Genomic DNA, 230,686 nt, shown 5'->3' on the forward strand with positions numbered 1-230,686 from the left:
GCAAACCCCTGCTGGCTGACCGGTATCATCGCCGTATCCGTTTCCAGCGTCAGGCCGGTCATCTGCACGCTGTCGAACAGCTCGCTGTTGGTGTACGTCTGGCCCAGTTCAAGCTGGCTTTTCAGCGCTTTGATATCGCGCTGCAGGGTGGTGGCGATGGCTTCCCAGCCCGAAGAGTCACTCCAGGTACTGTTGTTGCGCAGCCGCCACGCGCCCAGATTAAGACCCGACGTCAGGCCAAGCCAGGTTGATGAGGTTTGACCCGTGCTGTAGTGCTGCTGAGAACCGCTGAGCTGATAGCTTGTCCAGGCCGCCGGAGCACCGTCATCCCAGAATTTCGGGTTAATGGCGCCCGCAGCCGCGCGGTTGCGGTAGGCCTGGGGAATGACCAGCGTCAGGGTCTGGTTATCCTGATTGTAATCGTAGCGAGCATGTTCGATAAAATGGGAGATATCCCGAATGCAGGCCGCATCGTCCATATCTTTGAGATCCGGCACCGCGTCGACGTTCACGCCAAATTCACGCAGATCCGCTTTGGTCAGCTCCGGCAGAAGCTGCTGCTTATCGTCAGAAAGCACATAGGTGACCTCGCGTTTATCCACGACGTCCCGATCCCACATGATGGTGGTCAGATAGCGCCCTGCCAGCAAGCCGTTATCATTAATGAAGTTTTTGAGCGTAGCGGTATTTTCCAGCGGCGTATCCAGCTCAAGGATCCGCAGGTTGAATTCGTCATCAGCCCACGCAGGTGGGATCGCGACGAACAGTGCGAGCACGATCCCGGACCATACCTGTTTTTGGCGAGAGGGAGAGGACATAGCATTCCAACACGATCCCGTTAAAGGGCCTGCTTGCGCTGAGGGGTTTGCGCCCCAAAATCATTGATTGCCGTCCAGGTCACCGCACCCGTCGCCCCTTTTGGCAACGCAAAATGCTGCTCGCTAAACGGTGCAACCATCATCGAAATAGCCCCCGGCGTGGTTTCGGTCTCTTTCACCGGTACGCTTTTCCCGCCCACGGCCAGCTCGCCAAAGGAGACGTAAAACGGCGTGGGGTTGTTGGCAATAAGCGTGTCGCCCTGACGACGGAACGTGATTTTTTCATCCGCCACCAGCGCATCGGCCTCTTTTAACTGAGACGGGCGCCAGAAAAGCTTCAGCCGCGTTTTCATCGCGAACTGCAGGGTATTTTTCTCTTTCAGCTCAGGCGACAGCGCGGAGACCGATTTCACATTCGCCAGGAACAGCGATTCACGGTCTGATGGCAGGCTTTTTTTATCGCCAGTAAAAATAACGTGTAAAAGGGTTTGACGATTTTCCTGCAGCTTATAAACAGGAGGGGTAATCACGAAGGGCGCTTTTGCATTATTGACATAGCTGACCCAGCTTTGTACCAGATAACGCGTATGGGGATCTTTATTTTTAAGGGCTATTTGTACTTCAGCTTTATTTGATGGATAAATAATACGCGTACCACCCAGAACCACGCTGGCCTGCGCTGACAGACAAGAAATAATTAAACAACCACATAACAATTTAAATAAAGTCTTCATACAACGTTCCAAAAGGCAGCCATAAAGGCTGCCAGTAATGACTTAGCGATAGACAACCTCGAAAGTTGCCGAAGAAGAATAGCGGCCTGCGGTGGGTGCAGTATCACCAATCTGAATCACCTTCGCGATATAGCTAAAGACCGACGCAGTTGCCCCCGTCGCATCGTTAGCCACATCCGTTCCCGTCGAAGGCAGGGAGCCATCAAATACCACATCGTCTTTCGTGCCGTTTTCATTGCTGACGATGATGCCAACGTTGGTGGCATTACCGGCGCCGCTGAGGTCGTTTTTCAGACGTTTATGGGCGGCATCCGTTGTCGTTCCGCTGAATTTGAGGTTGAGTTTGGCAACCAGCGGGTCACATTTTTTCACTTCAATATTAAACGTTTTGCTGGTGCCCACTGCGCCATCAGCGCCGAAGTCCGACGCATAGGTATCGGGGAACGTGACGGTTGACGAGGTCGTACCGGAGCCATCAACATTAATTTCACAGGTGTCGGCCACCACTTTCCCGGCAAAGTTCACCGTGCCAGAATCGTTTCCGGCAAATGCTGGCAGAGACAGCGCTGCCATTATGCTTGCAGCCAAAAATGAAGAAAGAACATACTTACTCATAATCATATCCTTATATATATCGATGCAGTCATCCATTCCCGCCCCAATACTGTGCGTCAGAATGTTATTTAAGCGCTCATATCACTCATACAGGGGTAATTAACCCAGCCATGTTTCAGGAAAGCCTGTGATTCCTTGAGGCGATTAAATCAGATCATTCTTACCAGTGTCCAGATAGCCTAAAAACCTCCTGCACATAATGGCGCACAAGACTATGTTTTAAATAAAAAATAATGAGTCTTAGGAATTCTTAATTTTGAATTAACTTTTTTTAAAGGATTGCGGACTGTAAACAATAAAAAAGGCCGCTTTAAAATAAAGCGGCCTTTTATTCAGGGAATTAATTAATTCCCGCCAAACATGTCCTTAATCCAGCCGGCTACGCCATCGCTGTCTTTCTTCTCATTCTGCTGCTGCGGCTGTTGTTGCTGCGGCTGCTGAGGCTGAGAAGATTGATCGAACGGGTTGCCCGTTGGCTGTTCAGGCTGGCTCTGCTGGCAGAGGGAGTCCGGGTTGGTGGTCCAGACCGGCAGGGTACGCATCCCACCGCCGCAAACAAAGTTACCGGAACCGTCCACGCCCATATCGACGATATCTTCCGGCGCAACCAGGTTCAGCGGCACCGGAGACTGATTCGCCAGATAGCGCTGGTAAATCGACATCGCCCCGCTTGCACCGTACAGCTTGGTTGGCTGGTTGTTATCACGGCCTACCCAGGTGATCACCACTTCACGGCCATCAATACCGGCAAACCAGGTATCGACGTTGTTGTTGGTGGTCCCGGTTTTACCCGCCAGATGCAGACCCGGATATTTCGCCCCCAGCTGACGGCCCGTACCGCGCTGCACAACCTGCTGCATGGTCCACAGCGTCATATAGGCCGCCTGCGCAGGCACCGCACGTTCTGCCTGTGGGAAGCTCTGATACAGCACGGAGCCATCCTCGGCAATCACCGAGCGCAGGGCCGAAAGCGGCGCACGGTTACCGCCGCTGGCAATGGTCTGGAACGCCTGTGCCACTTCGATCGGCGTCAGGTTAAGTGCCCCCAGAATCATCGCCGGAACCGGATGCAGCTGATCTTTCGACACGCCCAGTTTCTGCCAGGTGTCGACAATCGCAGGCAGGCCCAGCGCCATACCGAGGTTAACCGTTGGGACGTTCATGGAACGGGTCAACGCATCCACCAGCATAACCTGGCCGCTGAACTGTTTATCATCGTTCTGCGGGGACCAGACCTGACCGTTAGGCTGACGCAGTGAGATTGGCGCATCGGCAATCCAGGTGTTCAGACGATACAGATTCGGCTGACTCAGGGCGGTGAGATAGGTCGCCGGTTTTGCCAGAGAACCAATCGAACGACGCGCCTGCATGGCACGGTTATAGCCCGCATACTGCGGCTCGGCACCGCCCACCATCGCGCGTACTTCGCCGGTGTTACGGTCAACCACCACCATGGCGGTTTCCAGATCGCTCAGCTTGCGCTGTTTCTTCAGTGCCGGAATACCTTCCACCGCGGCTTTTTCTGCTGCATCCTGGGCCACGGAGTCAAAGGTGGTGAAGATCTTCACGCCGGAGAGATCTTTGACCTTATCACCGAGCTTGCTTTGCAGCTCCTGACGCACCATTTGCATAAACGCAGGCTGAGGAGAGATCACCCCACCGCGCGGCTGCACGCCAAGCGGACGCGCGCTCAGCATGTCGTACAGCTCCTGATCGATCACCTGCTGTTGTTGCAGCAGACGCAGGACCAGGTTACGACGCTCCAGCGCCAGTTTCGGGTTACGCCACGGGTTGTAGATGGACGCCCCTTTCACCATGCCCACCAGCAATGCCTGCTGGTCCAGGCTCAGCTCTTCCACCGGGCGGCCAAAGTAGTACAGGCTTGCCAGCGGGAAGCCGCGGATTTCGTTATCGCCGCTCTGACCGAGGTAAACCTCGTTCATGTACAGCTCAAGAATACGATCCTTGCTGTAACGCGCATCCATCAGCACGGCCATGTACGCTTCGTTGGCTTTACGCCAGTAAGAGCGTTCGCTGGAGAGGAACAGGTTCTTCACCAGCTGCTGAGTCAGCGTACTCGCCCCCTGCACGGTACGACCCGCGGTCAGGTTCGCCAGTACCGCACGGCCGATAGAGTAAAGACTGATGCCGTCGTGCTCGTAGAAGTGACGGTCCTCGGTTGCCAGCAGCGTATCCACCAGCAGATCCGGGAAGCCGTTACGCGCTACAAACAGGCGCTGCTCGCCGTTTGCCGACGAGAGCATGGTGATCAGACGCGGATCGAGACGGAAGAAACCGAACTGACGGTTGTTATCCATGTTCTCGATGGTATCCAGACGATCGCCGTCAAAGGTCAGACGCGCGCGCACCTGCCCCTCTTTGCTGTCCGGGAAGTCGAACGGACGGCGGATCATCTCAATGCTTTTCGCCTGAACGGTAAATTCGCCAGGGCGCGTCATCTTCGACACCTGACGATACTGGGTCGCTTCCAGCAGTTTCACCATCTCGTTCTTACTGATGGACATATCTGGCTCAAGGTTCACCATACGGCCATACACTGCCGCAGGTAACTGCCAGACTTTACCGTCGATACGGCTGCGGATCTTCTGATCCAGATAAACGCCGTAAATCGCCATCAGCACAACAAAAACAATGAACAGCTTCAGCAGCAGCCAGAACCAGCCGCGTTTGCCCCGAGGCTTGCGCCCTTTGCCTTTTCCTTTACGCGGCATCGGTTCTTCATCCTCATAATCGTCTTCATAGTCATCGTCATAGTCCTCATCTCTGAGGCGACGACGGCTTACCTTTTCTTTCGCCGGACGCGTGGGTTTTCCCTTACGTCCTATTGGCTCGCGGTCATTCCCCGCCATGCTTTTTCTCCGCAACGTTCAGGCGCAAAGGCCCGATTCTCATTTCTTCCACTGACCTGTGAAAGAAGAAATCTCTCAAAATTAGTTTTCTCCCTCTCCCCGTGGGAGAGGGCCGGGGTGAGGGCATCAGGCCGCACAATCCAGCCCGCACAATCCAGGCCGCACTCCCCTCTTCCCCTGATTCACGAATACTTCTTCGTCCGCCGTGTCGGCGCCGTGTTCGCCGGATCGTCCGGCCAGACGTGTTTGGGATAGCGCCCTTTCATCTCTTTCTGCACGTCCCGGTAACTTCCCGCCCAGAACGCGCCCAGATCGCGGGTGATCTGCAGCGGACGCTGCGCAGGCGACAGCAGCTCAAGCACCAACGGCACACGCCCTTCTGCGATAGACGGTGTGGTGGCTTCACCAAACATCTCCTGCATCCGTACCGCCAGCGCCGGAGGATTATCCTCATGATAACGAATGGCAATCCGGCTCCCGGTGGGCACAGTGTAATGCCCAGGCAGCTCACTATCCAGACGTTGACGTAATGACCAGTCCAGTAAATTCTGTAACGCGGTCTTAACATCAAGCGCCTTGAGCGCACGCAAGGAGTGTACGCCGCTCATTTGCGGCAGTAGCCAGTGCTCAAGCGTAGCCAGCAGCGTCTCATCATCCACCGCTGGCCAGCCGTGTTCCGGCAGCCACTTCGCGGCGCAGTGCAGGCGTATACGATACTGTTCAGCTTCCGGCGTCCAGTTCAGTACGCTCAGCCCTTTTTCCCGGATGCCGTTCAGCATCGCCTGGTGTAACTCTTCTTCTGACGGCTTCGCCAGCGGTTTCGTCCCGAGCGTCAGTTTGCCAATCTGACTGCGGCGAAACGCCTTTAGCGTGCCCTGAGTCTCATCCCATTCCACGATATCGGACTGCTGCAGCAGCTGCGGACAAGCGCGGGTCAGGGCATCAATGTCTACGGCAAACGCCTGTAAAATACGTGCGTCAGGAGAGTGGCTCCCCTGAAGCAAAAGCGGGGCAATCAGCCATTCGTGACGCGTTAACGCATCATCGCTGTCCAGCATCGCCCCCATGCCGTTTGCCAGCTGATAGCGCCCGTCCAGCCCGCGGCGGCGGGCAATTCTGTCCGGGAAGGCCTCTGACAGCAGGGAGGCAATTTTATCGCTGTCAGGTGAACCGCCCCGGCTATTCAGGCGTTTGGCCAGCTGCTGCGCCCGCTGCTGCCAGTTCCCCTGATTACGCGAAAATGCCTGTCCCAGATCGCTACTGCCACCGCGCGGCGGCTCCTCAAGGATAGCCGCCAGCCTGGCCGCCGTGGCAATTTCATCGTTCCCCTGCGCGGCCACCAGCATAGCAGCCAGACGCGGATCGTTACCCAGCGCCGCCATTTTCTGCCCGCGCGCCGTCAGACGCTCGCCTTCCAGCGCGCCAAGCTGAGTCAGCAGGCTGCGCGCCGCCGTGAGGTTAACCGCTGGCGGAGGGTTGAGCCATGTGAGCTGGGCAGGGTCAGGACAGCCCCATTGCAGGAGATCCATCACCAGGCCAGACAAATCACCTTGTAAAATTTCTGGCGTGCTTTGCTGTGCGGCACGCTCAGCTTGCTCCGCGCTGGTCAAATGCAGACAAATGCCCGGCGCAAGACGCCCGGCACGGCCCGCACGCTGGATCATCGACGCCTGGCTGATGCGCTGCGTGAGCAGCTTAGTCAGCCCGGTGCGCGGGTCAAAACTGGCCACCCTCTCCTGGGCGCTATCCACCACCAGGCGAATGCCTTCGATGGTCAAACTGGTTTCCGCGATATTGGTCGCCAGCACCACTTTGCGCTGCCCCGCCGGGGCGGGAAGGATCGCTTTACGCTGATCGGCCAGCGACAGCGCGCCATAGAGCGGACACAGAATAATGTCGCTACTCACCCGTGATGCCAGTTGCTCCTGTACGCGCTGGATTTCTCCCACACCGGGTAAAAATAGCAGCAACGACCCCGGCTCCTGACGAAGCAGTTCAGCCGTGGCGACAGCCACCGCTTCCTCAAAACGCTGATGGGCAGGTAGCGGCTGATAGCGCCGCTCCACCGGGAATGCACGACCTTCGGAGGCAATCACTGGGGCATCAGGCAGCGTCTGCTGCAGCCGCGCGTTATCCAGCGTCGCCGACATAATGAGCAGCCGGAGGTCGTCGCGCAGCCCCTGCTGGACGTCCAGCAACAGCGCCAGGGCCAGATCCGCCTGCAGGCTGCGTTCGTGGAATTCATCCAGGATCACCAGCCCCACGCCGGTCAGTTCCGGATCGTTTTGCAGCATGCGGGTGAGAATGCCCTCGGTAACCACTTCAAGGCGCGTGGACGGGCCAACGCAGGTTTCGGCACGCATCCGATAACCTACCGTTTCGCCCGGTTTTTCGTTCAGCAGTTCCGCCAGTCGCTGCGCCACATTGCGTGCGGCGAGCCTGCGCGGCTCCAGCAGGATGATTTTTCCGGCAATCTTCACTTCTTTGAGGATCTGTAGCGGCAGCCAGGTGGATTTGCCCGCCCCCGTAGGCGCGTTAAGCAAAACCTGCGGGGCGTGGTGTAAGGCGGCAAGAAGCTCGGGAAGGACGACGGCGACCGGCAATGAGGACACTAACAGCTCCAGAGGGTTAACATTAGTCGGCGTACATTGTAGCATCGGCGCATATCATTACCGAGTCCCCCGTATGTCTGAGTCAAAACGACTGTTTTTTGCCATTGAGCTGCCCGCCCCTGTTCAGCGGCAAATCGTACGCTGGCGCGCTGAACATTTTCAACCGGAAGCAGGTCGGCCCGTTGCGGCCGCGAACCTGCATCTGACGCTGGCATTCCTGGGCGACGTAAGTGCCGGGAAACAGCGGGCGTTAGCCGCCATGGCCGGGCGGATTTCTCAGCCGCCGTTTACGCTGCACCTCGACGATGCAGGACAATGGCTACGTTCGCGCGTGGTCTGGCTGGGCACGCGCCAGCCACCGCGCGGATTATTGCAGCTGGCAAATATGCTGCGCGCGCAGGCGGCACGCAGCGGCTGTTATCAGAGCCCGCAGCCATTTCATCCGCATATCACGCTGCTGCGCGATGCCGGTCAGGCCGTTGCCCTCCCGGCCCCGGGTTTTCACTGGGCTTTCCCGGTCAATGCATTCGCGCTTTATGAATCTGTCTTTGCTCAAGGACGCACACGCTATACGCCGCTACAGCGCTGGACGCTGGGCGACACGATGAAGGAATCCTGATGAAGTTTAGCCCTGCACTCCAGCCCGCCACGCTGATCCAACGCTACAAACGCTTCCTCGCCGACGTGGTGACACCTGAGGGGAAAACGCTCACTCTGCACTGCCCCAACACCGGAGCCATGACCGGTTGCGCCACGCCGGGTGACACGGTCTGGTATTCCACTTCAGAAAATACTAAACGCAAATATCCCCATACCTGGGAAATAACTGAGACACAAAGTGGGGCATTTATTTGCGTTAATACCCTGCGCGCCAATCAGCTGGTTAAGGAAGCGCTGACCCATGGCACTATTCCCGAACTGGTGGGTTATGGTACGCATAAAAGTGAAGTGAAATATGGCGATGAAAGCAGCAGAATTGACTTCATGTTACAGGCGGAAGACAGGCCGGAGTGCTATATTGAAGTAAAATCAGTGACGTTAGCGGAACAGGAAAATGGCTACTTCCCGGATGCGATTACGCTACGTGGACAGAAGCACCTGCGGGAGCTAATGAGTGTTGCGGCGGCGGGCAAACGCGCCGTACTGCTGTTTGCGGTACTGCATTCAGCCATTGAACGGTTCTCCCCTGCCCGCCATATTGACCCTAAATACGCGCAATTGTTGAATGAGGCACAAAAGCAGGGGGTAGAGGTTTTCGCTTATAAGGCGGAACTTTCTGCCGATAATATGACTCTGAGATCCTCTCTTCCCATTGTCTTATAAGGGATTAGACGATTGATGATTATGTGTTCTGGCCGCGTGCGCAAATACGCTTTTCCTCACAGGCTTGTCAAGTGTTACGTTTAGATAATTGCCATACGGAAAAGCATCTGCTATTTATAGCGACCTGATTTTTCCCCCAACACGGGGATCGATAGTGCGTGTTAAGGAGAAGCAACATGCAAGAAGGGCAAAACCGTAAAACATCGTCCCTGAGTATTCTCGCCATCGCTGGGGTGGAGCCGTATCAAGAGAAACCGGGCGAAGAGTATATGAACGAAGCCCAGCTGTCGCACTTCAAGCGTATTCTTGAAGCATGGCGTAATCAACTCAGGGATGAAGTCGATCGCACCGTTACGCATATGCAGGATGAAGCTGCAAACTTCCCGGATCCGGTAGACCGTGCCGCTCAGGAAGAAGAGTTCAGCCTCGAACTGCGTAACCGTGACCGCGAACGCAAACTGATCAAAAAGATCGAGAAAACGCTGAAAAAAGTCGAAGACGAAGATTTTGGCTACTGCGAATCGTGCGGTGTTGAAATCGGTATTCGTCGCCTGGAAGCGCGTCCAACCGCCGATCTGTGCATCGACTGTAAAACGCTGGCCGAAATCCGCGAAAAACAGATGGCCGGTTAATACCAGCGCTGTTTACCCACTCCAAAGGCGGGAGTCTCTCCCGCCTTGTTAACGTTGATATGTCTGAATCACACTATATCGGGCGCTTCGCGCCATCTCCCTCCGGTGAATTACACTTCGGCTCATTAATTGCCGCGCTCGGCAGCTACCTGCAGGCTCGCGCCAGCCAGGGCAAATGGCTCGTCCGCATAGAAGATATTGACCCGCCGCGTGAAGTTCCCGGTGCTGCAGAGACCATACTGCGTCAGCTGGAACATTACGGCCTGCACTGGGACGGCGAGGTTCTCTGGCAATCAAAACGCCACGAGGCGTATCGGGAGCGTCTGGCCTGGCTCGCTGAGCAAGGGCTTTCCTACAACTGCACCTGCACCCGCGCGCGTATCCAGAGCGTTGGCGGCGTCTATGACGGGCACTGCCGTACGCTCAATCATCCCCCGGAGAACGCCGCCGTGCGCCTGCTGCAACGTGCGCCCGTCACCCGTTTCCACGATCTGCTCTCCGGAGAGATCCGTGCCGATGAACGTCTGGCGCGCGAAGATTTTATTATTCACCGTCGTGATGGTCTGTTTGCTTATAACCTGGCCGTGGTCGTCGACGACCATTTCCAGGGCGTCACGGAAATTGTGCGTGGGGCAGACCTGGTCGAACCTACCGTGCGGCAAATATCGCTGTATCAGCAGTTTGGCTGGACGGTACCGGGTTATCTTCATCTGCCGCTGGCGGTCAATGCGCAGGGCATTAAACTGTCCAAGCAAAACCACGCCCCAGCCCTGCCAGACGGCGATCCGCGTCCTGTTTTGATCGACGCGCTGCGATTTCTCAACCAAAATGTAACCCACGAATGGCAGGATCTGCGTATTGACGAACTGCTGAAAATGGCCATCGCGCAATGGACGCTCACGGCGGTGCCAAAAATCCAGCATTCTCAAATGCGTTGCGCTGAGCTATGATTAGCCGCTTTTTTCATAACAAAACACACTACGAGGTGTACCATTTTTACCCGAGTCGCTAATTTTTGCCGTAAAGTGCTAAGCCGCGAAGAGAGCATGGCGAACGATGCTATTGCACAGCCACACATGTCGGTTATTCCGCGTGAGCAGCACACTATTTCCCGCAAAGATATCAGTGAAAATGCCCTCAAGGTGCTCTATCGTCTGAATAAAGCGGGCTACGAGGCCTATCTCGTTGGCGGTGGGGTGCGTGATTTACTGCTGGGCAAAAAACCAAAAGATTTCGACGTGACGACCAGCGCCACGCCTGAGCAGGTGCGCAAATTATTCCGTAACTGTCGTCTTGTTGGCCGCCGTTTCCGTCTTGCTCACGTCATGTTTGGGCCAGAAATTATCGAAGTGGCGACCTTCCGCGGCCACCACGAAGCGGGCGCATCCGATCGCACGACCTCCCAGCGCGGCCAGAACGGTATGTTGCTGCGTGACAATATTTTCGGTTCTATCGAAGAAGATGCCCAGCGCCGCGACTTCACCATCAACAGCCTCTATTACAGCGTGGCGGATTTCACCGTGCGTGATTACGTGGGCGGTATGCAGGACCTGAAAGAGGGCCTGATCCGCCTGATCGGCACGCCAGAAACGCGTTATCGCGAAGATCCTGTGCGTATGCTGCGTGCCGTGCGTTTCGCTGCCAAGCTCAACATGCGCATCAGCCCGGAGACGGCAGAGCCGATCCCGCGTCTGGCGACGCTGATCAACGACGTGCCGCCAGCCCGCCTGTTTGAAGAAGCGCTGAAGCTATTGCAGGCCGGCTACGGGTTTGAAACCTACAAGCTGCTGCGCGAATACAACCTGTTCCAGCCGCTGTTCCCGACCATTACGCGCTACTTCACCGAAAACGGTGACAGCCCGATGGAGCGCATGATTGCGCAGGTGCTGAAAAATACCGACACCCGCATCCAGAATGACATGCGCGTGAACCCGGCATTCCTGTTTGCGGCGATGTTCTGGTATCCCCTGCTGGAAACCGCGCAAAGAATTACTCAGGAGAGCGGCCTGGCCTATTACGATGCCTTCGCGCTGGCCGCAAACGACGTGCTGGACGAAGGGTGCCGTACGCTGGCGATCCCGAAACGTATTACCACGCTGGTGCGCGACATCTGGCAGCTTCAGCTGCGCATGTCCCGTCGCCAGGGCAAACGCGCCTGGAAACTGATGGAACATCCAAAGTTCCGCGCCGCGTTCGATCTGCTGTCCCTGCGTGCGGAAATTGAACGCAATCAGGAGCTGCAGCGTCTGGCGCAGTGGTGGGCTGAATTCCAGGTTTCCGCTCCGCCGGAACAGAAGGATATGCTGACCGGGCTGGATGAAGAGCCCGCACCGCGTCGCCGTCATCGTCGTCCGCGCAAACGTGCGCCGCGTCGTGAAGGTTCAGCATGACACTCGCCTGTATCGCCATCGGCAGTAACTTAGCCTCTCCGCTGGAGCAGGTTAACGCTGCCGTAAAGGCGCTGGGCGAGATTCCGCAAAGCCGGATCGTCGCCGTCTCGTCGTTTTATCGTACCCCGCCGCTCGGCCCACAGGATCAGCCTGATTACCTGAACGCTGCCGTGGTGCTGGAAACAGCCCTTGATGCAGAAGCGCTGCTGGATAACACCCAGCGCATTGAGCTCCAGCAGGGCCGCGTGCGCAAAGCCGAACGCTGGGGACCGCGCACCCTCGATCTCGACATCATGCTGTTTGGCGATGAGGTGATTCATACCGATCGCCTCACCGTACCGCATTATGATATGAAAAATCGCGGATTTATGCTCTGGCCGCTCTTTGAAGTCGCCCCCGATATCACCTTCCCGGACGGTACCTCGTTAAAGACCGTTCTGGACAACCTGAACGCGGAAAAACCCGCTCGCTGGTAAACCTCTCCCCCACCGGTTGGCCGCTAAATAATTGTGGTTAATCGGTTGCCTAAAATCATTGTTCCCCGGAATGTTACTGTTAGAATGCGCAAAGATTCGCTTTGGGCTATCAGGAAACAGTATGAAACCAACCACCATCTCCTTACTGCAGAAATGCAAACAGGAAAAAAAACGCTTCGCCACCATCACCGCGTATGACTACAGCTTCGCCAAACTGTTTGCCGAAGAGGGTATCAACGTCATGCTGGTCGGAGATTCGTTAGGGATGACGGTACAAGGACATGATTCCACCCTGCCGGTCACGGTTGAGGATATTGCTTACCATACCCGCGCCGTGCGCCGCGGTGCGCCAGCCTGCCTCCTGCTTTCCGATCTGCCGTTTATGGCCTATGCCACACCGGGGCAGGCATTCGAAAACGCGGCGGCGGTCATGCGTGCCGGGGCCAATATGGTCAAAATTGAAGGCGGAGCCTGGCTGGTGGATACGGTGAAGATGCTCACCGAACGCGCCGTGCCGGTGTGCGGCCATCTGGGCCTGACGCCACAGTCCGTCAACATCTTTGGCGGCTACAAGGTGCAGGGCCGTGGCGATGCGGCACAGACGCTGTTTGATGATGCCCTGGCGCTGGAAGCTGCAGGCGCGCAATTGCTGGTGCTGGAGTGCGTGCCTGTTGAACTGGCGAAACGTATCACTGAAGCGCTGTCGATTCCGGTGATTGGTATTGGTGCTGGCAACGTGACCGACGGGCAAATTTTAGTGATGCACGACGCCTTTGGTATTACCGGCGGGCATATCCCGAAATTTGCGAAAAATTTCCTTACCGAAGCGGGCGACATGCGCGCCGCGGTCAGGCAGTATATTGCCGACGTTGAATCCGGTGTTTACCCGGGTGAAGAACACAGTTTCCATTAAGGAGTCTCGTTGTGCTAATCATTGAAACCCTGCCGCTGCTTCGCCAGCACATCCGTCGCGCGCGTCAGGAAGATAAACGTATCGCACTGGTCCCGACCATGGGCAACCTGCATGACGGCCATATGAAGCTTGTCGACGAAGCAAGAGCCCGTGCAGATATCGTGGTGGTCAGTATCTTCGTAAACCCCATGCAGTTTGACCGCGCAGACGACCTGGCGCGCTACCCGCGAACCCTGCAGGAAGACTGCGAGAAGCTCAAAAAGCGTCAGGCGGACATTGTTTTCGCGCCGTCTCCGGCAGACGTTTATCCTCAGGGAACCGGCGAAGCAACCTACGTGGACGTTCCGGGAATTTCGACCATGCTGGAAGGCGCCAGCCGTCCGGGCCATTTCCGCGGCGTCTCCACCATCGTCAGTAAATTGTTTAACCTGGTGCAGCCGGATATCGCCTGCTTCGGCGAGAAAGATTTCCAGCAGCTGGCGCTGATCCGCAAAATGGTGGCGGACATGGGATATGATATTGAGATTGTGGGCGTGCCGATCGTGCGCGCTAAAGACGGGCTGGCGCTCAGCTCCCGCAATGGCTATTTGACCGCCGAGCAGCGTAAAATCGCCCCCGCGTTAAGCAAGGTCATGAACAGCATGGCAGAACAGCTTCTGGCGAAAGCATTAACCGCAGAAGAGATTATTGCTCTTGCGGAACAGGCGCTGAACGACAAAGGTCTCCGGGCTGACGATGTACAAATCCGCGATGCTGATACGCTGCTCGAACTTGCAGAGACAAGCAAACGTGCGGTAATTCTGGTGGCGGCATGGCTTGGCCAGGCTCGCCTGATTGACAACAAAGTGGTTGAGCTGGCGTAGTTTTTCTACCCGGAAGATGAAAGGTAAACGTAATGATTCGCAAAATGCTGCAAGGTAAGCTTCACCGTGTGAAAGTGACTCAGGCAGACCTGCACTATGAAGGCTCCTGCGCCATTGACCAGGATTTCCTCGACGCGGCGGGTATTCTTGAGAACGAAGCGATCGATATCTGGAACGTCAATAACGGCAAACGCTTCTCTACCTATGCAATTGCCGCCGAACGCGGGTCCAAAATCATCTCCGTCAACGGCGCGGCAGCACACTGCGCAGAGGTGGGCGATATCGTGATCATCGCCAGCTTCGTGATGATGTCTGACGAAGAAGCGCGTCGCTGGCAGCCCAAAGTGGCCTATTTTGAAGGCGATAACGAAATGAAGCGCACGGCAAAAGCTATTCCTGTTCAGGTCGCCTGATTTCTTTTCCCTGGACTCATTTTTATCCCATTCACTATCAAAATGAGTCCAGTCTTTTTTGTGCAAGCCACGATCAATTATAGCGCATTTAATAGGATTTAAATAAATAACCAAAGAAATCTCAGAGAATTATATTATATAATTCTCAAATCATAACTCCCACCCATTAAGAAAAACTTAAACCAACCTGCAGTTTTAATCACCCCCGTTGACTAGTCTTATCCCAAATAAATCTCTAGAATCCGCCACGAAATAACATTTCAGATTTTAAATCAATAGCTCCAAAAAAAATTATTGATTTAAATGTTTTAACTTCAAAATATGGATATTGGTATGTCTTTTAAAAAAGTTAGCATGGGTATGGCAATTGCACTGGCTCTGAGCGCAGGTTCCGCAGTTGCAGCTGTTCCAGGTGACACAGGTACGATTACTTTCCACGGCATGGTGTCTAACACCACTTGTAAAGTTTCCCTGGATCAGAAAATTGACCAGAGTGGTAACGATTTCGATGTCACCCTGGACACCGTATCTGTTGCTGATTTTGGCACCTCTGCACTGGGTACTACCAGCACCCTGGGCCAGAAAAAATTCAACCTGGCGCTGACCGGTTGTGATACTGCTACCGTGGCTAAAGCATCTGCACAGTTCAACTCCTGGGCGGGTTCTACTTCCACCGAAGGCGGCCTGCTGGTTCCACCAGCAAACGCTCAGGGTTCTGCGAAGAACGTTAACCTCGTACTGAGCAACGATGGCAACACCAAAACCGATCTGGTGAAAATCGACCAGACTAACAACACTCAGCAGGCCACTGTTGATACAAGCGGCGCGGCTAAGCTGTACTACAAAGTAGCTTATACCCAGGGCCAGGGTTGGGATCAAACCACTAACCCAGTATCCGCCGGTACCGTGCAGGCACAAGTTGCCTTCACCATGAACTACGAATAATCCTCTTTGTTTTGCAGGTTTTAAATAATCCCCCGCTTCTGGGGGATTATTCTTATCATTCCAACAGGAAGTGGAAAAATTATGTTTAACGCATCCGTAATTAAAGGATTAAAGACCGCGCTGTTTACTGCTGTTTTATTTTCAGCATCACACGCCAGTGCCGATATTGTTATTTCCGGCACCCGCATTGTTTACCCTGAGTCATCAAAAGACGTCATCGTTAACCTGGATAACCGTGGTGCAAAACCTCTGCTGGTTCAGTCCTGGCTGGACGACGGTCGCGACGAAAAAAGCCCCGAAGAACTTAAGCTCCCGTTCGTGATCACCCCGCCAGTTTCACGTATCGACCCTAAGCAAGGTCAGTCTCTGCGTATTACCTACATGGGTCAGTCGCTGCCAAAAGACCGCGAATCGTTGTTCTGGTTTAACGTATTAGAAATTCCGCCAAAACCTAAAAATGCCAACGCCGAAAATACAAACCAGCTTCAGCTGGCGTTCCGCACCCGCATTAAATTCTTTTTCCGTCCAGACGGACTGAAAGGCTCAGCGCTGGAAGCCGCCGACCATGTCACCTGGACCATGAAGAAAGACGGCAACGGCGTCAGCCTCGTCGCCCATAACGAGTCCCCGTACAACGTAGCGATTTCAATGGTCAAACTTAAGTCGGGCCAAAAGACCTATGAGGTAGCCCACCAGTCTGTTCTGCCTTTCAGCGAGAAAGCTATGCTGGTCAAAGGATTAACCACCACCACAACCGGCAAAGTGGCATACGAAACAATTAACGATAACGGTGGGGTCGACAACCACGAAACCACGTTGAAGTAATTTGCCACCCGACAACATAACAATAGATAGCATGAGCTCTGCGGATATGTTTATCCGCACTGATAAATGGATGTGCCATGGTGTTCCGACGTTCTCTTTTATGCCTTGCGATCGGCACGGCATTCCCCTTACATGTTTGTGCAGACAGTCACGCAGCTAATGACACCGCGCAGGAAAACGAAGATGCGGTCGAATTTAACGAACAGTTTCTTCTCTCAAGAAGCACAAATATTGACGTAAGCCGCTTTGCGCATGGTAACCCGGTGGCGCCGGGTACGTACCGTACCAGGGTCAATTTAAACGGCACGTTAAAATCGACGGTTGACATTATCTTTAAAGATAACGGGACGCCGCGCGCGACACCCTGTATTACGAGGCTTTTGCTCTCGCAGTCCGGTGTGGATACCCGCGCACTCGGAGACGAGCTGGACGACGACGACAACGAGACCTGCATCGATGTAAAAAAATTCTATCCTGAAGCGTCGGTCAACTACGACAGTGCTAAGCAGGTGTTGAACCTCAACTTCCCGCAAATTTACGTGGTTAAGCGCCCGTTAGGCTATGTCGACCCGTCCCTTTGGGATAACGGCATTCCGGCGGCACTTCTGTCTTACGATCTCAACGGCTGGCACAGCGAAAACAGCGGTTCAACCTCTGAAAGCGCCTATGCGGGCCTGCGCTATGGTCTCAACATGGGACCATGGCGCCTGCGATCGCGCGGCAGTCTGAACTGGGATAAAGACAACGGCACGCACTACAGCAGCCAGGATATTTATCTTCAGCGTGACATCACCTCTCTTGACGCGCAATGGGTACTCGGTGACTCCTTTACCAACGGAGAAGCCTTCGACTCCTTGAGCCTGCGCGGAACACGTCTGTATAGCGACGAACGTATGCTGCCAAACGGTTCGACGGGGTATGCACCGGTGATTCGCGGTGTGGCAAACAGCAATGCCAAGGTCAGCGTCACGCAGAGCGGCAATAAAATTTATGAGACCTCAGTGCCGCCGGGCGCGTTTGAGATCAACGATTTGAGCACCACGGGCTACGGTAACGATCTGCTGGTCACCATTGAAGAGGCGGACGGCAGCAAGCGCACGTTCACGGTGCCGTTCTCGTCCGTGACCCAGATGCTACGCCCTGGATCCTCACGCTGGGACGTTGGCATGGGTGAACTGAACGACGACTCGCTGATCGACAAGCCCCAGGTAGGCTACGGTACGCTCTACTACGGCCTCAACAATACCTTCACGGGCTATGCTGGCGCCCAGTACACCGACATGGACTTCTATGCAGGCATCCTCGGCCTGGCCATGAACACCCCCATCGGTGCTTTCGCGCTGGACATCACCCAGTCGCACGCGGATATCGAAGACCTGGGCACGCGCAGTGGGCAGAGTTATCGTCTGACATACAGTAAGCGCATTGAAGCCACGAACACCTCGTTCAACGTGGCGGCCTATCGCTTCTCTACCGAAGACTATCTGAGCCTGAACGATGCCGCGCAACTGCGTAATAGCATCAAACAGCAGAACTATGCCAACCGTAGCTATGAGTCAAATACGGCTCTTTACGATGACTACCAGCGTACTAAAAACCAGATCCAAATCAGCCTCAACCAGCCTCTGAGGGCGGCTGAAAAGGATTACGGTTCGCTGTACGTCAGCGGAACCTGGCAAGACTACTGGAACGGGGAAGGCTCTAACTCTAACTACAACGTGGGCTACAACAACAGCTTCGCCTACGGTAGCTATAGCCTGTCGTTACAGCGGACTTACGACCAGCGCGGTCAACAGGATGACAGCGTTTACCTCAGCCTGAGCGTGCCGCTGAGCGTCTTCTCGCAGGACAACTCGCGTTTAGCTGGGTTCTCGAACGTCAACATGGGCCTGCGTTCCGATCTTAAAGGCGGTACTAACTTCAACAGCTCCGCGAGTGGCAACACTCAGGATAACAAGGTCAGCTACTCCGTCAGTACGTCGTCCAGCAGCGGTAACTACGGCAACCTGAACCAAATCAGTGGTTATAGCTCGCTAAATAGCAGCTATGGTCCGCTCGGCGTTTCCGCCTCGTTTGGTGACGACAATAGCAAGCAGTTATCCGCCTCTTACAGCGGCGGGATGGTCGCACACGCGGGCGGTATCGCCTTCGCACCGGGCAGCATTGGCGATAACGATGCCATCGCGGTAGTCAAGGCCAGCGGTGCGAAGGGCGCGGGTGTGGGCTACGGCGCAGGCACGATTAACGACTCCGGCTACGGCATTCTGCCGTATATGTCCGCGTATCGGGAAAACCGGGTTTCGCTGGATATCAGGACCCTCGAAAACGACGTTGAAGTGAAAAATACCACCACCACCACCGTACCGCGCAGCGGTTCTGTCGTGCTGGTGAATTTTGAAACCGACGAAGGACGTTCGGTCGTTCTTGAGCTTAAGCGTAACGATAACGGCTTTATTCCACTGGGCGCTGACGTGCTGAATGAAAAAAATGAATCGGTGGGTTCCGTGGGCCAGGCCGGTCAGGCCTATGTTCGCGGCATCGAGAACAGCGGCGTGCTCCGCGTGGTCTGGAGCGGTGACAAGGACGGCTCCTGCACAGTGCGCTATCAGCTGAAACCCGATTTAGAGAAAGCCGGGCTCATTACCCTCCTCAATAACCAAACATGTGAAATGTAATCCGGGAAATTAAGAGAAATCATATGAAAAAGATGCTTCTCAGCCTGTCTGTCATTGTCATGACAGCGCTGACGCTTTCAGGGACGGCACACAGTACCGATCTTACGGTTAACTTTACCGCCAACCTTCGTGAAACGACCTGTGATATGAAGCTGGTTGGCGGCTCAGGTTCCAATACCGAGCAGACGCTTAAAATCGGAGACTCGCAAGGCAAAATCCGTCTCGACCAGGTGCAGGCCGGTACAGCGACAGCTGAATTCAAGCTGGCCATCGTTGAATGTCCGTCCTCGCTGAGCGACCTGAAAACCACGGTGAAGGGTACGCAGAACACCGATCTGTTAACGGGCGTAAGTAACTCGAAAACGACCGCCAGCGGCGGTGCAGATTATGCAGCCGTCACCATTGCCCGTGCATCCGCCCCGGACGCACCGTTCACCATTAACTCAACCAACGATGCTCAGCGTCTGGTCTGGTCCGCGGCGGAAATCACCAGCAAGGAAATCCCCCTGGTGGCGACCCTGAAAGAAACCCAAACCGGCAAAATGACCACAGGCGATTTCGAAGCCATAGTGACGTTTGAATTCAGCTACGAATGATTTGTGCAGATAACGGAGCACTCAAATGAAATTTAACTCAACTTTACTCGCCCTGTCCGTTGCTGCCCTTTTCGCTACCGGCACGGCAAATGCAGCGATTACAGGCACCCCCAGCGCCAAGCTAACCGTCCAGTCAACCATCACCGCTGGCACCTGTACGGCGAAAGTGACCAACAGCGCGGGCGCGGATGCCACTGAGGTGAACTTTGGTGATGTGTATAAAGCTGATCTGGAAAACAAAAGTCGCGTAGAACCGCTGAAAATCTCATTTACTGGCTGTGCAGGCGTGAAAAAAGCCATGGTGTCTGCGGCGTCCGGTACAGGCGGCTCATGCTCGGGTAATAACCTGGACGGGGACGCTTATGCCGCGGGCCAGAACACCGCCTTTGAGCTCTGGTCTGGCGCGGTGGATTCCGGCCTTCAACTGAACTGTAAGACGCCCCCCGCAGCGCAGGCGGTTACCATCACCAGCGGCGTGGGTGAGTACCCGATGAACTCCCGTATCGTGATCGCGAAGGATAAGACCATCGCTGATGTGGGTACAGGCTCGGTAACTGCGCCTGTGACCTTCACCGTAACCTATCAGTAATACAGGAATTGTCATGCAACAATTACCGATTCTCTTTCGCCAGCCCGGTCTTGTGTTGCTTGTCGGCCTGGCTGGTGGGCTTTTACCTGACGTAGGCCGGGCAAATTCAGGCCTGGATACGAACATTACCGCCAACATTGTTAATAGCAGTTGTAAGGTAACCGTTGATAATGGAGGAGAAATCTATCTCCCCACGGTTATACGTAGTTGGTTTTATAACGCTGATGGTAGCGATCGCTATGTTCCTGGCGATGATGCAGGCGGCACACCTTTTAAGATTCATGTCGATGACTGCTATGGTGAAAGCGGCAACCCTGCAAAGCTGAATTTCAGCTTCTCTCCTCAATCAGGATTCTGGCCGGGACAAAACCAGGTATTTAAAAGCGATGATACTGCTGCAGGAACGGCGAGAAACGTCGGCGTGGTGATTTTTTCCGGAAAAAATAAAGCCAACGTATTAAATAACGACGGAACGTCAAAAGTCGTTTACGACGTGAGTGGTGAGGGTTCTGCATATATAACGGATTATGAATTCTACGTCAGATATCAAAACACAGGCGTTGTTACTGGCGGGACGGTGACCAGCAAAATACGCGTTGACGTTACTTATGAATAATAACCAGAACAGGAAATGGATGAGAATGTTCAAAGAATTCACACACAGCCCCCTTATTAACGGTGCTGCGAAGGTTGCCTTAACCGGCCTGCTTTTCTCTTTTTGCCAGTCAGGTTGGGCAGCAGAATGTCGAATGGATGATGGCGATGGCGGTACAACAAAACTGGTCAACTCTGAATACTCGGGGGCAACAATTCGCTTACCCGATCAGGGGGCGTATATCAATGAAATCTTTACCGTTAACATCACGCCGGGCATCCAGATACATTGTGGCCCCGGGAATGACGGTTACAATCTGATGGCGCAAACCAGCCCTGAACTACTGGCAGGCAGCAAGTACAACGAGGGCATGTTTGCGACCAATATCCCCGGCATCTATTACAGCGTGAAGGTAAAAACCTCCGACACTGGAATCGGCGGCCTATTTGGAACGAATACTTCCGGCTGGTATACCACTGCAGCATGGGGGCAAAATACCCCTATACAGGACCGATGGATTAACACTTTCGTATACCTCTACGTCGGTTATGACTACCAGGGTAACCCGAACAGGGAAACCGTCATAAAACCGAAACCGGGTACTCTGGGGAAAATGTCGATAGGCGATCCCGCGGACAGCAATAACAAGCCCTGGACGTTCACAGTGGACGAGAACTCATTCCAGGTACCTATCGTATTGCCTACCTGTGATATCGTCATGCTGGGTAACGGCACGCACACGGTGGATCTGGGAGATTATTTTGTTTCCGACATCAGATACAAGCGCGTCAAGGACGTGCCTTTTAGCATAAATTTCAACGACTGCACCAGCGTGGCGCAATATACCACTAAGCTCACGACAACCAAACTGACGGGTATAGACCATGACCTTCTCGGCAATACGCTTTCAACAGAGGCGCAAGGTGCGGGCGTGAAGATCTTGTATAACAACGGAAACTCGCAGCTTATTCCCAATGATGCGAACTCGTCATATGTTATGACGGAAACAGGCGTCCCCACGTCGACGCAGATAAACTTCGTGGCCCAACTGATCGCAGATGGCAGCATGATCACCCCCGGCGCGTTTAGCGCCTCCGGCGTGTTCACCATCTCCTACAATTAATCCTACCCCTGCGGCTGATTGCTGATCAGCCGCGACATCGTCTCCAGCGAATCCGTTCTTAAGATATAGAGGCGTTTCAGTAGGAACGGATTATCCCCCGGCTTGACCTTCCCTTTCACCGTCGTTACCGCCAGATGAAAACCGGCGTCGTTCGCTGCCTTGATCGCTTTATTGTCATAGCCGCCAAACGGGTAAGAAAGGTACAGCACGCGCGGGTTGAACTGCGACAGCGCACGGCGGGAACGTTCAAAATCGAACAGGATCACGTGATAGCTGCGGCTCAATAAAATCGGGTGTTTATACCCATCCACGCGATGCAGAAAGTGAGTGTGAGACTGAATGTCGAACACGTCCTGTATGCCCTTAATTTCCTGAACGCTCATAAACTGCAGCGATTTTGGGTCCCACTTCTGCGGATGACCTTTGATGCGTGACGAAATGATAAACGCGGTCGCGTTGAAGCCATATTCTTTCAAAACCGGGTAAGCGTAACGGCTCACCGACTTCAGCCCATCGTCAAACGTAATCACCACCGCCTTCGCGGGCAGGTTCATCTTGTTACGCACGTAGCCTTCCAGCTGGTACATCGTCAGCGTCGCGTATCCCTGATCGCGAAGCCAGGTCATCTGGTTGCTGAACGCACGTACGCTGGTGGTCGTGGAGGTATGGCGAAAACGGGTGTTTTCTTCGTCGCGCAGAATATGGTGGTAGGTGAGAACCGGGATGCCGTTATCTTCCTGCGCATCCAGGCTGCTGATCCACGCCAGGCGATTGCCAATGCGGATTTGATACCACGTCTGATTCAGACGGTCTTTGAGCTTATTCAGAATGGGGTAACGCAGGTTGGCGCTAAGGGTGCCAAAGGGCGCACTTCCGCTACTGGGCGCGTTATAGACGGGCGTATCTTTCCATGTGATGAGGTTTTGGTTACTGAGCGGCTTATTCAGATCGCCCAGACTGTCCTCTACACGCTGCTTGCCCTGCACGTTTTCAAGGTGCGCTTTATCAATAAACCCCGTGCCGAACCCGAAGCGAAATTCATAATAATCCGCCGCGGCGGGAAAGACCGCGAGGATCTGCCCGGCGCGCACATTGCCCACGTTAACCACGTCGTTACCCACCTGGGCCCAGATGGCTGCATCCTCAGTGGTTTGCATATAGTGAGCAGGGAGACCTTGCTGACTCACCAGGCTGGCAGACGCCCCACCGGACACCAGCAGCAAAAGGATAAAGATAACGCGCATGAACATAGGATATAAATCGACACGGAAAATCAGTCGCTATTGTAGCAAAAGCGACATCAATACCAATGTTTAATGTTTATACAGATCGTGAAGCAGAACGAAAGGCGGGTTCTTCTGCTGCTGGTGCCACAAGCTGCTCACCCCAGGCATGCCCTCCCCCACAATGGCGTGACGAAACTCCGCGCTGCTTAATGAGGCGCGAAGGGGATACATGGCTTCGAGTAAAGGCAGACTGATACCGGAGATCACTTCACAATTATCGTGCTTGTGGCTCAGCAACGCGGCGGCACGATAAGGTGCAGCGCCTGATTTATCCGTCAGAAAAATTACCCCGTCACCGGTGTCTGTTTCATGCAGCGCATCGCACATCATCCGGCTGAGCATGTTGGTGCTTAACCCACGCCAGTAGTTAACCGCCCGGCATTGCACCAGCGGACCCAATCTGGCCTCAAGCTTGTCCAGCATTTCCTGCGCCTGTTCATCGTGGCAGGTGATAACCCATCCCAGCATTACTCTCTCCTTAGCAGGCAAGTAGTTTAGCGGAGTGAAGGTTAGCTTACGGTGATAACTGTCAAAGAAAGCGCCCGGCAAACAGAGCGTCGCCGGGCAAAAGGTTAGCTGCGAAGACCGCGACCGCGCTGAATCAGATACCAGCACAGCAGGTAGAACGCGACAATGAATACCCCCAGCACCGCCACCGTCGTAAACAGCGGTACATCGGTAATACCGAGGAAGCCAAAGCGGAAGCCGCTGATCATGTAGACGATCGGGTTCAGGTGCGACAGCGCCTGCCAGAAGGGCGGCAGCAGCGTCAGGGAGTAGAAGACCCCGCCGAGGTAGGTGAGCGGCGTCAGCACGAAGGTCGGGATTAGGCTGATGTCGTCAAACGTTTTGGCAAATACCGCGTTCAGCAGACCGGCCAGCGAGAACAGGATTGCCGTCAGAAGCAGCGTCAGCGCGACAAATAGCCAGGAGTGGACCTGGAACGGGACGAAGAACAGCGAAATCGCCGTCACCAGGATCCCCACGCACAGACCGCGCGCCACGCCGCCGCCCACGTACCCGGCGATAATCACATGCGTCGGCACGGGTGCCACCAGCAGCTCTTCAATATTGCGCTGGAATTTGGCGCTAAAGAACGACGACGCCACGTTCGCGTAGGCGTTGGTGATCACCGCCATCATGATCAGACCCGGCACGATAAATTGCATATAGGTAAAACCGTGCATCTCACCAATCCGGGAACCAATCAGATTACCGAAGATGATGAAATAGAGCGTCATGGTGATCACCGGTGGCACCAGGGTTTGCACCCAGATACGCATAAAGCGGTTAATCTCTTTCGCCCAGATGCTTTTCAGCGCGACCCAATAAAGATGCGTCATGCCTTGTCTCCTTGTTTATCCTGCACCAGAGAGACAAACAGCTCTTCCAGTCGGTTCGCTTTGTTACGCATACTTAAAACCTGAATCCCCTGCGCGCTCAGCTGAGAGAACACGCTGTTGATCCCCTGCTCGCGCAGCACTTCCACTTCCAGCGTCGAGGTATCCACCAGACGATACTGGTACCCTTCCAGCTTCGGCAGCGGGCTTTTTGCCGCCAGGTCGAGGATAAAGGTTTCTGATTTCAGCTTGGAAAGCAGGTTTTTCATCGAAGTGTTTTCCACCAGCTCGCCGTGCTGAATGATGCCGATGTTGCGGCACAGCATTTCAGCCTCTTCCAGATAGTGGGTAGTCAGAATAATGGTGGTGCCTTTATCGTTCAGATCCTTCAGGAAGCCCCACATCGAGCGGCGCAGTTCGATATCCACACCCGCGGTCGGTTCATCGAGGATCAGCAGTTTTGGCTCATGCATCAGCGCACGGGCAATCATCAGGCGGCGTTTCATCCCGCCGGACAACATCCGCGCACGTTCGTTACGTTTTTCCCACAGGTCGAGCTGCTTCAGGTACTTTTCGCTGCGCTCCAGCGCCTCTTTGCGCTCAACGCCGTAATAACCCGCCTGGTTAACGACGATCTGCTGCACCGTCTCGAACGGATTGAAGTTGAACTCCTGCGGTACCAGCCCCAGCTGGCGTTTGGCGTTAACCACATCTTTTTGCAGATCGTATCCGAACACGCTAACGCGGCCGGAGGTTTTGTTCACCAGCGAGCTGATGATCCCGATGGTGGTAGATTTCCCTGCCCCATTCGGCCCCAGAAGCGCGTAAAAATCCCCGGCCTCTACTTTAAGATCTATCCCGCGTAGCGCCTGAACGCCACCCGAATAGGTTTTTTTAAGCTGCTCAAGCTCCAGTGCAATTGCCATGAATTTAACTTACCTTCAGTTCTTACACACGTTGTGTGGTTTCATTAAAAGTCGGGTTACCCTATAGTAGCGCAACGCAATTACTTGGTTACAGGTCGCTAACCTCCATGAACGACATAGATACACTCATTAGCAACAATGCACTATGGTCAAAAATGCTGGTGGAGGAAGACCCCGGATTTTTTGGAAAACTCGCACAAGCCCAGAACCCGCGCTTTCTCTGGATTGGCTGTTCCGACAGCCGCGTGCCGGCGGAACGTCTGACTGGCCTTGAGCCAGGAGAACTGTTTGTTCACCGTAATGTCGCCAACCTGGTGATTCACACCGATCTCAACTGCCTGTCTGTGGTTCAGTATGCCGTTGACGTTCTGGAAGTCGAGCACATCATTATTTGTGGCCACTACGGCTGCGGCGGCGTGCAGGCGGCGGTTGAAAACCCGGAACTGGGATTGATTGATAACTGGCTGCTGCACATCCGCGATATCTGGTTCAAACATAGCTCACTGCTGGGCGAAATGCCGCAGGAGCGTCGCATGGACACCCTGTGCGAACTCAACGTGATGGAGCAGGTGTATAACCTTGGGCATTCGACCATCATGCAGTCAGCGTGGAAACGCGGGCAGAAGGTCTCTATCCACGGCTGGGCGTACGGTATTCACGATGGTCTGCTGCGCAATCTGGAGGTCACCGCCACCAACCGCGAAACGCTGGAACAGCGTTACCGCTCAGGGATTGCCATCCTCAAGCTTAAGCATGTGAACCATAAATAAGTGCGCGTTAAAAAGCCGGGTGGCGCCGAGGTAAAAGCAAAACGGCAACCAGGTTGCCGTTTTTTGGGTTTGCTCCCTCTCCCTGTGGGAGAGGGCCGGGGTGAGGGCATCAGGCCGCACCCAACTTGTTTACTCGTCCAGTAATACCACTTTTCCCACATACGGCAGATGACGATAACGCTGTGCGTAGTCGATGCCGTAACCCACCACGAATTCATCCGGAATGGAGAAACCGACAAACTCTACCGGGACCTGCACTTCGCGACGGTCAGGTTTATCCAGCAGCGTACAAATTGCCAGTGATTTCGGCTCGCGCAGGCTCAGGATCTCGCGCACTTTAGAGAGCGTGTTACCGGAGTCGATAATATCCTCCACGATCAACACGTCTTTGCCACGAATATCTTCATCCAGATCTTTCAGGATTTTCACATCACGGGTTGTGGACATGCCGCTGCCGTAGCTGGAGGCGGTCATAAAATCGACCTCGTGAGGCACCTGCACTTCACGGCACAGGTCCGCCATGAACATGAAAGAGCCACGCAACAGACCAACCAGCACCATTTCGCTGCCGCTGTCCTTGTAATGTTCGGTGATTTGACGACCCAGTTCGGCGATACGCGCTTTGATCTCGGCTTCCGGGATCATCACTTCAACAGTATGTTTCATATTACTAACCATATGATTTTAATGAAAATCTCTCAATGCAGATGAACTCACTTCAGGCATTGATACGCAAGCCAGCCATTATATCAGCAAATGGATAAGCCTGGCGTATGAGTTATAAAAAGCAAATATTGTGATTCCGATCACACTTGTTAATACCTATAATTAGTTGCTAGCAAATTATTAACAAAAACTGACGAGTACACTTTCTATGGCTGAAACACACTCTAAACAGCCGCGTCTACTGGTGACACTAACAGCGTTATTCGCCGCCTTCTGCGGCCTGTACCTGTTAATCGGTGGCGTCTGGCTGGTCGCGATCGGCGGCTCCTGGTACTACCCAATCGCGGGCCTGGTTATGCTTGGCGTAACCGTCCTGCTCTGGCGTAGAAAACAATCTGCACTGTGGCTGTATGCAGTTTTACTCCTCGCAACCATGATCTGGGGCGTCTGGGAAGTCGGCTTCGACTTCTGGGCACTGACGCCGCGCAGCGACATCCTGGTCTTCTTCGGTATCTGGCTGATCCTGCCGTTCGTCTGGCGTCGCCTGATTGTGCCTTCCCGCGGTGCCGTGGCGGCACTGCTGGTGGCGTTGCTCATCAGCGGCGGTATGCTCACCTGGGCCGGTTTTAACGATCCACAGGAGATCAACGGGACGCTGAATGCGGAGTCTACCCCTGCAGCGGCTATCTCGCAGGTTGCTGACGGTGACTGGCCGGCCTATGGCCGTAACCAGGAAGGTCAGCGTTACTCCCCGCTTAAGCAGATCAACGCGGACAACGTTAAAAACCTGAAAGAAGCCTGGGTATTCCGTACCGGCGACCTGAAGATGCCGAACGATCCGGGCGAACTGACCAACGAAGTGACGCCAATTAAAGTCGGCAACATGCTTTATCTGTGTACGGCGCACCAGCGTCTGTTTGCGCTCGACGCGGCCACAGGTAAAGAGAAATGGCACTTCGATCCACAGCTGAATTCTAACCCGTCATTCCAGCACGTGACCTGCCGTGGCGTCTCTTACCACGAAGCGCGTGCGGATAATGCGAGCCCGGAAGTGGTTGCCGACTGTCCTCGCCGCATTATGCTGCCTGTGAACGATGGCCGTCTGTTTGCCATCAACGCAGAAACCGGCAAGCTGTGCGAAACCTTCGCCAACAAAGGTATCCTGAATCTGCAGACCAACATGCCGGACACCACGCCGGGTCTGTATGAACCGACTTCTCCGCCAATCATCACCGATAAAACCATCGTGATTGCCGGTTCGGTGACGGATAACTTCTCCACGCGTGAAACCTCGGGCGTGATTCGCGGCTTCGACGTGAATACCGGTAAACTGCTGTGGGCCTTCGACCCGGGCGCGAAAGATCCTAACGCGATCCCGTCAGACGAACACACGTTTACCTTCAACTCGCCAAACTCCTGGGCGCCTGCCGCGTATGACGCGAAGCTGGACCTGGTGTACCTGCCGATGGGGGTGACCACGCCAGATATCTGGGGCGGTAACCGTACGCCGGAGCAGGAGCGCTATGCGAGCGCCATCGTGGCGCTGAACGCGACCACCGGTAAGCTGGCATGGAGCTACCAGACCGTTCACCACGATCTGTGGGATATGGATATGCCGTCCCAGCCGACGCTGGCCGACATTACCGTTAACGGCAAAACCGTGCCGGTGATTTACGCCCCGGCGAAAACCGGCAACATCTTCGTGCTGGATCGCAGCAACGGCAAGCTGGTTGTGCCTGCGCCGGAAAAACCGGTTCCGCAGGGCGCGGCGAAAGGCGACTACGTCTCTAAAACGCAGCCGTTCTCTGACCTGAGCTTCCGTCCGAAGAAAGACCTGAGCGGGGCAGACATGTGGGGTGCCACCATGTTTGACCAGCTGGTATGCCGCGTGATGTTCCATCAGCTGCGCTATGAAGGCATCTTCACACCACCTTCTGAGCAGGGCACGCTGGTCTTCCCGGGTAACCTGGGGATGTTCGAATGGGGCGGTATTTCCGTCGACCCGAACCGTCAGGTTGCTATCGCCAACCCAATGGCGCTGCCGTTCGTTTCCCGCCTGATCCCACGCGGTCCGGGCAACCCAATGGAGCAGCCGAAAGATGCGAAAGGCAGCGGTACCGAAGCCGGTATCCAGCCGCAGTACGGCGTACCGTATGGCGTGACCCTGAACCCGTTCCTGTCACCGTTTGGTCTGCCGTGTAAACAGCCTGCCTGGGGTTACATCTCCGGTCTGGATCTGAAAACCAACCAGATTGTGTGGAAAAAACGTATTGGTACGCCACAGGACAGCATGCCGTTCCCAATGCCGGTTCCGGTGCCGTTCAATATGGGTATGCCAATGCTGGGTGGCCCAATCTCTACCGCCGGTAACGTACTGTTCATCGCGGCAACCGCAGATAACTACCTGCGCGCGTACAACATGACCAACGGTGAGAAACTGTGGCAAGGCCGTCTGCCTGCGGGTGGACAGGCAACGCCGATGACCTATGAAGTGAATGGCAAGCAGTACGTTGTCATCTCTGCGGGTGGTCACGGTTCGTTTGGCACGAAGATGGGCGACTATATCGTCGCGTATGCGCTGCCTGACGACGCAAGGTAAAAGCAAAACGGCAACGAAAGTTTCCGTTTTTAGTGTCTGTTCCCTCTCCCCGTGGGAGAGGGTCAGGGTGAGGGCATCAGGCCGCACCAGCGAAAAGTAGGCCGGGTAAGGCGAAGCCGCCACCCGGCTTTTTTTATACGGTAAAACCGAGCATCATCCCCGTATCTTCATGCTCCAGCAGATGGCAATGCGCCATGTAGGCAAACTCCTTCGGCGCGTCGTGGTCAAACTTCACCAGCACCTCGCTCACGCCGCCCTCCACTCTCACGGTGTCCTTCCAGCCTGCGCGATGCGCATCCGGCGCGTTGCCGTTCTCAGAAAGAATGCGGAACTGCGTGCCGTGGATGTGGAACGGGTGCAGCATCATGTCGCCTTCGCCTGAAATCACCCAGCGCTCAAACTGCCCTTTTGTAGCGGCAAACATCGGCGTGTTCATATCAAACGATTTACCGTTGATCTTATTGGCGTTGTGGAAATCAAAGCCATGGCCGCCATGATCCATGCCGCCCATTTTGCCGTGGTCCCTATTCATATGGCCCATCATCTGACCGTGATGCATTCCCGCCATTGCCTGATTGCCATACTTCTTCATCAGCGCCTGCATGCCCATCATGTCGAGCATCGGGTCCATGGAGAGCTGAAGCTTGCGTTGCGTGAGCCCGTCAAGCGACGGGAGTGCAGGCAGCGTGGTTAACGTATCCGGCAGCGTGCCCGACGCGGTAACCAGTAACGGCTGAATGCGTAACACTGGATGCGGCTTATCAAATGGCGCAACCGCCATCCCCATCTGGCTGACCGGGAGGGTCACCAGGTCAAACGCCTTGCCGTCGCTGATATCCACCAGCACCTCAAAGCGCTCCCCCATGAGCATCGGCAGCGCATCCACTTTAACTGGCTCGGGCAGAAGCCCCCCGTCGCTGGCGACCACGTACAAAGGGCGTTTATCACTGGTCGCAAAATTAAGGGAACGCGCATTACAGCCGTTAAGCAGACGTAAACGCAGCCAGCCTTTTGGCGCAGCGTGCTGAGGGTAAATCGCACCGTTGGTCAGCAGCGTATCCCCGAACCAGCCGACCGCCGCGCTCATGACGTCCAGCTGGTAGTCAATCTGCCCGTCTGCGGTGAATTTTTTGTCCTGCACAATCACCGGCACATCATCGATGCCCCACTGTTTCGGCAGACGCAGCAGGCGGCTTTCATCGTCTTCAATCAGCACCAGCCCGGCCAGCCCCATCGCCACCTGATGGCCGGTTTTGCCATGCTGATGCGGATGGAACCAGCAGGTCGCCGCACGCTGCTCGGGCGTAAAAGTCACGCTACGTTTACCACCGGCCTTGATAATGCCCTGTGGTCCACCGTCGACTTCACCCGGCACTTCCAGCCCGTGCCAGTGGAGCGTCGTCTCTTCTGCGAGCGTGTTGTGGATATCCACCGTCACCGCTTTCCCTTTACGTAGCTGAAGCGCCGGACCGAGCAAATTGCCGTTATAGCCCCACGTCGTGGCGTTGTGCCCGCCAAAGGATGTTTGACCGGACTGAACAACGAGCTGGATACGGCTACGGGCGTCAGCGGTCAGTAAATCAGGGATGGGTAAGGCAGGTCTTTCAGCCGCGAAAACGGCGCGGCTCCAGAGTGGTAGTGCGCTGGCAGCCCCCAGCGCAACGGAATATTTTAAAAAATCACGACGTTGCATGTTCATTTCCTTATTTCCAGCAGGCGATCTTTTGAGCATAAACCCTCCCCTTACCGGAAGGTCAAGTCGGGCGGCAATAATAAAGATCGTCGCACTGGCATCAAGTATGCTAACGTTAATTTTCCGTGAAGAAGTGGTAGAAGCAATGAAGACGTTTTTCAGGACAATTTTGTTCGGTAGCCTGATGGCAATGTGTGCGAACAGCTATGCGCTCAGTGAAAATGAAGCGGAAGATATGGCCGACCTGACGGCGGTTTTTGTATTCCTGAAAAATGATTGTGGCTACCAGAATTTACCCAACGGGCAAATTCGCCGTGCGCTGGTCTTTTTCGCCCAGCAGAACCAATGGGATCTCAGCAACTACGACAGCTTTGACATGAAGGCGCTCGGTGAAGACAGTTACCGTGACTTGAGCGGTATTGGCATTCCCACGGCTAAAAAATGCAAAGCGCTGGCTCGCGATTCACTCAGCCTGCTCGCCTACGTGAAATAATCTTCCCGACGCCCCCTGTTCACCCTATAACCGTGCAACCATGGTTATAGTTAGCTATCATGTTTCGCTCATTTTTTATGAGTGTTACGGATGTTAACAAAGGAGGAGTCCGCGTATGGCCGACCACACGTTGTGGCATGAAACACTGCATGACCAGTTTGGTCAGTATTTTGCCGTTGATAACGTGCTCTATCATGAGAAAACCGATCACCAGGATCTCATCATCTTTGAGAATGCCGCTTTTGGCCGCGTCATGGCACTGGATGGCGTAGTACAAACGACCGAGCGTGACGAGTTTATCTATCACGAGATGATGACCCACGTTCCGCTGCTGGCGCACGGGCACGCGAAACACGTTCTGATTATCGGCGGTGGAGACGGCGCAATGCTGCGTGAAGTGTCCCGTCATCAATCGATTGAAACCATTACGATGGTCGAGATCGACGCGGGTGTGGTCTCTTTCTGCCGTCAGTACCTGCCCAACCACAATGCCGGTAGCTATGACGATCCGCGGTTTAACCTGGTGATTGACGACGGCGTTAACTTCGTTAACCAGACCTCGCAGACCTTTGACGTCATTATCTCCGACTGCACCGACCCTATCGGCCCGGGTGCATCGCTGTTTACCTCCTCGTTCTACGAAGGCTGTAAGCGCTGCCTGAACCCTGGCGGGATCTTTGTCGCACAAAACGGCGTCTGCTTCCTGCAGCAGGAAGAAGCGCTCGACAGCCATCGCAAGCTCAGCACCTATTTTTCTGACGTCAGCTTCTATCAGGCGGCCATTCCTACCTATTACGGCGGGATCATGACCTTTGCCTGGGCGACGGATAACGACGTGCTGCGCCACCTCTCGACTGAAATTATTCAGGCCCGCTTCCATCAGGCTGGGCTCACATGCCGCTACTACAACCCGGCAATTCATACCGCCGCGTTTGCGCTGCCGCAGTACCTGCAAGACGCATTATCCACTAAGGGGGTGAGCTAATTGAAAAAGCTTAAACTGCATGGCTTTAACAACCTGACCAAAAGCCTGAGTTTTTGTATTTACGATATCTGCTATGCCAAAACAGCGGAAGAACGCGATGGTTACATCGCCTATATCGACGAACTCTACAACGCCAACCGTCTGACCGAGATCCTGACAGAAACCTGTTCAATCATTGGCGCCAACATCCTGAACATTGCGCGTCAGGATTACGAACCCCAGGGTGCCAGCGTGACCATTCTGGTCAGCGAAGAGCCGGTCGACCCGAAGCTTATCGACAAAACGGAGCATCCGGGCCCGCTGCCGGAAGTGGTCGTCGCGCACCTCGATAAAAGCCATATCTGCGTGCACACCTATCCGGAGAGCCACCCGGAAGGTGGGCTGTGTACTTTCCGGGCTGACATAGAAGTGTCGACCTGTGGCGTGATTTCCCCGCTGAACGCGCTGAACTATTTAATCCACCAGCTGGAATCGGACATCGTGACCATTGATTATCGCGTGCGCGGCTTTACCCGCGATATCAACGGGATGAAGCACTTCATCGACCATGAGATCAACTCCATCCAGAACTTTATGTCTGACGACATGAAGTCGCTGTATGACATGATGGATGTGAACGTGTATCAGGAAAACATCTTCCATACCAAGATGTTACTTAAGGAGTTTGACCTTAAGCACTACATGTTCCACACCCGACCAGAAGATTTGAGCGAAGACGAGCGCAAGGCCATTACCGACCTGCTCTGGAAAGAGATGCGCGAAATCTACTACGGCCGCAATATTCCTGCCGTGTAACACGCATGCAAACGGATAAAGAAGGAAAAGCGATGATTTTTCCTTCTTTATTATTTTGTTTGTTTCTTAAACCGGCGTTTGTGCCAGTATCATCGCCGCTTCCGTACGATTTCTGACACCCAGTTGACGAAACAAGGCATGGAGATGATTCTTAACCGTTCCTTCCGCAATCCCCAGCACACGACAAATTTGTTTATTACTGTGTCCCTGGACAACAAGATGCAGGATCTCGCGCTGCCGGGGTGAGAGTGTGCGCAAAGGGGGCGGGGAATTATGCATTCGTATTAATTTATGCTCACGCAGGCAACTATCCGGTAAATATATTCTCCCTTGCCGCACCCATTCGATCGCCTGCAATAACTCTTCCGACTCCATTTTCTTTGTCAAAATCCCGGCAGCGCCATTCTCCAAAAAATAAATCGGGTTTACATTATCCAGCCGTGAAAAGTTCATCAACACGAAAACATGATCCGCCTGTGATGTTAACTGCGTTAATAATGCTATTTTTTTCTCAATCTCGTAATCAGCATCCAGAATAATAATATCAGCCCGGTTTTTTATTAAACCTTTCCAGACCTCATCTTCGCTATGTGCTGCTGTGATATGTAGTGCGGGCGCAAGTTCAGCCCAACGGCATCGGATGCCATGAACGAACAGCGGCAATTCATCATAAATAAGTATATTCATTGTCGTCCCACTTAAATAATCGTTATCTTGTTAGCGGCACTTAAAAACCTCATACAGACCTCAACGCGAGAGCTGCTGTGCGATGAAAAGCAATAACACCAGATGAAATTTTCAATTGCAGGAGTAATGCCGGTTTAATTTATTAAGCACAGCCCGTCACATTTCGCCATGTAACTTTCGATACAGGCCATTCCATACAGACGGAATGATTTCTGAAAACATAACTTTACGCTCATAGATGCTTTATTCATCGATATCCATGATTAAGGGGCAGACATATTCTGCAACCACCAAAATATCGAGGAATGAATTATGCCAGATGCAAATGTTGATGCCGGATTTATAGGTTCAGTTATTAGTTCATTGCCGCTAGACAGTATGATTTCTGCGCCACTACAGGCAATGATTAAAGCCCAAACCCAGGCAGCAAAAAGTTATACCGATTTCTTATTAAGTGTCTGTATTAAGGACGGCAAGGCCGTTTCGGTACAGTTTGATTATGAGGAAACGCTCGTCGATGAGAAAGGCGTGACGACCGGTACGCAGACCAAAGTCATGCGTATTCCTCTGCTCGCGGCAGTCGTGCATCCCATCATCTGTATCGAAGAAGGGACTATCGACTTCGAGCTTGAGATCCATCAGAGCGCAGCCAGCAACGAAAGCAGCAGCCAGGAAGGCTCCCTGGAGGGCAAAATCGGCTGGGGTCCATTCTCCGTCAGCGTGAAGGGGAGTGTTAGCCATAAGTCAGAACAGACCCGCTCGACCGATACCCGAGCCAAATACTCCATCCACACCTCTGTAAAACGTCAGCCGATGCCGGAGGCGCTCAGCCGCGTGGTCGATTATCTGACAAATGCTGCCACCAAACCGGCACAACGCGCAGAAGATCAGCCTGCCACACTGCCTGCCACCAACAGTTCAGGTCTGATTACCCCAGCACCGGCCCCTGCCCCGGTCGCGCCGCCTCAAGGGGGTAACGGTTAACCCACACCACACATTCAAACGCATTTAATACCCCTGGCAGGTGCCCGGCTAACGGACACCTGCCTGAAGGAGAAAAAGCATGCCTGATTCACGTCGATTCTGGTTCAGCCGTAAATCGCCCGACGCTGTAACGCCTGAAACCAGTCCCGAAACCCCGGCGGATAAACCGACAACGCTGTCATCAGAAGATCCACCGGACATAACGCCGTCCCATGCTCCCACAGGGGAAAGTGGCAACACCGGAGGCAATGACGGGGGAAATAACGGCGGTGCCGGTGGAGGCGATAACGGTACGCCGCCGCCTCCTGCCGGCAACAAGGGCAACCACGCTATGGGCTTAGATACCCTGGTACAAGGGCTCCAGCACGCGGCTTTCAGTGCCAACCAGTATATGACCCATCAGTACATCGCCGTGCTCTCCCAGTTGTTTGAGCAGGCTCCGGACGGTAGCTACAAACCCGACTACGCCGAGCTTCAGCTGGATGATGAGCATCGTTTGAACGTGCCGCTGGTAACGCTTGCACCACCGCGCAATCTCTCGATGGAGAGAATGAAGATGCGCCTGACCGTTCGCGGTGATGCAACCGAATCCATAAGCACGCTAACGGGACAGGGAGAGCGTGGCCACTTCCTCGTCACCATGGCGCCCCAGCCCCATGAAGGTAAAACGGACACCCAAAACATTGATATTGAAATTGATTTTGTCGCTCAGGAGCCGCCAGAAGCGGTGCTGCGCCTGCTTGATGAATTCATCCACCGTATGACTCCCGTCCCCGTAAAGGAGAAAAACCATGAGTGATGCTTTGAAAACAACGGGCAATGGCGGCATTGCCCTTATCAAACAGTATGAAGGCCTGCGTTTAACCACCTACAAAGATGCCGTCGGCATTCCAACCATCGGTTATGGCCATGTCGAAAACCCGATCCCACCAGGCGGCACGCGAACCATCACCGCTGAAGACGCGGAGCAGATCCTACGTGAGGACTTGCAGCGTTTTGAGCATGACGTCAACAACATGCTGACGGTGGAAGTCACCCAGAACCAGTTCGATGCCCTGGTGAGCTTCGCCTTTAATCTGGGGCCAGCCAATCTGAAGAGTTCAACCCTGTTACGCAAAGTGAACAGCGGAGACTTCAACGGCGCAGCTGAAGAATTTCCGAAATGGAACCATGCCGGTGGCCAGGTTCTGGCGGGCCTGACTGCACGTCGGAACGCTGAAAAAAACCTGTTTTTATCCTGATCAATCACGAGGTGTAACATGACAATTCGAATTCTTTCCTGGTGTGCTGACTCCTTTACGCATGAGGCAGACGACCTGCGAGGGGCGGATGAAGATCTGCTGGCACACGCCAAAGAGCGGATGGAATTCCGCCTGAGTCAGGTCAGTGCTCAGCTCAAAACGGTACTGGAAACCGACTCCGGTAGCTGGGACCATACCTTTGTCACGCTTCCAGAATTCTTCTGGAATACACGCTGGAGTAATGTGCACAGTGAAGATGACATCATGAAGCTCGGTGATTTCTACATGAGCAATGTCAGCGACTACGTTAACAGACTGATTGATGCCTTCCCTGCCCGTTCCGGGGATCCCTCCTCTGCCATCACCTTTCTGGCGGGAACCTGTGCCATCCTGTATCGAGACGATGACGAGAGTGAGAATACGCCCTGCCACGACGCCGTTTTTCACGCCGTGAACTGGCTGCTGTGCGGGCAAAATACCCGTAGCGATAAATCCCTGACGATGTGGCCGAAACGCTACGTTTCCACGATCGATTTCTTTCCTCAGACGGACGGCCACGCGATCCCGGGGCATATTTCTGCCCAATTGCCGGATGGTCAGATCATTCATATCGGAGACAGCAGCGAAGTGTCGGCAGAATCATTGCATGGGATCGTTGTCACCGATTACTTCACCAATACTTATGCGGGCGATAAGCCGTTCAGCATTGATATCTGTCTGGATTACTTCACGCAGGGGAATGTTCGCCCGGCGGGCTGGGAGCAACGGATAGCGGAGCTGCAGAGCAAAAACAGCGACATTGATTTTCTGATCGCCTGCGGAATGCCGGTCAGCGATCCGCCGCAAAACCCGGGTGGGGTGAAATTCCTTGTACGTAACGACGGTATGCCAGTCGCGTCTCAATGCCAGGCGTGGTCGTTCAGCGCCGGGAGGGCAACGCCCGTTGCAGCGACCAACCCTACCGCTAATTTTGTGAGATTTTTACTGTAGCGTAAAACCCGCAGATTCCCTCCGGTACTCTCCGGAGGGAATTTCCGTTACTTCTGTTTCATAAACGCCCGGTACGCAGCTACCACCTGCAAAAAGTCCTCGACGCCGCACAGCGACAGGCTCTCTTCATCGTAGTAGCTCATCCCCTCTTCCATCTCATCACCCGAAAACTCCAGCTGGTTGGCGCGCACCATCACCTCTTCGCCATCCATCCACAGCGTGTATTCATGTCCGGCACGTTGCCAGGAGCGTTCACTGCCTTTTACCGTCTTCGCCGCCTGTTCAACTTCATCCAGCAGCGCGAGATCCTCTTTCACCTCTTCGTTAAACCAGTGGCCAACGGCTTCGTGCCCCATCGACATACGCACTTTCACCACTCCGGTGATGTCGCGCAGAAATTCGTAATCCATAGTATTTTCCTCTGCAAAGCCATTAGGGTAATTATCGCAGCAGAGAGGAAGAAAAAAAGCGGGAGAGGCGGGAGGAATGAAAATAAAAAGTGAGAGCAAGACCCTGCGGCCTGATGCCCTCACCCTGCCCCTCTCCCACGGGAGAGGGTGCAAACACTAAAAACCGTCTCAACAGAGACGGTTTTGCCGTTTATACCGCGGTCTGGAAGATAACCCCGTCAGCCTTCTCGGTGTACTGAGAGAGCTGGTCGAAGTTCAGATAGCGATAGGTGTCCACCGCCGTCTTATCTACCTGAGCCACAAAGGTCTGGTACTCTTCCGGCGTTGGCAGCTTGCCAATCAGCGCCGCAACCGCAGCCAGTTCCGCAGAAGCCAGGTAAACGTTCGCACCGGTACCTAAACGGTTCGGGAAGTTACGGGTAGAGGTGGAGACCACCGTCGCACCGTCCGCCACGCGCGCCTGGTTACCCATACACAGGGAACAACCTGGGATTTCGATACGCGCACCACTCTTACCAAACACGCTGTAGTAACCTTCTTCCGTCAGCTGTGCGGCATCCATACGGGTTGGCGGTGCCACCCATAGGCGGGTCGGCAGCTGGCCTTTATGGGTATCCAGCAGCTTACCGGCAGCACGGAAGTGACCGATGTTGGTCATGCAGGAGCCGATGAACACTTCGTCGATCTTATCGCCCTGTACATCAGAGAGCAGACGCGCATCGTCAGGATCGTTCGGCGCACACAGGATTGGCTCTTTGATATCCGCCAGATCGATGTCGATCACTGCCGCATACTCTGCGTCAGCGTCCGCTTCCAGCAGCTGCGGATCAGCCAGCCATTTCTCCATGCCCTGGATACGACGCTCCAGCGTACGACGGTCGCCGTAGCCTTCTGCAATCATCCACTTCAGCAGCACGATGTTGGAGGTCAGGTACTCAATAATCGGCTCTTTGTTCAGCTTGATGGTACAGCCCGCCGCAGAACGCTCAGCGGAGGCATCGGTCAGCTCGAACGCCTGCTCCACTTTCAGATCCGGCAGACCTTCGATTTCCAGAATGCGGCCAGAGAAGATGTTTTTCTTCCCTTTCTTCTCAACGGTCAGCAGGCCCTGTTTAATCGCATACAGCGGGATCGCGTGAACCAGGTCGCGCAGGGTGATACCCGGCTGCATTTTACCTTTGAAGCGCACCAGCACTGATTCCGGCATATCCAGCGGCATCACGCCGGTCGCAGCCGCAAATGCCACCAGACCGGAGCCCGCCGGGAAGGAGATACCGATAGGGAAACGGGTGTGGGAGTCACCACCGGTACCCACGGTATCCGGCAGCAGCATGCGGTTCAGCCAGGAGTGGATAACACCGTCACCTGGACGCAGGGAGACACCGCCACGGTTCATGATGAAGTCTGGCAGCGTGTGGTGCGTGGTCACGTCAACCGGCTTCGGATACGCCGCTGTGTGACAGAAGGACTGCATCACCAGATCAGAAGAGAAGCCCAGGCACGCCAGGTCTTTCAGTTCGTCACGGGTCATTGGGCCGGTGGTGTCCTGAGACCCCACGGAAGTCATCTTCGGCTCGCAGTATGCGCCAGGGCGAATACCCGCAACGCCGCATGCGCGACCCACCATTTTCTGCGCCAGCGAATAACCACGGTTGCTTTCCGCAACATCTTTCGCGTGACGGAACACGTCTGAGTGCGGCAGGCCCAGCGCTTCACGCGCTTTGGTGGTCAGGCCACGACCGATGATCAGCGGGATACGGCCACCGGCACGCACTTCGTCGATCAGCACGTCGGTTTTTAGCTCGAAGCTTGCCAGCAGTTCGTTAGTGTCGTGGTTACGCACTTCGCCTTTATACGGATAGACGTCAATCACGTCGCCCATGTTCAGGTTACTGACATCCACTTCAATTGGCAGCGCACCTGCATCTTCCATGGTGTTAAAGAAGATAGGGGCAATTTTGCCGCCGAGGCACAGGCCGCCGCCGCGCTTGTTAGGCACGTGCGGAATGTCGTCACCCATGAACCACAGCACGGAGTTGGTCGCGGACTTACGGGAAGAACCGGTACCCACAACATCACCCACATAGGCCAGCGGGAAACCTTTCTCCTGAAGCGCTTCGATCTGTTTGATCGGGCCGACGCTACCCGGCTGATCCGGCTCAATGCCTTCACGGGCGTTCTTCAGCATCGCCAGGGCGTGCAGAGGGATATCAGGACGAGACCACGCATCCGGCGCCGGAGAGAGGTCATCGGTGTTGGTTTCACCGGTCACTTTGAAGACAGTCACGGTAATTTTTTCAGCCAGGGCCGGACGGTTGAGGAACCATTCGGCGTCCGCCCAGGACTGCATCACCTGCTTCGCATAGACATTGCCCGCTTTGGCTTTTTCTTCGACATCGTAGAAGTTATCGAACATCAGCAGCGTTGAAGAGAGCGCTTTCGCGGCAATCGGTGCCAGCGTGTCGTTATCCAGCGCGTCAATCAGCGGATGAATGTTGTAACCACCCTGCATAGTGCCGAGCAGTTCAATGGCTTTTTCAGGAGTAACCAGTGGGGAGGTGGCTTCGCCTTTGGCGATAGCAGCAAGGAATCCGGCTTTTACGTAGGCAGCTTCATCTACGCCAGGCGGTACGCGGTTGATCAGCAGATCTAACAGGAATTCTTCTTCGCCCTTAGGCGGGTTCTTCAGCAGCTCGACGAGCGCGGCCATTTGGGTTGCATCTAACGGTTTGGGTACAATTCCCTCGGCGGCACGTTCTGCTACGTGCTTACGGTATTCTTCTAGCACGACGGTTCTCCTCGCTCTCATTGTCATATGCGGCGGGCGTTCTCTTCACGCTCCTGTGAGACAGCAGTTTGTAGGGTAAATGCCCGATACCGCGTCGGGCAGCATAGCAGGATTTCTGCACAGTGTTAATCTGTTTACAAAAAAGCAACATTAAAATATTTGCTGAATCGTTAAGCATGGTGTAGCGGGGAAACGAGACGAATTCGGGGTACAAAAAAACCGCCTCACAGCGGTTAATTTGTTGCCTTGCGGTGGTAGCACACCGGGTTGGCAGATTTGCGGCAATCCCAACGCGATGAATTTTGCATCACGCCACGCTGGCTTGCAAGCCATTATGTCGATTTTGCGTAGCGCCTTCCTGCTTCGAATAAAAATCCGTTCAACTTCATTTTTCGTCTTCTGAAAGACCGCTGAGTCGATTACTCTTCTCCCCGGCCTGCTTCGCTGGCGTAGCAACCAGTCACCGGGCCCGGGAGCAGTTCCGTAACCTACGCGGCAATCCCAACTTGCCTGGTTCTGCCTTTCCCGGTGAAGAATGAACCCGCGTAGCCTGTACAGGAACGCATGCAATGGAGATGCGAATCACTGCGCTGATCGTTGCGATCGGTTTACTGCTTACCGCACTACACGGTGGCTGGAACATATCCGACATCACGGTGCTGTTCGTCGTCAACCTCGGCAACTAGCTGCTGGCCGCTCGCAAGAGCGGCCTTCTGAAACCCCGGCGGTTTTTCAACCATCCGATATAATTGTGTAATAAATATTCACACTCTTTGTCCGGACAAAATCGACGCTTCCCAAGAAAAGTCAAAACCGTAAAAGACGGGTGAATAATACTCACGCCAACCGTAACGCCTCACGGCACAGCGCTTGTCTCGTTGGAGTCACTATATGAAGTTGCCCTTTAAGCCACATCTGCTCGTCCTTCTGTGCAGTACCGGGCTGTTTGCCGCCTCTGGCGTGATGTTTGTCAAAAGCCGTGCATCAGAGCCTGTCGCTCCCGCGCCTGTCGCCCAACAACAGGTGGCAACACCTGCGGCCCAACCCGCCCCCGTTGTCGCACCAGCTTACACGGCCGCGCAAATCGATCAGTGGGTCGCCCCGATTGCGCTCTACCCGGACGCGCTGCTGTCTCAAATTTTAATGGCATCGACCTATCCGGCCAACGTTATCCAGGCCGCGCAGTGGTCAAAAGATAACCCCAACATGCAGGGCGATGTCGCGATTCAGGCGGTGGCGAGCCAGCCGTGGGATCCCAGCGTGAAATCGCTGGTGGCATTTCCTCAGTTAATGTCGCTGATGGGCGGAAATCCGCCGTGGGTACAAAACCTCGGCGATGCGTTTCTCGCGCAGCCGAAGGACGTGATGGATTCCGTTCAGCGCCTGCGCGCGCTGGCGCAGAAGACCGGCGCTTTACAATCCACGCCTCAGCAGACGGTCACCACCGTGACAAAACCGGCGGCAGCGAAAACCAGCACCACTGAGACAACGACAGCCACGACTTCCGCGCCCGCCCCAACGGTAATCAAAATTGAATCTGCCGATCCGCAGGTTGTTTATGTCCCTACCTATAACCCCAATACGGTTTACGGTACCTGGCCAAACACCGCGTATCCGCCAACCTATCTCCCGCCCTCGCCTGGCGAGCAATTTACCGACAGCCTGGTGAAAGGCTTAGGCTTTAGCCTGGGCGTGGCGACAACCTACGCCATTTTCAGCAATATCGACTGGGATGACGATGATGACTGGGATCATCACCATCATGACGATGACTGGGATCACGGCGGCTATAATCGCAACGGTGATAACAACATCAATATTAACGTTCAGAACTTTAATAAAATCAGTGGTCAGCGTCTGACGGACGCCAGCCGCACCTGGCAGCACAACCCGGCCTATCGGGAAGGTGTGCCCTACCCGACAAACCAGCTCAACACGCGCTTCCACTCCACCAACACGGCTACGGGGCTCAGCGCAACACAGCAAAAACCGGTTAGCCGCGATAGCCAGCGTCAGGCCGCCCTCAGCCAGATGGAGAAATCGACAGGCAAAACCTTCCCACAGACAGCGCACCCGGGGATTAAAGATGCACAGCGGCAGGCCTCAAGTGAACAGCTGAAGCAGATTTCTCAGCGCAGTAACTACCGTGGCTATGACACCAAACCTCAGACGGCGAAGCGGACAACCACACAGCAGCGCGAAAACCGCCAGACCGCAACGCAGCGACAGGAGAAACGAATCTCACAACCTGCGCAGCAACACGCGCTACAGCAGCGAACCAGTCAGCCCCGGGCGAATGCGCTGAGCGGTAACGACAGTCGCTCCGCCAACTGGCAAGCCCAGCAGCAGCGTGGTTCGCAAAGCAGACAACTGGCTGCCCGTCATCAGCCGCCGCGTCAGGCATCCGCCGGACGTGTTGAACACCGTGAATTCCGTCATCGTTAAGGGAGCAAACATGAAAAATAAACTTCTCTGTGGAATGGTGGTGTTCATGATGTCGGCGTCCGCGATGGCGCAGCAATCTTTCAGCACGCCAGAACAGGCAACAGATGCGCTGGCCAGCGCCATCAGCGAGCAAAACGAAAGTGCGATGAGCAATCTGCTCGGTGAAAACTGGCGCGACTTTCTGCCGCCTGAAGGGGTAGATCCTGATGCCGTTGCCCACTTCCTGCGCGACTGGAAAGTCCGGCACAACACGGTTGTCGAGGGTAACACAGCACATCTTGCTGTCGGAGACAGCGGCTGGCAGCTTCCCATCCCGGTGGTTAAAACCGCTTCCGGCTGGCAATTTGACATGAAAGAAGGGGCCGAGGAGATCCTGACCCGCGAGATTGGGCGTAACGAGCTTGCCGCCATTGAAGCCTTACATGCCTATGTGGATGCCCAGCAGAACTATTTTGCGCTGAACCAGAAATACGCGCAGAAAATTGTCAGCGCGGACGGGAAAAAGGATGGTTTGTACTGGCCCGTCTCGCCAGGCGAAACGCCAAGCCCACTTGGTCCGGCGTTCAGTCCGAAAGAGCCTGGGGCGGGATACCACGGCTATCGCTTCCGCATCCTGCCGGATAATAACGGTTTCGCGATGGTGGCCTGGCCGGTCAGCTATGGTCAAACCGGCGTGATGAGCTTCGTGATAAACCAGAGCGACAAGGTTTACCAGTCCGATCTCGGCCGCGATTCTGAGCAGAAAGTCCGGCCGATGACCGCGTATAGCCCGGATAAAACCTGGCAGCCAGTGGCTCCCTGAACGCAGCGCATAAAAAAAGCGGCCTGAGGCCGCTTTTTTCATCTGAAGAAACTTATTTCTTCTTCGCTTTCGCGTTTGGCAGGTCGGTGATGCTACCTTCAAACACTTCTGCCGCCAGGCCCACGGACTCGTGCAGAGTCGGGTGAGCGTGGATGGTCAGCGCGATGTCTTCCGCGTCGCAACCCATTTCGATCGCCAGACCGATTTCACCCAGCAGCTCGCCGCCGTTGGTCCCGACAATCGCACCACCGATCACGCGGTGAGTCTCTTTGTCGAAGATCAGTTTGGTCATACCGTCTGCGCAGTCGGAAGCGATAGCACGGCCAGAAGCAGCCCACGGGAAGGTGGCGGTTTCGTAGCTGATGCCTTTCTCTTTCGCTTCTTTCTCAGTCAGACCCACCCATGCCACTTCTGGCTCGGTGTACGCGATAGATGGGATCACTTTCGGATCGAAGTAGTGTTTCATGCCGGCGATAACTTCAGCGGCAACGTGACCTTCGTGAACACCTTTGTGCGCCAGCATTGGCTGACCGACGATATCGCCGATAGCAAAGATGTGCGGCACGTTAGTGCGCAGCTGTTTGTCAACGCGGATAAAGCCACGGTCGTCCACTTCCACGCCAGCTTTGCCCGCGTCGAGGTTTTTACCGTTCGGCACACGGCCGATAGCCACCAGCACGGCGTCGTAACGCTGTGGTTCGGATGGGGCTTTTTTGCCTTCCATGGAAACGTAAATACCGTCTTCTTTGGCTTCAACGGCAGTTACTTTGGTTTCCAGCATCAGGTTGAATTTCTTGCTGATACGTTTGGTGAAGACTTTAACGATGTCTTTGTCTGCAGCCGGGATAACCTGGTCGAACATTTCAACCACGTCAATGTCTGAACCCAGCGCATGGTACACGGTACCCATTTCCAGACCGATGATACCGCCACCCATAACCAGCAGGCGCTTAGGAACAGTTTTCAGCTCCAGTGCATCGGTGGAATCCCACACGCGCGGATCTTCATGTGGAATGAATGGCAGTTCGATTGGGCGAGAACCTGCCGCGATGATCGCGTTGTCGAAGTTGATCACGGTTTTGCCGTTTTCGCCTTCCACTTCCAGGGTGTTCGCACCGGTGAATTTACCCAGACCGTTTACCACTTTCACTTTACGGCCTTTGGCCATACCCGCCAGACCGCCGGTCAGCTGAGTGATAACTTTCTCTTTCCAGGTACGAATTTTGTCGATATCGGTTTTCGGCTCGCCGAAGACGATACCGTGTTCAGCCAGCGCTTTGGCTTCTTCGATCACTTTCGCGACGTGCAGCAGCGCTTTAGAAGGGATACAGCCGACGTTCAGACAAACACCACCGAGGGTGCTGTAACGTTCTACGATGACGGTTTCCAGACCTAAATCCGCGGCGCGGAATGCTGCGGAATAACCTGCCGGGCCTGCCCCAAGTACTACGACCTGAGTTTTGATTTCTGTGCTCATCATGACCTCTTAATTTATACCCGTCGTCCACCGGGTCGTTCTATCCGCCCGCATTTTACAAAATTGTTAACAATTTTGAAACAACAAACGGCTCATGAATTTTTGCTTACGCCAGTAACCTCAAAAACAGCATGAGATTACCAGAAAAAAGCCGGCCGACTGGCCGGCTTTTCGATTACATCACCAGGCGGCGAATGTCGCTCAGCATGTTGTTGATGATGGTGATGAAACGCGCACCATCAGCACCGTCGATCACGCGGTGGTCGAAGGACAGAGAGATTGGCATCATAAGACGCGGCACAAACTCTTTACCATTCCACACCGGCTCCATCGCGGACTTGGACACACCGAGGATAGCCACTTCCGGCGCGTTCACAATCGGCGCGAAGTGGGTAGTGCCCAGGCCGCCGATGCTGGAGATAGTGAAGCAGCCGCCCTGCATTTCGCCGGCAGTCAGCTTACCATCACGCGCTTTTTTGGAGATGGTGGTCAGTTCACGGGACAGCTCAGTGATGCTCTTCTTGTTCACGTCCTTGAAGACCGGAACAACCAGACCATTTGGCGTATCAACCGCAACACCGATGTTGATGTATTTCTTCAGCGTCAGCTTCTGGCCGTCTTCAGACAGGGAGCTGTTGAAGCGTGGCATCTGCTCAAGTGCAGCGGCAACGGCTTTCATGATGAAGACCACTGGGGTGAATTTCACGTCCAGTTTACGCTTCTCAGCTTCGGCGTTCTGCTGTTTACGGAACGCTTCCAGATCGGTGATATCGGTTTTGTCGAAGTGCGTAACGTGCGGGATCATCACCCAGTTACGGCTCAGGTTAGCACCAGAGATTTTCTGGATACGGCCCAGTTCCACTTCTTCGATTTCGCCGAACTTGCTGAAGTCCACTTTCGGCCATGGCAGCATGCCCGGGATACCGCCGCCAGCGGCTGCAGCAGGTGCAGCTTCGGCACGTTTCACCGCGTCTTTCACGTAGGTCTGAACGTCTTCGCGCAGGATACGACCCTTACGGCCAGTCCCTTTCACTTTCGCCAGGTTCACACCGAACTCGCGCGCCAGGCGACGAATCAGCGGGGTGGCGTGGACATACGCGTCGTTTTCAGCGAATTCAGATTTTTCAGCTTTCGCAGCAGGGGCAGCAGCAGGTTTAGCAGCCTGAGCCGGTGCAGCAGCCGGTGCTGGAGCAGCAGCGGCAGCCGGAGCGGCGGCAGGCGCAGCGCCTTCCACTTCGAAGACCATGATCAGAGAGCCGGTAGACACTTTGTCGCCAGTGCTGATTTTGATCTCTTTAACGGTACCCGCGAACGGCGCAGGAACTTCCATGGAAGCTTTATCGCCTTCAACGGTGATCAGTGACTGTTCAGCGGCAACTTTGTCGCCCACTTTCACCATCACTTCCGTCACTTCAACTTCGTCACCGCCGATGTCCGGTACGTTAACGTCTTTTGCGCCGCCAGCAGCAGCCGGTGCAGCGGCCGGAGCCGGAGCAGCAGCCTGAGCAGGCGCGGAAGCAGGTGCAGCACCCGCCACTTCGAAGACCATGATCAGAGAGCCGGTAGACACTTTGTCACCGGTGTTGATCTTGATCTCTTTAACGGTACCCGCGAACGGCGCAGGGACTTCCATAGAGGCTTTGTCACCTTCTACGGTGATCAGTGATTGCTCAGCCGCAACGGTGTCGCCCACTTTCACCAGGATTTCGGTGACTTCAACTTCGTCACCGCCGATGTCAGGCACGTTCACTTCTTTTGCTGCGGCGGCAGCTGCTGGAGCAGCAGCCGGAGCGGCTTCTTTCTTCTCTTCCTGCGCAGGTGCAGCAGCTGCTGCACCGTCGGCGGAATCGAAAATCATGATCAGTTTGCCGGTCTCGGTTTTATCGCCAACAGAGACTTTAATCTCTTTAACGATGCCAGCCTGAGGAGACGGGACTTCCATAGAGGCTTTGTCGCCTTCTACGGTGATCAGCGACTGTTCAGCTTCAACTTTGTCGCCCACTTTGACCAGGATCTCGGTGATTTCAACTTCATCAGCCCCGATGTCCGGTACATTGATTTCGATAGCCATTATTCTTTTACCTCTTACGCCAGACGCGGGTTAACTTTATCTGCATCGATGTTGAATTTGGTAATTGCTTCCGCAACCACTTTCTTATCGATTTCGCCACGTTTAGCCAGTTCGCCCAGTGCTGCTACAACCACGTAAGAAGCATCAACTTCGAAGTGGTGACGCAGGTTTTCGCGGCTGTCTGAACGACCGAAGCCGTCAGTACCCAGTACGCGATAATCATCAGCTGGAACGTAAGTACGAACCTGCTCAGCGAACAGTTTCATATAGTCAGTAGACGCCACCGCTGGCGCGTCGTTCATCACCTGAGCGATGTACGGAACGCGTGGAGTTTCCATTGGGTGCAGCATGTTCCAGCGCTCACAATCCTGGCCATCACGAGCCAGTTCAGTGAAGGAGGTCACGCTGTACACGTCGGAACCGACACCGTAGTCCTTCGCCAGGATCTGTGCGGCTTCACGCACGTGACGCAGGATAGAGCCGGAGCCCAGCAGCTGAACTTTACCTTTGCTACCTTCAACAGTTTCGAGTTTGTAGATACCTTTACGGATACCTTCCTCGGCACCTGCTGGCATTGCCGGCATGTGGTAGTTTTCGTTCAGGGTGGTGATGTAGTAGTAAATGTTCTCTTGCGCTTCACCGTACATGCGCTGCAGACCGTCATGCATGATGACTGCCACTTCGTACGCGTAAGACGGGTCGTAAGAGATACAGTTAGGGATAGTCAGAGACTGAATGTGGCTGTGACCATCTTCGTGCTGCAGACCTTCACCGTTCAGGGTCGTACGACCAGAAGTACCACCGATCAGGAAGCCGCGAGCCTGCTGGTCGCCTGCCTGCCAGCACAGGTCACCGATACGCTGGAACCCGAACATGGAGTAGTAAATGTAGAACGGGATCATCGGCAGGTTGTTGGTGCTGTAAGATGTCGCAGCAGCCAGCCAGGATGCGCCTGCACCCAGCTCGTTGATACCTTCCTGCAGGATCTGACCTTTCTCGTCTTCTTTATAGTAAGCAACCTGCTCACGGTCCTGCGGGGTGTACTGCTGGCCGTTCGGGCTGTAGATACCGATCTGACGGAACAGACCTTCCATACCGAAAGTACGCGCTTCGTCGGCGATGATTGGCACCAGACGATCTTTGATCGACTTGTTCTTCAGCATCACGTTCAGGGCACGAACGAAAGCGATAGTGGTAGAGATCTCTTTGTTCTGCTCTTCGAGCAGCTGTGAGAAGTCTTCCAGCGCTGGCAGTTCCAGCTTCTCGGTGAAGTTAGGCTGACGAGCTGGCAGGTAGCCTTTCAGCGCCTGACGACGTTCGTGCAGGTACTTGTGCTCTTCAGAACCTTCCGGGAAGGTGATGTAAGACAGGTTTTCTACCTGCTCATCGGTCACTGGAACGTTGAAACGGTCGCGGATATAACGCACGCCGTCCATGTTCATTTTCTTAACCTGGTGAGCGATGTTTTTACCTTCTGCGGTATCACCCATGCCGTAACCTTTGATGGTATGGGCCAGGATAACAGTCGCTTTACCTTTGGTCTCACGCGCTTTTTTCAGTGCCGCGTAGATTTTCTTCGGATCGTGACCACCACGGTTCAGCGCCCAGATCTGCTCATCAGTCCAGTCTGCAACCAGTGCGGCGGTTTCAGGATATTTACCGAAGAAGTGCTCACGCACGTAGGCACCGTCTTTGGATTTGAAGGTCTGGTAGTCACCGTCAACGGTTTCGTTCATCAGCTGGATCAGTTTACCGCTGGTGTCTTTACGCAGCAGTTCGTCCCAACGGGAACCCCACATGACTTTGATTACGTTCCAGCCAGCACCCGCGAAGATGCCTTCCAGTTCGTTGATGATCTTGCCGTTACCGGTTACCGGACCATCCAGACGCTGCAGGTTACAGTTGATGATGAAGCACAGGTTGTCCAGCTTCTCACGGGTTGCGATGGTGATCGCACCTTTAGATTCTGGTTCATCCATTTCGCCGTCGCCCAGGAAGGCGTAAACGGTCTGCTCAGAGGTGTCTTTCAGACCACGGTGTTCCAGATATTTCAGGAATTTAGCCTGATAGATCGCACCGATTGGACCCAGACCCATGGATACGGTCGGGAACTGCCAGAATTCAGGCATCAGTTTAGGGTGCGGGTAAGAAGACAGGCCTTTACCGTGAACTTCCTGACGGAAGTTGTTCATCTGCTCTTCAGTCAGACGACCTTCCAGGAATGCACGTGCATAGATGCCCGGAGAGATGTGGCCCTGGAAGTAAACCAGATCGCCGCCGTCTTTCTCGTTCGCTGCACGGAAGAAGTGGTTAAAGCACACTTCGTAAACGGTCGCAGAAGACTGGAAGGACGCCATGTGGCCACCCAGCTCCAGATCTTTCTTGGACGCGCGCAGAACAGTCATGATGGCGTTCCAGCGGATAGCTGAACGGATACGACGTTCCAGATCCAGATTGCCCGGGTATTCCGGTTCGTCTTCAACGGCAATCGTGTTTACGTAGTTGCTAGCCCCTGCACCTGAAGCAACCTTCACGCCGCCTTTGCGGGCTTCAGAAAGCAGCTGATCAATCAGATACTGAGCGCGCTCAACACCTTCTTCACGGATGACCGATTCGATCGCCTGTAGCCAGTCGCGAGTTTCGATCGGATCCACGTCATTTTGGAGACGTTCTGACATGGGGGTATTCCTTATCTATCTAATACGTTGATTTGTCTGGAACCTGTCCCATTGTGCTCTTCGGCAAGAACACAATAAGACAGGTTCTGCGTTTAGTTGCCGCGCTCTAAAAGTACCTGGCGCTTAATCCTTTCGTTGCTGTATGCGGCGTAATGAACGTTCGCGACGCGATTGTTCACGGCTGCGGTCCAGCAAGATTTCCTCAATGAAAGCCAGGTGACGGTGCGACGCTTCGCGCGCCTGCTCCGGTTCCCCGGCCATTATCGCCTCGAATATTCGGGTGCGATGGTTGCTTACCAGTGGGAGCATCTCCCGACGGGCATACAACAATTCAAAATTCTGACGAACGTTCTGGGCCAGCATCGGCTCCATGCAGCGTAGCAGATGGAGGAGCACCACATTGTGTGCCGCTTCGGTGACGGCGATTTGATACTGGACGACGGCGCTGGACTCGGCGTCTAAATCGCCGGACTGCTGTGCCCGTTCAATGGCCTGATGCAGCTCGCGGATACGCACGCGATCTTCATCAGTGCTGCGAAGGGCGGCGTAATAGGCCGCAATACCTTCCAGCGCGTGACGGGTCTCAAGCAGGTCAAACTGGGATTCTGGGTGGTCAGAGAGAAGTTCTACCAGCGGATCGCTGAAGCTCTGCCACAGGCTGTTTTGCACAAAGGTTCCGCCGCCCTGGCGACGAAGCAGCAAGCCCTTTGCTTCGAGGCGTTGAATCGCCTCACGCAGAGAGGGACGTGAAACGTCGAACTGTTTTGCCAGTTCGCGTTCTGGCGGAAGTTTCTCACCCGGGCGCAGAGTCCCTTCGAGGATTAAAAACTCCAGCTGCTGCTCAATCACATCAGATAGTTTTGGTTGGCGAATTTTGCTGTAGGCCATATTCCCTGTCTTACGCCTTTTTGCCCGGAGTCAATTGGTCTTACCAATTTATATTTCGTATCGCTAAAGTAACAAAGTATTCACCTTCTGTCCATATTGGTTTTGATTGAAATCAGTAAACCCTGCACATTTTAACAACCTTACAGAAATAACGTTTCAGAAATGTAACTTTGCACAAATGAGTTGATTACTCCCAAAGTGGGAGTTTTAACCATAATGAAACGAGGGTTTTTGCAATCTGAAGCGATTCAACAAGGCAAATTATGAAAATTCGCCCACTTAAGGCGCATTTCTATTCTATAGGTTGGGGTAAGAAGCGAGAGCGGAGTGATTTACAAATGCTTTCTTTTTATTCAACTCGTCATCAGCCCTTCATAAAGCAGGTGCATTCACAGGCACTTACCACTATTCTGGCGCTTACGGAAGTCATCTCCGCTTTTTTCGGTTCGTTTAACCGTAAAGAAATAAATACAGAATATGGATTTTCATAATTACACACGCACAGCGTGACATAACAACCACACACGAGGTTTCAAATGGAAGCTCAACAGCACGGCGATCAGCTAAAGCGCGGGCTAAAAAACCGCCATATTCAGCTCATCGCACTGGGCGGTGCTATTGGTACCGGCCTGTTTCTGGGCAGCGCATCCGTAATCCAGTCTGCCGGTCCGGGCATTATTTTGGGTTACGCGATTGCGGGTTTCATTGCTTTTCTGATCATGCGCCAGTTAGGTGAAATGGTTGTCGAGGAGCCGGTCGCTGGCTCCTTTAGCCACTTTGCCTATAAGTACTGGGGCAGCTTTGCCGGTTTCGCCTCCGGCTGGAACTACTGGGTACTGTACGTTCTGGTTGCCATGGCCGAGCTGACTGCCGTCGGGAAGTATATTCAGTTCTGGTATCCTGACATCCCAACCTGGGCTTCCGCTGCAGCCTTCTTCGTCATTATCAACGCCATTAACCTTACCAACGTAAAAGTGTTCGGCGAGATGGAGTTCTGGTTTGCCATCATCAAAGTGATCGCCGTCGTGGCGATGATTATCTTTGGCGGCTGGCTGCTGTTCAGCGGCAACGGTGGCCCACAGGCAACCGTGCGTAACCTCTGGGAACAGGGCGGCTTCCTGCCTCACGGCATGACTGGTCTGGTGATGATGATGGCCATCATTATGTTCTCTTTCGGCGGTCTGGAACTGGTGGGTATCACCGCCGCAGAAGCCGACAACCCTGAACAGAGCATCCCGAAAGCGACGAATCAGGTTATCTACCGAATTCTGATCTTCTATGTGGGCTCGCTGGCGGTCCTGCTCTCCCTGCTGCCGTGGACGCGCGTCACTGCCGACACCAGTCCGTTTGTGCTGATTTTCCACGAACTGGGTGATACCGTCGTGGCGAACGCGCTCAATGTCGTGGTGCTGACCGCGGCGCTTTCCGTGTACAACAGCTGCGTATACTGCAACAGCCGTATGCTGTTCGGCCTGGCCCAGCAGGGCAATGCGCCGAAGATGCTGCTCAACGTTGATAAACGCGGCGTGCCGGTCAACACCATCATTGTTTCAGCCATTGTGACGGCGCTGTGCGTGCTGATTAACTACATGGCGCCGGAATCCGCATTTGGCCTGCTAATGGCGCTGGTGGTCTCTGCACTGGTCATCAACTGGGCGATGATCAGCCTGGCGCACATCAAGTTCCGCCGCGCGAAACAGCAGCAGGGCGTGACGACGCGCTTCCCTGCCCTGCTCTATCCGCTGGGTAACTGGATCTGCCTGCTGTTTATGGCGGCCGTGCTGGTGATCATGCTGATCACGCCGGGTATGGCAATCTCCGTCTACCTGATCCCGGTCTGGATTGCCGTGCTGGGCGTTGGCTATCTCTTCAGCCAGAAAAGCCGCAAGGCCATGAAGGCCCACTAAGTCTCCTCCGCGGTACCTGCTTTTGCGGGTACCGCGCGTTGTTACCTCCCTCACACTTTCATCCCTACAGCGTTTTTATCCATATCACCGCCCTGATACTGCAACGCATATATTCGTTTGCCAGCAAATAATTCTCTCCATACCGAAACCCGGAGAGCAGTCTATGGATAACGCTAAACTGTCAGTAAAAGAAAAGATCGGCTATGGGATGGGCGATGCAGGTTGCAACATCATCTTTGGCGCCATCATGCTGTTTGTTAACTATTTTTATACCGACATATTTGGCCTCGCGCCTGCGCTGGTGGGGGTCTTACTGCTGTCGGTCCGTGTGATTGACGCCGTCACCGACCCTATCATGGGGGCAATTGCCGACCGCACCCGCAGTAAATATGGCCGTTTTCGTCCATGGCTGCTGTGGATTGCCTTCCCCTACGCGCTGTTCAGTATTCTGATGTTCACCACACCGGAGTGGAGCTATAACAGCAAAGTTATCTATGCGTTTGTCACCTACTTCCTGCTCTCATTAACCTATACGGCCATCAACATCCCTTACTGTTCGTTAGGAGGGGTGATCACCAACGATCCGAAAGAGCGTGTGGCCTGCCAGTCCTACCGCTTCGTGCTGGTCGGCATCGCCACGTTGCTGCTGTCATTGACGCTGCTGCCGATGGCCGACTGGTTTGGCGGGGATAACAAAGCCAAAGGCTACCAGATGGCAATGACCGTACTGGCGCTGATTGGCACCTGCATGTTCCTGTTCTGCTTCGCCACCGTGCGCGAGCGCGTGCGCCCGGCGGTGCAGACCCACGACGAGCTGAAAAACGACCTGAAAGACGTGTGGAAAAACGACCAGTGGGTGCGAATTTTGCTCCTGACCCTGTGCAACGTCTGCCCGGGCTTTATCCGCATGGCGGCCACCATGTATTACGTCACCTGGGTGATGGGCCAGAGCACCCACTTCGCCACCGTGTTTATCAGCCTGGGGGTTATCGGCATGATGCTTGGCAGCGTGCTGGCAAAAGTGCTGACCGACCGCTGGTGTAAACTGAAGGTCTTCTTCTGGACCAATATCGTGCTGGCGATATTTTCCTGCGCCTTCTATTTCTTCGACCCGAAAGCCACCGTCACCATCGTGGTGCTCTTCGTTCTGCTGAACATCCTGCACCAGATCCCGTCTCCGCTGCACTGGTCGCTGATGGCTGACGTGGATGACTACGGCGAGTGGAAAACCGGGAAACGCATCACCGGGATCAGCTTCTCCGGCAACATTTTCTTCCTGAAACTGGGTCTGGCGATTGCCGGGGCAATGGTCGGTTTTCTGCTCTCCTGGTACGGTTACGACGCAGGCGCAAAAGCGCAAAGCGCGGAGGCCATTAACGGTATCGTACTGCTGTTTACCGTTATTCCTGGCGTTGGATACTTAATTACCGCGGGCGTTGTACGCCTGCTGAAAGTGGACCGCGAAACCATGAAGATGATCCAGTCCGATCTGGAAAAGCGCCGCGCCAACTACCGCGAGCTGAACGCTTATCAGGAACTCAAAGCCGCAGAGACAAAATAAGGAAAGTTGCATGCAAACCTGGCCAAACCCGTTTATTGAACAACGCGCCGACCCGTACATTTTACATCATGAGGTGGAATACTATTTTATTGCCTCCGTGCCGGAGTACGACAGGCTGGCTATCCGCCGTGCTGACTCGCTGGAGGGCTTGCGCAGCGCCGAAGAGGTGGTGGTCTGGCGCAAACCCGACACCGGTCCAATGAGCCAGTTGATTTGGGCCCCAGAACTGCATCACATCGACGGGAAGTGGTACATCTATTTTGCCGCGACGCATACCCAGGCGCTTGATAGCCTCGGCATGTTCCAGCACCGAATGTTTGCGCTGGAGTGTACCGACAGCGATCCGCTCGCCGGTACGTGGGTCGAGAAGGGGCAAATAAAAACGCCATTCGACACTTTCGCCCTCGATGCCACCACCTTTGTCCATCAGGGGAAACGCTGGTATCTGTGGGCGCAAAAAGCGCCGGATATCGCCGGAAACTCCAACCTTTATCTGTGTGAAATGGAAAATCCGTGGACGCTGAAAGGCGAGCCGGTGATGCTCAGTAAACCTGAATATGACTGGGAATGCCGCGGATTTCTGGTTAATGAAGGTCCGGCGGTGCTGGTTCACGGCGACAAGCTGTTTATCAGCTACTCCGCTAGCGCCACCGATGAGAACTACTGCATGGGGTTATTGTGGATAGACCTGAATGCCGATCCGCAACAGCCGGCGAACTGGCACAAATCTGCGCGTCCGGTGTTCGTTACCAGCTACGAGAATCGTCAGTACGGCCCGGGTCACAACAGCTTTACGCAAACGCCGGAAGGGGAAGATGTGCTGGTGTATCACGCGCGGAATTACACCGAAATTGAGGGCGACCCGCTGTACGATCCGAATCGCCATACCCGACTGAAGCGTGTTCGTTGGGACGAAAGCGGGATGCCTGATTTCGGCATCCCGCCTGCGGATACGCTATAGCGTTTGCGGCACGCTGGCCTACACCAGCGTGCCGTAAATGGTCAGCAGCGCCACAACCACCACCACCACAAACGACGTTTTCTTTGCCATTGAAACCGCCGCTTTTGGCGTTTCAATCTTGTCGGTATGCGGCTCTCGCGCCAGGGAAAACTGCGCCAGACGGGTTAACACCTGATACTGCGAGGTGTGCCGGTCGCCCAGAGACGCAAACCACGCTGGCAATGCTTTTTCACCGTGGCCAATGAGCGCGTACACCACACCCACCAGACGCACCGGCAGCCAGTCGAGCACATGCAGGATGGCATCAATGCCGGAGAGCAAACGTTCATGCGGTGTCAGATAACGGGCAAGCCAGGTCTGCCAGGCACGCAGGAACGCGTACCCCATCAGCAAGACGGGTCCCACCGGGCCGCCCACCACAAACCAGAACAGCGGCGCGAGGTAGTAACGGAAGTTAATCCACAGCAGCGCATTTTGCAGCTCGCGCAGGAACTCGCGCTCGTCGCAATCCGGCGGCACGCCGTGGATCATCGTCAGTTCGCTCGCCATGGCACCGCGCGCGTGGGCATCATCGCGGGAGGCCGCTTTAAGATAAGCGTGGTAGTGCAAACGCACCTTGCCCGCACCAATGCACAGCACGCCAAGCAGGATCCACACCACCAGCAGCGGCACATTGAAAAAGAGTCCGTACAGCGCGCGCAGCAGCAGGAAGGTAATCACCATCACACCCGCCATCATCAGCAGCGTGCGCAGCATGGAAAAGTGCCTGATGCGGCGGAATAACACCTCCAGCCGGTGATCCAGATGCCAGTGCTCACCGAGCTTGAACAGACGTTCAGCGATGATAACCAGCAGCATGGTAAACAACGTCATGGTATCTCCTTATTCTGACGACGCGGTGAGCATGGCGCGAAAGCGGGGCCAGTCAAATGCCGGGCCAGGATCGGTTTTTCTCGCCGGAGCGATATCACTGTGTCCGGTAATGTTGTCGGCGATTGCCGGGTAGAGTCCGATAAGCGTACGGGTCACAGCCGCTAACTGTTGATACTGTGAGTCGGTGTAGGGCGTAGTATCCGTGCCTTCCAGCTCGATCCCAATGGAGAAATCGTTGCACCGTTCGCGCCCGTGATACATCGACACCCCGGCATGCCAGGCGCGCTTATCAAAAGGAACATACTGAACCACCTCACCATCACGACGAATCAGACAGTGAGCCGACACGCGCAAATGCGCAATCTCAGCGAAGAAAGGATGGGCATTGGGATCTATCGTTCCCGTGAATAACGCATTGATCCACGGGCCGCCAAATTCACCCGGCGGGAGACTAATATTATGAACCACCAGCAGTGTGGGCTTTTCATCCTCCGGGCGGCAATCGTGGTGCGGCGAGGGTACACGCCGCGCATCCACCAGCCATCCGTTTTCTAACAACATGCTGGAACTCCTTCTGTATGGTGCAATGACTCGGTTCAGAGTAGCATGTTTCAATATTATGATTCGTTACCAATTTGGAGTTTTATCATGCCGCCTCGCCGCTACAACCCCGACCACCGACGTGAAGCACTTCTGGAACGTATTAATATGGATATTCCGGCAAGCGTTGCCCATGCGTTAAAAGAAGACCTTGGGGGTGACGTGAATGCCGATAAAGACATTACCGCACAATTATTGCCAAAAGAGACACGTTCCCACGCGGTCATTATTACCCGTGAAGAGGGCGTTTTTTGCGGCAAGCGTTGGGTTGAAGAGGTATTTACTCAACTGGCGGGCGATGATGTGCAGGTGACCTGGCACGTTGAAGATGGTGATGCGATTACAGCCAATCAGCCGCTGTTCGAGCTGGACGGTCCCTCGCGCGTCTTGCTGACCGGCGAACGCACCGCGCTCAATTTTGTACAAACGCTCTCTGGCGTCGCCAGCGAAGTGCGTCGCTATGTTGACCTCCTGGCCGGCACCCACACTCAGCTGCTGGATACCCGCAAAACGCTGCCAGGCCTGCGCACTGCGCTGAAGTACGCGGTGCTCTGTGGGGGCGGCGCCAACCATCGACTGGGCTTATCCGATGCCTTCCTGATCAAAGAGAACCACATTATTGCGTCGGGTTCCGTGCGCCAGGCCGTTGAGAAAGCCTTCTGGCTGCACCCGGACGTCCCTGTTGAAGTGGAAGTCGAAAGCCTGGAAGAGCTGGAGCAGGCCGTTAAGGCCGGAGCCGATATCATCATGCTCGACAATTTCGAAACTGAGCAGATGCGCGAGGCGGTAAAACTGACTAACGGCCGCGCCCAGCTTGAAGTTTCCGGGAACGTCACGTTCGACACGATCCGTGAATTCGCCGAAACCGGTGTGGACTACATCTCCGTCGGCGCGCTGACCAAACACGTTCGCGCCCTTGACCTCTCCATGCGCTTCAAATAACACGCTTCCCCTCTCCGCCCGGAGAGGGGAATTTCAGTCTTGCTCGCAAATCCGTTGTTCTTCCCTGCAACACTGCATGAATTCTCTGAAGCCCCTTTCCCGTTCCCTTTTTTGCCCCTCGTTTCTCTCCTTTCGCGCTGCCAGAGTAGCGCCACTTTGCATAAGGAGCAGATATGGACAGACAACAAGGATTCACACTCATTGAGCTGATGGTGGTCATTGGCATTATTGCGATTCTGAGCGCCATCGGCGTTCCCGCCTATCAGAACTACCTGCGTAAAGCCGCCCTCACCGATATGCTGCAAACCTTCATTCCCTATCGCACTGCCATTGAGCTTTGCGCGCTCGATCACGGTGGTGTGGAGAGCTGTGACGCAGGCAGTAACGGCATCCCTTCCCCGACGACGACGCGTTACGTCTCAGCAATGAACGTGGCAAAAGGGATCGTGACCTTGACGGGTCAGGAGAGTCTCAACGGACTGACGGTGACCATGACGCCACAGTGGAATAACGGCAACGGTATGACAGGCTGGACGCGTGACTGCAACATCAGTGCTGACAGCGAGCTTAAGCAGGCCTGTGAAGACGTCTTCCGCTTCGACAATAACTGAGGGGCGGACAATGAACACCGATCAACTCGTGGCACTTTGCCTTCGCCATCATGCTCTGCTGCTCACCAGCGACAGTGACATGGTCAGCATCGCCGTCGTGGGAAGCCCCGCACCTGAACTTATGGAAGCCCTTCGCTTCGCAACGCAGAAACGGATTGATATCGAGTGCTGGAGCGCTGAACGCATGGAAAAGCATCGGCAGTTAAGCGCGCAATCGCATCTGCCTAACGTTTCGCAGGCACATTCCGCGGTGGATATCCTCAACCACACGCTGCAACAGGCGATAAACCAGCGCGCCTCCGACATCCATATTGAACCGATGGAGCACGCATGCCAGATTCGCTTACGTATCGATGGCGTACTTTGCCCGCAACCTCCGCTTTCCGCCGCGCTGGCAACGATGCTCAGCGCCCGGTTAAAAGTGCTGGGTAATCTGGATATTGCTGAACGCCGCTTACCGCAGGATGGTCAGTTTACCATTGAGCTGACAAACGAGCCGGTCTCGTTTCGTATCGCCACGCTTCCCTGCAACGGCGGTGAGAAAATTGTGCTGCGCCTGCTGCATCAGGTTCAGCAGGCTCTTGAACCGAAAGCACTCGGCATGAGCGCTGAGCAACTGGCCTGTTTTACTGCGTCACTGCACCAGCCTCAGGGGCTGATTCTGGTTACCGGCCCCACAGGCAGCGGCAAAACCGTCACCCTCTATAGCGCGTTACAGGCGCTTAACACCCCTGACGTCAACATCTGCAGCGTAGAGGATCCCATTGAAATCCCGCTTGCGGGATTGAATCAGACGCAGATTAACCCGCGAGCGGGCCTGACATTTCAGAGCGTGCTAAGGGCGCTGCTGCGTCAGGATCCGGATATCATTATGGTCGGCGAAATTCGTGATGGCGAAACGGCAGAGATCGCTATTAATGCCGCGCAGACCGGGCACCTGGTATTGTCGACGCTGCATACCAACTCGACAACGGAAACCCTGATTCGCCTGGAGCAGATGGGCGTCGCGCGCTGGATGATCTCTTCCGCACTCTCTATGGTGATTGCCCAACGGCTGGTTCGGCGTCTTTGTCCACATTGCCGACAGCAAAACGGGGAGCATTCAGGCTTACCCCGCCCGGTTTGGCCGCGACCACTTCCCCGCTGGCAACCCACAGGCTGCGATCGTTGCTACCACGGTTTTTACGGCCGGGTGGCGATTTTTGAAGTACTGGCAATCGACAACCCTCTGCGCCAGGCAATTGCCAGCGGGGCAGGCACCGAGGTGATAGAAGCCAGTGCCCGGCAGGCAGGGTTAATCTCGCTGTTTGAACACGGCTGTATGGCCATTGAGCAAGGGCTAACCACGCTCGAAGAGTTATTGCGTGTTTTGGGGATGCCCGATGGCCACTAATCACCTCTGGCGCTGGCGAGCCCTCTCCACAGAAGGAGAACCCCGAAGCGGGACACTCTGGGCCACAGACCGCAACGCGGCCTTCACCAGGCTAATGCGGAACGACCTGCATCCTCTGGCCCTCTCCCGATGCCCTCAGAGACACCGCTGGCGCCCTCATCACTGCTATGAGATATTTCGCCAGCTCGCCACGCTGCTGCAGGCCGGACTCACGCTTGCGCATAGCCTGCAAATGCTGGCAGACCAGCATCCATCAGAACCGTGGCGGGCACTGCTGCAAAGCGTTGCCGATGAACTCAGTGAAGGGTGCCCTTTTTCTGAGGCGCTCAGGCGGTGGCCCGCGGTCTTTACCCCATTGCATATCTCAATGGTAAAAACGGGTGAGCTGACAGGGAAGCTGGAAGAGTGCTGTCGCCAGCTCGCCCGGCAACAAAAAGCGCAGCAGCAGCTCGGTCAGAAAGTGAAAAAAGCGCTGCGCTACCCGGCGATCATCATGACGCTGGCGGTACTCGTCGTACTCGCCATGGTCACCCTGGTGTTGCCCGAGTTCGCCGCAATCTACAAAACGTTTAACACTCCCCTTCCGGCGCTGACGCGGATGGTGATGGGTATATCCGCTTTTATGCAGTCCTACGCTCTCGCACTGTTCGCGGTGCTGCTTGTTCCGTTATCCGCAGCCTGGACTCTGCGTCACACGCCTCGCTGGCAACGATTTCTTCTGCATCTACCTGTAATGGGGGCGCTGGCGAAAGGGCAAAAGCTGGGGCAGATCTTCACCGTGCTGTCGCTCACGCAGCAGGCAGGCATTGCCTTTTTACAGGGGCTTGAGAGCGCAGAAGAGACCGTCGAAAGCCGCTACTGGCAAGGGATCCTTCGCAGAATACGCGAAGATATTGAAAAAGGGCTTCCCGTCTGGTCATCCTTTCAGAAAGCGGCAATGTTTACCCCGCTCTGTATTCAGCTTTTACGAACGGGCGAAATGTCAGGTTCACTGGACATCATGCTGGCAAACCTTGCTCGTCATCATACGGAGCAAACTTTTCAGTTGGCCGACAATCTGGCAGCACTCCTGGAGCCGTTACTACTGGTTGTCACGGGGATCATCATCGGCACGCTAGTGGTGGCAATGTATTTGCCCATTTTCCATTTGGGGGATGCGATGAGCGCGGGATAGCCAATAGTGCTGGCGCACGGACATGCGCCAGCGAAAGCCATTACAGGCTATTGAAAACGCGGTTTTCCTGCTCCTGAACGCGAATAAACGTCGTACGTTTCGTCAGCTCTTTCAGACGGGAGGCACCCACGTAGGTACAGGCTGAGCGCAGGCCGCCCAGGATGTCGCGCGCGGTGTTTTCAACCGGGCCACGCAGAGGCAGCTTCACGGTTTTGCCTTCTGCCGCACGGTATTTTGCCACACCACCAACGTGACGGGTCATTGCAGACTCAGAGCTCATACCGTAGAACAGCATGAATTTCTCACCGTTTTCTTCCACCACGGTGCCGCCGCTCTCTTCATGACCGGCCAACATACCGCCGAGCATCACGAAGTCTGCGCCGCCGCCAAACGCCTTCGCCACATCGCCCGGCATGGTGCAACCGCCGTCACTGATGATCTGGCCGCCCAGGCCATGCGCCGCATCGGCACATTCGATAACGGCGGACAGCTGCGGATACCCAACGCCGGTTTTGACGCGCGTGGTGCATACGGAGCCCGGGCCAATGCCCACTTTCACGATGTCGGCACCGGAGAGGATCAGCTCCTCACACATTTCACCGGTCACCACGTTGCCCGCGATGATGGTTTTCGTTGGCCAGGCCTCACGCGCCTTGCTGACGAACTGCACGAAATGCTCGGAGTAACCGTTCGCCACATCAATACACACAAAATTGAGCGCCGGGTTCGCATTCAGGATCTGTTTGGTCTTCTCGAAATCGGCATCAGAGGTGCCGGTGGAGACCATCACATGCTTCACCACATCCGCAGAGGCGGATGCAACAAACGCATTCCACTCTTCCGGGCTGTAGTGTTTGTGCACTGCGGTGAGAATATCGAACTGCGCCAGGGCGGTTGCCATCCCGAAGGTGCCCACCGTATCCATATTGGCGGCGATAATCGGCACGCCAGACCAGGTCTGACCGGAATGTTTAAAGGTGAATTGACGTTCGAGTTCAACGTCTGAGCGACTTTTCAGTGTAGAGCGTTTAGGGCGGATAAGAACGTCTTTGAAACCTAACTTCAGATCTTCTTCGATACGCATGTGCGGATTCCTGGGGTTAGAGGCAAATATGTTAAAAGCACAACTCCAGTGACGCTATCATACGCACTAATACCTGCTCCGCAAGACTGCGAAATTCTCTTTTTTTACGCTACAATCCTATAAATTTACCTGGTAAAAAGCCGGTAAACAGGGCTAAACAGTGGCTGACGCACGTTTGAAATTTAACCAACTGATTTTAATAATGAATAATTCCCAGGATTTGATTTAATGGGGTATATCGTCGCATTAACCGGCGGCATCGGTAGTGGCAAAAGTACCGTTGCGGACGCATTTTCTCGTCTGGGTATCATGATTATTGATGCCGATATCATTGCCCGTCAGGTGGTAGAGCCCAATACACCCGCGCTAAAAGCCATCGAAAACCATTTTGGTCCGGCAATTATCAATGCAGATGGCACGCTAAATCGCCGCAAGCTACGCGAATGCATATTTTCCGATTCTGCGGAAAAACTCTGGCTTAATGCCCTGCTCCACCCCATTATCCACCAGGAAACTCAGCGTCAAATTGCCGCAGCCCGCTCGCCGTATGTTCTGTGGGTGGTTCCGCTGCTGGTAGAGAATCAGCTGCACAATAAAGCCGATCGGGTGCTGGTCATTGATGTCTCGCCTGAAACGCAAATCCAGCGCACCGTGACGCGCGATCGTGTCTCGCGCGAACAGGCTGAACAAATTCTTGCCGCTCAGGCCACGCGCGCTCAGCGCCTTGCCGTTGCGGATGATGTTATTGATAATAACGGCGCACCAGATGCCATTGCATCGGATGTTGCCCGCCTGCATGCGCAGTATTTGACGTTCGCCGCGCAGGCCGTTGCACAGGAAAAACCATAATGTCGACCCACATCCTTTTTGAGCATCCGCTCAACGAAAAAATGCGTACCTGGCTGCGTATCGAATTTCTGATTCAACAACTTTCACAACATTTGCCCGTCAGCGATCATGCCACTGCGTTGCACTTCTTCCGCAACGTGGGGGATCTGCTGGATGTCATTGAGCGGGGCGACGTCCGCACAGAGCTTCTGAAAGAACTGGAGCGCCAGCAGCGTAAATTACAGGCCTGGGCCGAAGTGCCGGGCGTGGATCAGAGCCGCATTGATTCACTTCGTCAGCAGCTTAAAAACAGCAGCAGTACGCTGATGGCCGCACCTCGTGTCGGGCAATTTTTGCGAGAAGATCGCCTGATCGGCCTGGTGCGCCAGCGCCTGAGTATTCCTGGTGGCTGCTGTAGTTTCGACCTGCCAACGCTGCATATGTGGCTGCATATGCCGCAAGCACAGCGTGATGCGCAGGTGAACAGCTGGCTGGAAAGTCTCGCCCCCATGCACCAGACGCTGTCGCTAATTCTCGACCTCATCCGTAACTCAGCGCCGTTCCGCAAGCAAACCAGCCTGAACGGTTTCTATCAGGATAACGGCGATGATGCCGATCTTCTGCGTCTGAATTTATCGCTCGGCGAGCAGCTTTACCCACAGATTTCCGGGCATAAGAGTCGTTTTGCGATCCGCTTTATGCCTCTGGACAGCGAGAATGGCACCGTGCCGGAACGCCTCGATTTTGAACTGGCCTGTTGTTAAGGAGTGCCGATGTCTGAAGTGACCACCGTAAACTGCCCCACCTGCGGTAAAACCGTTGTATGGGGCGAAATGAGTCCGTTCCGTCCATTCTGCTGCAAGCGCTGTCAGTTAATTGACCTTGGAGAATGGGCGGCGGAAGAGAAACGCATTCCGAGCAAAGGCGATCTCTCGGACAGCGATGACTGGAGTGAAGAGCAGCAATAGCTTTATAGTCTGCTGGCGCTTCGCTTAGCAGGCCTACAGGTCGTCCGTCAGTCGGGATATGACGGGCGCATTTGCCGGTGGGAATTTATCGGCATCACTGGCCTGAAGCTCCACCCAGTTACCGGGTTGCCCCTCTTTTCCCCAGGGATCGCCTTCCCAGTTTTCGACCAGCCAGAACCAAAGCGTGATGTGCCTGTCCGGAAACTGGTATTCGAGCTTATCGAACAGCGTTGCGCCAACTGGCGTAATCCCTACTTCTTCCTGAAGCTCACGCACCAGCGCCTCTTCCGGCGTCTCCCCTGATTCGATTTTTCCACCGGGAAACTCCCATTTGTTCGCCATATGGGCATCGGCAGCGCGCTGGGTAATGAAGATCTGGTTTTGCGGGTTGCGAATAATCCCGACGGCAATTTGCAGTATTTTCATATTGTCACTTCCATAAAAAAGGCGCAGATATCTGCGCCTTTTCATTGTCTTATGAACTTAGCTCAGACGGCCGTGGCAGGCCTTATATTTTTTACCGGAACCACACGGGCACGGATCGTTACGACCCACTTTACGATCGCCAGTCTGCGCGGCGATCGCCGCTGCAGCTTCGCTCTCGTCAGTCTGGTGGCTCAGCTGTTGCATCTGCGCCAGACGCTCAGCTTCTTCACGACGCTGTTGTTCCATCGCTTCCACTTCTTCCGGCATACGTACCTGAACTTTGCTCAGGGTGCTGATCACTTCATACTTCAGCGACTCCAGCATAGACGCAAACATGGAGAAGGATTCACGCTTGTACTCCTGCTTCGGATCTTTCTGCGCATAGCCACGCAGGTGAATACCCTGACGCAGGTAGTCCATTGCCGCCAGGTGCTCTTTCCACAGGGAGTCCAGCGTCTGCAGCATCACACCTTTTTCGAAGTGACGCATCATCTCAGCGCCAACCACTTCTTCCTTACGCTTATAAACGTCCAGCGCGGTTTCAAAGATACGTTCGCGCAGCGTCTCTTCGTGCAGCTCAGGCTCTTTGTCCAGCCACTCTTTGATAGGCAGATCGAGGTCAAAGTCGTTCTTCAGACGTTCCTGCAGGCCTTCGATATCCCACATCTCTTCCAGAGACTGCGGCGGAATATGCCCGTCAATGGTCGCTTTGAACACATCTTCGCGAATGCTGTTGATGGTTTCGCTCACGTCGGACACGTCCAGCAGTTCGTTACGCTGGGTGTAGATCGCACGACGCTGATCGTTCGCAACGTCATCATACTCCAGCAGCTGCTTACGAATATCAAAGTTGCGGCTTTCCACTTTACGCTGCGCGTTGGCAATCGCTTTAGTGACCCACGGGTGCTCGATGGCTTCGCCTGGTTTCATGCCCAGTTTACGCATCATGCCGGACACGCGGTCGGAGGCGAAAATACGCATCAGCGCATCTTCCATAGACAGGTAGAAGCGAGAAGAACCGGCATCCCCTTGACGGCCCGCACGGCCACGCAGCTGGTTGTCGATACGACGAGATTCGTGACGCTCGGTACCAATAATGTGCAAACCACCGGAAGCCAGAACCGCGTCGTGACGTACCTGCCAGTCGGCTTTGATTTGTGCAATCTGTTCTGGCGTTGGGTTTTCCAGCTCAGCAACCTCAGCCTGCCAGCTACCGCCCAGCATAATATCGGTACCACGACCCGCCATGTTGGTAGCGATGGTCACGGCAGCCGGATAACCCGCCTGAGCAACGATATCCGCTTCTTTAGCATGGAACTTGGCGTTCAGAACGTTGTGTTTAATGCCTGCTTTCGTCAGCTCATTGGAAACCACTTCGGATTTCTCGATGGAGATGGTCCCCACCAGAACCGGCTGCCCATTGGCAGTACGGTCGCGAATATCTTCGATGATTGCCTGAATTTTTTCCGCTTCGGTCATGTACACCAGGTCCGGCATATCCTTACGGATCATTGGACGGTTGGTTGGAACGACAACGGTATCCAGCTTGTAGATGGAGCTGAATTCAAACGCTTCGGTATCAGCAGTACCGGTCATGCCCGCCAGCTTCTCGTACAGACGGAAGTAGTTCTGGAAGGTGATGGACGCCAGGGTCTGGTTTTCATTCTGAATATCCACACCTTCTTTGGCTTCCACAGCCTGGTGCAGACCGTCAGACCAGCGACGTCCCTGCATGGTACGGCCGGTGTGTTCATCGACGATGATGACTTCGCCGTCTTTCACAATGTAGTCGACGTCACGGGTGAACAGCGCGTGGGCGCGCAGTGCAGCCGTTACGTGGTGCATCAGCATGATGTTGCTCGGAGAGTACAGGGACTCCCCCTCTTCCATAATGCCTTCAGCGACCAGCAGCTCTTCAATTTTCACCAGACCGCGCTCGGTCAGGTTCACCTGGCGCGCTTTTTCATCAACGGAGAAGTGACCTTCACCCTGGAAGGTGTCGGAGTCTTCTTTCTCCTGACGCAGCAGGTGCGGAATGATTTTGTCGACTTTGCGGTACATCTCAGAGCTGTCTTCGGCAGGGCCGGAGATGATCAGCGGGGTACGCGCTTCATCGATCAGGATGGAGTCCACCTCATCCACCAGCGCGTAGTGCAGTTTACGCTGGACGCGCTCTTCAGGGCTGAAGGCCATGTTGTCACGCAGGTAGTCGAAGCCGTATTCGTTGTTGGTGCCGTAGGTGATGTCCGCGTTATACGCTTCACGCTTGGCTGGCGCAGGCAGGCCGGACATGTTGATGCCGACCGTCATGCCGAGGAATTCGAACAGTGGACGGTTGTTTTCGGCGTCACGCTGGGCCAGATAGTCGTTGACGGTAACCACGTGAACGCCTTTACCGGTCAGCGCGTTCAGGTAAGCCGGCAGCGTTGCGGTCAGGGTTTTACCTTCACCAGTACGCATTTCCGCGATGCAGCGCTCGTTAAGCACCATACCACCCAGCAGCTGAACGTCGAAGTGACGCATGCCAAACACACGTTTACTCGCTTCACGCACTACGGCGAAGGCTTCCGGGATCAGGCTTTCTAAGGTTTCCCCTTTTTCCAGACGCGCGCGGAATTCCACGGTTTTTGCTTTCAGCTCGTCATCGGAGAGCTTCTCCATCGCCGGTTCCATACCGTTGATGACAGCGACAGCTTTGCGCATACGGCGCAGTGTACGATCGTTACGACTACCAAAAACTTTAGTTAATAATTTGATTAGCATAATAAATTCTCAAACGCCCCATCGTGGGCAGATAAATTAAGGTATTGAAAAAGTTAATTTAGCTGAGGCGTTGCGGCCCGGCGCGGATGCCGTGGGCCTGGCTAATCCAGGTTGATACAGAGAATGAGACTGACGGAGTGAGCACAGTTTGCGCCGTCTGGCGAACCATAACCGGCGGCTGGCCGTCCTGCGTGAGCAACGCGTTGAGCGTATCCAGCAGGGCAAGGTGCTGTGCCTGTACCGGCAACGTCTCTTCGGCAACAGGCATTGTCTGCGGCGCCATCGCAAATGACAGATGACGAATGACCGTGCGGATAGCGTGCTGGTGCCAGTAATCAACGGAGAAATTCGGGCGACGACTGGCTTCAAGCCACGCGAGGTTAGTAAAGTTAACCCGCGTGTTGAGATCGTGTTTGGTTGTGGAGGTTTTCGCTGGCGTCGCCGCTTCGGCACTGTTGCTGAGCGCAGGCAAGCCGAGACTCGCCGCGACCATCCCCAATAAGAGATGCGGCCAGAAGTATCGTCTGCCAAATTGTCGCCAGCGCGTCAGTATTCCGCTCACTTGCTCCACCACATAAGCCCGCCAGTTACAGGCTAAATTCAGTTATTTTTTTTAAGCGCCCAGATATTACCACTAATGCCGCTACACAACAGCAGGAATGAGGCATCGTTGCAGGGAAAAACGGTCAAGAATGCAGCTAACGCACACATTTTCTGCGCAAGACAAACAAGAGAGAATGCTGAGGCAAACGAAGACGGGTAAAAATAAAAACGACTGGTCTTCCTGGTCGGAGAGAGTACCAGGTTAACCAGTCGATTTTTTACGAAACGGTGTGAACCGTTAAGCCAGAACCGTGCTTGGTGCTTTGAAGGCCAGCGGCAGTTCCGCTTCGTCTTCAAAGGTCACATATTCCCAGGCTTCCTGTTTTGCCAGGACTGCCTGCAACAGTTTGTTGTTCAGTGCATGACCGGATTTAAACGCGGTGAATGCACCAATGATGTTATGACCACACATAAACAGGTCGCCGATCGCATCCAGCATTTTGTGACGCACGAATTCGTCTTCAAAACGCAGGCCGTCTTCGTTCAGTACGCGATAATCGTCAACAACGATGGCACAATCGAAGCTGCCGCCCAGGCATAAGCCGCGGGACTGCAGATATTCGATATCACGCATGAAGCCAAACGTACGTGCGCGGCTAATCTGGCGCATAAACGCATCAGCAGAGAAGTTCATCGCATAGCGTTGGGTGCTGGCATCAATCGCCGGATGGTTAAAGTCGATGGTAAAGTCCAACGAGAAACCATTGTACGGTTTGAATTCAGCCCACTTGTCGCCATCTTCGACACGAACGGTCTCTTTGATGCGAACAAATTTCTTCGCGCAGTTCAGTTCTTCGATGCCGGCATCCAGCAACAGATAAACGAACGGAGCAGCACTGCCATCCATAATCGGGATTTCTGGCGCATCGACTTCAACCAGAATGTTGTCGATACCCAGACCCGCCAGGGCGGCGTTCAAGTGCTCTACGGTAGAAATCCGCACGTCATGCTCGTTCACCAGACAAGTACAGAGCATAGTATCACGCACAGATTTGGCATCGGCCGGAAAATCTACCGGTGGATTCAAGTCGGTGCGACGATAGATGACCCCGGTATTGGCCGGCGCAGGGCGTAACGTCAGTGTGACTTTCTTGCCGGTATGTAAACCGACACCCGTCGCCTGAACGATACGTTTAAGTGTCCTTTGTTTGATCATCGTATAATCTCGCCAAATTAACTATCCAACCGAAAGTGTATATCACTAACGGTGGGCCAGTTTAGCACAAAGAGCGCAAATCCCCAAATTCCAGCCAATTCTTAGTCAGCTTGCTTACGCAGGAACGCCGGGATATCCAGATAATCTGGCTCTTTCGCCGTTTGCGGCGTTGGGTCGTTCACCACTTTCGCGGCCGGTTTCTGCTCTTGAGTCAGAGGAGACATACCGTGCTGCTGGTAACGATCCATTACCGGTTGCTGAGTCTGTTTGTTGGTCACCAGGGTGATCTCAGGACGCTTGTCCATACCGATACCGGTGGCAACAACAGTTACACGCAGCTCGTCGTTCATTTCCGGGTCGAGAGACGTACCAATTACCACGGTGGCATTGTCAGAGGCGAACGCACGGATAGTGTTACCCACGGTTTCGAACTCATCCAGACGCAGGTCAAAGCCAGCGGTAATGTTGACCAGCACGCCGCGCGCACCAGACAGGTCGATATCTTCCAGCAGTGGAGAAGAGATAGCCATTTCAGCCGCTTCTTCTGCACGGTCTTCACCGCTTGCCACGCCAGAGCCCATCATCGCGTAGCCCATTTCGGACATCACGGTACGAACGTCTGCAAAGTCAACGTTCATCAGGCCAGGACGGGTAATCAGTTCGGCGATACCCTGAACCGCGCCTTTCAGCACGTCGTTTGCCGCGCCAAAAGCGTCCAGCAGGGAGATACCGCGACCCAGAACTTTCAACAGTTTGTCGTTCGGGATGGTGATCAGTGAGTCCACATGCTTGGACAGTTCGGTGATACCCTGCTCCGCGAAAGCCATACGCTTCTTGCCTTCAAAGTTGAAAGGCTTGGTCACGACAGCAACGGTCAGGATACCTAAATCTTTAGCGACTTCTGCGACAACAGGTGCTGCACCGGTACCCGTACCGCCGCCCATACCTGCTGCGATGAAGACCATGTCCGCACCTTCCAGTGCAGCACGCAGGGCTTCACGATCTTCTTCAGCCGCGTTGCGACCGACTTCCGGGTTTGCCCCAGCGCCCAGCCCTTTGGTGATGCCACCGCCGATCTGGATAGTCTGGCCAACTGCTGTTTTACGCAGTGCCTGCGCATCGGTGTTAACTGCAAAGAATTCAACACCTTCAATGCGTTCACGCACCATATGCTCTACGGCGTTACCGCCGCCGCCACCGACGCCGATGACTTTAATCACCGCGTCGTTGGTCAGTTCCATAGGTTCAAACATAATTTCTCTCTCCGTTGTGCCTGTCGCCCGAGACCGCTAATTCTCTCCGGTCTCTTAAAAAAATTAAAACTCTTTTCGCAGCCAGTTGTTCAGTCGTTTGACCCACGACCCCACTGAAACGCGTTTTTCCACTTCTGCTTCACCACTGAGATGAGATTCCTTCCCGTAGTGGAGCAGGCCCACAGCCGTCGAATAGTACGGCTCCTGAGCATAATCCGTTAAACCGGTAATATTCAGCGGCGCACCAATACGCACCTGCGTATGGAACACGCGCTGAGCGCAGGCCGCAAGACCTTCAATTTGCGCTGCCCCGCCGGTTAATACAATCCCCGCCGCGAGATGATGTTTCACACCTTGCTGACGAAGCTGTTCCTGTAACTGTAAAATCTCTTCGTTGACCAGGTTGAGCAGCTCGGTATAACGCGGCTCAATCACCTCTGCCAGCGTCTGACGTTGCAGGCTGCGCGGCGGACGACCGCCCACGCTCGGCACTTCAACGCTCTCATCTTTGCCAACAATTGAACCCAGCGCACAGCCGTGGCGCACTTTAATCGCTTCTGCATCGCTCGGTGGCGTACCAAAAGCGTATGCGATATCGCTGGTCACAACGTTCCCGGCATAAGGGATCACTTTGGTGTGGCGCAGCGCACCGCCTGTATAGACAGCCATGTCCATTGTACCACCACCAATATCGACCACACAGACACCGAGTTCACGTTCGTCTTCGGTCAACACGGAATAACTTGCCGCCAGACCGGCGAAAATAAGTTGGTCAACTTTCAGGCCACAACGTTCAACGGCTTTTACAATGTTCTTCGCCATATCGTTGTGACATGTGATCAGGTGCACTTTTGCCTGCATACGCACGCCAGACAGACCGACCGGGTTTTTGATCCCTTCCTGATAGTCGATCGCATATTCCTGCGGGATCACGTGCAGTACACGATGTTCATCGCGCACGCGCACGGACTTCGCCGTATGCACCACGTTTTCAACGTCTTCCTGCGTCACTTCTTCTTCGGAAATCGGCACCATACCGATTTCGTTCTGGCAGCTGATGTGCTTGCCAGAAAGGGCCAGATAGACAGAAGAAATCTGGCAATCCGCCATTAATTCAGCCTGATCGATGGCGCGCTGCACGCATTTCACCACCGACTCAAGGTCATTTACCCCACCTTTATCCATACCACGGGACGGGCAACTGCCCACGCCAATGATATTGACCATACCGTCGGGCAGAACTTCCCCTACTAAAGCGGCAACCTTAGCGGTGCCAATCTCCAGTCCAACTACCAGTTTTCTGTCCGTCGCCTTGATCATTGTTGTTCTGCCTGTACCTGTGCCTGATTCTGTTGCTGATTAGGTTCCTCGACCGGAGCCGGCTCCCAACCGACTGCTGCGCCTGAGTCATAGCGCAAATCAACGTAGCTTATCCGTTTGCCGTCCGTCTGCGCCTGCTGCTGTAAAACCGGGTAAAGTTCTACAAAACGCGCCAGACGTTTCATTGTGTCGCCGCGCCCCAGGTTGAGCTTAATGCCGTTCGTCAACGTCAGCTGCCAGGAGCGGCGCGCCGTCATTGCAGCATCTTTTAACGTAAACCTGTCCTTCGCCAGCACCTGACCCATTTCACGAAAACCCTGCAAGACTTCGTTTTCGCTACCTTCGGGGCCATACAACATCGGTAAATTTTGCTTGTTGACACGATCGGATGGGACGCTGAAGGAATTTCCGTCTACGTCAACCATGTGCTGATCATTCCAACGCGCAATGGGCACATATTCAACCAGATGAATCTTCAATTCATCAGGCCATTGCTTTCTGACACTCGCCTGTTTTATCCAGGGCAGACGTTCAATCTGACTCTGAATAATATTGACGTCCTGAGTCATAAAGGTGCCGGGCGATCCCAGCGCCAGAATTGACTGGCGAATATCATCGTTACGCGTGTAGTGACGCTCGCCGGTCACCACCAGCTTTGACAGAGGCAACCGCTGCGCATCTTCCATCCAGCCCAGCACCATCCAGCCGCTGATAAACACGGTGCACAGCACCCCGAGCAGGAAAATAATCCCTGCAAGACGCGTTCCATTACTCCGGCGTGAAGAAGCATATTCTTCTTCGTCATCGCGGTTGCGCGTGTTCAATGCAGCCTGAGACATATCAGCCCGCCTGGTCCAGAATACGTACGACTAACTGAGAGAAGCTCATTCCTGCCTGACGCGCAGCCATCGGCACAAGGCTATGGCTGGTCATTCCCGGAGAGGTATTGGCTTCCAGCAGGTAAAATTGCCCGTCACGGTCCTGCATCACATCAATGCGTCCCCAGCCGCGACACCCGAGAATATTCCAGGCTTTAAGCACCAGGGACTGTAAATCCGCTTCACGCTCAGCTTCCAGACCACAAGGGCAGAAATATTGCGTCTCATCAGAGAGATACTTCGCCTCATAATCATAGAAGACTCCGGCGGGTTGGATGCGAATTGACGGTAAAATTTCTTCGCCAAGCATCGCGACGGTAAATTCCGGCCCGCTGAGCCATTTTTCAATCAGAACTTCTTCATCGTGTTGAAATGCCAATGCTAAAGCCGACGCTAAATCTTCAGCTTTATCGACTTTTGACATTCCTACGCTCGACCCTTCCCGGCTCGGCTTTACAATAACCGGTAAGCCCAGTGCCGCAATGCGTGTATTAACGCTGTCAGACAGGCCCAATTCAAATTCGCGACGCGTCAGCGCCACCCACGGTGCAACCGGTAGCCCCGCGCCCTGCCACAGTAACTTACTGCGCAGTTTATCCATAGAGATGGCAGACGCCATCACGCCGCTGCCGGTGTACGGCATGCCGATCAACTCCAGAAGCCCCTGCAGGGTTCCGTCTTCTCCGCCACGGCCATGTAATGCGATAAAGACTTTATCGAAGCCCATTGCTTTTAACTGCGTGACGTCGACCTCTTTTGGATCGACCAGGTGCGCATTGACGCCCCCTTCACGCAGACCCGCCAGTACGGCAGCGCCGGAATTCAGAGAAACCTCGCGCTCGGCGGACGTGCCGCCAGACAGGACAGCAATCTTATCAGCCATGATGCTCATCCTCCTGAGTTTGCGGCTTCAGTTTGATTTCAGCTAAGGTACGGGCGATTTTGCCGATATTTCCCGCACCCTGGATCAGAATCAGATCGTTACCGGTCAGCACCGGTGCCAGAATTTCCGCCACCTGTACCGGGTCAGAAACCAAAATAGGGTCAACTTTACCGCGTCCGCGAATCGTGCGACACAAAGAACGACTGTCAGCCCCCGGAATCGGAGTTTCGCCCGCTGCATAAACATCCAGCATCAGCAGCGTATCCACCTGCGACAGTACGCTGGCGAAATCGTCATACAGATCGCGGGTGCGCGTATAGCGGTGCGGCTGGAAGATCATGACCAGATTTTTTTCAGGCCAGCCAGCGCGTGCAGCTTTGATGGTCGCGTCCACTTCGGTTGGATGGTGGCCGTAGTCATCCACCAGCATAGCGGTGCCGGCTTTACCGTTTACTGCCTCCAGCGGGAATTCACCGAGGAAATCGAAACGACGTCCAGTGCCCTGGAAGCTTTCCAGGGCGCGCAGGATCGCTTCATCATCGATGCCTTCTTCTGTCGCCACCGCCACCGCCGCTGCGGCGTTGAGGGCGTTATGACGCCCTGGCGCATTCAGCGTAACGTGCAGCAGCTCTTTGTCCTGACGCGCCAGCGTGAAATGCCCCTGCGCACCAACCTGTTTGTACTCTTCCACGCGAACGTCAGCATCCTCACTGAAGCCATAAGTGGTGATTTGACGCCCCACACGCGGCAGCAGTTCGCGGATGACCGGGTCATCCACACACATCACCGCGCGGCCATAAAACGGCAGGTTGTGCAGGAAGTTGATAAAGGTCTGCTTTAAATTCTCAAAGTCGCCCTGGTAGGTATCCATATGGTCGGCTTCGATATTGGTGACAATCGCCACCATCGGCTGCAGATGCAGGAACGACGCATCGCTCTCATCTGCTTCCGCAATCAGGTAACGGCTGTGACCCAGACGCGCGTGCACGCCTGCGGCTTTGACCAGACCGCCATTGACGAACGTCGGGTCGAGACCCGCTTCGGCATAAATACTGGAAACCATCGCAGTCGTCGTGGTTTTACCGTGGGTCCCGGCAATCGCGATGCCGTGACGAAAACGCATCAGTTCCGCCAACATTTCAGCACGGCGGATCACCGGAATGCGCGCTTCATGCGCGGCAACGATTTCCGGGTTGTCAGAGGAGATAGCGCTCGATACCACCACCACGCTTGCATCGCGCACGTTTTCAGGGCGATGGTTGAAATAGATAGTCGCCCCAAGCGACGCCAGTTGCTGCGTAACAGGGTTTGGCGCCAGGTCAGACCCGCTGATCTGATAACCTTCGTTAGCTAACACTTCGGCAATACCGCCCATGCCAGCACCACCGATGCCAACAAAGTGAATGTGCCGGACGCGACGCATCTCGGGCACGATTGAACGCAGTTTTGCCAGTTGTTGTGTATTCATTCTCTAAACGCCATCGACTACTTAAAATTCGTGCAGCGCAACACGCGCTGCGAGGGTTAAGCCTGGGCTGCCAGGCTCACTTCTTTTGCCACCCGTTCAGTCGCATCCGGGATTGCCACCGCGCGCGCGCGTTGTGCCATCTCCAGCAATGCATCTCTGTTCCAGCCCGCCAGGGTAGTGGCGACCGCGTCGGCGGTAAATTGTGGCTGTTCAAATATCTTCGCCGCACCGGCTTTCTCAAGCGGCAGCGCGTTCCAGTACTGCTGTCGGTCTTTGTGCTGGAACGGGACAAACACCGCGGGCAAACCGGCGGCAGCGATTTCGCTTACCGTCAGTGCGCCAGAGCGGCAAACCACGACATCGGCCCAGGCATAGGCTGCAGCCATATCGTCAATAAATTCGGTCACTTTGTGCTGCGGCTGGCCTTCAGCGGCGTAAGCCTGCTCAACGGTCTGTTGCGCGCCTTTCCCGCTTTGATGCCAGATGGTCACGGCATCACCCAGCTTTGCAGCCACCTGCGGCATCGTCTGGTTTAAAATGCGTGCCCCTTGAGAGCCGCCCACAACCAGAACGCGTACCGGTCCTTCACGCCCCGTCAGGCGGGTGTCCGGCAGCGGCAGCGCCAGCACATCCACACGCACCGGGTTACCCACCACGTCCGCTTTCGGGAACGCACCGGGAAACGCCTGCATAACTTTGGTGGCGATTTTCGCCAGCCACTTGTTGGTCAGACCGGCAATACCGTTCTGCTCATGCAGTACGACGGGAATACCTAGTGACCACGCAGCCAACCCGCCTGGGCCAGAGACGTAGCCACCCATGCCCAGTACCACATCAGGCTTAAAACGCTTCATGATGGTGCGTGCCTGACGCCAGGCGTTAAAAATACGCACCGGAGACAGCAGCAGCGCCTTAAGACCTTTGCCACGAAGGCCGGAAATACGAATAAAGTCGATCTCAATACCGTGCTTCGGTACCAGGTCGGCTTCCATGCGGTCTGCGGTTCCCAGCCAGCGTACCTGCCAGCCCTGCTCCATTAAATGGTGCGCAACCGCCAGCCCCGGGAACACATGTCCGCCGGTACCGCCTGCCATCACCATTAACCGCTTCGGTTGATTCATCGTGAACCTCGTGTAAACGCCTGGGCTTTCTCCAGACGCGTCTCATAATCTATGCGTAACAAAAACATAATGGCCGTCGACATGATCAACAGGCTCGAACCACCATAACTGATCAACGGCAACGTCAGACCTTTGGTCGGCAGCATACCCGCTGCGGCGCCGACGTTAACCAGTGCCTGGAAGCTAAACCAGATCCCAATTGAACAGGCTAAGAAACCTGAGAAGCGGTGATCGATCTCCAGCGCTTTTCGGCCAATCGACATGGCGCGGAAAGCGACGAAGAATACCATTAATAGCGCCAATACCACACCGATATAACCCAGTTCTTCCCCAATAATGGAGAAGATGAAGTCAGTGTGCGCTTCCGGTAAATACTCCAGTTTCTGGACCGAGTTACCCAGCCCTTGCCCCCAAACCTCACCGCGACCAAACGCCATCAGCGACTGCGTCAGCTGATAACCACTGCCGAACGGATCTTCCCATGGGTTCCAGAACGAGGTCACACGGCGGATACGGTAAGGCTCGGCGAGGATCAGCAGCACTACCGCTGAAATCCCCATTCCGATGATGGCGATGAACTGCCACAGCTTGGCCCCTGCCAGGAACAGCATCGCCAGCGTCGTGACAAACAGCACCACCACGGTACCGAGGTCAGGCTGCGCCAGCAGCAGGATCGCGAGCACCAGAATCACGCCCATCGGTTTTAAGAAGCCGCGAAGGTTATTACGCACTTCGTCGACCTTACGCACCAGGTAGTTCGCCAGGTAGCAAAACAGCGAAAGCTTGGTGAATTCCGCCGGCTGAATACGCAGCGGGCCAAACGCAATCCAGCGCGATGCCCCGTTAACGGAGCTCCCGACAACCAGTACGATCAGCAGCATGATAATTGACGCAATCAGCATCGCCGTACTGTGCCGCTGCCAGAACGCCATCGGCAGACGAAGCGTCACCAGCGCCAGACAGAACGCCAGAATGATGTACAGCCCGTCACGCTTGGCGAACAGGAAAGGATCGTTAGCCAGACGCTGTCCGACGGGCATCGAGGCCGAGGTCACCATGATAAAGCCGATCGCCGCCAGCCCCAGCGTAAGCCAGAACAGGGTGCGGTCGTACATAATCAGGCTATCGGAGTCTTTTTCCCGCGAAGCCATCACCCAGCCTTTCAGTGCCGCAAACAGCCACACCAGAATTCCAAATCCTGGCAGGCGCGGCATTTTCAGGCGAGGGAGAGATAAACGCATCAGCCTAACTCCTTCGCCAGGCGAGTAAAGATATCGCCACGCTGTTCGAAATTCTTAAACTGATCGAGGCTCGCGCACGCTGGAGAGAGCAGCACCATATCTCCCGGCTTCACGCGCGGGGCGATCAGCCGCATCGCCTGTTCCATCGTTTCAGTTTGCTCGGCAATCTCCGGGCGTAATTCAGCCAGCTCGCTGCCGTCACGACCGAAACAGTACAGGCGGATGTTATCGCCTGAAAGGTACGGCTTCAGGGAGGAGAAATCAGCGGATTTGCCGTCACCGCCCAACAGCAGATGCAGTGTACCGTCAACATGCAGACCGTTCAGCGCGGCCTCCGTACTTCCCACGTTGGTGGCTTTGGAGTCGTTAATCCAGCGCACGCCGTTGTGCTCCAGCGCCAGCTGGAAACGGTGCGCCAGACCGGAAAACGTGGTTAACGCTTTCAGGCTGGAAGAGCGCGGCAGGCCAACAGCATCCGCCAGCGCCAGTGCTGCCAGAGCATTTGTGTAGTTATGCTGGCCGGAGAGCTTCATCTCTTTCACGTTCAGCACTTTCTCACCTTTCACGCGCAGCCAGGTTTCACCCAACTGACGGTTCAGATGATAATCCCCCATGGTGATACCGAAGCTAATGCAGCGATCGTCCGCGCCGCGCACCGGCATGGTCAGCGCATCATCGGCGTTAACCACGCAGACTTTGGCATTTTCATACACGCGCAGCTTGGCGGCGCGGTACTGCTGAAGACCAAATGGATACCTGTCCATATGATCTTCGGTCACGTTAAGGATCGTCGCGGCAGCTGCGCGCAGGCTGGAGGTGGTTTCCAGCTGGAAGCTGGAAAGCTCAAGGACATACAGCTCGCAGCCTTTGTCCAGCAGCATCAGTGCGGGCAGACCGATATTACCGCCCACGCCGACGTTCATGCCTGCGGCTTTCGCCATTTCGCCCACCAGAGTGGTGACGGTGCTTTTACCATTAGAACCGGTAATCGCAATAACGGGCGCCTGCACTTCACGGCAGAACAGCTCGATATCACCGACAATCTCCACCCCCGCATCAGCCGCAGCGCTGAGTGAAGGGTGCGCCAGCGCCATCCCCGGGCTGGCGACAATCAGATCGGCGGCCAGCAGCCAGTCATCATTCAGACCACCAAGGTGGCGTTCAACCTGTTCCGGCAGCTTGTCCAGACCCGGCGGAGAGACACGCGTATCCATCACGCGCGGCGTCACGCCACGCGCAAGGAAAAAGTCCACGCAGGAAAGGCCGGTAAGGCCCAACCCGATGATAACGACTTTTTTACCCTGGTAATCTGCCATGATTAACGTACCTTCAGCGTTGCCAGGCCAATCAGCACCAGCATCAGCGAAATAATCCAGAAGCGCACAATCACGCGCGGCTCCGGCCAGCCTTTCAGTTCATAGTGGTGGTGAATTGGCGCCATACGGAAGATGCGCTGACCGCGCAGCTTGAAGGAGCCGACCTGCAAAATCACCGACAGGGTCTCGACCACAAACACACCGCCCATGATCACCAGCAGGAACTCCTGACGCAGCAGCACGGCGATGATGCCCAGCGCGCCGCCCAGCGCCAGAGAACCGACGTCGCCCATAAAGACCTGCGCCGGATAGGTGTTGAACCACAGGAAGCCCAGCCCCGCGCCGACAATCGCCGTACAGACGATCACCAGCTCACCCGCGTGTCGCAGATAAGGGATGTGCAGGTAGTTAGCAAAGTTCATGTTACCGGTCGCCCACGCCACCAGTGCAAAACCGGCCGCCACAAAGACGGTTGGCATAATGGCCAGACCATCCAGGCCATCGGTCAGGTTGACGGCGTTGCCGGTGCCGACAATCACAAAGTAGGCCAGCAGGATATAGAACAGCCCCAGCTGCGGCATGACGTCTTTAAAGAACGGCACCACCAGCTCGGTCGCGGGCGTGTCTTTTCCTGCCAGGTAGAGCGCGAAGGCCACACCAAGCGCGATCACCGACATCCAGAAGTACTTCCAGCGGGCAATCAGGCCTTTAGTATCTTTGCGAACGACTTTGCGGTAATCATCCACAAAACCAATGATCCCATAGCCCACCAGCACGGTAAGCACGCACCAGACGTATGGGTTAGACGGATACGCCCACAGCAGTACGGAGACAACGATTGCAGTCAGGATCATAATCCCGCCCATGGTCGGCGTACCGCGTTTACTGAAGTGCGACTCAGGACCGTCGTTACGCACCACCTGGCCGAAAGAGAGTTTTTGCAGACGGGCAATCATGCGCGGGCCCATCCACAATGAGATGAACAGCGCAGTCAGCAGGCTGACGATGGCACGAAACGTCAGATAGGAAAAGACGTTAAAGCCTGAATAATATTTGACCAAATGTTCGGCCAGCCAAACTAGCATGTCCCGTTCTCCTGTAATGCGTGCACAACCTCTTCCATGGCGGCACTACGTGAACCTTTCACTAACACAGTCACAATTTGTTTTTCTGTAATCAACGCCTTCAGGCGCTCAATCAACGCAGCTTTATCGGCAAAATGTTCGCCAACGCCGCTGGCACGGCTAATCGCCTCGCTCAGTTTTCCTGCGCTCAGCACACAGTCCAGCCCTGACGCTTTCGCCGCTTCCCCGACCTGGATATGACAGGCTTCGCTTTCGTCGCCCAGCTCGGCCATATCGCCGACCACCATGACGCGGTAGCCTGGCATTTCAGATAACACCTGCACCGCCGCCGTCATTGAGCCAACGTTCGCGTTATAAGAGTCATCCAGCAGCAGCTTGTTTTCCGTAAGCGGGATCGGGAACAGGCGTCCCGGCACGGCTTTTAACGTTGCCAGCCCGGTTTTAATCGCCTCATGCGACGCGCCCACGGCCGTCGACAACGCCGCAGCCGCAAGCGCATTGGCGATGTTATGGCGACCCGGCAGCGGTAACAGCACGTCTACGTCACCCGTTGGGGTCGTGAGCGTGAACTCTGTACCGTGCGACGTCACATGAATATTGGTCGCGGTAAAATCACTGTTGGCCGCATTCGGCGAGAAGCGCCAGGTTTTACGCGAACCGATGATGTTCTGCCAGTTCAGCCAGTCGTTGTTGTCGGCATTGAGAATGGCAATACCGTCAGCGGGCAGACCGGTGTAGATCTCGCCTTTCGCTTTCGCCACGCCTTCCAGCGAGCCAAAGCCTTCCAGATGTGCCGCCGCCAGGTTATTCACCAGCGCCGCTTCCGGGCGCGTCAGGCTCACGGTCCAGGCGATTTCCCCCTGGTGGTTTGCCCCTAACTCGATCACCGCAAATTCGTGCTCGTTGGTCAGGCGAAGTAATGTCATCGGCACGCCGATGTCATTATTGAGGTTGCCCGCGGTATAAAGTGTATTGCCGCACTGGCTGAGGATCGCCGCCGTCATCTCTTTCACTGACGTTTTGCCTGATGATCCGGTTAGCGCGACAACGCGAGCTGGCACCTGCTGACGAACCCAGGCGGCCAGTTCACCGAAGGCGAGACGCGTATCTTTCACTACAATTTGCGGCAGTTCGATATCGAGTTTACGGCTGACCAGCAGCGCGCCAGCGCCGTTTTCTTTAGCCTGCCCGGCAAAATCATGCGCGTCAAAACGCTCGCCTTTCAGCGCCACAAACAGACAACCCGCGGTCACTTTGCGGGTGTCGGTGGTTACCGCGTCAATGGTCAGATCTGGACCCAACAGTTCGCCGTGCAGTACCGCAGCGGCCCGGCTTAAGGTGATGCTAATCATGCGACGACTCCCAGCAGACGCGCTGCCGTTACGCGGTCGGAGTAGTCCAGACGACGATTGCCAACAATCTGATAATCTTCGTGGCCTTTACCTGCCAGCAGAACCACATCATTTTCTTTGGCCTGCATGATGGTGTTGGTCACGGCTTCCGCACGGCCCTCCACCACGCGGGCGCGACCGGCGTCCAGCATGCCCGCCAGAATGTCGTTGATGATGGCGCGCGGCTCTTCCGTACGCGGGTTGTCATCGGTCACTACCGGAATATCCGCGAACTGTTCCGCAATGGCGCCCATCAGTGGACGTTTGCCTTTATCGCGATCGCCGCCGCAGCCAAAGACGCACCACAGTTTACCGGTACAGTGCAGGCGGGCCGCTTCCAGCGCTTTTTCCAGCGCATCCGGCGTGTGGGCATAATCGACAACCACGGTCGGTTTGCCCGGCGCGCTAAACACTTCCATACGACCGCAAACAGGCTGCAGACGTGCCGAGGTCTTCAGCAGTTCAGCCATTGGGTAGCCCAGCGCCAGCAGCGTCGCCAGCGCCAGCAGCAGATTGCTGACGTTAAATGCGCCCATCAGGCGACTTTCAATTTCACCTTCGCCCCATGAAGAGGCAAAGCGGATCGTCGCCCCGCTGTCGTGATAGTTAACGTCAACGGCCTTCAGCCAGCGGCCGTGGCAGTTGGGATTGATATGGTCTTCCATCGACACCGCAACCGCGTCTGGCAGCTTCGCAAGCCAGCGGCGACCGACTTCATCATCGGCGTTGATGATGGCTTGTCCGTAATGGTGAGTCGAGAACAGCAGCCATTTCGCGGCTTCGTAATGCTCCATATCACCATGATAATCAAGATGATCGCGACTCAGGTTGGTAAACACAGAGGCGGCAAACTTCAGCGCCGCAACACGATGCTGTACCAGACCGTGCGAAGAAACTTCCATCGCAGCAAAGGTTGCCCCCTGCCCTGCCAGACCGGCAAGAACATGCTGTACGTCAACTGCCGAGCCGGTGGTGTTTTCCGTTGGGCTAACTTTGCCCAGCAGGCCGTTACCCACGGTGCCCATTACCGCGCCGGTTTCACCCAGCAACTGGGCCCATTGCGCCATCAGCTGCGTGGTGGTGGTTTTTCCGTTCGTGCCCGTCACGCCAACCAGACGCAGCTGGTCGGAAGGTTCGTGATAAAAACGTCCTGCCAGAGCAGAGAGACGTTCATTCAACTGGCTGAGATAGATAACCGGCACACCGTGCATTTCACGGATCTCACCGTCGGTTGCCTCATCTTTGGCCTCAGCAATAATGGCAGCAACACCTTGCGCAATCGCCTGCGGGATATAACGACGCCCGTCCGCCTGATGACCGACCACCGCCACAAAAAGATCGCCAGAAGCCGCAACGCGGCTGTCCAGTACCATCTCTCGCAGTGCTCGCTCCGGTGCATTTGGCACCCACGGAGCGAGAAGGTCGCGCAAATTACGATCTGCCACCTGTACCCTCGCCTTGATTAATTACAAATTCACTTTTTTCGCCCGTCGCCAGCGCATCCGGTTCAATATTCATGGTACGTAACACGCCGCCCATGATAGCTCCGAACACAGGCGCGGAGACGGCGCCGCCGTAGTATTTACCCGCCTGTGGATCGTTTATGACGACCACCAGCGCAAAACGCGGATTGCTTGCAGGCGCTACGCCTGCGGTATAGGCAATGTATTTGTTGATGTAGCGGCCGTCTGGCCCCACCTTTTTCGCTGTACCGGTTTTAATGGCAATGCGATAGCCTTTGATCGCCGCCTTCACGCCGCCGCCGCCGGGCAGCGCCACGCTTTCCATCATGTGCACAACGGTACGAACGATGGATTCCGGGAAGATACGCTCGCCCGGAACCGGTGGATCAACTTTGGTAATCGACAGCGGGCGATAGACGCCATAGCTGCCAATCGTTGCGTAGACTCGCGCTAACTGTAACGGAGTTACCATTAGCCCATAGCCGAAAGAGAAGGTGGCCCTCTCTATGTCAGACCACCGTTGTTTTTGAGGATATAAGCCACTGCGTTCTCCGACCAACCCCAAATTGGTCGCCTTTCCCAGTCCAAAACGTGAGTAAGTCTCTACTAACGCTGAGGACGGCATCGCTAACGCCAGCTTTGAAACACCGACGTTACTCGACTTCTGTAACACCCCGGTCAGGGTCAATTCGCTGTAGCGCGCCACGTCTTTAATCTCGTGGCCGTTGATACGGTAAGGGATCGTGTTCAGAACCGTGTTTTCATTGACGATGCCGCGCTGAAGCGCCGTCATCACCACCATCGGTTTCACCGTGGAGCCAGGTTCGAACACGTCGGTAATTGCCCGGTTACGCATCGCATCTTTTGCGGTACCGGTAAAGTTATTCGGGTTGTAGGACGGACTGTTAGCCATCGCCAGCACTTCGCCGGTGCTGACATCAACCAGCACGGCACTGCCAGACTCCGCTTTGTTGAACGCTACGGCGTTGTTCAGCTCGCGATAAACCAGCGCCTGCAAGCGCTCGTCGATACTCAGTGCCAGGTTGTGTGCCGCCTGGCTGTCCGTAGAGGAAATATCTTCGATGACGCGCCCATAGCGGTCTTTACGCACAATGCGCTCGCCCGGCTGGCCGGTGAGCCACTTATCGAAGCTTTTTTCAACGCCCTCAATCCCCTGGCTATCGACGTTAGTGAAGCCGATGAGGTGAGCGGTTACTTCGCCGGACGGATAATAACGACGGGATTCCTCACGCAGATGAATGCCCGGCAGCTTCAGTTTACGAATGTAGTCCGCCATGTCAGGGTTAACCTGACGCGCCAGATAGATAAAACGCCCTTTCGGGTTGGCGTTAACGCGGGAAGCCAGCTGATCCAGCGGCATTTTCAGGGCATCTGACAGCGCTTTCCAGCGGTTGTCCAGCGTAATGCCACCGGCGTCGTGCAGCTCTTTCGGGTCGGCCCAAATCGCTTTTACCGGCACACTCACGGCCAGCGGGCGACCAGAACGGTCAGTGATCATCCCACGTGATGTCGACACTTCCTGCACACGTAGAGAGCGCATATCACCCTGACGTACCAGCATGTCAGGGGCGATGATTTGCAACCACGCCACACGTCCCAGCAGGAAACCCAGCGCCAGTAAAATGCAGCCGCAAAGCAACGCAAAACGCCAACTGACAAAGTTGGCCTGTTCTTCCTGACGTTTTGGTTTTAGCGTTTTTGCCGCTGCTTTCATGCGTCGCGTTTTCCCTTATTTTTGTACTACGATATTTTCCTGGGAAGGATCAACATGCTGCAGTTGCAGCTTTTCCGTTGCGATCCGTTCAACCCGGCTGTGATCGCCGAGCGCGTTTTCTTCAAGGATCAGATTTCGCCATTCAATATCCAGCGCATCGCGTTCCAGTACCATCTGCTCGCGTTGCGCAGTCAATAAACGTGTATGGTGGGCTGTGGTGACCACCGTGACTGCCGTAACAATGATGCAAATGAACAGGCAGAGTGGCAGTTTCCCGAACCGCAAAAGATCGTCGCCGATCACGCCAGGCAAGGCATGGCGCTCGTTGCTTCCTAACGATCCCTTAACTTTGCTTAGGGTTTCTGTCACTCTGCTGATCATGCGTTCGTCCTCTCTGCAACTCGCAGCACTGAACTACGGGCGCGTGGATTCTCTGCCACCTCTTCTTCGCCCGGCATCAACTTGCCTAATGCTCGCAACTGACGACCACCCAGCTTCCTGAGTTGTTCTTCCGTCATCGGCAACCCCGCAGGAACCTGAGGACCGCGGCTTTGCTCACGCATAAAGCGCTTCACAATGCGGTCTTCCAGCGAATGGAAGCTGATGATGGATAACCGCCCACCCGGGGCCAGTACGTCGAGCGAGCTTTTTAGCGCCAGCTCTATTTCCTCCAGTTCACTGTTTACCCAGATGCGCACCGCCTGGAAGGTACGGGTCGCGGGATGTTTGTGCTTATCCTTCACCGGCGTCGCCGCCGCGATCACTTCGGCCAGCTCTTTGGTACGGGTCATGGGCTCAACGCGGTTGCGCTCAACGATGGCGCGCGCAATGCGCTTGCCAAAACGTTCTTCGCCAAAGGTTTTGATCACCCATGCAATATCCGCTTCGTCAGCGGTCTGCAGCCATTCGGCAGCAGACTGGCCGCGCGTCGGGTCCATACGCATATCCAGCGGACCATCACGCATAAAGGAGAAACCGCGTTCAGCATCATCAAGCTGTGGTGAAGAGACGCCAAGATCGAGAAGAATCCCGTCGATCTTGCCCGTCAGGCCGCGCTCGGCAACGTAATCGGCGAGCGCAGAGAAAGGTCCATGCACGATGGAAAAGCGAGGGTCATTGATGGTCTGTGCAACGGCAATCGCCTGCGGATCGCGATCAATTGCCAGCAGACGTCCTTCCTCTCCAAGCTGGGAGAGAATCAAACGCGAGTGACCACCGCGACCAAACGTACCATCAATGTAGATGCCATCCGGACGAATATTCAGGCCGTTCACGGCCTCATCCAGTAACACCGTTTTGTGTTTATAATTTTCCATCATATTTATAGAGACAAGTCCTGCAGCCGTTCCGATAAAGTTGCGGAATCGGACTGCTCAGCGTCGATATCTTCCTTGACCTGTTGATACCAGGTCGTTTCATCCCACAGTTCAAACTTGTTGAACTGCCCGACCAGCATCACTTCTTTAGTCAGACCGGCATGTTGCCGCAGCACAGGCGCAATCAGTAATCGCCCGGCGCTATCCATCTGACACTCACTGGCATGTCCCAATAACAGCCGCTGTACGCGGCGCTCTTGCGGGTTCATGCTCGACAGTCGCGACAGCTTTTGCTCAATAATTTCCCATTCGGGTAAGGGGTAAAGCAGCAGGCAGGGGGAGTTGATGTCAATGGTGCAAACCATTTGACCCGAAGCGTTCTCAATCAGCTGGTCGCGGTATCGGGTTGGCACCGATAAACGCCCTTTGCTGTCGAGATTGACTAACGTAGCTCCACGGAACATGCCAGTCTCACCCCTCCTCACCACTTTAACCCACAAATTCCCACCTAAAGGAGTTTACGGAGCGAGGGAAAAGCTTGTCAAGCCAGGACTCTCCCTATAAGGACCCGAAAGCCCTCTATTTACAGAGATAAACAGACCTGACTAATAACTGAACAACTGGCGAGGCAAAATTAACGTTATGAATATTTGTAAGAAAAAAACCGAATATGCACACTAGCGTTAAAGCTCACTCAATATCATCGCAGATAAATATAAAGTGTCAGTTTGCGACGCGGGCAGCATTTTATGACAGATTCTCAGGGGATAACAGCGCCAGATTCATTCAGACGCGTGGTTAAGGCGGCCGTTGCCACGCTGGCTGGTCAGGGTCCAGGAAAAACGTCTGAATATTCATCGACCGAAGCCGGTTTGTAACAAAATAATACAAAGATAGCGGTTTAAAATCGCTTTCAGGCTCCTTAAAGGGCAGTTTAAAAGCCAAAATGAATTAAGAAAATGAGGAGATTATGATCCTGCAGGAATTATCCTAATTTCATTGCGGGAATTAACTCAGCGAATTATTCCCGCAATAAGGGGCCGTTTTCACCGCCCCGTCATTTCATTTATGGCGGCTAAGAATTCCGCGATGATAGAGATTACGTTTGATACGTGTCAGACCCGGCTTCGGTTTTCTCGGCTCATCCAGGCTCGCCAGAACAATCTCCAGTACGCGTTCAGCCACATCACGGTGACGCTGTGCCACGGCCAGCACCGGACACTGCAGGAAGTCGAGCAGCTCGTTATCCCCGAAAGTGGCAATAGCCAGGTCGGAGGGAAGCTTACCTTCACGGCGCAGGGTCACATCCATCACCCCCTGCAAGAGTGCAAAGGATGTCGTGAACAGCGCCTGGGGCATCGGGTGCGTTTCCAGCCATTTCTCAAAGAGCTGCGCAGCGGCTTCACGTTCATAGCTATTGGCGTAGAGATAGTGAACTTCACGCGGATCGTCTTTCCAGGCGGTTCGGAACCCCTGTTCACGCAGGAAGCTCACTGAAAGTTCAGGCAATGCGCCAAGATAGAGTACCGTTTCAGCAGGGAAGGTTCTCAGCTCCGCGGCAAGCATTTCCGCATCATCCTGGTCGGCACCCACTACGCTGGTGAAATGCTCGCGATCGAGCGCACGATCCAGCGCAACGATAGGGAAAGGATCGTTCGCCCAGCGCTGGTAGAATGGATGCTCTGGCGGTAAGGAGGTCGATACAATGATGGCATCCACCTGGCGCTGGAGCAGATGTTCAATGCAGCGCATCTCGTTGTCCGGCTGATCTTCAGAACAGGCAATCAGCAACTGGTAGCCGCGCTGGCGAGCCTGACGCTCAAGATAGTTGGCGATACGGGTATAGCTGGTATTTTCCAGATCGGGGATCACCAGACCAATCGATCGGGTGCGCCCGGCGCGCAGGCCGGCAGCGACAGCATTCGGATGGTAGTTATGCTCACGAACCACCGCCATAACTTTTTCAACGGTTTTATCGCTGACACGGTACTGCTTTGCTTTACCGTTAATCACATAGCTGGCCGTTGTTCGTGACACGCCGGCTAGCCGGGCGATTTCATCCAGTTTCACAATTGCCCCTTAAAAAAAGTAAAGAGTCCATGGCCCTGTCAAGGTTATGGTTAAATCTTTTAACATCTAAACGCAGAAAAGCCTTCGCGGCAACCGCTTTTATCTGCGTTATTGGCTGATTACGCAAAAAAAAAGCCCGGCTTTGGTGACCGGGCAGAAAGAGGCGAACCTTTTTGACAACTAACGCATGATTTTCTCGCCGCGTGACAGACCCACAACGCCCGATCTGGCCACTTCAACAATTTTTGCTACATCCCGCACGGACGCCAGAAAAGCGTCCAGCTTGTCACTGGTCCCGACCAGTTGAACCGTATAAAGAGAAGGCGTGACGTCAATGATCTGCCCGCGGAAAATATCCGCATTGCGTTTGACCTCTTCTCGCCCGTAGCCGCTGGCCTGAATTTTTACCAGCATCACCTCACGCTCAACGTAAGCCCCCTGCCCCAGCTCGCTCACGCGCAGGACATCAACCAGTTTATGCAGCTGTTTCTCAATCTGCTCAAGCACTTTGGCATCACCAACGGTCTGAATCGTCATACGCGACAGCGTCGGGTCGTCCGTGGGGGCAACGGTCAGGCTTTCTATGTTATAGCCGCGCTGCGCGAAAAGCCCAATGACGCGCGACAGTGCGCCAGACTCGTTTTCCAGCAATACAGATAATATCCGGCGCATATCAGGTTCTCTCCGTTTTGCTTAACCACATTTCATCCATACCACCGCCGCGAATATGCATCGGATAAACGTGCTCGGTCCCATCAACGATGACATCCATAAAGACGAGGCGGTTGTTTTTAACCTGCTCAAGCGCTTGTGCGAGCGACGATTCCAGCAAAGCGGGATCGGTCACCCGCATCCCCACGTGGCCATAAGCTTCAGCAAGACGAACAAAATCCGGCAGCGACTGCATGTATGACTGAGAGTGACGGCCAGAGTAGATCATATCCTGCCACTGCTTCACCATACCGAGATAGCCGTTGTTGAGGTTAAGCACCAGTACCGGCAACTCATATTGCAGCGCGGTAGAAAGTTCCTGAATGTTCATCTGGATACTGCCGTCCCCGGTCACGCAGACGACGGTTTCATTTGGCAGTGCCAGCTTCACGCCCAGCGCGGCAGGCAAACCAAAGCCCATCGTTCCTAAACCCCCTGAATTGATCCAGTGACGCGGTTTATCAAAGGGATAATAGAGGGCGGCGAACATTTGATGCTGACCCACGTCTGAAGTGACATAAGCGTCGCCTTTCGTCAGTCGCCAGACCGCTTCAATCACGGCCTGAGGCTTAATATGCTCACTTTGAGTGTCATATTTCAGACACTGGCGCGCGCGCCACTGCTCAATTTGCAGCCACCAGTCGCGGATCTCATCCAGCGGTTGAGTCGTGCTCTCCTGGGTCAGCAGATCCAGCATTTGCTCCAGTACCTGCCGGGCATCGCCGACGATAGGCACATCAGCCGACACCGTTTTTGAAATCGACGTGGGGTCGATATCAATGTGCAGCACCGTGGCATTCGGGCAATACTTCGCCAGATTGTTGGTCGTACGATCGTCAAAGCGCACGCCGACGGCAAAGATCACATCGGAATGATGCATCGTCATGTTGGCTTCATAGGTACCGTGCATACCCAGCATGCCCAGCGCCTGACGGTGGGTGGCGGGAAACGCCCCGAGTCCCATCAGCGACGACGCAACAGGAAGATTGAGCTTTTCGATCAGTTCACGAAGCTGTGGCTCACACGCAGAATTAATTGCCCCACCGCCGACATAGACCACCGGTTTTTTAGCGGCCAGCAGCGTCTGCAGTGCACGTTTGATCTGGCCTTTGTGGCCCTGCGTGGTGGGGTTGTAAGAACGCATGCTTACCGATTCCGGCCAGACATAAGGCAGCTTGTTTGCCGGATTCAGGATATCTTTAGGCAGATCGACCACCACCGGTCCCGGACGTCCGCTTGCCGCCAGCCAGAATGCTTTTTTCAGCACGCCAGGAATGTCTTCGGTTTGCTTAACCAGGAAGCTGTGCTTCACAACGGGACGCGATATCCCGACCATGTCGCACTCCTGAAATGCGTCGTAGCCAATCAGTGAGGTTGCCACCTGCCCGGAGAGGATCACCAGCGGAATAGAGTCCATGTACGCGGTCGCAATGCCGGTAATAGCGTTTGTCGCACCGGGTCCCGACGTGACTAACACCACGCCCACTTCCCCCGTCGCACGCGCCAGGCCATCAGCCATATGCACCGCCGCCTGTTCATGACGTACAAGGATATGGTCAATGCCGCCTACCGTATGCAGTGCATCATAAATATCAAGGACCGCGCCGCCAGGATAGCCGAACACTTGTTTCACGCCCTGATCGATAAGCGATCGGACGACCATTTCCGCGCCAGACAACATCTCCATGCTTTGCCTCCAGGCATTTTGTTATAGACGGACCGCCGAATTCATTTCTGCACCGTCTTGCGATCGGGATGAACCCGTCTTCTATTAGCTGAGTGATACTTACCTTAACCGCTCGTTATGAGGCAGGCAATTAGCAAACCCGGAGAGCGAAGTGGCGGTTAAAGCAGAAAAAACAGACATTGCCAGAGGATATGGTTAATTCATCTGTAATTAGAGGAGGAGATGATAAATCATCGCTGAAAAGCGCGATGATTCAGGAAATCATCTATTTTTACAGGTCTGGCAACCGTCAGAAAAGATCCAGAACAGAATAAAATAGTAGTTAACAAAACAAAACCAGGATAAACCACATGCAAAGATGCAATTTACCCTGACCTGATTAACGGCGGCAGATGCTGATAAGTAATTCTTCCATCCACTGATGCCCTTTGTCCCGCCCTGCAGCTTCATGCCAGGAGAGATAACAGGTACGGCTATTAAGCTTAAGCGGCAGAGGCAAAATTTGCAGATTTAACGCGTCAGAGAACTCTTCCGCCAGCCAGCGCGGGGCAATAGCCACCAGCTGCGTCTGGGAAACGACGTTTAATACGCTGACCATTGCCATTCCTTGATATGCCACGCTCGCCTGTTTATCTGCTGTGTCGTACCACGGCAGACTAAATGAGGCATATCTGTCGAGCGCAACCACGGCATGTTGTTCGCTATAAACATCACTTTCACGTAGCGGAGCATTCAGTCGTGGATGTTTTTTACTGGCAACCAATACCATTTCATCTTTAAACAACGGCACGCACGAAAATTCAGGGCGACGGAACTCTTCGTATCCCAGGACAAATTCGGTTTCCTGGTAACGTAACTGGTGTTCTGTGTTTTGATTTAAGGATGATTTGAACACCAGATTAATATTTGGCGCAATCTCTTCAACCTTATTATAAATAATAGATGTCAGATAATTATCTAACGGACTGCAGACGCAGAGATGGAATACGCGTTCACTGCTTAGCGGTTCAAAACCCGAGCCCGGCAGCTCATTTTGCACCAGTTGCAGAGCCTGGCGAATAGAGCCGAAGAGCTGGAATGCCCGCGCAGTAGGCTGAATCCCTCGTCCGTAGCGAACGAATAATTCGTCGTTGAACATCACCTTAAGCCTGGCAACGGCATTACTCACGGCAGGTTGTGACATCCCCAACGCTTGCGCCGCCCGGGTGATATTCTGCTCCTGCATGACAGCATCAAACACCGTCAGTAGATTAAGATCCACCGTGCGTAGCTGGGGTTTAATCCCATCTGTAACTTGAGGTTGTTTAATATTATTTTCTGACACTTCTGACTCCACTGTCACGCTACACACCACGTCCTTCGCCGACGCATTGTAATAATCCCGAAAAATATGATTTACCATGCCAATACGTCCAACAAAAGAGAATTGTTTAAAAATCGGAATATATAAAGATCACGCGATAACACACAAATAAAAACCGGCATAACAGATATATTTGACTTTATAGTTAGAATGAAACCATAAACCAAGTCAATACACAATGGTCATCTGGTTAAGGATGACTTAAGTATAATTAAACTGTTATCGACTTTGCGTATACTTACGTTAATAATCTGTTATTCCCATTCATTCACGGCCAGAGAGAAAGAATGCCTATGTGAATGGTAAATCAATGATATTAAATACTTTAAAAAGAAAACATCCACGACGAAAAATACATATTTCAAAATACCTGCTAAATGTACTTATTTCTGCAAATGTTTTTTGAGTCCAATTTTAGACAATTCATATAGCCCGAAAAGCAAAATCCAGCACAATAAGCTAAAGCCTATAACCTGTCTGTTCAGTCTGTCGGAACCGTTTTTACCGTCAGGGGTTGACATGAACAGCCGTATCCAGTACCACTAAAAGTATATTGAATTTAACGGAGCACGATTCATGACACGCACCCATCGTTTCACCGGTCTACTACTACTAAACGCATCTTCTGTGCGCGGTAGACTGGCGGGCGAAATTCAGCGTTGAATCGTCACCAGTAAGACTAAAAACCCGCGCCACTGCGCGGGTTTTTTTATGCTCGTAGCAAGGCGCCCTAAGACTGACAAGGACCTAACCCATGAGCCAGCAAGTCATTATTTTCGATACTACTTTACGTGACGGTGAACAGGCATTACAGGCAAGCCTGAGTGTAAAAGAGAAGCTGCAGATTGCGCTGGCTCTCGAGCGAATGGGCGTCGACGTCATGGAGGTGGGGTTCCCGGTCTCTTCTCCGGGTGATTTCGAATCTGTACAGACCATTGCGCGCACCATTAAAAATAGCCGCGTCTGTGGCCTGGCACGCTGTGTAGAGAAAGACATCGACGTTGCGGCCGAGTCGCTGAAAGTGGCCGAAGCCTTCCGTATTCACACCTTCATTGCTACCTCGCCAATGCATATCGCAACCAAATTGCGCAGCACGCTGGATGAGGTGATTGAACGCGCGGTGTATATGGTTAAGCGCGCACGTAACTATACCGATGACGTTGAATTCTCTTGCGAAGACGCGGGCCGTACGCCAATCGAAGACCTGGCGCGCGTTGTGGAAGCCGCCATCAACGCGGGCGCGAAAACCATCAACATCCCGGACACCGTCGGCTACACCATGCCGTTTGAGTTCTCTAACATCATCACCGGCCTGTATGACCGCGTACCGAATATTGATAAAGCAATTATCTCCGTCCACACCCACGATGATTTGGGGCTGGCGGTGGGCAATGCCATCGCCGCCGTCCACGCCGGAGCGCGTCAGGTAGAAGGCGCGATGAACGGTATCGGTGAACGCGCGGGCAACTGTTCGCTGGAAGAAGTGATCATGGCGATCAAAGTGCGCAAAGACATCATGAACGTGCACACCCGCATCAATCACAACGAAATTTGGCGCACCAGCCAGACCGTCAGCCAGATTTGCAACATGCCGATCCCGGCCAACAAAGCGATTGTCGGCACGGGCGCGTTCGCGCATTCCTCTGGTATCCACCAGGACGGCGTACTGAAAAACCGCGAAAACTACGAAATCATGACCCCAGAATCTATCGGTCTGAACCAGGTGCAGTTGAACCTGACCTCCCGTTCCGGCCGCGCCGCGGTGAAACACCGTATGGAAGAGATGGGTTATCAGGACAGCGATTACAACATGGATCAGCTGTACGACGCATTCCTGAAGCTGGCCGACAAAAAAGGTCAGGTGTTCGACTATGACCTGGAAGCGCTGGCTTTTATTAACAAACAGCAGGAAGAGCCAGAGCACTTCCGTCTGGATTACTTCAACGTGCAGTCCGGCTCCAGCGACATCGCCACCGCCTCGGTCAAACTGGCCTGTGGTGACGAGATTAAAGCCGAAGCGGCAAACGGTAACGGCCCTGTCGACGCCATCTATCAGGCAATCAACCGCGTCACCGAATACGACGTTGAGCTGGTGAAATATGACCTGACGGCGAAAGGGCATGGTAAAGACGCTTTAGGCCAGGTGGATATCGTCGTCAATTACAACGGTCGCCGTTTCCACGGAGTGGGTCTGGCGACGGATATTGTCGAATCCTCCGCGAAAGCAATGGTGCATGTCCTGAACAACATCTGGCGCGCCGCTGAAGTCGAAAAAGAGTTGCAACGCAAAGCTCAGAATAAAGAGAACAACAAGGAAACCGTGTAATGTCGAAGAATTACCATATTGCTGTGTTGCCGGGTGACGGTATTGGCCCGGAAGTGATGGCACAGGCGCTGAAAGTACTGGAAGCCGTTCGCTCGCGTTTTGCGATGAAAATCACCACCAGCCATTACGACGTGGGCGGTATTGCCATTGATAACCACGGTACACCGCTGCCAAAAGCCACCGTCGAAGGCTGCGAAAATGCCGACGCCGTGCTGTTTGGCTCCGTCGGTGGCCCAAAATGGGAACACCTGCCGCCGGCTGAGCAGCCAGAGCGCGGCGCGCTGCTGCCGCTGCGTAAACACTTTAAGTTGTTCAGCAATCTGCGTCCGGCGAAGCTCTACCAGGGGCTGGAAGAATTCTGCCCGCTGCGCGCGGATATCGCGGCCAACGGTTTCGACATTCTCTGCGTGCGCGAACTGACCGGCGGAATTTACTTCGGTCAGCCAAAGGGCCGCGAAGGCAGCGGCCAGCATGAAAAAGCATTCGATACCGAGGTATATCACCGTTTCGAAATTGAACGTATCGCCCATATCGCCTTTGAGTCGGCGCGTAAACGCCGTCATAAAGTGACCTCCATTGATAAAGCAAACGTGCTGCAGTCGTCCATTTTGTGGCGTGAGATCGTCAGCGAAGTCGCGAAGCAATATCCGGACATTGAGCTGTCGCATATGTACATTGATAACGCGACCATGCAGCTGATTAAGGATCCCTCCCAGTTTGACGTGCTGCTCTGCTCTAACCTGTTCGGCGATATCCTGTCTGACGAGTGCGCGATGATCACCGGCTCCATGGGGATGTTGCCATCCGCCAGCCTGAATGAAGAAGGCTTCGGGCTGTACGAACCTGCCGGGGGCTCCGCACCGGATATCGCAGGCAAAAACATCGCCAACCCGATTGCACAGATCCTCTCCCTGGCTCTGCTGCTGCGCTACAGCCTTGATGCAGGTGATGCAGCAACCGCAATTGAAAACGCCATTAACCGGGCGTTAGAAGAAGGCGTCCGTACCGGTGATTTAGCACGCGGCACGGCAGCAGTCAGTACTGATGAAATGGGCGACATCATTGCCCGCTATGTCGCTGAAGGGGTGTAATCATGGCCAAAACCTTATATGAAAAGTTGTTTGATGCACACGTTGTCTACGAAGCACCAAACGAAACCCCACTGCTGTATATCGACCGTCATCTGGTACACGAAGTGACCTCCCCGCAGGCATTTGACGGCCTGCGTGCGCACAAGCGTCCCGTGCGTCAGCCGGGAAAAACCTTCGCGACGATGGATCATAACGTTTCCACTCAGACCAAAAACATCAATGCGTCGGGTGAGATGGCACGTATCCAGATGCAGGAACTGATCAAGAACTGCAACGAATTTGGCGTGGAGTTATACGATCTGAACCACCCTTATCAGGGCATCGTCCACGTGATGGGGCCGGAGCAAGGGATTACCCTGCCGGGCATGACCATCGTATGCGGTGACTCTCATACCGCAACGCACGGCGCGTTTGGCGCGCTGGCGTTTGGTATCGGTACGTCTGAAGTGGAACATGTTCTGGCGACGCAGACCCTGAAACAGCGCCGCGCCAAAACCATGAAGATTGAAGTGAAAGGTAAAGCCGCACCGGGGATCACGGCGAAAGACATCGTGCTGGCTATCATCGGCAAAACCGGCAGCGCAGGCGGTACCGGTCACGTAGTGGAATTTTGCGGCGACGCTATTCAGGCGCTGAGCATGGAAGGTCGTATGACCCTGTGCAACATGGCCATTGAGATGGGCGCCAAAGCAGGCCTGGTGGCACCAGACGAAACGACCTTCAACTATGTGAAAGGTCGTCTGCACGCGCCAAAAGGCCAGGATTTTGACGATGCGGTCGCGTACTGGAAAACCCTGAAAACCGACGACGGGGCAACCTTTGACACCGTTGTCACGCTGCAGGCAGAAGAGATTGCGCCTCAGGTGACCTGGGGCACCAACCCGGGTCAGGTGATTTCCGTTAACGACAGCATTCCTGACCCGGCCTCCTTTGCCGATCCGGTCGAGCGTGCCAGTGCGGAGAAAGCGCTGGCCTATATGGGACTGAAGCCCGGTGTGCCGTTGACCGACGTGACCATTGATAAAGTCTTCATTGGATCCTGTACCAACTCCCGTATCGAAGATTTACGTGCTGCTGCAGAGATTGCTAAAGGCCGCAAAGTTGCGCCGGGCGTGCAGGCGCTGGTGGTTCCCGGTTCCGGTCCGGTGAAGGCTCAGGCAGAAGCGGAAGGGCTGGATAAGATCTTTATCGAAGCAGGTTTTGAGTGGCGTTTGCCGGGATGCTCCATGTGTCTGGCCATGAACAACGACCGTCTGAATCCAGGCGAACGTTGTGCTTCCACCAGCAACCGTAACTTTGAAGGCCGTCAGGGCCGCGGTGGGCGTACCCATCTGGTCAGCCCGGCAATGGCCGCCGCTGCAGCCGTTACCGGCCATTTCGCCGACATTCGCAGCCTGAAATAAGGAGACAATCATGGCAGAGAAATTTACCCAACACACAGGCCGGGTTGTCCCCCTGGATGCCGCTAACGTCGATACTGACGCCATCATTCCTAAGCAGTTTTTGCAGAAAGTGACCCGCACCGGTTTTGGTGCACACCTGTTCAACGACTGGCGTTTCCTGGATGACAAAGGCGAAGTGCCTAATCCAGAATTCGTTCTGAACTTCCCGGAATACACAGGCGCGTCCATTCTGCTGGCGCGGGAAAACTTTGGCTGCGGTTCTTCGCGTGAACATGCTCCCTGGGCGCTCACCGATTACGGCTTTAAGGTGGTTATCGCCCCGAGCTTCGCGGATATCTTCTACGGTAACAGCTTCAACAACCAGCTGCTGCCCGTGACGCTGAGTGACGAACAGGTTGATGAGCTGTTTGCGCTGGTTAAGGCGAATCCGGGCATGGCGTTTGAAGTGGATCTGGAAGCGGAAGTGGTTAAAGCGGGTGAGAAGACCTACAGCTTCAGCATTGATGCATTCCGCCGTCACTGCATGCTGAACGGTCTGGACAGCATTGGTCTGACGCTCCAGCATGAAGACGCCATCTCAGCGTACGAGAAAAAACAGCCTGCGTTTATGGGCTAAAGGCAATGGCCCGCGAAAAGCGGGCCATTGATAAGGGTGCGTTGAGGCTCAACCACTCTGGAGAGGCGGGGAAACCTTCCCCGCCAATACCGCTAACGTTTTGCTTCGTAAGCCAACACTGCTGCCAGCTCTGTTTTCTCCTGTCTGAAATGCAATTCACATAGCGAATCACGCACCATCCAGGTGAAGATCAATAGCGTCGTACAGATCAGAAACAAACCTAACAACAGAGTACGTTTTGGCATTCCAGCCTCCTTATTGCTTTTCGGCAATGAAGAGACTAACCTCGCAATGTGTGTTGTGAAGTTGGTCTCCCCATCAGTTTTATTGATGTGGGACTCTCCACTGTTTGCCTCTTGCGAAAGCCTGAGGCAAACAGCCTCAAGCACCCGCCACGCACTCTATGCGCCTTCCCTTCATCTGTCAGAAAGTCGTTTCATTTCGTGAAGCCGCCTTCCAGAATCAAACATCCTTAACCCGGCATGTCAGCCCAAGCGTGATGACCGAAATCGCGGCAATCATCCAGTAAACCGAGGCATGTCCGTAGCTCTGCGCCAGCGCTCCCTGAATCACCCCCGCCAGAATGACGCCTGTCGAAATGCTGTTGGTGAAAAGCGTGGTCGCCGAGCCAGCGCGTCCCGGCATTAAGTCCTGGAACCAGAGCATGCCGATCCCGGCCACGATCCCGATGAATATGGCATTGAACAGCTGCAGCGCCAGCAGTGCTTCGCGCGAATGGAAGAAGATCAGCCCAAGATAGAACAACACCCCGGCGGCAACCGCAACCACCATCATTTTGCGTTTACCGAAGCGCTTTACGTAATACCCTGCAAGAATCATCGCCGGAATCTCCAGCCCGGCAGCCGTTCCCATTAAGATCCCGGCGAGCTTGTCCGGCAGACCGAGATCGCTGCTGATCCACAGTGGCATATCAATGATGTACATGGTATTGCAGGTCCACATCAGCGTGGAGGCGATAAACAACATACGGACGTTTTTGTCCTGCCAGCCGCTCACTTGCGTAATCGGCTTATCCGTCGTCTGTTCGACGCGCGCCACAGACGGCAGCACGAAGGCAATCAGCGCCAGGCTGATGGCAAAAATGGCCGCGGCGATGGAGAACATGGCGGTAAAACCGTAGTTCAACGCCAGCATGAAGGCCAGCGGCGGGCCGATGACCCATGCCAGTGAAAGCTGAGCACGCATCACCGAGCTGAACATCACCACTTCCCGCGCGGAGTTATCCGCGTATTCTCGGGCCAGGGCGAAAAGCTGCGGCATGGCGGTATTCGCCAGCGATGCCAGCAGGACACCGCAGGTAATGAGCGTCAGGTAATGGCGATTGAACGCAAAGAGTAGCGCGTTGCCCACGGCCATAGCGCAGCAAAAGAGGATCAGCTTGCGGCGATCGCCCTGGCTGTCCGATCGTTTCGCCAGCGCGAGGCTGACCAGGATCCCGGCAATGGCGTTAACGGTGTAAAACAGGCCGACCCAAAACGGCTGCGCCCCCACCTCGCGGCTGAGGAACAGGCTCAACGTTGGCGCCTGCAACGCCCCCGCCACGCCCATCATAAAGGCTACCAGCATAAAAGCGGCATATACGCCATTCAGGCGGCGCCCCATCGTCATCAACCACAGCATACGCAAGTCCTTGTGAAAGCGAATCGAAATTGGGTGAAAGAATAAACGAAAAAAGCCAGCAAAAACATTTTGCTGGCGGGTGATAAACACCAATACTCAGTCACACATGATCGAGGCGAGTTAGCGGGAAGAGGTCGGTTTCGTAACATCCCACTGCATCAGTTCTTCTAACATTTTCAGCCGCTGCTCTGCACACCGGCGGGCCAGCCAGGACGCTCCTTTTGTCGCTGAAAAGTACTGCTGATAAAACTGACGTGCGGTAGACCTCTTCATAATTTACCTCCTCACTTCATCGGGGAGAATTATTGGCCTAATATAGGGATAAATAAATTGCTGGTTTTTTGTCAGGAGTTCCCCTTTTATGCCTTCTGGTCGTCTGCAACAACAATTTATCCGCCTCTGGCAGTGCTGCGAGGGGCAGTCGCAGGAGACCACGCTCAACGAGCTGGCTGACCTGCTCAACTGTTCGCGCCGTCATATGCGCACGCTGCTTAACACCATGCAGCAGCAGGGCTGGTTAAGCTGGGAAGCGGAGGCAGGACGCGGGAAGCGCTCACGTTTGACCTTTCTCTATACCGGTCTGGCGTTGCAGCAGCAGCGCGCGGAGGATCTGCTGGAGCAGGATCGCATCGACCAGCTGGTGCAGCTGGTGGGCGACAAAGCCGCCGTGCGCCAGATGCTGGTCTCACATCTTGGACGTAGCTTTCGTCAGGGCCGCCACATTCTGCGGGTGCTCTACTACCGTCCGATGAAAAATCTGTTACCCGGCACGGCGTTACGGCGTTCTGAAACCCACATGGCCCGGCAGATTTTCAGCGGCCTGACGCGGATAAATGAGGAAAATGGGGAACTGGAAGCGGATATCGCGCATCACTGGCAGCAACTTTCCCCGTGCCACTGGCGCTTCTTCTTACGCCCCGGCATCCACTTTCACCACGGTCGCGAGCTGGACATGCGCGACGTCATCGCCTCTCTGGAACGTGCCCGCAAGCTACCGCTTTATTCACACATTTCCCGCGTTCATTCCCCGACGGCATGGACGCTGGATATTGAGCTGTCGCAGCAGGACAAATGGCTTCCCTGGCTGCTGGGCTATGTGCCGTCGATGATTTTGCCTGCCGAGTGGGAGTCGCTGAACAATTTCGCCAGCCTGCCGATTGGCACCGGCCCCTACTCCGTGTCCCGCAATAACAACAACCAGCTGAAAATTCGCGCGTTTGATGACTACTTTGGCTATCGGGCACTGATCGACGAAGTGAACGTCTGGGTATTACCGGATCTCAATGAAGATCTCAGCTGCGGGCTGACGCTGGAAGGCCCCACCACGGGAGAAAAAGCGGTGGAGAGTCGTCTGGAGGAGGGATGCTACTACCTGCTGTTTGATAGCCGCACCCACCGCGGGGCAAACCAGGCCGTTCGTCAGTGGGTCAGCCACGTGCTGTCCCCCTCCAATCTGATCTACCATGCGGAAGAGCAGTACCAGACATACTGGTTCCCGGCGTACGGCCTGCTTCCGCGCTGGCACCACGCCCGCCCGGCGCACTGCGACAAACCTGCCGGGCTGGAGTCCATCACCCTGACCTACTACCGCGAGCACGTGGAGCATCGTTTTATCGCCGGGATCATGGCCAGGCTGCTGGCAGCCGAAGGCGTGACGCTGGAGATCAGAGAAGTGGACTATGACGAATGGCACCGGGGGGAGATCGTCAGTGATATCTGGCTAAACAGCGCCAACTTCACCCTGCCGCTCGATTTCTCGCTCTTTTCTCATCTGTATGAGATCCCGCTGATCCAGCACTGTATCAACCGTGACTGGCAGCAGGACGCTGCCCAGTGGCGCGCTGGCGACATGAATCTTGCCGTTTGGTGTCAGCAATTGCTGGCTGAACAGGCGATTGTACCTCTGATACACCACTGGCTGATGATCCAGGGTCAACGCAGTATGCGCGGTCTGCGGATGAACACCCTGGGCTGGTTTGATTTCAAATCAGCCTGGTTTGCGCCGCCGGAGCCATAACGCTTTCGTAATATTCACCAAATCATTACAATAGCGCCGTTCTCAACGGGGTGCTGCATCACAGATGTGCGCTGAGATAATACCCGTCGAACCTGATCCGGATAACGCCGGCGAAGGGATTTGAGGCTGTCTCTCAAAATCCTTTGCCACTCAACCCTGAGGTGCAAAGTGTTAAAAAAAGTTCTTCCTCTGCTGGCGCTGTTTGCGCTGCCTGCGTTCGCGAAGCCCGTCCTGACGGTCTATACCTACGACTCGTTCTCTGCCGACTGGGGCCCTGGCCCGTTAGTCAAAAAAGCCTTCGAAGCTGACTGTAATTGCGAGCTGAAATTCGTGGCGCTGGAAGATGGCGTGTCGCTGCTTAACCGTCTGCGTATGGAAGGGAAAAACAGCAAAGTCGACGTGGTGCTCGGGCTGGATAACAACCTGCTGGAAGCCGCCACGCAAACCAAACTGTTTGCCAAAAGCGGCGTAGCGGCAGAGGCCGTCAACGTGCCGGGCGGCTGGAACAACGACACCTTTGTGCCGTTCGACTACGGCTACTTTGCTTTCGTCTATGACAAAAACAAGCTGAAAAATCCGCCGAAGAGCCTGAAGGAGCTGGTGGAGAGCGACCAGAAATGGCGCGTGATTTATGAAGATCCGCGTACCAGCACGCCAGGCCTGGGACTGCTGCTTTGGATGCAGAAGGTCTACGGGGATAACGCGCCGCAAGCGTGGCAGAAGCTGGCCGCCAAAACCGTCACTGTGACCAAAGGCTGGAGTGAAGCGTATGGTCTGTTCCTGAAAGGCGAAAGCGATCTGGTGCTCAGCTACACCACCTCGCCGGCTTACCACATTATCGCCGAGAAGAAAGACAACTACGCCGCCGCGAATTTTGCCGAAGGGCATTATCTGCAGGTGGAGGTTGCCGCGCGTACCGCTGCCAGCAAACAGCCGGAACTCGCCGAGAAGTTCCTGAAATTTATGGTTTCTCCGGCGTTTCAGAATGCCATTCCTGCGGGCAACTGGATGTATCCCGTCACCCACGTTGCACTGCCGGCCGGTTTCGAACAGTTAACCAAACCACAAACGTCGCTGGAGTTTACGCCGCAGCAGGTGGCCGCGCAGCGAGCAGCATGGGTAAGTGAATGGCAACGCGCCGTCAGCCGTTAATTCCTGGCTGGTTACTTCCCGGACTGCTCGCCGCCATGCTGATGGTGGTAGTCAGTCTGGGAGCATTCCTTGCGTTGTGGTTTAACGCGCCGGAGAGCGATCTGCTCGCGCTCTGGCGCGATAGCTATCTCTGGCACGTCATTCGTTTCTCCTTCTGGCAGGCGTTTCTTTCTGCCCTGCTGTCAGCGATCCCGGCTATTTTTCTTGCGCGGGCTCTGTATCGTCGGCATTTCCCCGGAAGAGTAGTCCTGCTGCGCCTGTGCGCCATGACGCTGATCCTGCCCGTGCTGGTCGCGGTATTTGGTATCCTGAGTGTTTACGGTCGACAGGGCTGGCTGGCGTTGCTGTTTGCCCGGCTTGGTCTGGAATGGACCTTCTCGCCATACGGCCTGCAGGGCATTCTGCTGGCGCACGTGTTTTTCAATATGCCGATGGCAACGCGCCTCTTTTTGCAGGCACTGGAGAATATTCCCGGCGAACAACGCCAGATTGCCGCTCAGCTTGGCATGCGTGGATGGTCGTTTTTCCGCTTTGTCGAATGGCCTTGGTTAAGACGTCAGATTGCCCCGGTTGCCGCGCTGATCTTTATGCTCTGCTTCGCCAGCTTCGCCACCGTGCTTTCTCTCGGCGGCGGGCCACAGGCGACCACCATTGAGCTGGCGATTTATCAGGCCTTAAGTTACGACTACGATCCGGGCCGCGCCGCGCTTCTGGCGATCGTGCAGATGGCGTGCTGTCTGGTGCTGGTGCTGCTGAGCCAGCGCCTGAGCAAAGCGATTCCCCCGGGCAGCAATAGCCTCTCGGGCTGGCGCGATCCGCAGGATAGCCTGCACAGCCGCGTCTCCGATTTTATCCTGATCGTGCTGGCACTCCTGCTTCTGTTGCCACCGCTGCTGGCCGTTATCGTTGATGGCCTGAACAGGAATGTGGTGTCAGTACTGCAACAGCCCGTGCTGTGGCAAGCGACGTGGACCTCGGTACGCATTGCGCTGGCAGCCGGAGCGCTATGCGTGATCCTGACCATGATGTTGCTCTGGAGCAGCCGTGAGCTCTACGCGCGTCATGCCCGTAATGCCGGACAAGCGCTGGAGCTAACGGGCATGCTGATCCTGGCGATGCCGGGCATTGTGCTGGCGACCGGTTTCTTTCTGCTGTTCAACACCACCGTCGGCCTGCCGGAAAGCGCCGACGGCATCGTCATTTTTACCAATGCCTTAATGGCCATCCCCTACGCGCTGAAAGTACTGGAAAATCCTATGCGGGATGTCAACAGCCGCTACAGCGTCCTGTGTCAGTCCCTTGGGATAACCGGCTGGCGGCGGTTAAAGGTGGTGGAACTTCGCGCCCTGAAACGACCGCTCGCTCAGGCGCTGGCCTTCGCCTGCGTACTCTCCATCGGGGATTTTGGCGTGGTAGCCCTTTTCGGCAATGACGATTTCCGCACGCTGCCGTTCTGGCTTTATCAGCAGATTGGCTCCTACCGCAGCCAGGACGGGGCCGTCACGGCGCTGCTGCTGCTTCTGCTGTGCTTTGGACTCTTTACCGTTATCGAAAAACTTCCGGGGCGTGATGTTAAAACTGACTGATGTAACCTGGCTTTACCAGCATCTGCCGATGCGCTTCACGCTCTCCGTGCGTCAGGGAGAGATTATTGCGGTGCTTGGCCCAAGCGGTGCGGGAAAAAGCACGCTGCTCAATTTGGTTGCGGGGTTTCTGCAGCCGGCAAGCGGATCGATAATCATTGAAAATCGGGACCATACCCATACGCCGCCTGCAAAACGTCCTGTCTCCATGCTGTTTCAGGAAAACAACCTGTTTACCCACCTGACGGTGCGGCAAAACATCGCGCTGGGGATGCATCCGGGACTCAAGCTGAACGCCCCCCAGCGCCAGAAGCTAGAGGTCATTGCCGCCCAGATGGGGATCGCGGAATTTCTCGACAGGCTGCCCGGCGAGCTTTCCGGCGGCCAGCGTCAGCGCGTGGCGCTTGCCCGTTGTCTGGTCCGCGAACAGCCGATACTGCTGCTGGATGAACCGTTCTCTGCGCTCGACCCGGCGCTGCGCCAGGAGATGCTGACGCTTGTGCAGGACGTCTGTCAGCGCCAGCAGCTGACGATGCTGATGGTTTCGCACAGCATCGAAGATGCCGCACGGATTGCCCCCAGATCGGTGGTCATTGCCGAAGGACGAATTGTGTGGGATGGGATGACAGAAGAACTTCTGAAGGGTAACGCTACCGCGTCGTCGCTGCTGGGCATCAGCGCAGTCTGATGCCATCACTCTGGCCCTCTCCCACAGGGAGAGGGAAACCCATTAACGGCTCACCACCTTCAACAGGATTTCACCGTACACCGGCATCAGAGGATGGCGAATCAGTGCGACCAGCGCCACCACCGCAACGCCCAGCATCAGGGGGGCCAGCCACAAAAGACGAGTGCGCGGAAGATAGCGTGTCAGGCGATCGACACTGGCTTTCGCACTGCGCCATAACCGCCAGCACAGCCACGCAGCCAGCCACAGCAGCACCGCCGTTGCCAGCAACAGCCACTTAAACTCACCGCTTTGCATGCCGTCAGGAATATCGATGGCCGCACCGGCCAGGATCCCCGGCAGGAAGTAGAACGGCGGCCAGAAGACGCAGCCGATGATGTTCGGCACCACAAACTTTGCAACGGGCAGATCCAGCATTCCGGCAACCATCGGCACCAGAGGACGCGTGGGTCCCACAAAGCGGCCGACGAGAATAGTAAACATGCTGTGCTGATGCAGCGCATGCTCGGTTTTATCCAGCAGCGCTTTGTTCTTTTTCATGAACGACCAGCGGTGCAGCGGCTTCTTAAAGCGCCAGCCCAGCCAGAAGGAGATCCAGTCGCCCAGCAGGCAGCCGATTATCCCGGCCAGCCACGCCTGCCAGAAATTGACCTCGCCGCTGCCAATCAGCGCGCCAAGACCCGCCATCATCACGGTGCCGGGCAGGATTAACCCCACGAGCGCCAGCGACTCCAGAAAGGCCACCAGCGCCACGGCGATGAGCGAATACATAACGGACTGGGTAATAAAGTGTTCCAGCAATGCCTGCATAACTATTCCGGTCAGAAAACGAATCAGCGATTCTGCTTAGCGCCCCGCACTGCGTCAAGGCAACAATTGTCTGAATAGTTTACAGGTAGCTTTCTGCGTTCACCTGTTTGTTTATCTTTTTTTACCGTTTATTCACATCCCGCGCGGAATTCACTCGGGCTGGCACCGGTGCATTTTTTAAAGACGCGAGAAAAATAGAGCTGATCTTCAAAGCCAACGTTACGCCCCACGGTGGCAATCGGCATCCGGGTGGTGCTGAGCAACAGTTTCGCCTGGCTGATACGCTGATCCTCACGCCAGCTCAGGACGCTGACGCCAAGCTGCTGGCGAAACAGATGTGACAGCCGTGACGGCGACAGACACACATGCTGGGCGACGCTGGCAATATCGAACTGACTGTCGGCGAGATGGTCGCTGATGTACTGGCAGGCGTCGCGCACGCGGTTATCCAGCGGAGGATTAAGCGACTCGTTAATGGCCTCCATCCGTCGCAGCAGCAGTTGTTCAAGCAGGTTTATCGCCAGCAGTTCAGCGTAGCGACCACCAGCCTGCCCCGCGTCAATAATCTGCGCGAACAGCTCACGGAACTGCGCCAGATGCACTTCATCCGGGCGATAAAAACCGGTGTGCGCAAAAATAGCAGGCCAGGTAAGCCACTCCTGCCAGTAGGCGCGCGGACGGAAATAGACCCACTGGTGATACCACTCTTTGGCATCCGGATGACGGCCATAGTGGTGGATCTCCCCCGGCGGGAACAGCAGGATATCGCCGGGGCGGCAGACGAACTGCTGGTCGCCATTCTTGATGATCCCCTCTCCGCGCACGGTCAGGTTGAGGATATACCCTTTCATCCCGAGCGGTCGATCGACGTAAAAATCGAGATATCCCTCAGCCTCGATAGGGGTCAGCCCTGCCACAAGGTGCGCGTTAAACGAGTATCCCGGCAACAAGGGATCGTTTTGCGTTTCGGCCATAGATTCAGTTCTCCCAACGGTCCTGAAGGAAACCAATTGTCCATATCACTAAAAGCAGGTCAAAAATGGTCTGCGAAAAGATCCAGAAAGCATCACGCCTCTTTTACGTCCGCCATGTTTCAGCCTTTCCCCCTGATTTCTCCGCCAGAGGAGGCAGATAAGCAGTAACAAAAGTGTCTATAAGTGCGGCAGAAATGTCCACATTGAATATTTGCACGGCGTCACACTTTCCGCTGTAACAGCAATTTAATCCATAAGATTAGCGGATCCTGCCTGACGATTTTTGTCCCCAGTCTCTAATGTTCTTCCATACCTGTTTTTCGGATGGAGCAACACCATGGCAATTGCAATTGGCCTCGATTTTGGCAGCGACTCGGTTCGCGCGCTGGCAGTGGACTGTACGACTGGCCAGGAGATAGCAACCAGCGTTGAGTGGTACCCGCGCTGGCAAGAGGGGCGCTACTGTGATGCGCCAAATAACCAGTTCCGTCACCACCCGCGTGACTATATCGAGTCGATGGAAGCGGCAGTCAAAACCGTTCTGGCGGAACTGACGGATGCCCAGCGGGCCGATGTCGTTGGGATTGGCGTCGACAGCACCGGCTCAACGCCTGCCCCGGTGGATGCCGAAGGCCGCGTACTGGCGCTGCGCCCGGAATTCGCCGACAACCCGAACGCCATGTTCGTGCTGTGGAAAGACCATACCGCCGTGGAAGAGGCCGAAGCCATCACCCGTCTTTGCCATCAGCCGGGCAAAACAGACTACTCACGCTATATCGGCGGAATTTACTCCAGCGAATGGTTCTGGGCCAAAATCCTGCATGTCACCCGTGCCGATGCGACCGTTGCGCAGGCTGCGGCATCGTGGATTGAGCTGTGTGACTGGGTTCCCGCCCTGCTCTCCGGCACCACCCGTCCGCAGGATATTCGCCGCGGACGCTGCAGCGCCGGGCATAAATCCCTGTGGCATGAAAGCTGGGGCGGTCTGCCTCCGGCAGCCTTCTTCGATGAACTCGATCCAATTATCAATAAAAACCTGACCTACCCGCTGTTTACCGACACCTTCACCGCCGATATTCCGGTGGGCACGCTCTGCGAAGAGTGGGCAAAACGCCTCGGCCTGCCGCAGAACGTGGCGATTTCCGGGGGCGCGTTTGACTGCCATATGGGTGCCGTGGGGGCGGGCGCACAACCTAACACGCTGGTGAAAGTTATCGGCACCTCCACCTGTGACATTCTGACGGCGGATAAAGCCACCGTTGGCGATCGCGCGGTAAAAGGCATTTGCGGCCAGGTTGACGGCAGCGTGGTGCCGGACTTCATCGGTCTCGAAGCGGGTCAATCCGCCTTCGGCGATATCTACGCCTGGTTTGGCCGCGTGCTGGGCTGGCCGCTGGATCAGCTCGCGGCTGCGCATCCTGAACTGAAAAGCCAGATCGCCGACAGTAAAAAACAGCTTCTGCCACAGCTCACGGAAGCCTGGGCGAAAAATCCGTCTCTCGATCACCTGCCGGTGGTGCTGGACTGGTTTAACGGCCGCCGCACGCCGTTTGCCAACCAGCGACTGAAAGGGGTGATTACCGATCTCAACCTGGCGACCGACGCCCCTGCGCTGTTCGGTGGCCTGATTGCCGCCACTGCCTTCGGCGCGCGCGCCATTATGGAGTGCTTCACCGAACAGGGTATCGACGTGAATAACGTGATGGCACTGGGCGGCATCGCCCGTAAAAATCCGGTCATTATGCAGGCCTGCTGCGACGTGCTGAACCGTCCGCTGCAGATTGTCGCGTCCGATCAATGCTGCGCGCTGGGCGCGGCGATTTTCGCCGCCGTGGCAGCCGGTGTCCACGCGGATATCCCCACCGCGCAGCAGCATATGGCCAGCGCCGTCGAAAACACACTCGAGCCGCGTGTCCAGCAGGCACAACGCTTTGAACAGCTTTATCAGCGCTACCAGCAATGGGCAAAAAGCGCCGAACTTCACTATCTCCCTGTCGCCGCCCCGTCAAAACACACCGCGGACACGACGGCAACCCTGACCCATTAAGGACACGATGATGACCATTTTTAATAATTATGAAGTGTGGTTTGTAATTGGCAGCCAGCACCTGTACGGGCCGGAAGCGCTGCAGCAGGTGACGAAACATGCGGAGCACGTCGTTAATGCCCTCAACGCGGAAGCCAAACTGCCATGCAAACTGGTGCTGAAACCCCTGGGTACAACGCCGGATGAGATCACCCATATCTGTCGCGACGCGAACTACGACGACAAGTGCGCCGGTCTGGTCGTGTGGCTGCACACCTTCTCACCGGCCAAAATGTGGATCAACGGCCTGTCTATCCTCAACAAACCGCTGCTGCAGTTCCATACCCAGTTCAACGCCTCCCTGCCGTGGGACAGCATCGATATGGACTTCATGAACCTGAACCAGACCGCGCACGGCGGCCGCGAGTTCGGCTTCATCGGCGCGCGTATGCGTCAGCAGCATGCCGTCGTGACTGGTCACTGGCAGGACAGCCAGGCGCAAAACCGTATCGGCTCGTGGATGCGTCAGGCGGTATCGAAACAAGATACCCGCCATCTGAAAGTGGTGCGTTTCGGTGACAACATGCGTGAAGTGGCGGTCACCGATGGCGATAAAGTCGCAGCACAAATCAAGTTCGGTTTCTCCGTCAATACATGGGCGGTGGGCGACCTGGTGCAGGTAGTGAATGAAATCAGCGATGGCGACGTGAGCGCGCTGGTAGACGAGTACGAAAGCCGTTACCGCCTGACGCCTGCGGCACAAATCAACGGCGACAAGCGCCAGAACGTGCTGGATGCCGCGCGCATTGAGCTTGGCATGAAGCGCTTCCTGGAACAGGGCGGCTTCCACGCCTTTACGACAACGTTTGAAGACCTCCACGGCCTGAAACAGCTCCCGGGTCTGGCAGTACAACGTCTGATGCAGCAGGGCTACGGCTTTGCAGGCGAAGGCGACTGGAAAACTGCCGCTCTGCTTCGCATCATGAAGGTGATGTCAACCGGTCTGCAGGGCGGCACCTCCTTTATGGAGGATTACACCTACCACTTCGAAAACGGCAATGACCTGGTACTCGGCTCGCACATGCTGGAAGTGTGCCCGTCTATTGCGGTGGAAGAGAAACCGATTCTTGACGTGCAGTACCTCGGCATTGGCGGTAAAGCCGATCCGGCTCGTCTGATCTTCAACACCCGCACGGGCCCGGCCATCAACGCCAGTCTGATCGACCTGGGCGATCGTTTCCGCCTGCTGGTGAACTGCGTCGATGCAGTTGAAACGCCGCATTCACTGCCAAAACTGCCGGTCGCCAACGCCCTGTGGAAAGCACAGCCAGACCTGCCAACCGCGTCAGAAGCCTGGATCCTGGCCGGTGGCGCGCACCACACGGTGTTCAGCCACGCGCTGGATCTGAATGACATGCGTCAGTTCGCCGAGCTGCACGATATCGAACTGACCGTGATTGATAACGACACCCGCCTGCCTGCGTTCAAAGATGCGCTGCGCTGGAACGAAGTCTATTACGGTTCGAAACGCTAAGTACGAAATGCCCGGTGGCACCGTGTTCACCGGGCAGGGAGACAACAATGTTAGACGATCTCAAACGACAGGTGCTCGAAGCCAACCTGGCGCTGCCGAAACATAACCTGGTGACCCTGACCTGGGGCAATGTCAGTGCCGTTGACCGCGAAAAAGGTGTGTTCGTGATCAAGCCTTCTGGCGTGGATTACACGGTGATGACGGCAGACGATATGGTGGTGGTCAGCATCGAAACGGGTGAAGTGGTGGAAGGCAACAAAAGACCCTCCTCCGATACGCCTACCCACCGTCTGCTGTATCAGTCATTCCCGACCATCGGCGGCATCGTGCATACCCATTCGCGTCACGCCACCATATGGGCGCAGGCGGGCCAGTCCATTCCCGCCACGGGTACCACCCACGCGGATTACTTTTACGGCACCATTCCCTGCACGCGCTTAATGACCGAGGCGGAAATCAACGGTGAGTACGAGTGGGAAACCGGCAACGTGATTGTCGAAACCTTCGAAAAACAGGGTATCGACGCGGCGCAGATGCCTGGCGTGCTGGTGCACTCCCATGGTCCCTTCGCCTGGGGTAAAAACGCGGAAGACGCGGTACATAACGCCATCGTGCTGGAAGAGGTCGCCTATATGGGGATCTTCTGTCGCCAGCTCGCGCCACAGCTACCGGATATGCAGCAAACCCTGCTGGATAAGCATTACCTGCGCAAGCACGGCGCGAAAGCGTATTACGGGCAGTAGCTTGTAGGCCGGATAAGCGCAGCGCCATCCGGCAAAAAAGACACTGTATAAAACCCCAGCAAACACCCCTTAACCAGGCTATAATCAAGCCTGGTTTTGTTTATGGGATAACGGTGTGACGCAGGCGCAAGAAGGCTTTTTACTGACCCGGCACTGGCGGGATACGCCTCAGGGCACTGAGGTTGAATTCTGGCTGGCGACGGACAGCGGCCCGTTGCACGTAACGCTGCCGCCGCAGGAGTCCGTGGCGTTTATTCCTGAATCGCACGTCGAAAAAGTCAAACAACTGCTGCGCGGCGAAAACGGCTGGCGCATCACCCCTCTTGAGCTGAAAGATTTCCACCGTCAGCCGGTATACGGCCTTTACTGTCGCGCCCATCGTCAACTGATGCGCTATGAAAAGCTGCTGCGCGAGGCGGGCGTAACGCTCTACGAAGCGGATATCCGCCCCCCCGAGCGTTTCCTGATGGAACGGTTTATTACCGCGCCCGTCTGGGTGGATGGCACAGCGCAAAACGGTCGCCTCGTTAACGCTCGTCTGAAGCCTAACCCGGGCTATCGCCCGCCGCTAAAATGGGTCTCCCTGGACATTGAAACCACCCGCCACGGCGAGCTGTACTGCATTGGTCTGGAAGGCTGCGGCGATCGGGTTGTGTACATGCTTGGGCCGCCAAATGGCGATGCGTCCACGCTGGATTTCCGGCTTGAATATGTCAATAGCCGACCCCAGCTGCTGGAGAAGCTTAACCAGTGGTTTGCCGACTACGATCCCGATGTCCTGATCGGCTGGAACGTGGTGCAGTTCGACCTGCGCGTGCTGCAAAAACATGCCGAGCGGTATCGCATTCCGCTGATACTCGGACGCGGCAACAGCGAGCTGGAGTGGCGCGAGCACGGCTTTAAGAATGGCGTCTTCTTCGCCCAGGCCAATGGCCGCCTGATTATCGACGGCATCGAGGCACTGAAATCCGCCTTCTGGAACTTCTCGTCATTCTCTCTTGAAGCCGTAGCGCAGGCGCTGCTTGGCGAGGGCAAATCCATTGACAATCCCTGGGACAGAATGGATGAGATTGACCGACGCTTTAACGAAGATAAACCGGCGCTCGCCACCTATAACCTGAAAGATTGCGAGCTGGTTACGCAGATTTTCCACAAAACCGAGATCATGCCATTCCTGCTGGAGCGCGCGACGGTAAACGGCCTCGCGGCCGACAGGCACGGCGGCTCGGTAGCGGCCTTTAGCCACCTCTATTTCCCCCGCATGCACCGGGCAGGGTACGTTGCCCCCAACCTCGGGGACGTACCGCCACAGGCCAGCCCCGGCGGGTATGTGATGGACTCCCGGCCAGGGCTTTACGATTCGGTGCTGGTTCTGGATTATAAAAGCCTGTATCCGTCGATTATCCGCACGTACCTGATTGACCCGGTGGGGCTGGTGGAAGGGATGGCGCAGCCGGACGACGCGCACAGCACTGAAGGCTTTCTCGGCGCCCGTTTCTCGCGTGAAAAACACTGCCTGCCTGAAATTGTGGGAAACATCTGGCACGGGCGCGACGAGGCGAAGCGTCACGGCAATAAGCCCCTCTCGCAGGCGCTGAAAATCATTATGAATGCCTTTTACGGCGTGCTGGGCACCAGCGCCTGCCGCTTTTTCGACCCCAGACTGGCGTCATCCATCACCATGCGCGGGCATGAAATCATGCGTCAAACCAAAGCGCTGATTGAATCCCGGGGCTATGACGTCATTTATGGCGATACCGACTCCACCTTTGTCTGGCTGAAAGCCGCCCATTCTGAAGAGGACGCCGCGCGAATCGGCAAAGAACTAGTCGCCTTCGTGAACGCCTGGTGGCGCGAAAGTTTGCAAAAAGAGCGGTTAACCAGCACGTTAGAACTGGAATTTGAAACCCATTTCGCCCGCTTTTTAATGCCCACCATTCGCGGTACCGACCAGGGCAGCAAGAAGCGCTACGCCGGGCTGATTCAGGAAGGTGACACGCAGCGGATGGTGTTCAAAGGGCTGGAGACGGTTCGCACCGACTGGACCCCGCTGGCGCAGCAGTTCCAGCAAACGCTTTACCTGCGGGTATTCCGCAACGAGCCCTATCAGGATTACGTGCGCGAAACCATCGCCAGCCTGATGGCGGGTGAGCTGGATAACCAACTGGTTTACCGCAAACGCCTGCGCCGCCCGCTGGCAGAGTATCAACGTAATGTGCCTCCCCACGTACGCGCCGCGCGCCTGGCGGATGAAGAGAACGTGAAGCGCGGCCGCGCCCCGCAGTATCAGAACCGGGGGACGATCAAATACGTCTGGACAATTAACGGTCCGGAACCGGTGGATTATCAATACTCACCGCTCGATTACGATCACTACCTGACGCGTCAGCTTCAGCCGGTCGCCGACGGAATTTTGCCCTTCATCGACGACGATTTTGCTACACTAGTGACAGGGCAACTTGGCCTATTTTGACACGTGACGAAATGGCTGCCATCCAGTACCATAGCGCCCTTTCCATTCCCGGACCCATTTTTCGATGACCGTCTTTTTTTGACGGGGGTCGAACTATTGCCTGCAATTAAAGATTAGAGCCGAACAACTATGCCTTTTACACTTGGTCAACGCTGGATCAGCGATACAGAAAGCGAACTTGGATTAGGAACCGTCGTTGCCGTCGATGCGCGTATGGTTACCCTCCTCTTCCCTGCCACCGGTGAAAACCGCCTGTACGCTCGCAATGACTCCCCTGTAACCCGCGTGATGTTCAATCCGGGTGACACCGTGACCAGCCATGACGGCTGGCAGCTCAAGATTGAAGACGTAAAAGAAGAGAATGGACTGCTCGCTTACATTGGTACGCGTCTTGATACAGACGAAGCCAATGTCATCCTGCGTGAAGTGCTGCTCGACAGCAAACTGGTTTTCAGTAAGCCGCAGGACCGCCTGTTTGCCGGGCAAATTGACCGTATGGATCGCTTCTCGCTGCGCTATCGCGCGCGCAAGTTCCAGAGTGAACAGTACCGTATGCCGTGGAGCGGCCTGCGCGGTCAGCGCACCAGCCTGATCCCCCACCAGCTGAATATCGCCCATGACGTGGGCCGTCGCCATGCCCCTCGCGTACTGCTGGCCGATGAAGTGGGCCTGGGTAAAACCATTGAAGCGGGTATGATCCTGCATCAACAGCTGCTTTCCGGTGCCGCCGAGCGCGTGCTGATCGTGGTGCCTGAAACCCTGCAGCACCAGTGGCTGGTCGAGATGCTTCGCCGCTTTAACCTGCGCTTCTCCCTGTTTGACGACGAACGCTATGCCGAAGCGCAGCACGACGCCGACAACCCGTTTGAAACCGAACAGCTGGTCATTTGCTCCCTGGACTTCGTGCGCCGCAGCAAGCAGCGTCTTGAGCACCTGTGCGATGCCGAGTGGGACATTATGGTCGTTGACGAAGCGCACCATTTAGTCTGGAGCGAAGACGCGCCAAGCCGCGAGTATATGGCTATCGAACAGCTTGCGGAGCGCGTCCCTGGCGTCCTGCTGCTGACCGCAACGCCGGAACAGCTGGGTCTGGAAAGCCACTTCGCACGTCTGCGCCTGCTCGACCCAAACCGTTTCCACGATTTCGGGCAGTTCGTGGAAGAACAGAATAACTACCGTCCGGTCGCGGATGCCGTGGCCATGCTGCTGGCAGGCAATCGTCTTTCTAATGAGGAACTCAACACCCTGAGCGAGCTGATTGGCGAGCAGGATATTGAACCGCTGCTGCAGGCCGCGAATAGCGATAGCGATAACGCGGAGCCTGCGCGTAAAGAGCTCATCGACATGCTAATGGACCGCCACGGCACCAGCCGCGTGCTGTTCCGCAACACCCGTAACGGCGTGAAAGGGTTCCCGAAACGCGAGCTGCATACCATCAAGCTGCCGCTGCCCACCCAGTATCAGACGGCGATCAAAGTCTCTGGCATTATGGGCGCGCGCAAAACCCAGGAAGAGCGCGCCCGCGACATGCTCTACCCGGAACAAATCTACCAGGAATTTGAAGGCGATACTGGCACCTGGTGGAACTTCGACCCGCGCGTGGAGTGGCTGATGGGCTACCTGACCGCCCACCGCTCCCAGAAGGTGCTGGTGATCTGCGCCAAAGCGGCTACCGCGCTGCAGCTGGAGCAGGTGCTGCGCGAGCGTGAAGGTATTCGCGCCGCCGTGTTCCACGAAGGGATGTCCATCGTTGAACGTGACCGCGCCGCGGCGTGGTTCGGTGAAGAGGACAGTGGCGCACAGGTTCTGCTGTGCTCGGAAATCGGTTCTGAAGGCCGTAACTTCCAGTTTGCCAGTAATCTGGTGATGTTCGATCTGCCGTTCAACCCGGATCTGCTGGAACAGCGTATCGGTCGTCTGGATCGTATCGGCCAGGCGCATGATATTCAGATCCACGTGCCGTATCTGGAAAAAACTGCCCAGTCCGTGCTGGTGCGCTGGTTCCACGAAGGTCTGGATGCGTTTGAGCATACCTGCCCGACGGGCCGCACCATTTACGATCAGGTGCATAGCGATCTGATCGGCTACCTGGCCGCACCGGAAAACAGTGACGGGTTTGACGATCTGATCAAATCCTGCCGCGAGAAGCATGAAGCGCTGAAAGCGCAGCTTGAGCAGGGTCGCGACCGCCTGCTGGAAATTCACTCCAACGGCGGAGAGAAAGCGCAGGCGCTGGCTGAAAGCATTGAAGAACAAGATGATGACACCAGTCTGATCAGCTTCTCCATGAACCTGTTCGACATCGTCGGAATTAACCAGGACGATCGCGGCGAGAACCTGATTGTCCTGACCCCGTCCGATCACATGCTGGTGCCGGATTTCCCGGGCCTGCCGGAAGATGGTTGTACTATCACCTTCGAGCGTGATGTGGCGCTGTCCCGCGAAGATGCTCAGTTCATCACCTGGGAACACCCGCTGATCCGTAACGGACTGGATCTGATCCTTTCCGGCGATACCGGTAGCAGCACGATTTCACTCCTCAAGAACAAGGCACTGCCGGTGGGTACGCTGCTGGTAGAACTGATCTACGTTGTGGAAGCCCAGGCACCGAAACAGCTCCAGCTGACCCGCTTCCTGCCGCCAACGCCTGTGCGTCTGCTGCTGGATAAAAACGGTACCAACCTGGCAGGGCAAGTTGAATTCGAGAGTTTCAACCGTCAGCTGAGCGCGGTGAATCGCCATACGGGCAGCAAGCTGGTGAATGCGGTACAGCAGGACGTGCATGCCATTCTGCAACTGGGCGAAAGCCAGATCGAGAAAGCGGCCCGTGCGCTGATCGATGCTGCACGCACCGAGGCCGATGAGAAACTCTCAGCAGAGCTGTCCCGTCTGGAAGCGCTGAAGGCGGTGAACCCGAACATCCGTGACGATGAACTGGCTGCCATTGAAAGCAACCGTCAGCAAATTATGGAAAGCCTGAATCAGGCGGGCTGGCGACTGGACGCATTGCGTCTGATTGTTGTCACGCATCAGTAAGAAGAGCAAAAAAATGGTAATGGAGCCCTACAATCCGCCGATGGATCCCTGGCTGGTCATCCTGTATCAGGATGAACACATTATGGTAGTTAACAAGCCGAGCGGCCTGTTGTCCGTACCGGGGCGTCTGGATGAGCACAAAGACAGCGTGATGACGCGCATTCAGCGCGATCATCCACAGGCGGAATCTGTGCATCGTCTGGATATGGCAACCAGCGGCGTGATTGTGGTGGCGCTCAATAAATCGGCGGAGCGCGAGCTGAAGCGCCAGTTCCGCGAGCGCGAGCCGAAAAAGCAGTACGTGGCGCGCGTCTGGGGACATCCTGCACAGGCAGAAGGGTTGGTCGATCTGCCGCTGATCTGCGACTGGCCGAACCGGCCTAAGCAGAAGGTCTGCTATGAAACCGGCAAGGCCGCGCAGACCGAGTATGAAGTGCTGGAGTACGCACCGGATAACACCGCGCGCGTACTCCTTAAGCCGATTACCGGACGTTCACACCAGCTGCGCGTGCATATGCTTGCGCTGGGTCATCCGATTTTAGGCGACCGGTTTTACGCGCCGCCGGAAGCGCTGGCGTTAGCACCGCGTCTTCAGCTTCACGCCCAGACGCTGACCATTACCCATCCGGCCTTCGGTAACACGATGACGTTTAACGCCCCGGTGGACTTCTGAAAAAAGGGCCCGACACTGTCGGGCCCTTTTTTATTTGAAACCTTTCTTCTCTTTAATCAGCTCGTAAGCCTTCTGAATTTCCTGCGCTTTCTGCTTCGCCATCTCCATCATTTCCGGCGGTAAGCCTTTCGCGACCAGTTTGTCAGGGTGATGCTCGCTCATCAGCTTGCGATAGGCGCGTTTGATGGTGGTCTGATCATCAGTGGGTTTCACGCCAAGTACGTTGCAGGCATCGTCCAGCGTCGGTCCACGCTGCGCCTGCTGCCATGCACCGCCGGACGACTGCTGGTGATACCCCCCGCCAAACTGCGCGCCGCCCTGCATCATGCGTAAGAACTGGTCGAACTGCATTCGGGAGATGCCCAACTCTTCTGCAATGACGTACAGAACATCACGTTCATTAGGGTGCAGTGAACCGTCAGCAAACGCCGCCTGGATTTGAATTTCCAGAAACATCCTAATTAAATCAAAACGTCCGAAGCAGATGCTGCGGAACTGACGCATTTTTTCACGCAGCGGATAGTTATCTGATTTCCCAATGCGAAACGCATTCTGCGCGGCCACACGGGATTCACCATGCAAATTCATGCGGTCCATAAAGATGCTGGCGATTTGAATATCGGCTTCGGTCACGCGGCCTTTGGATTTGGTTAAATGCCCCATGACTTCAAAGGTGGTGGAGAAAAAGAGTGACTGGCGCTCGCGCTGATTCGCAAACCAGGCCATTTTGCGGCTGCGCGCCTTATCAAACATATGACCGATAATGAGCCCAAGCACGATTCCCCAGAACCCGGCACCCATGATGATGGCGAACGCAACGCCGATTATTTTACCCCAATACTGCATATACTCCCCGGATAGTCATATTCCTGGCCGACGCAACGTCATCATCACAGTGTTCAAGCCACGGTCAATTGAAGGACATCGCCTATAATTTGCTTTATCATACTCGTCATTCGATAGCGAGCCTAACACTCTGGCACGCAAACGGGCAGGATTAACGCTGGTACTGCGCTGATGAGTAAGATAGTCTCTGAGCGTTTGTAAGCCGTAGCCACTGATGACGGAACAATAAAATACAACGTATGAAAAAACGTATCCCCACCCTTCTGGCCACAATGATTGGCACCGCCCTGTACAGTCAACAGGGGCTGGCGGCCGATCTCGCCTCGCAGTGTATGCTTGGCGTTCCAAGTTATAATCGCCCACTGGTGCAGGGTGATACAAATAGCTTGCCGGTAACCATTACTGCAGACAGTTCTAAGGGTACTTATCCTGACAACGCCACGTTTACGGGCAATGTGGATATTAACCAGGGCAATAGCCGCCTGCAGGCAGATGAAGTGCAGTTGCACCAGAAGCAGCCGGAAGGCGCGGCCGAGCCGGTACGAACGGTGGATGCGCTGGGTAATGTGCACTATGACGACAATCAGGTCATCCTGAAAGGTCCGAAAGCCTGGTCAAACCTGAATACGAAAGATACTAACGTCTGGGAAGGTGATTACCAGATGGTGGGTCGCCAGGGACGCGGTAAAGCGGACCTGATGAAACAGCGCGGTGAAAACCGCTATACGATCCTGGAAAATGGCTCCTTTACCTCCTGTCTGCCAGGGTCAAACACCTGGAGCGTGGTCGGGAGCGAAGTGATCCACGACCGTGAAGAGCAGGTCGCGGAGATCTGGAACGCCCGCTTTAAGCTGGGTCCGGTACCGGTATTCTACAGCCCTTATCTTCAGCTTCCCGTGGGTGACAAGCGTCGCTCGGGCTTCCTGATCCCCAATGCCAAATACAGCACCTCGAACTACTTTGAGTTCTACCTGCCGTATTACTGGAACATCGCGCCCAACATGGACGCCACGATCACCCCGCACTATATCCATAAGCGCGGCAACGTCATGTGGGAGAACGAATTCCGCTACCTGACTCAGGCCGGTGCGGGTCTGATGGAGCTGGATTATCTGCCGTCAGATAAAGTCTTCCAGGATGAGCACCCGACCGAAGGCGACAAGCACCGCTGGATGTATTTCTGGCAGCATGCCGGGGTACTGGATCAGGTCTGGCGTTTTAACGTCGACTATACCAAGGTCAGCGATCCTTACTACTTTAATGACTTTGACTCCAAGTACGGTTCAAGTACCGATGGTTATGCCACGCAGAAATTCAGCGTTGGCTATGCCATTCAAAACTTTAACGCCACGGTGTCAACCAAGCAGTTCCAGGTCTTTAATACCCAAACAGCAAGTACCTACGGTGCTGAACCGCAACTGGACGTGAACTGGTACCAAAACGATGTCGGTCCTTTCGACACCCACGTCTACGCTCAGGCGGTGCATTTCGTTAATACCAACTCGGATATGCCAGAATCCACACGCGTTCATATTGAGCCGACGGTCAACCTGCCCTGGTCAAATGACTGGGCAAGTCTGAATACCGAAGCCAAGCTCATGGCGACGCACTATCAGCAGAAAAATCTGGACTGGTACAACAATCGCTATGGTACCGATCTTGAAGAATCAGTAAACCGTACGCTTCCCCAGTTTAAGATGGACGGTAAACTGATTTTCGAACGTGATATGGCACTCCTGGCGGATGGCTATACTCAGACGCTTGAGCCACGCATGCAGTATCTTTACGTGCCTTATCGCGATCAGAGCAAGATTCAGAACTACGACTCCTCTTTCCTGCAATCGGACTATAGCGGCCTGTTCCGCGACCGTACCTACGGTGGTCTCGACCGAATTGCTTCCGCTAACCAGTTAACGACCGGTGTCACAACGCGCGTTTATGATGAATCTGCCGTTGAACGTTTTAACGTTTCTGTTGGTCAAATTTACTATTTCACCGAGTCTCGTACGGGTGATGACGACATTAACTGGGAGAAAGACAACAAAACGGGTTCACTGGTGTGGGCGGGTGATACCTACTGGCGCATGACCGATCGCTGGGGTCTGCGCGGTGGGTTGCAGTACGATACGCGACTGGACAATATCGCGACGAGCAGTGCAGCTATTGAATACCGTCGTGATGAAGACCGTATGATGCAGTTGACGTACCGCTATGCCAGTCCGGAATATATTCAGGCGACATTGCCGAACTACGCCAATGCTGACCAATACAAAGATGGGATTTCGCAGGTGGGTGGCGCAGCAAGCTGGCCTATCGCCGATCGCTGGTCAATCGTAGGCGCTTACTACTTTGACACTAACGCCAATAAACCTGCTGACCAGATGGTGGGTCTGCAATATAACTCCTGTTGTTATGCGCTGCGTGTCGGCTACGAACGTAAGCTTAACGGCTGGGATACTCAAAACAATCAGAGCAAATACGATAACGTGATTGGCTTTAATGTCGAACTGCGCGGCCTGAGTTCCAACTACGGCCTGGGCACCCAGCAGATGCTGCGTTCGAACATCCTGCCATACCGTAGTTCCTTGTAATGTATTTGATTTACAACGTAATCCGCTTTGCGGTTAATTGAAATGGAAAAAGTATGAAGAACTGGAAAACGCTGCTGCTCGGTGTCGCTATGGTTGCGAATACCAGCTTCGCGGCCCCCCAGGTTGTTGATAAGGTCGCCGCTGTTGTTAACAACGGCGTCGTGCTCGAAAGTGACGTTGACGGTCTGATGAAATCTGTGAAGCTCAATTCGGGCGAAGCAGGTCAGCAACTTCCGGATGACGCCACGCTGCGCCATCAGATCCTGGAACGACTGATCATGGATCAGATCGTTCTGCAGATGGGTCAGAAAATGGGCGTGAAGGTGACTGACGAGCAACTCGATCAGGCCATCGCTAACATCGCAAAGCAAAACAACATGTCTCTGGATCAGATGCGCAGTCGTCTGGCCTATGACGGCATCAGCTACGCCACCTACCGCAACCAGATCCGTAAAGAGATGCTGATTTCGGAAGTGCGTAACAATGAAGTCCGTCGTCGCGTCACGATCCTGCCGCAGGAAGTGGACGCGCTGGCAAAACAGGTGGGTAACCAGAACGATGCGAGCACAGAGCTGAACCTGAGCCACATTCTGATCCCACTGCCAGAGAACCCAACCTCCGATCAGGCTGCGGAAGCAGAAAGTCAGGCACGTTCTATTGTCGAACAGGCGCGTAACGGCGGCGACTTTGGCAAGCTGGCTATCACCTACTCCGCTGACCAACAGGCGCTGAAAGGCGGCCAGATGGGCTGGGGACGTATTCAGGAGCTGCCATCCATCTTTGCCCAGGCGCTGAGTACGGCGAAGAAAGGCGATATCGTGGGTCCAATCCGTTCCGGTGTGGGCTTCCACATTCTGAAAGTGAACGATCTGCGTGGTCAGAGCCAGAACATTTCCGTGACTGAAGTTCACGCTCGCCATATTCTGCTCAAACCGTCACCGATCATGACTGACGATCAGGCACGTGCGAAGCTGGAGCAGATTGCGGCAGACATTAAGAGCGGTAAAACCTCGTTTGCCAATGCCGCGAAGGAGTTCTCTCAGGATCCAGGCTCTGCTAATCAGGGCGGCGATCTGGGCTGGGCTGCAGCAGATATTTACGATCCTGCCTTCCGCGATGCGCTGATGAAGCTGAACAAAGGCCAGATCAGTGCTCCGGTACACTCTTCATTTGGCTGGCATCTGATCGAGCTGATGGACACCCGTAACGTGGATAAAACGGATGCGGCGCAGAAAGACCGCGCTTACCGTATGCTGTTTAACCGTAAGTTCTCTGAAGAAGCGGCAACCTGGATGCAGGAACAACGCGCCAGTGCTTACGTGAAAGTTCTGAGTAACTAATGAAACCGCATCGTGTTGTGATCACCCCCGGCGAACCCGCCGGGATTGGGCCAGACCTCGTTGTCCAGCTCGCCCAGCGAAGCTGGCCGGTGGAACTGGTTGTCTGCGCAGATGCAACACTGTTACAAGACCGGGCGAAGCTGCTCGGTCTGCCTTTAACGCTTATTCCTTACGTTGAAGGCCAACAGCCAGCACCACAGCAAGCCGGTACGCTCACGGTTCTTTCTGTCCCTCTTCGTACACCGGTCATTCCAGGCCAGCTCAGCACGGAAAACGGCCACTACGTCGTGGAAACCCTCGCGCGCGCCTGCGACGGTTGCCTGAAGGGTGAATTTGCTGCCCTGATCACCGGCCCCGTGCACAAGGGCGTCATCAACGAAGCGGGTATCCCCTTTACCGGGCACACGGAATTCTTTGAAGAGCGCTCGCACAGCCCGAAAGTAGTGATGATGCTGGCGACGGAGGCAATGCGCGTTGCGCTCGTGACCACCCATCTGCCTGTTAAGGCCATTCCTGATGCCATCACCCCGGCACTGCTGCGGGAGATCATCGGGATCCTGCATCATGACCTGCAAACCAAATTCGGCATCAAACAGCCACACGTTCTGGTTTGCGGCCTGAATCCGCATGCGGGAGAAGGTGGACACATGGGCACCGAAGAGATCGACACCATTATTCCGGTGCTTGAAGAAATGCGCGCTAAAGGGATGAATCTTAGCGGGCCGCTCCCTGCGGACACGCTTTTTCAGCCGAAATACCTGGATAATGCCGACGCCGTCCTCGCGATGTACCACGATCAGGGCCTGCCCGTGCTAAAATACCAGGGCTTTGGCCGCGGGGTGAATATCACCCTCGGTTTACCCTTTATTCGAACGTCCGTTGACCACGGTACTGCGCTGGATCTGGCAGGACAGGGGAAAGCGGATGTCGGCAGTTTTATTACGGCGCTTAATCTCGCCATCAAAATGATTGTTAATACTCAATGACTAATCGAGTCCATCAGGGCCACTTAGCCCGAAAACGCTTCGGGCAAAACTTCCTCAACGATCAGTTCGTGATCGAAAGCATTGTTTCGGCTATTAATCCGCAAAAAGGTCAGGCTATGGTCGAAATCGGTCCGGGCCTTGCTGCACTGACCGAGCCGGTAGGCGAACGCCTCGACGAGCTGACCGTCATCGAACTGGACCGCGATCTTGCCGCACGCCTGCAAACGCACCCGTTCCTCGGACCGAAGCTGACCATCTACCAGCAGGACGCCATGACCATGAACTTTGGCGAACTGTCGGAGAAAATGGGTCAGCCGCTGCGCGTCTTCGGCAACCTGCCGTACAACATCTCCACGCCGCTCATGTTCCACCTGTTTAGCTATACTGATGCCATTGCCGATATGCACTTCATGTTGCAAAAAGAGGTGGTTAACCGTCTGGTTGCAGGGCCGAACAGTAAAGCGTATGGTCGTTTAAGCGTGATGGCACAATATTACTGTAACGTGATCCCGGTACTCGAAGTGCCGCCGTCAGCGTTCACACCACCACCGAAAGTGGATTCAGCGGTTGTGCGCCTTGTGCCACATAAAACGAAACCCTATCCGGTTAAAGATCTGCGTGTCCTCAGCCGCATTACCACAGAAGCCTTTAACCAGCGCCGTAAAACGATCCGTAACAGCCTGAGCAATTCATTTACCGTTGAGGTGTTAGCCGAGCTGGGGATCGACCCGGCAATGCGTGCGGAGAACATTTCCGTAGAGCAGTACTGCAAGCTGGCTAATTACATCAGCGAAAATGCGCCGCCGAAGGAGAGTTAAGCCATGATTGATTCGCCCCGCGTATGTGTCCATGTACAAAGCGTCTATGTTGAATCGCAATCCTCACCCGATGAAGAGCGTTTTGTCTTTGCTTACACCGTGACCATTCGCAATCTGGGGCGGATGCCCGTGCAGCTGCGCGGGCGCTACTGGCTTATCACCAACGGCAATGGCCGCGAAATTGAAGTTCAGGGTGAAGGTGTCGTGGGCGAACAGCCCCACATCGCCCCTGGCGAAGAGTACCAGTACACCAGCGGTGCGGTGATTGAAACGCCGCTGGGTACCATGCAAGGCCATTACGAAATGGTCGACGTCGATGGCAATGTGTTCCGTGTTGCTATTCCTGTGTTCCGTCTCGCCGTAACCACACTCATTCATTAATCTAATGTCTACATATCTGATTGGCGACGTTCACGGTTGCTACGATGAACTGATCGCATTGTTAAAACAGGTCGACTTTACGCCAGGACAGGACACCCTCTGGCTGACGGGCGATTTAGTCGCGCGCGGCCCGGGCTCGCTTGAGGTTTTACGTTTCGTCAAATCGCTGGGCGATAGCGTGCGCATGGTGCTGGGCAATCACGATCTCCATCTGCTGGCCGTGTTTGCCGGGATCAGCCGCAACAAGCCTAAAGATCGCCTCACTCCGCTGCTGGAAGCGCCAGACGCGGACGATCTGATTAACTGGCTGCGCCGTCAGCCCTTGTTACAGGTCGACGAGGATAAAAAACTGGTCATGGCCCATGCCGGGATCACCCCGCAATGGGATCTTGAGACGGCAAAGACCTGTGCGCGTGACGTAGAAGCGGTACTGGCGAGCGACTCGTATCCCTTCTTCCTGGATGCCATGTACGGCGATATGCCGAACCACTGGAGCGAAGAGCTCAGCGGTCTGGCCCGCCTGCGCTTTATCACCAATGCGTTCACCCGCATGCGATTCTGCTTCCCGAACGGGCAGCTGGACATGTATTCCAAGGAAACGCCGGAAAGCGCGCCTGCCCCCCTCAAACCGTGGTTTGCCATTCCGGGGCCGGTAACAACCGAATACAGCATAGCGTTTGGTCACTGGGCGGCACTGGAGGGCAAAGGCATGCCAGAGGGTATCTACGGTCTGGATACCGGCTGCTGCTGGGGAGGCGAGTTAACCTGCTTACGCTGGGAAGATAAAGCTTACTTCGTGCAGCCATCCAACCGACAGCAGGACTCAGGGGAGAGTGAGGCCGTCGCCTCCTGATGAATCCCCCTCACCCAGGGTGAGGGGGAAAAACTTAACGACGTTCCAGAATCTCGAAGCAGTAGCTGTGGGAGTTCTGCGCATCGGCGTCGTGGAATTCACTGAATACGGATTCCCACTCGTCCGGATCGTAATCCGGGAAATGGGTATCCCCTTCCACTTCCGCATCAATGTGGGTCAGATACAGCTTCTGCGCTTTAGGCAGGAACTGCTCATACACACGACCACCGCCGATCACCATGATCTCTTCGGCATCACCGCAGGCAGCAATCGCTTCATCTACGGACTTAACCCATTCGACGCGATCGTCAGTACCCGGCTGGCTACTGATAACGATATTCTTACGGCCCGGCAATGGACGACCAATCGACTCCCAGGTCAGGCGGCCCATCACTACCGGCTTGTTTAACGTCGTACGTTTAAACCATGCGAGATCGGCAGGCAGGTTCCACGGCATGGCATTTTCCATACCGATAACGCGGTCTACCGCCAGCGCTGCAATCAGACTGATCATTGAAAATTTCCCGGATGCAAAAAATTGCCGCCACTATACGGAAAGCTTAATCTTTCGTCGACTGGCGGCAGAGTAAAGATACAGAAATTTTTTAATATTGCTGGCAACGCCACTTCACACTGAAGGTTTACTCTCGGGCTCGTCAGCCGGATCGCCGGTATGCTTGCCCTCTTCCGTCCCCTGCCAGCCATGACGCTGGATCAGCGACAGATGATTACGGTCCTCATTGATGATTTCCGTCAGCATCGCACTGGTGCGTTTAAACACCGCCGCCCGCTCCGTGGCCGTGCTGCCTGCCATCGCCGCCATCTCTTCCACCATCCCGGTGTTAAAGCGGCGGAACAGATCCGCACGTTCGCGCGCTTCATACGCCCCGAGCCCCAGATTCTCGAGCGCCATACGCCCGGATTTCAGCGCACCTTCGAATGTTTCACGCTCGGGTGCCTCAACGCCTGCCTGACGTAGCCGGATGTAATGATCCACATCGCGCGCGCGGGAAATGATCGTCAGCGCCGGGAAATGTTCTTTTACCAGCTCCACCATCTGTATGCTGGTCTCCGGATCGTCAATGGCGTTAATCAACACCTCCGCTTTTGCGGCCCCCGCAGATTCCAGCAGATCGACACGGGTGGCATCACCGTAAAACACTTTCATATCAAATTTACGCAGCGTATCGACATGGTCGGGATCGTGGTCGAGGATGACCATTTTCACCCCACTCGACAGCAGCAAACGCCCTACGATCTGTCCGTAGCGACCAAAACCAGCGATGATCACGCGTGGCTGCTCCTCGTCGATTTCATCGGCTTCGCGCTCCTGATCGCTACCCGATTTTTCGAGGCGAGTCAGCACCACCAGCAGAACAGGCGTTGCCGCCATCGAGAGTGCGACCGCCAGCGTCAGCGCTTTTGCCCACTCAGGATCCAGCACGTTTGCCATCTGCGCGGCGCCAAAGACCACGAACGCAAATTCACTCCCCTGCCCCAGCAGTACGGCAAACCAGCTGCGCTGTTTACCCGGCACATTTAATGGCCGCGCAATCAGCCACAGCATTGCCATTTTAATGACCAGGAAACCGACCAGCAGGATGATAATCCGCAGCGGGTGTGTGACCAGCGTGCCGAAGTCGACGGACATCCCCACGCCGATGAAAAACAGTCCCAGCAGCAACCCTTTGAACGGCTCAATATCGCTTTCCAGCGCGTGCCGGTATTCAGAGCTTGCCAGCAGAACGCCCGCAAGGAATGCCCCCATCGCCATCGACAGCCCGGCTTCTTCCAGCAGTAAACCAAAACCAAAGACCAGGAACAGTGCCACGGCGCTGAACACTTCGCGCAGACCCGAGCGGGCGACGAAACGCAGCAGCGGACGGGTCACGTAGCGGCCCAGCAGGACCACCAGTGCCAGCGCCCCTACAACCTTCAGTGCCGACAGCGCGAACGCGCCCAGCGTGGTGGAGGAGCCGCTTGCCGCCAGCAACGGGATCATCGCCACCAGCGGAATCGCCGCTATATCCTGGAACAGCAGCACCGAGAATGCACTGCGCCCCATCTGGGAGACCGTCAGGTTTCGCTCGTTCATCGCCTGCATGGCAATGGCCGTCGAGGAGAGCGCCAGCGTCATGCCGATGAGCTCAGCCACTTTCCAGTCCATTCCCAGCAGGATGCAGAACCCGCCCAGCAGTAAGCCGCAGGCCACCATCTGCAATGCCCCGCCGCCAAATACCGAGGCGCGAAGTTTCCACAGGCGCTGCGGATCGAGCTCCAGACCAATCACAAACAGCATCAGCACAACACCGATTTCAGCGAAATGGAGAATCGCCTCTGCATCCGTAACCAGACGAAAACCCCACGGCCCAATGACGCAGCCCGCAATCAGGTAGCCGAGAACCGAGCCCAGCCCCAGGCGTACCGCCACGGGCACAATCAGCGCCGCCGCGCCGAGATAAATCAGCGCCTGTATCAGCGTATGGCTATCCATGGTGCGTCTCCTGCCACTCAAGTAAGCGTTGTTTGTAATGGCGAGCCTGCGCCTGCAGCGTTTCATCGTCGCAGACAAACGTGCAGTGCATCGCAAAAGGAGGGATCCAGTTCAAACCACAATAAAGTGCAGTAGCCTGTAGCGGCTGGGCCAGCACGTCAAACCCCGGGAAAGAACCAATATCAAAGTGGCTTTCTCCTCCGCCAGTGGTCACCGCCCACATCAGGCTTTTCCCTTTTAGCGCATTGCCATTGTGGCCATACGCCCAACCGTGGGAGAAGACTTTATCAATCCACAGTTTCAGGAGCGGAGGCGTGCTGTACCACTGCATTGGATGCTGCCAGATAATCAGATCGGCACGGGAGAGCGCGTCCTGTTCAGCAGCAATATCGATATTAAAATCGGGATAAAGTTGATAGAGGGAACGTATCTCTACGTTATCAAGCGTCCTTACCTGCTCAAGCATCCGCTTATTCGCATGCGAGTGCTGCGGATAAGGGTGCGCGTAAATTATGAGTATCATCAAATGACCTGTCTTCTTCTCTTCTTGTAGCAGTGAGTGTAGACAGTTAACCCGCCCGGTGAAAGGGTCAACAGGCCGCGTAAAGGTAAAACGCAACTATTGGCAACCCTCCTTCCTGGCGGGTATAGCAGACCTCAAACCAACAAAAATAACTGTTATCAGATGATATTTGAAATGAATAATTAAGCGCTAAAGCATATTAGCAAGTGATCAATTAAGAAAATATAAAATTATTCTTTAGCAAAATGATCTATACATAACACATTGAAAAATTAATAATTTTACGCTTTTTATCGTTGAATCATTCTTTTAAGTAGCCCAGAAGCGCTATTTTAAGTCATTAATTAGCGCCACTTCTTTTCAAATGGACGTGTAAATGCGCAACAAAATATTCAAATTAAACAAGACCACAAAAACTCTGGGAAATATATTTCCTGCTTTACTTATATTCACACCGGTAGTGGCCTTCGCTGGAACTATTAGCCAGTCAACCTCAGTACCCCAGGATTTTTCCGCTGATGCAGAATACGTGATAAATAAAGATGTCACCATTTCCTCCGCAGGAAGCGAGAGTGCCGTATCGGTCACAGGCATCAATGTCACATCCACGACCAACAAAGGTAATATTTCCGGAAAAGGGAATGGATTAGATATTAATACCGGGGCTCAGCGAGTCATTATTCATAATGAAAGCGGTGCAACCATTTCCTCTACAACAGCCAATGCCGTAAATGTTCAGTCAATGCTTGGCGATCTAAACAATGATGGAAACATCACAGGCACAGAGAATGGCGTGTTCGTCAGTGAAAGCTCTTCAGCCGTCAATATCGCTAACACTGACACAGGCATAATCAGAGGAAACACAGGCCTGAGTTCTCAGATTGGTGTGGGAATAAATAATAGCGGAAAAATAACGGGTACAAACGGCGATGGTATCAGCCTGAGCGATGGTAATACCAAAATTATTAATACCGGCACCTTAGAGGGAACGCAGTACGGTATCAACGTCACGGACACGTCGAAAGCGGACATCACAAACAGTGGCGCGATTAGTGGCGATACGACAGCTATTATGTTTGCCAGCACGAAAAATAATACGCTGGTACTGAACACAGGATCGTCACTCAAAGGAGATGTCATCTCCACCGCGTCAAAAGGCAACACGCTTTCACTGGTTGGTACGGGCACAGAAGACAGCAATTTCATCGGACTGAAGGAAGGGGATGGCTTTGCGTCAGTAAAAATGGATGGTGAAAAGTGGACGCTGTCAGGCAATATAGACATTATCGGCGCAGATGACTCTTTACAGGTCAACAGCGGTGATTTAGTCCTGTCAGGTGCCGTCGCGAATGCCGGTAATACCCTCGTTGCAAAAGATGCCTCTCTCCAGCTTGGTGATGGCAAGAACACCGCCACGCTGAGCGGTGGCCTGACCAACAACGGCACCGTTATTTTTAATCAGGGCAGTTCCTCCACATTCACCACCGGCATTACCGGCAGCGGTAATGTCGAAAAAGCAGATTCAAACACCCTGACGCTCTCCGGCAATAATAGCTACACGGGAAATACCGTTCTGCATAACGGTACGACGCTGATCGCCAGTGGTGCAACGCTCGGCGTGAAAGGCAGTAACGCCACCGTCACCGTTGAAAATGGTGCGACGTTTGCTACGGCAGGTGAAGTGAATAACAACATTGATATCCTGACCGGCGGTACGCTGGCGGCATGGAATGCGATTCAGGGTAACACGACCCTGAGCGTTTCAGGTATCGATACGGTCAACGGCAACGTTACCAACGGTGGCACGCTGCTACTCGGCGCGGCCAATAACAGTGTTGGCAACAATTTCATAATAAACGGCGACTACACGGGTTCTTCTGGTAGCCAGATCGTAATGAACAGCAGCCTCGGCGAAGATAACGCACCAACCGACCACCTCACCATTACGGGCAGCAGCTTCGGTCAGTCTGATGTCAGCGTTAAGAATATAGGCGGTCTGGGCGCTCAAACGGTAAATGGTATGGAAGTTGTGAGCGTCGGTGGCAGTTCTGAAGCCCAACTGACGCTGGCAGCACCGGTTGTTGCCGGGGCGTATGAATACAATCTGTATCAGCACGGCGACGGCAACTGGTATCTGGAATCGAAGGCGACGCCATCAGATGAGCCGGCAGACGATAATGATGACGGCGGAAACACCGACGGTGACAATACCGATAACGGTGGTAATACCGATAACGGCGACAATACCGACAACGGTGGCAATACCGACAACGGTGGCAATACCGATACCGATGGCAACACGGATAACGGCGGTAATAGCGATAACGGTGGCAACACGGATAACGGCGGTAATAGCGATAACGGTGGCAACTCAGCCCCTGAAGTTATGGCCCCTGAAGTTGGCGCTTACTTAGGCAACTACCTTGCTGCCCAAGGTATGTTCCTGCACAAGCGTGACGATCGCGATCAAATCACCTTCCGCAATGAAGACGATCTGAACACCTGGATGTACGTTAAGGGGCGTTATCACGAGAACGACGCGGGCGGCGATAAAGTCAGCTACGACACCACCACGACCGTTCTGCAAGTCGGCAGCGATTTCATGAGCAAGCCAATGGACAATGGGATCCTGCGTGCCGGTGGCATGTTCGGTGCTGGCCAGGCGAAGACGCATTCGGATGCGAAGCACAACGTGCGTGATGCTCAAGGCAAGGTGGATGGTTTCAATGTTGGGGTGTATGCCACCTGGCAGGAAGATCAGACATTACGTCTGGGCAGCTACATTGATACCTGGGCCGCTTATAGCTGGTACAACAATAAAGTGACCAGCAACCGCAATGATGAAGACTACGACAGCGAAGGCTTCGCTGCGTCTGTCGAAGTCGGCCACGCGTGGGTTATCCCGTCAGAAAACGCGCGTACCTGGAAGATCGAGCCGCAGGCGCAGGTGATCTACAGCTATCTCGATCAGGAAAATCATACCGATCGCGACGGCGTACGCGTAACGACCCTGGACAACGACAGCATCTTTGGTCGTCTGGGCGTTAAGTCCAGCTACTTCGAGCAGAAGGACGTGAAAGCCTGGCAACCGTACGTTGCGGTGAACTGGCTGAAAGGGGCGGGCCAAAACGATCTGGCGTTTAATGATGAAACCGTGAGCAACGATACGCCGGAAGATCGTGGTCAGTTAGAACTGGGCGTCACCGGCAACCTGAACGAAACCACGACGCTTTCGCTGCGCGCCAGCGGCGAATGGGGTGAGAACAGCTATGCTGCCTATGGCGGCCATATCCTGCTGAACCACCGCTGGTAATCGTCCAGCAAAAGCGAAAAGCCGTGGCATTTGCCACGGCTTTTTTTTTAGTTATCCAGCTCGCCCATGGATTTCACCTGGTCACGGTTAATCTGCTCTGTTTGACCGGTTTCGGCGTTCTTGTACGACACCAGTCCGGTGTCATCATCTACCTGCGGTTTCCCGTCAGTCACGATGGTTTTGCCATCGGTGGTTTTGACTGCCTGGTTAGACGAACAGCCTGCTACGGTAAACAGTGCAGTGGCAGCCAGAACGGAAGCGATCAGTAATTTATTTTGCATGGTGTTTTCCCCTGCTCTCAGATGAATTTCGTTATCGACCTAACCATTTTAGGCTAACTGACTGAAAGCGGATGGAAAACCAGAAGGTTCTGAAGAGGGGAAGAATGCCCGGCAACCGAATGGCACCGGGCATTTTGTCTTACTTGTTAATCTGCGCGTGCATTTCCTGCACTGAAATCACCTTCTCGGTGGCATCCGCGTTCAGCGCCATAGCCGTTGCGAAACCGCCGTTCAGGGTAGTGTCGTAGTGAACTTTGTACTGCAGCGCGCTGCGGCGAATCAGCTTGGAGTCTTCAATCGCCTGACGGCCTGCGGTGGTGTTGATGATGTAGGTGTATTCGCCATTCTTGATACGGTCCTGAATGTGCGGACGACCTTCATGCACCTTGTTCACCAGGCGCGGGTTGATACCGGCTTCACCCAGCACAATCGCCGTACCGTGAGTTGCATCCAGCTCGAAGCCCTGTTTCAGCAGCTTGGCCGCCAGGTCAACCACACGCTCTTTATCGCCTTCGCGAACGGAGAGCAGCGCACGGCCTGATTTTCTCATGGTGGAGCTACTGCCGAGCTGCGCTTTCGCGAACGCTTCAGCGAAGGTGCGGCCCACGCCCATCACTTCCCCGGTAGAGCGCATTTCTGGCCCTAATAGCGGGTCAACGCCCGGGAATTTGTTGAACGGCAGCACCACTTCTTTCACCGAGTAGTACGGCGGAATGATCTCTTTGGTCACGCCCTGCTGTGCCAGCGTCTGGCCTGCCATCACGCGCGCCGCCACTTTCGCCAGCGGAATACCGGTGGCTTTGGAGACGAACGGGACGGTACGTGCCGCACGCGGGTTCACTTCAATCAGGTAGACTTCGTTGTCTTTCACCGCGAACTGGACGTTCATCAGACCGCGAACCTGCAGTTCAAAGGCCAGCTTCTGCACCTGCTGACGCATCACATCCTGAATTTCCTGGCTCAGGGTGTAGGCTGGCAGAGAACAGGCTGAGTCACCGGAGTGCACGCCCGCCTGCTCGATATGCTCCATGATGCCGCCAATCAGCACCATTTCGCCGTCGCAGATGGCGTCAACGTCCACCTCTACCGCGTCGTCGAGGAAGCGGTCGAGCAGCACTGGCGCATCGTTAGAAACGCTCACCGCCGTCTGGAAGTAGCGACGCAGGTCAGCTTCGTCATACACGATTTCCATCGCGCGGCCGCCCAGGACGTAAGAAGGACGCACCACCAGCGGATAGCCAATCTCTTTCGCCTTCTCAACGGCCATCTCAATGGCGGTGACGGTGGCGTTGGCTGGCTGTTTCAGCTTCAGACGGTCAACCGCCTGCTGGAAACGCTCGCGGTCTTCCGCACGGTCAATGGCATCCGGGCTGGTACCGATAACCGGTACGCCTGCGGCTTCCAGCGCACGTGCCAGCTTCAGCGGAGTCTGGCCACCGTACTGCACGATAACGCCTTTTGGCTTCTCAATGCGCACGATTTCCAGCACGTCTTCCAGAGTAACCGGCTCGAAGTAGAGGCGGTCGGAGGTGTCGTAGTCGGTTGAGACCGTTTCCGGGTTACAGTTGACCATGATGGTCTCGTAACCGTCTTCGCGCAGCGCCAGCGAGGCGTGTACGCAGCAGTAGTCAAACTCAATGCCCTGGCCGATACGGTTTGGACCGCCGCCCAGCACCATAATCTTGTCGCGGTCGACGGACGGGTTCGCTTCACACTCGTCTTCATAGGTGGAGTACATGTACGCGGTATCGGTGGAGAACTCCGCCGCACAGGTATCCACGCGCTTGTAAACCGGGTGCAGGTCATACTGGTCACGCAGCTTGCGAATTTCCGCTTCACGTACGCCCGCCAGTTTAGCCAGACGCGCATCGGCGAAACCTTTACGCTTCAGCATACGCAGGAAGTCTGCGTCCAGGCCATTGATGCCCAGCTCTGCCACTTTCTCTTCCAGACGCACCAGCTCTTCAATCTGCACCAGGAACCAGCGGTCAATGTTGGTCAGGTTGAATACGCCGTCGACGGAGAGGCCAGCACGGAAGGCATCGGCGATGTACCAGATACGCTCTGCACCCGCATCTTTCAGTTCGCGGCGAATTTTGGTCAGTGCTTCCGGGTCGTCCAGGCTGACTTTAGGGTCAAAGCCGGTTGCACCCACTTCCAGACCGCGCAACGCTTTCTGCAGGGATTCCTGCTGCGTGCGGCCAATCGCCATCACTTCACCGACAGATTTCATCTGGGTGGTCAGGCGGTCGTTCGCACCGGCAAATTTCTCGAAGTTGAAGCGTGGAATTTTGGTCACAACGTAGTCGATGGACGGTTCGAAGGAGGCTGGCGTGCGGCCACCGGTGATATCGTTCATCAGCTCATCGAGGGTGTAACCCACCGCCAGTTTCGCCGCCACTTTTGCAATCGGGAAGCCGGTCGCTTTGGAGGCCAGCGCGGAGGAACGGGACACGCGCGGGTTCATTTCGATAACAATAAGACGCCCCGTTTTCGGGTTCACCGAGAACTGCACGTTTGAGCCGCCGGTTTCCACGCCGATTTCACGCAGCACCGCCATCGAGGCGTTACGCATGATTTGGTACTCTTTGTCGGTCAGCGTCTGGGCTGGCGCAACAGTGATGGAGTCGCCGGTGTGGATACCCATCGCATCGAAGTTTTCGATGGAGCAGACGATGATGCAGTTGTCGTTTTTATCACGCACCACTTCCATCTCGTACTCTTTCCAGCCAATCAGCGATTCATCAATCAGCAGCTCTTTGGTTGGCGAGAGATCCAGACCGCGTTCGCAAATCTCTTCGAACTCTTCGCGGTTGTAGGCGATACCGCCGCCGGTCCCCCCCATGGTGAAGGATGGACGGATGATGCACGGATAGCCCACTTCAGCCGCAACGGCCAGCGCCTCTTCCATATTGTGCGCGATACCGGAACGCGCGGTGTCGAGGCCGATTTTCTTCATCGCCACGTCGAAGCGACGACGGTCTTCTGCTTTATCAATCGCATCGGCGGTCGCGCCAATCATGGTCACGCCGAACTCGGCCAGCACGCCCTGACGCTCCAGCTCGAGCGCACAGTTTAGCGCCGTCTGGCCACCCATGGTTGGCAGCACAGCATCCGGACGCTCTTTCTCAATGATTTTGCGTACCACTTCCCAGTGAATCGGCTCGATGTAGGTTGCATCCGCCATTTCCGGGTCGGTCATGATGGTCGCCGGGTTGGAGTTGACCAGGATAACGCGGTAACCCTCTTCACGCAGGGCTTTACATGCCTGCGCACCGGAGTAGTCAAATTCACAGGCCTGGCCGATAACAATCGGGCCAGCGCCAAGGATCAGGATGCTTTTTATGTCTGTACGTTTTGGCATGGTCTTCTCGGCTCCTGATTATTTAGCGGTCTTACGGTATTGCTCGATAAGTTCGATGAAGTGATCGAACAGCGGCGCGGCGTCGTGCGGGCCCGGGCTGGCTTCCGGGTGGCCCTGGAAGCTGAACGCTGGCTTATCGGTACGATGAATCCCTTGCAGGGTGCCATCGAACAGTGATTTATGCGTCACGCGCAGGTTAGCCGGCATTGACGCTTCATCGACGGCAAAACCGTGGTTCTGCGCGGTGATCATCACCGTGTTGTTATCAATATCTTTCACCGGGTGGTTACCACCGTGGTGGCCGAACTTCATCTTGATGGTGTTCGCACCGCTCGCCAGCGCCAGTAGCTGATGGCCGAGGCAGATGCCGAATACCGGGATGTCGGTTTCCAGGAAGGACTTGATGGCGTCGATAGCGTAGTCGCACGGTGCCGGGTCGCCAGGACCGTTAGAAAGGAAGATGCCATCCGGGTTCATCTTCAGTACGTCTTCGGCAGAGGTTTTCGCCGGAACCACCGTCAGACGGCAGCCGCGGTCAACCAGCATGCGAAGGATGTTGCGCTTGGCGCCGAAATCATAGGCCACCACGTGGAACGGCATCTCGCTCTCTTTTTTCGCTTCCGGCAGGTCGCCTTCCAGCGTCCAGCTACCCTGCGTCCAGCTATAGGCTTCAGCGGTAGTCACTTCTTTCGCCAGGTCCATGCCGTTCAGACCCGGGAAGGCTTTCGCTTTTTCCAGCGCCAGCGTGGCATCGAGGTTATCACCCGCGATGATGCAGCCGTTCTGTGCACCCTTCTCGCGCAGCAGACGCGTTAACTTACGGGTATCGATATCAGCAATCGCCACGATGTTATGGCGCTTCAGGTAAGACGAGAGATCTTCAGTGCTGCGGAAGTTGCTGGCAATCAGCGGCAGGTCGCGGATGACCAGGCCTTGCGCATGTACCTGAGAAGATTCTTCGTCAGCCGCATTGGTGCCGACATTGCCGATATGAGGATAAGTAAGAGTAACGATTTGGCGAGAATAGGAAGGATCAGTGAGGATTTCTTGATAACCGGTCATTGAAGTATTGAAAACGACTTCCCCAACCGCCGAACCCGTTGCCCCTATGGCCCGACCGATAAACTGGGTTCCGTCTTCCAGAACCAATAGCGCTGACTTAATCAAAACACCCTCCAGAGAATATTCACTCACTTTATTTGCATATTAATTCATAACCATGTCATGAATCAATGCAAATGTGTTGCCAGCGGATTTTTGGCAAACGGCGGCATTCTGGAGATTGGGAGGCTAAAAGTCAACTTAAAACGGATATTTTGTTTATCCTTTTGCAAGCCTGGCGAGAGTAAAGCCACTTAAGCGACAAAAAGATCAGGTAAATCACTGTAGAAAACGCTTGCGTGCAAGGTTTAATGAAAAATTATTCGGCGAGGCAGTAAAAAGTGGACCAAATGGTCAAAATTTACATTTCAGTAACGAAAACAAGAGATAAAAACGCTTGTTTTTAAGCTTTAGAGCAAAAATTAAAGAAAATGAGGCAAAATAAAAGGGCAATAAAATATTGCCCTATGCAATCAATATATTACGACTGCAATAACCACATCACGATGGGTAATAATGCTTACAGATTGTTGAGATCAAGCACATCTCGCATATCAAAAAGGCCGCTCTTCTTGCCTTTCAGCCACAAAGCGGAACGCACTGCACCATTGGCAAACGTCATTCGGCTGGAAGCTTTATGCGTAATTTCGACGCGTTCGCCAATATCGGCGAACATCGCCGTATGTTCGCCGACTATGTCACCCGCACGGACGGTAGCAAAACCAATCGTGCCCGGTACGCGTTCGCCGGTATGACCTTCGCGGGTATAGACCGCGCAGTCTTTTAAATCTTTATCAAGTGCATGAGCAATCGCTTCGCCCATCGCCAGCGCCGTGCCTGACGGCGCATCAACTTTGTAGCGGTGGTGCGCTTCAACAATCTCAATGTCGGTGTAGTTGCCCATCACCTTCGCCGCCTTCTCCAGTAGCTTCAGCATGACGTTAACGCCCACGCTAAAGTTTGCCGCGAAGACAATCGCAATTTCTTTCGATGCATCCTGGATGGCCTGCTTACCTGCGTCGTCAAAACCGGTGGTGCCGATCACCATCCCCTTACCGTGCTGACGGCAAAACGCCAGATGCGTCAGCGTCCCTTCCGGGCGGGTAAAATCGATAAATACATCGAAGTCATCCTTAACCGCCTCCAGGCTGCTTTGTACGGTGACGCCGGTCTTTCCTGCGCCCGCCAGTTCACCTGCATCGGCTCCCAACAGTGATGACCCTTCACGCTCCAGCGCCGCGCCCAGTGCCACGCCATCCATCTGAAGTGCCGCCTGAATCAGCTGACGGCCCATACGTCCACCCGCGCCCGCAATGGCGACACGGATCTGTGCATCATGCATAGTTATTCTCTTACGTTAAAATGATGTAAATCGTTTTCAGATTAACCAGCCTTCGCAAAGGCTGCCAACTGAAAACACCGATAATTAGAATTTAACGTGAAACAGACTTAAATATCAGTAAAAGACATGATTTTGTCGTCACGATAAAGTACGGGGCAAAAAAAAGGCCAGCACATGAGATGCTGGCCTTTCATCAGATAAGGGGTTATTCCACTTCGCGAGCATCGATACGCAGTTCTTTCGGGACCTCGAAAACAATGTTCTCTTCGCGTCCTTCCAGAGGAACCGCTTCACCGCCGCCGAGTTCCTGCAGGCGGACAATGACGTTCTGCACCAGAATATCCGGCGCGGAAGCCCCGGCCGTTACACCGACGCAGGCCGCATTTTTCACCCACGCTTCCTGAATATCCGTCGCGTCGTCGATCAGAAATGCCGCTTTACCCATACGCTGTGCCAGTTCGGCCAGACGGTTAGAGTTAGAGGAGTTTTTCGAGCCGACCACCAGCACCACATCCGCCTGTTCAGCCAGCGCGCGCACCGCTTCCTGACGGTTGGTGGTGGCGTAGCAGATATCGTCTTTACGCGGCCCGACGATCTTCGGGAAGCGCTGGCGCAGTGCGTCAATCACGTCAGAGGTATCGTCGACGGAGAGCGTCGTCTGGGTCATAAACGACAGACGGGCTTCGTTTTTGACGTTCAGCGTCAGGACATCTTCAGGCGACTCCACCAGGTACATGCCCCCTTCCGGGTTACTGTACTGGCCCATCGTGCCTTCGACTTCCGGGTGACCCGCGTGGCCAATCAGAATCGACTCTTCACCACGACGGCTGGCGCGCGCCACTTCCATATGCACTTTCGTCACCAGCGGACAGGTGGCATCAAAGACCGTCAGATCGCGGCTTTTCGCTTCGTTACGGACGGCCTGAGAGACGCCGTGCGCGGAGAAGATCAGGATCGCGCCGTCCGGCACTTCGCTAATCTGCTCGATGAAAATGGCACCACGCTCGCGCAGGCTGTCGACCACGTAGCGGTTGTGCACCACTTCGTGACGCACATAAATCGGCGCGCCGTAAATTTCCAGCGCGTTTTCAACAATGCTGATAGCGCGGTCTACACCGGCGCAGAAGCCGCGCGGGTTAGCCAACAGGATCTGCATTTCAGGCCTCCAGTGCTGGGTCAATCTCCAGCACTTCAACATCAAAATGAACGGTACGCCCGGCAAGCGGATGGTTGAAATCAACGGTAATGGAGTCACCGTTGATTTCGCGGATCACGCCAGGCATTTCGCTGCCGTCCATAGCGGTAAAGAGCATAATCGCCCCAATTTCCGGCTCACCCGCGTCCATAAATTCGCGACGCGAGAAGTACTGGATCAGATCCGGGCTTGGCACACCAAACGCAGCATCTGGCTCCAGCGAAAAGGCTTTTTTCTCGCCCTCTTTCAGGCCAAGAAGCTGCTGCTCAAGACCTTCAGACAGGGAGGTATCGCCAAGACGGAACAGGGCCGGTTTGCCGTTATTGCGGGTGGATTCAGCCGTGGAGCCATCATCCAGCTTCAGCGTGAAGTGGACGAGAACCGCGCTGTTGCTCTGTACGGATTTAGACATGCAAATTGCTCGCTTGTTTTGGGTCACCTGTTGCCCGGTGGCGCTACGCTTACCGGGCCTACGGGAGGCCACAAATTCTGTAGGCCGGGTAAGCGTAGCGCCACCCGGCATTGATGCTTACGCCTGCTCTTTCGCGGCCGGTTTCGGCAAGAAACCTTCCAGCACGATTAACGCCGCACCGATGCAAATTGCGCTATCGGCGAGGTTAAAGGTTGCGAAGTGCCAGTCGCCGACGTAGAAGTCGATCATATCGACCACAAAGCCGTGCCACAGGCGATCGAACAGATTACCCAGCGCGCCGCCAATGATCAGCGCGTAGGCGATGTTATTCAGCTTTTGCGTTGCCTTCGAACGGTACATCAGCACTGCCAGTATGACGCAAATACCTAAAGCGATACCCGCGAAGAACCAGCGCTGCCAGCCACCGCTGTCAGCAAGGAAGCTAAACGCCGCACCGTAGTTACGTGCGTAGTGCAGGTTAAGCGACGGGAACAGCGGGACCGTCTCCCCCAGAGCAAAGTTCTGGAGGATCATGAACTTGCTGCCCAGATCGATAATCAGCACTACCACAACCAGCCACAGCCAGCGCAATCCTGTTGAACAGAGAGTTTTACTCATCAGGCAAACTTACGTTTTTCGCCGTCACCGGCGACATTGCTTACACAGCGTCCGCAGATGTCTGCGTGTTCCGCCACCTGGCCGACATCCGTGGTGTAATGCCAGCAACGCGGGCATTTCTCACCGTCGGCTTTGCTCAGCGCGACTTTCAGTCCTTTGAGCAGCTCGCTCTGCTGAGCATCAGCAGAGGCCTCGGCATAATCCGCAACTTTCGCACCGGAGGTCAACAGGACAAATCGTAATTCATCACCCAGCGCGGTCAGTTTTGCCGCCAGCTCAGGTTCGGCGTACAGGGTGACTGCCGCTTCCAGAGAGCCGCCGACTTTCTTGTCCGCACGCGCCTGTTCGATAACCTTGTTCACTTCGCCACGCACTTTCAGCAGCTCGTCCCAGAAGGCATCGTTCATCGCTTCGGTGCTGGAGAGATCGAACAGACCTTCGTACCACTCGCCCGTGAAGACATATTTCTCACGGTCGCCTGGCAGGTAGCCCCAGATTTCATCTGCGGTGAAGGACATGATCGGCGCCATCCAGCGAACCAGCGCTTCAGCGATGTGGAACAGGGCGGTCTGGCAGCTACGACGCGCCACGCTGTCCGCTTTCGCGGTGTACTGGCGGTCTTTGATGATGTCGAGATAGAACGAGCCCATTTCGATGGAGCAGAAGCGCATCAGGCGCTGCACCACTTCGTGGAAATCATAAGACTCATAGGCTTTCAGGATATCGTCCTGCGCCGCTTTCGCACAGCCTACCGCCCAGCGGTCCAGCACGACCATCTCTTCCGGTTTCACCATGTCCTTCACTGGATCAAAACCGTTCAGGTTCGCCAGCAGGAAGCGCGCGGTGTTACGGATACGACGATAGCTGTCGGCAGCACGCTTCAGGATCTCGTCAGACACCGCCATTTCGCCGGTGTAGTCGGTAGAAGCCACCCAGAGACGCAGGATGTCTGCGCCCAGCTTGTTCATCACATCCTGCGGAGAAACGGTGTTCCCGATGGATTTAGACATCTTACGACCCTGACCATCCACGGTGAAGCCGTGAGTCAGTACCTGGCGATAAGGTGCTTTACCTTTCATGGCGGTGGAGATCATCAGGGATGACATGAACCAGCCGCGGTGTTGGTCAGACCCTTCCAGATACATGTCGGCAGCGTGACCGGCAAACTCTGGACGCACGTCAACCACCGAGGCGTGGGTCGAACCAGAGTCGAACCACACGTCCAGGGTATCTGGCACTTTCTCGTAGTTGTCCGCGTCCGCGCCCAGGATGTCGCGGGCATCGAGATCCCACCACGCCTGAATGCCGTCAACTTCGACGCGCTTCGCCACTTCTTCCATCAGTTCCAGGGTATTCGGGTGCAGTTCCTGCGTCTCTTTATGTACGAACAGAGACATCGGCACGCCCCAGGTACGCTGACGAGAGATACACCAGTCAGGACGGTTAGCGACCATGGATTCGATACGCGCCTGGCCCCAGTCCGGGATCCACTGCACGCCTTTGATCTCTTTCAGAGACTGCTCACGCAGGCCTTTCTGATCCATGCTGACGAACCACTGCGGGGTTGCACGGAAGATGATCGGCGTCTTGTGACGCCAGCAGCATGGATAGCTGTGCTGCATTTTCTCAACGTGCAGCAGCGCGCCGCTGGTGCGCAGCATATCCACGATGATGTCGTTGGCTTTAAAGACGTTGATACCGTCCAGAGCCGGATAAGTACCAGGCAGGTACGAGCCGTCCGGCCCCACCGGGTTAGCGATTTCCAGACCGTACTTCAGGCTGATGTTGTAGTCGTCAGGACCGTGACCACCGGCGGTGTGTACCGCACCGGTACCGGCTTCCAGCGTAACGTGGTCGCCCAGGATGGCTGGAACGTCGAAGCCCAGGAACGGGTGTTTGAAGCGCATCAGTTCCAGCGCGTCGCCTTTCACGGTACCCAGCACGGTGTAGTCGGTGATGTTCGCGCGTTTCAGCACGCTCTCCACCAGATCTTTCGCCAGGATAACCGCGCGACCCTCAATTTGCACCAGCGCGTAGTCAAACTCACCGGACAGGGAGATTGCACGGTTGGCTGGCAGCGTCCACGGCGTGGTGGTCCAGATCACCAGCGAGACCGGGCCGTTAACGGAGGAGACGCCAAATTTGGCTTTCACCGCATCCTGATCGACAGCGTCGAACGCCACGTCGATAGAAGGCGAGGTTTTGTCGTAATACTCTACTTCGGCTTCTGCCAGCGCAGAACGGCAGTCCACGCACCAGTGCACCGGCTTCGCGCCTTTGTGCAGGTGGCCGTTACCGATGATTTTGCCCAGCGCACGGATGATGTTGGCTTCAGTTTTGAAGTCCATAGTCAGGTACGGGTGCGACCAGTCGCCCAATACGCCCAGACGGATAAAGTCCGCACGCTGGCCGTCAACCTGCGTGGCAGCATATTCGCGGCATTTTGCGCGGAACTCAGCGGCGGTGAACTTCTCACCTGGCTTGCCAAACTCTTGCTCCACTTTCAGCTCGATTGGCAGACCGTGGCAGTCCCAGCCCGGAACGTAAGGCGAGTCATATCCCGTGAGGCCTTTGGACTTCACGATAATGTCTTTCAGAATCTTGTTTACAGAGTGACCAATATGAATGCTGCCATTCGCATAGGGAGGGCCATCATGCAGAATGAAGGTTTTTTTGCCTTTTTTGGCTGCACGAATGATGCCGTACAGGTCATCATCGGTCCAACGCGCCAGCATTCCCGGTTCGCGCTTGGCGAGATCGCCGCGCATCGGGAACCCTGTTTCCGGCAAATTCAGGGTTGATTTATAGTCACTCATCAGATTCTCGGTTCCGTATTTATCACGTAGGCATTTAAGCCGGGTTCATAGCCCAAAAAACTCGCGGGCCGTCAATTCATCACGCGCAATCTGCGCTTTTAGTTCATCCAGTGAAGCAAATCGCTGCTCATTGCGTATTTTTTTACGCAGTATTACATCTATATGGCGACCATAAAGGTCCATTACAACGTCCAGCAGGTGCACTTCTAACTGTTGACGTACACCGGCGACAGTGGGACGCGTGCCAATGTTGGCAACGCCGTAAAACGGCTTATCGCCCAGTCCTGCCACTTCCACCGCATAGACCCCTTTAACCGGGGAAACCTGACGACGCAGCGGGATATTCGCCGTCGGGAAACCTATCGTGCGCCCCAGGGCGTCGCCATGCACGACGCGGCCTGAGATGGTAAACGGATGCCCCAGCAGCGTTTCTGCCGTATCCAGTTCATCATTCGCCAGCGCCTGACGCACCGCCGTGCTGCTGACGCGCACGCCGCCTTCACAGAAGGTCATCGCGCTGGTCACGTCAAAACCGTACTCCAGGCCCGCCTTCTGTAATAGCAAGAAATCGCCCTGCCGACCAGCGCCAAAGCGGAAATCATCCCCCACGGCGAGAAACTGTACGCCAAGACGCTTAACCAGCAGGTCGCTGACGAAATTTTGTGCTGTCAGTGCGGCAAAGCGACGATCGAAACGCACGCACAGCACGTAGTCCACGCCGGACTCTGCCAGGTAGCGCAGCTTCTCACGCAGGCGAGTGAGACGGGCGGGCGATTTATCCCCCGCAAACAGCTCCAGCGGTTGCGGTTCAAAAATCATCACCACCACGGGCAGGCCACGGGCCTCCCCCTCTTTACGCAATCCCTGCAACAGCGCCTGATGACCACGATGCACGCCGTCGAAATTACCAATAGTCAGCACGCACCCGTGTGGTGCGCTGCTGAGATTATGTATGCCGCGTATCAGCTTCATGTCTGGCTCAAAACAGTGAAAATCGCCAAAGTATACCTTGTACCGCGGTTAAGGTTAACCGGCGATTGTTCGCGCAAAACAGAAAGCCGTAATGATTTCATCAGGCTGACCTTTCACAGCGAAAAAATCTGCTCGTGAACTGCGATTTTTATGCCGAAAGGCTGTATTCACGCAAGACAAGCTGGTAGAATCCTGCGCCATCACTACGTAACGTAGCGTCGCTTTTTAACGGCGCTTATTTGCACAAATCCATTGACAAAAGAAGGCAAAGAGGGCATATTCCTCGGCCTTTGAATTGTCCACATAGATCATATTTGGGAGTTGGACTTGGCTAATATCAAATCAGCTAAGAAACGTGCCGTTCAGTCTGAAAAGGCTCGTAAGCACAACGCAAGCCGTCGCTCTATGATGCGTACTTTCATCAAGAAAGTATACGCAGCAATCGAAGCTGGCGACAAAGCTGCAGCGCAGAACGCATTTAACGAAATGCAACCAATCGTGGATCGTCAGGCTGCTAAAGGTCTGATCCACAAAAACAAAGCAGCGCGTCATAAAGCAAACCTGACCGCGCAGATCAACAAACTGGCTTAATCGCTACTTGTTGTTGCTTGTTTAAAGAACCCGCTTAACGCGGGTTTTTTTATGTCTTCAGATTGCCGGTGGCGTAAACAGCGCCGAGTAGTCACGGTTGCAGATTCGCTGCACCGCCGGGTGCTGAATCATTCTTTCGGCAAATATGGCGTGATACTCCTCCATCACGTTATCCACTCTGCCAATCTCCGTAATCTTGTTGTCTGAATAGAGATCGAGCACGTACAGCGTTGGCGCAACGAAGATGGCATTGTGCGCTTCGCCAAAGGCTTTCATCAGTGCCGCATCGTCGAATTCACCGAGGATCTCCACCTTCAGCCCCTGCGAGTTAAACCAGTTCAACAGCTTACGCCCGAGCATTGACCGCCTTCCCGGCACCAATAAGCGACGCTCTTCCAGACAGGCCGGGAAGGGTTTTTCCGGCGGTGGATTAATGCACCAGAAGCTGACACCGCATTCGCCAATCTTCACTGAGAACAGCCCTTCCTGCTGCGTGGAGTCGATGGGGCAGTCCGAGATAATCATATCCAGCTTATGCTGGCTCAGCTGTTCCAGCAGCATCTCGTGGGTGGATTCAAAGCAGCGCAGATGGATTTGTTCATCTTCCACCACCGCGGCATCCAGCACGCCGCTCACCAGCCGTTTGGACAGCGCATCCGCCACGCCGACGTCAAAGAGCAGGTTAGACTCTTTGCGATAGTTGACGATATCCAGCATCTCCTGGCTCAGGGTGAACATCTTGTCCGCATAGCGAAAGACCAGTTCCCCAAGTTCGCTTGGCTCAATCCCGCGGCCTTTACGCTTGAACAGCTTGCCCTGCAGGCGCTCTTCCAGCGCCTTGATTTGGCCGGTAATGGTCTGCGGCGTGAGATAGAGCGCCTCAGCCGCCCCCACCACCGAGCCCTGCTTGTAGACGTGCCAGAAGTAGTAAAGATGGTTGTAATTCAAATGAGACATAGCGTCTTCACTCCCTGAGTATGTAACGGGAGAAGGCTCATCTTCTCCCGGTTTCCGTTATGCCTGGACAGCCTGTCCGGGCAATTTCACCTTCAACAAGGTATAACCGATTACCGCGGCCAGTAATGACCCGATAAGAATGCCGAGCTTCGCCCAGACGATGAGTTCAGGGGCATTTGCGCCAAACGCCAGCGTCGAGATAAAGATCGACATGGTAAATCCAATACCACACAGCACGCCGACAGCCATAATCTGACCAAAGGTGGTGCCGTTCGGCAGCGATGCCAGCTTCATCTTCAGCGCCAGCCAGCAGAACAGGCTGATCCCCAGCGGTTTACCAATAAACAGCCCGGCAATAATGCCCAGCGGAAGGACAGACGTCAGCCCATCCAGCGTCACGCCCTGCAGGGAAACACCGGCGTTAGCAAAGGCAAACAGTGGCAGGATCATAAAGGCGACCCACGGGTGCAGGACGTGCTCAAGCTGTTTAGCAGGGGATTTACCCTCCTGCGGTTTTAGCGGCACAAAGAAACCAACAATCACCCCGGCCAGCGTGGCATGCACGCCGGATTTCAATACCGCTGTCCAGAGTACCATCCCCACGAGGATGTAAATGCCGATGCGGCGGACATTGAAAATGTTCAGCAGCGCCAGGACCGCAATTGCGCCTGCCGCCACGCTCAGCGACAGAATCGACAGATCGCTGGTATAAAACAGCGCGATAATCACGATCGCGCCCAGATCATCAATGATCGCCAGCGCCATCAGGAAGATTTTCAACGCCATCGGCACGCGGCTGCCGAGCAAGGCTAAGACACCGAGCGCAAACGCGATATCCGTTGCCGCCGGGATAGCCCACCCGTCACGCGCAACAGGATCCTGCCAGGTAAACGCAAGGAACAGCAGTGCCGGAACGACCATCCCGCCGATAGCGGCGATCACCGGAAAGGCGGCGCGCTGACGGCTGGCGAGGGAGCCCAACACCAGCTCCCGTTTGACCTCAAGTCCCACCAGCAGGAAGAACACCGCCATTAGCGCATCGTTGATCCACAGCAGCATGTTCTTGTTAATTTCCAGCGCCCCGACCTTCAGCTCAACGGGTGTTTCCAAAAATGCGTGATAGAGATCGCGCGTCATGCCCAGGTTCGCCAGCACCATTGCGGCTGCCGCGGCAATAATCAGGATCACACCACCGGACGCCTCACTGCTAAAGAAACGGTGTAGTAATTTCATTTAAGTTCTCTCTTTTACAAAAGATACCTCGATAAAACCATAATACCAAGCCAAATAGCTCGGCAAAAACAGATTAATATTGAGTGTAGACTCAGTTTTACCGATCTATCCCCCAAAATAAAAAAGCCCGGAATCGCTTCCGGGCTTTATATCGTGGAAAACCGGCTAACAGATTAGCGGGTCAAATCGTCGAAGAATTTTTTGACGCCATCAAAGAAGCTTTTGGAGCGCGGGCTGTTTTTCTCGCCCGTTGGGCCGCCAAAGCTCTCCTGCAGCTCTTTCAGTAGCTGTTTCTGCTTGTCGTTCAGCCCCACTGGGGTTTCTACAACCACACGGCACAGCAGGTCGCCCTGAGCACCGCCGCGAACGGACTTCACGCCTTTACCACGCATGCGGAACAGCTTACCGGTCTGGGTTTCGCCCGGGATCTTCAGATTGACGCGACCATCCAGGGTAGGCACTTCAATTTCACCACCGAGCGCCGCCATGGCGAAGTTGATCGGCACTTCACAGTACAGGTTGTTACCTTCACGCTCGAAGATGGCATGCTGCTTCACCTGGACCTGAACGTACAGATCGCCTGCCGGTGCGCCGTGCTCACCGGCTTCACCTTCACCTGCCAGACGGATGCGGTCGCCCGTATCCACGCCTGCCGGGATTTTGACGGACAGGGTCTTGGTTTTCTCAACGCGACCATGACCGTGGCATTTAGTGCACGGATCTTTAATCAGCGTACCGCGGCCATGACAGTGAGGACAGGCCTGCTGTACTGCGAAGAAGCCCTGACGCATCTGCACCTGGCCGGAACCGTGACAGGTTGGACAGGTCTGCGGCTGGGTACCCGCTTTCGCGCCGCTGCCGTGGCACACGTCACACTCTTCAAGCGTCGGGATACGGATCTCTTTGGTGACACCGCGAACGGCCTCTTCCAGCGTCAGCTCCATGTTGTAGCGCAGGTCTGCGCCGCGCGCTGCGCGCTGACGACCACGACCGCCGCCAAAGATATCGCCGAACACGTCGCCGAAGATGTCGCTGAAATCAGCACCGCCGCCAAAGCCGCCGCCACCGAATCCGCCGCCGCCCATGCCGCCCTGTTCAAAGGCTGCGTGGCCGTACTGGTCATAGGCCGCACGTTTTTGTGCATCGGTCAGGACTTCGTAGGCTTCTTTGATCTCTTTAAATTTTGCTTCAGCCTCTTTATCCCCCTGGTTGCGGTCCGGGTGGAATTTCATGGCCAGGCGCTTATACGCCTTTTTGATTTCACGCTCTTCCGCAGTTTTCGGAACGCCTAAAATCTCGTAATAGTCTTGCTTTGCCATTGGTTTTTTTAAGCCCCTTAACATGCGAGCACGGGCGTGGAGAGTTCTCCTACGCCCGTGCCGATTAATTACCCTGCATCAGGGCGATTATTTTTTGTCTTTAACTTCTTCGAACTCAGCGTCGACAACGTCGTCGTCTTTCGCGTTGTTCGCGGAAGCGTCAGCGCCCGCTTGCTGCTGCGCGTGCTGCTGCTGAGCAATTTCCATCAGCTTCTGGGAAGCCTGTGCCAGCTCCTGCATCTTCGCTTCGATATCCGCTTTGTCTTCGCCTTTCAGAGACGTTTCCAACGCGGTCAGTGCAGCTTCGATAGCCGTTTTATCTTCCGCTGGCAGTTTGTCGCCCGCTTCTTCAACCTGCTTACGGGTGCTGTGCAGCAGATGGTCACCCTGGTTACGGGTCTGAACCAGCTCTTCGAACTTACGGTCAGATTCCGCGTTCGCTTCTGCTTCACGAACCATTTTCTGGATCTCTTCTTCGTTCAGACCGGAAGAAGCCTTAATGGTGATCTTCTGCTCTTTACCGCTGTTTTTGTCTTTCGCGGAAACGTGCAGGATACCGTCAGCATCGATATCGAAGGTCACTTCGATCTGCGGCATGCCGCGTGGTGCCGGGTTGATACCATCCAGGTTGAACTGACCCAGAGATTTGTTATCAGACGCACGTTTACGCTCACCCTGCAGCACATGGATGGTTACCGCAGACTGGTTGTCTTCAGCGGTAGAGAACACCTGGCTGTGCTTGGTCGGGATAGTGGTGTTTTTAGTGATCAGCGCAGTCATCACGCCGCCCATGGTTTCGATACCCAGAGACAGCGGGGTAACGTCCAGCAGCAGAACGTCTTTTACTTCACCGGTCAATACACCACCCTGAACGGCAGCACCGATAGCAACGGCTTCGTCCGGGTTAACATCTTTACGTGGCTCTTTACCGAAGAACTCAGCCACTTTCTTCTGGACCATTGGCATACGGGTCTGACCACCAACGAGGATAACGTCATTGATATCAGACACGGACAGGCCAGCATCCTGCAGAGCAACTTTCAGTGGCTCGATAGAACGGTTCACCAGGTCTTCGACCAGGCTTTCCAGTTTTGCACGGGTCACTTTGATGTTCATGTGTTTAGGACCGGTCGCATCTGCAGTAATGTACGGCAGGTTAACGTCGGTCTGCTGAGCGGAAGACAGTTCGATCTTCGCTTTCTCAGCGGCTTCTTTCAGGCGCTGCATGGCCAGCGGGTCGTTACGCAGGTCGATGCCCTGATCTTTCTTGAACTCGTCTACGAGGTAGTTGATCAGACGGGTATCGAAGTCTTCACCACCCAGGTGGGTATCACCGTTGGTTGCCAGAACTTCGAAGGTTTTTTCGCCGTCAACTTCGTCGATTTCGATAATAGAGATATCGAAGGTACCACCACCCAGGTCGTAAACCGCGATAGTGCGGTTGCCCACTTCTTTATCCAGACCGTAAGCCAGAGCCGCTGCGGTAGGTTCGTTGATGATACGTTTTACTTCCAGACCTGCGATACGGCCAGCATCTTTGGTAGCCTGACGCTGAGCATCGTTAAAGTAGGCAGGTACGGTGATAACGGCTTCAGTTACTGGCTCACCCAGGTAATCTTCAGCAGTCTTCTTCATTTTTTTCAGCACTTCAGCAGAGATCTGCGGTGGTGCAGTTTTGGTGCCTTTCACATCAAGCCATGCATCGCCGTTATCTGCTGCGATGATTTTGTAAGGCATGATAGAAACGTCACGCTGAACTTCTTCGTCCTGGAAGCGGCGGCCGATCAGGCGTTTAATCGCAAACAGGGTATTTTGCGGGTTTGTCACTGCCTGACGTTTAGCCGGCTGACCAACCAGAGTTTCACCATCCTGGGTATAAGCAATGATAGAAGGCGTGGTGCGATCGCCCTCGGCGTTCTCCAGCACGCGTGCAGTAGTGCCGTCCATAATCGCTACACAAGAGTTGGTCGTACCCAGGTCGATACCAATAATTTTACCCATCTAAACGTCTCCACTAAAAATTCAGTCAACATGTGGTTGTGTACCTGTAATAAGGGCAGAACGTGCTTTTTCAACTGCCCAGATTTGATTTTTTTCAGGTCCACACACTGCGGTTGACTACAAGATGGGGTCGCTACGGCATCCATCAAGGGGCAAGCGTAAAAAAATTTTTAATTTCACCCTGATGAGATCATAGACGGCATCGATTGCGCCCATTATGATGCCGCGCCCCGTCAGGGAGTAATGACGCGGGTTTAACCATTTCACCATATTAATGATGATTTTTTTGAGGACTTATGGGCAACACTAAGTTGGCTAATCCGGCTCCGCTGGGCCTGATGGGTTTTGGCATGACCACTATCCTGCTGAACCTGCACAACATCGGGATGTTCCCGATGGATGGCATTATCCTGGCGATGGGCATTTTTTACGGCGGCATCGCACAAATCTTCGCGGGTCTGCTGGAATATAAGAAAGGCAACACCTTCGGCTTAACCGCCTTCACCTCTTACGGCTCGTTCTGGCTGACGCTGGTCGCTATCCTGCTGATGCCTAAAATGGGTCTGGCAGACGCAGCGAATGCCCACTTCCTGGGCGTGTATCTGGGTCTGTGGGGCGTCTTCACCCTGTTCATGTTCTTCGGCACGCTGAAAGGGAACCGCGCGCTGCAGTTCGTCTTCCTGAGCCTGACCGTACTGTTCGCCCTGCTGTCCATCGGCCACCTGGTGGATAACGAAGGCATCGTACACGTTGCAGGCTGGATTGGCCTGGTATGCGGCGCAAGCGCTATCTACCTGGCCATGGGTGAAGTGCTGAACGAGCAGTTCGGCCGCACTATTCTACCGATTGGTGAAAAACACTGATTCGTCTGTCGTGCCCGCCTCGCGGGCACGATTTTCCCCTGACTGCCGAAGCCAAATCCCCAATACCAGCCCCATTAACGATAACGCCAGCACGTACCAGGCCGGCGCCAGGGGAGACACGCCCATTAATACCGTCACCGCAATCGGCGTCAGTCCGCCAAAGATGGCATACGAGACGTTGTAAGAAAATGAGATGCCGGTGAAGCGCACCTCAGGCGGGAACGCACGTACCATCACATACGGTACCGCCCCGACAACGCCTACGCACAGGCCTACCACACCGTACAGCAGGAACAGCTGTTCAGGGTGGCTGCCTGCCAAATGGTAAAACGCCCAGCTTGATGCGGCCAGTAACAGGCTGCCGACGATAAAGGTCACGCTGGCACCGAAGCGATCGGCAGCCAGCCCGGCGGCCAGACAGCCAAAGCAAAGCATAATGGTCGCGATACTGTTCGCCTGTAACGTTACTGCCGGGGCAAACCCGTACTGCTTTTGCAGCCAGACCGGCGACATCAAAATCACCACTACGATGCCCGCCGAGAGAAGCCAGGTGAGCAGCATCGACACCACGACCGCTTTTTTATGGCGCACCACCACGGCCTTGACCGGCAACTCCTGAGCCAGCGCTTTGCGCTGCTGCATCTCAAGGAAAATCGGCGTCTCCTGCAACCAGCGACGCAGGTACATCGCCACCAGGCCAAACGCTCCGCCCAGCAGGAACGGTAAGCGCCAGCCCCAGTCGTGCACAGCCTGCTGCGTCATGCTGGTGTTTACAATGGTCGCAACGACGGAACCAAGCAAAATCCCCACCGTTAACCCCGCGGTTAAGGTGCCGCAGGCGATACCAATGCGGCGCGCCGGAACATGTTCCGCAACAAACACCCACGCCCCCGGTACCTCACCACCGATCGCCGCCCCCTGAAGAATACGCATCAGTAGCAGCAATAACGGGGCAACAATACCCATTGAGGCATAGGTTGGCAGCAGGCCAATCGCCAGCGTCGGCACGGCCATCAGCAGGATACTCAGGGTAAACATTTTCTTGCGCCCGACCAGATCGCCAAAGTGCGCCATCACAATGCCGCCCAGCGGACGTGCCAGATATCCGGCAGCAAAAATGCCGAAGGTTTGCACCTGTCGCAGCCATTCCGGGATATCCGCCGGGAAGAACAACTCCCCTACCACAGCGGCGAAGAAAACAAAGATGATGAAGTCGTAAAACTCCAGCGCGCCGCCCAGAGCGGCGAGCGTGAGGGTTTTGTAATCCTGTCGATTCAGAGGTCGGGTGTTATGTGACATAGCGAACCATTGTGCATGTATTGTGGATTATTTTTTACAGCAATCGTAAAGAAAAAATTACTATATCGTAAATCCATTTACACGCCACTGCGGCTGACGCTAATGTCACATTTTAATTAATTTCAGGAGATTGTCTCGCGGCGGGCGCTTTTAGGACGAAATGCTGCTACCACTTTTTCGTCCGTCTCGACGTACGGCCCGTCCAGCAGCTGTATACAATACGGTACACTTGCAAAGATGCCGTGGACGATGACGCTGCCATCCTCCGCTTTCAGTCCTTCCAGCGTCTCTTTGATGGACTTCGGCTGGCCCGGCAGGTTCAGAATCAGCGCCTGTTTGCGGATCACCCCCACCTGGCGAGACAAAATGGCCGTCGGGACAAAGTGTAGACTGATCTGACGCATCTGTTCACCGAAGCCTGGCATTTCACGATCCGCAATCGCCAGCGTCGCGTCCGGGGTAACATCGCGGCGCGCAGGGCCGGTTCCGCCCGTCGTCAGCACAAGGTGACAGCTCATTTCATCCACCAGCTCACACAGGGTCTGCTCGATGATTGGCTGTTCGTCCGGGATCAGGCGGGTCTGGATCTCAAACGGGGTGGTCAACGCGCTTGCCAGCCACTCTTCCAGAGCAGGGATGCCTTTATCCTGGTAAACGCCGCTGGAGGCGCGGTCGGAAATCGACACTAAGCCGATGCGTAAGGTATTCATATCCATTCCATTCAAAAAGTACTGATTAAAGGGAATGATACACGCAGAGGGGAAATTCAGACAGAGTACGAAAGAAGTAGCGTGACCGGGGACCCGGTCACGCAGAATGATTACAGCAGGTCGCCGATCATTTTTTCCAGTTTTTCCTGGTCAATAGCAAACTTACGGATACCGTCCGCCAGTTTGTCTACCGCCATTGGATCCTGGTTGTGCTGCCAAAGGAACTCGGATTCAGTGATGCGCTCTGGGCGTGCTTTCACTTCACCGGTGTAGGACAGTTTACGCTCGATGGTACCTTCGCTTTCTGCCAGCTCTTTCAGCAGCGCAGGGGCGATGGTCAGGCGGTCACAGCCAGCCAGTTCGATGATTTCACCGACGTTACGGAAGCTTGCGCCCATCACCACGGTCTCATAACCATGCTGTTTGTAGTATTCGTAGATTTCAGTCACGGAAACCACGCCTGGATCTTCAGACGCCGCGTACTCTTTCTTGTCGGTGTTGGCTTTGTACCAGTCCAGAATACGGCCTACGAACGGAGAAATCAGGTATACGCCAGCTTCAGCACAAGCACGCGCCTGCGCGAAGGAGAACAGCAGGGTCAGGTTACAGTTGATGCCTTCTTTTTCCAGCTGCTCCGCCGCGCGGATGCCCTGCCAGGTAGACGCCAGTTTGATCAGGATACGGTCGTTGCTGATGCCCGCATCGTTGTACAGTTTGATCAGACGTTTTGCTTTAGCAATTGACGCTTCGGTGTCGTAAGACAGACGTGCATCCACTTCGGTGGAGATACGGCCCGGGACCAGTTTCAGAATTTCCAGACCGATGTTCACGGCCAGTTTATCAGTGGCATCCACAACCTGCTGCGCGCGGTCATTGCTCTGTGCTTTCGCCCAGGTCACGGCCTCGTCAATCAGTTTGCGATACTCAGGGATCTGTGCGGCGTTAAGGATCAGAGAAGGGTTAGTTGTGGCATCCTGCGGCTGGTACAGCTTCATTGCCGCGATATCTCCGGTGTCAGCTACGACAGTGGTGAACTGACGAAGGGAGGTCAATTTATCCGTCATGATAGTGTTTCTCTTTTAACGTGCCCTGGATAATTCACGCTACCGACAGCATGCCTGCAGCGGAAAAATGACAGGTTTACTTGTTAGGGGGATGTAACCGGTCTGCCCTGATGATAACACGACGGAGGGGTAGCGCAACCGCAGACAGTGCGCTTAGGCAGAGTATGATAAACTGAGAATATTAACAGGCTGCTAAGCAACAGCATGCCCAATCAGTGGTAGCGCTTACATATTCACATTGGCATCAACAAGAGGGACGTTAATGCCTGATTTCTTTTTCTTTATTAACGAAGTCCTCTGGGGTTCGATAATGATTTACCTGCTCCTGGGAGCAGGTATCTGGTTTACGCTACGCAGTGGGTTTATCCAGTTTCGCTATATTCGCAAGTTTGGCAGAAGTCTGAAAAACAGCGTCACGCCCCATCCGGGCGGACTCACCTCGTTTCAGGCGCTGTGTACTAGCCTTGCGGCACGCCTTGGCAGCGGCAATCTGGCAGGCGTTGCGCTGGCCATCAGCGCAGGAGGGCCTGGCGCAGTGTTCTGGATGTGGGTCACGGCACTTCTGGGAATGGCCACCTCTTTCGCCGAAAGTTCGCTGGCGCAACTCTACAAAGAGAAGGATAAAAGCGGACAGTTTCGTGGCGGCCCGTCATGGTATATGGCGCGTGGCTTAGGGATGCGCTGGATGGGCGTGCTGTTCTCGCTTTTTTTACTGTTCGCATACGGCCTCATTTTTAATACCGTCCAGTCAAACTCGGTTGCCCATGCTCTGCGCTATACCTTCTCCTGTCCGGAGTGGCTCACGGGCAGCGTGTTAGCCCTCTTTGTTTTGCTCGCCATTTCTGCCGGCCTTAGGGGCGTCGCCCGCCTGATGCAGTGGCTGGTGCCCATTATGGCCCTGCTCTGGGTTACCGCGAGTCTGGTCGTTGCAGCACTGCATTTCGAACAGGTTCCGGGGGTCATTGCGTCCATCTTTAAAAGCGCTTTTGGCTGGCGGGAAGTCGCATCAGGCGCGCTGGGCTATACCCTGAGCCAGGCATTGATGGCGGGTTTTCAACGGGGCATGTTCTCCAATGAAGCCGGAATGGGTTCCACGCCCAACGTCGCAGCGGCCGCCTCTTCATGGCCGCCACACCCGGCTGCGCAGGGTATTGTGCAGATGATCGGCGTCTTTATGGATACGGTGATCATCTGTTCCGCCAGTGCAATGATCCTCCTGCTGGCCGGCCCGGTACCCCATACCTCGGATGCCGTCGGGATACAATATCTCCAGCAGGCGCTGGTGAACCTGACCGGCGGCTGGGGGGCTGGCTTTGTCTCGCTCATACTGATGTTGTTCTCCTTCAGCTCAATTGTGGTCAACTATCTGTACGCTGAAAACAACCTCATTTTCCTGAGATTCAACGCTCGCCCTGCTATCCTCCTGCTTCGCCTGGGGGTGATACTGATGGTGTTCGCGGGCGCCCTTCTGACGATGCCTATGATCTGGCAGCTGGCGGATGTCATTATGGCGCTAATGGCAATCACTAACCTGACGGCGATCCTGCTGCTCTCCCCCGTTGTGACGCTTATTGCCAAAGATTATCTTCGCCAGCGCAAGCTGGGGGTTGCCCCGGTATTTGATGCGTCACGTTACCCCGAAATTGCGTCACAACTTGCCCCTGGCACCTGGGATGATTTGCCCCGGCGATAACAGCTATCGATCAATTCAGGGCGATTTTTTGTTAAAGTCGCTCTAAATTTCCTGCAAGGACTGGATATGCTGATTCTGATTTCACCTGCAAAAACGCTCGACTACCAGAGCCCGCTCGCCACTGAGCGCTATACCCAGCCAGAACTGCTGGATTATTCACAGCAGCTGATCCGTGAAGCGCGCAAGCTCTCTGCGCCGCAAATCGCCTCGCTGATGGGCATCAGCGACAAGCTGGCAGACCTGAACGCGACGCGATTCCATGAATGGCATCCGGATTTCACCCCTGCTAACGCGCGTCAGGCGATTCTGGCATTTAAAGGTGATGTCTATACCGGTCTGCAGGCGGAAGACTTCAGTGAAGCCGACTTCGATTTTGCCCAGCAGCATCTGCGTATGCTGTCGGGTCTGTATGGCGTACTGCGTCCGCTGGATCTGATGCAGCCGTACCGTCTGGAGATGGGCATTCGTCTGGAAAACGCCAAAGGCAAAGACTTGTACCATTTCTGGGGCGAAATCATCACCGATAAGCTGAACGCGGCGCTACGCGCTCAGGGCGATAACGTGGTGATTAACCTGGCATCCGATGAATACTACAAGTCGGTGAAACCGAAAAAGCTGGATGCGGAGATCATCAAGCCGGTCTTCCTGGATGAGAAAAACGGCAAGTTCAAGGTCATCAGCTTCTATGCCAAAAAGGCGCGGGGCCTCATGAGCCGCTATATCATTCAGAACCGCCTGACCAAGCCGGAGCAGCTGACCGGTTTTAACAGCGAAGGCTATTTCTTTGACGAAGACGCGTCGGGGAAAGGCGAACTGGTCTTTAAACGCCACGAACAATAAAACAACACCCCGCCTGCTGGCGGGGTGTTGCATTAATGGTGCTTCCAGTCCGGCCCTGGATGGCGATCGTCATGATGATGGTCGTGTCGATCGTCACGATCGCGATGTTCGTCATGCGGGCGCCAGTGGTTATCACGCCAGTCATAATGCGCCTTCCACCAGTCGTGGTCGCGCCAGCGGCCGCCGTCCCAGTAATGCCCGCTGTTGTCCCGGTCGCCAATCTGCAGTTTAACCGCCGGTACGAGGGTGATTTCGGATGCCTGTGCCGCCATGGGAGCGACCAGCACCAGTGAAAGCGCGATGAGTGCAGGTTTCAGTGTAGACATCTGTGACTCCTTATTCTTCTTGCCCAACGTGGGCCGATGTAAGGAGAGTACGCGAGGGGAACGGGGGATGTTATTCTCTGCAATCCTAAACGCTAAGTGACCGCATTTATTGGGAATTTCTGCTTTTTTCCTGCTTTATTCCTCCTTATTTTCTTCACAAAAAAGCCGGGTGGCGGCTTCGCCTTTCCCGGCCTAAAGATCGGTGCTGCTTTTGCCGGGTGGCGCTGCGCTTACCCGGCCTACAAACCCCGTAGGTCCGGTAAGGCGTAGCCGCCACCGGGCAACACAATTACGCGCGAGTCATCATCAGCTTACGCAGCGCGGCAAAATCCGCAGGCAGCTCGTGTGACAGCAGCGGCAGGTCGGCACGCTCGGCCAGCTCTTTTGGCAGCGGCAGCGTTTCGCCCAGGATCGCTTCCACGCTCTCTTTGAACTTGGCGGGATGGGCGGTACCGAGGAACAGACCATATTCCCCCGGGTTGAGCTGGTCGCGCAGTGCGCGATACGCAATTGCCGCGTGCGGCTCAGAGGTATATCCCACCGCTTTCAGCTCGCGCATGGTCGCTTTAGTGGTCTCATCCGTCACCGCCGCGTAGCCCAGGTCCACCAGACGCCATACCTTGCGGCGGAACAGCTCCTCCACGCGCGGCCAGTTGTTTGGCTGTGACACATCCATGGCATTGGAGAGCGTCGCCTGCGTCGCGTTCGGTGCCCATTTCCCGTCTTTCAGGAAGCGCGGCACGGTGTCGTTGGCGTTGGTAGCGGCGATAAAGCGCTTCACCGGCAGACCGAGCGATTTCGCCAGCAATCCCGCCGTCAGGTCACCGAAGTTACCGCTTGGTACGGACACCACCAGCTGATTGCGCGCTTCCTGCGGCAGCTGCGCTACCGCTTCGAAGTAGTAGCAAATCTGCGCCAGCAGACGGCTGATGTTGATGGAGTTGGCGGAATTCAGCCCCAGCGCGGCCTTCAGCTCTTCATCATCGAACGCCTGCTTGACCAGCGCCTGACAGGCATCAAAGTCACCGTCGATCGCCACGGTCTCAATGTTGCCGCCGAGCGTACAGAACAGTTTTTCCTGCAGCGGGCTGATTTTGCCTTTTGGATAGAGGATCACCACGCGGACGTTTTTCAGGCCGTAGAACGCATGCGCGACCGCGGCACCGGTATCGCCGGAGGTGGCTGTCAGAATGGTCACCGGCTTGTCGCCGCTGATGTGGGTCAGCATCTGCGCCATAAAGCGGCCGCCGAAGTCTTTAAACGCCAGTGTCGGGCCGTGGAACAGCTCCAGACAACCGACGTCAGGCTCCACCTGCTGCACCGGAGCCGGGAAGGCAAACGCCGCACGCACGCGCTCTTCCAGCAGCTCCTGAGGGATTTCGTCGCCGATAAACGCAGACAGAATTTTGGTGCTGCGGGTGACAAAGTCCTGCTTCAGCAGTTCATCAATCTCGGTCAGCTGAAATTCCGGCAGGTCATGCGGGAAGAACAGCCCCTGATTTTTGCCCAGCCCCTGAGTCACTGCCTGCGCGAAGCTGACCTGCTCGTTATGATCTTTAAGGTTATAGAGTTTCATTCGTTATCCCAGTACTCGTGCGCCAGCCGTGTCCAGACGGCAAATATGAACAAAGCCTTCCTGATTTTGCAGGTAGTGTTTAGAGAGCCAGTCCGCCACGCGCTGCGCGGTGTCTGGCTTATCGCACAGGGCGAACAGCGTCGGGCCGGAGCCGGAGATGCCGCACGCCTGCGCGCCGATATCCATGGCGGCCTGTCGCGCCTCGTTAAAGCCAGGCAGCAGCTTCGTGCGGTACGGCTCGGCAATGACATCTTTCATCAGCTTCGCCGCCAGCTGCGGCTGACGGGTATAGCAGGCGTGGATAAAGCCCGCCAGATGACGTCCGTGAGCAATACAGTCCTGACGACGATATTGCGCAGGCAGGATCGCACGCGCTTCCGCGGTAGAGACCTTAATCCCCGGATACGCCAGCACCCACAGCCACTCATCAAACCCTGGCACCTGCTGGCTGATGATGCCATTTTCTTCGATCATCAGTTGCATACCGCCAAGGAAGCACGGTGCCACATTGTCATAGTGGATACTGCCGGAGATACGCCCTTCCAGCTCGCCCATTAACCCCAGCAGGCGGCTGTTATTCAAAGGCTTGCCGCAGTGCTCGTTCATCGCCACCAGCGCGGCAACCACGGAACAGGCGCTGGAGCCCAGCCCCGAACCAATCGGCATACTTTTTTCCAGCGTCATGGCGACCGGCACGTTTTTGCCGATCTCCTGACAGAAGCGTTCCCAGCACTGATAGACGATATTCTCGCGCGGGTCGGACGGCAGTTTGCTGGCGAATCGGCCCACGTTATTGAGGCTGAAACTCGCCGCCGCCTCAACCGTAACCGTATCGCCCAACAGCGAACCGTCCACCGGCGTGACCGCCGCACCCAGCACATCGAATCCGACGCTCATATTGGCGCTGGAAGCCGGGGCATAAACTTTGACCATGTTAAACTCCTAACTTCCATGACAGGGTACGCAACAGATCGGCAAACACACCCGCCGCTGTAACATCGTTCCCTGCGCCATAGCCGCGAAGCACCAGCGGCAATGGCTGATAATAGTGGCTGTAAAACGCGAGGGCGTTTTCGCCGTTTTTGACTTTGTACAGCGGGTCGTTGCCATCCACTTCGGCAATCTTCACCCGGCACACGCCATCTTCTTCAATGTTGCCAACATAGCGCAATACCTTACCTTCATCACGGGCTTTCGCCACGCGCGCGGCAAAAGCATCGTCAAGCTGGGGTAAATTCGCCATAAAGGTGCTGACATCACCGCTGCTGTCAAACTCGGCTGGCAACACGGGTTCAATCACAATGTCCGAAAGCTCCAGCTCGCGACCGGTTTCGCGCACGAGGATCAGCAGCTTACGCGCCACGTCCATGCCGGAGAGATCGTCACGTGGATCCGGCTCGGTATAGCCCAGCTCGCGCGCGGCGCGGGTGGCTTCCGAGAGGCTCATGCCCTCGTCCAGCTTGCCAAAGATAAACGACAGGGAGCCGGAGAGAATGCCGGAGAAGCGCTGCAGTTCGTCGCCCGCATTCAGCAGATTTTGCAGATTTTCGATAACCGGCAGGCCGGCGCCCACGTTGGTGTCGTACAGGAACTTACGGCGCGACTTGCTCGCCGCCAGACGCAGCTGGTGATAGTAATCCATCGACGAGGTGTTGGCCTTTTTGTTCGGCGTCACCACGTGGAAGCCTTCGCGCAGGAAATCCGCATACTGGTCGGCAACGGCCTGGTTTGACGTACAGTCGACAATCACCGGGTTAAGCAGATGGTACTCTTTTACCAGACGGATAAGGCGACCCAGATTAAACGGCTCTTTCGCCTCTTCCAGCCCGGCCTGCCAGTTTTCAAGATTCAGACCATGCACATTGGTCAGTAGCGCTCTGGAATTGGCAATACCGCAGACGCGCAGATCGATATGTTTCTTCTTGAGCCACGCCTGCTGACGCTTCACCTGCTCGAGCAGCGCGCCGCCGACACCGCCCACGCCAATCAGGAACAGCTCAATGACCTGATCGGTATTGAACAGCATCTGATGCACCACGCGCACGCCGGTGGTGGCATCGTCGTTATCCACCACGACGGAGATAGAACGCTCAGACGAGCCCTGGGCAATCGCCACGATATTGATGTTGGCGCGGGCCAGCGCGGCAAAGAACTTAGCGGAGATACCGCGCAGGGTGCGCATCCCGTCGCCCACGACGGAGATGACGGCCAGACGCTCCTGAATGGAGAGCGGCTCCAGCAACTCCTCTTTCAGCTCCAGATAGAACTCTTCTTCCAGCGCACGGCGCGCGCGCAGGCAGTCGGCCTGCGGCACGCAGAAGCTGATGCTGTACTCGGAAGAGGACTGCGTGATCAGCACCACCGAGATACCGTTGCGTGACATTGCGGCAAAGACGCGCGCCGCCATGCCGACCATGCCCTTCATCCCCGGACCGGAGACGCTGAACATCGCCATGTTATTCAGGTTGGAGATGCCTTTCACCGGCAGGCCATCTTCATCGGAGCTGGCGCCAATCAGCGTGCCTGGCGCTTGCGGGTTACCGGTATTTTTAATCAAGCAAGGGATCTGGAACTGGGCAATCGGGGAGATGGTACGTGGGTGAAGCACTTTGGCGCCGAAGTAGGAAAGCTCCATCGCTTCCTGGTAAGACATCGACTTCAGCAACCTGGCGTCCGGTACCTGGCGCGGGTCGCAGGTATACACGCCGTCGACGTCAGTCCAGATCTCACAACAGTCTGCGCGTAAACAGGCAGCCAGCACGGCGGCAGAGTAGTCGGAGCCGTTACGGCCCAGCACCACCAGCTCACCCTTCTCATTTCCGGCGGTAAAGCCCGCCATCAGGATCATGTGGTCAGACGGGATTTTGCTCGCGGCGATACGGCGGGTTGATTCGGCAATATCAACGGTAGATTCGAGGTAGTGGCCCACCGCAAGTAGTTTTTCAACCGGATTGATGACGGTCACGCCGTGGCCACGCGCTTCCAGCAGGCCAGCCATGATGGCGATTGACAGTTTCTCACCGCGGCAGATCAGCGCCGCGTTGATGCTGTCCGGACACTGGCCCAGCAGGCTGATACCGTGCAGCACATGTTTGATCTGAGCAAACTCCTGCTCAACGAAAGACTTCAGCTGTGCGAGCGGGAAGCCGGGCTGTGCCTCCGCCAGCCCCTGCAGCAGCTCAGCGAAGATACGCTCGGCGTCGCTGATGTTCGGAAGTGCATCCTGACCACCGATGGTTTTTTCAATCATCGCCACCAGATGGTTCGTGATTTTTGCCGGGGCAGAGAGCACGGTCGCAACCTGCCCCTGCCTGGCGTTGCTCTCCAGGATATCGGCAACACGCAGAAAACGTTCTGCATTTGCCACTGATGTACCGCCGAACTTCAACACTCGCATGGTTCTACCTCGTTTCCTTTAGCCGAAAAAAAAGCCCGCACTGTTCAGGTGCGGGCTTTTTTTTGTTTTTCCTGTACGCGTCAGCCCGCATCGTTACCTGTGGTAATGATGATGGTTGTAGTAATGGTGGTGATGCTGATGCGTTTCATGGATGTTGTGTACTCTGTCATTATTATCTGTCTGTGCTGTATTCTTTTAGGGTTAAAGGATCGGGCACCTTAAGTCAATGAATTTTTAATTTGATCACAATTCCGCAGAGACTCACGCCCCGCTGTTTGCCGATTTATTTTCATCCGATTCCCCCAAATGCAACCCTCCATGACAGACAATTTCGCCATAGTAAAAACTTATGACAGCATTTTACTCGGCTAATTTTTTTTCAATATCGTGCAGCAAACGGTGCAACATTGCCGTGTCCCGCTGCTCAAGTCGTCCGAGACGCTGGTGTAGCCAGTCAGCCATTTTTTGATCGTCCGCCACATCCAGCCGCAAGAGCAAGTTCTCCACGCGAGCGCGAAGTGCAGCCAGCTGGTTTTCATCGGTTCCTGTATCGGGCGGCTGGGGGATTTGTATTAAGGATGCTAATTGATAGCAATAGACCATGACCGCCTGGCCTAAATTCAGAGACGGATAATCCGCGACCATCGGCGCGCCAGTCAGAACGTCCGCCAGTGCCAGCTCTTCGTTAGTGAGTCCGGAATCTTCGCGGCCAAACACCAGCGCCGCTTTCTCAAGCCACTGGCTTTTCTCTTCCAGCATGGGCACCAGCTCAGCAGGCGTGGCGTAGTAATGGAACTTCGCGCGGCTGCGGGCGGTGGTCGCAACGGTAAACGAAATGTCATGCAGTGCGTCGGCAAGCGTAGCGTAAGTCGTTATATTATCGAGAATATCTCCCGAACCATGCGCCACCCAGCGGGCAGCAGGCTCCAGGTGCGCAGTGCTGTCCACAATACGTAAATCGGTAAAACCCATGGTCTTCATGGCACGCGCCGCAGCGCCTATATTTTCTGCTCTGGCTGGGGCGACCAGTACAATCGACAGATGCATTTATGCTCTCTTTTTAATCAGTTAGCGGGTAAAAATGTGATGCACTTCAACATATTACGCAGCGCAAATTTACAAATTTGCAACACAAATCACCGAAATAGCGTTTCATAACAAATTAAAAACGCTAAACTATTTTGTGTCTGAACAATCAGTTAGAATGTTAACAGAAGACCATTATCCTTATGTTTTATAATGATAATGGCATCATGAATACCCTATTCTGATTGGATTCGCTTCGTTTATATATCAATGTCCGCAACTAGTTGGTTTATTGAAAAATTGTGACAAAGGCTAGCATTCGGCTACGATGATTTCATCAAACTGTTAACGTGCTACAATTGAACTTGATATATGTCAACGAAGCGTAGTTTTATTGGGTGTCTGGTGTCACTTAGCCTGTTATGTTGCTGTTAAAATGGTTAGGATGACAGCCGTTTTTGACACTGTCGGGTCCAAAGGGAAAGTACCCAAGACCAAGCTAATGATGTTGTTGACGTTGATGGAAAGTGCATCAAGAACGCAATTACGTACTTTAGTCACGTTAAGCCGATCATGTTAATTTGCGACATGCATCAGGCAGGTCAGGGACTTTTGTACTTCCTGTTTCGATTTAGTTGGCAATTTAGGTAGCAAACATGCAGACCCCGCACATTCTTATCGTTGAAGACGAGTTGGTAACACGCAACACGTTAAAGAGCATTTTCGAAGCAGAAGGCTACGATGTCTTTGAAGCGACCGATGGCGCAGAGATGCATCAGATCCTTTCTGAAAATGATATCAACCTGGTAATCATGGATATCAACCTGCCGGGCAAAAACGGGCTTCTTCTGGCGCGCGAACTGCGTGAGCAGGCGAACGTCGCGTTAATGTTCCTGACGGGCCGTGACAACGAAGTTGATAAAATTCTTGGCCTGGAAATCGGTGCGGATGACTACATCACCAAGCCGTTCAACCCACGCGAGTTAACCATTCGTGCACGCAACCTGCTGTCCCGCACCATGAACCTGGGCACGGTCAGTGAAGAGCGTCGTAGCGTCGATAGCTACAAATTCAACGGCTGGGAACTTGATATCAATAGCCGTTCGCTGATTAGCCCGAACGGTGAGCAGTATAAACTGCCGCGCAGCGAATTCCGCGCGATGCTGCACTTCTGCGAAAACCCGGGCAAAATTCAGTCCCGTGCAGAACTGCTGAAGAAAATGACCGGCCGTGAGCTGAAGCCACACGACCGTACCGTAGACGTGACCATCCGTCGTATTCGTAAACATTTCGAATCTACGCCTGATACGCCGGAAATCATCGCCACAATCCACGGCGAAGGGTACCGTTTCTGCGGAGACCTGCAGGAGTAATCCCGCAGTCAATGCAATAAAGAAAAACGGCGCATTCGCGCCGTTTTTTTTATTTCCAGATCCGCATCGTGTCGTTATCGGGCTCTGCGGGTGGCTCAGGGCGCTTCGGCTGTGAAAGCGAATACCAGTCGAAATGCCGGGTCAGGTACATCACGGCGAACAGTGCCAGTGCGAGCACCGCTGACCCCAACAACAGCGCACTATCCTCCGAGCGCAGCAGGAACCACATCACCACGTCCAGCCCCAGCAAGGCCAGCACAAACAACCCGCTGCGCTTCCAGCTTGTTAGCACCGCCTGCAGGTACATCCCGTTCATCGCAGCACCCACCAGGCTTGCAACAACCCAGGCAGGCGTAAAGCCGACGTGTTCTGACAGCGCCAGCAGCACCAGATAGAACAGCACCAGCGACAGCCCCACCAGCAGATACTGCATTGGGTGCAGGCGCAGCCCGGTTAAGGTTTCGAAGACAAAGAAGGCCATAAACGTCAGCGCAATCAGCAAAATAGCATACTTGATTGCCCGGTCAGTCAGCTGATACTGATCGGCAGGTGTGGCTACCGTGACGCTAAAAGCCGGGATCGACTCCCACGCAGGAGATTCACTCCCGTTGAACCAGCTCTCAAGGTTGTTCGCAAACCAGCTGCTCTGCCACTTCGCCTGAAAACCTGAATCACCGATTTTGTGTTTCACCGGCAGATAGTTGCCCATGAAGCCCGGATGCGGCCAGTTGCTGTTCAGCGCCATTTCGCTGTTACGTCCCACGGGCACCACGGCAAAACTCCCCGTCCCCGCCAAATTCAGCGACATCTCCATGGCAAACGTTTTTGACTCCAGCGCTTTATCCGTCAGCGGGATATGAACACCGGAAAGCGCGCCAGATACGCCCGAACCCGGCTCTACGCTCAGCGTCTCGCCATTGATACTGGAGACTTTCACCGTGCCAATACCGCGTGCATCGCCCACTCCAACAACGATAAACGGCTGCCCAAGGGTCATCGTCTCCCCTTTAAGCTGCGTCATTTTTTCGGTGCTGAACTGCGCTTTTATTTTGAGATCGGTGTTCCAGATCTGTCCGTCATAGATGCCGATATTTCGGGACTCAACGCGCTGGTTACCCTCAACAAGCAGCGACTCCGGCAGGATAAAATGCAGATAGCTTTTCTTGTACTCGACCTTCTTCTCATCCTCTAGCTTGTAAAAGATCTCTGTCACCGGAATCGCAATCAGCGGGCCGATCAGTTTTTGCGGTCCGCTGGTGCTCTGGCGAAGCGTATTTTCGACATCATTACGGTAGCTTTCACGCTCTGCAATGAGGTTACTTACCATAAACAGCGGGACTAACAGCAGCAGAATGCACCCCAGCAGGGTGCTTATTTTCCAGAACAGGGGGGATTTCATCATTACGTCTCCTTTGTGATGAAGAGAGCGTAACCAGGCTGTGTGGGGGCAGTTTGAAGTTATGTGAAGGGACGGTGAAGTGTCAGCGTGGCCATCACGCCGCCCTCATCACGATTGCGCAATGTAATCTCTCCCTGATGCAGACGCGCCACCTCCTGCACAAAGGCCAGCCCGAGCCCACTGCTCTTAAGCCCGTTCTCGCGCGGAAGGGAATAGAAGCGTTCAAAAATACGATCCAGCGCGTAATCCGGGATCCCGCTTCCGCTGTCGATGATGACAAGCTGCATCTGCCCCTGCTCTTCCCGGGCCGCCAGTTCAATGGTTCCGCCCTGAGGCGTAAAATCGATGGCGTTATCCAGCAAATTGCCGAGCGCCTGTTCGAGGAGATCGGGATCGCCTTCAACATTAAACGGAACAGGCTGGATAGTCAGCACAATCGCTTTTGCCGATAGCAGGGCCGAGCGCGCGTCAGCAAGCCGCGTAAACAATGAATTGACCCGGATGACCTCCGGCGTAATCTCGACCCGATTTTCAAGCCGCGCCTGCGCGAGCAGTTTTTCAACCAGCGACTGCATGCGTGCGTTTTGTACCAGAATGTTATCAATAAAGCGTGCTGCCACCTGCGGCGGCGGCTGCTCGGCAAGGATTTCCGCCGCGCCGCGTATGGCCGCCATCGGGCTTTTCAGCTCGTGGGTGAGCGCATGGACATAGCGTTCAATGTAATTTTTCCCTTCGAGACGAATGCGCATATTCTCCAGCGCCTGGGCCAGCTTGTGCAGTTCGCTGCTGCCCGGATTGGGTAGCGGGAGAGGCGTGTCGGTGGTCACCGAATCGGCATAGCGCGATAACGTACTGATAGAACGATTGATCCACCAGGCGACAAGAAGACCAATCAGCAAGGCAATGCCGAGCAGCGCGCCACCCGCCCAGAGGATCCGCCGCTCGCTGCGGTGGATAACCGGTGCCATCGCGCTGTTCGGTTTGCCGACCGACAGCACGCCGATAATCTTACCCTGCTCCACAACCGGCGCGGCAACATACATCACCGTACTCTCAGGATCGTCTGGATTGCTCTGAGTGCTGCGCGCGCCGTATTTACCGCGAAGCGTCAGCCAGACATCGTTCCAGCGCGAGTAATCTTGCCCCACGGCCAGACCGGCGGAATCAAACACCACTCTGCCCTGCGCATCGGTCATATAGACGTGATACTCGTTACGCACCTTATAAATGCCGCCGAGGTTGGCGCGGAAAGGCCGCTGATGGAGCTGTGAAAAGGCCTGCGCCAGTTTGCCCTGCTGCGCATTCCCCGAAAGAAGATCGTCGCGCCCGATTTCGGCAAGCAAGGTCGCGGTATCAATCAACGTCCCCTCGGTGGCCCTGCGCACGCCGGGCTTCACTTCCTGAACAAAAATCGACAGCACAAACCACGCGGCGATGCCCACGATCAGGAAATATCCCAGCAACAACCGCATCCCAATGCGCATCAGTAAAGGCCCAGACTGTAGCCCATACCCCGATGGGTACTGATGGGAGACTGTTCATCGTTCACCGCCCGCAGCTTGGCGCGCAGGGTTTTGATATGGGTATCCACGGTACGATCGAAGCTGTCGCCGTCTTCACCCCATACCTTGTCCATCAGCTGCTGGCGCGAAAATACCCGCCCGGGGGCCTGTAAAAAGGTTTTGAGCAGCAAGAACTCGTAGCGGGTCAGGGGTAAAACTTCACCGCACCAGCTTATTCGGGCGGCAGGTTCATTTAGCTCAAATTGCCCGATACGCATCGTTTCTGCTGGCGCGGCGGATTTTTGCATCCGCCGTAAAATTGTCCTTAACCGGGCGCAAACCTCTCGCGGAGAAAAAGGCTTGGCGACATAGTCGTCGGCGCCCATTTCCAGCCCGAGGAGTTTATCCACTTCATCACTGCGTGCCGTGAGAAACAGCACCGGAAGTGACGGATGCTGCGCCAGCAGCTGGCGGCAGAGTTCAAAGCCGCTGATGTCCGGCAGCCCAACATCCAGAATGGCGAGCGCCGGGATCTGCCGCCGCGCCTCCTCCAGCACCGGTAAACCGCGCTCAAACGCCTTTACCGCAAAGCCTTCCTGCTGAAGCATGTAGATAAGCGTATCGGCGATACTGGTTTCGTCTTCAACCAGCCAGACCACAGGTTGTTGCATGGTTCATCCCTGAATTAATGCCATGGCATAATCGGCACGGCGCTGATGGCGTTTTTCGGCGAGCCTTCCACCACTTTGTCGGAATAGGCAAGATAAGCCAGCGTATTGCGCTTCGCATCATAGAAACGCACTACCTGCAGCTTTTTGAACACCAGCGACGTCCGTTTCTGGAACACCACGTCACCCTGCGCTTTACCGTTTTTAATTTTATCGCTCAGCTCAACTGGCCCCACCTGCTGGCAGGAGATCGCCGCATCTGAGGTATCTTCCGCCAGCCCCAGACCGCCTTTAATACCGCCCGTCTTCGCACGGCTGACGTAGCAGGTGACGTTTTTTACATCTGGATCGTCAAACGCCTCCACCACAATTTTGTGGTCCGGGCCAAACATTTTGAACACGGTATCGACAGATCCAATCTGTTCCGCTTGCGCCGCACGGCCAACAACCAGCAACAGAGCGGTAAGAAGCAAAGTCTTGTATTTCATATTGTTACCATTCTTTAAAATTGCATTGAGCGATTATTCAACACTTTAGACAAAAATGTAGCAAGATCACAGGATTAGAATATATTCGCCCAAAAAGGGGGAGAAAAGGCATTAATGCGCAAAAAAAACACTGAATGCTAAAACATCAAAAAATGCTATTATCCGCTAACCTGTTATCAGGCACCTGCTGTTTTAAGGATGAGGATAGTATATGGATCAGGCTGGAATTATTCGCGACCTGCTCACCTGGCTGGAAGGTCATCTCGACCAGCCTTTGTCACTGGATAATGTGGCGGCTAAAGCAGGCTATTCCAAGTGGCATCTGCAAAGGATGTTCAAGGATGTCACCGGTCATGCTATCGGGGCCTATATTCGCGCACGTCGTTTGTCCAAGTCTGCGGTGGCATTGCGCCTGACCGCGCGGCCCATTCTGGATATTGCCTTGCAGTATCGTTTTGATTCGCAGCAGACCTTCACCCGTGCGTTTAAAAAACAGTTCTCGTTGACGCCAGCGCTCTATCGCCGCTCGCCAGACTGGAGCTCGTTTGGTATGCGCCCGCCGCTGCGTCTGGGCGAGTTCGCCATGCCGAAATACGAAATTGTCACGCTGCCGGAAACCCATCTGATCGGTACGACCCAGAGCTACTCCTGTTCTCTTGAGCAGATTTCTGAGTTCCGTCATCAGATGCGTGTCCAGTTCTGGCGCGACTTCCTGAGTCATGCGCCAGCGATCCCACCGATCCTCTATGGTCTCAACGAAACGCACCCAAGCCAGGAAAAAGACGACGAGCAGGAGGTGTTCTACACCACTGCGCTGACGCCAGAGATGGCAAATGGTTATATTCAGGGGTCTAAACCGGTCGTGCTGGAAGGCGGCGAATACGTGATGTTCTCGTATGAAGGACTGGGAACGGGCGTTCAGGAGTTCATCCTGACCGTTTACGGGACCTGCATGCCGATGCTGAATCTGAATCGCCGTAAAGGTCAGGACATTGAGCGCTACTACCCGGCGCAGGATGCGAAACCGGAAGAAGGCCCAATCAATCTGCGGATGGAATTCTTAATTCCGATACGTCGTTAACGCTGCAGTTCATCAAGCGCAGGGGCATCGAGATGCGAAATGTCCCCTGCCATCTCCACGACCCAACCCGACGCCAGCCACGCACTTTCCTGATAATCAATTCGGGAAATAGAGCAGTTGCGCAGACGCAGACGACGTTCAGCATAAGCCGGTAATCCCAGAATGGTGCTCACCAGGCAGCCCAGCGCAATACCGTGACTCACCAGCAGCGGACGGCTACCTGCCGGAAGCTTCAGACATTCCGCCAGTGCGGCATGCATACGCACGCTCAGCTCCTGCATGGATTCCCCCTCCGGGATGCGGCCATCTTCGGTACCGTTGACCAGCGTACGACGCCAGCCCTCTTCCGTTTCGGTCAGCGTATCGATATGGCGTTTTTCCAGCACGCCCATATCCAGCTCGCGCAGACGCGGCTCAAGCATCACGTCACAGCCGCAGGCATCTGCGATGATGCGCGCTGTCTGCTGCGTGCGACCTAAATCGCTGGTGATCACGTGGGTAATGCCCAGCGTCCTGGCACGCTCTGCCACCTGCCACGCTTGCTGGATCCCCTTCTCAGTGAGAGGACTGTCTGACTGGCCTTGAATACGTCGCTCGGCGTTCCACTGCGTCTCACCGTGGCGAACAAGGTATACCTGTAACATGCTTTTTTTCCGTTATACTGCGATGAGTTTTTTTTGAATCGAGCTTAATTATGCACCATGTTGTCTCTGCTACCACCAATCCTGCCAAAATTCAGGCAATTCTAAAGGCTTTTGAAGAGATTTTCGGCGAAGGATCCTGCCATATCGAAGCCATCGGCGTCGAGAGTGGCGTACCTGAACAGCCGTTTGGCAGCGAGGAAACGCGCGCTGGCGCACGAAATCGCGTGGCAAATGCTAAAGCCGCGGCCCCAAAGGCGGACTTCTGGGTCGCCATTGAAGCCGGGATCGACGAAGGTGCCACCTTTAGCTGGGTAGTGATAGAAAGCCGAGAGCAGCGCGGTGAAGCGCGTTCTGCCACCCTGCCGCTGCCAGAGATCATTCTGAACAAAGTGCGCGAAGGCGAAGCGCTCGGGCCGGTGATGTCACAGTACACCGGCATTGATGAGATTGGGCGCAAAGAAGGGGCGATTGGCGTCTTTACTGCGGGCAAGCTCACGCGTTCAGGCGTTTACCACCAGGCGGTGATTTTGGCGTTAAGCCCGTTCCATAACGCGATTTATCGTTAGGTATTTTTCAACAACACCGCTTCCAGCCACTGGCGCAGCTCGACCGGCGCAGACTTCAGGCTGTTCGAGCCGCGGGTGATCGTCGCGATGCCCGCGCCCAGCTCATTTTTCAGCTCACGCTGGCTCATCTCACCGCGCAGTAGCTCTTCAATGATCCGCACGCGCGTGCCCAGCGCTTCACGCTCGTCTGGGGTCAGCATCAGCTGCATAAGAGGTAAGTGCAAATCCTGATCGTAAGACTGGCGAAGCAGCTCCACAAAACGAAGCCACTCCTGGTGACGCTGTTCGGCCATTGCCGAGGAATACGGGGAATGCTGGGTCATGTTATGCTGCCTCTTGTACTCATTAGCGAGTACAGCATAACACAACCCACGCCGATCAGTAACGTCTCTGCCACTCGGCATCGCTCATCAGGGTATCTTTCTGCCCCATGAAGTAGCGATAGTAAGCATCGTACGCCAGCACGTTCTTCACATAACCGCGCGTTTCTGAGAACGGAATGCTCTCCACAAACGCCACGGCATCGATGCGTCCGGCGCTGTTGCCGAGCCAGGTACGCACGCGCCCCGGCCCCGCGTTATACGCCGCCGACGAGAAAATGCGGTTATTGCCAAACTGCTGATAAACATACTGCAGATAGCTGGTACCGATGTTGATGTTGGTATCCGGATCGAGAAGCTGTGAGGGGCTACTGTACCCGGGAATGTTAAACATCTTCACCGTATGGGTCGCCGTTCCCGGCATAATTTGCATCAGACCGCTGGCCCCCACCGGGGAGCGGACTTTCGGATTCCAGGCACTCTCCTGACGGGCAATCGCCATCGCGTAACTTTGCGGGATATCTTTGCCGCTGGTGTAGCGTTCGAAAAGATCGTTGTACGCCAGCGGGAAACGCTCTTCAAGATGATCCCAAAGCTTACCGGCGATCGTCGCCTGCACGCTCAGATCCCACCAGTGGTTATCAAACGCATAGCGGGCAAGCTGGGCTTTCTCGTCGGTGGTGCGACTGGTTACCAGATTCGCCCACTCGCTGCGCGCGGTATTGTCCATATTCCAGTACATCAGCTCGCGCACGCGCGCCATCTCTGGCCCCTGCGTCAGCGCCGGGTTCGCATTCGCGGGTGCTTTATCAATGCGGAAGGTATACTCCTCGCCCAGGCGCTGCGCGGCCACCATCGGGTAGAAGCCGCGCTGCTGCATCAGGCCGTGGAGGATCTCTTTGGCTTCATCATCACGACCGCGCTCCATCAGCAGATCGGCCTGCCAGTAGCGCCATTCATCTTTCTCTTTGGCGTCCATCGGCAAACGTGCGAGCCAGGTATTCAGCCCCCGGCGATCGCCGGTGCCCAGCGCCATGCGCACGCGGCGCTCCACCAGCGACGTGGAGTTCGAACGCATAATGGCATCATCTCGCCAGCGTGCCTGTTCGTCGGTCACATCCGTGCCCATCAGTCGCCACGCCACGATGTCACGCAGCTCCTGGGTTTGATCGTCATTCAGCTGCTGCGCCTGCACCAGCTGCGGGATCATCAGCCGGGCGTTTTCCACATCGTCGCGCGCCACGCTGGCAAAAGCCACCGCCGCCATCTGACGGGTAAAGTCGGTCGCGCCCGTGCTGCGGGCAAAGGTCAGGACGCTGTTCGGATCGTTTGCCAGCGCGATAACGGCCGTAGAGATCGTCTGATAATCGGAAGGCATCTGCCCCGCCAGCGCGGTCACCAGGCGCGTGTTGCCGGCTTTCATCGCCAGGCGAATACGCTCAAGATAGGCCAGCGGATCCTGTTTGCCGGAGGCTCGCCACGCGCCAAACAGCGAATCACAGGCATTCGGCTGGCTTTTGCCGGTCAGCCAAAGATCCTTCGCCCCGGCCCAGGCCTCTTCCTGCTGTCCGGTCGCCCATTTCGCATAGTAGTAGTTACACTGCGCTTCGGTGGTATTCGGCTTATCGGGGCTAAACGCCAGCAGCCCGCGCCAGTCTTCGCGACGCGCCAGTTCATTCACAAAACGAGATTGCAGGGTTCGCGCAGGCGGCAGGGTCGGGTTCGCCTGAATGAAATTATTCACAGTGACGGTCGGCTGGTTCATGAGATCGTCAGTGATCTGGCGATACTCCAGATACGGATACAGCGGATAATCCTTCAGCGTCGGCATCAGCGCCTGCACGGTATCCATCTGCTTATTGTCCCACGCCTGTTTAATCTGGGCGTAGCGATTACGTTGTTCATCCAGTGAATCGGCATGCACCGCCTGGCTTACCGCCATTACGCATACGCTGGCAGCCAGCAGACGCCAGACCACCTGTTTGGCTTTTTCCACAAGCTCTTCCTCATTGTTTTTTCGTCAATTGCAGCGTCTTGCCACGTCAAAGTCACACCAACTTATGCTAACCAGGCATCCTGCAACGCGCCACGTTATGGACACTTTTTTACCTTTCTTGCGCGTTTTAACACTCCCGACGTTCCTGGCTGGGATTAGGGCGTGAAAAAGGCTACACTTCGAGGCTGAAATTCCTTCTCATTACGATAAAAGAGGCGAAGTCCAACGTGGCTCAATTCGTTTATACCATGCATCGTGTCGGCAAAGTTGTCCCGCCGAAACGTCATATTCTTAAAAATATCTCGCTGAGCTTCTTCCCGGGCGCAAAAATTGGTGTTCTGGGTCTCAACGGTGCCGGTAAGTCCACCCTGCTGCGCATCATGGCCGGCATCGATACAGACATCGAAGGTGAAGCCCGTCCGCAGCCTGGCATCAAGATCGGCTACCTGCCGCAGGAACCTCAGCTGAACCCGGAACACACCGTTCGTGAATCCGTTGAAGAAGCGGTTTCCGAAGTGGTTAACGCCCTGAAAGGTCTGGATGAAGTGTATGCCAAATACGCCGAGCCGGATGCAGACTTCGACAAGCTGGCCGCTCAGCAGGGCAAGTTTGAAGAGATTATCCAGGCGCACGACGGTCATAACCTGAACGTGCAGCTGGAGCGCGCGGCCGATGCCCTGCGCCTGCCGGACTGGGATGCGAAAATCGCCAATCTTTCCGGGGGTGAGCGCCGCCGCGTAGCGCTGTGCCGCCTGCTGCTGGAAAAACCAGACATGCTGCTGCTTGACGAACCCACCAACCACCTGGATGCGGAATCCGTGGCGTGGCTGGAACGCTTCCTGCACGACTTCGAAGGCACCGTGGTGGCAATTACCCACGACCGTTACTTCCTCGACAACGTCGCAGGCTGGATCCTGGAGCTGGACCGTGGTGAAGGTATTCCATGGGAAGGTAACTACTCCTCCTGGCTGGAGCAGAAAGATCAGCGTCTGGCGCAGGAAGCTTCTCAGGAAGCCGCGCGTCGTAAGTCTATCGAGAAAGAGCTGGAGTGGGTTCGTCAGGGCGCTAAAGGCCGTCAGTCTAAGGGCAAAGCCCGTCTGGCACGCTTTGAAGAGCTGAACAACACCGAATACCAGAAACGTAACGAGACCAACGAACTGTTTATTCCGCCTGGAGCACGTCTGGGGGATAAAGTGGTTGAAGTCACCAATCTGCGTAAGTCATACGGCGATCGCCTGCTGATTGACGATCTGACCTTCTCCGTACCAAAAGGGGCTATCGTCGGGATCATCGGTCCGAACGGCGCGGGTAAATCGACGCTGTTCCGCATGATGTCCGGTCAGGAGCAGCCTGACAGCGGCTCTATCACCCTGGGTGAAACCGTGAAGCTGGCGTCCGTTGACCAGTTCCGTGACGCGATGGATAACAGCAAAACCGTGTGGGAAGAAGTGTCCGGCGGTCTGGATATTATGCGTATCGGCAACACCGAGATGCCAAGCCGCGCTTACGTTGGCCGCTTCAACTTCAAAGGCACCGACCAGGGCAAACGCGTGGGCGAGCTGTCCGGCGGTGAGCGTGGTCGTCTGCACCTGGCGAAGCTGCTGCAGGTTGGCGGTAACGTACTGCTGCTCGATGAACCGACCAACGACCTGGACATCGAAACCCTGCGCGCGCTGGAAAACGCCCTGCTGGAGTTCCCGGGCTGCGCGATGGTTATCTCGCACGACCGTTGGTTCCTTGACCGTATCGCGACCCACATTCTGGACTACCAGGATGAAGGGAAAGTGGAGTTCTTTGAAGGTAACTTCACCGAATACGAAGAGTACAAGAAACGCACGCTGGGCGCTGACGCGCTGGAGCCGAAGCGTATTAAGTACAAGCGTATTGCGAAATAAAAGCAAAACGGCAACTTCGGTTGCCGTTTTTAGTATTTGTTCCCTCTCCCCGTGGGAGAGGGCCAGGGTGAGGGCATCAGGCCGCACAGTTCGTAGGCCGGGTAAGCGTCAGCGCCACCCGGCTTTTTTATTTGTCCACGTAATACCGCTTCACCTCGTCAAACTGTATCGCAAAGTCGATATAGCTCATCAGTGCAGGCGAGTTCAGCTTGCGGCTCGGATAAGCCAGCCACAAATCATTCCCCTCGACGTTCCACTCCGGCAGCACCTTTACCAGCGCCCCTGTCTCAATCTTATCTTCCAGAAGAAAGGCGGGTAACAGCGTGACCCCGGCGCCAGCAATCGCACATTCACGGGCGTACACCAGGTTATCCGTCATGTGGGCGTTATCCGGCAGGTAGCGGTAATCCTCACTCTCGCTTCGCAGCAGCCACTCAGACCAGGCTTTGTGGGTAATGCAGCGGTGCTCCACCAGCTGGCGGGGATGGATTAACGGCTCCCGACGCACCAGATAGTCGGGTGAAGCCAGCATATAGCGCGGACAATGTCCGATCATCCGGCCAATCAGGGAGGAGTCCTGCGGCTTACCGGTACGCAGCGCCACGTCAAAGCCGGACTCGACCAGATCCACCACATCATCAGAGATCGACACGTCCAGCGACACGTCAGGATAGCGAAGCTGGAATTCGGCATTCATATGCGCCAGCAGCGTCGCACCAATCCCCGCCGGGCAGGTGATGCGCAGCCGCCCGCTCGGGTTTTCGCGTAGCCGCTGAATGGCATACTCCGCCCGCTCGCTGGCCGCCAGCATTTCGCGACAGTGCACCAGATAATGCTCGCCTGCAAAAGTCAGGCTGATTCTGCGCGTCGTGCGGTTGAGCAGGCGTATTCCTACCTGCTGCTCCAGCTGGCTTATTCGCTGGCTGACGCTGGATTTTGGCAGTTCAGCCTTCTGTGCCGCAGCAGTAAAGCTACCCATCTCCGCCACCAGCGCAAACAGCGCCATATCCTGAAGCTGTTTAAACATGATTGTTCATCCTGTGAGAACACTTCGTTCTTGATTGTCCATCTTATCATGCAGCTGACCACTTAATAGACTAGCCTCAATAAAACGCATGCCATTGAGGAGTCCATCCATGTCAGTTAAAGCCATTGCCGTTAATCCTGCGAATCCCGGCACGTTCATTGAAATCGCCCCGCCGATGCCGCAGCCCGGCGAGAACGATCTGCTTGTCGAAGTGAAAGCCGTGTCTGTTAACCCGGTCGACACCAAGGTGCATGCAGGCATTGTCAAAAACGGGCTGAACGAGCCGCGCATTCTCGGGTGGGATGCCAGCGGTATCGTAACAGCCGTGGGCGCGGCCGTTACGGGATTTAAACCCGGTGACGAAGTGTGGTACGCGGGGGATATCACTCGTCCGGGCAGCAATACCACCCATCAGCTGATCGATGCGCGTATTGTCGGGCACAAACCTGCCAGCCTTGGCTGGGCGGCAGCAGCCGCATTGCCGTTGACCGCGCTGACCGCCTGGGAAGGGTTGTTCGAACGGCTGAACATTCAGGATGCGGACGCGGATAAAACGCTGTTGATTATTGGCGGCGCGGGCGGCGTGGGCTCGCTGGCGATCCCGTTTGCAAAGCACAACAGCAAGGTGAACATCATCGCGACAGCATCAAGAGAAGATTCCGCCCGGTGGTGCCGCGAGCGCGGTGCGGATCGGGTCGTGAACTACCGCGACCTGAAAGGTGAGCTGGCAAAACAGGGTATCACTTATGTGGATTACATTTTCATCCTCAATGACACCGACGGCCACTGGGATGCCGTCAGCGAACTGATCGCACCGCAGGGGCACATCTGCTCCATCGTTGAGAACGCGCATCCGCTGAACCAGGATAAGCTGAAATCGAAATCCGCCGCCCTGCACTGGGAGTTTATGTACACCCGCAGCATGTACCAGACCGCTGATATGGCGCGTCAGGGCGAGATCTTAAACGAGGTTGCAAAGCTGGTGGACAACGGCGTGGTGGAAAGCTCGCTCAGCGAAACGCTTCACGGATTGAGCGTGGAAAGCATTACCGAGGCGCACCGCAAAGTGCTGGAGGGACATATGCGGGGGAAAGTGGTGGTTGCGTTCTGAGGGAGCTGATGCCCTCTCCCACAGGGAGAGGGTGGTTAAAGCTTACCCCTGCTCCCCCATCATCTCCTTCACCAGCTCGACGCAGCGCAGGAAACGGGAGTCGTAGTCCGACTCTTCAACATGCACAAACTCAACGTTGTTTTCGTTGAGCATCTCCACCAGCATGGACTGGAACTCGCGCCTGTCTACGGAGCTGCCGAGACTGCGCATGCCATCAGCGACCCATGGCGTGTTGTTTTCCAGCAGGATCACCAGGTCAAAGCGGTATTCGTCAATCAGCGCCTGCACGAACGGGTGCTCGCGCCCTTCGTACTTTTTACAGAACGCCTGCGTGGTGACGAAATCGGTATCAATAAACGCCACTTTGTTGGCATATTTGACCGCAAAATCAATGTACTGGGCGTGTCCGAGCGCGATTTTATCGTAGTCGGAATACTGTAGCGCCATCTCGTCACCGCCGAGGTGCGAGAAAACGTAATCGCGGCCATATTCCCACGCACTGGTCGTGTTGAAGATATTCGCCAGCTTATTAACGAGAGTGGATTTTCCGCTCGACTCACCGCCCAGGATCGCAACGGTACGTACAAAGAAGGGCTTTACCTCGGTCGGGATATAATCCCAGTAGCGGAACGGGTTTTCGCGGATCTGCGCCCCGCTGATGTTCATGAAGGTCCGTTTCGGATCGATCAGCACCGTCTCGATGCCCAGATGCTCGCGGAACTGCGGCGCGTCGGACTCTTCAGAGGTGTAGATCCAGTTAGGCGCAATGCCCTTCTCTTCCATAAACGCTTTGATGCCGTTGCTCCACACGTCCCAGCCGTGCGGATAGGGCTCCATGCCCTCTTCGTTAAAAGCATGAATGCGAATGTTTTTCTGGTACTTAAAGGTCTGGAGCAGCCAGCGCAGGCGGTCAGGCACCGTCGGCTGCTGCGACATGGCGCTGTCCTCGAACAGCTGGCGGTCACGGGTTTCATCGTACCCCATAATGATGTGCAGCTCGTCCACCTGGCTACAGGCGCGCTGAATCAGGTAGATGTGACCAGTATGCAGCGGGTAAAACTTGCCAAACACCACGCCGATGTTCTTTTGCATACGGGGAAATTCAAGTCCCAGGAAACGGTGCAGCGCTTCGAGCTTCTGCGCGCTGGGGCTTTTGATTTTGGCGTTCAGCAGCTGGCTTAAATAGCCTTTGGTCATACCGCTGGCGTCCGCCACCTGCTGCAACGTGCAGCCTTTCTGGCGGATTGCGGTTTTGATGTAGTCAAATGATGACATAAATTACGGTGCCTCCTGCAAAATCGAATACGTAATTATAAGTCGTCAAAGACATTTAACGCATCTGCGAGTTTCTTAACGCCAAAAACCTGCATCCCTTCGGGGATTTTTTTCGGCACGTTAGCCGCGGGCACAATCGCGCGGCGGAAGCCGTGTTTTGCCGCTTCGGAGATACGCTCCTGGCCGCTCGGCACCGGTCGGATCTCTCCTGCCAGGCCAACCTCGCCAAACACCACCAGATCCTGCGGCAGCGGCCTGTCGCGCAGGCTGGAGACCATCGCCAGCAGCAACGCCAGGTCCGCGCTGGTTTCCGAGACCTTCACCCCGCCCACCACGTTCACGAAGACGTCCTGATCCGCCATCTGCAGACCACCGTGACGGTGCAGCACCGCCAGCAGGATCGCCAGACGGTTCTGTTCCAGACCCACCGCCACGCGACGCGGGTTGCCCATCATCGAGTGATCCACCAGCGCCTGGATTTCAACCAGCAGCGGGCGCGTTCCTTCCCACAGCACCATGACCGAACTGCCGGAGGTGACTTCGTCGCCACGGCTCAGGAAGATGGCCGACGGGTTGCTGACCTCACGCAGCCCCTGCTCCGTCATGGCAAAAACACCTAATTCATTCACCGCGCCGAAACGGTTTTTATGGCTGCGCAGGGTGCGGAAGCGGGAATCCGCGTCGCCGTCGAGCATCACCGAGCAGTCGATACAGTGTTCGAGCACTTTTGGCCCGGCCAGGGAACCGTCTTTCGTCACATGGCCGACCATCACAATCGCCACGCCGCGCGTTTTGGCGAAGCGTGTCAGGTAGGCCGCGGTTTCGCGCACCTGCGCCACGCTGCCCGGCGAGGACTGAATGTCCGCCATGTGCATCACCTGAATGGAGTCGATCACCATCAGCTTCGGCTGCTCTTCTTCGGCGATCATGCAGATCTGCTCAATGCTGGTTTCCGACAGCATATTCAGGTTGCCGGTTGGCAGGCCCAGGCGGTGCGCACGCATCGCCACCTGCTGGAGTGATTCTTCCCCCGTGACGTACAGGGTTTTCATCTGCTCGGCGAGCTTGCAAAGCGTTTGCAGCAGCAGGGTCGATTTACCCGCCCCGGGGTTACCGCCGATCAGAATCGCACTGCCCGGCACCACGCCGCCGCCGAGCACGCGGTCAAACTCTTTGAACCCGGTGGAGAAGCGCGGTAACGCTTCCAGGCTGATGTCTGAAAGCTTTTGCACCTTCGACACGCCTGCATTGCCCGCATAGCCGCTCAGGCGTTCATTGCGGGCCACACTCGGCGAAGCCGCCACACCACGCACTTCGGTGATGGTGTTCCAGGCATGACAGGCGCTGCATTGCCCCTGCCAGCGCGGATAATCCGCACCACATTCATTACAGACAAATGCGCGTTTTGGAGCTTTCGCCACGGTGTACCTCGTTATTTCTGTGCGGACTGCGTGCCGGGTAGCGCTTACGCTTACCCGGCCTACAAAGCAGACCGTTATTTCTGATTAAGGCTGCCAGAAAGGATGCAGAACACCCCCATCAGGTCAGCATGACGGATAGTCACTTCCGTCTTTTCGTTCACTTTTGGCTTGGCATGGTAGGCAATGCCAAGACCAGCAGCTTTGATCATCGGCAGGTCGTTCGCGCCGTCCCCGATGGCGACGGTCTGGACCACCGGGATTTCATATTTTTCGGCCAGACGGGTCAGGGTGTTAGCTTTGTACTGCGCATCCACGATGTCGCCAATCACCTGTCCGGTCAGCTTGCCGTCCATAATTTCCAGTTCGTTGGCCACCACGGTGGTCAAATGCAGTTTCTCGCGCAGATAATCCGCGAAGAAGGTGAAGCCACCGGAGGCAATCGCCACCTTCCAGCCAAGGGACTGCAGCTTCAGCACCAGTTGCGTCAGTCCTGGCATAAGCGGCAGCACATCACGCACCTGGCGCAGGATGTTAGCATCGGCCCCTTTCAGGGTCGCCACGCGCTGTCTCAGGCTGGCGGTGAAATCCAGCTCGCCGCGCATCGCACGTTCAGTGACTTCCGCCACCAGCTCACCGCTGCCTGCCAGTTTAGCAATCTCGTCAATACACTCGATCTGAATAGCGGTGGAGTCCATGTCCATGACCAGCAGACCCGGCGTTTTCAGGTGCGGAATTTTACCGAGCGGGGCAACGTCCAGCCCTGCGTCATGCGCCAGACGCGTGGCACGCTGCGTCAGAGAACCCGCCAGGCGGATAACCTGGTAATCTTCTACGCACCAGGCGGCGACGATGACCATTGCCGCACCCAGTTTGGTTTGATACTGGGTCAGGCGTTGCTTATCCAGGCCGCGTCCATACAGCAGCCAGCCGCTACGGCCAGCGTGGTAATCCAGAGGCATCACCTCATCGCCACTTAACGAGAGCGGCAATCCTGGCCATAAAGAGACATCCGTTGGCAGGTCACACCAGGTAATGTTCGGCATCAAAGCTCCTGTAATTTCGTTCGCGCCGGAAGGTTCCAGAGGGAAAATAACGCATGAGGCTACCCTGTAACCATCACTTCTGGCAACATTAAGCCCTAAATTTTCAGCAGGTGGAATATGGCTCGCGCAAAACTGAAATTCCGGCTTCATCGCGCCGTGATTGTCCTTTCCTGTCTCGCACTGTTAGTGGCATTGATGCAAGGGGCATCGTGGTTTAGCCAGAATCATCAGCGGCAGCGTAACCCGCAGTTTGAAGAGCTGGCCCGCACGCTGGCGCGTCAGGTGACCCTTAACGTCGCCCCCTATATGCGCACCGAGACGCCGGACGATAAACGCATTGGCCAGATCCTGCGTCAGCTTACGGAAAACAGCCGCATTCTCGATGCGGGCGTGTACGATGAAAAAGGCGACCTGATTGCCCGCGCCGGTGAGCACGTCGACGTGCGCGACAGGCTGGCGCTGGACGGCAAAAAAGCCGGAGGCTATTTCAACCAGCAGCTCGTCGAACCTGTTCAGGGAAAAAATGGCCCGCTGGGCTATCTGCGCCTGACGCTCGACACTCACACCCTGCCGACCGAAGCCAAACAGGTGGATAACACCACCAATATTCTGCGCCTGATGTTATTGCTCTCACTGGCGATTGGCGTGGTGCTGGCGCGCACGCTGCTGCAGGGTAAGCGCACCCGATGGCAACAGTCGCCGTTCCTGCTGACCGCCAGCAAGTCGGTTCCGGAAGACGAAGAGAGCGAGAAGAAAGAATAGTGATAAAGTAGGCGGAGGATATGGAAAAGGAACTCTGCCATGACGACGTTACGCCTGCTTATCTCTGACTCTTACGATCCCTGGTTTAATCTCGCGGTGGAAGAGTGCATCTTCCGCCAGATGCCCGCCACCCAGCGCGTACTGTTTCTCTGGCGCAATGCCGACACGGTGGTGATTGGCCGCGCGCAAAACCCGTGGAAAGAGTGCAACACCCGCCGCATGGAAGAGGACCACGTCCGCCTGGCGCGCCGCAGCAGCGGCGGTGGAGCCGTGTTTCACGATCTGGGCAACACTTGCTTTACCTTTATGGCAGGCAAGCCGGAATACGACAAAAGCATCTCTACGTCGATTGTGCTGAACGCGCTGAATGCGCTCGGCGTAACCGCAGAAGCGTCAGGCCGGAACGATCTGGTCGTCAAGACCCCCGAGGGCGACCGGAAGGTCTCCGGCTCAGCCTATCGCGAAACAATGGATCGCGGGTTCCACCACGGCACTCTGCTGCTGAATGCCGATCTCAGCCGGCTGGCTAACTACCTCAATCCTGACAAGAAAAAGTTACAGGCAAAGGGCATTACCTCCGTACGCGGCCGCGTGGCGAATCTGGTGGAGCTTCTGCCGGGTATTACTCACGAGCAGATTTGCGACGCGATCCGTGAGGCCTTCTTTGCGCACTACGGCGAGCGTGTGGAGGCGGAAGTGATTTCGCCTGATAAAACGCCTGACCTGCCCAACTTCGCTGAAACCTTTGCCCGCCAGAGCAGTTGGGAGTGGAACTTCGGCCAGGCACCGGCGTTTTCACATCTGCTGGATGAACGTTTTACCTGGGGCGGCGTGGAGCTGCACTTTGACGTGGAGAAAGGTCATATTACCCGCACACAAATTTTTACGGATAGTCTTAACCCGGCACCGCTGGAAGCGTTGGCGTCACGCCTGCAGGGCTGTGTATACCGTCCCGATATGCTGCAACATGTGTGCGACGGGTTGCTTGAACATTATCCGGAACAAGAGCGGGAACTTCGGGAATTGTCGGCGTGGATCGCTCAGGCGATAAAATAATTCTCGCCCCCGGTTAAGAAGAGAAAATAGCTTCCTCCGTTCTTATCCTGCCGGAATGTGTAAATACAACCGTGAATGTATTTACACATTTTAATAAAACTCAATTCAGAGATTAGAAATACTCATTACAGAAATAACAATAACCATTAATAGAATCCCTGCGCTTGCATTTCAGCAAGTTAATGACTTCACGGAAATTTATACATTTATTTTATTAATGGTTAAGGAATAACAATGAAAAAGCTTCTTCTCGCAACGCTGATTGCGATGACCTCTTCGGCTGCATTCGCCGAAGGCAGCATCGTCATGAAGGTTCAGGGCAAGATGAACCATGCATCCTGTACGCCGGAACTCAGTAACGGCGGATCGATTGATTTTGGTACAATCGCGCTGGACCAGCTTTCTCCAACCCAGACCAACCAGATGGGTCATAAAGATATGTCTCTGACGATCAATTGCCCGTCAGCGACTAAAGTGGCATGGAGTATTGCTGATAACAAAGAAGATTCCAATGCGGCGACCTACCTGAACTCCAGCGAGTTTTACATTCGTGACGCCACAGACAATGGTGGTGACGTTTACGGTTCAGGTACCACCTACGGCGTAGGTACCACCGCTGCTGGCGATAAAATTGGCGCCTATGCAATCAGTACCCGTATCAATGAGATCACCGCTAACGGCGTGCCTGCTCAGGCGATCTTTGCGCCAAACTTCCTCAACAGCAAAGGCGAATATATGTGGCGTAACCTGGCCACCGGTGTGATTGCCAACGGTAACGCCGAGATCATGACCGCTACCAGACCAGGTTATACCGCACCGCTGGCCATCACCAGCGTTGTCTACCCGTTCAAAGTCTCTCTGGCCATTGTTAACACTGACCGTCTGACCACCACAGACGAAGCGCAGCTGAGCGGCGAAACCACCATCACTCTGGTTTATCTCTAACAGATAAAAACGCGTGACTCAACGGCGGATATTTCCGCCGTTTCTGCATAAAACATACGTTCAGAAATGTTTAATCGACATTATAAAATCTCAATACTGTCGTAAGAAAATCTAACTATTTAATGCGTTGATTCGTTAATAGAATCGGCCGCGACTCTTATGCCAGAAATTATCTTTTGGCAAGATTCATTTAAATTAAAAATATCCGAATTATCTCTTTCTATGGTTAAGGAATAACAATGAAAAAGTGCCTTCTCGCCACCGTTATGATGATGGCGGCGACAGCAGTTTATGCCGAACCTACTGCAATGTTAAAAGTTCACGGTACGCTGACCAGCGCAGGCTGCGTTCCTGAAATTAGCAACGGCGGCGTGGCCGATTTTGGCGAAGTGGGTCTGGACTCACTCTCCTCCGGTGTGGCTTATCAGGCTGGGCATAAAGATGTCACTCTGACCATCACATGTCAGTCTGCGACCCGCGTCGGCTGGACAATCAAAGATGACCGCAAAGACTCAAACGCGGGCGCACATAAAACGTCAAGCGAGTTCCATGTGGATAACGCTACCGCAAGCGGCGCACAGGCATACGGCGATTACCAGCTCAACGGTGTCGGAAAAACCAGCGCTGGCGAAAGTATCGGTGCCTATTCAGTTTCAACTTACATGAACGCGGTCACTGCTGACGGTGCAACCGTTCAGCCTATCGCCGCAGCGATGTATACCGGCGGTACCATCAGCAGCAGAAGCTGGATCAACCTGTGGGCCACCGGCATCCTCACTAACGATGGTACCGACGTCATGACCGTTGCCAAAACCGGCGAACGCGCTCCGCTGGCCTTCACGACGGCGGCCTTCCCTCTGAAGATCGCGCTGGCGATTGCGCCAAGCAAAAATCTGACCCTGACTGACAGGACCGACCTGGACGGTCAGTCCACAATCACGCTGGTTTATCTGTAACCCGCATTCACGACGCCAAACTCCCCGCTCAGGCGGGGAGTTTTAACCCATTGTTCAATATCAATATTCATGGAAAGAATTGTGAAAATTTCTCCTTTGGTCTGCGCTCTTTTTCTCACCCTTCCAGCGACAGTCTATGCTGCAGGCATGGTGCCAGAAACCACACTGCTGATGATTGATGAAGCCAACCACGGCGGTGTCATGAGTGTGAAAAACACGGACTCCATCCCCACCCTGCTTTATACCTCCATTAACGACATCGAGGGGGAGAATGGGGTCAAGCTCAACGTCACTCAGCCGGTTGTACGCCTTGAGCCAGGCCAGGAACAGCAGGTGCGCTTTATTCTTGAAACCAAAGAACCGCTGACCGTTGAACATTATAAACGCGTGATTTTTGAAGGCATTCCGCCTAAAACCAAAGATAAAAACGTTAAAGTCGGTATCAATCTTCGTCAGGATTTACCGGTGTTGATCCATCCTAAAAATCTTCCTGTTGTCACGGATGCATGGAAATTACTGACCTGGTCCGTACAAGAGAAAGAGGTTCAGGTCCGTAATACCTCGCCGTACGTTGTACGTTTTTCCACATCAGTGACGCTACTGCCTTCCCACACCGAGGGAGTGGTTAATAAAACCTTTATCCTGCCGGGTGAGACCATGAAGGTGCAGACAAATACCCCGATCGGTAGCGGCGATAATGCCGTCGAGTTCAACCCTGCCAGTCGCTACGGGATTGAAGTGGACAAGTACACTGCCGCGCTTACACGCTGATATCACAGGGAATTTTTAGTGATACCGCGCGCTTTGCAAAACACGATGCGTCGAACAGCAGTGGCGGTCGCTTTTCTGCCGTCGTCGGCGCTGTATGCATCCGATCTGGATTTCAATACCGATATACTGGCCTCGCGGGGAATCAGTACTAATCTCGCCCATTACTTCTCTGATGCACAACGCTACCTGCCCGGCCAGCATGCCGTGCAGGTCAAAATTAACGGCGTTGAGAAGGGGAGCCTGGCCATTCGGGTTGGAGAAGAGGGGCAGCTTTGCATTGATGATGACTTCACCCGTGCAGCTGGCCTACTGCCATTGAATATCGGCGAAAAAGAGAAATGTCATAACCTGCTGAAAGATTACCCTTCCGCGACGGTAACGCTTCTACCGAATACCGAATCACTGGAGATTTTCGTTCCCGCAGAGGCAATGGACACTGGATTTTATGCCGCGAAATATTACTCGCACGGCGGTGTTGCGGGCTTAATCAACTATAGCGCCTTCAGTAACATTAACGAGTACGGCTCGGGCGGGAGCAGCCGTTATGCCCAGGGAAATTTGGGGGCAGGCATTAACCTTGCGAACTGGACGCTGCGCAGCAATTTCATTTTGACGGATGACAACGGGACTCGCAGCACAGAGAACCTGTACACATACGCTGAACACGTTTTTGAAGAGCGGAAAATGCGGGCGCAGGTTGGGCAGATCAACGTCAATTCGGCCCTGTTTAGCGGCGCGCAAATCACCGGCGTGCAGCTGATGCCTGAAACCGGCCTTCAGCCTAATATCCAGGCCACTGAGGTGTCGGGAATTGCCCGGACGAATCAGGCCCGCGTAGAGGTTCGCCAGTCGGGACAGCTGATCTACTCTTCCCTGGTCAACGCAGGCCCTTTCTCCCTGACGGACGTGCCCCTGGTGCGCGGAAATGTCGATCTTGACGTCAGCGTGGTGGAAACGGACGGTTCGACAACCCAATTTACCGTTCCCTCTTCCGCCCTCAATATACAGGGAAGTAACCGTGCCGAAGGGTTAAACCTCTCTCTCGGACGGGTTCGCGACAGCGGGGATGAGTCAAGTACGCCCTGGGTATTTACGCTCTCTGACGGAACGATGCTGAACACGCGCATGTCCGCCGTAGCCGCCGGCGTACTGGCAGAAAAATATCAGGCTACCGGTGCCAAACTCGACGTTTCCATCAACGAAAACTGGGCGATCTCACCGAGCTTTTTACTGAGCCAGTCCCACTTTTACGATCGACTGAAAGGCAGCAAGGCTGAACTTAGCAGCAATATCTTACTGCCCGCCCAGCTGACGATGGGGGTAAGCGCGTCCCAGTTCAGTGGCGGCTTCCGCGAACTCACGGAAGCCATGGATGAAGAGGCGCAGACCTACGAAAATAACTGGAACGCCAGCCTCACCTGGAACAATGAGTACATTGGCGCGATCTCAATGCAATACAGCGTGAATTCCGGTGATGAAAACAGCGGTGATTCACGCTATCTGATGGCTTCCTGGAGTAAAAGTCTCGGGCGTACCTCGCTGTCCGTAAACTGGCAGCATGCCATGAGCAATAGTGATACCCAGAACCAGAGCAGCACCAGCCGCGATGACGATCTCTTTTATGTCAGCCTGATCGTTCCTTTTGGCGAGGATCGCGTCAGTACCTACATGCGCGCTCAGGGGGAAAAACAAAATTATGGCGTTCAGGAAAGCGGCTCTATCGGTCAAAACCTTAACTACAACGTCTCTGCAGACCGCGATAATCAGGATAAGAGTAACGCCTTTAACGGCAATATCACCACCAATCTTCACTATACGCAGCTCGGTTTATCCGCTGGCCTGAATGACGGCAATCAGCATAACTACAGCGCATCCTTAAACGGTGGCGTAGCGCTGCATCGTCATGGCATGACGTTTTCGCCCTATCCGGTAAAAGAGACATTCGGCATCGCCCGGTTAAGCGAACCGGAAAGCGGTATTGAAATCACCACCCCCGATGGAACCGTCTGGACAGATCGCTGGGGACAGGCCGTGGTTCCCGGACTTCGGGAATGGCAAAAATCGCAAATAGTGATTAATGCCAGCTCGTTACCTCAGGGAATGGATTTATCAAACGGTATTCAGACCGTCTCCGCCGCGTATGGCTCTTTTGCGCTGATCGATTTCAACGTGCTGAATACGCGTCGCGTCATGCTGGACGTCAAGCGAGTCAACGGGTCATGGCTGGAAAAAGGGCTGAGCGTGGTGGATCAGGACGGTAACTATATTGTCAGCGTAATGGATAACGGCAGCGTATTTATTCCCGATGCGTCGGATACGCCTGCGCTTTATGTGGTGGACGACAATTTAACCAAACTCTGCCAGATCGCTTACACCCTGAAAGACGAAAAAGATAAAGACGCCTATTACGAAAAAGCAGAAGGAGTTTGCCAGTGAAAATAGTTAACGCAGTGCTCATCGGTGCAGCATCACTTTTTTCGTCTTATGTCGTGGCCGAAGCGTGTCAAATTACGCTGTCGCAACCGAACGTCTCCTTTGGCAGATTCAAACAGGATGACATTATCGCCTCGCGTAAAAACTGGAACCGCATGCCGGGCAAAGAGGTCACCGCCGCGGTTTTTTGCCCGCAGCCAAGGGTGATGGCGCTTTTTCTGCAATCCACGTCCGGCAGCAACGGGGGCGTTCTGTTTGGTCAGAAGAGCCGACTGGCGCTGGTTGCCAGCAATATTCTGGTCGATGGTCATCACTATAATCTGGTCAGAACCTCTGACCGGGTCTCGTTCACCTCTGCGGAAACCCCCAAGGAAAAAGTCTTTCTGAGGAATAATGACGGCATCCTTGCATATCAAAATGGCCTGCCGGTGCGTGGCAAACAAATGAGTGTGACGATAAAAATTATACCTGTCATTAATGACGATCAGCTGCGCGGCATTCCAGATAATACCGAGCTGGAAAGCGCACTCGCCTGGGAGCTATTAACGACAGAGTAACGCATTCACCGCCGAATAGATTATTCGGGTGAAGAGAAAAGAAGAAAAATAAAGGCAAAACACGTGGATTCGTCCATTTATTTTAACGATATATCTATGTTAAGGAATAACCATGAAAAAGAGTCTCCTTGCCGCTGCGCTGGCGCTGACAGCGACCTGTGCTCATGCGGGAGATACGGCAGTGCTGAAAGTGAAAGCCTCACTGACCAGCAACTCCTGTACGCCGGAACTCAGCAACGATGGCGTGATTGACTTCGGTACCGTTCAGGTTGGCGATCTCTCGCAAACCCAGACCACGCAGTTAGGTGAAAAGGGTCTGACGCTGACTATCACCTGCCCTACCCCTACCAAAGTGGGCTGGAGTATTGCCGACAACCGTACGGATTCGAACGCCAGCACCGGAACCGACTCAAACCTGAAGGTGCAGAACGCCACGTCAAACGGCGGCGAACTGCGCGGCAGCATGACGACCTTTGGCCTTGGCAAAACGCACGATGGCAAGAATATCGGTGCCTATTCCATCTATACCAGCACGGGTGAAGTGACGGCAAACGGGGCGACGGTTGAACCGATTCGTACGGCAGTCACTGCTGGTGTGGGCATGAGTCGCTGGCAAAAAGCCAATGGTGGCACTATCGCCAATAAGGATCTGGGCTTGATGAGCGTCGCCTCTGCGGGCAAAACGGCCCCGATGGCGGTGACCAGCGTCTCTTTCCCGCTGAACATTTCGCTGGCAGTGGAAAACCTGAAGAAACTGTCTCTGACAGAAGATACCGAGTTTGATGGTCAGGCCACCATCAGCGTGGTGTACCTGTAAGTCACAGAAACCGGGCGGCTTTCGCCGCCCGGCAGCACAACATTACTCTTTATCGCCCAGCAGAACGGATTCCAGCGCGATTTTGATCATGTCGTTGAAGGTGGTCTGACGTTCAGCAGCGGTCGTCTGCTCGTGGGTACGGATGTGGTCAGAGACGGTGCAGATGGTGAGTGCTTTCGCACCGAATTCTGCCGCTACGCCGTAGATACCCGCCGCTTCCATCTCCACGCCGAGGATGCCGTACTTCTCCATCACGTCGAACATTTCACCGTCCGGGGAGTAGAACAGATCGGCAGAGAAGAGGTTGCCTACGCGCGCATCAACGCCCAGCACTTTGGCCGCGTCCACCGCGTTACGCACCATGTCGAAGTCCGCAATCGCCGCGAAGTCATGATCCTTAAAGCGAATACGGTTCACTTTAGAATCTGTGCATGCGCCCATGCCGATAACCACATCACGCAGCTTAACATCCATGCGCACCGCACCGCAGGATCCCACGCGGATGATTTTCTTCACGCCGAAATCAGTGATCAGCTCTTTGGTGTAGATAGAGCAGGATGGGATACCCATACCGTGGCCCATCACAGAGATTTTGCGGCCTTTATAGGTACCGGTGAAACCCAGCATGCCGCGCACGTTGTTCACTTCACGCACGTCTTCGAGGAAAGTTTCTGCAATGTGCTTCGCACGCAGCGGGTCGCCCGGCATCAATACGACGTCAGCGAAATCACCCATTTCTGCGTTAATGTGAGGAGTTGCCATCTTCAGTTCCTTTTACATTGTTGTTTTTGCCGGGTGGCGGCTACGCCTTACCCGGCCTACAAAACCGTAGGCCCGGTAAGCGAAGCGCCACCGGGCAATGACCTCAGAACATAGCCTTGCCATATTCCATGTCGGACGTACCAAAGTACTTCGCGAGGGTCTGGCCGATGTCTGCGAAGGTTTCACGGTGTCCCAGTGAACCTGGTTTGACTTTCGGTCCGTACACCAGCACCGGAATGTGCTCACGGGTGTGGTCGGTACCGGTCCAGGTTGGGTCACAGCCGTGGTCGGCAGTCAGGATCAGAATGTCATCTTCACCCACCAGCTCCATCAGCTCTGGCAGACGGCGGTCGAACAGTTCCAGACCGGCAGCATAGCCCGCGACGTCACGACGGTGCCCCCAGGAAGAGTCGAAGTCCACGAAGTTGGTGAAGACAATGGTCTTATCGCCCGCTTCTTTCATCTCTTTGATGGTGGCATCGAACAGCGCATCCAGACCGGTGGCTTTCACTTTTTTGGTGATGCCGCAGTTAGCGTAGATGTCTGCGATTTTACCCACGGACACCACGTGACCGTCTTTCTCGTCGACCAGTTTCTGCAGCACGGTAGGGGCCGGTGGCTCAACGGCCAGGTCGTGACGGTTACCGGTACGCTGGAAGTTACCTGCTTTATCGCCGATAAACGGACGGGCGATAACGCGACCAATGTTGTAGCCGCCTTCGGTCAGCTCTTCGCGGGCGATTTCACACAGCTCGTAGAGTTTATCCAGGCCAAACGTCTCTTCGTGGCAGGCAATCTGGAAAACGGAGTCAGCGGAGGTGTAGAAAATCGGCTTGCCGGTTTTCATGTGCTCTTCGCCAAGCTGGTCCAGAATCACGGTGCCGGAAGAGTGGCAGTTACCGAGGTAGCCCGGCAGGTTGGCACGCTTCACCAGCTTATCGAGCAGCTCCTGCGGGAAGCTGTTCTCGTGATCGGAGAAATAACCCCAGTCGAACAGGACCGGCACACCGGCGATTTCCCAGTGGCCAGACGGGGTATCTTTACCGGAAGAGAGCTCGTGAGCCCAGGCGTAGGCGCCCACCACTTCCGCGTTGCCGTCCATACCGGCTGCGATTTTACCGGTAGAACCTTCATGCGCTTTCACCAGACCGAGGCGGGTCAGGTTTGGCAGGGTCAGAGGGCCTTTACGACCGTTGTCCGCTTCGCCTTTCGCACAGGCTTCCGCGATGTGACCCATGGTATCGGAACCCACGTCACCAAAACGTTCTGCATCTTCGGTTGCGCCGATGCCGAATGAGTCCAGCACCATAATAAATGCACGTTTCATAATTGTTCTCCGTACGTAGTGCTTCATAAAAATTCGATCAGATCAGTATACCGCTATTCGGTGATACGGCGATAGACCGAAGGTGAGCTTTCTGGCGCTTTATCAGCAAGCGTAATGGCCGCTTTCACCGCCTTCGCCGCGTCCTGCCAGCTGGCTTCGTCTTTGGCGTGGATCACCGCCAGCGGACGTTGGCCATCAACGCTGTCGCCCAGACGGGCCATATCGGTAAAGCCGACGCTGTAATCAATGGTGTCTGACGCCTGACGACGACCGCCGCCCATCGAGACCACCGCCATACCCAGCGCACGGGTGTCCATTGCTGAGACAAAGCCCTCGCTGTCGGCATATACGGCTTTGCTGAGCGTCGCGGTTGGCAGGTATTTGGCGTAATTCTCAACGAAGTCGGTCGGTCCTTTTTGTGCGGCGACCATACGGCCAAAGATCTCTGCCGCTTTGCCGTTGTCCAGCACGGCCTGCAGTTTCGCGCGGGCTTCCGCCTCGTCTTTCGCCAGCTTGCCGGAGATCAGCATCTCTACACACAGCGCCATGGTCACGTCGAACAGGCGCGGGTTGCGGTATTCCCCCGTCAGGAACTGGACGGCTTCACGCACTTCGACCGCGTTACCGGCGCTGGAGGCCAGTACCTGGTTCATGTCAGTGAGCAGCGCGGTGGTGCGCACGCCTGCGCCGTTGGAGACGCCAACGATCGCTTCGGCGAGCTGGGCAGAAAGTTCATAGGTCGGCATAAAGGCACCGCTGCCCACCTTCACGTCCATCACCAGCGCGTCCAGCCCTTCTGCCAGCTTTTTCGCCAGAATAGAGGCGGTGATCAACGGAATGGAGTCAACGGTGGCGGTGATGTCGCGGGTCGCGTAGAAACGCTTGTCTGCCGGGGCAAGAGAGCTGGTCTGGCCGATAATTGCCACACCCACGTCTTTAATAATGTCGCGGAAGCGGTTGTCATCCGGGAAGATATCGAAGCCCGGAATGGCTTCCAGTTTGTCGAGCGTACCGCCGGTGTGGCCCAGACCCCGCCCGGAAATCATCGGGATGTAACCGCCACAGGCGGCCACCATAGGGCCCAGCATCAGGGAGGTCACGTCACCCACACCGCCGGTGGAGTGTTTGTCCACAATCGGGCCGTTAAGGTTAAGGCTTTTCCAGTCCAGAACGGTTCCTGAATCTCGCATCGCCATGGTCAGCGACACGCGCTCGGGCATCGACATATCGTGGAAGAAAATGGTCATCGCCAGAGCCGCAATCTGCCCTTCAGAGACGGTGTTATCACGAATGCCATTGATAAAGAAGCGGATCTCTTCGTCGCTTAATGCATGACCATCACGTTTTTTACGAATAATTTCTTGTGCGAGAAACACGGTAACCTCCATGCGGAATCGGGGGAATTGTGGCGGGTGGCGCTACGCTTACCCGCCCTACGACCCTGTAGGCCGGATAAGCAAAGCGTCATCCGGCATTGTCTGGCAATCAGTAGCTGCTTGCGCTCTTACCGTCGCCATGACCCAGCGCTTTCAGCAGGCTTGCCAGCAGGCTGGACGCACCGAAGCGGTAGTGACGGGAATCGGCCCAGTCGGCGCCGAACAGCTCGTCGGCAATCGCCAGAAACTGCTGCGCGTCTTCGGCAGTACGCACGCCGCCCGCAGGTTTGAAACCAACGGTTTTGGACACGCCCATATCGCGAATAACTTCCATCATGATGCGCGCGCTTTCCGGGGTCGCATTCACCGGTACTTTACCGGTAGAGGTTTTAATGAAATCCGCACCGGCTTTGATGGAGATTTCAGACGCTTTACGAATAAGCGCTTCTTCTTTCAGCTCGCCGGTTTCGATGATCACTTTCAGCAGCACGTTTGCCGCCGCGCACGCGTCTTTACAGGCTTTCACCAGGTCGAAGCCAACCTGCTCGTTACCGGCGATCAGCGCGCGGTACGGGAATACCACGTCAACTTCGTCTGCACCGTAAGCAATGGCCGCGCGGGTTTCTGCCAGCGCAATCTCGATATCGTCGTTGCCGTGCGGGAAGTTAGTTACGGTTGCAATGTGCACATCCGGCGTGCCCTGCTCTTTCAGCGTTTTGCGGGCAATCGGAATAAAGCGCGGGTAGATACAGATGGCTGCGGTGTTACCCACTGGCGTTTTCGCCTGATGGCACAGGGCGATGACTTTCTCATTGGTGTCGTCATCGTTCAGGGTAGTCAGGTCCATCAGTTTCAACGCGCGCAGGCTGCTTGCAGTTAAATCGGTCATAACATTCTCCAACGGCAGTGCCGTATCAATTTTACCTTGCGGGTCTGTGAGTATTTTAACATCCACCCGCATCCACACTTCGACATTCATCACAGTTAATGAAAACTGCGTACAAATTTGCATTACTGTAATGAGATCTTCTTCAAACTTTAGCGCACTTATTGCTGACTAAAGCCGCGATACCCCCTGTGGGATCAAAAGCCCCAACAGGCTGGCTTTCTACAATTTGTTCATCATCAGCAGAACACTCAAGGAAGCGAACATGCCAGATACCCTGCAACAACGTTGCCAGCACATTGTGACAAGCCCGGTGTTAACCCCGGAACAAAAACGTCATTTTCTGGCGCTGGAAGCGGAAAACAACCTGCCTTATCCGGCACTTCCTGAAGCCGCCCGCGCCGCGCTGGACGAGGGATTTATCTGCGACATGTTCGAAGGCCATGCGCCTTACAAACCGCGCTACGTCCTGCCGGATTATGAAAAATTCCTGGCTAACGGTTCTGAATGGCTGGAGCTGGAAGGGGCAAAGGATCTGGATGATGCCCTCTCGCTATTAACCATTCTCTACCATCATGTTCCTTCAGTGACATCTATGCCGGTCTATCTGGGGCAGCTTGATGCGATACTGAATCCATATGTTAGAATTCTAACACAAGAAGAAATCGATAGCCGAATAAAACGTTTCTGGCGCTATCTCGACAGAACGCTCCCTGATGCGTTTATGCACGCAAACATCGGGCCCGCTGACGGCCCCATCATCCGCGCCATTCTACGTGCAGATGCAGAGCTTAAGCAGGTCGCGCCGAATCTGACCTTTATTTACGATCCTGAAATCACCCCGGACGATTTGCTGCTTGAGGTGGCAAAAAACATTTGCGAATGCAGTAAACCGCATATTTCAAACGGCCCCGTGAATGATAAAATTTTCACAAAAGGCCGTTTTGGCGTGGTGAGCTGTTACAACTCCCTGCCGCTGGCTGGCGGTGGCAGCACCCTGGTGCGCCTTAACCTCAAAGCCATTGCGGAGCACAGCACCTCCGTTGACGACTTCTTCAACCGTACGCTTCCGCACTACTGTCAGCAGCAAATCGCCATCATTGATGCCCGCTGTGATTTTCTCTATCAACAATCAGGCTTCTTTGAGAATAGCTTCCTGGTAAAAGAGGGGCTGATTGATGCCGGACGTTTTGTGCCGATGTTTGGCATGTACGGCCTGGCGGAAGCGGTAAACACGCTCTGTGAGAAGGACGGAATCAACGGTCGCTATGGCAAAGACGAGCAGGCTAACGCGCTGGGCTATCGCATCAGCGAACAGCTTGCGGCGTTTGTAGAAAACACGCCGGTGAAGCACGGCTGGAAACAGCGCGCCATGCTCCATGCGCAGTCGGGCATCAGCTCTGATTCAGGCACCACGCCAGGCGCGCGTCTGCCTTATGGTGACGAACCGGATCCCATCAGCCATCTGCTGGCCGTTGCGCCACACCACAGACATTATCACTCCGGTATCAGCGATATTTTAACGCTGGATGAGACGGTAAAACGCAACCCACAGGCGATAGTGCAGCTTTGCCTGGGCGCGTTCAGGGCCGGTATGCGGGAGTTCACCGCCAACGTTGCGGGTAACGATCTGGTCCGCGTGACGGGCTACATGGTGCGCCTGTCGGACCTGGAAAAATTCCGCGAAGCCGGTTCGCGCACCAATACGACCTGGCTTGGCGAAGAAGCCGCACGCAATACCCGCATCCTGGAACGTCAGCCGCGCGTGATAAGCCATGAACAACAGATGCGCTTTAGTTAGTCAGGTCATTCCTTTTTCCTGCGTGGACGGGCCGGGCAGTCGCCTGGCCCTGTTCCTGCAGGGCTGCAACCTGCGCTGTAAAACCTGCCACAACCCATGGACCATCGGGCGCTGCAACGACTGCGGCGACTGCGTGCCCCACTGCCCTCATGATGCACTCAACATTCAGGCCGGACGCGTATGGTGGCAGGAGAGTAATTGCCAGCAGTGTGATACCTGCCTTCATCTTTGCCCGCAACAGTCCACGCCCATGGCGCACCGCCTGAGCGTGGAGGAGATCCTCACGCAGATCCGAAAAGCTGCCCCCTTTATTGAGGGCGTTACCGTGAGCGGCGGCGAGGCCACAACACAGCTGCCGTTTTTAATCGCCCTTTTTAGCGCAATCAAAACCGATCCTGAACTGCAGCATTTAACCTGCCTGGTGGATAGCAACGGGCTGCTAAGCGAAACCGGCTGGGAGAAACTGCTGCCGGTACTGGATGGGGCGATGCTGGATCTCAAGGCATGGGGAAACACGCATCACCGTTTCCTGACCGGGCGCGAAAACCCGCTGATTAAACAGAGCATTCGCTGGCTTGCCGATCGCCACCGTTTGACGGAACTGCGCTTGCTGGTTATCCCGGGGCAGTGCGATTATCTGGAACATCTTAAGCCGCTGACCACGTTTATCCGCGGGCTTGGGAATGTTCCGGTGCGTATTAACGCGTTTCATGCGCATGGGGTTTACGGAGAGGCGGCGTCATGGCGCAGCGCCAAGCCGGAGGACATTGAACCGCTGGCGCAGGCACTGGAAAAACAGAAGATAACGGTGATTCGTCCGGCGCTTTACCTATAGCGTGATGCCAAATACCGCACGGGTATTTTCCAGTAACGCATCGGCAATCACCTCTTCAGGCTCCGTTCGCAGCTCACACAGGGTGGTAAACACGCGCGCCGCCTGCTCCGGACGATTCGGCTGGCCCTGAAAACCACTCAGCGGCATATCCGGGGCATCCGTTTCCAGTAGCAGCGCAGAGAGTGGCAACTGTGCCATCACATCGCGGGTTTTACTGGCACGCGGATAGGTAATGGTGCCCCCCACGCCAATTTTATAGCCCAGTTCGATAAAACGCTGCGCCTGCTGCAGGCTGCCGGAAAAACCGTGCACCACGCCGCTACGCGGTAGATCGATGCGTTTCAGATGCAACGCCAGCTTATCGTGCGTGCGTCTTGAATGGAGGATCACCGGCAGGTCGTGACGCTTAGCCAGCCGAAGCTGCGCGTCGAGGATCGTCTGCTGGCGTTCAAACTGAGGATCCTCACGATAGAGATCGAGCCCGATCTCGCCGATAGCGACAAGTTTGTCTCCTGCGGTCTGCAGGGCTTCATCAAGTACCTCAATATGCTCATCAAGGTGGCGCTCAATCACTATCGGATGCAGGCCGAGCGCAGCATAGAGAGCGGGGTAACGCGTGGAGAGCGTCAGCACACGCGAAAAATCAGCCGCTTCTACCGACGGTACAACGATCGCCTGAACGCCTGCCTGAGCGGCTTTCGCAATACTTTGCGCCTCATCTCCCGTAAACGGCGGAAAATCAAAGTGGCAGTGGGTATCAACAAAGCGGTGCGTCACGCCAGATCCTCGTTATCTAATAAAGCGTCATTCGCCTGTGGAATGTCCACCAGCGGCATCGTCAGGGCGTCGTTGGCGACAATTGCAGGGGGCGTAATGATGGGTTTATGCCGATGCAGAGGCGGTTGCTCCGCCAGCATCTTACCGACCGTCGCCAGGAAGTAGCGTCCGCACAGCCGCCCCGTTTTGTAATCCATGCGCAGCGCAGGGACGCGGCTGCCCAGCGCCATGCTGATCAATGGCTTAGGAGGATAGATTTCGAAAATTCGCAGCTTACCCGGCGGTTTTTCAATGAAACGCTGCATCGCGCCGTAGGTGGTTTCATGCTGCTTCGCGATGTTCACCAGCGGTTGCAGGCTGCTGTCACCCAACCAGCGCTCCATCCGCTTAAACCACTGCGGTGTATAGTACATTTGCGACGGCACGGTACGGATCACCACGATCGTTTTCGCACCGCGACGGGCGGCTTCCTGCACCGGTACCGCGTCACTGATCCCGCCGTCCAGATAGCTGATGCCGTCCAGCAGGGCGCCGGTACGATAAAAACCGGGAATGGCGCTGGAGGCGCGGATGATGTCCAGCCAGTTCTCCTTCTGCGGAGAGAAATAGCCCGGGGAATAGTCATCCCCCCGACTGGCGCACATCCAAAACTCTTTTCCGCTATCAAACAGACGGGCCGCCGTGTCCATTGCCAGCGGCATCTGGCTGGAGGTCGACTCCAGCAGCCAGTCGAGATCGATCAGGTTGCCGCCGCGCACAAAGCGCACCGGGTTAAAAAATTCTTTCGCCGTGGTGTAGCGCATAATCACTTTTCGCGCGTAGCCAGGCTGGTTGCAGACATAGGCTGAGAGATTCTGCGCCCCGGCAGACGTGCCAAAGTAGAGATCAAACGGGTTGAACTGCGCGCGCATAAACTCATCCAGCACGCCAGCGGTGAAAATGCCGCGCTGCCCACCGCCCTCACAGACCAGTGCGAGTTGACCCGCGCGAAACGGTTTTAACGTCAGCGGCGCAATATTGCCGAGCGTAACGGGAATTCGTTGCCCCACCTCTGCTTTCCTGTTTTGATTATTTTATAACACCACAGTAACGCACCCAACCTGTAACGCAAATAAGAAAAAGCCAGTCGCAGTGACTGGCTTTATTTTGTTGATGGAATATTGCGTTTGCTATGGACGTCGACGCCCTGTAAACAGGCTGACCAGGAACAGAATAATACCCACAACAAAGACAATTTTAGCTGCCCATGCCGCTGTACCTGCCAGTCCACCAAAGCCCAATGCGGCGGCAATTAACGCGATAACCAGAAATATAATGCCCCAACGAAACATAAGCTTCTCCTTTACCATAGTTAATGTCGGCCGCTAAACGTGAGCGCTCAGGTCACTCACCGGCGTTTTTCCAGAGTCGTTCTTATTTCGCCCGCAGGGTTGAGCCTGGCGGGCGACTGGTCCAGATTTACTTCGTTTTCAGATCGTTTTTAACGCTTTTCACACCATCAATCGCTTTCGCAATTGACTCGGCGCGTTCACTTTGCGCCTGGGAATCAACCGTACCGGAAAGCTGAACAACGCCATCGGTGGTTTCCACTTTCACCTTACGGGACGGTACGATGTCATCTGCTAACAGTTTAGCTTTGATTTCGCTGGTGGTTGCCGCATCCCCGGCATAACCTTTCACTGAAGCGTCTTTGCTGTCGCGAACGTGCAGTTTATCGCTCACGGAGGTGACACCCTCAACACCCTTCGCCACTTTGACTGCCTGTTCGGCCTGGGCCTGGCTTTCCACAAAGCCACTCAGGGTCACGACTTTCTTGTCGGTTTTAACGGAAATATCGGTGCTCTTGATCGCTTCGTCATCCACCAGTGCGGCTTTCACTTTTGCTGTGATAGAGCTGTCGTCCATGAAATTACCGACTTTATTCATAGAGCTATCGATTTTTTGCCCTGCGCTATCGGCCGTGGACTGTGCTTTATCCATGGTGCTGCTTTCCGCCAGAGCGGAACCGCTAACCAGAACGCTACCCAGTGTTACAGCCAGCAGAGTTTTAGAAATCTTCAGTCTTGTCATATTCATCGATGTATTCCTGTGTTGACCCGTTATTCGGGCTACATACTTCCTTAGTAGTTTTATATATTGCGAATAAACACACGGGCGAAATGGATAACCTAAAGCCATGCATTGAACAGTTAATTTATCCACGCCCGGTGCTAAACACTGAGTTAAATATAGATCACTCTCACAATGCCGCTTTCAGATTTGGGCAAAAAATAGGCAAAATACGTGAAAACGCAGTGAATTAAGAACATTCCGCAAGGGACTAATAAGACAGGAAATAAAGAAGAGCACGGCGAGTGCCGTGCTCTGAGAGGGAATTAGTGTTCGCGCGTTTTGCGGAACTGAACGTCAGGATAACGCTCCTGCGTCAGGTTCAGGTTCACCATGGTTGGGGCAATATAGGTCAGGTTATCGCCGCCATCCAGCGCCAGTTGTACTTCGTTCTTACGCTTAAATTCTTCGAATTTCTTCACGTCAGAACACTCAACCCAGCGCGCCGTCGCCACGTTCACCGATTCGTAAATCGCTTCCACGTTGTATTCGCTTTTCAGACGCGCAACGACAACGTCGAACTGCAGTACGCCGACCGCACCGACGATCAGATCGTTGTTGGCGATAGGACGGAAGACCTGCACCGCCCCCTCTTCAGAGAGCTGAACCAGACCTTTCAGCAGCTGTTTCTGCTTCAGTGGATCGCGCAGGCGAATACGACGGAACAGCTCAGGGGCGAAGTTCGGGATACCCGTGAACTTCATCATTTCACCCTGAGTGAACGTATCGCCGATCTGGATCGTACCGTGGTTGTGCAGACCGATGATGTCACCCGGATACGCTTCTTCAACGTGCGAGCGGTCACCCGCCATAAAGGTCAGCGCGTCGGAGATCACCACATCTTTACCAATACGCACCTGGCGCAGCTTCATGCCCTTTTCATACTTACCGGACACTACGCGCATAAAGGCGACGCGGTCACGGTGTTTCGGGTCCATGTTAGCCTGAATCTTGAAGACGAAGCCGGTGAATTTCTCTTCTTTCGCTTCCACTTCACGGGTATCGGTTTTGCGTGGCATCGGCTGTGGCGCCCACTCCACCAGACCGTCGAGCATATGGTCTACGCCAAAGTTACCGAGCGCGGTACCAAAGAACACCGGGGTAATTTCACCGCTCAGGAACAGTTCTTTGTCGAACTCATGCGAGGCACCTTTCACCAGCTCCAGCTCATCGCGCAGCTGCGCGGCAAGCTCTTCACCGACCGCGGCGTCCAGATCCGGGTTGTCCAGACCTTTCACAATGCGCACTTCCTGAATGGTGTGGCCTTTACCGGTTTGATACAGGTAAGTTTCGTCTTTATAGAGGTGATACACCCCTTTAAACAGCTTACCGCAGCCAATAGGCCAGGTGATTGGCGCACAGGCGATCTTCAGCTCGTTTTCCACTTCATCCATTAACTCCATCGGGTCACGGATGTCACGGTCGAGTTTGTTCATAAAGGTGAGGATCGGCGTATCGCGCAGACGGGTAACTTCCATCAGCTTACGGGTACGATCTTCTACCCCTTTCGCGGCGTCGATCACCATCAGGCAGCAGTCCACTGCCGTCAGTGTACGGTAGGTATCTTCGGAGAAGTCTTCGTGGCCCGGGGTGTCCAGCAGGTTCACCAGGCAGTCGTGATACGGGAACTGCATCACGGAGGTGGTAATCGAAATACCACGCTGCTTTTCCATCTCCATCCAGTCTGATTTCGCATGCTGGCTGGAGCCACGGCCTTTAACGGTACCCGCAGTCTGGATCGCCTGTCCGAACAGCAACACCTTCTCGGTGATGGTCGTTTTACCGGCATCCGGGTGCGAGATAATGGCAAAAGTACGGCGCTTGGCCACCTCTTGCAGATAAGGAGACAACGTCATAATTAAATCTTCTTTTATAAGCGCGGCAGCACGCCACGCGTCATGGAATACAAAATTGCGGCTATTTTACCCATCAATGGGGGGCAGGCAATCATTGTTTACACAGGAGTTGCTCCAGTTCGTTCAACGACGTGACGGTCCAGGTCGGCTCAATGCCTTCAGGCTTCACGCGGCCATGCGCATTCAGCCAGACAGTCGACAGACCGGAGTTCATACCCCCCAGAATATCAGACTCTGCGGTATCCCCTACCATCAGCACGCGGTCGCGGTCAGGATTTCCGGCTTGCGCCAGGGCATAATCAAAAATTCGCGGATCCGGCTTCGGCACACCCACCTCTTCGGAGATCACCAGCGCGTCAAAATGATCGCGCAGGCCGGTGCGTTCAAGGCGGATCTGCTGCAGCGCGGTAAAGCCGTTGGTGATGATCCCAAGCTTCGCTTTACCTTTGAGAGAATCCAGCAGGGAAACCGCGCCCGGCAGTGGGGAGCAAATCTCTGCCATCGCATTGAGAAAAGCTTCGTTCAGCGAGCCCGGACTGACGTTTAAGCGTTCCGCCCACGCGTCAAAACGCTGGTGCTGGAGTTGTAACGCGGTGATGGCGCCGTTCTGATAATCCACCCACAGCGGCTTGTTCACCGCCTGATAGTCCTGAAAATCTTCAGCGGTGAAGGTCACGCTATAGTCGAGAAACATCCGCTGTAGGCCGCCGAACGCGTCAAAGGTAAATAGCGTTTCGTCGGCATCAAAGAAAATCCAGTCCCATTTCATCGTTACAACCTTATCTTTGTTATCCAATTGGCAGAGCCATAATAATGGCGTCTTCACGTCCCTCTGCGGTGGGGTAGTAGTTACGGCGGATTGTCGCCTCGTTAAAGCCTAAGCTTTCATAGAGCGCGATGGCGGCGACATTCGACGCGCGCACCTCCAGCCAGAGGGTAAAAACGTCACGGGTTTCGAGCTCACGAATGAGATGCTCAAGCAGTTCTCTTCCCAGTCCCCGGCGCTGAAACGCAGGGTCAACCGCGATGTTAAACAGCGTCGCCTCATCAAGGACGACCTGCGTTATGGCAAACGCCGCCAAAGTGCCGTCAACGTCCAGCCGGTAGTTGAGGTACCGATCGCCCTGGTTGCTGGCGAACGTTTTTTCGCTCCACGGAAACGCGTGGGCGCGTGTTTCAATCGCGAACGCGGTGGTCAGGTCAGGCGTCGTGAGGGAAGAAATCGTGTTCATATTCGCAGATTTGTTGCCATAGCGCGCTGCGCGCTTTTGGGTTGGCTTTCAGTTCGTCCAGCGCTGGCGAGCAGATCTGACTCCCCTGAAGAGAGATGTCGGTCGTCTCTCCGATGCGCCAGCTGTTACACCGACTCTCAGGAGGAAGCATTGCCACCCGTTCCGGCGTCAGCTGTAAAACCTGGTCGGAAGTCAGCTTCAGGCTGCGAAGGACATCACCAATCAGGGGTTCATTCAGGGCAGGCAGTTCTTCCGCCACCATCACCAGCCTGACGTGCGCCGGGATGGAGATAGCGATTTCGCCCTGCAACGCCGTCGGGCGACGCAAGGCCCACTGGGTGATGCCCAGCTGCTGCAACTGCCAGTCTCGTCGGGATGTCATAGCGAAAACTCCTGTCTCTCAGGCGCGCAAATATAGCAAATGTGTCGAAAGTGCGCCATCTACCTACTATAATCCCCGCCTGAGTTTATTGAGGAACAATTCATGTCTGCATTTACCCCGGCAAGTGAAGTCTTGCTGCGTCACAGTGATGATTTCGAAGAAAGCCGTATTCTGTTTGCCGGAGATATGCAGGATGACCTGCCTGCGCGTTTCGACTGTGCTGAAAGCCGTGCCCATACCCAATACTACCACCACTGGCAGGTCCTGAGCCGACAGATGGGCGAGCGCGCGCGCTTTAGCCTGGTGGCGGAGCAGCGCGATATTGCTGACTGCGATACGCTGATCTACTACTGGCCGAAGAACAAGCCGGAAGCCCAGTTCCAGCTGATGAACCTGCTCTCCCTGCTGCCGGTGGGTTGCGACATTTTCGTTGTCGGTGAGAACCGCAGCGGCGTGCGCAGTGCTGAACAGATGCTGGAAGGCTATGCGCCACTGAATAAAGTCGACAGCGCGCGTCGCTGCGGTCTGTACCATGGTCGTCTGGAAAAACAGACAGAATTCGATGCTAACACCTACTGGGACGAGTATCAGCTTGACGGCCTGACCATCAAAACCCTGCCGGGCGTGTTCAGCCGTGATGCGCTGGATACCGGCAGCAAGCTGCTGCTTTCTACCCTGACACCACACACCAAAGGCAAAGTGCTGGACGTGGGCTGCGGCGCGGGCGTACTTTCAACGGTGCTTGCCAGCCATTCGCCTAAAGTCCGTTTAACCCTGTGTGATGTGAGCGCCCCGGCGGTAGAAGCCAGCCGTGCAACGCTTGCGGCAAACGGCATTGAAGGCGATGTTATTGCCAGCAACGTCTTCTCTGACGTGACCGGCCGCTTTGACATGATCATCTCTAACCCGCCGTTCCACGACGGTATGGAGACCAGCCTCGAAGCGGCGCAAGCGCTGATTCGTGGTGCGACCCGTCACCTCAACAGCGGCGGTGAACTGCGTATCGTCGCGAACGCCTTCCTGGCGTATCCGAAAGTGCTGGATGAAACCTTTGGCTTCCACGAAGTGATCGCCCAGACCGGCCGCTTTAAGGTGTATCGCACCGTGATGACGCGTCAGGCCAAAAAGTAATCTCCCGTTCTGTTTGCCAGATAAGCGCACGCGCTATCCGGCAAACAGGCACCTCGCTCCCGACCATTTTTGCAGCGATCAATAAATCGTGCGCACTTTTCTGTTGACGTAAAGCTGAAAACATCTAGAATGCGCCTCCGTGGTTACGATACTTTTACAGTATCGATGGTATGCGAAGGTGGCGGAATTGGTAGACGCGCTAGCTTCAGGTGTTAGTGTCCTTACGGATGTGGGGGTTCGAGTCCCCCCCCTCGCACCATAAATCACGTTGATATTGCTCGCACTGGGCGAAGGTGGCGGAATTGGTAGACGCGCTAGCTTCAGGTGTTAGTGTCCTTAGGATGTGGGGGTTCGAGTCCCCCCCCTCGCACCAACGAGGCGATATCAAACCAGTAAGATAACTGTGCGAAGGTGGCGGAATTGGTAGACGCGCTAGCTTCAGGTGTTAGTGTCCTTACGGATGTGGGGGTTCGAGTCCCCCCCCTCGCACCAATTATCTTGCATCCCTTCTGTTGTACCTCTTATTTTTCCCTGTTATTTCAAACTCATCAGTATTACCAGAATTCCACCGATCAGTGCCATACCGGATGGCAGTAAAACAAAGTGACGTAGTTGCTTATGCCAGATCATGCATGAAGTCACCAGCAATCCCGACACAAGAATGGTCTTCCAGACATCAATGGAGAGATCGGCGAACATCAAACCGCCAAGCACGACGCCCGGCAGCAGTACCCCCCATGCACTTCCCAGCACCCTGTTCAACATGCATCGCCCTTTCATAACGATAATGATAAATAATATCATATGATAAAGATTATCATTTGTCAGCGCAGACAATCAAAAAAGTTCGACCTTTACCGCTATGTAGAATGACAGGAATAGCCTAAGGTGATAAATTGCTCACCTGTTAACTACACATAAAGTTTTTCTTATAATTACTCTTTGAGTTTTTTGCATATTTTATTGCGAAACAACGCCTATTTATCTGTTTTAATTAAATTTTAATAAAAACGCACGACTATGACATCACAATCCTGGCGGTCTTTGGTTCAACGAAAATATCAATTATCGTTACGTTTATTTTTATTTCTGAATGCAACCTCAGCGGTGTTCTCGGTAACAAATCCGCTCTATTCCGTGCGCGTGTTTTCCGCCCCGCTGATTGCTATTTTTTCCATCAGCACCGGCCTGTTCGTCTGGCACTGGAAAAAGTGTGCGCGAAAGATAAATATTCCTGTTGTTTCAGGGATCTTCGGTATTTTGTGGGCATGGCAAATTGATTCGAAATTTTCGCTAATTACCCATAACCAGGCGACGTATTTGTTAATCGCCCTATTAACGGTGCTTTTTATCGGAACGCTGGCATTCGCCAGTAATATCAAAGCATTTACTCTGCATTCACTCCCCGCGTTTATTGTCTGTCTGTGGTTAAGCGATCCAGAGATGTGGCTGAGAATGACCTATTCTTTCGCACTTCCTGTGGTGGCCATCGCTATTCATAACATTTTGCAAAGACGCAACGATCGCTTTGCGCAGGAACTGCTTTCCCGGCTGCTGGAAGAACGGGAGACCCTTACCGATCTCAGTATGATGGATCCGCTTACCGGCCTCTATAATCGGCGCGGCCTTCAGAGCCGCCTGGAGAACCTGCCAGCGGTGGAAAACGGTGAACACTTTGTTCTGCTGATGGATATCGACCACTTCAAAGCCTATAACGACCACTACGGCCATATGATGGGTGACCAGGCCCTAAAACGTGTTTCTGCAGCAATCCGCGACGCCGTGCGTTCGCGTGACATTGTGGCGCGTTTCGGCGGGGAAGAGTTTATGGTGCTGCTGACGAATATTTCACTTGAACACGCCCGTCATACGGCAGAACGGATCCGGCAGAAAGTCTACGATTTGAAAATCCCGCATCTCTTCAACGAAAGCGTCGCCACCAATGTCACCATCAGCATCGGTATTGCCATTTTTGAAAATGAAGATGTCGAAGGCGCGCTGGAGAGAGCAGACAGAGCGCTCTATGAAGCAAAGCATCTGGGACGTAACAACATTCTTCTGAGCGAAGAGCTGCAAACCGCGTAGACGGGTCGGCGTTGAATCAGGACAAAAGTCTTGCCATTGGTATAAGCAATAGTTAGGATTGGCAATCATTATCATTTAGATTCCTATCTCAACTATGGCTACGCATACCGCACACATTGTTGAACCCCTTCTCTGGCGAGCGCCCCTCACCAACGGGAATGCGTCGCTTGCGGATGCCATACGGGATAAGATTGCGGAAACACGCGCTCACCTGCTGGACTTTATCCGGCTTGATGAAGCGCCCCCGCACCACGCCATGACCCTCGCGGAGTGGCGACAACCCTCTACGCTTCAGTCGCTGCTTGCCACCTATTCCGACCATATCTATCGCAATCAGCCAGCCCTGACGCGAGAAAATAAGCCTTTGCTTTCCCTGTGGGCGCAATGGTATATCGGGCTGATGGTACCTCCGCTCATGCTGGCGGTGTTAACCCAGAAAAGCATGCTGGCGCTCTCCCCGGAACATTTCCATGTCGAGTTCCACGAAACCGGTCGAGCGGCCTGTTTCTGGATCGATCTGCACGAGGACCTGAACGCGGCACACCTCTCTGCCCAGGAACGACTGGAGCAACTTGTCATTCAGGCCTTGATCCCGGTGGTGGATGCGCTTGAAGCGACGGGGGAGATCAACGGAAAGCTTATCTGGAGTAATACCGGATATTTAATCCACTGGTATTTAACGGAAATGAAACCGCTGCTTGGTGATGAGAACGTTGATGCACTGCGTCAGTCCTGTTTCTTTGCAAAACAGCTTTCAGACGGCCGCGATAACCCGCTCTTTCGTACCGTTGTACTCCGTGACGGACTCCTGGTGCGCCGCACCTGCTGCCAGCGCTATCGCCTGCCGGACGTTAAGCAGTGCGGGGATTGTACGCTGAAGTAATTGGGTGCGGCCTGATGCCCTCACCCTGCCCCTCTCCCACGGGGAGAGGGAACAAACACTAAAAACGGCAACCTGAAAGTTGCCGTTTTGCTTTTACCTAGGCCACCTGCTGATTATCCTCTTCCGCATTACGCTGCGCTTCTTCAGCTTCCTGCTCCAGCAGTTGTTTCTCGTAAACTTTAAAGAACGGGTAGTAGATGATGGCCGATACGCAGGCCAGAACGACAACCAGAATAGCTGCACGGAAATCCCAGCCCAGGGCCCATGCTGCGCCTATCGGCGCCGGTGCTGTCCAGGGTACGACGGAAATGACGCGGCCAATCAAATCAAAGGTCATCGCGGCCCAGGCCAGGACGGCGTTAACCATGGGGGCCAGCAGGAACGGTATAAAGAACACCGGATTCATCACAATCGGCGTGCCGAAGATAACGGGTTCGTTGATGTTAAAGAAGCTGGGCACCACGCTCAAACGCCCGATAGAACGTAAATGCGCCGAGCGGCTACGCAGATAGCAAATCACCAGCCCCATCGTCGCACCCGACCCACCGATCACGATGAAGAACGTCCAGAAGGCTTCCATAAAAATATGTGGCAAAGGCTGACCGGCGGCCAGTGCGGTCTGGTTGGCCCCAAGGTTTGTCAGCCAGAACATCTGCAGCATCCCGGAGACAATGGCCGCGCCGTGGATCCCGGCGAACCACAGCAAATGCCCAATCAGTACCGCCAGCAGAATCGCAGGCAGTGAGTCTGCCGCGGAAACCAGGGGTTTAAAGATCGACATAATCGCCTGCGGGATCAGCATGTCAAACTGAGACTGAATCACCAGGCTCAGCGGATAGAGCGTTAACACCACCACCAGCACCGGGATCAGCAGGTCAAAGGAGTTTTTGATCATCGGCGGTACCTGGTCTGGCAGGCGAATACCGATGTTATGCGCCTTGAGGAAACGCATCATCTCAACGCAGTAAATCGCGACCAGAATGGCGGTGAAAATACCGGTTCCACCGAGGCTATCGACAGGAAGTGTGCCTTTGGTTTTCGGTGCCGCGACCAGCAAAAATGCCATGAGCGACAGCATGGCACACATAAACGGATCGAGCTGGTGCGTTTTGACATAGTGTTTGCCCAGGTTATAGGCAATGGCCGCGCAAATATAAATGGACATAATCCCCATCGTCATATCAAACGGCGTGAGGATCTGGCCTTCAAATTGTTTCGCCATATCCAGCCAGGCGCGTGCGAAACTCCAGGTGGTATCAGGCGAAAACGGCGGGTAAGCGAACACTAATAAAAATGAACCCACAATCATAAACGGCATCGCGGAGATGAAGCCATCACGGATAGCCATCACATGACGTTGAGAAGAGATGCGCCCGGCAATCGGGCTAACGTAATTTTCAACGAAACGGAATATCAGATTAAACGCAGCATGGTTGGCAGACATGGCAGCTCTCCTGTCAGACGTTTATAACGGACGCGCTCGCGCCGCACGTTGTTCCATAACTCAGCTTCACAACCTTGCTGGCTTGTGTACCCGCGGTACTGCTCAGACGAAATGGTTTCATAATTGGCTCTTATTATTGGATACAGGGACGTTACATACTCAGTATTAATCTACGCATCACGCTCTGCAACCGGTTACTGTAACCGGTTTCTGTGATTGTGAAGGGGATCCAGAAATCAGCCATCCGGGATATTTGTTACTTAAGAGATATTTACAGAGCATAAATTCTTATGACAGATTACGCAGGTTATTTGTCAGGAGGAAATAATGAGTTTGCAGTCCGTACAGCAGTTTTTTGCCGACAACGCGCCGGAGATAGAAGTTATAGAACTTAGCCAGAGTACGGCTACCGTTGCGCTGGCTGCTGCCGCCCATCGTGTGGAACCGGGACAAATCGCCAAAACCTTATCTTTGAAGGTTAAAAATGAGGTGATACTGGTCGTTGCGAAGGGTGATGCGCGTCTGGATAACAAAAAACTGAAAGACACCTTTGGCGCAAAAGCGCGCATGCTCAGCAGTGATGAAGTGGTCACCGTGACGGGCCATCCCGTTGGCGGCGTCTGCCCGTTCGGGCTGGAAAACCCGCTCGCGGTTTACTGTGATATCTCTCTAAAACAGTACGCGGAAGTGCTTCCTGCCGCTGGCGCAATCCATAGTGCTGTGCGTATTTCTCCGGACAGAATGGCAGAGCTGACATCCGCAAAGTGGGTCGATGTGTGCATCTGATTGATGCGCCAGAAGATCTCTGGCGCAAAAGGCAGGTTACAAAAATGTCGGTTTGTTTAACCCCACACTACGCGTTTCTCTTACCGGCAAATGCGTAAGAATATCCGCGGCATCGAGCAACCCGACGTCAGAATTCACCCCCAGCTTCACCATCGCATTAAACTTATGTGCGCGGATAGTCTTGATATTGCGCTTAAGCTGCGCCGCGATTTCAGGGATGGAATAGCCGCACGACATATAACGCAATATTGCCCTCTCCGTCGGGCTTAACATCCGGTTCTGGCTGCAGTACCAGTGATTAAGCATATTGTCGTTTATGCGCAGCGTTTCGCTCAACAGCACCATGAATTCTTTCCGCAGGTGTTCAAGCGTCACTGATTTACTGACCACACCATGAAGACGAGAAGGGGAAAGATGGCTAATCAGCCGCGCCTCCATCTCATCAGATACCAGTATAATGCGCTGAATATGGCTATGCGTAAACGCGAGATCCCTCAGGTGTGCCAGGCAGTTGCGACGTGCTTCTCGCGCATCGGAAAGGGAATAGATCAGCGAGAAAAAATTAACGTGATAAAGCGCCTTCTTAAAGCCATCGAAATCATTGAACAGGTGCAGCTGATATTGACTGAGTTCGGACTGCGCAAAAAGATGCTGCAGCCCAATGGCACTCATCGTGCAATTTTCGATGATGGCGATATGTCGTGTTGAATCGGTTTTTTCCATTCCTCGAACTCTCCATAGGCTGACATGAGATTCAGCTCTCTCATTCCCTGTGTACTGTTGATCCAGGCGTACATATCGGCATTACTCCGTAATGACAGCCTTCGCATCGCACTGTTTTTCTGCGCACTGATCGTTTTATTGCTCTTCTTAAGCAACGTAGCGATTTGGTTAATCCCCCACCCTTTACCTAACAGACGAAGTACCTTGCGCTCAGAATTTGTAAGCGCAATGACGTGTTCGTCTTCCTCTTCGCCTTCCTGAGATTCGGGAGTTAATAACGTCTGGCTAATCCGCTCTGCGCGTTCACTTCCTGCCCGGATAGCGTTCACGACACCTTCGATAGGTTCCATATCAGAAAGCAACGTGGTTTCCGGGCGCATAAGCAGCTCAACGGCAATAGGATAAAATGGCCGGGAAACCAAAAAGATCCAGTGGATATCCCTGTACTGATTCAATAAGCGGTAATACTCTTCGAGCGCACCCCGCGGGTTCCTGTATTCGCCTGAAACATCGGCAATAATCGCATCTGCGCGGCGTAACTGAAGCAGGGTTAACTCCTGCAGTGAGCGGCAATAGGTCAATTCAAAATCGGGAAAATGACGTGTCACCACATCCCCTAACCCATTTTGCATTACGGGTATCCGGCTAATGACAACGCCATGCTTACCGTGCAATGACAACATAGACCCTCCGTGTCCATTTTCATTTGATAAGTAACGTTAAAACGCATCAAGTTATACGTATTTTCGTCCCTGAGTGTAAAACTGATTAATACAAGCAGAAGATGAGAAATGTTTTAAGTTTAAGAAATGCCTAAAACTGCACTAATATCTCACAAAGCGACAATAAATTTAATTCGACAATCATTAAAATATCGACAATATAAAATTAGAATAACTAAATACAAATATTCTATATTTCCAAACCAATAATTCACCGAATTGATAAATTAATCCCAACGTCTTTCGTCAGCCAGGCTGCAACTGTTTGCATAAACCTTGATCTGACCCACAGCAACTGCCACTGCATTTTGTGCTAAAAGTAGGCACTACGGGCCACGCGGCTACTCTTCACCTTCTCTTCAGGACACGACATGCAGGCAGAATGGTCAACGCAGCGTGCTATCACGCGGCTCTGTATTCAGTGCGGTCTTTTTCTGCTCCAGCACGGCGCGGAAAGCGCGCTGGTTGAGGAACTTTCAACCCGGCTGGGGCTGGCGCTGGGGATGGACAGCGTGGAAAGCGCCATCTCTTCCAACGCCATTGTGCTGACCACGATCAAGGACGGTCAGTGCCTGACCTCCACCCGTAAAAACCAGGACCGTGGCATTAACATGCACGTTGTGACCGAAGTGCAGCATATCGTCATCCTTGCGGAGCATAAGCTTCTCGATCTCAAAGAGATTGAAAAACGGTTCAACCAAATCAAACCGTTACGTTATCCGCGCTGGCTTGTCGTGCTGATGGTCGGGCTCTCATGCGCCTGTTTCTGTAAGCTCAATAAAGGCGGCTGGGATGGCGCACTGGTCACCTTTTTCGCCAGCAGTATCGCCATGTATGTACGCCAGTTGCTGACCCATCGGCAGTTGCACCCGCAAATTAATTTCTGCATTACCGCGTTTGTCGCCACTACCGTTTCAGGCCTGCTGCTGCGCCTGCCGCAGCTCGCCAACACCCCGACGATTGCCATGGCGGCCAGCGTGCTTTTGCTGGTGCCGGGCTTTCCGTTAATCAACGCCGTCGCCGATATGTTTAAAGGGCACATTAATACCGGTCTGGCACGCTGGGCCATCGCCAGCCTGCTGACGCTGGCAACCTGTATCGGCGTGGTCATGGCTATGACTCTCTGGGGGTTACGCGGATGGGCGTGATAGATTTTCTGCTGGCACTGGCACAGGATATGATCCTGGCCGCCATTCCTGCCGTCGGCTTTGCGATGGTCTTTAACGTTCCGCAACGTGCTCTGCCGTGGTGTGCGCTGTTGGGGGCGATTGGTCACGGCTCGCGAATGGCCATGATGGCGGCGGGTTTTAATATCGAATGGTCGACATTTATGGCCTCTATGCTGGTCGGTAGCATCGGCATTCAATGGTCGCGCTGGTATCTGGCGCATCCTAAAGTCTTCACCGTCGCCGCCGTGATCCCGATGTTTCCTGGCATATCGGCGTATACGGCAATGATTTCAGCGGTGAAAATCAGCCATTTTGGCTACACCGAGCCGCAGATGATCCTTCTTCTGAGCAACTTTCTTAAAGCGTCGTCCATTGTCGGTGCGCTCTCTATCGGGCTGTCGATCCCCGGGTTGTGGCTGTACCGCAAACGCCCGCGCGTTTGATATTTGTGTTATTTCGTTGCCGTGGAGATAATCTTTCTGGTCCGTTTGGTGAAAATAAGGAAAGGATGTGGCTAACCCTGGCAGCGAACACCCCGAGCACAACGAAGAGTCCAGCCTGAAAGAGAAAATTTTTCAGAGCGCTATTGCGCTGTTTGCCGAATACGGACTGAACGGCGCCCGCATGGAGCAGATCGCGGAGAAAGCGGGCACCACCAAACGCATGGTGGTTTACCATTTTAAGAATAAAGAAAATCTTTATCTGCTGGTGCTGGAACACGTTTACACCGAAATTCGCGCCAGCGAAAAAGCGCTTAGCCTGGCGGATATGCCCCCCGTCGAAGCGCTGGTCCACCTGGTTGAAACCACCTTTGACTATCATGCTGACCATCCGGATTACATCCGTATCATTTGCATGGAAAACATGCAGCGTGGCCGCTTTATGCAGCAGTCGAATTATCTGCGCCAGGTTAACCGCAGCGCGCTCGACCTGCTGGAAGAGATCCTGCGTCGCGGCAAAGAGAAACTGCTGTTCAGCCAGACGGTTGACGCCCGCGATCTCCACCGCCTGATAAGCAGCTTCAGCTTTCACTACGTCGCCAACAGCTACACCTTCACCCTGCTGTTTGAAGAGGGTGCCGACGAGCGGGCTCAGCGCCAGCACTACCGTAAAATGGCCGTTCAGGTGGCGCTGCGATATACCTGCCCATAAAATTGCTTGCAATTAAATCGTACGCTATCTATATTCATCTCATGAACGCGAAAACGAACGACACGACCGCTGCGCTCCTGCTGGATAACCAGCTCTGCTTTGCCCTCTATTCGGCAAATCTGGCGCTTAACAAGCTGTACCGGCAGTTGCTGGCACCGCTAAACCTGACTTACCCGCAATATCTGGTGATGCTGGTGCTGTGGGAGCAGGATGACGTGACGGTATCAGACATCGGTGAACGGCTGTTCCTTGATTCCGCAACGCTGACGCCGCTGCTGAAGCGTCTGGAAAGCGCCGGTCTCATCAACCGTCACCGCTCGCGTAAAGACGAACGTCAGGTCGCTGTCACCCTGACTGATGCAGGACGTCACCTACAGCAGCAGGCCGCAGGGATCCCTCATGCGGTGGGATGCGCGGCACAGTGTGATACCGAGACCATGCTGTCGCTCAAGCAGCAGCTGGAAGTTTTGCGACAACAGATTCAACGCGCGTGACGCTATACTTTACGCGTATTTATTTACCCATGTATATCGCACGCTATTTAATAGCACACATAAAAGTAAGATGAGGAACCTGCCATGTCTTTAGAAAAAGTTGTTTATACCGCCAAAGCAAAAGCCACCGGGGGCCGTGACGGCCGCGCGACCTCTTCCGATGGCGTTCTGGATGTCAAACTGGGCGTGCCAAAAGAGATGGGCGGCATGGGGGGTGAAGTGACTAACCCTGAGCAGCTGTTTGCTGCTGGCTACTCCGCCTGCTTCCTGGGCGCAATGAAGTTTGTCGCGGCTCGCGACAAATTTGCCCTGCCTAAAGAAGCCTTTATTGAAGGCGAAGTGGGTATTGGTCCGTTGCCAACCGGTTTTGGTATCGAAGCAAAACTGAACATCCACGTTGAAGGGATGGATCCGGCGGAAGCCAAAAAACTGGTCGATGCGGCGCACATTGTTTGCCCTTACTCTAACGCGACCCGCGGCAACATCGATGTGACCCTGAATATCATCGCGTGATAAATGCCTGATGGCGCTGTGCTTATCAGGTCTATGACTGTAGCCCCGGTACGCGCAGCGCCACCGGGGAAATCCCCTCCTTCCCTTCCCCCTCTCTGTGCTACCATAAGCCCTTATCACGCCCGTCGTTATCAGTAGAGTAAGCGTTATGTCCTCCAGAATTCTGACCACCAGCATTGCTGGCATTGATGCCTTTATGCGCGACCCACGCGGTGTGTTGACTCACGCCGAAGGCGGCACGGTTGCGGTTTTTGCCGACAACGCGCCGGCGTTTTACGCAATCACGCCGGAACGTCTGGCACAGCTTCTGGAGACTGAAGCGCAATTGTCCCGCCCGGCGAGCGATGTCACGCTGGATAACCAGTTGTTTGATGAACCGGTTAACGCCCCGGTGACCGTTCCGATGGGCAAATTTGCCCTGTATGCGGGCTGGCAGCCCGACGCCGATTTTCAACGGCAGGCCGCGCTGTGGGGCATTGCGTTAACCCAACCGGCCACCGCGGAAGAGCTCGCCGCCTTTACGGCCTGGTGGCAGGCAGAGGGTAAAGTTTTCACCCATATTCAGTGGCAGCAAAAGCTCGCGCGTCATCTGCAGATAACCCGCGCCAGCAATAACGGCCAGCCAAAACGCGATATCAACGCGTTTTCAGAACCGGATAAACAGATCCCCAGTGGATTCCGAGGTGCGAAATGAAGAACGTCGGTGACCTGATGAAACGTCTGCAAAAAATGATGCCAGCCAACGTGAAGCCCGCTTTCACGACGGGGGAAGAACTGCTGGCGTGGCAAAAAGAGCAAGGAAAAATCCGTGCCGCCGCGCTCGCCCGCGAAAACCGGGCGATGAAAATGCAGCGCACGTTTAACCGCTCCGGTATTCGCCCTCTGCATCAGAACTGCTCGTTTGATAACTATAAAGTTGAAACCAGCGGGCAGATGAACGCGCTCGCCGCCGCACGTCAGTACGTGGATGAATTTGACGGTAATATCGCCAGCTTCATTTTTAGCGGTAAACCGGGCACCGGGAAGAACCATCTTGCCGCGGCCATCTGTAACGAACTGCTTCTGCGCGGTAAATCGGTGCTCATTATCACCGTGGCCGATATCATGTCCGCCATGAAAGACACCTTTAGCAACCGCGAAACCAGCGAAGAACAGCTGCTTAACGATCTGAGTAATGTCGATTTACTGGTCATCGACGAGATTGGCGTTCAGACGGAATCCCGTTATGAAAAGGTCATCATCAATCAGATTGTCGATCGCCGTTCTTCCTCCAAACGCCCCACCGGCATGCTCACAAACCACAACATCGACGAGATGACCCGCTTACTGGGCGAACGCGTCATGGACCGTATGAAGCTGGGTAACAGTCTGTATGTCATCTTCGACTGGGACAGTTACCGCAGCCGCGTTACCGGCAAAGAGTATTAAGACAGTTCCAGGAATCGCCAGCGGGACACAGGTATATACTGGAACCCCTTCCGGCCCAAAACGGACATTTTTGAGAAAGCCATTATGAAAAAACAGATCCTTATCAGCACCTTTTTAGGCGCGCTGCTGGTTACCGGCGCAGCGCAAGCGGCGTCCTGGCAGGAGTCCCTCTCAAGCGCAGCAAACGAGCTGACCAAAGAGAGCAGCAGCACTCAGGGTGGGCTCTCCGCCTCTTCCCTCACCAGCCTGCTAAGCAACAGCTCCCAAAGCCTGAGCGCGGGCACGATGAACAACGCGGCGGGGATTCTGGAATATTGCGCGAAGCAAAAGCTGGCCTCGGTGACCGACGCGCAAAACGTGAAAAACCAGGTACTGGGTAAACTGGGTCTCGATACTCAGGAGCAAAAAGCGGATACCAGCTATATGGATGGCATTCAGGGTCTGCTTAACGCACAAAACGGTCAGCAACTTAACCTGAGCACCCTTGGCAACTCTTCTCTGGCGAAACAGGTGAAAACCAAAGCCTGCGATCTGGTGTTGAAACAAGGCGTTAATTTCATCTCCTGATTTCCCCCATTTTCTGCCACAACACGCCGCGTTTAATGCGATAGTCTTGCATCGCGGCGTGAAACGAGCGTTTTTCCAACCTGCCACCGTCTCAGCGTCCGTTTGTCAGGATGCGACCTTCTTCATAAAAACGATTTTCTAAACCAAATCCTAACAACAGCACACTTTCGTGACACTAAAATTGCAGCTAAACGACATCGCCATTACATTGTATAACCCAAAAAATAAACAGTTAGCCAGCGAAGCACCTGGCGTCATGAGGATATGCTGTTGTCAGAATTCATGTCTCTTGTCCTTTTTCTGGCTTCTGTGGGCGTTTATGCCTGGAAAGCCGGCCGTAACACCTGGTGGTTTATCGCCACACTGGTCGTACTCGGCTTTTTTATTATTTTAAACATTACCTTATACGCCAGCGATTACTTCACCGGTGACGGGATCAACGATGCGGTACTTTATACCCTGACGAACAGCCTGACGGGCGCGGGAGTGGGCAAGTACATTCTTCCGGGGCTGGGCCTGGTTGTGGCGCTGGTAACCATTTTTGGCGCACTCGCCTGGGTGCTGCGTCGCCGTCGTCATCTTCCTCACCATCATGGTTACAGCCTGCTGGCGCTTTTCCTGGCGTTAGCCTCCGTCGACGCCAGCCCGGCGTTTCATCAGATCACCGAACTGGTGAAATCTCAGTCGCGTGACGGCGATCCAGACTTTGTGGCGTACTACAAAGAGCCATCGAAAACGATCGCCAACCCGAAACTCAACCTGGTCTATATCTACGGTGAAAGCCTTGAGCGCACCTACTTCGACAACACTGCGTTCCCAAACCTGACCCCGGACCTGGGGGCGCTGAAAGATGAAGGTCTCGATTTCAGCCACACCATGCAGTTGCCCGGCACGGATTACACTATCGCCGGGATGGTGGCTTCCCAGTGCGGTATCCCGCTGTTCGCACCTTTTGAAGGTAACGCTTCAGCCTCAATGTCGACGTTCTTCCCGCAGAATATTTGCCTGGGCGATATACTGAAAAATTCCGGTTACGAAAACTACTTCGTGCAGGGTGCAAACCTGCGCTTTGCCGGAAAAGATGTGTTCCTGAAATCCCACGGTTTTGATCACCTGTACGGCTCAGAAGAGTTAAAGACGACGGTTGCCGACCCGACCTACCGCAACGACTGGGGTTTCTATGACGATACGGTACTGGACGAAACCTGGAAGAAATTCGAGGCGCTTTCCCGCGCCGGGAAGCGTTTTTCCCTCTTCGCGCTGACGGTAGATACGCACCATCCGGATGGTTTCGTCTCGCGCACCTGTAAACGCAAACGCTATGACGTGGACGGCAAAAGCAACGCCTCCTTTAGCGCCGTGACCTGTAGCCAGGAGCATATCGCCGCGCTGGTCGAGAAAATCAAAGCCTCGCCGTATTTTAAAAACACCGTCATCGTCGTCTCGTCTGACCATCTGGCGATGAAAAACAGCGCCTGGGATCAGCTCAACAAGCAGGATCGCAGCAACCTGTTCTTCGTTCTGCGCGGCGACCAGCCGCAACAAGAGGTGATCGCCACCAAACGCAACTCCATGGATAACGGCGCAACCGTGCTGGATATTCTGGGCGGCGACAACTTTATTGGCCTGGGTCGCAGCACGCTGTCCGGGCAATCCCTGTCGGAAGTGTTCCTCAACATGAAGGAGAAAATCCTCGCCTGGAAGCCCGACATCATCCGGCTGTGGAACTTCCCGAAAGAGATGAAAAACTTCACCATCGATCGGGAGAAAAACACGATTGCCTTCTCTGGCAGTAACTTCCGTCTGCCGCTGCTGGTACGGGTGTCGGACAGTCGCGTTGAACCGCTACCGGAAAGTGAATATTCCGCACCGCTGCGTTTCCAGCTGGCCGATTTCGCCCCACGCGATAACTTTGTCTGGATCGACAGGTGTTACAAAATGGGTCAGCTCTGGTCACAGCCGCTGGCGCTGTCGACCGACTGGTGCGTCTCTCAGGGGCAGCTTGGCGGGGAGCAAACCGTGCAGCATGTGGACAAAGCCCAGTGGAAAGGCAAAACCGCCTTTAAAGATACGGTGATTGATACCACACGCTATCAGAACAACATCGACATGCTGAAAATCGTCGACAACGACATTCGCTATAAAGCAGACAGCTTCATCTTCAACGTGGCAGGCGCGCCTGAAGAAGTGAAGCAGTTTAGCGGCATCTCTCGTCCGGAGTCGTGGGGACGCTGGTCAAACGCGCAGTTGGGTAACGAAGTGAAAATTGAGTACACCCATCCCCTGCCGGAGCAATTTGACCTGGTGATCACAGCCAGAGCGTATGGACCTAACGCGAATAAGCCAGTGCCGGTGCGCGTGGGCGATGAGGAGCAGACGCTGACGCTTGGGAATGATGTCAGCACGCACACTCTGCATTTTGCCAACCCATCGCGCAGCAATACCCTGGTGATTGTGCCGCCAGACCCGCAGTCCACCAATGAAGGAAATATTCTTGGCCACTCACCGCGCGAGCTCGGGATTGGCATGGTCGAAATCAAAATTGTCAGCAGACAAGGTTAATGCCTGAGCACCCGGCGTCCCTGCCGGGTGCTTATAAAAATAAATAAACCTATAAATTGATTATAAATCAGATAAAAACACCATATATAAGTAATTTTTATTTATAAATATCCCGCAAAAACACCATTCTATAAAATGTGTAACTCCTAAAGTAACGACGGAGAGTGACACACTTTTATCATGCTAACCGGCTATAAGTTCGAATCCATCCGGGCACTGCGCAGTGAACATGTGATTGCCTGGGAGGTATTGTCCACGGCAAAACCCCACGTCAATCTCGAAGACTATTTTGACGCCATGCCTTCGACGCAGCGTAAACAACTTTTCTTTGCGCAGCTTCGCCATGCCATGTTTTGCGAAGAGGGCGACAAATATTATCTCAACGCGACATCGGATTTGCTGCTGGAAACGGACTTCCTCGACAGGCTAAAAGAAGCAACACCCTGTCCGGAGAGGCTTGCTATCGAAGTGACCGATCTCCATACGATGGTACAACTCGATGATACGCAAAGCCGGGCCCTGCGGAACTGCATTGCGACACTTCATCTTTGGGGAATTGAAGTGTGGGCTGATGATGTCTGTGAAGCCATTCTTCCCGAACTGCTTGCCAGCCAGATCCGCTTCTGTGGCGTCAAAATTGACAAACATACTTTCTGGAGCGGGCGCACAGAGCAGGCGAAGTTTCTGCATCTCACCCGTCAATGTAAGCGTGTCGCCAGTAAAGTCCTTATTGAAGGCATCGAAACGGCGGGCGATTTCGCACTGGCCCGGGCGAGCGCGGCCGATTACGGCCAGGGTTATCTGTGGGGTCTAAAATGACGCCTTTCATCGCAAATGCCGGCTATCAGGTTATCGTTCTGAGCAGCAACGCTTTTTTATGGCTTGGCCTGAATTCGATCCTGTCGACAGCCGTATCACCCCGTCCTGAGGTGTACTGGATTAACAACGTTAATCCACAAGGGCTTGTGCGTCTGCAGACACTGCTGCTCAATACGCACGTCGGGGGAAACTGGCTGTTATTGACGGACGCGGCCCGGGTCAACGACATTAACGCCTGGCTACACAACGCGCGGGTCAGAGTGGTTGCGGACAATGTGTCTCTCGCGCAGCTAAGCCACTGTTTTAGCGACACAAGCTTCTCTTTCGAGAATACCGCCACGCTCACCTGTCAGGAGATGCGGGTTTGCATGCTGTTCCATAAAGGATTCAGCCCGATACGTATTGCGCAAATCCTTAATAAGTCACCTAAAACGATCTACACCCACAAACGTAACGCGATGAACAAATTTTGCTGCCAGAACCTGGCGGAATTCCATCAAAAACTCTGCCTGCTGGACGCGCTCCCCTCTTCTTTGTAATTGCACTGTTATTCACGTCAGGAAATACGATCATGAGAATTATCCCTGTTGTTGTATGTTGTTCCGTTCTCCTGCTTCCTGCTGCTGCAATCGCCGCAGACAGCACCACAAGCGCGACGATGCACGTTTCACTTGAGGTGGTGAAGTCCTGCACGCTCAAAGCCAACGACCTCAATTTCTCGCGCCACGGCTCGGACGAATCAAGCGAAATTCAGGCCAAAACGCAGGTCGATATCGTCTGTACCAACGGGACGCCGTTCACGCTCTCTGCTACCAGCAACGATAGCAGTGACAACGGCACCTTCTGGCTGAAGCCAGAAAACGGTGAAACGGGCGCACAGAAGATTGCCTGGAAACTTTTTGCCGATGAGGGCAAACAGACGCAAATTACCAGCACCGATGGACTCACCGACACCGGCAACGGCATGGAACAGCAAGAGACGCTGTATGGCGTGATTGACGCAGGTGCCCTGACGACCGCGCAGGCTGGCGCCTATAGCGATGATGTCACGTTGAATCTGGTGTATTGATCATGCGTCGTTTTCTCCCCTGCTTCATTCTGTGGTTCATGATGCTGGCGCTGCTGTCACGCTACGCGATGGCCGCCACGCTTCAGGTGGCCCCAGTGACGCTCGACCTCCAGAGCGGGCAAAGCGCCTCGGCGGTCTACCTCACTAACAGCGGTAAAGCGGCCATCCATGCGCAGATACGGGTTTACGAATGGACCCAGCAAAACGGTAAAGATGTATTAACGGCCACCGACGAGGTGGTCAGCAGCCCGGCGATGACCTCACTGGCGCCGGGCCAGCAGCAGCTGGTGCGCATTATCGTGATGCAGCCAGGGATCCGTGAACAGGAGCAAAGTTACCGGCTGGTCATTGATGAGCTACCGGATGCAACGTCCCGTGCGGCCAATCCCAACGCGATACACTTTCTGCTTCGCTACTCTATTCCTGTCTTCATTGCCGGAAACCAGAATATGCCCGTCAGCCGCGATGCCCTGAGCTGCGAACAGGCGGACACCCCGGGAACGATTCGCTGTTATAACGCCGGAAACAGCCATATCCGCCTGAGCCACCTGCAGGCCCTGACGGCCGCCGGTCAGGTCGTCGGGTCGTTGAAAGGGCTGGCAGGTTATGTTCTGCCGGGACAGACCGCGCTTATAACGCTTAAGCACACTTCGCGCCACACGTTCAGCGCGTTGCGCGCCTATCTCAATGACGACCACCATGCCAGCCAGATACCCCTGCGCCCGTTTGCTTCTCGCGCTCCTGTTTTGGCTACCGCTGATGCTGTCAGCCCGGACTGAACCCGCCGCCGATACCCTGCAATGGCTGGCAATCACCGTGAACCACGACCCGCGCGGGGATCTGTGGGCCTGCCGGGTAGTGGGAGATGCGCTGTGGATGGACCACCGCGACCTCAAAAAACTGGGGCTTCGCGCCCCGGATAACGCCAACGAGTGGGTCGCGCTGACGTCCCTGCCGGGTCTGAAAGTCAGTCTCGATTTGCATGCTCAGCAGGTCTCCATTACCGCCGACGCAAAGGCGCTTGAGGGCCAACAGCATCTGTCTGTCGGGAGGCCGACGCCGCAGTATCGCTATCCTGAGGCGCAGCCCATCAGCGTGTTGACGCTCGGGTATGCGCTTTATGGCAGCGGCGCAGAGGGGAAACGCCAGCTTAACGCGCAAACGTCGCTCACCGCATCCGGGGCGCTTCCCGGAACGTTCAGCAGCAGCTTTTCGAGCCATGCCGGTGAGGAAAACAGCGCAGGTCGGCCCCGCCACACACGCCTTGAAACCCGCTGGCAGTGGGACAACACGGACTCGCTCACGAGCCTGGCGCTGGGCGACAACATCACCACGGGCGCCCGCTGGAGCCGACAGGTACGCTTTGGCGGGCTGCACTGGGCGCGTAATTTTGAGCTCAATCCGCAGCTCAACACCGAACCGCGTAGCCGTTACAGCGACACGGCGGTTCTGCCTTCTACGGTCGATCTGTACATCGACGGGCTTAAGCAGAGCAGCCAGCGCGTCACGCCGGGCGATTTTCTGCTGGATACCCTGCCCTCATTTACCGGAAGCGGGCAGGCGCAGGTGGTCATTACCGACATCAACGGTCAGCGTCGTACCGTACAGCTCGATCTCTACGGTGCGCCGGGGATGCTGGCGGAAGGACTCAGCAGCGGCTCGCTGGATATCGGCTGGATGCGACAAAATTACGCCCTGCGATCCAATGACTATGCCGCCTCGCCCATGCTCGACGCAGGGTGGCGCTACGGGGTGAATAACCAGCTGACGCTGGCGCTGCACACGGAGCAGCAGAGTAAACTGCGCAATGTCGGGACAGGGGTCGACTGGCTGATCTCGCCCGGGACAGGGATTATCAGCCAGCATGTCGCCATCAGCGACAGCCCCTACGGTCAGGGAAAACAGTGGGGCCTTGGCTGGCAATGGAACGGTCGCGGGACGGGGATCTCTGCCAGTACCGTTCGTACCGATGCCACATTTGCCGATAACGCCCGCATGAGCGGTACCCTCCCCGTCAGACGCAGCGATAGCGTTTGGGTCAGCCAGTCGATACCCCATTCAGGTACCTTCGGTGCGGGCTGGGTACAGCAAAACATTCAGGGCACCAAACAACGCTATCTCAACGCCTCCTGGTCCGCCTCGCTGCCGGCACACATTTCCACCACGCTGAGCTACACCCGCTCGTTTACGGATGCGTCGAGCCACGTTCAGCTGATGCTTTCGATCCCGTTAGGGCGTGAGGATACCCTCTCCGTTCAGGCCAGCCGCGATATGCCGCGCATGGATTATCGCCATCAGCCGGACGATCAGGTCGGCGGCTGGTCATGGCAGCTGGGGCGAGGCTTTGGCGAGCACCGGGAAACCTATGCGGACGTGGGCTATCTGGGCCACGCAGGTGAGTGGCACGTCGGGATGGCGCAGGGCGCTAACTATGCCTCAGCCGAGGGTAGCCTGACGCTGCTGGATGGCAGCCTGCACACGCTGCGCTACAGCCAACAAAGCCTGGCCCTGGTCTCCACGCACGGTGTCGGACATGTGCCGGTGATGCTGGAAAACCGCCCGGCAGGCGAAACCGACGAGAAAGGGTATCTGCTGCTGACCGACCTGCCGCGTTACCACGCCAGTAAAGTCAGCATCAATCCGCTGGATCTGCCTGCCGACGTGATTGCCCCCGTCACCGACATGCAGGCCAGACCGGGCAACGGCGGCGCGGTAAAAGTCGATTTTAACGTTCATCACGCCGTCACAGTTCAGGCCCGACTGGTGGACCTCCACCATAATCCGCTCCCGCTCGGCAGCATTGTCTCAACGCCACGCGGTGCCACCATTGTGGGGCGTGACGGTTTTATCTGGCTTGAAGACCCGCCTCTGCCAGGTGAGCTGGTGGTAAAAACCGGTGAGGGTGAGTGCCGGGTCAGGCTTCCGGCCCCCCGTACTGCGTCACCCATACAGAATATTGGAGAACAACAGTGTCATTAAAAGCACCGTTCTTGTTGCTGCTTGCGGTGTCCGTGAAGGCGATGGCCGCCGCATGCTGGATAACATCACCTGCCGTCATCAACTTTGGCAATGTCGTGGCGGGCAATGCCGCGTCGACCAACACCGAAGTTAAATTTAGCTGTCAGGCTGACAACAACGGCACGACGGAATATATCAACGTCTGTCTGAGCAGTATCGACGCACCGCCCTTTCAGATGGTCTCACCGGGAGATTCGGAGGGTAAACAGTACACCCTGCTTTTCCGCCTGCTTAACGGCGACGCGCGCGCTCAGGAACTCGGTCCCGTCAGCAGCGGGGAGCTCATTCAGCAGACTCTGACCGCCGACAGCAATGCCAACATCAGCGGGAGCTTTCCGCTTATCGCCACCGTCCCGGCAGGGCAAAACCAACTTCCGGCGTACCACTATTACAACTACAACATGAATCTGCGCATCGCCTGGCACAGCGCTAGCCGTCAGGATGCACTGCAAAACTGCTCGGATGGCTCTGCGGAGGGGGAGCAGGTGCAGGGCGGTACCAATGCGCAGGCCGAAATCAGCCAGGGCTGCTACATAGAACGCGTCACCCCGCTTAACTTCGGCACCCTGAACAGTACCGCCACGCTGCGCCCGACGCGTTCCACCGCAACCCTTACCACGCGCTGTCCGGCCGGCACAGCGTTTACGCTTGGCATGGGCAACGGCAACCATGCCATCGGGAATCAGCGGCAGCTGTGTAACGATGAGGGTCAGTGCCTGCGCTACGGGCTCTGGCAGGATGCGGGTGCCACGCAAAGCTGGGGCGATCTGCACAGCGGCGATGCGCTGCATGTCACCCATCCCGCTGGCGGCACCCAGAACTTCACCGTTTACGGGGAAGTCCCCGCTCAGCCCCTGAGCGGTACAGGGGAATTTATTGATGACGTGATAATCACGCTGACTTATTAAACAGACCAAAATCCTGTCTGGATCAATGTTATCGGTAACAATGGCGTTAAAATAGCCACCAGCTCTGCATACAAGGCGTAAACCTTCTCTTTTTTATTCGTTATCTCTGTCTGTTTTACAACAACTTATGAAATACCTGCTTGCTGACGTCATCGTCTACAACGACGAGGACGGTTCTATTTCTCTTATCAATGTGCCGCCTGAGGATGCGCAGATCCTCACCTGCACAGCCAATAGCATTATGAAGCTGCTGGTGCAGCATCATGGGAACGTGGTCGAGCGGGAGACCTTCCTGCATGACGTCTGGGATCGGCGTGGGCTCCAGGGGTCTAACAATTCGTTAAACCAGTACATCAGCATCTTGCGCAAAATGCTGGCCAGCCTGCTTCCCGACGTGCTGTTTATCGTCACTGTCCCCAAAACGGGCTTTATGCTCAGCGCAGACGTCACGGTAACAGCCCTGGAGGAAGAAACACCGGCCGCCGAAACGGCGAAAACTGCAGTACCCGCCCGACCGGAGCGGCTGCTCTGGGGCGCGCTTACGCTGGCGGTCGTTGCGCTGTGCCTTTGGATAACGGCTATCAAACCCGAAACCCGGCAGAAGGACATTCATCTGCTGACCCATATCGGGAACTGTCCGGTCTATACCTTTACGCCGCTGGCGGATGTGTTTCACGAGCGGGCGGCTGCGCTGGCGCAAAGCCTTCAGCAGGACGGTCACCTTCCGTGCCTGGAAAATTCAATTTTCTACATGCACATTCAGCGAACGCTTTTCTACGGCCACGAGGGACGACTGGTGCTCTCCCAATGCTCACTCACGCAGGGGCAAGCGAGCGCCTGTCGTACGCTTTACTATTACGAGTGGTGATATGAGATACACAAAAATCTGGCTCATTCTGGCCCTTAACCTGATGATTACCGGCGCTGCACTGGCGTGGTATTTCTACACGCCACCGCTGTCGGTGGCATGCAATGGATACCTGACCTTCTCCGACAAACGTGACAGCCACGATTTCACGTTTGACGGGGAGGTCATCATGCAGTTTCACCCCAACAAAACCGGGTACATCACGCTAAACGGTAACGTGGAGAATGCCCCAAACCACTGGGAAGTGTCCCGTCAGGAGATGTTTAAATGGCGCCACGTGGAAGGGGAACTGTATGAGATCGTTATTCAAAAAGTGGAGCGTTTTGGCCATGACGCCATGCCGCCGGGCGTATTTGAGAAATACGTCGCGGGCCTGACCCAGGGGAAAAAAAGGCTCCTGGCGATAGAGCGCACGCCGCATGATGCACTGGTTATCAGCAATTTTTACTCGCCGGTACTGGTCTGCACAGAATAATACCGGCGGGTCAGGCTATACTTCCCGCCATGAACATTCACATTCGCCCTACCACCTTCAACGATGCTGCCACCCTGCCCGCCATTGAACGCGCGGCGGGCGAGCGTTTTCGTGAAATCCCCCCTCTCGCCTGGCTTGCCGGGGGTGAGGTGATTTCAACTGAAGAGCATCTCAACTATGCCGAACGGGGGCTAAGCTGGCTGGCGCTGGCGAACGACCATCCCGTTGGGTTTATCCTCGCAGAGGCGCACGCGACATCGCTGTTTATTGTCGAACTTTCGGTGCATCTGGACTGGCAGGGAAAGGGGATTGGTCGGCAGCTCATTAACGCTGTGGCTGACCATGCCCGCGAAGGGGGGCTGTCGTCGCTGACGTTGACGACATTCCGCGACGTACCGTGGAATGCGCCGTTCTATGCGCGGCTGGGGTTTGACTACGTCACTGAACTCACGCCTGAACTGCGTCAGAAAAGGGAAGATGAGACAGCGCACGGCTTAGCGTTTGACTCCCGCTGCGCCATGCGTCTGCCGCTTTGATATCGCCCGGTAGCGCTGCGCTGACCGGGCCTACAAAACCCTGAACCGTAGGCCGGGTAAGGCATAGCCGACACCCGGCACATACCCCTCCCCGTAGGCCGGGTAAGGCGAAGCCGCCACCCGGCACAACACGCACGATCAGAACGTTTCCCAGTTATCCCCCGCATCAGCGGTTGCCGCTTTACGCGACATCACCGGGGTAGCAACGCTTTTCGCCGAAGCGAACTCGCGCGCTTTCATATGCTCCTGCTGAATGCGGAACACCGCGACAGCCTGGGTCAGGCGGCTCGCCTGCTCTTCCAGCGCCGCCGCCGCTGCGGCAGACTCTTCCACCAGCGAGGCGTTCTGCTGGGTCACGCGATCCATCTCGGCGACCGCCAGACCTACCTGGTCGATACCGCGGCTCTGCTCGTCAGAAGCCGAGGCGATTTCGCCCATGATATCCGTAACGCGGGTTACCGCATTCACGATCTCGCCCATGGTTTCACCGGCGCTTTCTACCAGCGTAGAACCCACTTCCACGCGACCCACAGAGTCTTCAATCAGGCTCTTGATTTCACGTGCTGCCTGGGCGCTACGCTGGGCCAGGTTACGCACTTCACCTGCCACCACCGCAAAACCACGGCCCTGCTCGCCTGCGCGCGCCGCTTCTACCGCCGCGTTCAGTGCCAGGATGTTGGTCTGGAAAGCAATTCCGTCGATCACGCTAATAATGTCGGCAATCTTCTGCGAACTACCGGCGATATCGCGCATGGTCTGCACCACGTTGTCCACCACTTTACCGCCTTTCTGCGCGGTCTCGGACGCGCTCAGCGCCAGATGGCTCGCCTGACGGGCGTTTTCGGCGTTCTGCTTCACGGTCGCCGTCAGCTGCTCCATGCTGGCAGCAGTCTCTTCCAGGGACGCAGCCTGCTGTTCTGTACGGGAAGAGAGGTCGTTATTGCCCATCGCGATTTCGCTCGCGCCGCTGTAGATAGCATTCGCGCCATTACGCACGTCGCCAACGGTCCGTACCAGCTCACTCTGCATATGACGCAGAGAATCGGCCAGTTCGCCCATCTCGTTGGAGCCCTCCACTTCAATGCGCTTCACCAGATCGCCGCTGGCGATATGGCGAATGTTGTCGATGAGGCGCGTCAGCGGCGAAATCAGCGCCTGCTTGATACCCAACCAGACGGCCACGATCACCACCAGCACGGCAAGCAGCACGCTAATCAGCACCCAGATGGCCTGGCTGAAGGAGCTCTTGCTGTCTTCAACCGCCATTTGATACAGCTTGTCGTTCTGCTGCAGGTAGCTGACATACTGCTTCTCAAAACCATCCTGGTAGCTCTGGGTCGGCTGATCGAAGAAGGCGTTGATTTTGCCCGCACCCAGCAGCTGAATCAGCTCCGCCAGCGCACCGTGGTAGATATCGTAGTTACGCTTGATCTCCATGGCATCCGCATCGCTTTGACGCGGATCGCGCGGCAGGGCCTCATAGGCGGCCCAGTTTTTTTCCGCCTGCTTCAGCGACGTGGACGCGATTTGCATCAGATCGTTAACGGTCGCGCCGCTGCCGATATTGCTCTGATCCATCATGTAGCGAATGCCCGCACGGTTCAGGGTATTACGGGTTTGCAGCAACGCCACCCAGCTGGCATTCAGCGTGGATTGTTGCTGGCGAATGGTTTGCAGGACGGTGAAATTCTCTTTGTCATGCTTAAGGGCATTGAAGAAAAGACCACCGGATGTGAGTTGTAACAGGCCAAATATAGCTAAAACCAGCATTAAACTGGTGACAATCTTGATACGGTTTAACATGTTTTCTCTTTCCTCAGACAGATACAGAATTTTCGGCCTGGAAAGGGAAAACTTTACGAAAATCATCCTGGAATTTGTGGTTTTTACTCTTCTTCCCGCGCTGCGTTATGCCGGTTTCCGAGTTCAATAAACTCTTCCAGCAGCGTCGTCAGCTGTTTCATCTTCTCCGGCGTGTATTCCGCCTCAATCTGCTGGTACGCCTCTTCCACCTGCGCCTGGGCGTGCTCATACAGCGCATTGCCAGCATTGGTCAGCGACACGTACAGCTTGCGCTGGTCGTTCACTGGCTTTAAGCGCAGCACCAGGCCGTCGCGCTCCATGCGCGTCAGAATGCCGGTCAGGCTGGGACGCAAAATGCAGGTGCGAAACGCCAGATCGTGAAAATCCATCGACGGATGTTCCGCCAGCACGCGCACAATCCGCCACTGCTGCTCGGTCAGGTTATGTCGCTTAACAATTGGTCGGAAGTACGACATCGCCGCTTCCCGCGCCTGCAGCAGCGCGATGGTTAATGAATCATGCATAGCCTCTCCCCGCCCTTCATTAACAAGTAAACAATTCATAAAAGATGTTTTTATAAAGAATACGTTTTCTGCCAAAAAGTCTAACAGAAACCCGCCAATTTTGTTAACGCACTGATTTTAATCAAAATAAAAACCAATATGTAAATTTATTGTTATTCATATCACAAATTTTTCACTTCTGATTGCGAAATAAACAGCAAAAGCATAAAACCAGATCATTAACATATTAATGAAATCATAACCCGGACTGCCGGGGTGAGGAGCAGGTAAATGAAAGGTACCGTTTTTGCCGTCGCGTTGAATCATCAAAGCCAGCGCGATGCCTGGGCTGAGGCGTTTGAAAAAGCCCCCTACAACACGCCGCCGAAAACGGCAGTGTGGTTTATCAAACCGCATAACACCGTGATCCGCGCAGGCGATCCCATTCCCTTCCCGCAGGGTGAAACGGTGCTAAGCGGCGCAACGGTCGCGCTGGTGGTGGGCAAAACGGCCAGCAAGGTGCGCGAGGAAGACGCGGCGGCGTACATTGCCGGATATGCGCTGGCCAACGAGGTGAGTCTGCCGGAAGAGAGCTTCTACCGCCCGGCGATCAAGGCGAAATGCCGGGACGGATTCTGCCCGCTGGGCGAGCTGGTCAACGTTGATAACGTGGATAACCTGACCCTCATCACCGAGATTAACGGCCGCGAGGCGGACCACTGGAATACGGCCGATTTGCATCGCAACGCCGCGCAGCTGCTGAGCGCCCTGAGTGAGTTCGCGACCCTTAATCCCGGCGATGCGATATTGCTCGGCACCCCGCACAGCCGCGTCGAAATCCGCCCTGGAGACCGGGTACGCATTCTGGCAAAAGGGTTTCCGCCGCTGGAAAACCCGGTGGTGGACGAACGCGACGTCGCTATCGCTCACCGCACGCCCCCGCACGCCACGCTGTTCGCCCTTGGCCTGAACTACGCCGACCACGCCAGCGAACTGGACTTCAAGCCCCCCACCGAGCCGCTGGTGTTTATCAAAGCGCCGAACACCTTCAACGGTGACGACCAGACCTCGGTGCGCCCGAACAACATCGACTACATGCACTACGAAGCGGAGCTGGTGGTGGTCATCGGCAAAACCGCGCGCAAGGTGAGTGAAGCCGAGGCGATGGACGTTGTTGCGGGCTACACGGTCTGCAACGACTACGCCATCCGCGACTATCTCGAGAACTACTACCGCCCAAACCTGCGGGTGAAAAGCCGCGACGGGCTGACCCCCATTTCCCCAAACATCGTGCCAAAAGAAGCCATTCCCGACCCACACAACCTCGCCCTGCGCACCTTCGTTAACGGCGAACTGCGACAGCTTGGCACGACGGCGGATCTGATTTTCAGCATCCCGTTCCTGATTGCCTACCTGAGCGATTTTATGACCCTGCAACCGGGCGACATGATTGCCACCGGCACGCCGAAGGGGCTGTCCGACGTGGTGCCGGGGGATGAAGTGGTGGTGGAAGTAGAAGGCGTGGGGCGCCTGGTGAACCGAATTGTGAGTGAGGAGACGGCAAAATGAAAAAAATTAACCATTGGATCAACGGCAAAAACGTGGCGGGAAGCGACTATTTCCACACCACCAATCCGGCCTCCGGCGAGGTGCTGGCCGAAGTGGCTTCCGGCGGTGAAGCCGAAATCCATCAGGCCGTAGCCGCCGCGAAAGAGGCGTTTCCAAAATGGGCCAACCTGCCGATGAAAGAGCGCGCGCGGCTGATGCGTCGTCTGGGCGATCTAATCGATCAGAACGTGCCCGAGATCGCCGCTATGGAAACCGCCGACACCGGCCTGCCGATCCACCAGACTAAAAACGTTCTGATCCCGCGCGCCTCGCACAACTTCGAGTTTTTCGCCGAGGTGTGCCAGCAGATGAACGGCAAAACCTACCCGGTTGACGACAAAATGCTCAACTACACCCTGGTGCAGCCGGTGGGCGTCTGCGCGCTGGTGTCACCGTGGAACGTGCCGTTTATGACCGCCACCTGGAAGGTCGCCCCGTGCCTGGCGCTCGGCAATACCGCGGTACTGAAAATGTCTGAACTCTCCCCGCTGACCGCCGACCGTCTGGGCGAGCTGGCGCTGGAGGCGGGCATTCCGGCGGGTGTACTCAACGTGGTGCAGGGCTACGGCGCGACGGCAGGCGATGCGCTGGTGCGTCATCACGACGTGCGCGCCGTCTCCTTTACCGGCGGCACGGCCACCGGGCGCAATATTATGAAAAACGCCGGGCTGAAGAAGTATTCCATGGAGCTGGGCGGCAAATCCCCGGTGCTGATTTTTGAAGACGCGGACATCGAGCGCGCGCTGGATGCCGCCCTGTTCACCATCTTCTCCATCAACGGCGAGCGCTGCACCGCGGGCTCGCGCATCTTCATCCAGCAGAGCATCTACCCGGAGTTCGTCAAACGCTTTGCGGAGCGTGCCAACCGTCTGCGCGTGGGCGACCCGACCGATCCGACCACCCAGATTGGGGCACTCATCAGCAAGTCACACTGGGAGAAAGTCTCTGGCTATATTCGCCTCGGCATTGAAGAGGGCGCGACCCTGCTGGCGGGCGGCCCGGACAAACCGACCGACCTGCCTGCACATCTGAAAGGCGGCAACTTCCTGCGCCCGACCGTGCTGGCGGACGTCGACAACCGCATGCGCGTGGCGCAGGAGGAGATCTTCGGGCCGGTGGCCTGCCTGCTGCCGTTTAAGGATGAAGCGGAAGGCCTGCGCCTAGCGAACGACGTGGAGTACGGTCTGGCGTCGTACATCTGGACCCAGGACGTCAGCAAAGTGCTGCGCCTGGCGCGCAATATCGAAGCGGGCATGGTGTTCGTCAATACCCAGAACGTGCGCGACCTGCGCCAGCCGTTTGGCGGCGTGAAGGCCTCCGGCACCGGGCGCGAAGGCGGCGAGTACAGCTTCGAGGTGTTTGCGGAGATGAAGAACGTCTGCATCTCCATGGGCGACCATCCGATTCCAAAATGGGGGATCTGATTATGGGTACATTAGCGTTAGCGGCAAAAATCACCCACGTCCCGTCAATGTATCTCTCCGAGCTGCCGGGGAAAAACCACGGCTGCCGTCAGGGCGCCATCGACGGGCATAAAGAGATCGGCAAGCGCTGCCGCGAGCTGGGCGTGGACACCATCATCGTCTTCGATACCCACTGGCTGGTGAACAGCGCATACCACATCAACTGTGCGGACCATTTTTCAGGCGTCTACACCAGCAACGAACTGCCGCACTTTATCCGCGACATGACTTACGACTACGACGGCAACCCGGCGCTCGGCCAGCTGATTGCCGACGAGGCGGTGAAGCTCGGCGTGCGCGCCAAGGCGCACAACATCCCGAGCCTGAAGCTGGAGTACGGCACGCTGGTGCCGATGCGTTACATGAACCCGGATAAACACTTCAAAGTGGTCTCTATCTCGGCGTTCTGCACCGTTCACGACTTCGCCGACAGCCGCAAACTCGGTGAGGCCATCGTCAGCGCAATCAAAAAATACGACGGCACCGTAGCGGTGCTCGCCAGCGGCTCACTGTCGCACCGCTTTATCGACGACCAGCGCGCGGAAGAAGGGATGAACAGCTATACCCGCGAGTTTGACCGCCAGATGGACGAGCGCGTGGTGAAGCTGTGGCGCGAGGGGCAGTTCAAAGAATTCTGCAGCATGCTGCCGGAATACGCCGACTACTGCTACGGCGAAGGCAATATGCATGACACGGTGATGCTGCTGGGCATGCTCGGCTGGGACAAATACGACGGCAAGGTGGAGTTTCTCACCGAGTTGTTCGCCAGCTCCGGCACCGGCCAGGTTAACGCCGTTTTCCCCCTGCCCGCGTGAGGAGCCACCATGCCGCACTTTATTGCTGAATGTACCGACAACATCCGCGAGCAGGCAGACCTGCCGGGGTTGTTCGCCAAAGTGAACGAGGCGCTGGCCGCCACGGGCATCTTCCCGATCGGCGGTATCCGCAGCCGCGCCCACTGGCTGGATACCTGGCAGATGGCCGACGGTAAGCAGGATTACGCCTTTGTGCATATGACGCTGAAGATCGGTTCCGGGCGCAGCCTGGAAAGTCGGGAAGCCGTGGGGGAAATGCTGTTTGGGCTTATCAAAGCGCACTTTGCGGCGTTGATGGCTGCCCGCTATCTGGCGCTGTCGTTCGAGCTAGACGAACTGCACCCGACGCTCAATTACAAACAAAACAACGTGCACGCGTTGTTTAAGTAATACCGCTCGATCTGTCCCCTCTCCCTTTGGGAGAGGGAGAAAACAATACAACAGGATATCGCCATGCTCGATAAACACACCCATACCCTGATCGCCCACCGCCTGCATCAGGCGGAACAAACCCGGGAGCAGATCCGCGCGATCTCGCTGGACTACCCGGAGATCACCATTGACGACGCCTACGCCGTTCAGCGCGAATGGGTA

General features: G+C 55.1%; 211 protein-coding genes, 3 tRNA genes, 1 riboswitch and 1 other annotated feature (2 of these 216 only partly in view). Of the genes, 109 read left to right on the plus strand and 105 right to left on the minus strand.

Features of this window, described 5'->3' with window-relative positions; genetic code table 11:
- From ACOTY9_RS14805 to hrpB, 5 genes are all read right to left on the minus strand, one after another.
- Positions 1 to 818: the beginning of a fimbria/pilus outer membrane usher protein gene (locus ACOTY9_RS14805; protein ID WP_348565762.1), read on the minus strand. Its footprint begins 1,660 nt before the window's first position; only the first 818 of its 2,478 coding nucleotides appear in the window; it begins with the start codon at positions 816 to 818; the stop codon falls past the left edge of the window.
- Between the two features lie 20 nt (positions 819 to 838).
- The gene (locus ACOTY9_RS14810) at positions 839 to 1,552 is read right to left on the minus strand and encodes a fimbrial biogenesis chaperone (protein WP_023332118.1); all 714 of its coding nucleotides are present in this window, start codon (positions 1,550 to 1,552) and stop codon (positions 839 to 841) included.
- Between the two features lie 42 nt (positions 1,553 to 1,594).
- Positions 1,595 to 2,167: a fimbrial protein gene (locus ACOTY9_RS14815; RefSeq protein ID WP_088126462.1), complete on the minus strand. Its 573-nt coding sequence runs from the start codon at positions 2,165 to 2,167 to the stop codon at positions 1,595 to 1,597.
- Positions 2,168 to 2,511: 344 nt separating this feature from the next.
- On the minus strand, positions 2,512 to 5,037 hold the full coding sequence (mrcB, locus tag ACOTY9_RS14820; RefSeq protein WP_014882607.1) for a bifunctional glycosyl transferase/transpeptidase: 2,526 nt from the start codon (positions 5,035 to 5,037) through the stop codon (positions 2,512 to 2,514).
- A gap of 182 nt (positions 5,038 to 5,219) precedes the next feature.
- Entirely contained in the window at positions 5,220 to 7,649 is a 2,430-nt protein-coding gene (gene hrpB / locus ACOTY9_RS14825; RefSeq protein WP_200924879.1) for an ATP-dependent helicase HrpB, read from the minus strand.
- Positions 7,650 to 7,722: 73 nt separating this feature from the next.
- Here hrpB and thpR point away from each other — a divergent pair, with 73 nt between their 5' ends.
- The 16 genes from thpR to ACOTY9_RS14905 all read left to right on the plus strand — a co-directional run bounded on the left by thpR (position 7,723) and on the right by ACOTY9_RS14905 (position 22,007).
- Complete coding sequence (gene thpR, locus ACOTY9_RS14830; protein WP_088126460.1) at positions 7,723 to 8,268, plus strand: RNA 2',3'-cyclic phosphodiesterase; 546 nt, start codon at positions 7,723 to 7,725, stop codon at positions 8,266 to 8,268.
- On the plus strand, positions 8,268 to 8,972 hold the full coding sequence (gene sfsA / locus ACOTY9_RS14835) for a DNA/RNA nuclease SfsA (RefSeq protein ID WP_047026704.1): 705 nt from the start codon (positions 8,268 to 8,270) through the stop codon (positions 8,970 to 8,972). Before thpR ends, sfsA begins: the two co-directional genes overlap by 1 nt.
- Before the next feature lie 176 nt (positions 8,973 to 9,148).
- Entirely contained in the window at positions 9,149 to 9,604 is a 456-nt protein-coding gene (dksA, locus tag ACOTY9_RS14840; protein ID WP_001155232.1) for an RNA polymerase-binding protein DksA, read from the plus strand.
- A 59-nt stretch (positions 9,605 to 9,663) separates the two neighbouring features.
- Positions 9,664 to 10,554, plus strand: a complete 891-nt coding sequence (gene gluQRS, locus ACOTY9_RS14845) for a tRNA glutamyl-Q(34) synthetase GluQRS (protein WP_014882603.1) — start codon at positions 9,664 to 9,666, stop codon at positions 10,552 to 10,554.
- A gap of 42 nt (positions 10,555 to 10,596) precedes the next feature.
- Positions 10,597 to 11,994, plus strand: a complete 1,398-nt coding sequence (gene pcnB, locus ACOTY9_RS14850; RefSeq protein ID WP_072093610.1) for a polynucleotide adenylyltransferase PcnB — start codon at positions 10,597 to 10,599, stop codon at positions 11,992 to 11,994.
- Complete coding sequence (gene folK, locus ACOTY9_RS14855) at positions 11,991 to 12,470, plus strand: 2-amino-4-hydroxy-6-hydroxymethyldihydropteridine diphosphokinase (protein WP_179120529.1); 480 nt, start codon at positions 11,991 to 11,993, stop codon at positions 12,468 to 12,470. The genes pcnB and folK overlap by 4 nt, the downstream gene beginning before the upstream one ends.
- A 121-nt stretch (positions 12,471 to 12,591) precedes the next feature.
- The gene (panB, locus tag ACOTY9_RS14860) at positions 12,592 to 13,383 is read left to right on the plus strand and encodes a 3-methyl-2-oxobutanoate hydroxymethyltransferase (RefSeq protein ID WP_221703737.1); all 792 of its coding nucleotides are present in this window, start codon (positions 12,592 to 12,594) and stop codon (positions 13,381 to 13,383) included.
- Between the two features lie 11 nt (positions 13,384 to 13,394).
- Positions 13,395 to 14,246, plus strand: a complete 852-nt coding sequence (gene panC / locus ACOTY9_RS14865) for a pantoate--beta-alanine ligase (protein ID WP_063943982.1) — start codon at positions 13,395 to 13,397, stop codon at positions 14,244 to 14,246.
- 32 nt (positions 14,247 to 14,278) lie between these two features.
- On the plus strand, positions 14,279 to 14,659 hold the full coding sequence (panD, locus tag ACOTY9_RS14870; protein WP_014882598.1) for an aspartate 1-decarboxylase: 381 nt from the start codon (positions 14,279 to 14,281) through the stop codon (positions 14,657 to 14,659).
- A 333-nt stretch (positions 14,660 to 14,992) separates the two neighbouring features.
- Entirely contained in the window at positions 14,993 to 15,604 is a 612-nt protein-coding gene (locus tag ACOTY9_RS14875) for a fimbrial protein (protein ID WP_063434185.1), read from the plus strand.
- A gap of 81 nt (positions 15,605 to 15,685) precedes the next feature.
- Positions 15,686 to 16,429, plus strand: a complete 744-nt coding sequence (locus ACOTY9_RS14880; protein WP_014882596.1) for a fimbrial chaperone — start codon at positions 15,686 to 15,688, stop codon at positions 16,427 to 16,429.
- Between the two features lie 77 nt (positions 16,430 to 16,506).
- Complete coding sequence (locus ACOTY9_RS14885) at positions 16,507 to 19,104, plus strand: outer membrane usher protein (protein ID WP_348565763.1); 2,598 nt, start codon at positions 16,507 to 16,509, stop codon at positions 19,102 to 19,104.
- Positions 19,105 to 19,127: 23 nt separating this feature from the next.
- The gene (locus ACOTY9_RS14890) at positions 19,128 to 19,700 is read left to right on the plus strand and encodes a fimbrial protein (RefSeq protein WP_023332110.1); all 573 of its coding nucleotides are present in this window, start codon (positions 19,128 to 19,130) and stop codon (positions 19,698 to 19,700) included.
- A 25-nt stretch (positions 19,701 to 19,725) separates the two neighbouring features.
- On the plus strand, positions 19,726 to 20,289 hold the full coding sequence (locus tag ACOTY9_RS14895) for a fimbrial protein (RefSeq protein WP_096217649.1): 564 nt from the start codon (positions 19,726 to 19,728) through the stop codon (positions 20,287 to 20,289).
- Between the two features lie 13 nt (positions 20,290 to 20,302).
- Entirely contained in the window at positions 20,303 to 20,905 is a 603-nt protein-coding gene (locus ACOTY9_RS14900; RefSeq protein WP_014882592.1) for a fimbrial-like protein, read from the plus strand.
- Positions 20,906 to 20,930: 25 nt separating this feature from the next.
- Complete coding sequence (locus ACOTY9_RS14905) at positions 20,931 to 22,007, plus strand: fimbrial protein (protein WP_421637375.1); 1,077 nt, start codon at positions 20,931 to 20,933, stop codon at positions 22,005 to 22,007.
- A gap of 2 nt (positions 22,008 to 22,009) precedes the next feature.
- On the opposite strand, the gene ACOTY9_RS14910 is transcribed toward ACOTY9_RS14905, so the two are convergent.
- The 4 genes from ACOTY9_RS14910 to ACOTY9_RS14925 form a co-directional block, all read right to left on the minus strand.
- Complete coding sequence (locus ACOTY9_RS14910) at positions 22,010 to 23,257, minus strand: polysaccharide deacetylase family protein (protein WP_014882590.1); 1,248 nt, start codon at positions 23,255 to 23,257, stop codon at positions 22,010 to 22,012.
- Between the two features lie 63 nt (positions 23,258 to 23,320).
- A complete protein-coding gene (locus tag ACOTY9_RS14915) occupies positions 23,321 to 23,761 on the minus strand; it encodes a PTS sugar transporter subunit IIA (RefSeq protein WP_014882589.1) in 441 nt (146 codons plus the stop codon).
- A gap of 104 nt (positions 23,762 to 23,865) precedes the next feature.
- Entirely contained in the window at positions 23,866 to 24,636 is a 771-nt protein-coding gene (locus tag ACOTY9_RS14920; protein WP_023332106.1) for an ABC transporter permease, read from the minus strand.
- Positions 24,633 to 25,559, minus strand: coding sequence for an ABC transporter ATP-binding protein (locus ACOTY9_RS14925; protein WP_023332105.1), 927 nt, complete (start codon positions 25,557 to 25,559; stop codon positions 24,633 to 24,635). Before ACOTY9_RS14925 ends, ACOTY9_RS14920 begins: the two co-directional genes overlap by 4 nt.
- Before the next feature lie 107 nt (positions 25,560 to 25,666).
- Here ACOTY9_RS14925 and can point away from each other — a divergent pair, with 107 nt between their 5' ends.
- A complete protein-coding gene (can, locus tag ACOTY9_RS14930; RefSeq protein WP_348565764.1) occupies positions 25,667 to 26,329 on the plus strand; it encodes a carbonate dehydratase in 663 nt (220 codons plus the stop codon).
- A gap of 129 nt (positions 26,330 to 26,458) precedes the next feature.
- Here the strand turns inward: can and hpt are convergent, their stop codons facing one another.
- The gene (gene hpt / locus ACOTY9_RS14935; RefSeq protein WP_014882585.1) at positions 26,459 to 26,995 is read right to left on the minus strand and encodes a hypoxanthine phosphoribosyltransferase; all 537 of its coding nucleotides are present in this window, start codon (positions 26,993 to 26,995) and stop codon (positions 26,459 to 26,461) included.
- Between the two features lie 208 nt (positions 26,996 to 27,203).
- On the opposite strand from hpt, the gene ACOTY9_RS14940 reads away from it, so the two are divergent.
- Positions 27,204 to 29,594, plus strand: a complete 2,391-nt coding sequence (locus ACOTY9_RS14940; RefSeq protein WP_032637492.1) for a glucose/quinate/shikimate family membrane-bound PQQ-dependent dehydrogenase — start codon at positions 27,204 to 27,206, stop codon at positions 29,592 to 29,594.
- A 133-nt stretch (positions 29,595 to 29,727) separates the two neighbouring features.
- On the opposite strand, the gene cueO is transcribed toward ACOTY9_RS14940, so the two are convergent.
- Positions 29,728 to 31,287, minus strand: coding sequence for a multicopper oxidase CueO (cueO, locus tag ACOTY9_RS14945; RefSeq protein WP_348565765.1), 1,560 nt, complete (start codon positions 31,285 to 31,287; stop codon positions 29,728 to 29,730).
- Between the two features lie 145 nt (positions 31,288 to 31,432).
- Here cueO and ACOTY9_RS14950 point away from each other — a divergent pair, with 145 nt between their 5' ends.
- The 3 genes from ACOTY9_RS14950 to speD all read left to right on the plus strand — a co-directional run bounded on the left by ACOTY9_RS14950 (position 31,433) and on the right by speD (position 33,560).
- A complete protein-coding gene (locus ACOTY9_RS14950) occupies positions 31,433 to 31,780 on the plus strand; it encodes a YacC family pilotin-like protein (protein WP_014882582.1) in 348 nt (115 codons plus the stop codon).
- Positions 31,781 to 31,895: 115 nt separating this feature from the next.
- Positions 31,896 to 32,765, plus strand: coding sequence for a polyamine aminopropyltransferase (gene speE / locus ACOTY9_RS14955; protein ID WP_348565766.1), 870 nt, complete (start codon positions 31,896 to 31,898; stop codon positions 32,763 to 32,765).
- Positions 32,766 to 33,560 (plus strand): adenosylmethionine decarboxylase, encoded by a 795-nt coding sequence (gene speD / locus ACOTY9_RS14960; RefSeq protein ID WP_014882580.1) that lies wholly within the window; start codon positions 32,766 to 32,768, stop codon positions 33,558 to 33,560.
- Between the two features lie 66 nt (positions 33,561 to 33,626).
- On the opposite strand, the gene ACOTY9_RS14965 is transcribed toward speD, so the two are convergent.
- Positions 33,627 to 34,247, minus strand: a complete 621-nt coding sequence (locus tag ACOTY9_RS14965; protein WP_348565767.1) for a response regulator transcription factor — start codon at positions 34,245 to 34,247, stop codon at positions 33,627 to 33,629.
- Positions 34,248 to 34,559: 312 nt separating this feature from the next.
- Between ACOTY9_RS14965 and ACOTY9_RS14970 the strand changes: the two genes are divergently transcribed.
- The 4 genes from ACOTY9_RS14970 (at position 34,560) to ACOTY9_RS14985 (ending at position 37,462) form a co-directional block, all read left to right on the plus strand.
- Positions 34,560 to 35,231, plus strand: a complete 672-nt coding sequence (locus ACOTY9_RS14970) for a DUF2589 domain-containing protein (RefSeq protein WP_023332101.1) — start codon at positions 34,560 to 34,562, stop codon at positions 35,229 to 35,231.
- A gap of 79 nt (positions 35,232 to 35,310) precedes the next feature.
- Positions 35,311 to 36,030, plus strand: a complete 720-nt coding sequence (locus ACOTY9_RS14975; protein WP_045134585.1) for a DUF2589 domain-containing protein — start codon at positions 35,311 to 35,313, stop codon at positions 36,028 to 36,030.
- Positions 36,023 to 36,472, plus strand: a complete 450-nt coding sequence (locus tag ACOTY9_RS14980; RefSeq protein ID WP_023332099.1) for a lysozyme — start codon at positions 36,023 to 36,025, stop codon at positions 36,470 to 36,472. The genes ACOTY9_RS14975 and ACOTY9_RS14980 overlap by 8 nt, the downstream gene beginning before the upstream one ends.
- Positions 36,473 to 36,490: 18 nt before the next feature.
- Positions 36,491 to 37,462, plus strand: coding sequence for a hypothetical protein (locus ACOTY9_RS14985; RefSeq protein WP_348565768.1), 972 nt, complete (start codon positions 36,491 to 36,493; stop codon positions 37,460 to 37,462).
- Between the two features lie 47 nt (positions 37,463 to 37,509).
- Here the strand turns inward: ACOTY9_RS14985 and yacL are convergent, their stop codons facing one another.
- Positions 37,510 to 37,872 (minus strand): protein YacL, encoded by a 363-nt coding sequence (yacL, locus tag ACOTY9_RS14990; protein WP_014882574.1) that lies wholly within the window; start codon positions 37,870 to 37,872, stop codon positions 37,510 to 37,512.
- Between the two features lie 190 nt (positions 37,873 to 38,062).
- The gene (gene acnB, locus ACOTY9_RS14995; RefSeq protein WP_023332097.1) at positions 38,063 to 40,660 is read right to left on the minus strand and encodes a bifunctional aconitate hydratase 2/2-methylisocitrate dehydratase; all 2,598 of its coding nucleotides are present in this window, start codon (positions 40,658 to 40,660) and stop codon (positions 38,063 to 38,065) included.
- Positions 40,661 to 41,551: 891 nt separating this feature from the next.
- Here acnB and ACOTY9_RS15000 point away from each other — a divergent pair.
- Positions 41,552 to 43,105, plus strand: a complete 1,554-nt coding sequence (locus ACOTY9_RS15000) for a DUF3300 domain-containing protein (protein WP_348565769.1) — start codon at positions 41,552 to 41,554, stop codon at positions 43,103 to 43,105.
- Between the two features lie 10 nt (positions 43,106 to 43,115).
- Positions 43,116 to 43,907: a DUF2950 family protein gene (locus ACOTY9_RS15005; RefSeq protein ID WP_421637376.1), complete on the plus strand. Its 792-nt coding sequence runs from the start codon at positions 43,116 to 43,118 to the stop codon at positions 43,905 to 43,907.
- A 52-nt stretch (positions 43,908 to 43,959) separates the two neighbouring features.
- Here the strand turns inward: ACOTY9_RS15005 and lpdA are convergent, their stop codons facing one another.
- From lpdA to pdhR, 4 genes are all read right to left on the minus strand, one after another.
- On the minus strand, positions 43,960 to 45,384 hold the full coding sequence (gene lpdA, locus ACOTY9_RS15010) for a dihydrolipoyl dehydrogenase (RefSeq protein WP_023332094.1): 1,425 nt from the start codon (positions 45,382 to 45,384) through the stop codon (positions 43,960 to 43,962).
- A 175-nt stretch (positions 45,385 to 45,559) separates the two neighbouring features.
- On the minus strand, positions 45,560 to 47,455 hold the full coding sequence (gene aceF, locus ACOTY9_RS15015; protein ID WP_014882567.1) for a pyruvate dehydrogenase complex dihydrolipoyllysine-residue acetyltransferase: 1,896 nt from the start codon (positions 47,453 to 47,455) through the stop codon (positions 45,560 to 45,562).
- A gap of 14 nt (positions 47,456 to 47,469) precedes the next feature.
- Positions 47,470 to 50,133, minus strand: a complete 2,664-nt coding sequence (gene aceE / locus ACOTY9_RS15020) for a pyruvate dehydrogenase (acetyl-transferring), homodimeric type (RefSeq protein WP_348565772.1) — start codon at positions 50,131 to 50,133, stop codon at positions 47,470 to 47,472.
- Positions 50,134 to 50,256: 123 nt separating this feature from the next.
- Positions 50,257 to 51,021 (minus strand): pyruvate dehydrogenase complex transcriptional repressor PdhR, encoded by a 765-nt coding sequence (pdhR, locus tag ACOTY9_RS15025; protein ID WP_014882565.1) that lies wholly within the window; start codon positions 51,019 to 51,021, stop codon positions 50,257 to 50,259.
- A gap of 263 nt (positions 51,022 to 51,284) precedes the next feature.
- On the opposite strand from pdhR, the gene ACOTY9_RS15030 reads away from it, so the two are divergent.
- The 4 genes from ACOTY9_RS15030 (at position 51,285) to ACOTY9_RS15045 (ending at position 55,450) form a co-directional block, all read left to right on the plus strand.
- Positions 51,285 to 51,512 (plus strand): hypothetical protein, encoded by a 228-nt coding sequence (locus tag ACOTY9_RS15030; RefSeq protein ID WP_078309342.1) that lies wholly within the window; start codon positions 51,285 to 51,287, stop codon positions 51,510 to 51,512.
- Positions 51,513 to 51,557: 45 nt separating this feature from the next.
- A complete protein-coding gene (gene aroP, locus ACOTY9_RS15035) occupies positions 51,558 to 52,928 on the plus strand; it encodes an aromatic amino acid transporter AroP (protein WP_047625524.1) in 1,371 nt (456 codons plus the stop codon).
- A gap of 163 nt (positions 52,929 to 53,091) precedes the next feature.
- Complete coding sequence (locus tag ACOTY9_RS15040) at positions 53,092 to 54,489, plus strand: MFS transporter (RefSeq protein ID WP_348565773.1); 1,398 nt, start codon at positions 53,092 to 53,094, stop codon at positions 54,487 to 54,489.
- Between the two features lie 10 nt (positions 54,490 to 54,499).
- Positions 54,500 to 55,450, plus strand: coding sequence for a family 43 glycosylhydrolase (locus ACOTY9_RS15045; protein WP_348565774.1), 951 nt, complete (start codon positions 54,500 to 54,502; stop codon positions 55,448 to 55,450).
- A gap of 18 nt (positions 55,451 to 55,468) precedes the next feature.
- Here ACOTY9_RS15045 and ampE read toward each other — a convergent pair whose 3' ends face one another.
- Together ampE and ampD are read right to left on the minus strand one after the other, a co-directional pair.
- Positions 55,469 to 56,323 carry a beta-lactamase regulator AmpE gene (gene ampE, locus ACOTY9_RS15050; protein ID WP_023332090.1) on the minus strand — a complete coding sequence of 285 codons (855 nt, stop codon included), beginning with the start codon at positions 56,321 to 56,323 and terminating at the stop codon, positions 55,469 to 55,471.
- Between the two features lie 9 nt (positions 56,324 to 56,332).
- Positions 56,333 to 56,884 carry a 1,6-anhydro-N-acetylmuramyl-L-alanine amidase AmpD gene (gene ampD / locus ACOTY9_RS15055; protein WP_348565775.1) on the minus strand — a complete coding sequence of 184 codons (552 nt, stop codon included), beginning with the start codon at positions 56,882 to 56,884 and terminating at the stop codon, positions 56,333 to 56,335.
- A gap of 87 nt (positions 56,885 to 56,971) precedes the next feature.
- Between ampD and nadC the strand changes: the two genes are divergently transcribed.
- From nadC to hofC, 4 genes are all read left to right on the plus strand, one after another.
- Positions 56,972 to 57,865, plus strand: a complete 894-nt coding sequence (nadC, locus tag ACOTY9_RS15060) for a carboxylating nicotinate-nucleotide diphosphorylase (protein ID WP_014882559.1) — start codon at positions 56,972 to 56,974, stop codon at positions 57,863 to 57,865.
- Positions 57,866 to 58,038: 173 nt separating this feature from the next.
- Positions 58,039 to 58,476 carry a prepilin peptidase-dependent pilin gene (ppdD, locus tag ACOTY9_RS15065; protein WP_014882558.1) on the plus strand — a complete coding sequence of 146 codons (438 nt, stop codon included), beginning with the start codon at positions 58,039 to 58,041 and terminating at the stop codon, positions 58,474 to 58,476.
- Positions 58,477 to 58,486: 10 nt separating this feature from the next.
- On the plus strand, positions 58,487 to 59,869 hold the full coding sequence (gspE, locus tag ACOTY9_RS15070; RefSeq protein WP_045281047.1) for a type II secretion system protein GspE: 1,383 nt from the start codon (positions 58,487 to 58,489) through the stop codon (positions 59,867 to 59,869).
- A complete protein-coding gene (gene hofC / locus ACOTY9_RS15075) occupies positions 59,859 to 61,043 on the plus strand; it encodes a protein transport protein HofC (RefSeq protein ID WP_348565776.1) in 1,185 nt (394 codons plus the stop codon). Before gspE ends, hofC begins: the two co-directional genes overlap by 11 nt.
- Positions 61,044 to 61,083: 40 nt before the next feature.
- On the opposite strand, the gene ACOTY9_RS15080 is transcribed toward hofC, so the two are convergent.
- Positions 61,084 to 62,127 (minus strand): GMP reductase, encoded by a 1,044-nt coding sequence (locus tag ACOTY9_RS15080; protein ID WP_014882555.1) that lies wholly within the window; start codon positions 62,125 to 62,127, stop codon positions 61,084 to 61,086.
- Positions 62,128 to 62,355: 228 nt separating this feature from the next.
- Here ACOTY9_RS15080 and coaE point away from each other — a divergent pair, with 228 nt between their 5' ends.
- The 3 genes from coaE to yacG are packed head-to-tail and all read left to right on the plus strand — an operon-like array spanning position 62,356 to position 63,923.
- Complete coding sequence (gene coaE / locus ACOTY9_RS15085; protein WP_348565777.1) at positions 62,356 to 62,976, plus strand: dephospho-CoA kinase; 621 nt, start codon at positions 62,356 to 62,358, stop codon at positions 62,974 to 62,976.
- Positions 62,976 to 63,719: a cell division protein ZapD gene (gene zapD / locus ACOTY9_RS15090; RefSeq protein WP_014882553.1), complete on the plus strand. Its 744-nt coding sequence runs from the start codon at positions 62,976 to 62,978 to the stop codon at positions 63,717 to 63,719. Before coaE ends, zapD begins: the two co-directional genes overlap by 1 nt.
- Positions 63,720 to 63,728: 9 nt before the next feature.
- Entirely contained in the window at positions 63,729 to 63,923 is a 195-nt protein-coding gene (gene yacG, locus ACOTY9_RS15095; RefSeq protein WP_014882552.1) for a DNA gyrase inhibitor YacG, read from the plus strand.
- A 33-nt stretch (positions 63,924 to 63,956) separates the two neighbouring features.
- Here yacG and mutT read toward each other — a convergent pair whose 3' ends face one another.
- The 23 genes from mutT to leuO all read right to left on the minus strand — a co-directional run bounded on the left by mutT (position 63,957) and on the right by leuO (position 91,133).
- Positions 63,957 to 64,349 (minus strand): 8-oxo-dGTP diphosphatase MutT, encoded by a 393-nt coding sequence (gene mutT, locus ACOTY9_RS15100; protein ID WP_014882551.1) that lies wholly within the window; start codon positions 64,347 to 64,349, stop codon positions 63,957 to 63,959.
- A 57-nt stretch (positions 64,350 to 64,406) separates the two neighbouring features.
- Positions 64,407 to 67,112, minus strand: coding sequence for a preprotein translocase subunit SecA (gene secA / locus ACOTY9_RS15105; protein WP_014882550.1), 2,706 nt, complete (start codon positions 67,110 to 67,112; stop codon positions 64,407 to 64,409).
- A gap of 58 nt (positions 67,113 to 67,170) precedes the next feature.
- Positions 67,171 to 67,674: a secA translation cis-regulator SecM gene (gene secM, locus ACOTY9_RS15110; protein WP_014882549.1), complete on the minus strand. Its 504-nt coding sequence runs from the start codon at positions 67,672 to 67,674 to the stop codon at positions 67,171 to 67,173.
- 279 nt (positions 67,675 to 67,953) lie between these two features.
- Entirely contained in the window at positions 67,954 to 68,871 is a 918-nt protein-coding gene (gene lpxC, locus ACOTY9_RS15115; protein WP_348565778.1) for a UDP-3-O-acyl-N-acetylglucosamine deacetylase, read from the minus strand.
- A gap of 101 nt (positions 68,872 to 68,972) precedes the next feature.
- Positions 68,973 to 70,124, minus strand: a complete 1,152-nt coding sequence (gene ftsZ / locus ACOTY9_RS15120; protein WP_008501978.1) for a cell division protein FtsZ — start codon at positions 70,122 to 70,124, stop codon at positions 68,973 to 68,975.
- A gap of 63 nt (positions 70,125 to 70,187) precedes the next feature.
- Entirely contained in the window at positions 70,188 to 71,444 is a 1,257-nt protein-coding gene (gene ftsA / locus ACOTY9_RS15125) for a cell division protein FtsA (RefSeq protein ID WP_006173845.1), read from the minus strand.
- On the minus strand, positions 71,441 to 72,283 hold the full coding sequence (gene ftsQ / locus ACOTY9_RS15130) for a cell division protein FtsQ (protein WP_014882547.1): 843 nt from the start codon (positions 72,281 to 72,283) through the stop codon (positions 71,441 to 71,443). The genes ftsA and ftsQ overlap by 4 nt, the downstream gene beginning before the upstream one ends.
- 1 nt (position 72,284) lies before the next feature.
- Positions 72,285 to 73,205 carry a D-alanine--D-alanine ligase gene (locus ACOTY9_RS15135; protein ID WP_045134573.1) on the minus strand — a complete coding sequence of 307 codons (921 nt, stop codon included), beginning with the start codon at positions 73,203 to 73,205 and terminating at the stop codon, positions 72,285 to 72,287.
- Positions 73,198 to 74,673, minus strand: coding sequence for a UDP-N-acetylmuramate--L-alanine ligase (gene murC, locus ACOTY9_RS15140; RefSeq protein ID WP_014882545.1), 1,476 nt, complete (start codon positions 74,671 to 74,673; stop codon positions 73,198 to 73,200). The genes ACOTY9_RS15135 and murC overlap by 8 nt, the downstream gene beginning before the upstream one ends.
- Before the next feature lie 56 nt (positions 74,674 to 74,729).
- On the minus strand, positions 74,730 to 75,794 hold the full coding sequence (murG, locus tag ACOTY9_RS15145; RefSeq protein ID WP_014882544.1) for an undecaprenyldiphospho-muramoylpentapeptide beta-N-acetylglucosaminyltransferase: 1,065 nt from the start codon (positions 75,792 to 75,794) through the stop codon (positions 74,730 to 74,732).
- Positions 75,791 to 77,035 (minus strand): cell division protein FtsW, encoded by a 1,245-nt coding sequence (gene ftsW / locus ACOTY9_RS15150; protein WP_014882543.1) that lies wholly within the window; start codon positions 77,033 to 77,035, stop codon positions 75,791 to 75,793. The genes murG and ftsW overlap by 4 nt, the downstream gene beginning before the upstream one ends.
- Positions 77,035 to 78,351, minus strand: coding sequence for a UDP-N-acetylmuramoyl-L-alanine--D-glutamate ligase (gene murD / locus ACOTY9_RS15155; RefSeq protein ID WP_023332082.1), 1,317 nt, complete (start codon positions 78,349 to 78,351; stop codon positions 77,035 to 77,037). The genes ftsW and murD overlap by 1 nt, the downstream gene beginning before the upstream one ends.
- Positions 78,352 to 78,353: 2 nt before the next feature.
- Positions 78,354 to 79,436, minus strand: a complete 1,083-nt coding sequence (gene mraY, locus ACOTY9_RS15160) for a phospho-N-acetylmuramoyl-pentapeptide-transferase (protein ID WP_008501985.1) — start codon at positions 79,434 to 79,436, stop codon at positions 78,354 to 78,356.
- A complete protein-coding gene (murF, locus tag ACOTY9_RS15165; RefSeq protein ID WP_071922592.1) occupies positions 79,430 to 80,788 on the minus strand; it encodes a UDP-N-acetylmuramoyl-tripeptide--D-alanyl-D-alanine ligase in 1,359 nt (452 codons plus the stop codon). Before murF ends, mraY begins: the two co-directional genes overlap by 7 nt.
- Positions 80,785 to 82,272, minus strand: a complete 1,488-nt coding sequence (murE, locus tag ACOTY9_RS15170; protein ID WP_014882540.1) for a UDP-N-acetylmuramoyl-L-alanyl-D-glutamate--2,6-diaminopimelate ligase — start codon at positions 82,270 to 82,272, stop codon at positions 80,785 to 80,787. The genes murF and murE overlap by 4 nt, the downstream gene beginning before the upstream one ends.
- Positions 82,259 to 84,025 carry a peptidoglycan glycosyltransferase FtsI gene (locus ACOTY9_RS15175; protein ID WP_014882539.1) on the minus strand — a complete coding sequence of 589 codons (1,767 nt, stop codon included), beginning with the start codon at positions 84,023 to 84,025 and terminating at the stop codon, positions 82,259 to 82,261. Before ACOTY9_RS15175 ends, murE begins: the two co-directional genes overlap by 14 nt.
- A 15-nt stretch (positions 84,026 to 84,040) precedes the next feature.
- Complete coding sequence (gene ftsL / locus ACOTY9_RS15180) at positions 84,041 to 84,406, minus strand: cell division protein FtsL (protein ID WP_014068894.1); 366 nt, start codon at positions 84,404 to 84,406, stop codon at positions 84,041 to 84,043.
- Positions 84,403 to 85,344, minus strand: coding sequence for a 16S rRNA (cytosine(1402)-N(4))-methyltransferase RsmH (gene rsmH / locus ACOTY9_RS15185; RefSeq protein ID WP_014882538.1), 942 nt, complete (start codon positions 85,342 to 85,344; stop codon positions 84,403 to 84,405). Before rsmH ends, ftsL begins: the two co-directional genes overlap by 4 nt.
- Before the next feature lie 2 nt (positions 85,345 to 85,346).
- The gene (mraZ, locus tag ACOTY9_RS15190) at positions 85,347 to 85,805 is read right to left on the minus strand and encodes a division/cell wall cluster transcriptional repressor MraZ (RefSeq protein WP_014882537.1); all 459 of its coding nucleotides are present in this window, start codon (positions 85,803 to 85,805) and stop codon (positions 85,347 to 85,349) included.
- Between the two features lie 598 nt (positions 85,806 to 86,403).
- A complete protein-coding gene (gene cra / locus ACOTY9_RS15195) occupies positions 86,404 to 87,411 on the minus strand; it encodes a catabolite repressor/activator (protein ID WP_014168621.1) in 1,008 nt (335 codons plus the stop codon).
- 180 nt (positions 87,412 to 87,591) lie between these two features.
- Entirely contained in the window at positions 87,592 to 88,083 is a 492-nt protein-coding gene (gene ilvN / locus ACOTY9_RS15200; RefSeq protein ID WP_014882536.1) for an acetolactate synthase small subunit, read from the minus strand.
- Between the two features lies 1 nt (position 88,084).
- A complete protein-coding gene (gene ilvI / locus ACOTY9_RS15205) occupies positions 88,085 to 89,809 on the minus strand; it encodes an acetolactate synthase 3 large subunit (protein ID WP_014882535.1) in 1,725 nt (574 codons plus the stop codon).
- A 379-nt stretch (positions 89,810 to 90,188) separates the two neighbouring features.
- On the minus strand, positions 90,189 to 91,133 hold the full coding sequence (gene leuO / locus ACOTY9_RS15210; RefSeq protein WP_032629721.1) for a transcriptional regulator LeuO: 945 nt from the start codon (positions 91,131 to 91,133) through the stop codon (positions 90,189 to 90,191).
- 615 nt (positions 91,134 to 91,748) lie between these two features.
- Between leuO and leuL the strand changes: the two genes are divergently transcribed.
- From leuL to leuD, 5 genes are all read left to right on the plus strand, one after another.
- Positions 91,749 to 91,835 carry a leu operon leader peptide gene (leuL, locus tag ACOTY9_RS15215; RefSeq protein WP_099458923.1) on the plus strand — a complete coding sequence of 29 codons (87 nt, stop codon included), beginning with the start codon at positions 91,749 to 91,751 and terminating at the stop codon, positions 91,833 to 91,835.
- A gap of 91 nt (positions 91,836 to 91,926) precedes the next feature.
- Positions 91,927 to 93,498, plus strand: a complete 1,572-nt coding sequence (gene leuA / locus ACOTY9_RS15220; protein ID WP_014882534.1) for a 2-isopropylmalate synthase — start codon at positions 91,927 to 91,929, stop codon at positions 93,496 to 93,498.
- Positions 93,498 to 94,589 carry a 3-isopropylmalate dehydrogenase gene (gene leuB, locus ACOTY9_RS15225; protein ID WP_048960675.1) on the plus strand — a complete coding sequence of 364 codons (1,092 nt, stop codon included), beginning with the start codon at positions 93,498 to 93,500 and terminating at the stop codon, positions 94,587 to 94,589. The genes leuA and leuB overlap by 1 nt, the downstream gene beginning before the upstream one ends.
- 2 nt (positions 94,590 to 94,591) lie before the next feature.
- Positions 94,592 to 95,992: a 3-isopropylmalate dehydratase large subunit gene (gene leuC / locus ACOTY9_RS15230; RefSeq protein WP_421637377.1), complete on the plus strand. Its 1,401-nt coding sequence runs from the start codon at positions 94,592 to 94,594 to the stop codon at positions 95,990 to 95,992.
- 10 nt (positions 95,993 to 96,002) lie between these two features.
- Positions 96,003 to 96,608 (plus strand): 3-isopropylmalate dehydratase small subunit, encoded by a 606-nt coding sequence (gene leuD, locus ACOTY9_RS15235; protein ID WP_014882531.1) that lies wholly within the window; start codon positions 96,003 to 96,005, stop codon positions 96,606 to 96,608.
- A 92-nt stretch (positions 96,609 to 96,700) separates the two neighbouring features.
- On the opposite strand, the gene ACOTY9_RS15240 is transcribed toward leuD, so the two are convergent.
- From ACOTY9_RS15240 to sgrT, 3 genes are all read right to left on the minus strand, one after another.
- Positions 96,701 to 96,853: a Hok/Gef family protein gene (locus ACOTY9_RS15240; protein ID WP_010427008.1), complete on the minus strand. Its 153-nt coding sequence runs from the start codon at positions 96,851 to 96,853 to the stop codon at positions 96,701 to 96,703.
- Between the two features lie 217 nt (positions 96,854 to 97,070).
- The gene (locus tag ACOTY9_RS15245) at positions 97,071 to 98,249 is read right to left on the minus strand and encodes a sugar efflux transporter (protein ID WP_045134566.1); all 1,179 of its coding nucleotides are present in this window, start codon (positions 98,247 to 98,249) and stop codon (positions 97,071 to 97,073) included.
- A 120-nt stretch (positions 98,250 to 98,369) separates the two neighbouring features.
- A complete protein-coding gene (sgrT, locus tag ACOTY9_RS15250; protein ID WP_014882529.1) occupies positions 98,370 to 98,522 on the minus strand; it encodes a glucose uptake inhibitor SgrT in 153 nt (50 codons plus the stop codon).
- Between the two features lie 88 nt (positions 98,523 to 98,610).
- Between sgrT and sgrR the strand changes: the two genes are divergently transcribed.
- The 4 genes from sgrR to thiQ all read left to right on the plus strand — a co-directional run bounded on the left by sgrR (position 98,611) and on the right by thiQ (position 103,689).
- The gene (gene sgrR / locus ACOTY9_RS15255; protein ID WP_014882528.1) at positions 98,611 to 100,266 is read left to right on the plus strand and encodes an HTH-type transcriptional regulator SgrR; all 1,656 of its coding nucleotides are present in this window, start codon (positions 98,611 to 98,613) and stop codon (positions 100,264 to 100,266) included.
- Between the two features lie 36 nt (positions 100,267 to 100,302).
- Positions 100,303 to 100,403, plus strand: a riboswitch (TPP riboswitch).
- Positions 100,404 to 100,434: 31 nt separating this feature from the next.
- Positions 100,435 to 101,418 carry a thiamine ABC transporter substrate binding subunit gene (thiB, locus tag ACOTY9_RS15260; RefSeq protein ID WP_421637378.1) on the plus strand — a complete coding sequence of 328 codons (984 nt, stop codon included), beginning with the start codon at positions 100,435 to 100,437 and terminating at the stop codon, positions 101,416 to 101,418.
- A complete protein-coding gene (gene thiP / locus ACOTY9_RS15265; protein ID WP_032637515.1) occupies positions 101,394 to 103,004 on the plus strand; it encodes a thiamine/thiamine pyrophosphate ABC transporter permease ThiP in 1,611 nt (536 codons plus the stop codon). The genes thiB and thiP overlap by 25 nt, the downstream gene beginning before the upstream one ends.
- Positions 102,988 to 103,689 (plus strand): thiamine ABC transporter ATP-binding protein ThiQ, encoded by a 702-nt coding sequence (gene thiQ, locus ACOTY9_RS15270; RefSeq protein WP_063666905.1) that lies wholly within the window; start codon positions 102,988 to 102,990, stop codon positions 103,687 to 103,689. Before thiP ends, thiQ begins: the two co-directional genes overlap by 17 nt.
- Positions 103,690 to 103,731: 42 nt before the next feature.
- Here the strand turns inward: thiQ and ACOTY9_RS15275 are convergent, their stop codons facing one another.
- Entirely contained in the window at positions 103,732 to 104,499 is a 768-nt protein-coding gene (locus tag ACOTY9_RS15275) for a DedA family protein (RefSeq protein WP_014882517.1), read from the minus strand.
- A 128-nt stretch (positions 104,500 to 104,627) separates the two neighbouring features.
- Entirely contained in the window at positions 104,628 to 105,473 is an 846-nt protein-coding gene (gene araC, locus ACOTY9_RS15280) for an arabinose operon transcriptional regulator AraC (RefSeq protein WP_014882516.1), read from the minus strand.
- A gap of 337 nt (positions 105,474 to 105,810) precedes the next feature.
- Between araC and araB the strand changes: the two genes are divergently transcribed.
- The 6 genes from araB (at position 105,811) to rluA (ending at position 115,958) form a co-directional block, all read left to right on the plus strand.
- Positions 105,811 to 107,520, plus strand: a complete 1,710-nt coding sequence (araB, locus tag ACOTY9_RS15285) for a ribulokinase (RefSeq protein ID WP_045269093.1) — start codon at positions 105,811 to 105,813, stop codon at positions 107,518 to 107,520.
- 10 nt (positions 107,521 to 107,530) lie between these two features.
- Complete coding sequence (gene araA / locus ACOTY9_RS15290) at positions 107,531 to 109,033, plus strand: L-arabinose isomerase (RefSeq protein ID WP_014882514.1); 1,503 nt, start codon at positions 107,531 to 107,533, stop codon at positions 109,031 to 109,033.
- 47 nt (positions 109,034 to 109,080) lie between these two features.
- The gene (gene araD, locus ACOTY9_RS15295) at positions 109,081 to 109,776 is read left to right on the plus strand and encodes an L-ribulose-5-phosphate 4-epimerase (protein WP_045134561.1); all 696 of its coding nucleotides are present in this window, start codon (positions 109,081 to 109,083) and stop codon (positions 109,774 to 109,776) included.
- A 115-nt stretch (positions 109,777 to 109,891) separates the two neighbouring features.
- Positions 109,892 to 112,249 carry a DNA polymerase II gene (gene polB / locus ACOTY9_RS15300; RefSeq protein ID WP_117580895.1) on the plus strand — a complete coding sequence of 786 codons (2,358 nt, stop codon included), beginning with the start codon at positions 109,892 to 109,894 and terminating at the stop codon, positions 112,247 to 112,249.
- 129 nt (positions 112,250 to 112,378) lie between these two features.
- Positions 112,379 to 115,285: an RNA polymerase-associated protein RapA gene (rapA, locus tag ACOTY9_RS15305; protein ID WP_014882511.1), complete on the plus strand. Its 2,907-nt coding sequence runs from the start codon at positions 112,379 to 112,381 to the stop codon at positions 115,283 to 115,285.
- A 13-nt stretch (positions 115,286 to 115,298) separates the two neighbouring features.
- Positions 115,299 to 115,958 (plus strand): bifunctional tRNA pseudouridine(32) synthase/23S rRNA pseudouridine(746) synthase RluA, encoded by a 660-nt coding sequence (gene rluA / locus ACOTY9_RS15310; RefSeq protein ID WP_348565781.1) that lies wholly within the window; start codon positions 115,299 to 115,301, stop codon positions 115,956 to 115,958.
- 30 nt (positions 115,959 to 115,988) lie between these two features.
- Here rluA and djlA read toward each other — a convergent pair whose 3' ends face one another.
- A complete protein-coding gene (gene djlA, locus ACOTY9_RS15315) occupies positions 115,989 to 116,804 on the minus strand; it encodes a co-chaperone DjlA (protein ID WP_014882509.1) in 816 nt (271 codons plus the stop codon).
- A 239-nt stretch (positions 116,805 to 117,043) separates the two neighbouring features.
- Between djlA and lptD the strand changes: the two genes are divergently transcribed.
- The 6 genes from lptD to apaH are packed head-to-tail and all read left to right on the plus strand — an operon-like array spanning position 117,044 to position 123,773.
- On the plus strand, positions 117,044 to 119,395 hold the full coding sequence (gene lptD / locus ACOTY9_RS15320; protein ID WP_014882508.1) for an LPS assembly protein LptD: 2,352 nt from the start codon (positions 117,044 to 117,046) through the stop codon (positions 119,393 to 119,395).
- Between the two features lie 53 nt (positions 119,396 to 119,448).
- The gene (surA, locus tag ACOTY9_RS15325; RefSeq protein ID WP_014882507.1) at positions 119,449 to 120,735 is read left to right on the plus strand and encodes a peptidylprolyl isomerase SurA; all 1,287 of its coding nucleotides are present in this window, start codon (positions 119,449 to 119,451) and stop codon (positions 120,733 to 120,735) included.
- Positions 120,735 to 121,721: a 4-hydroxythreonine-4-phosphate dehydrogenase PdxA gene (gene pdxA, locus ACOTY9_RS15330; RefSeq protein ID WP_014882506.1), complete on the plus strand. Its 987-nt coding sequence runs from the start codon at positions 120,735 to 120,737 to the stop codon at positions 121,719 to 121,721. Before surA ends, pdxA begins: the two co-directional genes overlap by 1 nt.
- A complete protein-coding gene (gene rsmA, locus ACOTY9_RS15335) occupies positions 121,718 to 122,539 on the plus strand; it encodes a 16S rRNA (adenine(1518)-N(6)/adenine(1519)-N(6))-dimethyltransferase RsmA (RefSeq protein ID WP_008502020.1) in 822 nt (273 codons plus the stop codon). The genes pdxA and rsmA overlap by 4 nt, the downstream gene beginning before the upstream one ends.
- A gap of 3 nt (positions 122,540 to 122,542) precedes the next feature.
- Positions 122,543 to 122,920: a Co2+/Mg2+ efflux protein ApaG gene (gene apaG / locus ACOTY9_RS15340; RefSeq protein WP_014882505.1), complete on the plus strand. Its 378-nt coding sequence runs from the start codon at positions 122,543 to 122,545 to the stop codon at positions 122,918 to 122,920.
- A 4-nt stretch (positions 122,921 to 122,924) separates the two neighbouring features.
- The gene (apaH, locus tag ACOTY9_RS15345; RefSeq protein ID WP_014882504.1) at positions 122,925 to 123,773 is read left to right on the plus strand and encodes a bis(5'-nucleosyl)-tetraphosphatase (symmetrical) ApaH; all 849 of its coding nucleotides are present in this window, start codon (positions 122,925 to 122,927) and stop codon (positions 123,771 to 123,773) included.
- A 34-nt stretch (positions 123,774 to 123,807) separates the two neighbouring features.
- On the opposite strand, the gene folA is transcribed toward apaH, so the two are convergent.
- From folA to kefF, 3 genes are all read right to left on the minus strand, one after another.
- Positions 123,808 to 124,287, minus strand: coding sequence for a type 3 dihydrofolate reductase (folA, locus tag ACOTY9_RS15350; protein ID WP_006173915.1), 480 nt, complete (start codon positions 124,285 to 124,287; stop codon positions 123,808 to 123,810).
- A 114-nt stretch (positions 124,288 to 124,401) separates the two neighbouring features.
- Positions 124,402 to 126,267: a glutathione-regulated potassium-efflux system protein KefC gene (kefC, locus tag ACOTY9_RS15355; protein WP_032637522.1), complete on the minus strand. Its 1,866-nt coding sequence runs from the start codon at positions 126,265 to 126,267 to the stop codon at positions 124,402 to 124,404.
- Positions 126,260 to 126,790 carry a glutathione-regulated potassium-efflux system oxidoreductase KefF gene (kefF, locus tag ACOTY9_RS15360; protein WP_014882502.1) on the minus strand — a complete coding sequence of 177 codons (531 nt, stop codon included), beginning with the start codon at positions 126,788 to 126,790 and terminating at the stop codon, positions 126,260 to 126,262. The genes kefC and kefF overlap by 8 nt, the downstream gene beginning before the upstream one ends.
- Before the next feature lie 376 nt (positions 126,791 to 127,166).
- On the opposite strand from kefF, the gene ACOTY9_RS15365 reads away from it, so the two are divergent.
- Complete coding sequence (locus ACOTY9_RS15365; protein ID WP_252071038.1) at positions 127,167 to 130,103, plus strand: autotransporter outer membrane beta-barrel domain-containing protein; 2,937 nt, start codon at positions 127,167 to 127,169, stop codon at positions 130,101 to 130,103.
- A gap of 47 nt (positions 130,104 to 130,150) precedes the next feature.
- Here the strand turns inward: ACOTY9_RS15365 and ACOTY9_RS15370 are convergent, their stop codons facing one another.
- The 9 genes from ACOTY9_RS15370 to ribF form a co-directional block, all read right to left on the minus strand.
- On the minus strand, positions 130,151 to 130,384 hold the full coding sequence (locus ACOTY9_RS15370; RefSeq protein ID WP_014882500.1) for a YgdI/YgdR family lipoprotein: 234 nt from the start codon (positions 130,382 to 130,384) through the stop codon (positions 130,151 to 130,153).
- 139 nt (positions 130,385 to 130,523) lie between these two features.
- Positions 130,524 to 133,748, minus strand: coding sequence for a carbamoyl-phosphate synthase large subunit (gene carB / locus ACOTY9_RS15375; protein WP_014882499.1), 3,225 nt, complete (start codon positions 133,746 to 133,748; stop codon positions 130,524 to 130,526).
- 18 nt (positions 133,749 to 133,766) lie between these two features.
- On the minus strand, positions 133,767 to 134,915 hold the full coding sequence (gene carA / locus ACOTY9_RS15380) for a glutamine-hydrolyzing carbamoyl-phosphate synthase small subunit (protein WP_248197115.1): 1,149 nt from the start codon (positions 134,913 to 134,915) through the stop codon (positions 133,767 to 133,769).
- A 454-nt stretch (positions 134,916 to 135,369) separates the two neighbouring features.
- Entirely contained in the window at positions 135,370 to 136,191 is an 822-nt protein-coding gene (dapB, locus tag ACOTY9_RS15385) for a 4-hydroxy-tetrahydrodipicolinate reductase (RefSeq protein ID WP_058690239.1), read from the minus strand.
- Between the two features lie 205 nt (positions 136,192 to 136,396).
- The gene (gene ispH, locus ACOTY9_RS15390) at positions 136,397 to 137,347 is read right to left on the minus strand and encodes a 4-hydroxy-3-methylbut-2-enyl diphosphate reductase (RefSeq protein ID WP_014882496.1); all 951 of its coding nucleotides are present in this window, start codon (positions 137,345 to 137,347) and stop codon (positions 136,397 to 136,399) included.
- A gap of 1 nt (position 137,348) precedes the next feature.
- Positions 137,349 to 137,798, minus strand: coding sequence for an FKBP-type peptidyl-prolyl cis-trans isomerase (gene fkpB / locus ACOTY9_RS15395; protein ID WP_003856450.1), 450 nt, complete (start codon positions 137,796 to 137,798; stop codon positions 137,349 to 137,351).
- 117 nt (positions 137,799 to 137,915) lie between these two features.
- The gene (gene lspA, locus ACOTY9_RS15400; protein WP_348565784.1) at positions 137,916 to 138,416 is read right to left on the minus strand and encodes a signal peptidase II; all 501 of its coding nucleotides are present in this window, start codon (positions 138,414 to 138,416) and stop codon (positions 137,916 to 137,918) included.
- On the minus strand, positions 138,416 to 141,232 hold the full coding sequence (ileS, locus tag ACOTY9_RS15405; RefSeq protein ID WP_045135532.1) for an isoleucine--tRNA ligase: 2,817 nt from the start codon (positions 141,230 to 141,232) through the stop codon (positions 138,416 to 138,418). Before ileS ends, lspA begins: the two co-directional genes overlap by 1 nt.
- A 45-nt stretch (positions 141,233 to 141,277) precedes the next feature.
- A complete protein-coding gene (gene ribF, locus ACOTY9_RS15410; protein ID WP_014882494.1) occupies positions 141,278 to 142,204 on the minus strand; it encodes a bifunctional riboflavin kinase/FAD synthetase in 927 nt (308 codons plus the stop codon).
- A gap of 327 nt (positions 142,205 to 142,531) precedes the next feature.
- Between ribF and rpsT the strand changes: the two genes are divergently transcribed.
- Positions 142,532 to 142,795, plus strand: coding sequence for a 30S ribosomal protein S20 (rpsT, locus tag ACOTY9_RS15415; RefSeq protein ID WP_003856458.1), 264 nt, complete (start codon positions 142,532 to 142,534; stop codon positions 142,793 to 142,795).
- A 57-nt stretch (positions 142,796 to 142,852) separates the two neighbouring features.
- Here rpsT and nhaR read toward each other — a convergent pair whose 3' ends face one another.
- From nhaR to dnaK, 4 genes are all read right to left on the minus strand, one after another.
- Positions 142,853 to 143,752 (minus strand): transcriptional activator NhaR, encoded by a 900-nt coding sequence (nhaR, locus tag ACOTY9_RS15420; RefSeq protein WP_014882493.1) that lies wholly within the window; start codon positions 143,750 to 143,752, stop codon positions 142,853 to 142,855.
- Between the two features lie 57 nt (positions 143,753 to 143,809).
- Positions 143,810 to 144,985, minus strand: a complete 1,176-nt coding sequence (gene nhaA, locus ACOTY9_RS15425) for a Na+/H+ antiporter NhaA (protein ID WP_023332057.1) — start codon at positions 144,983 to 144,985, stop codon at positions 143,810 to 143,812.
- A 173-nt stretch (positions 144,986 to 145,158) separates the two neighbouring features.
- Positions 145,159 to 146,304, minus strand: a complete 1,146-nt coding sequence (gene dnaJ, locus ACOTY9_RS15430; protein ID WP_014830600.1) for a molecular chaperone DnaJ — start codon at positions 146,302 to 146,304, stop codon at positions 145,159 to 145,161.
- 87 nt (positions 146,305 to 146,391) lie between these two features.
- Positions 146,392 to 148,305, minus strand: a complete 1,914-nt coding sequence (gene dnaK / locus ACOTY9_RS15435; RefSeq protein WP_014882491.1) for a molecular chaperone DnaK — start codon at positions 148,303 to 148,305, stop codon at positions 146,392 to 146,394.
- A 296-nt stretch (positions 148,306 to 148,601) separates the two neighbouring features.
- On the opposite strand from dnaK, the gene satP reads away from it, so the two are divergent.
- The gene (gene satP, locus ACOTY9_RS15440; protein WP_023336745.1) at positions 148,602 to 149,168 is read left to right on the plus strand and encodes an acetate uptake transporter; all 567 of its coding nucleotides are present in this window, start codon (positions 148,602 to 148,604) and stop codon (positions 149,166 to 149,168) included.
- On the opposite strand, the gene ACOTY9_RS15445 is transcribed toward satP, so the two are convergent.
- The 3 genes from ACOTY9_RS15445 to tal all read right to left on the minus strand — a co-directional run bounded on the left by ACOTY9_RS15445 (position 149,145) and on the right by tal (position 152,241).
- Positions 149,145 to 150,467 (minus strand): MFS transporter, encoded by a 1,323-nt coding sequence (locus ACOTY9_RS15445; protein WP_348565785.1) that lies wholly within the window; start codon positions 150,465 to 150,467, stop codon positions 149,145 to 149,147. The genes satP and ACOTY9_RS15445 overlap by 24 nt on opposite strands.
- A 122-nt stretch (positions 150,468 to 150,589) precedes the next feature.
- A complete protein-coding gene (gene mog, locus ACOTY9_RS15450; RefSeq protein ID WP_023332053.1) occupies positions 150,590 to 151,177 on the minus strand; it encodes a molybdopterin adenylyltransferase in 588 nt (195 codons plus the stop codon).
- Positions 151,178 to 151,287: 110 nt separating this feature from the next.
- Positions 151,288 to 152,241 carry a transaldolase gene (gene tal, locus ACOTY9_RS15455; protein WP_014882487.1) on the minus strand — a complete coding sequence of 318 codons (954 nt, stop codon included), beginning with the start codon at positions 152,239 to 152,241 and terminating at the stop codon, positions 151,288 to 151,290.
- A gap of 262 nt (positions 152,242 to 152,503) precedes the next feature.
- On the opposite strand from tal, the gene ACOTY9_RS15460 reads away from it, so the two are divergent.
- A complete protein-coding gene (locus tag ACOTY9_RS15460; protein WP_023332052.1) occupies positions 152,504 to 153,934 on the plus strand; it encodes an alanine/glycine:cation symporter family protein in 1,431 nt (476 codons plus the stop codon).
- 66 nt (positions 153,935 to 154,000) lie between these two features.
- Positions 154,001 to 154,774, plus strand: coding sequence for a peroxide stress protein YaaA (gene yaaA, locus ACOTY9_RS15465; RefSeq protein ID WP_014882485.1), 774 nt, complete (start codon positions 154,001 to 154,003; stop codon positions 154,772 to 154,774).
- Between the two features lie 32 nt (positions 154,775 to 154,806).
- Here yaaA and ACOTY9_RS15470 read toward each other — a convergent pair whose 3' ends face one another.
- The 7 genes from ACOTY9_RS15470 to yjjY all read right to left on the minus strand — a co-directional run bounded on the left by ACOTY9_RS15470 (position 154,807) and on the right by yjjY (position 161,660).
- A complete protein-coding gene (locus ACOTY9_RS15470; RefSeq protein WP_014882484.1) occupies positions 154,807 to 155,100 on the minus strand; it encodes a DUF2502 domain-containing protein in 294 nt (97 codons plus the stop codon).
- A 289-nt stretch (positions 155,101 to 155,389) separates the two neighbouring features.
- Positions 155,390 to 156,676, minus strand: a complete 1,287-nt coding sequence (thrC, locus tag ACOTY9_RS15475; RefSeq protein ID WP_023332051.1) for a threonine synthase — start codon at positions 156,674 to 156,676, stop codon at positions 155,390 to 155,392.
- A gap of 3 nt (positions 156,677 to 156,679) precedes the next feature.
- Positions 156,680 to 157,609: a homoserine kinase gene (gene thrB, locus ACOTY9_RS15480; RefSeq protein ID WP_014882482.1), complete on the minus strand. Its 930-nt coding sequence runs from the start codon at positions 157,607 to 157,609 to the stop codon at positions 156,680 to 156,682.
- A 1-nt stretch (position 157,610) separates the two neighbouring features.
- Complete coding sequence (gene thrA, locus ACOTY9_RS15485) at positions 157,611 to 160,073, minus strand: bifunctional aspartate kinase/homoserine dehydrogenase I (RefSeq protein ID WP_014882481.1); 2,463 nt, start codon at positions 160,071 to 160,073, stop codon at positions 157,611 to 157,613.
- A 24-nt stretch (positions 160,074 to 160,097) separates the two neighbouring features.
- Positions 160,098 to 160,215 (minus strand) — a sequence feature (Thr leader region).
- Positions 160,154 to 160,222: a thr operon leader peptide gene (thrL, locus tag ACOTY9_RS15490; protein WP_015572623.1), complete on the minus strand. Its 69-nt coding sequence runs from the start codon at positions 160,220 to 160,222 to the stop codon at positions 160,154 to 160,156. Its footprint overlaps the feature before it by 62 nt.
- A 211-nt stretch (positions 160,223 to 160,433) precedes the next feature.
- Positions 160,434 to 161,120: a tRNA/rRNA methyltransferase gene (locus tag ACOTY9_RS15495; RefSeq protein ID WP_023336742.1), complete on the minus strand. Its 687-nt coding sequence runs from the start codon at positions 161,118 to 161,120 to the stop codon at positions 160,434 to 160,436.
- Positions 161,121 to 161,519: 399 nt separating this feature from the next.
- Positions 161,520 to 161,660, minus strand: coding sequence for a protein YjjY (yjjY, locus tag ACOTY9_RS15500; RefSeq protein WP_085928893.1), 141 nt, complete (start codon positions 161,658 to 161,660; stop codon positions 161,520 to 161,522).
- Positions 161,661 to 161,755: 95 nt separating this feature from the next.
- Here yjjY and arcA point away from each other — a divergent pair, with 95 nt between their 5' ends.
- The gene (arcA, locus tag ACOTY9_RS15505; protein ID WP_003856501.1) at positions 161,756 to 162,472 is read left to right on the plus strand and encodes a two-component system response regulator ArcA; all 717 of its coding nucleotides are present in this window, start codon (positions 161,756 to 161,758) and stop codon (positions 162,470 to 162,472) included.
- 49 nt (positions 162,473 to 162,521) lie between these two features.
- On the opposite strand, the gene creD is transcribed toward arcA, so the two are convergent.
- From creD to creA, 4 genes are read right to left on the minus strand one after another with little or no spacing between them, the layout of a single operon-like run.
- Entirely contained in the window at positions 162,522 to 163,874 is a 1,353-nt protein-coding gene (gene creD, locus ACOTY9_RS15510) for a cell envelope integrity protein CreD (RefSeq protein ID WP_348565787.1), read from the minus strand.
- 56 nt (positions 163,875 to 163,930) lie between these two features.
- Positions 163,931 to 165,355 carry a two-component system sensor histidine kinase CreC gene (gene creC / locus ACOTY9_RS15515; RefSeq protein WP_045134340.1) on the minus strand — a complete coding sequence of 475 codons (1,425 nt, stop codon included), beginning with the start codon at positions 165,353 to 165,355 and terminating at the stop codon, positions 163,931 to 163,933.
- Positions 165,355 to 166,044, minus strand: a complete 690-nt coding sequence (creB, locus tag ACOTY9_RS15520; protein WP_348565788.1) for a two-component system response regulator CreB — start codon at positions 166,042 to 166,044, stop codon at positions 165,355 to 165,357. The genes creC and creB overlap by 1 nt, the downstream gene beginning before the upstream one ends.
- A gap of 14 nt (positions 166,045 to 166,058) precedes the next feature.
- On the minus strand, positions 166,059 to 166,529 hold the full coding sequence (gene creA, locus ACOTY9_RS15525; protein ID WP_023332045.1) for a protein CreA: 471 nt from the start codon (positions 166,527 to 166,529) through the stop codon (positions 166,059 to 166,061).
- Positions 166,530 to 166,740: 211 nt separating this feature from the next.
- On the opposite strand from creA, the gene robA reads away from it, so the two are divergent.
- Positions 166,741 to 167,610, plus strand: coding sequence for an MDR efflux pump AcrAB transcriptional activator RobA (gene robA, locus ACOTY9_RS15530; protein ID WP_023336739.1), 870 nt, complete (start codon positions 166,741 to 166,743; stop codon positions 167,608 to 167,610).
- Here the strand turns inward: robA and gpmB are convergent.
- The gene (gene gpmB / locus ACOTY9_RS15535; protein ID WP_014882474.1) at positions 167,607 to 168,254 is read right to left on the minus strand and encodes a 2,3-diphosphoglycerate-dependent phosphoglycerate mutase GpmB; all 648 of its coding nucleotides are present in this window, start codon (positions 168,252 to 168,254) and stop codon (positions 167,607 to 167,609) included. The two genes, robA and gpmB, sit on opposite strands and share 4 nt — an antisense overlap.
- Before the next feature lie 50 nt (positions 168,255 to 168,304).
- On the opposite strand from gpmB, the gene yjjX reads away from it, so the two are divergent.
- Positions 168,305 to 168,820 carry an inosine/xanthosine triphosphatase gene (gene yjjX, locus ACOTY9_RS15540; RefSeq protein WP_045134341.1) on the plus strand — a complete coding sequence of 172 codons (516 nt, stop codon included), beginning with the start codon at positions 168,305 to 168,307 and terminating at the stop codon, positions 168,818 to 168,820.
- Here the strand turns inward: yjjX and trpR are convergent.
- The gene (gene trpR / locus ACOTY9_RS15545) at positions 168,817 to 169,143 is read right to left on the minus strand and encodes a trp operon repressor (RefSeq protein ID WP_014882472.1); all 327 of its coding nucleotides are present in this window, start codon (positions 169,141 to 169,143) and stop codon (positions 168,817 to 168,819) included. The genes yjjX and trpR overlap by 4 nt on opposite strands.
- 55 nt (positions 169,144 to 169,198) lie before the next feature.
- Entirely contained in the window at positions 169,199 to 171,136 is a 1,938-nt protein-coding gene (gene sltY, locus ACOTY9_RS15550) for a murein transglycosylase (RefSeq protein ID WP_023332044.1), read from the minus strand.
- 227 nt (positions 171,137 to 171,363) lie between these two features.
- Here sltY and ettA point away from each other — a divergent pair, with 227 nt between their 5' ends.
- Complete coding sequence (gene ettA / locus ACOTY9_RS15555) at positions 171,364 to 173,031, plus strand: energy-dependent translational throttle protein EttA (RefSeq protein ID WP_014882470.1); 1,668 nt, start codon at positions 171,364 to 171,366, stop codon at positions 173,029 to 173,031.
- A gap of 127 nt (positions 173,032 to 173,158) precedes the next feature.
- Here ettA and ACOTY9_RS15560 read toward each other — a convergent pair whose 3' ends face one another.
- Positions 173,159 to 174,058, minus strand: coding sequence for a LysR family transcriptional regulator (locus tag ACOTY9_RS15560; protein ID WP_045134342.1), 900 nt, complete (start codon positions 174,056 to 174,058; stop codon positions 173,159 to 173,161).
- 109 nt (positions 174,059 to 174,167) lie between these two features.
- Here ACOTY9_RS15560 and ACOTY9_RS15565 point away from each other — a divergent pair, with 109 nt between their 5' ends.
- The gene (locus ACOTY9_RS15565) at positions 174,168 to 175,169 is read left to right on the plus strand and encodes a zinc-binding alcohol dehydrogenase family protein (RefSeq protein ID WP_045134343.1); all 1,002 of its coding nucleotides are present in this window, start codon (positions 174,168 to 174,170) and stop codon (positions 175,167 to 175,169) included.
- 42 nt (positions 175,170 to 175,211) lie between these two features.
- Here ACOTY9_RS15565 and nadR read toward each other — a convergent pair whose 3' ends face one another.
- From nadR to serB, 3 genes are all read right to left on the minus strand, one after another.
- Positions 175,212 to 176,444 carry a multifunctional transcriptional regulator/nicotinamide-nucleotide adenylyltransferase/ribosylnicotinamide kinase NadR gene (nadR, locus tag ACOTY9_RS15570; RefSeq protein ID WP_006810194.1) on the minus strand — a complete coding sequence of 411 codons (1,233 nt, stop codon included), beginning with the start codon at positions 176,442 to 176,444 and terminating at the stop codon, positions 175,212 to 175,214.
- A 35-nt stretch (positions 176,445 to 176,479) separates the two neighbouring features.
- Positions 176,480 to 177,865, minus strand: coding sequence for a DNA repair protein RadA (radA, locus tag ACOTY9_RS15575; RefSeq protein WP_014882467.1), 1,386 nt, complete (start codon positions 177,863 to 177,865; stop codon positions 176,480 to 176,482).
- A gap of 74 nt (positions 177,866 to 177,939) precedes the next feature.
- A complete protein-coding gene (gene serB, locus ACOTY9_RS15580) occupies positions 177,940 to 178,908 on the minus strand; it encodes a phosphoserine phosphatase (protein ID WP_008502066.1) in 969 nt (322 codons plus the stop codon).
- 117 nt (positions 178,909 to 179,025) lie between these two features.
- On the opposite strand from serB, the gene ACOTY9_RS15585 reads away from it, so the two are divergent.
- From ACOTY9_RS15585 to ACOTY9_RS15620, 8 genes are all read left to right on the plus strand, one after another.
- A complete protein-coding gene (locus ACOTY9_RS15585) occupies positions 179,026 to 179,670 on the plus strand; it encodes a YtjB family periplasmic protein (RefSeq protein WP_014882466.1) in 645 nt (214 codons plus the stop codon).
- Positions 179,671 to 179,709: 39 nt separating this feature from the next.
- Positions 179,710 to 180,726, plus strand: a complete 1,017-nt coding sequence (lplA, locus tag ACOTY9_RS15590) for a lipoate--protein ligase LplA (protein WP_032637539.1) — start codon at positions 179,710 to 179,712, stop codon at positions 180,724 to 180,726.
- Positions 180,727 to 180,960: 234 nt separating this feature from the next.
- Positions 180,961 to 181,671: a DUF1120 domain-containing protein gene (locus ACOTY9_RS15595; protein WP_014882464.1), complete on the plus strand. Its 711-nt coding sequence runs from the start codon at positions 180,961 to 180,963 to the stop codon at positions 181,669 to 181,671.
- Between the two features lie 239 nt (positions 181,672 to 181,910).
- Positions 181,911 to 182,627, plus strand: a complete 717-nt coding sequence (locus ACOTY9_RS15600; protein ID WP_014882463.1) for a DUF1120 domain-containing protein — start codon at positions 181,911 to 181,913, stop codon at positions 182,625 to 182,627.
- 69 nt (positions 182,628 to 182,696) lie between these two features.
- The gene (locus tag ACOTY9_RS15605) at positions 182,697 to 183,398 is read left to right on the plus strand and encodes a fimbria/pilus chaperone family protein (protein WP_023332040.1); all 702 of its coding nucleotides are present in this window, start codon (positions 182,697 to 182,699) and stop codon (positions 183,396 to 183,398) included.
- A gap of 45 nt (positions 183,399 to 183,443) precedes the next feature.
- Positions 183,444 to 185,834, plus strand: a complete 2,391-nt coding sequence (locus ACOTY9_RS15610) for a fimbrial biogenesis usher protein (protein WP_232952325.1) — start codon at positions 183,444 to 183,446, stop codon at positions 185,832 to 185,834.
- Positions 185,831 to 186,388, plus strand: a complete 558-nt coding sequence (locus ACOTY9_RS15615; protein ID WP_179120508.1) for a hypothetical protein — start codon at positions 185,831 to 185,833, stop codon at positions 186,386 to 186,388. Before ACOTY9_RS15610 ends, ACOTY9_RS15615 begins: the two co-directional genes overlap by 4 nt.
- A gap of 112 nt (positions 186,389 to 186,500) precedes the next feature.
- Entirely contained in the window at positions 186,501 to 187,205 is a 705-nt protein-coding gene (locus tag ACOTY9_RS15620) for a DUF1120 domain-containing protein (RefSeq protein WP_023332037.1), read from the plus strand.
- Positions 187,206 to 187,247: 42 nt separating this feature from the next.
- On the opposite strand, the gene deoD is transcribed toward ACOTY9_RS15620, so the two are convergent.
- The 4 genes from deoD to deoC form a co-directional block, all read right to left on the minus strand.
- Positions 187,248 to 187,967 carry a purine-nucleoside phosphorylase gene (deoD, locus tag ACOTY9_RS15625; protein ID WP_348565789.1) on the minus strand — a complete coding sequence of 240 codons (720 nt, stop codon included), beginning with the start codon at positions 187,965 to 187,967 and terminating at the stop codon, positions 187,248 to 187,250.
- Positions 187,968 to 188,070: 103 nt separating this feature from the next.
- Positions 188,071 to 189,294 (minus strand): phosphopentomutase, encoded by a 1,224-nt coding sequence (gene deoB / locus ACOTY9_RS15630; protein ID WP_014882457.1) that lies wholly within the window; start codon positions 189,292 to 189,294, stop codon positions 188,071 to 188,073.
- A gap of 53 nt (positions 189,295 to 189,347) precedes the next feature.
- Positions 189,348 to 190,670 carry a thymidine phosphorylase gene (gene deoA / locus ACOTY9_RS15635; protein ID WP_023332036.1) on the minus strand — a complete coding sequence of 441 codons (1,323 nt, stop codon included), beginning with the start codon at positions 190,668 to 190,670 and terminating at the stop codon, positions 189,348 to 189,350.
- Positions 190,671 to 190,779: 109 nt separating this feature from the next.
- Entirely contained in the window at positions 190,780 to 191,559 is a 780-nt protein-coding gene (deoC, locus tag ACOTY9_RS15640; RefSeq protein ID WP_348565790.1) for a deoxyribose-phosphate aldolase, read from the minus strand.
- 262 nt (positions 191,560 to 191,821) lie between these two features.
- Between deoC and ACOTY9_RS15645 the strand changes: the two genes are divergently transcribed.
- Positions 191,822 to 193,357 (plus strand): YjjI family glycine radical enzyme, encoded by a 1,536-nt coding sequence (locus ACOTY9_RS15645; protein WP_023332034.1) that lies wholly within the window; start codon positions 191,822 to 191,824, stop codon positions 193,355 to 193,357.
- On the plus strand, positions 193,332 to 194,192 hold the full coding sequence (locus ACOTY9_RS15650; protein ID WP_047344056.1) for a YjjW family glycine radical enzyme activase: 861 nt from the start codon (positions 193,332 to 193,334) through the stop codon (positions 194,190 to 194,192). The genes ACOTY9_RS15645 and ACOTY9_RS15650 overlap by 26 nt, the downstream gene beginning before the upstream one ends.
- On the opposite strand, the gene ACOTY9_RS15655 is transcribed toward ACOTY9_RS15650, so the two are convergent.
- From ACOTY9_RS15655 to ACOTY9_RS15690, 8 genes are all read right to left on the minus strand, one after another.
- Positions 194,187 to 194,969: a TatD family hydrolase gene (locus tag ACOTY9_RS15655; protein ID WP_348565791.1), complete on the minus strand. Its 783-nt coding sequence runs from the start codon at positions 194,967 to 194,969 to the stop codon at positions 194,187 to 194,189. The genes ACOTY9_RS15650 and ACOTY9_RS15655 overlap by 6 nt on opposite strands.
- Positions 194,966 to 196,018, minus strand: a complete 1,053-nt coding sequence (locus ACOTY9_RS15660; RefSeq protein WP_045134351.1) for a patatin-like phospholipase family protein — start codon at positions 196,016 to 196,018, stop codon at positions 194,966 to 194,968. Before ACOTY9_RS15660 ends, ACOTY9_RS15655 begins: the two co-directional genes overlap by 4 nt.
- Positions 196,019 to 196,138: 120 nt before the next feature.
- The gene (locus tag ACOTY9_RS15665; protein WP_003856556.1) at positions 196,139 to 196,300 is read right to left on the minus strand and encodes a DUF1328 domain-containing protein; all 162 of its coding nucleotides are present in this window, start codon (positions 196,298 to 196,300) and stop codon (positions 196,139 to 196,141) included.
- Between the two features lie 127 nt (positions 196,301 to 196,427).
- Positions 196,428 to 197,045, minus strand: a complete 618-nt coding sequence (gene osmY / locus ACOTY9_RS15670) for a molecular chaperone OsmY (RefSeq protein ID WP_023332031.1) — start codon at positions 197,043 to 197,045, stop codon at positions 196,428 to 196,430.
- Positions 197,046 to 197,344: 299 nt separating this feature from the next.
- Positions 197,345 to 198,934 (minus strand): peptide chain release factor 3, encoded by a 1,590-nt coding sequence (gene prfC / locus ACOTY9_RS15675; RefSeq protein WP_008502076.1) that lies wholly within the window; start codon positions 198,932 to 198,934, stop codon positions 197,345 to 197,347.
- A 91-nt stretch (positions 198,935 to 199,025) separates the two neighbouring features.
- Positions 199,026 to 199,703, minus strand: a complete 678-nt coding sequence (gene yjjG, locus ACOTY9_RS15680; protein ID WP_014882448.1) for a pyrimidine 5'-nucleotidase — start codon at positions 199,701 to 199,703, stop codon at positions 199,026 to 199,028.
- Positions 199,704 to 199,722: 19 nt separating this feature from the next.
- A complete protein-coding gene (gene rimI / locus ACOTY9_RS15685; protein WP_421637379.1) occupies positions 199,723 to 200,166 on the minus strand; it encodes a ribosomal protein S18-alanine N-acetyltransferase in 444 nt (147 codons plus the stop codon).
- Positions 200,135 to 200,548: a DNA polymerase III subunit psi gene (locus tag ACOTY9_RS15690; protein ID WP_014882446.1), complete on the minus strand. Its 414-nt coding sequence runs from the start codon at positions 200,546 to 200,548 to the stop codon at positions 200,135 to 200,137. Before ACOTY9_RS15690 ends, rimI begins: the two co-directional genes overlap by 32 nt.
- Before the next feature lie 102 nt (positions 200,549 to 200,650).
- Here ACOTY9_RS15690 and rsmC point away from each other — a divergent pair, with 102 nt between their 5' ends.
- The 4 genes from rsmC (at position 200,651) to ACOTY9_RS15710 (ending at position 202,171) form a co-directional block, all read left to right on the plus strand.
- Positions 200,651 to 201,679 carry a 16S rRNA (guanine(1207)-N(2))-methyltransferase RsmC gene (rsmC, locus tag ACOTY9_RS15695; RefSeq protein WP_014882445.1) on the plus strand — a complete coding sequence of 343 codons (1,029 nt, stop codon included), beginning with the start codon at positions 200,651 to 200,653 and terminating at the stop codon, positions 201,677 to 201,679.
- A 172-nt stretch (positions 201,680 to 201,851) separates the two neighbouring features.
- Positions 201,852 to 201,938 (plus strand) — tRNA-Leu (locus ACOTY9_RS15700).
- Positions 201,939 to 201,966: 28 nt separating this feature from the next.
- Positions 201,967 to 202,052, plus strand: a tRNA-Leu gene (locus ACOTY9_RS15705).
- Between the two features lie 32 nt (positions 202,053 to 202,084).
- Positions 202,085 to 202,171: transfer RNA gene (locus ACOTY9_RS15710), tRNA-Leu, on the plus strand.
- Positions 202,172 to 202,213: 42 nt separating this feature from the next.
- On the opposite strand, the gene ACOTY9_RS15715 is transcribed toward ACOTY9_RS15710, so the two are convergent.
- Entirely contained in the window at positions 202,214 to 202,483 is a 270-nt protein-coding gene (locus tag ACOTY9_RS15715; protein ID WP_032637555.1) for a DUF1435 domain-containing protein, read from the minus strand.
- Between the two features lie 216 nt (positions 202,484 to 202,699).
- Between ACOTY9_RS15715 and ACOTY9_RS15720 the strand changes: the two genes are divergently transcribed.
- Complete coding sequence (locus tag ACOTY9_RS15720; RefSeq protein WP_023339001.1) at positions 202,700 to 203,764, plus strand: GGDEF domain-containing protein; 1,065 nt, start codon at positions 202,700 to 202,702, stop codon at positions 203,762 to 203,764.
- 94 nt (positions 203,765 to 203,858) lie between these two features.
- The gene (gene fhuF, locus ACOTY9_RS15725; RefSeq protein ID WP_117580866.1) at positions 203,859 to 204,647 is read left to right on the plus strand and encodes a siderophore-iron reductase FhuF; all 789 of its coding nucleotides are present in this window, start codon (positions 203,859 to 203,861) and stop codon (positions 204,645 to 204,647) included.
- A gap of 97 nt (positions 204,648 to 204,744) precedes the next feature.
- On the opposite strand, the gene ACOTY9_RS15730 is transcribed toward fhuF, so the two are convergent.
- On the minus strand, positions 204,745 to 206,091 hold the full coding sequence (locus ACOTY9_RS15730; protein WP_032637558.1) for a PTS sugar transporter subunit IIC: 1,347 nt from the start codon (positions 206,089 to 206,091) through the stop codon (positions 204,745 to 204,747).
- Between the two features lie 327 nt (positions 206,092 to 206,418).
- Here ACOTY9_RS15730 and ACOTY9_RS15735 point away from each other — a divergent pair, with 327 nt between their 5' ends.
- A complete protein-coding gene (locus ACOTY9_RS15735; protein ID WP_023331967.1) occupies positions 206,419 to 206,877 on the plus strand; it encodes a YbaK/EbsC family protein in 459 nt (152 codons plus the stop codon).
- Positions 206,878 to 206,913: 36 nt separating this feature from the next.
- Here ACOTY9_RS15735 and bglJ read toward each other — a convergent pair whose 3' ends face one another.
- On the minus strand, positions 206,914 to 207,549 hold the full coding sequence (gene bglJ, locus ACOTY9_RS15740; protein ID WP_014882439.1) for a DNA-binding transcriptional activator BglJ: 636 nt from the start codon (positions 207,547 to 207,549) through the stop codon (positions 206,914 to 206,916).
- Positions 207,546 to 208,283: a helix-turn-helix transcriptional regulator gene (locus ACOTY9_RS15745; RefSeq protein WP_421637380.1), complete on the minus strand. Its 738-nt coding sequence runs from the start codon at positions 208,281 to 208,283 to the stop codon at positions 207,546 to 207,548. The genes bglJ and ACOTY9_RS15745 overlap by 4 nt, the downstream gene beginning before the upstream one ends.
- 410 nt (positions 208,284 to 208,693) lie before the next feature.
- Here ACOTY9_RS15745 and ACOTY9_RS15750 point away from each other — a divergent pair, with 410 nt between their 5' ends.
- The 18 genes from ACOTY9_RS15750 (at position 208,694) to ACOTY9_RS15835 (ending at position 223,900) form a co-directional block, all read left to right on the plus strand.
- Positions 208,694 to 209,470, plus strand: coding sequence for a threonine/serine exporter ThrE family protein (locus ACOTY9_RS15750; protein ID WP_348565794.1), 777 nt, complete (start codon positions 208,694 to 208,696; stop codon positions 209,468 to 209,470).
- Positions 209,461 to 209,934, plus strand: a complete 474-nt coding sequence (locus tag ACOTY9_RS15755; protein WP_014882436.1) for a threonine/serine exporter — start codon at positions 209,461 to 209,463, stop codon at positions 209,932 to 209,934. Before ACOTY9_RS15750 ends, ACOTY9_RS15755 begins: the two co-directional genes overlap by 10 nt.
- Before the next feature lie 67 nt (positions 209,935 to 210,001).
- Entirely contained in the window at positions 210,002 to 210,643 is a 642-nt protein-coding gene (locus tag ACOTY9_RS15760; protein ID WP_023331963.1) for a TetR family transcriptional regulator, read from the plus strand.
- A gap of 41 nt (positions 210,644 to 210,684) precedes the next feature.
- Positions 210,685 to 211,137 carry a MarR family winged helix-turn-helix transcriptional regulator gene (locus ACOTY9_RS15765; RefSeq protein ID WP_014882434.1) on the plus strand — a complete coding sequence of 151 codons (453 nt, stop codon included), beginning with the start codon at positions 210,685 to 210,687 and terminating at the stop codon, positions 211,135 to 211,137.
- Positions 211,138 to 211,221: 84 nt separating this feature from the next.
- Positions 211,222 to 211,650 (plus strand): organic hydroperoxide resistance protein, encoded by a 429-nt coding sequence (locus tag ACOTY9_RS15770; RefSeq protein ID WP_010427173.1) that lies wholly within the window; start codon positions 211,222 to 211,224, stop codon positions 211,648 to 211,650.
- A 148-nt stretch (positions 211,651 to 211,798) separates the two neighbouring features.
- Positions 211,799 to 212,344 (plus strand): primosomal protein DnaT, encoded by a 546-nt coding sequence (gene dnaT / locus ACOTY9_RS15775; protein ID WP_045268921.1) that lies wholly within the window; start codon positions 211,799 to 211,801, stop codon positions 212,342 to 212,344.
- Positions 212,341 to 213,078 carry a DNA replication protein DnaC gene (gene dnaC / locus ACOTY9_RS15780; RefSeq protein WP_014882432.1) on the plus strand — a complete coding sequence of 246 codons (738 nt, stop codon included), beginning with the start codon at positions 212,341 to 212,343 and terminating at the stop codon, positions 213,076 to 213,078. The genes dnaT and dnaC overlap by 4 nt, the downstream gene beginning before the upstream one ends.
- An 84-nt stretch (positions 213,079 to 213,162) precedes the next feature.
- Positions 213,163 to 213,645, plus strand: coding sequence for a DUF2501 domain-containing protein (locus ACOTY9_RS15785; RefSeq protein ID WP_014882431.1), 483 nt, complete (start codon positions 213,163 to 213,165; stop codon positions 213,643 to 213,645).
- A 270-nt stretch (positions 213,646 to 213,915) separates the two neighbouring features.
- On the plus strand, positions 213,916 to 216,207 hold the full coding sequence (gene opgB / locus ACOTY9_RS15790) for a phosphatidylglycerol--membrane-oligosaccharide glycerophosphotransferase (RefSeq protein ID WP_180253674.1): 2,292 nt from the start codon (positions 213,916 to 213,918) through the stop codon (positions 216,205 to 216,207).
- A 180-nt stretch (positions 216,208 to 216,387) separates the two neighbouring features.
- Positions 216,388 to 217,026: an EAL domain-containing protein gene (locus ACOTY9_RS15795; protein WP_023338996.1), complete on the plus strand. Its 639-nt coding sequence runs from the start codon at positions 216,388 to 216,390 to the stop codon at positions 217,024 to 217,026.
- Entirely contained in the window at positions 217,023 to 217,565 is a 543-nt protein-coding gene (locus ACOTY9_RS15800) for a helix-turn-helix transcriptional regulator (RefSeq protein ID WP_348565795.1), read from the plus strand. The genes ACOTY9_RS15795 and ACOTY9_RS15800 overlap by 4 nt, the downstream gene beginning before the upstream one ends.
- Before the next feature lie 32 nt (positions 217,566 to 217,597).
- Complete coding sequence (locus ACOTY9_RS15805; protein WP_014882427.1) at positions 217,598 to 218,095, plus strand: Csu type fimbrial protein; 498 nt, start codon at positions 217,598 to 217,600, stop codon at positions 218,093 to 218,095.
- A gap of 2 nt (positions 218,096 to 218,097) precedes the next feature.
- Positions 218,098 to 218,874 (plus strand): fimbrial biogenesis chaperone, encoded by a 777-nt coding sequence (locus ACOTY9_RS15810; RefSeq protein ID WP_348565796.1) that lies wholly within the window; start codon positions 218,098 to 218,100, stop codon positions 218,872 to 218,874.
- Positions 218,795 to 221,074, plus strand: a complete 2,280-nt coding sequence (locus ACOTY9_RS15815; RefSeq protein ID WP_226882674.1) for a fimbria/pilus outer membrane usher protein — start codon at positions 218,795 to 218,797, stop codon at positions 221,072 to 221,074. Before ACOTY9_RS15810 ends, ACOTY9_RS15815 begins: the two co-directional genes overlap by 80 nt.
- Positions 221,065 to 222,021, plus strand: a complete 957-nt coding sequence (locus tag ACOTY9_RS15820; RefSeq protein WP_014882424.1) for a Csu type fimbrial protein — start codon at positions 221,065 to 221,067, stop codon at positions 222,019 to 222,021. The genes ACOTY9_RS15815 and ACOTY9_RS15820 overlap by 10 nt, the downstream gene beginning before the upstream one ends.
- Before the next feature lie 127 nt (positions 222,022 to 222,148).
- A complete protein-coding gene (locus ACOTY9_RS15825; protein ID WP_348565797.1) occupies positions 222,149 to 222,889 on the plus strand; it encodes a winged helix-turn-helix domain-containing protein in 741 nt (246 codons plus the stop codon).
- 1 nt (position 222,890) lies between these two features.
- Positions 222,891 to 223,364 (plus strand): hypothetical protein, encoded by a 474-nt coding sequence (locus tag ACOTY9_RS15830; RefSeq protein ID WP_050862263.1) that lies wholly within the window; start codon positions 222,891 to 222,893, stop codon positions 223,362 to 223,364.
- A gap of 29 nt (positions 223,365 to 223,393) precedes the next feature.
- On the plus strand, positions 223,394 to 223,900 hold the full coding sequence (locus tag ACOTY9_RS15835) for a GNAT family N-acetyltransferase (RefSeq protein WP_045281850.1): 507 nt from the start codon (positions 223,394 to 223,396) through the stop codon (positions 223,898 to 223,900).
- 138 nt (positions 223,901 to 224,038) lie between these two features.
- On the opposite strand, the gene tsr is transcribed toward ACOTY9_RS15835, so the two are convergent.
- Entirely contained in the window at positions 224,039 to 225,703 is a 1,665-nt protein-coding gene (gene tsr / locus ACOTY9_RS15840) for a methyl-accepting chemotaxis protein (protein WP_348565798.1), read from the minus strand.
- 83 nt (positions 225,704 to 225,786) lie between these two features.
- Complete coding sequence (gene hpaR, locus ACOTY9_RS15845) at positions 225,787 to 226,227, minus strand: homoprotocatechuate degradation operon regulator HpaR (RefSeq protein ID WP_023331950.1); 441 nt, start codon at positions 226,225 to 226,227, stop codon at positions 225,787 to 225,789.
- A 270-nt stretch (positions 226,228 to 226,497) separates the two neighbouring features.
- On the opposite strand from hpaR, the gene hpaG reads away from it, so the two are divergent.
- The 5 genes from hpaG to hpaH all read left to right on the plus strand — a co-directional run.
- On the plus strand, positions 226,498 to 227,775 hold the full coding sequence (gene hpaG / locus ACOTY9_RS15850; RefSeq protein ID WP_023331949.1) for a 4-hydroxyphenylacetate degradation bifunctional isomerase/decarboxylase: 1,278 nt from the start codon (positions 226,498 to 226,500) through the stop codon (positions 227,773 to 227,775).
- Complete coding sequence (gene hpaE, locus ACOTY9_RS15855; protein ID WP_014882417.1) at positions 227,772 to 229,238, plus strand: 5-carboxymethyl-2-hydroxymuconate semialdehyde dehydrogenase; 1,467 nt, start codon at positions 227,772 to 227,774, stop codon at positions 229,236 to 229,238. Before hpaG ends, hpaE begins: the two co-directional genes overlap by 4 nt.
- A 2-nt stretch (positions 229,239 to 229,240) precedes the next feature.
- Positions 229,241 to 230,092: a 3,4-dihydroxyphenylacetate 2,3-dioxygenase gene (gene hpaD / locus ACOTY9_RS15860; RefSeq protein ID WP_014882416.1), complete on the plus strand. Its 852-nt coding sequence runs from the start codon at positions 229,241 to 229,243 to the stop codon at positions 230,090 to 230,092.
- A gap of 9 nt (positions 230,093 to 230,101) precedes the next feature.
- A complete protein-coding gene (locus ACOTY9_RS15865) occupies positions 230,102 to 230,482 on the plus strand; it encodes a 5-carboxymethyl-2-hydroxymuconate Delta-isomerase (RefSeq protein ID WP_014882415.1) in 381 nt (126 codons plus the stop codon).
- 63 nt (positions 230,483 to 230,545) lie between these two features.
- Positions 230,546 to 230,686: the start of a 2-oxo-hept-4-ene-1,7-dioate hydratase gene (hpaH, locus tag ACOTY9_RS15870; RefSeq protein WP_014882414.1), read on the plus strand. The gene runs 663 nt beyond the window's last position; 141 of the gene's 804 nt are visible here — the first part of the coding sequence; its start codon is at positions 230,546 to 230,548; its stop codon lies beyond the right edge, outside the window.

The organism is Enterobacter cloacae complex sp. SHL012, assembly GCF_049237505.1.
Lineage (GTDB): Bacteria > Pseudomonadota > Gammaproteobacteria > Enterobacterales > Enterobacteriaceae > Enterobacter > Enterobacter kobei.

Coding starts and splice junctions, on each gene's coding strand:
- ACOTY9_RS14810 (WP_023332118.1), bottom strand. CDS start 1,552: ATGAAGACTTTATTTAAATTGTTATGTGGTTGTTTAATTATTTCTTGT.
- ACOTY9_RS14815 (WP_088126462.1), bottom strand. CDS start 2,167: ATGAGTAAGTATGTTCTTTCTTCATTTTTGGCTGCAAGCATAATGGCA.
- mrcB (WP_014882607.1), bottom strand. CDS start 5,037: ATGGCGGGGAATGACCGCGAGCCAATAGGACGTAAGGGAAAACCCACG.
- thpR (WP_088126460.1), top strand. CDS start 7,723: ATGTCTGAGTCAAAACGACTGTTTTTTGCCATTGAGCTGCCCGCCCCT.
- sfsA (WP_047026704.1), top strand. CDS start 8,268: ATGAAGTTTAGCCCTGCACTCCAGCCCGCCACGCTGATCCAACGCTAC.
- dksA (WP_001155232.1), top strand. CDS start 9,149: ATGCAAGAAGGGCAAAACCGTAAAACATCGTCCCTGAGTATTCTCGCC.
- gluQRS (WP_014882603.1), top strand. CDS start 9,664: ATGTCTGAATCACACTATATCGGGCGCTTCGCGCCATCTCCCTCCGGT.
- folK (WP_179120529.1), top strand. CDS start 11,991: ATGACACTCGCCTGTATCGCCATCGGCAGTAACTTAGCCTCTCCGCTG.
- panB (WP_221703737.1), top strand. CDS start 12,592: ATGAAACCAACCACCATCTCCTTACTGCAGAAATGCAAACAGGAAAAA.
- panD (WP_014882598.1), top strand. CDS start 14,279: ATGATTCGCAAAATGCTGCAAGGTAAGCTTCACCGTGTGAAAGTGACT.
- ACOTY9_RS14875 (WP_063434185.1), top strand. CDS start 14,993: ATGTCTTTTAAAAAAGTTAGCATGGGTATGGCAATTGCACTGGCTCTG.
- ACOTY9_RS14880 (WP_014882596.1), top strand. CDS start 15,686: ATGTTTAACGCATCCGTAATTAAAGGATTAAAGACCGCGCTGTTTACT.
- ACOTY9_RS14885 (WP_348565763.1), top strand. CDS start 16,507: ATGGTGTTCCGACGTTCTCTTTTATGCCTTGCGATCGGCACGGCATTC.
- ACOTY9_RS14890 (WP_023332110.1), top strand. CDS start 19,128: ATGAAAAAGATGCTTCTCAGCCTGTCTGTCATTGTCATGACAGCGCTG.
- ACOTY9_RS14895 (WP_096217649.1), top strand. CDS start 19,726: ATGAAATTTAACTCAACTTTACTCGCCCTGTCCGTTGCTGCCCTTTTC.
- ACOTY9_RS14900 (WP_014882592.1), top strand. CDS start 20,303: ATGCAACAATTACCGATTCTCTTTCGCCAGCCCGGTCTTGTGTTGCTT.
- ACOTY9_RS14905 (WP_421637375.1), top strand. CDS start 20,931: ATGTTCAAAGAATTCACACACAGCCCCCTTATTAACGGTGCTGCGAAG.
- ACOTY9_RS14910 (WP_014882590.1), bottom strand. CDS start 23,257: ATGTTCATGCGCGTTATCTTTATCCTTTTGCTGCTGGTGTCCGGTGGG.
- ACOTY9_RS14915 (WP_014882589.1), bottom strand. CDS start 23,761: ATGCTGGGATGGGTTATCACCTGCCACGATGAACAGGCGCAGGAAATG.
- ACOTY9_RS14920 (WP_023332106.1), bottom strand. CDS start 24,636: ATGACGCATCTTTATTGGGTCGCGCTGAAAAGCATCTGGGCGAAAGAG.
- ACOTY9_RS14925 (WP_023332105.1), bottom strand. CDS start 25,559: ATGGCAATTGCACTGGAGCTTGAGCAGCTTAAAAAAACCTATTCGGGT.
- can (WP_348565764.1), top strand. CDS start 25,667: ATGAACGACATAGATACACTCATTAGCAACAATGCACTATGGTCAAAA.
- hpt (WP_014882585.1), bottom strand. CDS start 26,995: ATGAAACATACTGTTGAAGTGATGATCCCGGAAGCCGAGATCAAAGCG.
- ACOTY9_RS14940 (WP_032637492.1), top strand. CDS start 27,204: ATGGCTGAAACACACTCTAAACAGCCGCGTCTACTGGTGACACTAACA.
- cueO (WP_348565765.1), bottom strand. CDS start 31,287: ATGCAACGTCGTGATTTTTTAAAATATTCCGTTGCGCTGGGGGCTGCC.
- ACOTY9_RS14950 (WP_014882582.1), top strand. CDS start 31,433: ATGAAGACGTTTTTCAGGACAATTTTGTTCGGTAGCCTGATGGCAATG.
- speE (WP_348565766.1), top strand. CDS start 31,896: ATGGCCGACCACACGTTGTGGCATGAAACACTGCATGACCAGTTTGGT.
- ACOTY9_RS14965 (WP_348565767.1), bottom strand. CDS start 34,247: ATGAATATACTTATTTATGATGAATTGCCGCTGTTCGTTCATGGCATC.
- ACOTY9_RS14970 (WP_023332101.1), top strand. CDS start 34,560: ATGCCAGATGCAAATGTTGATGCCGGATTTATAGGTTCAGTTATTAGT.
- ACOTY9_RS14975 (WP_045134585.1), top strand. CDS start 35,311: ATGCCTGATTCACGTCGATTCTGGTTCAGCCGTAAATCGCCCGACGCT.
- ACOTY9_RS14980 (WP_023332099.1), top strand. CDS start 36,023: ATGAGTGATGCTTTGAAAACAACGGGCAATGGCGGCATTGCCCTTATC.
- ACOTY9_RS14985 (WP_348565768.1), top strand. CDS start 36,491: ATGACAATTCGAATTCTTTCCTGGTGTGCTGACTCCTTTACGCATGAG.
- yacL (WP_014882574.1), bottom strand. CDS start 37,872: ATGGATTACGAATTTCTGCGCGACATCACCGGAGTGGTGAAAGTGCGT.
- ACOTY9_RS15000 (WP_348565769.1), top strand. CDS start 41,552: ATGAAGTTGCCCTTTAAGCCACATCTGCTCGTCCTTCTGTGCAGTACC.
- ACOTY9_RS15005 (WP_421637376.1), top strand. CDS start 43,116: ATGAAAAATAAACTTCTCTGTGGAATGGTGGTGTTCATGATGTCGGCG.
- lpdA (WP_023332094.1), bottom strand. CDS start 45,384: ATGAGCACAGAAATCAAAACTCAGGTCGTAGTACTTGGGGCAGGCCCG.
- aceF (WP_014882567.1), bottom strand. CDS start 47,455: ATGGCTATCGAAATCAATGTACCGGACATCGGGGCTGATGAAGTTGAA.
- aceE (WP_348565772.1), bottom strand. CDS start 50,133: ATGTCAGAACGTCTCCAAAATGACGTGGATCCGATCGAAACTCGCGAC.
- pdhR (WP_014882565.1), bottom strand. CDS start 51,021: ATGGCCTACAGCAAAATTCGCCAACCAAAACTATCTGATGTGATTGAG.
- ACOTY9_RS15030 (WP_078309342.1), top strand. CDS start 51,285: ATGAAAATTCGCCCACTTAAGGCGCATTTCTATTCTATAGGTTGGGGT.
- aroP (WP_047625524.1), top strand. CDS start 51,558: ATGGAAGCTCAACAGCACGGCGATCAGCTAAAGCGCGGGCTAAAAAAC.
- ACOTY9_RS15040 (WP_348565773.1), top strand. CDS start 53,092: ATGGATAACGCTAAACTGTCAGTAAAAGAAAAGATCGGCTATGGGATG.
- ACOTY9_RS15045 (WP_348565774.1), top strand. CDS start 54,500: ATGCAAACCTGGCCAAACCCGTTTATTGAACAACGCGCCGACCCGTAC.
- ampE (WP_023332090.1), bottom strand. CDS start 56,323: ATGACGTTGTTTACCATGCTGCTGGTTATCATCGCTGAACGTCTGTTC.
- ampD (WP_348565775.1), bottom strand. CDS start 56,884: ATGTTGTTAGAAAACGGATGGCTGGTGGATGCGCGGCGTGTACCCTCG.
- nadC (WP_014882559.1), top strand. CDS start 56,972: ATGCCGCCTCGCCGCTACAACCCCGACCACCGACGTGAAGCACTTCTG.
- ppdD (WP_014882558.1), top strand. CDS start 58,039: ATGGACAGACAACAAGGATTCACACTCATTGAGCTGATGGTGGTCATT.
- gspE (WP_045281047.1), top strand. CDS start 58,487: ATGAACACCGATCAACTCGTGGCACTTTGCCTTCGCCATCATGCTCTG.
- hofC (WP_348565776.1), top strand. CDS start 59,859: ATGGCCACTAATCACCTCTGGCGCTGGCGAGCCCTCTCCACAGAAGGA.
- ACOTY9_RS15080 (WP_014882555.1), bottom strand. CDS start 62,127: ATGCGTATCGAAGAAGATCTGAAGTTAGGTTTCAAAGACGTTCTTATC.
- coaE (WP_348565777.1), top strand. CDS start 62,356: ATGGGGTATATCGTCGCATTAACCGGCGGCATCGGTAGTGGCAAAAGT.
- zapD (WP_014882553.1), top strand. CDS start 62,976: ATGTCGACCCACATCCTTTTTGAGCATCCGCTCAACGAAAAAATGCGT.
- yacG (WP_014882552.1), top strand. CDS start 63,729: ATGTCTGAAGTGACCACCGTAAACTGCCCCACCTGCGGTAAAACCGTT.
- mutT (WP_014882551.1), bottom strand. CDS start 64,349: ATGAAAATACTGCAAATTGCCGTCGGGATTATTCGCAACCCGCAAAAC.
- secA (WP_014882550.1), bottom strand. CDS start 67,112: ATGCTAATCAAATTATTAACTAAAGTTTTTGGTAGTCGTAACGATCGT.
- lpxC (WP_348565778.1), bottom strand. CDS start 68,871: ATGATCAAACAAAGGACACTTAAACGTATCGTTCAGGCGACGGGTGTC.
- ftsZ (WP_008501978.1), bottom strand. CDS start 70,124: ATGTTTGAACCTATGGAACTGACCAACGACGCGGTGATTAAAGTCATC.
- ftsA (WP_006173845.1), bottom strand. CDS start 71,444: ATGATCAAGGCGACGGACAGAAAACTGGTAGTTGGACTGGAGATTGGC.
- ftsQ (WP_014882547.1), bottom strand. CDS start 72,283: ATGTCTCAGGCTGCATTGAACACGCGCAACCGCGATGACGAAGAAGAA.
- ACOTY9_RS15135 (WP_045134573.1), bottom strand. CDS start 73,205: ATGGCTGATAAGATTGCTGTCCTGTCTGGCGGCACGTCCGCCGAGCGC.
- murC (WP_014882545.1), bottom strand. CDS start 74,673: ATGAATACACAACAACTGGCAAAACTGCGTTCAATCGTGCCCGAGATG.
- murG (WP_014882544.1), bottom strand. CDS start 75,794: ATGAATCAACCGAAGCGGTTAATGGTGATGGCAGGCGGTACCGGCGGA.
- ftsW (WP_014882543.1), bottom strand. CDS start 77,035: ATGCGTTTATCTCTCCCTCGCCTGAAAATGCCGCGCCTGCCAGGATTT.
- murD (WP_023332082.1), bottom strand. CDS start 78,351: ATGGCAGATTACCAGGGTAAAAAAGTCGTTATCATCGGGTTGGGCCTT.
- mraY (WP_008501985.1), bottom strand. CDS start 79,436: ATGCTAGTTTGGCTGGCCGAACATTTGGTCAAATATTATTCAGGCTTT.
- murF (WP_071922592.1), bottom strand. CDS start 80,788: ATGATTAGCATCACCTTAAGCCGGGCCGCTGCGGTACTGCACGGCGAA.
- ACOTY9_RS15175 (WP_014882539.1), bottom strand. CDS start 84,025: ATGAAAGCAGCGGCAAAAACGCTAAAACCAAAACGTCAGGAAGAACAG.
- ftsL (WP_014068894.1), bottom strand. CDS start 84,406: ATGATCAGCAGAGTGACAGAAACCCTAAGCAAAGTTAAGGGATCGTTA.
- rsmH (WP_014882538.1), bottom strand. CDS start 85,344: ATGATGGAAAATTATAAACACAAAACGGTGTTACTGGATGAGGCCGTG.
- mraZ (WP_014882537.1), bottom strand. CDS start 85,805: ATGTTCCGTGGAGCTACGTTAGTCAATCTCGACAGCAAAGGGCGTTTA.
- ilvN (WP_014882536.1), bottom strand. CDS start 88,083: ATGCGCCGGATATTATCTGTATTGCTGGAAAACGAGTCTGGCGCACTG.
- ilvI (WP_014882535.1), bottom strand. CDS start 89,809: ATGGAGATGTTGTCTGGCGCGGAAATGGTCGTCCGATCGCTTATCGAT.
- leuL (WP_099458923.1), top strand. CDS start 91,749: ATGACACGCACCCATCGTTTCACCGGTCTACTACTACTAAACGCATCT.
- leuA (WP_014882534.1), top strand. CDS start 91,927: ATGAGCCAGCAAGTCATTATTTTCGATACTACTTTACGTGACGGTGAA.
- leuB (WP_048960675.1), top strand. CDS start 93,498: ATGTCGAAGAATTACCATATTGCTGTGTTGCCGGGTGACGGTATTGGC.
- leuC (WP_421637377.1), top strand. CDS start 94,592: ATGGCCAAAACCTTATATGAAAAGTTGTTTGATGCACACGTTGTCTAC.
- leuD (WP_014882531.1), top strand. CDS start 96,003: ATGGCAGAGAAATTTACCCAACACACAGGCCGGGTTGTCCCCCTGGAT.
- ACOTY9_RS15240 (WP_010427008.1), bottom strand. CDS start 96,853: ATGCCAAAACGTACTCTGTTGTTAGGTTTGTTTCTGATCTGTACGACG.
- ACOTY9_RS15245 (WP_045134566.1), bottom strand. CDS start 98,249: ATGCTGTGGTTGATGACGATGGGGCGCCGCCTGAATGGCGTATATGCC.
- sgrT (WP_014882529.1), bottom strand. CDS start 98,522: ATGAAGAGGTCTACCGCACGTCAGTTTTATCAGCAGTACTTTTCAGCG.
- sgrR (WP_014882528.1), top strand. CDS start 98,611: ATGCCTTCTGGTCGTCTGCAACAACAATTTATCCGCCTCTGGCAGTGC.
- thiP (WP_032637515.1), top strand. CDS start 101,394: ATGGCAACGCGCCGTCAGCCGTTAATTCCTGGCTGGTTACTTCCCGGA.
- thiQ (WP_063666905.1), top strand. CDS start 102,988: ATGTTAAAACTGACTGATGTAACCTGGCTTTACCAGCATCTGCCGATG.
- ACOTY9_RS15275 (WP_014882517.1), bottom strand. CDS start 104,499: ATGCAGGCATTGCTGGAACACTTTATTACCCAGTCCGTTATGTATTCG.
- araC (WP_014882516.1), bottom strand. CDS start 105,473: ATGGCCGAAACGCAAAACGATCCCTTGTTGCCGGGATACTCGTTTAAC.
- araB (WP_045269093.1), top strand. CDS start 105,811: ATGGCAATTGCAATTGGCCTCGATTTTGGCAGCGACTCGGTTCGCGCG.
- araA (WP_014882514.1), top strand. CDS start 107,531: ATGACCATTTTTAATAATTATGAAGTGTGGTTTGTAATTGGCAGCCAG.
- araD (WP_045134561.1), top strand. CDS start 109,081: ATGTTAGACGATCTCAAACGACAGGTGCTCGAAGCCAACCTGGCGCTG.
- rapA (WP_014882511.1), top strand. CDS start 112,379: ATGCCTTTTACACTTGGTCAACGCTGGATCAGCGATACAGAAAGCGAA.
- rluA (WP_348565781.1), top strand. CDS start 115,299: ATGGTAATGGAGCCCTACAATCCGCCGATGGATCCCTGGCTGGTCATC.
- djlA (WP_014882509.1), bottom strand. CDS start 116,804: ATGCAGTATTGGGGTAAAATAATCGGCGTTGCGTTCGCCATCATCATG.
- lptD (WP_014882508.1), top strand. CDS start 117,044: ATGAAAAAACGTATCCCCACCCTTCTGGCCACAATGATTGGCACCGCC.
- surA (WP_014882507.1), top strand. CDS start 119,449: ATGAAGAACTGGAAAACGCTGCTGCTCGGTGTCGCTATGGTTGCGAAT.
- pdxA (WP_014882506.1), top strand. CDS start 120,735: ATGAAACCGCATCGTGTTGTGATCACCCCCGGCGAACCCGCCGGGATT.
- rsmA (WP_008502020.1), top strand. CDS start 121,718: ATGACTAATCGAGTCCATCAGGGCCACTTAGCCCGAAAACGCTTCGGG.
- apaG (WP_014882505.1), top strand. CDS start 122,543: ATGATTGATTCGCCCCGCGTATGTGTCCATGTACAAAGCGTCTATGTT.
- apaH (WP_014882504.1), top strand. CDS start 122,925: ATGTCTACATATCTGATTGGCGACGTTCACGGTTGCTACGATGAACTG.
- folA (WP_006173915.1), bottom strand. CDS start 124,287: ATGATCAGTCTGATTGCAGCGCTGGCGGTAGACCGCGTTATCGGTATG.
- kefC (WP_032637522.1), bottom strand. CDS start 126,267: ATGGATAGCCATACGCTGATACAGGCGCTGATTTATCTCGGCGCGGCG.
- kefF (WP_014882502.1), bottom strand. CDS start 126,790: ATGATACTCATAATTTACGCGCACCCTTATCCGCAGCACTCGCATGCG.
- ACOTY9_RS15365 (WP_252071038.1), top strand. CDS start 127,167: ATGCGCAACAAAATATTCAAATTAAACAAGACCACAAAAACTCTGGGA.
- ACOTY9_RS15370 (WP_014882500.1), bottom strand. CDS start 130,384: ATGCAAAATAAATTACTGATCGCTTCCGTTCTGGCTGCCACTGCACTG.
- carB (WP_014882499.1), bottom strand. CDS start 133,748: ATGCCAAAACGTACAGACATAAAAAGCATCCTGATCCTTGGCGCTGGC.
- dapB (WP_058690239.1), bottom strand. CDS start 136,191: ATGCATGATGCACAGATCCGTGTCGCCATTGCGGGCGCGGGTGGACGT.
- ispH (WP_014882496.1), bottom strand. CDS start 137,347: ATGCAGATCCTGTTGGCTAACCCGCGCGGCTTCTGCGCCGGTGTAGAC.
- fkpB (WP_003856450.1), bottom strand. CDS start 137,798: ATGTCTAAATCCGTACAGAGCAACAGCGCGGTTCTCGTCCACTTCACG.
- lspA (WP_348565784.1), bottom strand. CDS start 138,416: ATGAGTAAAACTCTCTGTTCAACAGGATTGCGCTGGCTGTGGCTGGTT.
- ileS (WP_045135532.1), bottom strand. CDS start 141,232: ATGAGTGACTATAAATCAACCCTGAATTTGCCGGAAACAGGGTTCCCG.
- ribF (WP_014882494.1), bottom strand. CDS start 142,204: ATGAAGCTGATACGCGGCATACATAATCTCAGCAGCGCACCACACGGG.
- nhaR (WP_014882493.1), bottom strand. CDS start 143,752: ATGTCTCATTTGAATTACAACCATCTTTACTACTTCTGGCACGTCTAC.
- nhaA (WP_023332057.1), bottom strand. CDS start 144,985: ATGAAATTACTACACCGTTTCTTTAGCAGTGAGGCGTCCGGTGGTGTG.
- dnaJ (WP_014830600.1), bottom strand. CDS start 146,304: ATGGCAAAGCAAGACTATTACGAGATTTTAGGCGTTCCGAAAACTGCG.
- dnaK (WP_014882491.1), bottom strand. CDS start 148,305: ATGGGTAAAATTATTGGTATCGACCTGGGTACGACCAACTCTTGTGTA.
- satP (WP_023336745.1), top strand. CDS start 148,602: ATGGGCAACACTAAGTTGGCTAATCCGGCTCCGCTGGGCCTGATGGGT.
- ACOTY9_RS15445 (WP_348565785.1), bottom strand. CDS start 150,467: ATGTCACATAACACCCGACCTCTGAATCGACAGGATTACAAAACCCTC.
- mog (WP_023332053.1), bottom strand. CDS start 151,177: ATGAATACCTTACGCATCGGCTTAGTGTCGATTTCCGACCGCGCCTCC.
- tal (WP_014882487.1), bottom strand. CDS start 152,241: ATGACGGATAAATTGACCTCCCTTCGTCAGTTCACCACTGTCGTAGCT.
- ACOTY9_RS15460 (WP_023332052.1), top strand. CDS start 152,504: ATGCCTGATTTCTTTTTCTTTATTAACGAAGTCCTCTGGGGTTCGATA.
- yaaA (WP_014882485.1), top strand. CDS start 154,001: ATGCTGATTCTGATTTCACCTGCAAAAACGCTCGACTACCAGAGCCCG.
- ACOTY9_RS15470 (WP_014882484.1), bottom strand. CDS start 155,100: ATGTCTACACTGAAACCTGCACTCATCGCGCTTTCACTGGTGCTGGTC.
- thrC (WP_023332051.1), bottom strand. CDS start 156,676: ATGAAACTCTATAACCTTAAAGATCATAACGAGCAGGTCAGCTTCGCG.
- thrB (WP_014882482.1), bottom strand. CDS start 157,609: ATGGTCAAAGTTTATGCCCCGGCTTCCAGCGCCAATATGAGCGTCGGA.
- thrA (WP_014882481.1), bottom strand. CDS start 160,073: ATGCGAGTGTTGAAGTTCGGCGGTACATCAGTGGCAAATGCAGAACGT.
- ACOTY9_RS15495 (WP_023336742.1), bottom strand. CDS start 161,120: ATGCATCTGTCGATTGTACTGGTCGCCCCAGCCAGAGCAGAAAATATA.
- arcA (WP_003856501.1), top strand. CDS start 161,756: ATGCAGACCCCGCACATTCTTATCGTTGAAGACGAGTTGGTAACACGC.
- creD (WP_348565787.1), bottom strand. CDS start 163,874: ATGATGAAATCCCCCCTGTTCTGGAAAATAAGCACCCTGCTGGGGTGC.
- creC (WP_045134340.1), bottom strand. CDS start 165,355: ATGCGCATTGGGATGCGGTTGTTGCTGGGATATTTCCTGATCGTGGGC.
- creB (WP_348565788.1), bottom strand. CDS start 166,044: ATGCAACAACCTGTGGTCTGGCTGGTTGAAGACGAAACCAGTATCGCC.
- creA (WP_023332045.1), bottom strand. CDS start 166,529: ATGAAATACAAGACTTTGCTTCTTACCGCTCTGTTGCTGGTTGTTGGC.
- robA (WP_023336739.1), top strand. CDS start 166,741: ATGGATCAGGCTGGAATTATTCGCGACCTGCTCACCTGGCTGGAAGGT.
- gpmB (WP_014882474.1), bottom strand. CDS start 168,254: ATGTTACAGGTATACCTTGTTCGCCACGGTGAGACGCAGTGGAACGCC.
- yjjX (WP_045134341.1), top strand. CDS start 168,305: ATGCACCATGTTGTCTCTGCTACCACCAATCCTGCCAAAATTCAGGCA.
- trpR (WP_014882472.1), bottom strand. CDS start 169,143: ATGACCCAGCATTCCCCGTATTCCTCGGCAATGGCCGAACAGCGTCAC.
- ACOTY9_RS15560 (WP_045134342.1), bottom strand. CDS start 174,058: ATGTTTAAACAGCTTCAGGATATGGCGCTGTTTGCGCTGGTGGCGGAG.
- ACOTY9_RS15565 (WP_045134343.1), top strand. CDS start 174,168: ATGTCAGTTAAAGCCATTGCCGTTAATCCTGCGAATCCCGGCACGTTC.
- nadR (WP_006810194.1), bottom strand. CDS start 176,444: ATGTCATCATTTGACTACATCAAAACCGCAATCCGCCAGAAAGGCTGC.
- serB (WP_008502066.1), bottom strand. CDS start 178,908: ATGCCGAACATTACCTGGTGTGACCTGCCAACGGATGTCTCTTTATGG.
- ACOTY9_RS15585 (WP_014882466.1), top strand. CDS start 179,026: ATGGCTCGCGCAAAACTGAAATTCCGGCTTCATCGCGCCGTGATTGTC.
- lplA (WP_032637539.1), top strand. CDS start 179,710: ATGACGACGTTACGCCTGCTTATCTCTGACTCTTACGATCCCTGGTTT.
- ACOTY9_RS15595 (WP_014882464.1), top strand. CDS start 180,961: ATGAAAAAGCTTCTTCTCGCAACGCTGATTGCGATGACCTCTTCGGCT.
- ACOTY9_RS15600 (WP_014882463.1), top strand. CDS start 181,911: ATGAAAAAGTGCCTTCTCGCCACCGTTATGATGATGGCGGCGACAGCA.
- ACOTY9_RS15605 (WP_023332040.1), top strand. CDS start 182,697: ATGGAAAGAATTGTGAAAATTTCTCCTTTGGTCTGCGCTCTTTTTCTC.
- ACOTY9_RS15610 (WP_232952325.1), top strand. CDS start 183,444: ATGCGTCGAACAGCAGTGGCGGTCGCTTTTCTGCCGTCGTCGGCGCTG.
- ACOTY9_RS15620 (WP_023332037.1), top strand. CDS start 186,501: ATGAAAAAGAGTCTCCTTGCCGCTGCGCTGGCGCTGACAGCGACCTGT.
- deoD (WP_348565789.1), bottom strand. CDS start 187,967: ATGGCAACTCCTCACATTAACGCAGAAATGGGTGATTTCGCTGACGTC.
- deoB (WP_014882457.1), bottom strand. CDS start 189,294: ATGAAACGTGCATTTATTATGGTGCTGGACTCATTCGGCATCGGCGCA.
- deoC (WP_348565790.1), bottom strand. CDS start 191,559: ATGACCGATTTAACTGCAAGCAGCCTGCGCGCGTTGAAACTGATGGAC.
- ACOTY9_RS15645 (WP_023332034.1), top strand. CDS start 191,822: ATGCCAGATACCCTGCAACAACGTTGCCAGCACATTGTGACAAGCCCG.
- ACOTY9_RS15650 (WP_047344056.1), top strand. CDS start 193,332: ATGAACAACAGATGCGCTTTAGTTAGTCAGGTCATTCCTTTTTCCTGC.
- ACOTY9_RS15665 (WP_003856556.1), bottom strand. CDS start 196,300: ATGTTTCGTTGGGGCATTATATTTCTGGTTATCGCGTTAATTGCCGCC.
- osmY (WP_023332031.1), bottom strand. CDS start 197,045: ATGAATATGACAAGACTGAAGATTTCTAAAACTCTGCTGGCTGTAACA.
- prfC (WP_008502076.1), bottom strand. CDS start 198,934: ATGACGTTGTCTCCTTATCTGCAAGAGGTGGCCAAGCGCCGTACTTTT.
- yjjG (WP_014882448.1), bottom strand. CDS start 199,703: ATGAAATGGGACTGGATTTTCTTTGATGCCGACGAAACGCTATTTACC.
- rimI (WP_421637379.1), bottom strand. CDS start 200,166: ATGAACACGATTTCTTCCCTCACGACGCCTGACCTGACCACCGCGTTC.
- ACOTY9_RS15690 (WP_014882446.1), bottom strand. CDS start 200,548: ATGACATCCCGACGAGACTGGCAGTTGCAGCAGCTGGGCATCACCCAG.
- rsmC (WP_014882445.1), top strand. CDS start 200,651: ATGTCTGCATTTACCCCGGCAAGTGAAGTCTTGCTGCGTCACAGTGAT.
- ACOTY9_RS15715 (WP_032637555.1), bottom strand. CDS start 202,483: ATGATATTATTTATCATTATCGTTATGAAAGGGCGATGCATGTTGAAC.
- ACOTY9_RS15720 (WP_023339001.1), top strand. CDS start 202,700: ATGACATCACAATCCTGGCGGTCTTTGGTTCAACGAAAATATCAATTA.
- fhuF (WP_117580866.1), top strand. CDS start 203,859: ATGGCTACGCATACCGCACACATTGTTGAACCCCTTCTCTGGCGAGCG.
- ACOTY9_RS15730 (WP_032637558.1), bottom strand. CDS start 206,091: ATGTCTGCCAACCATGCTGCGTTTAATCTGATATTCCGTTTCGTTGAA.
- ACOTY9_RS15735 (WP_023331967.1), top strand. CDS start 206,419: ATGAGTTTGCAGTCCGTACAGCAGTTTTTTGCCGACAACGCGCCGGAG.
- bglJ (WP_014882439.1), bottom strand. CDS start 207,549: ATGAGTGCCATTGGGCTGCAGCATCTTTTTGCGCAGTCCGAACTCAGT.
- ACOTY9_RS15745 (WP_421637380.1), bottom strand. CDS start 208,283: ATGTTGTCATTGCACGGTAAGCATGGCGTTGTCATTAGCCGGATACCC.
- ACOTY9_RS15750 (WP_348565794.1), top strand. CDS start 208,694: ATGCAGGCAGAATGGTCAACGCAGCGTGCTATCACGCGGCTCTGTATT.
- ACOTY9_RS15755 (WP_014882436.1), top strand. CDS start 209,461: ATGGGCGTGATAGATTTTCTGCTGGCACTGGCACAGGATATGATCCTG.
- ACOTY9_RS15765 (WP_014882434.1), top strand. CDS start 210,685: ATGAACGCGAAAACGAACGACACGACCGCTGCGCTCCTGCTGGATAAC.
- ACOTY9_RS15770 (WP_010427173.1), top strand. CDS start 211,222: ATGTCTTTAGAAAAAGTTGTTTATACCGCCAAAGCAAAAGCCACCGGG.
- dnaT (WP_045268921.1), top strand. CDS start 211,799: ATGTCCTCCAGAATTCTGACCACCAGCATTGCTGGCATTGATGCCTTT.
- dnaC (WP_014882432.1), top strand. CDS start 212,341: ATGAAGAACGTCGGTGACCTGATGAAACGTCTGCAAAAAATGATGCCA.
- ACOTY9_RS15785 (WP_014882431.1), top strand. CDS start 213,163: ATGAAAAAACAGATCCTTATCAGCACCTTTTTAGGCGCGCTGCTGGTT.
- ACOTY9_RS15795 (WP_023338996.1), top strand. CDS start 216,388: ATGCTAACCGGCTATAAGTTCGAATCCATCCGGGCACTGCGCAGTGAA.
- ACOTY9_RS15800 (WP_348565795.1), top strand. CDS start 217,023: ATGACGCCTTTCATCGCAAATGCCGGCTATCAGGTTATCGTTCTGAGC.
- ACOTY9_RS15805 (WP_014882427.1), top strand. CDS start 217,598: ATGAGAATTATCCCTGTTGTTGTATGTTGTTCCGTTCTCCTGCTTCCT.
- ACOTY9_RS15810 (WP_348565796.1), top strand. CDS start 218,098: ATGCGTCGTTTTCTCCCCTGCTTCATTCTGTGGTTCATGATGCTGGCG.
- ACOTY9_RS15815 (WP_226882674.1), top strand. CDS start 218,795: ATGCCAGCCAGATACCCCTGCGCCCGTTTGCTTCTCGCGCTCCTGTTT.
- ACOTY9_RS15825 (WP_348565797.1), top strand. CDS start 222,149: ATGAAATACCTGCTTGCTGACGTCATCGTCTACAACGACGAGGACGGT.
- ACOTY9_RS15830 (WP_050862263.1), top strand. CDS start 222,891: ATGAGATACACAAAAATCTGGCTCATTCTGGCCCTTAACCTGATGATT.
- ACOTY9_RS15835 (WP_045281850.1), top strand. CDS start 223,394: ATGAACATTCACATTCGCCCTACCACCTTCAACGATGCTGCCACCCTG.
- tsr (WP_348565798.1), bottom strand. CDS start 225,703: ATGTTAAACCGTATCAAGATTGTCACCAGTTTAATGCTGGTTTTAGCT.
- hpaR (WP_023331950.1), bottom strand. CDS start 226,227: ATGCATGATTCATTAACCATCGCGCTGCTGCAGGCGCGGGAAGCGGCG.
- hpaG (WP_023331949.1), top strand. CDS start 226,498: ATGAAAGGTACCGTTTTTGCCGTCGCGTTGAATCATCAAAGCCAGCGC.
- hpaE (WP_014882417.1), top strand. CDS start 227,772: ATGAAAAAAATTAACCATTGGATCAACGGCAAAAACGTGGCGGGAAGC.
- hpaD (WP_014882416.1), top strand. CDS start 229,241: ATGGGTACATTAGCGTTAGCGGCAAAAATCACCCACGTCCCGTCAATG.
- ACOTY9_RS15865 (WP_014882415.1), top strand. CDS start 230,102: ATGCCGCACTTTATTGCTGAATGTACCGACAACATCCGCGAGCAGGCA.